The following is a 229700-nucleotide window of genomic DNA, read 5'->3' on the forward strand; positions in this document are numbered from 1 at the left end:
CGTGATCGATTACGTTGCGGAGCTACCATCGAGTGTGCGGGCGTACAACGACTGCAGTACTCACGCTGTCTTCCCTCTACGATACGCTCGGTGACTGCTCGACGGCCGGTGTGATTGAACGCGACGTCTGAACGGATGAATCTCGAAATCTGGACAGCTGGGACGGCTGTTCGCGGCTCACTGGCCGCGACGTAACACGGCCAAAATCACGTAGATACCCACCGAAACGAGAATGACCGTCGCGCCGTAGATACCGAGCATTCCCGCGACGACACCGTCCCCTCGAACCGCTCCGATCAGGAGCAAACCGAAGCCAAACAGCAGACTCAGTGCCAGTGGTTGCTCGAGCAACGATTTGACCGACTGGTCGATCCGGGACGACACGCCCTGTGAGTCTTCGGACACTTTCGTGGACATTGTGCGTTACTCCGACCTTCGGACGACAACTGCATAAACTTTCACCTCCCCAGGGTGTGCTCGAGGGCATTCAGGAGACCGAATCAGAAGACTCGTCTTTGAATCGGTTACCAGGGTTGGGACCTGAAAATGGTAACGAAAATGGTAACGAAAATGGTAACGAAAACGAAGAGAAGAGGATACGATCGATCAGTTTCGATTCGTGACGTCTTCGCTATCGTCGACTGTTTTGGAGTGGCGAGCCCTGAGTCGGGGATTGAACACCTTGTCGAGTCCCTGCGAAAGCAATACCAGTGCGAACGAGAGCAGGATAAGCGCGGCCATCGGCGGGTACAACCAATGTGCGGCCCGGTCGGGATTCGAGAGGGCGCCTCCGGTCGCGTACGCGTCGTTCATCATCGTCCCCCAGTTCGTCTCCGAGTAAGGGAGGAATCCGAGGAAGTACAGCGCGACGGATGCGAAGATCACGCCTCGAGCGGCCTGTGCGGAGTTGATCAGTACGTACGGCATGAGCTGTGGGATAATGTCGTTTCGGAGGATCGAGCGCGTAGAGACGCCCATCGAACGGACGGCTTCGACGTACGACGCCTCACGAAGCGTCAGAACCTGCGACCGAATCGTCCGCGCTAGTCCGGGCCAACTGTCGATCGCGAGGATCACGCCGACGGCGAATGGATCCCGCGGCTGGTAGATGGCCGCCAGAACGACGACTAGCGGAAGCCCGGGGATGACCATGAGGATGTCGGAGATGAGCATCAGGACGTAATCGGTGAGTCCACCTTTGTATCCCGCGACCGTCCCGACGACGACCGCGACGCCTGCGGCGAAAATCGCCCCTGCGAGCCCCATTTTGAGCACAGCAGGCGTAGCGTGGACGAGCTGTTTGTGGATCGGCCGACCCATATTGTCGGTGCCGAGGGGGTATTCCGCCGACTGGAACCAGGTCATGTACGTCTCCGCCTCGTTGATCGACGGCTCTGGGACGAGGTGAACGCCTACCGTTCCAGTGAAGATGAACAGTCCCAGCACGACGATTCCAAACCGGGTTCGCCAGTCGGTCCAGGCGATTCGGGCCTGGGTCAGGAAGTAGCGATCGATCGTCCGTGAGTAACGTTCGCGTTTCGACATCGTCGACGTCGACGACTGGGACATGTTCGTCAGGAAGTCCGGCGTCGACCCGCCGTCAGTCCTCGCTTCGTTCGCCCCGTCGTCAGCCGTCCGTTCGTTGTGTTCCATCTTGAAATCAGCTCAGTATGACTCTTTGTCGTTCGTTCCGGCCCGTGGATCGATCAGCCCGTACGTCAGGTCGGCAATCATGATTCCGGTGATGGTGATCGTCGAGAAGAATATGAGCAGCCCCATCAAGAGCGGATAATCCCGCTGAGAGAGCGCTTCGTAGGTGTACCATCCGATTCCGGGATACGTATAGATCTGTTCCATGATGATCGAACTGCTGAAGATCGCTGCGATGCCTATCATGAAACTCGTGTACAGGGGGAGTATTGCATTTCTGCCGACGTAGCGGATCGCGATTCGATTGTCACTCAGGCCACGGAGCCGGGCTACTCGGAGGTAGTTCTCCCCCATGACGCGGATACAGTTCCCCCGCATTGCCAGTGCTGACCCGCCGAATCCGACGATGATACTCGAGGCGATGGGGAGTGCAGAGTGATGCAACACGCTCAGCATGAAGGGGATGTTGAACCCCTCCGTCGTGGAGGGATCGTATCGACCTCTGGTCGGGAACCAGCCGAACTTGAAGCCGAGAAACGAGAGCATCAGGATCGCCCCAACGTAGTACGGAACCGAGTTGAGGAACGTCGCACCGATCGACGCGACGTTGTCAAACCGGGACCCCTCCTTGTAGGCCATGAGCGCACCCAGGACGATGTTCGCGCTAAATCCGATCAAGAGCCCGTAGATACTCACGAATATCGACCACGGCATCGCTCGGAAGAGAATATCGAAAACTGGCTCGCCACGCCAGAGGGATTCGCCGAAATCCTGGTAGACGACGATATTGACCATGTACTCGGCGTAGGCTTCGAGAATCGGCTGCTCCGGGTCGATGTTCGTTCGCAATTCGATCATCCGGTTGATCTGTTCGATGTTCACGTCCTGTCCCTGTTGAAGGGAGGTCTGTATCATTTCGTCTCGCATAACCTCGATTGGCCCGCCCGGCATAAGACGATAGAGAACAAAGGTTATCGTTATGACGGAGAATAACGTAATAATTGCTTGCCCTACTCTCCTGGCATAGTAGTTCATACTGGCTCATTTCGCTAGTCGATATTAAACTTTGCGTCAGGTGTTATCATGCCAAGGAGACGCCCTCGACGGGGGATATTGCTTTCAACCACATTGACTTCACCGACACCCGAACAGTTATATGGGAATCGACGGTGACACTCTACGTAATGGGGCGATCGTTCACCGCGGAACTGGGCAAGCAAGTCTGTACGTACAAACTCTACCTGATCTTCGGCGTCTCACTGGCCCTGGTCCTGATCGCATTCTCGCTGGTTTCGCTCACCGTCGTCGAACCAGCCAGCGCGACGTACGTCATCGTCGTCCTGAACCTCGCAACGCTCGCTGTCCTCACTGTCGTCATGTCAATCGCGATCGTCATCTGTACGAGACGCGACTACTAGTGCACCGTCGAGCGTCGATCGATGAACTGAACCAATACCTCGGGTCCGATTCGATTCTTCGCTGTACGCTCTGAACGCCCTCAGTGCTATTCCAAACCTGAACTGAGAGGTAACACCGATGGCGTCCACCTGTTTTCACTCATCAGTCGACGCTCGGGAGCGTACGAGTCCCCTTCTCGTCGACTGTTTCCGGAATCGAGTATTGTCAGTTACCCCATCGAAGAAGACGAGAGCGAGCAATGGGCGTCTACGGCCAGTTCGTCGTCGCGATTCACTCCGGAAGCGGTTCGCTGTTCCAGTACTCGTGGTCCCGCTCAGACCGGAAGCACGCGACGTCCGAACGGCCGCTTTCGTCGGCTGGCGTCAACTGTGGAACCTTGGTCGTACACACCTCTCGAGCCTTCGGACACCGGGTGTGGAACCGGCACCCGCTCGGCGGGTGCTTCGGGTCCGGGATGTCGATTTTTCGCATCGGAAGTTCCTTCGCCCCTTCTTTCGCCGCGTCCGGATCCATGACCGGCGTCGCCCACCGAAGAATCTTCGTGTAGGGGTGTTTCGGATTCCGGATGATCTCCTCGGCGTCACCGATCTCGACCAGGTTTCCGAGGTACATAATCCCGATACGGCCGCCGACCTTCTCCGCGAAGTAGTACGCGTTTGCGAGGTCGTGGGAAATGAAGAGGTAGGACGTGTTGACCTCTCGTTGCAGGTCGTGCATGAGGTCCATCATCTCTATCCGCAACGAGACGTCGAGGGCACTGACGGCCTCGTCGGCCAGAATTACGTCCGGGTTCATCAGGAGTGCACGGCCCAGGGCAACCCGTTGTTGTTCACCACCGCTTAGCTGGTGTGGATACCGCGACGCGTACGACGACGCCGGTTTCATCCCGACGTAATCGAGCAGTTTGTAGATCCGCTCCTCTCGATCGTCGACGCTCAAGTTTGGATACCACTTCTTCAGCGGCACCGACAGACTGCTGAGGATGGTTCGGTTGGGGTTCAGTGAACTCCCCGGATCCTGATGGATGATCTGGAGCGACCGACGGATGTCCGCGAACGGGATGTCTACGTCACCACTTCCGTCCTTGGCGTCCCAGATGTCCTGTCCGCGGTACCGTACCGAACCGTCAGAGGGTCGCTGCAGGCCGACGGCCGTCTTCCCCAGCGTGGTCTTTCCGCACCCGCTCTCGCCGACGAGAACGATCACCTCGTTCTCGTGGATGTCGAGGGAAACCCCATCGACCGCCCTGACGACCTCCGCCTCCTTCCGTCGAAGGGTCTGCATCAGCGACGTACTCGAGAACTCGACACCGACGTCGTCCAGCGTGACGACCGGTTCGGAACTACGGCTCATCGAACGTCACCTCCTGCTCCTGGTCGCTCAGTGTATAGGTGATCTGCTCTCGAGCGTTCTCCCAGTGGTGACAGGCGACCTCGTGGTCGCCGCTCACCGGTTCGAGTTCCGGATCGACCGCCACACACTGCTCGTCTGCGAGCGGACAGCGAATGTGGTAGGAACACCCCTTCGGCACGTTGACCGGGTCGGGACTGTCACCCTCGATCGGCTGCATATCTTCCAGGGCTGACGACAGATTCGGAACGGCCTTCAACAGTGCTCGAGTGTAGGGATGGGCGGCGTCTTTCAGGATGTCGTAACACGGACCTACTTCCACGAACTGGAACGCGTACATCACGGCGAGGCGATCGGCCAGATCCGCCACGAGCGGCAAATCGTGCGTGATGAAGATCATCGTGATCTCGTACTCGTCGTGGATTTTCGCCAGCAGGTTCGTGATCGAACGCTGCATGAGTAAGTCGAGTGCCGCAGTCGGTTCGTCCATCACGAGGACGCTCGGCTCGAGCAACAGACTGAGCGCGATTAATGCCCGCTGTTGCATACCGCCGCTGAGTTCGTGGGGGTACGAGTCGAGAACGCGATCGGGATCGAGATACAGGTCCGCGAGCAGCTCCCGGCCGTAGGCCATTCCCTCCTCGACGTCGCGGTTGTGGGCCCGAAGTGTCTCCTTGAAGTGGCCGCCGATCGACATCGTCGGGTTGAACGAGTCCATTGCCCCCTGAAACACCATCGAGACCTCCTCCCACCGGAACTTTCGGAGTTCCTCTTCGTCGAGATCACGGACGTCGAACGGATCGCCGTCTGGAGGGTGGTAGATTACCTCGCCGGTCAACCGACCCGGGGTGACGACTGCATCCAGGAGCGCCGACGCGAACATGGATTTGCCGCTACCACTCTCGCCCACAATTCCCAGGATTTCGTTCCGGTGGATATCCATCGTCACGTCGTCCATCACTTTCGACGTCCCTCGCTCCATGTCGAACGTAACGGACGCGTTGCGGACTTCGATCAGCGTCTCCCTCCCCCAGGAGTTTGGCGAGGTCGTCACTCCGTCACGGACGGTCACAGAGAGTCACCTGTACGGGAGCAGTCGACGTTACAGTGACGGTCGATTCGCCACGTACCGAGAACTCGATCATCAGCCGTTCCATACCCAAAGGGAGGGGGGTTTTCTCACATAAGCTTTTAGGAACCTGTTTGTCGACGTATAGCTTCTCGTGGGACAGAAGCTGTGAGAGAAGAGGGAGAAAGGGAAAGAATGAAAGATGACGGTGCTCGTTCCGCTCACCGAACAGCTGTACGGGTCGTTATGGGTACCCGACGGTGCCGTTCTTGATGAGGGGGTACAGCGCGTTGTTGGTCTCGAGACGCCACTTCTCGTCGACCGACCAGTCGAAGTCACGCGTGTTGGCCCAGCGACCGGACTCACGGTAGAGCAGGTCGATTTCCGGCATGTGGAAGTTCCACATCCAGCACAGCTTTTTGATCTGTTCGTTGGTCCACTCGACGTCGTCCGTAACCATGATCTCGTTGACTGTTTCGACCAGATTGATCTCCTCGGTGTCGCCGGAGAGGTCGAGTTGACCGATCTCGGTTGGGATCTCCCAGACAAGCGGTTTCCCGTTGTACGGCGAGTGCGTGCGGCCGTCGTCGAGCCACTGCTGGATCGTATCGTTCGCAGCGCTGGTTCCACCGGTTGCGATCTGCGACACGAGGCGAAGCCCGAACGAGTGATTGTACCGGAAGAACCCGACCGGGTGCTGGTAGTCCGCTGCGTAGTGGCTGTACGGCGTGAGCCCCCAGTCCATGGTTTCGTTGAACCGCTCGGTCACCTGGTTCTGCTCCTGGCCCTCGAACACGACGGGGAAGCCGTACTCCTCGAGCTGGGCGTGGACGGTCTGTCCTGGGACGTTGAAGAAGTAATCCGTCCCGATGGGCATCAGGATCGGGTCGAGTTCTTCGCCGTCCGGATTGTAAACCGTCCCGTCTTCGCGCGAGTAGCCACCGGCCTCGAGGAACTGGTCTGCGAGTTCGTGGTCGGAATCCTGGGGTGCGTAGTCGATGAAATTGTCCAGGTCGTCTTCGAGATACGTATTGTTCCACTCCTGTTCGATTCCCGTGTGGACGTCGATCGGGAGCCCGGTCTCGAAGTTCGTGACGACGTCCTGCGTGTTGATGACCGCCGTCATCGCGCGACGAACGGCACGGTCCTGGAGTGCCTCGGTGTGGTTCCAGTTGATCGTCATCGAGTACATGAACTTCGAGGCGTACTTCGCGAGGTCCTGATAGTGGTCGGGGAGTACCTCCCGGTACTTCTGTTCCATCGCGACGGAAGCGAAGTCCACCTGCTCGTTCGATATCATCTCGTCCTGGGCGGCACCCTCGGCGACGAGTTCCTCGTACCGCTCGATCTGGACGTCTTCGGACCATCGGTGGTGGTCGACAGGTTCGAGCGTGACGCCCTGTGTGGACCAGTCGACGAGTTCGAACGACCCCGTGCCGAGCCCCTCGTTCATGTACTGGTCGATGTCGATTTTCTTTTCGAGAACCTCGGTTGCGGCCGCATCTCGTTCCTCGTCCGTGGACGCGTCCTGCAGCGCCTCGAGGTGGGGTTGCCACGTCTCCGCATTGAGGGAGTCAAGGTTACCGCTCACGCCACCCAGGTCGGTCGTCTCGATGAGCGCGGGATTCTTGGGCTCCTTGTAGGTGTACTCGATCGTCAGGTCGTCGACCAGTTCGATGTTCTCGTACTGGCTTCCGTCGGGTGACATCAGCCTGTTCACTTCTTCCCAGGTGTACAGGTCCTCTGCAGTGTACTGGTCGCCGTTCCAGAAGACGAGGTCGTCGCGAAGCGTCTTCGTCAGTACCAGACTATCGAGGTCCCAGTTCCAGGACTCGAGTGCGGGCGTCTCGACGTTCCCGTTGTTGTAGACGATCGTTTGCCGGTCATTGGTGAAATCGACCAGTCGGGAGGGGAACTGTTCACCGAGAGGGTTGAAGTTGTACTCGTCGGGAAGCGTACTACCGGCAATTCGGGTCAGCGTCCGGTTCTCACCGTTGCCCCCATTTCCTCCGTTACCTCCGTTGCCGCCGTTGCCGCCGTTGCCTCCATTGCCACCATTTCCACCGTTTCCGCTCGTACAACCGGCGAGACCGGCCGTCGCACCCGCCGTCAGGGCGAGGACGTACCGCCGACTGGTCAGATTCCTGCTGCTACGCTTGCCCATTGTAGGTTTGTCACCATCTGGCATAGGAACCACACTCTCCCCAGACGCGATAAATCTTTCCCCGCGGAGTAAGCGTATCTCCACGGAAATTTTTCGAGTTCTAGAATTTACTGGCCGTTTCTCTTTACTTATCTCGATAGTGATGGAACTATCTTTTACACGTTCTAATCGCCAGGCGCGGCGAATCTAGACGACTAGTATAGCCGAATGCTGATCGGCCAAGGCCCGATCACAGAAGAACGCGGGATGGCGAACAGGTGCGGTCAGAGAGGCATCCTGGTTCAACACGCTGTTTGCGGTCGACGATGGATACGCTCGACTCGAGTTGATCCGGCCTCGACGTACAACTGCGTTCGCTCGAGACCAACACTCCTCGATTAAAGGGTTGAAAAAGCCGAACGATACAGACCACTCAATCGGTCGGACTCGAGAATAGAGGTCGGAACGGCAGCATCAGGTCTCGAGGGAACTGCTATCCGACAACGACGGGACGCTCCGAAGACGAATTGGCGAAGACTATAACTCGTGCCGGACGAGCAACGTGAGTATGGATAGCGAACAGCACGACGAGCAACGAGCGGAGAAAAATGGCTCACGGTGGCCTATTGGACGTCGAGGGTTCGTGGTCGGTGCCGCGGCCGGGGTACTCGGACTCGGGGCGACGAAACTCGCACTCGAGTCCCAACGGGACGGGCCGACCGGCGACCCCGACGAAACGACTGCCGACTGGTACGGAGAAGCTGAGAGCGAGGGCGGGCGGAAACGCCGTCGAGAATACCTGGAGAAGCTGATTCCGCTCCTTCACCTCGACGCCGACGACGATCCCATCTCCGATCCACGACTCTCGAGGGAACACCCTAACTGGCGGGCGTGGCTCGACGATACCGGGGAACTGCCGCCGGACTTCGAACGGCTTCCCGCGACGGCTGGTCTTCCCGACCCGCTTCGTCGGGGTGAAGGCGGAGACGCTGACCGGATCGACACCATCGACGGCTGGGAACGCCAGCGCGAGCGCATCGGCGACGCGATCCAACACTGGTTGTACGGGAGTATGCCTCCTGTCCCGGACGACCTGCAGGTGACCGAGCTTCGCACGCTGACCGTGGCCGACGGGACCGCGACCCAGCGGGGCGTCCGTCTCGAGTTCGGTCCCGACTACGAGGCGACGATGACCGTTCAGGTCATGATACCGGAGGAGAGGGAGGGGCCGTTCCCGGTGTTCATGACGCAGTGGAACCACCGCGAGTGGGCATACCGTGCGCTCGAACGCGGCTACATCGGCGTCGTCTACGCCGGCGCCGACGCGAGGGACGACACTGGTGATTACGGGGAGCACTATCCAGACCACGACTTTCAGATCCTAGCGCGTCGGGCGTGGGGAGCCCAGCGAGTCGTCGATTATCTCCTCACGCTCGAGGAGGTCGACGACGATCGAATCGGGCTCACGGGCTTCTCTCGAAACGGAAAACAGGCGCTCATCACGGCCGCGTTCGACGACCGGATCAGCGCGGTCGCGCCCGCCGGTTCCGGAACTGGCGGCGCCCTGCCAGCCCGGTTCGATCGAGATAACTTCTTTTCGGGGCACATGGGCTACCACGCCCGCGTCCGACGAAGCTGGTTCCATCCGCGCTGGCGATTCTTCGTCGGGCGAGAAAATCGTCTCCCAGTCGACGCGAACTCGCTCGTGTCGATGGTCGCCCCGCGAGCGTGTATGATCGACGTCTCGATGAAGGACCTCAACTCCAACGCGTGGGCCATAGAACGGGTGTACAAATCCGCACTCCCCGTCTACGAACTCTACGACGCCGAAGACGCGCTCGCGGTCCACTACCGCCAGACCGGTCACGAAATGCCACTCGACGACGTCGAAGCGATCGTCGACTTCTTCGACTACGCGTTCGGTCGAGAGGAAGACGGCTACACCGTCGACGAGTACGTGAATCCATCGCGGTTCAATCACGAGTTCTCGTTCGACGAGTGGTCGAAGACGTCCGCCGCGGAAATCGATCTCGAAGCGTTCCCCGAGAGGGGTATCGACGATTTGCTCGTCGACGAGAACGGAACGACGATAACGACGACGGCGGACTGGGAGGCGAAGAAGCCTGCCCTTCGCGAGACGATCAGGTGGAGTTTCGGCGACCGGACGTCCGCAGACGGAGCGGTCGTCGGTCGACCCGACGAGACGGACACCATCGGCAAAGTGGAACAGTCACCATCCGACGTCGACGGTCCGCACGTCCAGAGCGACCTCTTCTATCCGCGGAGTCAGGCGGAAGAAGATGACGGCGCGAGTGAGACGGGAGACGCCACGACTGCCGGGGAGGAACTGCCCGCGATCGTCTGGCTCCACCCCTACTCCTACGGTGGCGGGTACGGGACGGGCGGAGGGTTCCGAGAACCACTCGAGTTCGCGACCGACCGCGGCTTCGCGTTCGCCTCGTTCGATCAGATCGGATTTGGGACGCGAACGATCGACGGCCAGGACTTCTACGATCGATACCCGAATTGGTCGACGATGGGAAAGATGGTGGCGGATACGCAGGTCGTCGTCGACCGATTGATCCAGCACGACTCGATCGACTCGGATCGGATCTACCTCGTCGGCTACTCGCTCGGTGCGACCGCCGGGTTGTACACGGCCGCTCTCGACGAACGGATTCGAGGCGTCGCCTCGGTCTGCGGATTCTCCCCGTTCCGCCTGAGCGACCCGGAGAAAGAGCGGGCCAACGCGGTGATCGGTCGCCACTCCCACATCCACGGCCACCACCCGCGACTCGGGCTGTTCCGAGACGAACCCGAACGAATGCCGTTTGACTTTCACGAGGTCCTGGGTCTCGTCGCTCCTCGACCACTGCTGGTGTGGGCACCGGAACTCGACTGGGATCACCCTCAAGAGGACGTCGTCCAGTGCGTGGAGGAAGCGCGAGCCGTGTACGACCTGTACGGGGCCGCCGACGCACTCGAGCTACGTACGCCCTACGACATCAACAGCTTCGATTATCACGAGGCCCGGCTCCGCGCGGCCGGCCACAGCGATCCGCCGCCACGGGCCCGTCGAGAGGCGGTCTTCGACTGGGTCGCCGAGGACCTTCCGTAGGCCCGAGGAGCGATGACCTGAGGAGTGAAACTCGGCTGTCGAGGACCCACAGCCAGTGACCTCCTCGAGGTCAACGCCACCAACACGCTTTTGCCCCCTCCGAGACCTTCTTCACCGGACTATGGCCAGCGATCGTCGCTTCGATCCCGCGTGGAAACTCGCGGAACGCATCCGCAACGGAACCGTCAGTCCAACGGCGACCGTCGACGCTCACCTCAAGCGAATCGACGAGCGCAACGACGACGTCAACGCCTTCATCACCGTCGCGGCGGAGCACGCCCGCGAGCAGGCACGAGCGGCGGAACGAGCGCTGGAGGACGGCGAGTCGGTCGGCCCGCTCCACGGGGTACCCGTCGCACTCAAAGACCTCACGGGCTTTCGCAAGGGGATCCGACACACGTTCGGCTGTCGAGCCTTCGCCGACAACGTCGCGACCCACACCGCCGATTTCGTTCGGCGACTCGAGGATGCCGGGGCGATCGTTATCGGCAAGACCAACACGCCCGAGTTCGGCCACAAACCACTCACCGACAATCTACTCGTCGGACCGACCGCGACCCCGTTCGACCTCGATCGTAACGCCGGTGGCTCCTCGGGCGGGAGCGCCGCGGCGGTCGCCGACGGCCAAACCGCGTTCGCCCAGGGCGGCGACGCGGCGGGATCCGTTCGAATTCCGGCGGCGTGGTGTGGCGTCTACGGGCTGAAACCGTCCTTCGGGCGGATCCCGGAATCCGCGCGCCCGAACGCGTTCCAGTATCACTCGCCGTTCATCTGCAAGGGCTTTCTGACACGATCGGTCAAGGACGCAGCGATCGCCCTCGAGGTCACGGCGGGACCGAACGCCCAGGATCCGTTCGCCTTGCCCGCTGACGACGCCGACTACGTCGCTGCTCTCGACCGACCGATCGACGAGTGGTCGATCGCCTACAGCCCCGACCTCGGGGTCTTCCCCGTCTCGCAGTCGGTTCGGGCCAGTATCGAAGACGCACTCTCCGCGTTCGAGCGAGGGGGCGCGACCGTCGACCAGGTCGACGTCGACATGGGCCACTCCCTCGAGACGCTCCGAGACCGGACCCGCTTCGGACTGATGCAGGCGTTCACCGCGAAGATCGCCGACTCCGTCGAGGACCGTAGCGGCATCGACTTCCTCGGCGAGCACGCCGACGACGTTCCCGAGGAGTTCCGCGACCGGATTCGGGCGGGTCGGCAGTTCTCCCCCGTCGATATCGGTCGGATGAACCAGGTCCGGACGGCGATGTTCGACGGGGTGCAGACCGTCTTCGAAGACGAGGGATACGACCTTCTCGTGACCCCGACGTTGGGGGTTCCACCGATCCGAAACGATTCGCTCGACGACGTTCGCGTTGACGGCGAACCCGTCAATTCGCGGGCGGACTGGCTGTTGACGTGGCCGTTCAACATGACCGGTCACCCCGCCGCGTCGATTCCGGCGGGACGAGTGGACGGGCTCCCGGTCGGGATGCAACTCGTCGGCCCGCGTTTCGGCGACGAAACCGTGCTCACTGCGAGCGCGGCGTTCGAACGCCACCGGCCCTGGATGGACTGGTACGCGACGGTGGAAGCGTAGGGGTTCGACGAAGCGGAAATTACGATCACGACGGACCTCGAGCGACGGACAACACGGTCGCCACCACTCTCGAAGGCGAGCCTCCTTTTTCGATCCGCGTCGTCGCGTGGCGACACCCACCGCAACCGGACCGTTTTTGCCCCCGGTCGATCAGAGTAGTGCCATGAACACGATGGACAGCGATCACGAGTGGCGTGCAGGAACCGCGAGCGAGGTTATCACACCCGAGGAGTCGATGCGGATGGCCGGTTTCGGTGCCCGCGAGGAGCCCTCCGAGGGAACGCTCCAAGACCTCCACGCGAAGGCGATCGCCCTCGAGGACGAGAACGGGACGCGCTTCGTCGCTGTCGGGGTCGAGATCCTGGCAATCTCGCGGCCCCTGCACGCGACGGTCACTGACGCCTGTGAAGACCAGTACGACCTCCCGGCATCGAACCTCCTGTTGAACGCTTCGCACACGCACTGCGGCCCGGTCTACCGGGAGCGCAAGACCGAGGTCTTCTCGCTGAACGACGAAGAGCGTGCGCAAGCGCGAGCCTACGCCGCGTACCTGGAGGAGACGCTAATCGACCTCGTCGGCGAAGCACTCACGAACCTCTCCCCCGCCTCAGTCACGTACAGTCACGCCCGCTGTGGCATCGCGATGAACCGACGCATTCCACTCGAGCAAGGGATCGGCTTCCAGCCGTATCCGGACGGGCCGGTCGACCACGACGTGCCGGTGCTGGCGATCGAGTCGCCAGACGACGAGACGCTCCGGGGGATCCTCTTCGGCTACGCATGCCATCCGACGAGCCTGTTCATCCGGGAGTGGGCCGGCGACTGGGCCGGCTACGCCATGGAACACCTCGAGGAGGAGTACCCCGACGCGACCGCCGTCTTCGTCCAGGGATGTGGCGGCGACCAGAAGGCCTACCCCCAGCGCGACCTCGAGTTGACGAAACACTACGGCAAGTCCCTCGCGACGGCCGTCCGCAGCGCGCTCGTCGCGAAGCGCCGGGAGGTTCACGGACCGCTCCGGTGTGTGAAAGAGGAGGTCGACCTCGAGTTCGAAGACCCGCCGTCCAGGGAAGAACTGGAGGCACAGCTCGAGTCCGAGGAGCGCTACGAGCGCCGCCACGCCGAGCACCTCCTCGCGGAACTCGACGAGCACGGGGAGTTGTCCCGCACCCATCCCTACCCGATCCAGGCCATCGGGTTCGGCGGCGACCTCACGATGGTGGCGCTGACGGGCGAGGTGCTGGTCGGGTACTCGCTGAAGCTCAAAGAGCGGCTACCCGGCCCGCTGTGGGTTGCCGGGTACTCGAACAACTACATGACGTACATTCCGACGGTCGACGACCTCTTCGCCGGCGGCTACGAGGCTGACCGGTTCGTTCACCTGACGGAACTGCCCGCGAAGTTCGACCACAGCGTCGAGGATCGCGTGCTCTCGACGGCGACGGCGCTCGCTCGACGCGTCGGGCCGCCGGACGAGCGGTAACGGGCAGTGCGGAACGGCAGGGACGTCGAGTGGAACGGACTGGTCCTCGCCGATCCAACCGAGCTCGATTATCGAACGTCCCAAAGGCCGACTCCTCGAGCAGTCACGGTACGACCGCGTTCTCGCCGGACTCGCTCGTCACCACCAGTCGTTCTGGTGTGTTTCAAGGTTCGTGAGATCACCATCGTCGAGGGCGTCCTCGTCCACGCCGTGGAACTCCGTCAGCCGTATCCGAACGCCGTCGACCTCTCCCTGGATGATCGAGTCCGTGTTCCAGATCTTACAGTCGTGGATACGGACGTTCGAGAGTTCACCCACGGAGTCGACCACCCAGTCGTCGTCGCGAGTGTGTTCGATGAACGCCCTCGGTTCGTCGCCGTCTCCCACGTCGAACGCGCAGTTGCTGAAGTCGATGTGGCGGACGACGGACGTCTCGTCGAGAATCCGGCACTCGACGAATTTGTCGAGGTCTCGCGCGGTACAGTTGCTGAAACTAACGTTTTCGATGAGATCGTTCGCCCACGTCCAGAGGACGACCGCCGCCGGAATCTGGGCGTCGTGGTCGGCGTATCGGGGCGCCATCGTACAGGAGTCGACGCGGCCGTTTCGGATCTCCCCGGTGAACGCCGAGAACGCGATCGTGTCGACGTCACAGTCGGAGATTCGGAACCCGTCGACCTCCTGGATGATACCGATTCGACGGACCGAACAGCCCTGTATGGCGACGTCCGTGATGCCCCCGCGCACGCCGTGGATCGCCAGGTGTTCGTCCATTCGACAGTCGGTGAAGGTGAGGTGGTGACCGCCGGTTCCACCCTCGCCGATGCTCGGGGCCGCCTGGATGCCCGGCCCGTTCACGTTGTCGTACGTCGAACAGCGGACGACGTCGACGTGCTCGCAGGTGCCCCGGAGGGTGATGCCGTCGTAACCGGTGTTTCGAGCGAGGCAATCGACGATCTTCGAGCGCGTACAGTCGGTGAAGACGATGCCGTAGCGCCAGTCGACGTTCTCCACGGTGATCGAGTCGAACAGCGCGTTGTCGACGGTGTGGAGCCAGACCGGACCCCAGCGGATGCCGTCCTGGGAACTATCGACGCCGTCGAAGTCGATGTGACCGCCGCGAACCGTGATGTCGTGGTTTCCGTTCTCGTGGTCGTCGTTCGTGATGAGTGCCGCACCCCCGTGGAACACCTCCGTGTCGCTTTCGTCCATCGTGGACGTGATGGTGACGCCGTCGAGGATCTCGAGGGTGAACTCGCTGGGGAGGTAGACCGTTCGATTCCACTCGCCCTCGTCACCGTAGACGACGACCTTGTTGTGGCCCTCGGCGTCGGCCGCGTCGACAGCCTCCTGGACCGCAGTGGCCCCCTCCGCGACGTCGACGTAACGGACGTTGTTGATCAGATCCCTGTCGCTCGTCGCCCGCAACACGCCGCTCTCGATGGAGAGGTTCTCGCCTGCGAAGTCGGTGATGGGTTCGGACCCGGCCATCTCGAGGGCGCCGAGGTCGCTCAGAGTGTGTCCCTGTGCATCGACGTCCTGTTCCCATCGACGAGGTCGCGGGTTGTTGGTAGCACCGACCTGCCCGACAGCGCCGCCTAGCAGACCCGCACCGGTGACGCCCGCCAGCGCCATCGCCGCCCGTCGAGTGACTGTTCCGTCGTCTCGCTCCCCCGCTGGTACTCGATCCGCCGTTTCGCCTGTCGGGTCGATCGACTCCGACGAGTCGCTATCTTGTCTATTGGTAGCCATTCGCACTGTTGCCAACACCTATGAGGGTTATAACTGAATTTCCTCCGGCGGGTGTTTCTTATAGAAAAAGAAATAAATAGGCTAATTAGAAACGATCGGATGCGTTGCGCACTGTGAACGCACTCGAGTTCCGATCGATTCGAGCGTTCTCGCCTCGAATCGATGTACAGAGGCGGACACAGAGCCGACGGTGCGAGACCGCGGCCCGCGTCAGCGATTGACACAATACTTATCGTGCCCCTCCCTGTACGCCTCGAGTGATGGTACGGATCGGAATTCTGGGCCGCGGCTTCATGGCGACCGTCCATGCGCTGCGGTACGCCGAGCTGGATGGAGTCGACGTCGTGGCCGTCGCGTCGCCGAGCGGCCCGAACGAGTTCGTCGCTGAGTACACCGACGGTGCGACGCCCTACGACGACGCCGTCGAGATGTACGACGCGGAATCCCTCGACGCAGTCGACGTCTGCACGCCGACGCACACCCACCGGGAACTGGTCGTCCCCGCGGTCGACCGCGGCCTGGACGTCCTCTGTGAGAAGCCCATCGAGCGAACGATGGTCGACGCGACGGCGATGGTAGACGCGGCCGCAGAGGCGGACGTGACGTTCATGCCGGGCCACACGCTCCGGTTCTTCCCCGAGTACGCGAAAGCTCGAGAGCGGATCCAGGAAGGCGACATCGGCACTCCCGGAAACGCCCGTCTGTTCCGCCAGTCGCCGTTCGCGGAGAAGAATGCCTGGTTCGTGGACGACGAGAAAAGCGGCGGGGTACTCCTGGATCTGGCGATCCACGACTTCGACTTCCTCCGGTGGACGCTCGGCCCGGTCGAACGCGTCTTCGCTCGACGCAAGCAGTGGGACGACCACGAGTACGCACTCGCCACGCTCCGCTTCGAAAGCGGCGCAGTCGGCCACGTCGACGCACGCTGGCCCAATCGGCCCGACCTCCCGTTCGTCACCCGATTCGAGCTCTCCGGCGACGAGGGCCTGCTCGAGTACGACAGCGAGGAAGTGTCGCCGATCGACGTCTACAGCACGACCGACGCCGGTGAACCCCAGCGGGATCCCATCGACGAACCGCTCGAGAAGGATCCCTATCGGCTCGAACTGGAGGCGTTCGTCGACTGTGTGCGCTCGGATTCGGAGCCGCCAATCACGGGCCGCGACGGGCTGGAAGCGCTCCGGATCGCGCTCGCGGCGATCGAGTCCGCGAACACTGGACGGCGCGTCGCACCCGACGAGGTGACGGCATGACGCTCCGTATGGGTATCCTGTCGACCGCCCACGTCCACACGAACGGATTCGGGTCTCGACTGAACGCCCGGGCGGACGTCGAGTTCGTCGGGGTGACCGACGACGACGTCGAACGCGGTCGCGAGGCGGCGGATCGATTCGACGTCGAGTTCCTCGAGCCTGCGGCGTTGCTCTCGTCGGTGGAAGCGGTCATCGTCTGCTCGACGAACGTGACACGGCGCCAGTGGGTCGAACGGGCGGCCGCCGCCGGTGTCCACGTCCTCTGTGAGAAGCCGCTCGCGACGAGCCTTGAAGACGCGCGCGCGGTCGTAGACGCCTGCGAGGAAGCGGGGGTCCAGTTGGGCGTCTGTATGCCGTTGCCGTTCAGCGTTCCCGCGAAGCGGGCGAAGGAAGCCTACGAGGCAGGCGAAATCGGTGACCTCCGGGTCGCGGTCGGCACGAATCGGGCGTGGCTGCGCGACCGCCACCTGACGGGGTGGTCGGCCAGTCCCGAACACGCTGGCGGCGGCGCGGCGATGGACCACACCGTCCACATCGTCGACCTCGTGCGCTGGATCACTGGCGAGGAGGTCGTCGAGGTCAATGCAGAGTTTTCGACGATGCACGACGGCGTCGAAGTCGAGGACGTCAACGTGCTCTCGATGGCGCTCTCGGACGGGAGCATCTTCACCCTCGACGGATCCTGGGACCGGCCCGACGACTGGGACTACTGGGGCGACGCGACGCTGAACCTGATCGGTACCGACGGCGAACTCTCGATCGACATCTTCGACCAGACGCTCAAGCGCACCCGCGAGGGCGAAGGCATCGACGGCGTCTACTGGGGTTCGATCCCGGACGACGGGTTGCTTCAGGACTTCGTCGACGCGGTGGAGAACGACCGCCCGCCCCTGGTCACCGCCGAGGACGGACTTCGCGAAACCGCCGTCGTGCTCGCAGCCTACGAGTCAGACGAGCGCGGCGAGCCGGTGGCGGTCGAGTACCGAAACTGACGCGGACCGAGCGGGCACATTTTTATACCGGCCGCGTGATGGATTCGGCGATGACTGAAGACATTCCAGTCCGCATCGGCATCGTCGGACTAGGAACCATCGGACGAATTCACGCGACGCGAATCGACGACCTCGGCGCCGAACTCGTCGGCGCCGACCTGGACGAGGGCGCGCGAGCGTCGTTCGAGGACGAATTCGACGCCCCGGCCTACCGCGATCACCACGAACTGCTCGAGTCCGGCGTCGACGCGGTGATCGTCGGCGTTCCTAACCGCATCCACGAGGAAATCGCCGTCGATGCCCTCGAGGCGGGCGTTGACGTCCTCCTCGAGAAGCCTCTGGCACACTCCGTCGAGAGCGCCGAACGGATCGCAGCGGCCGCCAGAGCGGCCGACGGGTTCTGTACGGTCGGGTTCACGATGCGGTTCTCGAGCCTCACGGAGCGAGCGATAGAACTCCGAGACGAGGGATCGTTCGGCTCGCTCTCGCACGTGAGCGTCGATTACCTCCGGCGGGGCGGCGTTCCCGGCGGTGGTCGGGGCTGGTTCACCGACGAGGGACTGGCCGGCGGCGGCGTGCTGATGGACCTGGGCGTTCACATTATCGACCTCGCCCTGCACCTGCTCGACTACCCGACCGTGGTCGAAGTGAGCGGCACGGCGCGCTCTGAGTTCGGCGAATACGAGGTCGACGACTCCGCGACCGCGTTGCTCCGATGCGCCGACGGGCAGACGATCTCCGTCGAGACGGCCTGGCACGGCACGGCCGTCCCCTCGCGGTCGTGTGTCGTGCGAGGGAGCGAAGGAGGCGCGTCATTCGAGGTGAGCGAGTCCGACCTCGCGTTCGTGAGCGCAGACGCCGACGCCGACGCCGACGTCGATACCCTCTCCGTCGAGGCCAACGACATGCACCTCGCGGAGGATCGGGCGTTCCTCGAGGCCGTCGCCGGCACCCGCGAGCCGCCTGCAGAGACGGTCGAGGAAGCGCTCGTCGTCCAGCGCGTGATCGACGCTATCTATCGGTCGAGCGAGAGCGGTCGGGCAGTGCGTCTCACCGAGTGATCGAACCGTCCGCGGACGCTTCAGCTTCGAACGTGCGGTGACTCGAGTATCGTTTGGAAAACACCCGGATGGCGATTTTCTGTGAGTGCTCGATCGAGGAGCGGTGAACCAGAACGGGGAACGCGAGTCCGAAGCCTCACCGTTATATCGACGCTCGTACATTGGCGTACATGGACGTGCTGATCACCGGGGCGAACGGAATTGTCGGAACCGCGATCGTCGAGGCGCTCGGCGGTCGCGACGAGTACTCGTTCACGGAACTCGACATCGAGTCGCATCCGAATCGGGAGACCGTCGTCGCGGACGTCGCCGACTACGAGCAGATTCGGCCCGCCTTCGAGGGCATCGACGCCGTCGTCCACATGGCCGTCTACGCACCGGGATTCGTCGACGAGTCCTGGGAGGACATCCTCCGAGTCAACGTCCGCGGGACGAGAAACGTCCTCCGGGCGGCGGCAGAGGCCGAAGTCGAATCGGTGATTTTCGGCTCGACGAACCACGTCGTCGGACTGTACGAGCGGGAGTTCTCGCCAGACCTCTACGAACCCGAATTCGACCTGACCGTCGATCACCGGTCTCCCGTTCGCCCGGACTCGACTTACGGCGTTTCGAAGCTCTTCGGCGAGCACGACGCGCGTTTTTTCGTCGAGACGAAAGCGTACCCGAAGCAGTGCTACGCGCTCCGAATAGCCAGCGTCAGGCCGGCTGGGGAGGACCACCCCTACGCCGCCGCGGAGCGTGGCGTCGACGACGGGCGCTGGGAACGCGACAGCGAGGCGTACGATCGACAGGTCGCCCGCCTCAAAGCGACGTGGTTCTCCCGCCGGGACTGTGGGCACATGATCGATCGAATGCTCCAGGACGACGGCGTCGAATTCGACGTCTTCTACGGCGTCAGCGACAACGATCGGCGCTGGTTCGACATCGACCACGCCCGCGAGGTACTAGACTACGCACCTCGAGATAACGGGGAGGAGTGGAACGGTCCGCCGAGCGCGTGACCAGGGAGAGGCAGAATCACCGGCACGAGATCGGGGATCGCCTGGATCCCGACGGATTCGTGGGTCAGTCGAACGCGACCTCGACCGGCTCGCCCGTCTCGGCTGACTCGTAAGCCGCTTCGACGACGGCGACAGCCAGCAGGCCGTCGTCCGGGGTGATCTCCGGCTCTCGATCTGCCCGAACACTGCTCACGAAGTCATCGATGAGGCCCGCGTTCGCGTTCGTGCCGTAGAACGCCGTGTGAACGCCCGCGTTCGAACCGGACTCGACGGTGTGGACGAGCGACTGATCCGTGTAGTCGATGCCGACCGTGGCGTCGGTGCCGGTCAATTCGAGGGTCGCGTCGCCCCACGTGTGCCAGGCGTCCGGCTTGCTCCACGACCCGTCGAGGAAAAACGGCGTTCCGTCCGCCAGTTCCATCGAGAGGACGTTAACGTCGTCGACCGGGATGTCGTGAAATCGCGTGTCGACCTCGGCGTACACCTCCGCGACCGCCTGGCCCGTGAGGTGATAGACGAGGTCGACGATGTGAACCGAGTGGTCCATCACGGCACCGCCGCCAGCGGCCTCGGGATCGACGAACCAGCCCCCGGGCATCTGCCCGCGGTTCGTTCCGGAGATGGCGAGGAGATCGCCGACATCGCCAGCGTCGAGGGTCTCTTTCGCCCGCTGGGCCGGGCCGCAAAACCGAAGCGGCATGGTGATACCGGCGCGGATTCCCGACTCTTGCCAGACGTCGACGATCGCCCGTGCGTCGTCGAGGGTCGGCGCGAGCGGCTTCTCACAGAGGACGTGGACGCCGGCGGCGGCCGCCCGTTCGAACCACTCGCGGTGGTCGGCGTTTGGCGCACAGATCACCGCGGCGTCGATTCGCTCGAGGAGTGCGTCGGCCTCGGCGACGTACTCGGTGCCGTGGCGTTCGGCCGTCTCCTGGCCGCGGTCTGAATCCCTGTCCGTGACGCCGACGAAGTCGACGTTCTCGCGGTCGGCGAGTTCACTGGCGTAGGCGTCCGTGTGGACGTGGGCGGTCGACAGGATTCCCATCGCGATGGGGTCGCTCATTTCGCCACCTCCTCGGGCGCGACGGGGACACCGCGGTCGGCCGAGCGCTCAGCGGCGAGTGCGAGGCGAAGCGCTTCGATCCCCTCCGAAGCGCCGACCTCGGGTTCCGAACCGTCGTCGAGACAGGAGACGAAGTGCTCGAGTTCCCGACGATAGCCGTTCCTCGCGAGCGGACTCTCGACGGTCGCATCGCCGTCGGTCCACTCGGCGTAGGCCGACTCCTCGGCGCTCGAGAACTCGACCAGGCCGTCGTCGCCGGCGAATTCGAGTTCGACGGTAAACGGCCGCGAGTCGGGTTGTGCCCACGAGGACTCGACGTAGCCGACCGCGCCGCTCTCGAAGCGAAGGGTGACGAAACCGTGTTCGGATTCGTCGTCGCAGTGGCGGCGGGCGAACACCCGCTCGACGTCGCCCCAGCACCACCGGAGGTAGTCGAGGTCGTGGATCGCCAGGTCGACGAAGATGCCGCCGCTCTTCTCGCGGTCGGCGAACCAGTTATCAGAGCCCCAGTCCGGGAACGGCGAGAGTCGCCGAGCGCGAGCGACGCCCTCGTTTCCGATCTCGAGGTCGCGAGCGTTTCGGTAGTTCGGGAAGAAGCGGGCGACGTGGCCGACCATGAACGTCAACTCGGCGTCGGCGACGATCTCGTCGATCTCGTGTGCCTCCGAGAGCGTGCTGGCGATCGGTTTCTCGAGGAAGACGTCGACGCCGGCGGCGGCGGCCGTCCGAACCAGTTCCAGGTGGGTGTGTGTCGGGGTACAGATGTCGACGTAATCTGGGTTCGTCTCCTCGAGCATCGTCGCGACGTCGGCGTAGGTCTCGGCCTCGAAGCCGAACTCCGCGACGAACTCGTCAGGCCCGCTCGGCGAGGCGACGCCGACGACCTCGACGTCCATATGGAAGTACTCCGCTGCGTGGGTTCGAGCCATGAATCCCGCCCCCGCGATACAAACTCTCATACTGAGCACTGACACGCCAGAGCACTAATAAGCGTTTCGTGGGACGAGTCGAAGCAGGGGCGAACCGGGGAGCGAGACACTGGATCGATCGAACTCGGCAGCCAACCCGTTTCGAGACTGTCGAAAGAGGTACGCGGAACTGTGGTCTACGCCTCGTCTTCGCTCGAGGCGGTCGACGGTCGAAAACCCGAACCTGCGACGGCGCCCTCGTGAACGGCGTTTCGAATGACAAAACAGAACCTTGGTGTGTGTTCACACAGCTATCCGGCGAACGTGACCCCAGCTTCCAGGGTGGACTGGTGACGTCCCAGTCACTGCCAGTCAGCGATGCGGCGGCGCGCGTACGCACACCGTTCACAGTCGGGAACGTCACAGAGGAGGAGCCCTGGCTGCTCCTCGAGTACCTCTACCACCAGCGAGAGGAGCCTCGGCCCGTCGACGAGGCGCGCGGTTGCGTCGCCCACGCGTCCCTCCCGCTCGAGGCCGAGGCGAGTCGCGATACTCCCGACGACGTCGAATCCGCGGGAGCAATGTACCTGGTTCACCTCGACGGTTTCGGCCGATCCGTCCTCCCCTCGTATCGTCGTCTCGGCGAGCTGGTCGCGGTAGGGCAGGTTGGCCAGTCGCTCGGCAACGTGGAGCGCCGAGTTCGTCGTGTGGTCGACGCCGAGGAGGAGTATCTGTCCGTCTCTATCATCGATTAGCCGGTGGATCGGACTGCCAGGGCCGATCGAATTTCGGAGTTCGTGGTCGGCGACCGCCGACTCGGCGTCCGGCCCGATTGCGGCGACGGACTTCGTCGGATGCGCGCTCCGGACCGCTTCCGGTCGATTCCTGCACGCCTCGGTGATCGCTCCGACGGTCGAGAGGGACGTCTCCGGATCGTACGCCCGATCGTACCTGGTGAACGTCGGCATCAGCACGGTCCCGTCGCCTACGGTATCACAGAGTGCGTCGACGACCGTTCGTGCGCCACCGTCGACCCAGCCCAGACTGCTCAGGGAACTGTGAACGATCACGCTGTCGCCGGCCTCGAGGCCGAGGCCACGGAATCCACCACGAAGTTCCTCTCGGGTGAGACTCATACCCCGTTCCTCTCCGGATTCGGGCATAACTGTTGCGACCGATCGATGCTCACTGGGCAGGACAGCCGGAATTGTTTTGCTATTCGAAACGAGTGTGGCCATCGGTTCGAGGGCGTGTCGTCTACCTACGTGAACCGCTCATTGTCGCAGACTGCGAGTCTATCGCCACGTCTGAGTGAAGACAGACCACTCGAGACCCCTCCTCTGGAATTACATACCTATGTCTGTAACATAATGGTGGCAGGGGCCGATTGCCCCACTGTAGAACGCGGACGTACCACGCCAACAAGTCACAGGGGGTTTGGTGTTTTCAAACGCCCAATTCGGCCGAATACGCGTGTAGACGGTCAATTACCGGATCCTCGAGCAACGCCGAGGGCCACGGTACCAAGAAACACGTTTTGTAATTCGAAACGTGACTCGACTGCTGCGCTTCGAGTCACCCGCGATCGATTCGAACCGCGTGTTCAAGCGTCCCGATCCCCTCGATTTCGATCTCGACACGGTCGCCGTCGGAAAGTGGTGCGACACCGGTGGCGCTCCCCGTCGCGATTACGTCGCCTGGTTCGAGCGTGAGATACGACGTAATCTCCTCGATCACTGCCGCCTCCGAGAACACGCAGTTCGATCGGTTCGTCCGTTGTTTCACCTCACCATCGACACGCAGTTCCATGGTTGCATCGTCCGGCACGTCCTCCGGCTTCGCGAGAACGGGACCGATCGGTGTGGCGTCGTCGATTGCCTTCGCGCGAACGAGGTTCGCCGGATCGTAGCGGCTTTCCGGCGGCGAGAGGTCCGTAATCTCGTTGAGACACGTGAAGCCGGCGACGACGTTCATCGCCTCGTCGCGAGAGACGTTTCGACACTGCTCGCTGATGACAACCCCAAGTTCCAGTTCGAAACAGTACTCTCCCTCGCCGTCGAACGTCGAGACGCCACCGTGACCGACTAGCGTGTTCGGCGGTTTGACGAACAACAGCAGGTCTCCCGGCGTCCTGGGCGGTTATTCGTCCTTCTCGAGGACGTTCGATTCGTAGTTCGGCCCGACACCGATCACCTTCGTCGGTTCCGTCGGCGGGAGTATTTCGACCTCGGTGGGGTCGTAGCTCCGGGTCGCAGTTTCGATCCCCTCCTCGGTCCAGTTGCCGGTCGCGACTCGTCCGGCAGCGTCGATGAACCTCGTCTTTCGCATCGCCTCAGTCGAGGCTCGAGAGAGCGATAAAGGTACTGGAACGGGGGACGATTGGTCGCGGCGCGCAGGTTCGCTTCGTCTCAGTTTCCGTCCGACGGTCGCGTCCATACTCTCGCACTCGATGGTGACTCACGCCCCATCAACTACCGTGCCCGATCAAATCGTTGGCAATGGAACCCGTACCCGTCGATCGTCGATCCGTTCGAACGCGGCACCCGCCGCGAGGACGGTATCGTCGCCGAAGCGTCGGCCTGCAATCTGGAGGCCGACCGGGAGCCCCCCGTCGGTGAGGCCGGCCGGAACCGACGCCGCGGGGTGACCGGTGAAGTTGTAGGGCAGCGTCAGGTGCCACCCGCCCGAGGGGATCGGTTCGCCGTCGATCGAGCTGGGGCCGTCGGTCGTCTTGTCGAAGGCCGGGACGCCGACCGTCGGCGAGAGCAACAGGTCGTACTCCGCAAAGACGTCCTGGAGCCCATCGAGGACGTTCGTCCGGGCAACGTCGACGAGTTTGTAGTCGATCGCCGGATACTCCCGTCCGCGTTCGATCGTGTCGATACTGTACTGGGACAGTTCGTCTCGATGGTCCTCGTAGAGATCGATTCCGTGTTCGCGCTTTACGTGGATATTGTGCAGGGCGTGGCCAACAGCCGACCACCCGGTGTACATCGTCTCCAGAATCTCCTCGTGGGAGCGCCCGTAATCGACGTCGACCCGTTCGATCATGGCGTCGGTGGCCGCTTCGAGCGCGTCGACGGCGTCGTCGACGGCGGCGCGCACCTCGTTCGCGACCGGAAAGACGCCGAGGTCGGGACTGTACCCGATCCGGAGGTCGCCGATCGCCTCAGTCACCGGGTCGGTTACCGCGTCGACGTACGCCGTCCCGTCATCGGGGAGGCTGAACGGATCCCGCGGATGCGGCCCGGCCAGCACGGACAGCATCAGCGCAGCGTCCTCGGCGGTCCGAGTGATCGGTCCGGCACAACACGTGGGCGAGTGATGGGAGAACGCGTCCGGTCGACTCGCGATCGGAACGCGGCCGTAGGACGGTTTCATCCCGAAGACGCCACAGAACGAGGCTGGAATGCGAACCGAACCGCCCGCGTCGGTTCCGTGGGCCAGCGGAACCAGTCCGTCGGCGACCGCCGCGGCACTCCCGCCCGAGGAGCCGCCGGCGGTTCGATCGAGGTCGAACGGCGTGGGCGTCGGACCGCGAAGCCGGTTGTCCGTCGTTCCGCTGCGCCCGAATTCCGGCGTGTTGGTCTTGCCGATTACGATCGCACCGGCAGCCTGCAACCGTTCGGCGACGATCGAATCTTCGCTCGGAACGTTGTCTTCGAACACGCGCGACCCGTACGTCGTCCGAACGCCGGCGACGTCGTAGAGGTCCTTGATCGCGACCGGAACCCCGTGGAGCGGACCGAGCGGATCTCCATCGTCGATCGATCGCTGGGCGGCTCGCGCCTGCTCCCGGGCACGGTCGTCACAGACGGTGAGGAACGCGTTGATCGTATCGTTTCGCTCGTCGATTCGCTCGAGGTGGGCCTCGACGACGTCGATTGGCGACAGGTCGCCTCGTCGAATTGAATCCGCTAGGTCGGTCGCCGAACGACTACAGAGATCAGCTGTCATCGATACCTCGAGCCACGAATCCCGGTACGATAAGCGCTTGCGTTCGTCGGGGGCGGCGACGGCCGAAGAAACACTTACTACGGTGGTTCGTCTCGTAACGGGTGGATGGATCATACGAACAGCATACGCCAGGAAATCGAATCAGGGGGCGTCGTTCTCGGCGCGGAAACTGCGACGTTCTCGCCGTCGGTCGTCGAAGTCTACGGCGACGTCGGCCTCGACTTCGTGTGGCTCGACTTCGAGCACGCGGGTCCGAGCCCGTACGATAGCACCGTTCTCGAGAACCTCACCCGTGCGGCTGAGCTCGCGGGGATCGAACTGCTCGTCAGACTGCCGACCGGCGAGCCGCCGTTGATCCGGAAGGTCCTCGACGCCGGCGTCAGGTCGATCCTGATCCCGCGCGTCGAGACCGCGGAAGCGGTACGGACAGCAGTCGAGGCGACCCGGTATCGGTACGACGGTGGCGTCGGCGACCGCGGCGTCGGCAACAGTCGAAACAGCACCTGGGGGAACTCCGCGCCGAACCAGGTCGAACTCGAGGACGACTCGGTGGCCATCGGCGTAATGATCGAAAACGAGACGGCGATCGAGAACCTCGAGTCGATCCTCGCCGTTCCGGAACTCGACTTCGTCTTCGTCGGTCCCGCGGACCTCTCGGTCTCCCTCGGCGGATCGTGGCTCGATCCGCCGTCGGAGCTCGACGAGCGGATCGATTACGTGGTCGAGACTGCGACAGACGCGGGGATGCCGGTCGGCGGGGTCGCGACGACGGTCTCGTCCGCGCAAGCGGCGGTCGACCGCGGCTATCAGGTGCTCCTCGTCGGCGGCGAGCTCAGTTCGGCACGTAGCGTCCTCGGGGAGAAACTGGCGAGTCTCCGTTGAGGTCGCGGGCTCGACAGGAGATACGCCTGGTGTTGTCACCTCCATAGGAATACGCCGGTTATCGTGTCGTCGGCTCTAGAGGTAACCTATCAGCTACCGCGCCGTTACATCGTCGAATCGAGACGGGAGCCAGCGACGATGTCCGACTACCCCTTCAGTCAATGCCGATGTCGATGTGGAATGTACGCACCCACAAATTACATTATACTGAGGTTCATAGCGGAAGGCGGAGAACAATGCAGCCCAGTCGTCAATCTCAATCAGGAGCAGATTCGCCGTGACGTTCGACGTCATCCTGAACGAATACTGCGCGCCCGAACACGGCTTCGATGGTACGGACCGTGACGAGCAGGCTGATCCAGTCACAGCGCCCTCTGCGCTCGTCTCGAGGACGGTGACGTTCGGGACGCTCGAGACGCCCGAGAACCCGGCCGTACCGGAGGGACGCCAGTGACCGATCGAACGATCGGCTACGTCGGTCTCGACCACCATCACGCGGAACCGTACCTCGAGACGCTCGAGACGCTTCCCGCGAGCGTTACGTGCGCCTGTGAACCAGATCCGGACTTCGACGCGTCCACCGTCGCCCCCCTCGACGACGTCCCCGTGTACGACGACCTCGAGCAGCTACTGAGTTCGGAATCGCCGGACGCGGTCTTCCTGACGCTCCCGAATAGGGACACCCCCGGAGCGGTCGAACAGGCTCTCGACGCGGGCGTCGACGTCTTCACGGAAAAGCCGGCCGCCCGAACCGCCGACGAACTCGAGCCGCTCCTCTCCCGCGTCGAAGCAGCCGACGAGACCGTCTGTGTCTCCTATCCCTGGCAATCACACCCGATCACGACCGAACTCGTGGCCCTCGTCGACGAGGGATTCTTCGGCGACATGCGAGCGTTCGACGTTCGATACGTCGCCTCGCAGCTGTCGTTCCGGGACACCGACCACTTCATCTTCGACGAGGACGCCAGTCGCGGCGGCATCCTCCAGTGGCTCGGCATCCACTGGCTTCAGTTACTCACCTTGCTCCTGGAGGAGCCGATCGCCCGCGTCAACGCGTGCATGGTCGACGGAACCGCGGCGGTCGATGTCGAGGACGCGGCGACGTTGCAACTCGAGACGGCCGACGGCGTGCTCGGGACGCTTCACTGTGGCTACTACCTCGGCGAGGACCTCTACGACACGAAGATCGACCTCTACGGGACTCACGGTCGGAGCAGCTGGGACCCGATGGGTCGGAAGTTCGGGTTCGACGAGGAGACGACGCTCGAACTCGACGACGTGAGCGGCGAGTGGGCCAGCACGCCTCACCGGACAATTACCCACGAGTACGACCCGGCGCCGGGCTACGGCGGGTCGTGGGGCAAGGACTTCGTCGAGGAATTCTTCGCAGCCTGCGACGGGGAGCGCGCCCCGCCGGTCACGCTCGAGGACGCGATGGTCGTCCTCCGCGTTCTCGACGCCGCCTACGAGTCCGCGGAGACGGGCGAGTGGGTCGATATCGAAAACGCCGGTAACTGAGAGACACTGGTAACTGAGAGCCGTCCGTTCGCTCGAAGCCCGTCCGAACCGGAATTCGACTCTGGCTCACAAAATTGCCGCTCGAGTGGTGACGTTCGTTGGGACAAAAAGCGTGGCCGCTAGCAGCCTGAAATGCGGCCGCTGGTGTAGAGTGCAGCGACCGTCATCTATATTGTGATCAAAATCACTAGTCACGTGTACCCACATGACGTACCCAACCGAGCGGAGGACGGCAGACCGATGAGTCGGGCCCTCGCGATAAACGGCGGCCCCGAAGCGGTCACCGTCGATGACGACGACGTATTCTCGTGGCCGATCATCACGGACGAAGACGAAGCGGCTGCCCTCGACGTCCTCCGCCGAGGAGCGATGTCCGGTACCGGGATCACGAAACAGTTCGAAGCGGAGTTCGCGGACTGGCAGGGACAGGAGTACGGCCTCGGCTACAGTTCCGGGACGGCGTCGCTCCTGGGGGCGATGTACGGCGTCGGTGTCGGCGTCGGCGACGAAGTCATCGGCCCCAGCGTCACCTACTGGGCGGCCATATTGCCGTGTATGGCGCTGGGCGCGACACCAGTGTTCGCGGATATCGAGCCCGACACCCTGTGTATCGACCCCGAAAGCGTCGAAGAGCGCATCAGCGAGCACACGAAAGCCATCATCGTGGTCCACAACTACGGGCATCCAGCCGACATGGATCCGATCATGGAGATCGCCCGCGAACACGATGTCGCGGTCATCGAGGACGTCTCTCACGCCCACGGCGGAGAGTACAGGGGCCGCAGATTGGGGAGTATCGGCGACGTCGGCGCCATGTCGCTGATGAGTCGGAAGTCCTTCGCCGTGGGCGAGGCCGGAATGCTCGTCACCGATGAACGAGAAATCTACGAACGGGCGGTCGCGTTCAGCCACTACTCGCGACACTCTGAAACCCTCGAGCGAGAGGACCTGGTTCGATTCTCCGGCCTTCCGTTCGGTGGTCACAAACACCGCATGCATCAGATCAGCGCCGCCGTCGGACGCGTCCAGCTGAAACACTACGACGAACGCATGGCGGATATTCAGGACGCGATGAACTACTTCTGGGACTTGCTGGAGGACGTCCCAGGCATCCGCGCCCACCGACCCGACGACGAGGGGAGTAACGCCGGCGGTTGGTACGCACCGAAGGGACTGTACGACCCCGAGGAACTGGGCGGGTTGCCGGTCACCGACTTCGCCGACGCGGTCGCGGCCGAGGGATCCGTTTGCCGCGGTGGGTGTAACTTCGCGCTTCACACGCATCCCCTCCTCAACGAGGCCGACGTCTACGGACACGGGAAACCGACTCGCCTCGCACACGCCCACCGCGACGTCCGCGAAGAAGAAGGCGACCTCCCCGTCGCCGAGGGAATTCAGGAGCGCTGTTTCGCCGTGCCGTGGTTCAAACAGAACCGACCGGCGGTAATAGAGCAACACGCGGACGCCTACCGCAAGGTCGCGGAGAACTACGAAGAGCTGCTGGAAACGGTTTCCCAGGCCGACGACTGATTGGCGGCGGGCCCGATCGAATTCGCCGCCGCACACCGATCAGATAGGCCGTCGGTACCTTTATATCGAATTGCCGTTTCCATTCGAAGGTAACCTGCGATACCCAGCTATGAGCGAAGGAAATACACGCCCCGCTGCAGTCTCGACCGAAGCACAGCTAGATGACCTCCTCTCCGAGCCCTACCCCGAGGACGTCGAATTCGCCCGACAACTCGAGGGCGACGTCATGGTTCTCGGTGCGGGCGGGAAGATGGGGCCGACGCTCATCAGGCGGATCCTGCGTGCGAACGAGGAAGCAAACGCCGACACGACCGTATACGCCGTCTCGCGGTACTCCGACCGCTCCCTCGAGGAGAAAATCCAGTCGTGGGGTGCTGAAACGATCCGGGCAGACCTCCTCGAGGAGGGCGCGCTCGAGTCGCTTCCGGACTGCGAGAACGTCATCTACCTGGTCGGCATGAAGTTCGGCACGACCGGCCAGGAGCCCAAAACCTGGGCGATCAACGCCTACCTTCCAGGACGCGTCGCGAGCCGATTCGAGGACTCGCGGATCACCGCGCTCTCGACTGGCAACGTCTACCCGCCAGTGCCAGTCGACTCCGGTGGATCCGTAGAGACGGACGAGACGGGGCCGGTGGGCGAGTACGCCCAGTCGTGTCTGGGGCGCGAACGCGTCTTCCAGCACTTCTCGAAGGAGAACGGGACGCCCACGTGTCTGCTCCGGCTCAATTACGCCGTCGAACTCCGCTACGGCGTCTTGCTCGACCTCGCGAAGCGAGTCTATGCGGAAGACCCGGTTCCGCTCGAGATGGGCCACGTGAACGTCATCTGGCAGGGCGACGCCAACTCGGCGTGTTTCCGCTCCCTGGAGCTGGCCGATTCCCCCGCGGAGATCCTGAACGTCACCGGGCCGAACGTCCTCTCGGTGCGCGACCTCGCCGAACAGTTCGCCGACGAGTTCGGCTGCGACGTGACGTTCGAAGGCGAGGAGAAGGAGACGGCGTTACTCAACGACGCGAGTCGGAGTCACGAGCTATTCGAAGAACCGAGAATGGCGATCGACGACGTCGTCGAACTCGTCGCCTCGTGGGTCGAACAGGACGGTCCTACCCTCGGCAAACCCACGAAGTTTCACGTCCGAGACGGCGAATTCTGAGAGGGGCCGCCGACAGGGAGGGGATTCCTTCTCGTGGCCGCGGCGATGTTCGATTCCCAGTTCGATCCGCCTCGAGAGCCCGCACCTACTCGTACATCGACTCGATTTCCCACGCCTCGAGCGGCGTGAACCGCGATGGATCGAGTTCGAAACGCCGGCCGAACGGCGCGTCGATTACGCTTCCGAACTGCATGTGACCGTCCGCGACGTCGAGCGCGGCGAATCCATCCTCGTGACGCTCGTAGAGGTCGCCGTGGGCCTCGAGGAGCGTCTCCTGGAGGTCCTCGGGGAGGAAGCTCAGGCCGCGATAGTAGTGGTGGCCGTTGCGTTCGATGTGATCCAGTCCGAGCGTCCCCATCACCGCCAGGTCGTGGAGCAACTCGACCGGACCGATCGTGGTGAGGTCCTCCCCGCTCATGACGTAGTCGCCATCCGTCTCTCGGCGGCGTTTCTCGATGAGACAGGCGTTGACGACGCCCTTGAAGACGCCCTTGCAGTTTTTGTGGCTCGTCCCGGCGTAGCCACACTCGAGGGCGCGACCGGCACTGTCCAACCGGTCGTCGGACTCGTCGATGATGATCGGCGGGCTGTCACTCCACCCTGAGAGGACTTCGCGTGTCTCGTCGGTAAGTGCCTGCTCGCGAGGGAGCGGCTGTTCGACGTAGGCTACGTGATCGACGACGGCAGCGAGGGCCGGATCGTCGGCGTGGCGCTCCCATTGCTCTTTGAAGACGCGGACGCTCTCGTACTGCTCGTTCGCGTCGAGCGTGCAGAGATACGTGTTGTGTGCCCCCTCCTCGAGAACCGCACCGATTTGGGCGAGTCGGTCTGCGTCGCGCGCTTCGTCCGCCGAGAGTTTGATCTTGAAGTGGGTGATTCCGTCGCGCTCGACGTACTCCTCGAGCGCCTGTGGGAGTCCATCCTCGAGCCTGTTCGTTGTGTCGATTTCGTCCCGTCGGAGCGGATCCGCCAGTCCGACGGTGTGTCGAACGGCCGCTTCTCGAGTCGGCTTCTCGGGCAAGTACGCCGTGAGCGATTCGCCCTCGAGTTCGGGGTAGATTCGCCCCGGGTCGACCCCGAAGGCGCCGTTGCGGATTCCGTCCGCGAAGGTGATGTCCTGATGGCGACAGAACGCGTCGATGAGTGCCTGTTCGACCATGCTCACGCCGTAACCCCAGAGCAGCGGCGGGTGCTCGGTGTCGGCGGCCCACTGACGCTGGTGCTCGTAGAGGTCGTGCCAGAGGTCGAAGACGGTCGGTGCGGCCTCGAGATCCTGGACGTGGTCGCAGGCAGCGGTGAACACCTCGAGCAGACGTTCGTTCTGTTCGACCAGCGAGAGGTCGGGGTCCTTGAGAAACCACATCGGGGCGATTCCGACCATCGAGACGCCCGTCGCCCGCTCGCCGTCGACGGCAATCTCGAGGTCGAGGAAGTGGTGAGCGCCCTCTGTCGCGACGACGTTGCCGAAGTGAAACGGCATTCGGGTGTCGTTGTTGCGCACGTACTGGTCGGCACGGAGGACTTCGATTTCCATACCAGGAGCAGTGCCAGGAGAGACATAAGTATGCGTGATTGGGGGCGGCGAGACAGTCGGCGGTATGCTCGAGAACCGAGGCGTGCAGTCCGGAACGTTCGGTCGAGACGACCTGCATGCAACTGAGTCATCGAGGTTACACGGCTGTCGTAGGAGCCACGAAAGACGATTTTGACGCCTTCCATCGACATACGACCGTTTTCCTGAGCATGGATTGAATCGAACGTTCAGAAACCGTTGTCAGTCAATCTAAGTTAAATTTAATTACTACAATGCAGTGGTTGTCATTGGCTATCATGACTGATGCTAGCGAGCGGGGAGAGACAGACGTATCTGACCGTGACGGTACGGTCGGTAGTACATTGAGCCGACGAGCAGCGATGAGCGCACTGGGGGTAGCCGGCCTCGGGTTGGTAAGTGGCCAGGTCGGTGCTCAGGAGCGAAGCCGACAGCCGTGGACCCGATGGGAGGGCGACGTACACGCCGACGGCCACGATTTGCTCGCTCTGGGTGGACTCGAGATGGCGGCGACGGCGGAACGAATTTCGGATTTTGCCGGGCAGAACCTCAGCGTCGACGAGGGGGTGTTGAACGCCGACGTTCCGGAACCGCCGAGTACACTGGTCGACGTGATCGACATCGACGACTACGGTGCAGATCCTACGGGTGAGGAACCGTCGGACGACGCACTCGATGCGGCGATCGACGATCTGAGCGACGGCGACACCCTGGTGATGACCGACGGGGAGTACTGGTTCGACGGCGAACACGAGATCTTCGAGGATTACGTGACGGTTCTCGGCACGGGATCGAAACTGCGGGTCACCGGCGTCGGGTACGGGGCGTACGCGCACTTCATCTCGTTCGGTAACTGGACTGCCGTCAGCGACTTCGGCGGCGATACGGTCAATGCGACTGACGTCAGCGAAGGCGATCAGCGGATCGAGGTCGAGGACGTCTCGCCGTTCAGCGTCGGCGACGACGTCACGATCTCGGAGTCGAAGTACAATAACTCGCCGACGCTTTCCTGGGGCGGCACCGCCGGGCGTGGCACCTGCCCAACGAGGGCCGTCATCCGCGAAATCGACGGTTCGACGCTTTATCTCGACCGCGGCCTGAACTACGATCACGACGCTGGTAACGCCGGCGTGTTCCTGCTGGACTCGGTCGTCGGCGGCCGGTTCGTCGACATGCACCTGACCGATGGCGACGGCGAGGACGAGACCGAGGGCTTCCTGATGTGCGCCTACGCACGCGACTGCAAGTTCATCAACTGCACTGCCGAGAACTACGTCGGGTTCCCGTTCGTCGACATCCACTCGCTCCGAACGGTGATGGTCGACTGCGAGGCGACGAACCCGGTCCTCCCCGAGGGTCGAGCGTCCTCTCACTGGGAACCCTTCCAATTTCGCGGCAGTACGGACCCGACGGTCGTGCGCCCGTCGATCGACACCTGCCGGCGCGGGATCGACATCAACGCCGGGTCGAACGTGGTCAGAATCTTCGACCCGCGGATCAGGAACGCGTACCTCCACGGCATCTGCTTTCACTCGAACGCCACGCAGCAGGTCTACGGCGCCTACGAGGTCTACGGCGGCCGGATCGAAGGCGCCGAGGAGATACTCCACGACAAGTACCACGCCGGATACGGACTCTCGCTGTCGCCCAACCAGAGTCACGTGAAGGCGTTCGGAACGACCGTCGTCGGTCGCCCCGCCGCCGTCAATACCCCCTACGGCCAGGCATCGAACCTCACGCTCGAGGGATGCGAACTCGAGACGTTCGCGGGCACTGGCGCGAACGTAGTAAACGGCAATCTTCGAAACTCGAGGTTCGAATCCGTCTCCATCGTCGGTCGCGGCGGGAACGACGACGTTGCCCTCAACCTCGCCGGAGCGGAGAACGTCTCCGTTTCCGGGGACATTTCGGGGAGTTTCACGGACGACGTGGTCTACGTCGGAGACGCCGAGAACGTGACCCTCGAGGTGAACGTCCTGGACAACGACACTGCCGCCAGCGACGTGACGATCGAACACTCACGGAACGTATCGGTGACCGGTACGCTGCACGGGAGCGGCCGGTCCGTCGCCACGAGCGGCGACGTCTCCGACGTCCGCGTCGTCGACGTCGACGCGAAGGCAGACGCGCCTCCCATCGGCCACCACGGTGCCGACGGCACCGTCTCCAACCTGTGGGTGACGGCCTGTAACACCGTCGGCGGTGCCGACACAGACATCGACTTTGCAGACGAACTGGAGACGGAGATCGAGGGTCTGTGGATCCAGAACAACGTCTGTGGCGACGTGTCGTTCCACGGGAGCGCGAGTGACGAAGACAAGTTCGTGACTGGGAATCTGACCGGCCAGTAGCCGATCCTACCCACTCCGTCTCCTCTTCGATCGAGAAGAGGGCGAACTTGCGATCATCTCTACCTCCGCGAGCCGGTCGCGGACAGTCCGTCGTACGCCGAAACGCCATCCATCTCGAGAGGGATGGTGGCGTCAGTCACGTCACTGGGCGCCAGATTGTACTCGTCTGGCGTTCGTTGCACGATTCTGGGTCGTCAAACGGCTCCCGCGCGGCTACGATAGCCCCCGGTAGTGATCGCGGGCGTTCTGCGACCAAATTGGCGGGCAACGACCTGGTAGTGTCTATTCGAGCGAATGTTCTACCCGGTATTCTCGTTTGGAACGTCGAAAGACGTCTCTTCGATCCAAGCCCGGTACGGACTTCAAATGGATCGGTGGTCGCCCCATGTCATTAAGTAGCATCGGGTTCAGGGAATGCATACTGACAGCAGTTGCTCTCCGGTAGATGTCGTCCGAGTATGTTTAACACAGCCAAACATTTATCTTCCACATACGCCCATTAGCCAGGTATGGCCGAAGCAAAGAATCCGGTTCAGGCGGTCCAGCGTTCCCTCGAAATCGTGGATATGCTCCGGGACACCGGTGGGGCTCGCGTCACGGAGGTCGCCAGGGAGATCGGCGTCTCGAAGGGGACTGCCCACTGCCACCTGGCGACCCTCGAAGAAAGTGGGTACGTCGTCAACGAGAGCGGCGAGTACAAACTGGGATTGCGGTTCATCGACCTCGCCCACTACGCGAAGAACCGCATCGACATCTACGACATCGCGACGACGGAGGTCGACACACTCGCCGAAGAGTCCGGAGAGATGGCGTTATTCACCGTCGAAGAAGACGGCGAAGGAATCTGTCTGTACACGGCCAAGGGCGCAAATGCCGTCCAGACCGAGATCTACGTCGGGTATCGAAACGCCCTCTACCACACCGCTGTCGGGAAGGCGATGCTCGCGTTCATGCCAGCGAACGAGCGCGACCGGCTCATCCAGGACATGGAGTTCGACGCCTTCACCCCGAACACGATCACCGACGAGGAGGCGTTACGCACGGAACTCGAGACGATTCGTGAAAGTGGAATCGCGTACAACCACGGCGAGACGATCCAGGGGCTCGTCGGCGTCGGCGCGCCGATCCGCGACCAGGACGGGACGATCTACGGTGCGATCAGCATCATCGGTCCGGTGCGCCGGATGGACGAGGAACGCCTCGAAACGGAAATACCGGAGATGATTCGGCGGGCAGTCAACATCATCGAGATCAACATTACCTCGCTGTGAACGCGTTTCCGTCTCCGTGAACGCCGTCGGCGAAGGAACACGCCGGCATCAGGGCCACTCGAAACGGCCTCCGTACGTCTCGGACGGGGTCCCGTGCTGATCCGTCGAAACGGGGCCGTACCAGGTCGAAACAGACGAAACGTCGTTCGGGAGACGGTCGGACGCGACAGGAGCGTACCCATTATCGTCTGGATATTACTATCGAGAGCGTGGAATCGTGCGGCATAGCATCCCACTCCGGCCACAAGAGCACTGTCTCCCCACCCTGGCAGAGCACAAACTCTCCGCCGACCGCCAGAGCTATGTTCGCTCTGGAACATCCATTCCCATCGAATGCTCGAGATACGACCACTCACGGCCGACGACCTCGACGACGCGCTGGCCCTCTCGACGCAGGTCGGCTGGAACCAGCTACCCGCCGACTGGGAGCGGCTGCTCACCTGCTGTCCAGCGGGCTGTTTCGCCGGCACCGTCGACGGCGAACTCGTCGCGACGACTACCGTGATTACGTACGGTGCTGACGGCGACGGAGCAGACGTCAGCTGGATCGGGATGGTGCTCGTCGACGAAGCCCACAGGGGCCAGGGGTTCGGCAGTCGAATCTTCGAACACGGACTCGAGTACGCACGCGAGAACGGGGGCGATCTCGTCGGCCTCGACGCGACACACCTCGGAGAACCGATCTACCGAAACTACGGGTTCGAGCGCGTCGAGCCCGTGTTCCGCTGGCAGGGGACCCTTTCCCGGCCCGAAGACGTAGCGAACGACCAGGAACCGGTGTACGGAAGGGAGACCATCGAACGCCTCACCCCTCCAGACGCCGACGCCGTCCTCGAGTTCGATCGCCGTCACGTCGGTGTCGACCGGAGCACGCTACTCGAGGAACTGTTCGCCGAGCCCGAGGTTCGCGGGTTCTACTCGGGAACGTCGTCCGGGGTCGAGGGCTACGCAATCGTTCGACCGGGAAGAACACACTGGCAGATCGGACCGTTCGTGGCGACCGAGCCATCCGTGGTCGATCACCTACTCCGGGCCGTTTCGGCCGACCTCGCTGGCGAGACGGTGATCGTCGATTCACCGGAACGGGGTCCAACCACGACCTCCCTCGAGACGTTCGGCCTCTCTCGCGAGCGAGAACTCGTGCGGATGACGTATCCCGATCGCGAACCGGCACTGGCCGCCGAATCGGTCCACGGATTTCTCGATTTCGCGTTCGGCTGATTCGGTCCTGCTTCGTCTCACGAAATGGGCTGTTAGCGATCTCATTGCGTCTAGTCGATAATTGATATCGAGTGGCCGTTTTGGACGGGAAAGCCACGGCCGTTACGAACTCGGTCGAGTCATCCTCGCTCCTGGTTCTCGGTGAGCGACGAGCGACCGAACCGCGAATCACAGTCACGAGCGTGTAAGTATCTGCGTCACGGTCGGGAGCTCTCGCTAAAATTTGTCAGTTTCGAGTTTTGTTTGATGGATTCGTTCATTAGTAGTGTATAATACCCCCACTATAAATCCAGATACGCTCTCGACATCCTCTCAACTTACTGGGAAAGTACACAACGCGAAACTCGACGACGTAAGTTTCGTGTAGAGCGTAGTCGACGGACCGAGTTGACCGCTCAACTCTGCTCTAATGAGAGCAGGGAGAGTGCCGTAGCCGACAACCAAGAATACGGCTTCAGAAGGAACGTATTGCACAATCGATCGACTCAGGAACTCCGTTCTGGGTCGCTGTCGCATCATCAAAGTCCACGACGCGAGGAAACCGGTTCGACCTCATTAATCTTGTGTAATTATATCAATACCTTATTCTGGAGATATTGGCAGAATAGTATCAATACCGGCTCGAGACGGCTTCGTCGGCCTCACCACACAACTCGTTCTGCTGACCCACACGAGAGCAATGCTCTCGTGACGGCGTGAATCTACTCGTGCGTACACGGCAAAATAACCCTAGCCGAAGTCCGATCTCTCAGACCCTACTCGATTCCGCTACTAGCCGTAAAGACCGCTGAGCGAGAAAAAGGATTTTGCCTTCGTCGACGAGGACACCAGGCCACCCTCGAGAACGTCACCGAAGAATTAGCGGGAACCATCGTTGGTGATCGATTGATCTCGAGGGAAGACGAATTTGAAGATGTAGTGGAGAGCTGGCCGGCAACGACGGAACACGCCGGGATACTCGAGTTCGGTCTACCCGTCTGTGGTAACTTCCGACTAGTAGATAGTAGCGTCGAGACCGCGGCATAGATCCGGTCCAGTTATCGAGTGCTATCGTACGAAAAGACCGAATCTCGGACAGAGATCACCTGGCCGGCTGGCGGAATAGCTTTCTCACCATCTCGCCATAGACCCTCCATGAGCGACGACGAAGCAGTTTCGGTCGAACACCGGCCGCCAGAGGAGGTGTTCGGACTGCTCTCGAACGACCTCCGCGTAGAGATCGTTCAGGTTCTTGGGAAGAACGGAGAGCCGCTATCGTTTTTGGACCTCCGGACAGCTGTGAGCGAACGGGACTCGGGGAAGTTCAACTATCACCTTCAAAAACTCGTCGGCCACTTCGTGACCCAGGACGAAGACGGCTACCGACTCTCGTTCGCCGGTGAACAGGTATACGGTGCTATCCTCTCGGGGTCGTACACGGCAAACGCATCGATTCCCCCGTTCGAGTTCGACGGACCGTGTCCGATGTGTAGTCACTCCGGCCTCATCGCAGAGTACGGTAACGAGACGGCGCTACTCTACTGTCGAGAGTGCGAAGCGTGGCGCAATGAATTCTCGTTTCCACCTGGCACGCTCGGCCAATTCGCCCGTCAGGAACTCCCGTTTGCCTTCGACCGCTGGATGCGGGCGACGGTGATGAAATTCCTTCAGGGCTTCTGTGAGAACTGCGGTGGCCGAGTCGATGCGGCCCTCGAGCGGGCTTCGTCGGCCAATTCGAGACCCGTTAGAGCAGTATTCGAGTGCGAACGTTGCGACGATGAATTACGGGCTTCACCTGCACTCCCGGTACTGTACCACCCGGTCACCATCTCATTTTTCGAACAACACGGCGTTAACGTGCTGCACGATCCCTCCTGGCGGTACTACGACGAGGACGACGACATGGCGATCGAGATGATAAACGACGATCCGTCGAGCGTCCGTGTGTCCGTTACGCTAGACGAGATGGAACTCGTCGCCACGGTCGACCACGACGTCACGATCACGGACGTGGCCATCAGGAGCAGCGACTAGAGACCAGAAGCGACAGGAGAGGTGTAGTCCGGTATCGCCCACTTCTTACAGCCATCTTACAGAAGTGCGCTTCTGGGAACGATCAAGATGACGCTTGCCTAGTTACCAGACGGACATGGACCCACGAGTCGTGGAACACGCGCGTATCATCGTCGACCACTCTATCGCTGTGATGCCAGGAGACGAGGTGCTGATTACGGCCCCATCTGAAGCCGAAGATCTGGCTGTCGCGCTGAACGAACTCCTCGGAGATCGCGGTGCTCGACCGATTTACATCGGGCCGAGTAGCCGAGCCCAGCGTGCATTTATGCGGGCGATGGATCCCGACGACTACGACGGGCCGCCAGCCGCGTACATGGCCCTCGCCGAAAACGTCGACGCCTCGATCGCTATCCGTGCGTCGTCGAACACCAACGAAACCAGCGACGTCCCTCCGGAGAAGACCACCGCCTATTCAGCGTTGATGAAGCCGTTCCAGGAAGAAATGGCGGACAAACGGTGGGTTGCTACCCAGTACCCTGCACCAGGGAACGCACAGGACGCCGAGATGAGTACGGCAGCGTACGCTGATTTCGTGTACGATGCCGTCAACAAGGACTGGGAAGATCAACGCGAGTTCCAGGAGAATCTGATCGCGTTGCTCGAGGAGGGACGCGAGGTACGAATTCGCTCTGGTGACACGACGGACATCACCATGTCGATCGACGGTATGGTACCGATAAACGACTTCGGTGAGAAGAACCTCCCTGGCGGTGAAGTCTTCACGGCGCCGAACCCAGACTCGGTCGAGGGCGAGGTGTTGTTCGACAAACCGCTGATGGCCTACGGACGCGAAGTCACGGGCGTTCAGCTCGTCTTTTCGAAAGGCGAGGTAGTGGACTACAGTGCGGGGAAGAATCAGGACCTGTTGGAGGCCGTTCTAGAGACCGACGACGGCGCTCGGCGACTCGGCGAACTCGGCATCGGTATGAACCGCGATATCGATCAGTTCACTCACAACATACTCTTCGACGAGAAGATGGGAAATACCGTTCACCTGGCACTGGGTCGCGCCATCGAGGAAAGCGTTGGCCCGGACCGTACGGGCAACGATTCGGCCATCCACATGGACATGATCGTCGACATGAGTGAGGACTCGGTTATCGAAATCGATGGTGAACGAATACAGCGAGATGGAACGTTTGTGTTCGAAGACGGATTCTAGAGACCGATACCCACCAAACGAGGTGGGTACGTTTGCAGTGACCGAAACGCCCCTCACGCTCGAGCGAGTGGTGGAACGTGTCTTTTTCACTGCAGGGCGTGTCAATCGATACAGAGACCGACAATGTACGACGAGATCCTCATTCCGACAGACGGGAGCGCCACTATCGATCAGACGCTCGAGCACGCCCTTCCGATCGCCGCCGACAACGATGCGAGAGTCCACGCGCTGTCGGTCATCGACACGCGGATCGTCCAGGCAGCAACGGGCGAGACGCGCGAGGAAATCAAGGCACAACTCGAACGCGAGAGTGAAGCAGCCGTCGCCGACGTCACCGAGCGGGCGACGGACGCCGGACTCGAGGGGGTCGAGGCGGTCGAGCGCGGCACACCAGCCAAAACGATCCTCGAATACGCCGAGACTCACGACGCCGATCTGATCGTCATCGGCACTCACGGGAAGAGTCCTCGAGAGAAACGGATTACGATGGGGAGCGTCTCCGAACGGGTCGTCGACAAGTCCCCGATTCCTGTGTTCGTCGTCCGTAGCGCCGATGGGGTCGTATAGGCCGGCGGATTTCTATAGACCAACGAGTTTTACTGTACCTCGTTTGAGAGAGTGGTCTTGGCAGCAGGTCGTGTCAGTACTCGTTTTGCACCTTGTCCATCTTACACTGGACACAGAGATCGTCAGCGAAGCAAGCGATATTCTCGTAGGGGCAATCGTACGCTTCGACGGTGACGGAGAGGCTCCGTTTCGCGTGCTCCCACTCGGCCGCCCAGTCTTCGATACGTGTATCGACGGAGGTGAACACGACCTCGTCGTCGCGGTCGATGATTTTCGCTGCGGCGACGTCGTGTTGATTTTCCTTCACCACCGCTATCGCGTCATAATAGGACGCACACCGAACCTCTTCAATTCCGTCAGTATCGTCCAATAATCGAACTCTGATGGAACCATCGTATTCCTCAGTCGGGTCCAGACCACCTGGCATAGTGGTACTCATGGGACGATACGATAAAAGGCCCCACCCCCGCCCGTTTCTACGGCGAATCGGTTTCGGGAAGGGGCCTCGAGAACGACTCGAGTTCCGCCCTCGACGATTGCTCCTTGCAGTATTCGACGGAGAACTGGCGGGGTGCGATTCGCGAACGTCCAGCGCGCTATCCGAACGTTCCGACGAGGCACGTCCCGTCGTCAGCGAGACGACGGCACGTTCGTTCGCGGGGGCGGTCGATACGCCGCTCGAGACGGACGAGCCCTTGCCCCGGGAGTTCGTACCCGATGCGGTAGGCAGTCTCGTCGTCGATGGCGTACGAGAGCGTGCGGTCGAAGAAGATGGCGACGACGCACTGACGCCACGCCAGCGTCTCCGCGAGTGCCGATCCGCGGTCGGTCAGTTCGAACCCGGCGTAGGGTTCCGTCTCGAGGAGCGAGGCACCGGCGAGTACGTCGACCATCTCGGTGACGCTGGCCGGCGCGACCGACAGCCGTTCGGCCAGTTCGCCGACCCGCACGCGACGGGTTCCGCGACCTGAGAGCCAGTAGCCACCGAGGAGGTACCAGCCGGAGGTGGTCGTGAGCACGTCCGTCGAGTCCGGATCTGGGGACTCGCGCCTCGAGTCGCCCATCGGTACCCTCGATCGTTCACCGCTCGAGCCTGGTGTGGTGTCCATCGACCACTACTCGCGCGTCTAGCCGGGAAATTCCTCGTCCGAATACGTTCGTATTTCGTATTTCTGTCTTCGGTCACCTGGGAGGCGAGTCGACGCCAGACTGGTGCTCAGGCTGGGACTGAGGCTGGGAGGGCGACGGCTCGCTTCCTGGCCCCTCGCTCGAGAATCGGCCGAGCAGCAGGCCCGGCACCGAGTGGGGACTGTGACGTCTGAGGATCAGGACCACGTTGAGCAGGAAGAGCGCGGCGCCGATCGTGACCGAGATCCCGCCGATGGTCGAGACCGTTCCCAGGGCTCCCGAGAGTTCGAACGCGTCGCTGACGACCAGCAACCCCACCCCGAGGACGAAACAGACGAAGTCGACCCGTGCCACCCGGTCGTCGTAGAGGTCGTCGATCATGGGCACCGGTTCGAGACCGAGTCGATCGCTGTAGCGGTGGACCCAGACGATGAACGGAACCACGTGGTAGAGCGTCCCGAGGACGACGAAGCCGATGACGCCGTGGATCAACAGCGAGAAGGCGCCGGGGGCGCCGAAGAGCGTGGCCGGGTCGAGGGGGTCGCGAAACCAGGCTGGGCCGGTCCAGACCGCCCAACCCCCCACCGCCACGGCGAGGACGGCGTACCGACTGAGCATCGGCGTCCAGGGCACCTGCGCCTCGAGGAGTCGACGGGCCAGGATCACGCTCATTCCGAGGGCGCTGGCGACGACGAGGACCGCACCCACGCGGGCAAGTGGCGCGACGTCGAAGAGCCGTCCCCCAGCCAGCGCGAGGACACCCACGGGATGGCCGACCGACTCGAGTCGACGGAGCGGGAGGTCGATCCCGTGGAGACTCGACTGGGTGAACATCGTGGCGAGCTGGTAGAGCGCTCCGTAGACAGTCGTGAGGACGGCCCCGTAGAGGGCGAGAGTCGCGTGGCTCATCCGGACCGATCCGTGGCTCACGGGCGTCCCCGCGAGAAATGGCCGCGTCAGGCCGGCCGCGAGAACCACGCCCAGACCCGTCAGCAGGACGAAAAAGCCCAGTGCGATGGCGAAGTGACGCTCGGTGACGTCCCACGGCCGAGCCGAGCGAAGCGTCCGCCCGACGTTGTAGACGAACGTCCAGAACCCCGCGAGCATCACGACCCCGCCGAGCGGGAGCCAGCGGTACGCGCCCAGCAGAAGCGCGGCGGCGAACGCGAGGAGGCCGGCGACGACCAGCCACAGCTGCGCGTTTGCCAGCCGCCTCGAGTGGATGGCGACGCCTGACCAGACCGGGACGAACTGCGTCATCGCGCCCATGATCGTCACGGCGACCCAGCCCACCAGGAGGAGGTGCACGTGCGCCAACCCGAGGTTCCCGGGGACGAGGGTTCCGTCGAACGATTGGACGGCCCCCGCGAGGGCCCCGGTGAGCAACAGCCCGGTCCCGACCAGGAAGTGTCGAAGAGGGATCGTCATCGGCGGACCTCGATCCGCGTCGATCGATCCCGGAATCGCGCTCATATTCAGTGAGAGGGGCTCGAGCTACCTCGAGATAGTTCCGAACATATTCCGGTCGGCGTTCGCTGGTGGATGCTTTGGCGGCGAGGCGGCGAGCGATGAGCGACGAGAGCGTCCTTCCTGAGAAACGAGAAGCCACAACCCAGAAACGCGACGCTCAGAACGTCAGAACGGCGCATCCGAACTGCCCCGGCTCGGACCCGTCGCACCCATCGAGCGCTCCATCGGATTAGACCCGATGTCGCCGCTCGGCTCGTGATCGACCGCGCCCGTTTCGAGGAAGGCGGCCTCGACCTCCTCGAGTTGGGCGTTGATCGCCTCGCTCTGGTGGTGCATCGGCGCCGCGCGCACCGAGACGAGGTCGTACTCGTGGCGCTCTGAGAGCCCGTTCCAGGCCCGGAACGAGCCGATCGTGAGGGTGTGCGTCTGCGGGCAAAACGGCGTCGTCGGGGTGAACTCCGCACGGAGAACCGCGGGGTCGGCTCGGTCCCGGGCGTACCGGTAGCCGGCGCCCGGGTGGCGGGTGTCGAGGTTGAGCCGGGCGAGGTTGTAGTTGAAGGTCATGTCGTAGACTTTTCGCTCCTCGAAACAGTCGCGCGTGAGTCGATGGAATGCCAGGTGGTCGTCGCCGGTCAAGAGGTCGGATTCCTCGAGGAACGGTCCAGGCTTCGGAAGGTTCTCCGGAACGTACTCGTCGTAGTCGTCGAAGAGGTCCTCCGCACCGAACGGGGATCGAAAGCCGCGCATACCGAATGGAAGGTACTCCGGAACCCTATGGGTAGTCCCGGACATATTCGCGTCGATGGCGACGAGCGCGTCGAACACGTCGACATTTCGGACCGATTTATACCCTTCCGTCCCAACACGTCCGGCAATGGTCTTCCCAGGAGTCCTCGCGGGCGGGTCGCTGGTCGACGTCATCGTCGTCCTCGTGGCCACGGGCGTGATCTGGATCGGGAGCGGCTGGCTCGAGGGGTCAGCCGATCGACTCTCGGCGTACTACGAACTCCCGGCCGTCGTCCAGGGGTCGATCGTGGTCGCCGTCGGCTCGAGTTTTCCCGAACTGGCGAGCGTCGTGTTCACGGCGTTGGCCGGGACATTCGACATGGGTGTCGGGGCAGTCGTCGGCTCCGCGATCTTCAACATCCTGGTGATCCCTGCGCTCGCCGGCATCTTTTCGGACGGAACCATGGAGACGAACCGGGCCATCGTCTACAAGGAAGCCCAGTTCTACATGATCGCCGTCTCGGGGTTGATCATCACGTTCGCGCTGGCGGTCATCTACAACCCCGTCTCCAACGGCTCGGGACTCGGCGGCGAAATCACCCGGCCGCTGGCGATGCTCCCGATCGGACTGTACGGCCTGTACCTCTTCATCCAGTGGCAGGACGTCAGCGATTACGAGGCTACGGAGGCGAAGCCGTCGATCGACCTCGCTCGAGAGTGGGCGAAACTCGCCGGCGGATTGCTCCTGATCCTCGTGGCGGTCCACCAGCTGGTGGGTAGCGTCGAATCGTTGGGCGCGACGTTCGGCATCCCGGAGTTCCTCGCCGGCGTCACGATCATCGCGGGCGCGACGAGCCTGCCTGACATGCTGGTGAGCATCCGGTCCGCTCGAGGCGGCAACGAGGAGACGAGTCTCGGCAACGTCCTCGGTTCGAACACGTTCGACCTGCTCGTGGCGATTCCCATCGGCGTGTTGATCGTCGGGACGGTCGCGGTAGACTTCGCAGTCGCCATCCCGATGTTCGGCGTGCTCACCCTCGCCACGGTGGTCCTCTTTGCGGTCATGCGAACCGACCTCTCGTTGACCACCCGGGAAGCGTACCTGCTGCTCGTGAGCTATCTGGTGTTCGTCGGCTGGGTGATTGCGGAAACGGTCGGCGTAACCAACCTGATCAGGGGCGTTTGAGAGCGATCGTCACTTGAGATTTGGACGTGAGCGCGTCGCTCGAGGTCCGGATACGACCGCACCACTCGAGGCCCGGAAACCGAATCGGTTCGGGCGAATCCCCAAGGCTCCGGGATGCGTGCGTACCACTATATGTCACAACCGACCGCCGATTCCGCCGCACCCACCGAGCGCGCCGTTCTCGAGGACCTCGAGGGCGCGCCCCACGCCCGCGTCTTCGAGGGCGAACCACAGACGATCAGGCTCACGCTCTCCGCTGGCGATTCCATCGCCCCTCACCAGCACCCCGACCGACAGATCGTCTTCTACGTGCTCGAGGGACGCCTGAACGTCACGCTCGGCGAGGACGAACACGAACTCGAGGCCGACGATATCGTCCGCTTCGACGGCGACCAGTACGTCTCCCCGGAGGCCATCGAGGATAGTGTGGCGTTGCTGGTGCTGGCGCCTCGAGTCGATTAGCGACTAGCAATTAGCGCCCGTCGTTATCGACGGGGCGCACCCTTCGAGGGCAAGAACGATCGTCCCTGGAGTCGTACGAGCAGCGTGACCACCGGGACGATCATCCTCTCCCTCGCAACCAGCGTCGACGGATTCATCGCCGCCGAAGACGGTGGCGTCGAGTGGCTCGAGGAGTTTGAATCGACGAAGGAGAGTGACGGCAAAAGCGAAAGCGAAGGCGAAGGCGAAAGCGGATACGACGCGTTCTTCGCAGATATCGACGCCCTCGTGATGGGCGCGAATACGTACGAACAGGTGCGGTCCTTCGGCGCGTGGCCATACGAGGATCGGCCGACATACGTGTTAACTCACGACGATACCGAACCGGTCGTGGACACCGCCGAAACCGTCGAGTTCGTCGACGAACCGGTTGCGGATCTCGCTCTCCGAGTCCGGGATCAGTACGCCAGTATCTGGCTCGTGGGTGGCGCTCAGGTCGCCCGGGCGTTTCTCGAGGCGAGGCAGGTGGACCAACTCCAGTTGACCATCGCTCCCATCCTGCTCGGCGGCGGGATTCGCCTGTTCGGGACGGACGGACCGAGAAATCGGCTGAAACTAGAAGAGACGACGTCGCTCGAGAGCGGACTCGTCGAGCTTCGGTACGGGATCCAGGAGTAGCGGTTTCCCCTCGAGATCGGTTGGACGGTGGAGGACAGCGGAAGACAGTGGAGGACAGCGGACCGGAAGGGGTGCCCACTACGTGTTTATCACGCTGATCGTCGTCCGTTCACTGCCATGAATTTCGACGAGTTCACCGGCGAGGTCCAGAACCGCCTCGAGCTCCCGGCACCGGCGAGACCGTCCGCGCGATCCGGGCGACGCTCATGACTTTAGGACAGCGCATACCCGAAGGGGCGGCCGAGGACCTCGCCGCCTCGCTCCCGATGAAGATCCAGTGGTACATGACCGGCGCCGTCCACGAGCACGGCCAGCGATTCGACTGGAGGGAGTTCGTCTCGCGGGTGAGTGACATCGAGCGCGCCGACCCGCCGGAAGCAGCCTACCACGCTCGAGTCATCGTCGACTTCGTTCGGACGCAGGTTCCTGCTTCTGATTTCCAGCAACTCCGCGACCAGCTGCCCGAGAGCGAAGACGACGAGAACTGGCGGAAGCTCTTCGAGGTCGTCGATGGCGGCTGGGGCGAGGCCGAGGAGGCTCAGATCGGCGGCGGGCCACAGCCCACGAACGACGGCGACGATGCCGAGTGACAGGGACAGGGACAATAACCGCCTCGAACACCTCGACGACGGACGGCGAATCCCGTCCGAATCCGCCCAGTCGACCTACGGCGGATACGTCCCGGTCAACTGCGTCTGTGCGATCACGTGCCCGTCCATTTCTCTGCCGAGTTCCTCGGCCGAGGCGCCCGTCTCGAGGTCGAACACCGCGTCGAGGGCGTACGCTTTGAATCGATAGGTGTGCTCGGCGTCCGGGGGCGATGGGCCGCCGTAGCCGACGCCGCCGAAGTCGTTCTCCCCCTCGACGGCACCAGCGGCATCCCATTCCTCCGGAATCGTGGTCGTCTCTGGCGGCACGTTCCACACCAGCCAGTGGACCCAGATTCGCCCGGCCGGTTCGACGGCGTCCGGATCGTCGACTATCAGGGCGAGCGAGTCAGCTTCGTCCGGCACTTTCGATAGCTCGAGCGGCGGATTGACGTCCCGTTCGCCGCGCCCGTACTCGTCGGGAATCCGCTCGCCGTCGTCGAAGGCGGGGCTGGTGAGTCGGAGGTCACCCTGCTGGGCCGCCTCCGCGAGCGCGGGATTGTCGTCGTCTTCGTTACCGCCGCCGGGACCGCCAGACCCGCCGAACTCGCCGAAACACCCTGCGAGGATCGCGACGAGTGCGGTCGTAATCGTGCGTCGTGTCATATTCATCTCCGTTCTGTCCCGGCTCACGTTCGCGTTCTCGAGCGGCTTCCCGGACCGGCGTCGTCATCTCCTGTAGGACGACGGTCGCGGCCTCGAGTCGGTAGGGACCCGACTTGTGAAAGCCGAGCGCTCGAGTCGAGTACCTGAACCACCGCCAGCGGAATAAAACACCCACCCGTCGCAGCGGAGAGCGCCCGGTCCGATCGGAAGCGACTACCGTTTACCGCTTCGATCGGGAGCGGTTGACGTTCGCCGTTCGGCAGCGGACACTCTTCGCCGTTCGACGCGTGCGCTCACGATCACACCGAGAGTGCCGTCACCAGTAGCCGCCGCCCCTGGGGCCGTCATAGTCGACGAATCGACCCGACTGCCACGGGGCGAGGGCGAGTTTCCCCTCGATGATCGTCACAGTAACGCGCTCTTCGATGATCTCGTTCGCGACCGACTCGGCAATCTGGCGATACCTGATCCCGATCGACGCATTCGCCATCGGTGTGCTGGGGCCGGCGCTCGGTGTCGAGGCGTGGTGGATCCGAGCACCGAGTAGACCCATTGCTATAAAAAGTATACTTAGAGTAGAAACGGCGGCAGTACTCGAGCAATCGATGGGAAACTGGAGACGGGAAATCGAACGTCTACTGACCGGCAGCGGACGGAACGGGCTCTTCGGTCTCGTTCGACGTTGCGTCAGCGACTCGACCCCGGTTCACCTCTCCGATGCGGTCGACGACGGTTTCGACGAGATCCTCGAGGGCCCCCTGGACGGGGCTCGAGTCGTCCTTGACCGGCGGGACGTCGCGTTCCTCGGCGCCGAATTCGGGGTCGAGAGGGAGTTTCGCGAGCAGCGGGACGTCGTATTCGGCGCTGATGTCATCGCCACCGTCGCGGCCGAAGAGGTCGTGCTGGTCGTCGCAGTTCGGACACCGGAAGGTCGACATGTTCTCGACGATTCCCAGGATCGGCGCGTCGTGTTCCTGGAACATGCGCAGCCCCTTCCGGGTGTCGTCAACGGCCATCTGCTGGGGCGTCGTGACGATGACGGCCCCCGCGACGGGCATGAGCTGGAGGAGGTTGAGCGTCGCGTCGCCGGTTCCCGGCGGTAGGTCGACGATGAGATAATCGAGGACGCCCCACTCGACCTCCTGAAGGAACTGCGTCATGATGTTGTTGACCATCGGTCCCCGGAGAATCGCCGGGTCGTCCGCGTTCTCCGTGAGAAAGCCCATGCTGATGACGCGGACGCCGTCCGACCGGGGCGGGACGAGTTCCCCGTCGGGCGTAATTCCGGGTTCGCCCTCGATCGGCAGGATGCGCGGGACGTTCGGGCCGTGGATGTCCGAGTCGAGGATACCGACCCGTGCGCCCAGTTTCTCGAGACCGGCCGCGAGGTTCGCAGCGACGGTCGTCTTGCCGACCCCACCCTTGCCGCTCGAGACGGCGATCACGTTCTTCACCCGGGGGAGGATCTCCTCGTCGAAGCCGTGGCCCTCGCCCACGTGGGCTCGAACGTCGGCCTCGAGGTCCGCGTCGAGGTCGGCGACGACTTCGCGGATTCGGTTCCCCATCGTCATCTCGGCGGGGGCGTAGGGCGCGTTGAACGCCAGCGAAATCCGGGCGGTGTTGTCCTCGATCGAGACGTCGTTGACGAGGCCGAGCGAGACGATGTCGTCCTCGAGTTCGGGGTCCTGTACAGTTGCGAGTTGGGTTCGGAGGTCGGATGTGGATACGGTCATAGGTTTGGTTTGGATTGAATCGGTAGTCGGTGTCGTTCGTCGCTCGATACGCGGGTCGAAGGGCGGCGGTGAAACGTGCCTAGAAGAAGATCACGTCGAGAATCACCGTCTTGATGAACATCGCGGTCCACAGGAGCGTTGTCAGTCCTACGAGGTAGACCACCCCGAGGGTCGCCGTCTTTCTGTCGCGAGGCTCGCCGAGGTACCACGCCAAGAGGACGACGTAGACCGGGACCAGGATGATCCCGAAGATGAGCCACGTGCCGGGGCCGAACTCCATCACGCGTTCACCTCCATTGGGGAGTCAGCCGTCGGAACCGATTCGGCCTCGTCGTCGTGACCCCGGAGTTCCTCGATCGCGTGGAGTTCGACGACCGGGATGACCTTCGCGACGACCATGAAGAACATGGTGACGATGGCGATGGTTCCGACCAGCGAGGACAGTTCGACGAGACTCGGGACGTACGTCCCCGGGACGCCGCGATAGAGGCTGAAGGTGGGGTGCATGAGCCCCTCGACGACGAAGAGGATCTTCTCGACCAGCGTCGCACAGAGCACCGCGACCGCCGCGGCGATGCTGCGCTCGAGGCTGAACAGCGACGGGCGGAGCGTCTGTGCGAATACGTACGCCATCGTCCCGGCGACCAAGCTCATCGATACCCAGTACAGCGGCTGAGCGAGTTTGGCGTGCATCGCGTAGTCGACGTCGACGGGCGGCGCGAAGACGCCGTTGATGACCTGCTGGAGCTGGAGCCAGAGGAACAGCAGACTGAAGAAGCCGAGCCACAACAAGAGCCCGCGGAACACGTCGTCGGTGATGATGTGGTCCCAGTCGTAGGCCCGTCGGAACGCGTAGGAGGCGATCAGGACGCCGCTGATGGCCGAGGTCAGCGCGATGGTCAGGAACTGGGGGCCCTGAATCGCGCCCGACCAGCCCGGCATCGACGACAGCAGGGCGAACAGCCACGGGATCACTCCCCCGTGGAGCAACAGCGGCGCGAGGATGATGATCCCCAGCGCGAGCCACCAGACCATCCGTTCGACGACCTCGTCTTCCGCCTCTGTGTACCCGATCGTCAACGCCCGGTACAGCGGCTCGAGTCGATCCGGGAGGTCGTCGCGAAGCCGCGTAATGTCGTACCGTATCGTCAGCGCGAGGTAGGTCGCAGTCATCACGAAGTAGAGCGTGATGACGGTCACGTCCCAGACCAGCGGCGACGTGTGAATCGTCTCGTGGTAGTTGAGCAGGATGCTCGTGACGATCCGGTCCGGCCGGCCGACGTGGATGATGATGTACAACCCGGCCGCCGTCAGCCCGGCGATCGTCAGCAACTCCGCGAGTCGAGCGACCGGCTTGTACCGGTCCATCCCGAGCAGGCGAACCGCCGCCGACAGGATAATCCCGCCGTGGGCGATCCCGACCCACCAGATGAACGCGCCGATGTACAGCCCCCAGGTGACGCCGCCGCTCGAGCCCCAGTCCCCGAGGTTGGTGACGATGAGGCCGTCCCGAAGCTGGAGTCCCCAGCCGATCAGGAACGCGAGGATTCCCAGGGAGACGACCGCGAGCAGGCCGTAGTATCCCTTCGAGGTGCGCTGCATCGGCCGAACGATGTCCGCATCGCTCGGACGTTGGGTGCTCACGGCGAGACACCTCCGGCAAACGTACCGTCGTCAAGGACTTCCTTCCGGCGGTCGAGTTGCCCGACGTCCTCGTAGGCCACGGGCCCCTCGACCTGTTTCGCATCGGGGCCCGGTTCGTTCCCGACGAAGACGACGTTCGGGTCGGTGCCGAGTTCCTCGAGCAGTCGGAACGTCGAGACCTTGTTCTCGGTCCGGTTGGGGAAGGTCTCGCGGTCGTTTGGGTTCGACTCGCGGACTTGCTCGAGGTAGCGGTTGGGGTCGCTGTCCTCGTCGTTCATGTCCCCGAAGTGAATGGCGTCCATCGCGCAGGCGTCCTCGCAGGCGGTCGTGCCGATCTTGTCCTCGCCGCGCTTGCCGTCCTGGCGGGAGGGACACATCGTACACTTACCCATGACGCCCTTCGGGGGCCGGCTGTCGACCCGGCGGTCGCGCCCGTCGTAGACGTGGTCCGGATCGAGTTCCGACTGCGGCGTATCGGGTTCACCCCACTGGAAGTAGTTCACGCCGTAGGGGCAGGCCACCTGACAGTACCGGCAGCCGATGCAGACGTCGTAGTCGGTGAGCACGAGGCCGTCCTCGGTCCGCTTGTGTCTCGCGGTCGTCGGACAGACCTTCTGGCAGGGGGCGTCCGAGCAGTGCTGGCACGTCCGCACGAGGAAGTTGTGCCCGTTCTGGTCGGGTTCTTCGTAGGTGAAGACGTACATCCAGTTGGCTCCCATCGAGGTGTTGTTCTCCTGGCTACAGGCGACCACGCAGGAGAGACAGCCGTCGCACTTCTCGAGGTCGATGACCATCCCGTACTGCTTGCCCTCATCTTCGCCTTCGCCGGCGGCCGCGGCCGGGTCGGCGCCCTCGGCGCTGTCCACCGTGGCCCAGGTACCGAGTCCGAGGAAGAGTCCCGCGGCTCCCATTTTCTTCATCACTTCGCGGCGGTCCATCTCGCCGTCCTCCTCGAAGGCGGCCAGTCTGTCGGCCAGCGAACGCTCGTCGTTCACGTCTTCGACCCCCGCCAGCTCCTCGGGCAGTTCGGTTTCGTCCACGTCGAACTCCTCGACGACCGCGTCGTGGTAGCGCGCGGCGAACTCGGCTTCGGTCAGCTCGCCCGCAACGAGGCGCTGGGCGTCTTTGGCCATCGCCAGTCCGAGATCGGCGTCGTGCTCGCCGTCCTCGAGTAGTTCGCGCATCTCCGCCTCCCACTCGTCGGTGTGGAGTGCCTCGAGCGTCTCCGTAGCGTCGGCGCCTCCGGTTTCGGCTTCGTCAGCGCTCATGCGCGAGTCCACCTCGGCGTTCGCGTCGTGAATAGTGCGATCATGGCTAGAGCTATTCGACGACGACGGCGCCTTTCATGCCCATGCTGACGTGGGGCGAGCAGTGGTAGGTGAAAGTGCCCGTCGCCTCGAAGGTGTGTTCGAAGGTGTCCCCCTCGTCGCTCAGCATCTCGCTCTCGAAGCTCCCGTCCTCGGCGATGACGTCGTGGCTGCCACCCTTGCCGGTCCACTCCCAGACGACGGTCGTTCCCGAGTCGACGACGATGGCCGCGGGCCCGTACGCGAAGCCATCCGAGCCAGCGCCGACGTCGACGGTGACCTCGGATTCCCCGGTGTAATCCTCGACGCCGTCGTAGTTGTTGGCGTCGTCGAGGTAGCCGTCGAAGTCGTACTCGACGCCGCCGTTCCCGTTCCCGTTGCCGTTTCCGCCGTTTCCATTTCCGTTCCCGCTGCTAGCTTCCTCGTCCTCGAGACACCCGGCGAGTCCGCCGAAGACGAGCGCTCCCCCGACGGCCTGTAGAAATTGCCGTTTCCGTCCATCGTGTACAGTCATAATACCTCTGGGCGGCAGTATGGAGTACGGGCATAGGGTCTCATTGGTGATTTCCAGACCACGGGAACACGCCCGATGATGTTCGGACAAACGTACTGTTTGGTATAGAACGAGAGAAATGCGCCCGAATGGTCGCTCAGGACACCAGCTCCTCCTCGAGCGGAGGCCGTTGCTCCACGTCGACCAGATTGTCGACGAACTGCTTGATGATCGCCTCTTCGGCCCGGTGGAGCGTCTCGCTGCAGGTCGACTTCGCGATGTCGAGACGACCGGCGAGGTCGGTCAGCGAACACCGTCGCGGGGTATCGTAGTACCCATGTTCGACGGCAGCGACGACGAGTTCGTGCTGGCGCTCAGACAGCAACTGCGTGTCGTGGAGTCGTTCATGGACGCTGTCGATACGGTATTCGAGGCCGAACCGGGAGAACTGATCGGCCAGCTGGGAGAGCCGGTCTCGAGAGCCGGCCACCTCGAGAGTCGCTTTCCCCTGTCGAATCTCGACCGGGAGCTCGATTGGCATGCCGGAGTCGCGGGAGGAGAAGAGCAACAACGGGGCCGTGGTCTCGAAGTGGACCGTCGCCTCGTTCTCGCTCCACTGGATCAACGAGATTTCGGTTAGCTGCGGATGATCCTCCATGTCCTCGAGAACGGACGGGACGTCGGGGCCGGTGATTCGAACCAGGGCGAACCCCGATTCGGCGCCTGGAACCGCGGCGTCGACGTAGAACGTCGCCTCCGGGTGGGCGCTCGAGACCTCCTGTACCCACACCTTCTTCGGGAGCGTGACGGTGAGCGTCGCGTGAGCCATACGAACACGTTCGGGTGCGTTCCCCCTAATGAGTACCCCAGAATATGATCGGTCGGGAACGACCGTGGGATTTATCATCTCGAAACGGAATCGCGGCAGGATTTCGCTCGAGAGCGGCGAGCAGCGGCGCTAGCGTTCTCCGGACGTCGGATGGAAGTCGGCATAGACCGGCCAGAAGGGGACCAGCAGAAGGAAGACAGCGACGACGAAGGCGGGGACAGCCAACCGTGCTGGCAGACCGAGCCACCACAGCAGGACCGTCCCCCCGAGGGCGAGTCCGACGTGGAGGAGCACCGCGATCTGGATCGAGAGGAATCCGTGCGTGCCGGCATCGGTCGGATACATCGAGTATCGGTACCGTTCGAATTCACAAAAGTGTACGTATTCTCACGTATCCGGCACGTCGACCGTCTGGACGGCACCTGGACGGTCGTCCAGGTATGCTCGGAATGTTTGACGGGACGGGTACCAGCTTGTGGATACGACGGGTTTTGGATAACATGTATTTTTGGTACGCACGTGAGCACGCGATTCAGAGGGCGAGTCGACGGTTCGCCTGGAACCGGCCCGAACGTATTCGGAGGAACGCCGATACCGGTAGAACCACTACCGACGACTGCATGACGACACTCGACGTCAGATCGATCCCGCCGGTCGACCGCCACCCGACGATTCACGACGCCTTCGACGAACTCGAGGCAGGCGAAACGCTGACGATCATCAACGATCACGAACCGAAGCCGCTGTTCTACGAGTTCCAGGCGGAAGTCGACGAGTTCGACGTCGACGGATACGCCGTCGAGCAGGCTGAGGCGGGGAAATTCGTCGCGGAGTTCCCCAAACGAGCCGAGTAACGCACCGTTCAAAACTGATACTGGTACCCTTACTCTCGTTCATCTCCACCGTTCGCGTCTTCGCGCGAACGTTTTCGTCTGTCGCGCTCAGTTGTCACCCTGAGTTGTCATCCTCGATCATCAGCCTCGCTCGTCACCCGAACGCATTCGCGAACAAGTAGAGAGCCCTCGAGCCCATTTGTAGTCGTATGTCTACTCACGACCAGGGCCACGAATCCGTCGTCGAACGAACGGCAGCACCCGAGGACCGACCGCGAACCGTGCTTGACGTTCGATCGCTGGGGCCGCCGGCCCCGCTCGCGAACACGCTCGAGCAGCTGGCGGAACTCCCCGAGGAGACGGTGCTGATCCAGCGAAACGACCGCGCCCCGCAGTTTCTGTATCCGAAACTCGAGGATCGAGGCTACGTGTACGAGACGCTCGAGATGGACGCCGAAGTCGTGACCGTTATCTGGCGAGCATGACCGGAAACTCGGGTGTCGTCTCCGTTTTCACCGGGTTCGAACCCCCGTCTGGGCGAACTGCTTGAAGTTGATACCCTCATAATGGGGGGTCTTTTAAATATTTAAACTCATGTCCGAACACCTCCGTGTGTATTTCCATTGTTCGGGAATCGTATTCATACTTGAACATACGTCAAGGCATACTCCCAGGTGAGGACAATGACCCAACTGAATTCGAAACGACGACGGTTCTTACAGGGGCTCGGTGTGGCTGGTGCAGTAGCGGTCGCTGGCTGTGTCGGGAACGCTGACGAGGGGAACGGAAACGGCAACGGAAATGGCAACGGCGAAGAACCAGCGGGCGACGTCGAAGAGTCGCTCTCGAGTGCGAAGCCAGTAGACGTCGACCGCGTCGCAGCCGATCCGACAGACATTCCAGCGCCGGTCGACTGGACCGAGCCACGTCACCACGAAATTTCGATGACGACGACGGAGGTCACCGCGGAGATCGAACCGGGCGTCACCTTCGACTACATGACGTTCGACGACCAGATCCCGGGACCGATGATTCGCGTGCGCCGGGGCGACACGATCCACCTCACGCTCACGAACGGCGAGGAGAACTCGATGCCCCACAACATCGACCTGCACGCGGTCTACGGCCCCGGTGGGGGCGCCGAGGACACGACGATCAATCCGGGCGAGAGCGCGGAGATCGAGTTCAAAGCGATGTACCCCGGCGTACACGTCTACCACTGTGCGGTCCCGAACATGGACCACCACATCAGCGCTGGGATGTACGGCGCGATTCTCGTCGAGCCCGAGGACGGCCTCCCGGAGGTCGACCGCGAACTGTACTTCGGCCAGAACGAGCTGTACACGAAGGGCGCGCCCGGCGAAGAGGGCCACCACGCGTTCAGCTTCGACAAGATGAAAGCCGAGGATCCGACCTACGTCACCCTCAACGGCGAGGCCTACGCGTTCACCGGGAACGGCTACGGCCCCGTGACCGTCCAGAAGGGCGAACGGATTCGCGTCTTCTTCGCCAACGGAGGGCCGAACCTGACGAGTGCCCTCCACCCCATCGGGAACGTCTTCGACGAGTACTACCGCGAAGGCGACTTGGTCTCCGAGCCGGGCCGGTTCATCGAAACCGCGCCGGTCGTCCCCGGATCTGTCGCGGCCGGCGAGATGGAGACCCCGGTTCCCGGACCGATCAAGATCGTCGACCACGCGCTCACTCGAGCAGCCCGGCGGGGGATGCTGGGCGTCATCGAAGTCGAGGGCGAACCGGAACCCGACATCTACAATCCAGAACCGTAGGCTCGCCGTGTGCGGAGCTCGCTTTTCTTTTCCACGTTTTCTCTCCTCTACGATTCGACCCGCTTCTCGTCCACGACTTGCGACGGTCGATGAACTGTCACTCGCCGAACGTACCGTCCTGTCGGATGTAACCAGGTGCGGATTCAGGCTCGAGGGATGGATCCCTGACCGTTCTGATAACTGGCGACGGAATCGACGACCGTCGGATCTGACGGTAAGGAACGTCAGAACTGCTACCCGCCACCTCCTCCCTCCTCTCTTACCCTCGAGACCTCTCGCCGCTCGAGTCGGTCGAAACATGTTCGGGGGAATTGTCGGGTACGACCATTTTGAACGCTTTCGTGTGAACGGGAACGGATAGCGGATACCGCCCGTTCGAACACGCTCTACCCACTCATGACGACCCTGTTCACGACACGCCGATTCGTCCTCCTCCTCGCGACGACGACGCTCGCAACCTACGCGCTGCTCGCGACGGGAGCGGCGCTCGCGACGACCGACGCCGGGAGCGCCTGCGGGACGTGGCCGCTCTGTACCGACGGAATCGCCTCACTGACCGACCCGACGCTGATCGCCGTTCTCGGCCATCGACTGCTCGCCGGGGTCGTCGGCCTGTTACTCGTCCTGACGACGCTCGGTGCCTGGAAGGCGGAGGCGAGTCGACGAACGCGTATCGCCATCAGCGGCGGCGTGGTCCTCTTCGTGATCCAGGTCGGCGTCGGTGGACTCGTCGTCGTTACCGGGGAGCCCGTCGCGGGACGAGCCCACCTCGCGATCGCTGCCGTGCTCTTCACCGCGCTGCTCGCCGCCCTCGGCTGGACGCTCGAGGGCGAGTCATCCACCGAACGGACGACACCTGCTGTCGGCGAGCCGGCCCCGTCGTCCACGACCGGAAGCGAGCCCTCCGCATCCGCGGGCGAGCTGTCGTCCACAATCACAGGTGAACCGCCGTCCGTAGCCGCAAGCGAGCCATCGTCTACATCCGCAAGCGAACCGGCGTCGAATTCGACTCGAGGCGACGCGGAACGGTCGACACGCGCTCGACTCCGTTCGATGGGACGATCGTACCTCGAGTTGACGAAACCGCGGTTGATGTGGCTGCTGTGTCTGCTCGCGCTCGCGGGGATGGCGCTCGCGACGACGACCGGTCAGTGGCCCGACGGCGTGACCGTCGTGGCGACGCTCGCCGGCGGGGTACTGGCGACGGGAGCGAGCGGGGCGTTCAACCACGCCTACGAGCGCGACCGCGATCAGCAGATGTCGCGAACGGCGGACCGGCCCGTGGCGACAGACCAGGTGTCAGCCGCTCGTGCGACCCTCTTTGCGTTCGCGCTGGCCGTCCTTTCGATGGTCGTGCTCGTAACGCTGGTCAGTCGTCTCGTCGCGGCGCTGACGCTGGCGGCTATTGTCTACTACAGCGTGCTCTACACCGTCGTCCTCAAACCGAATACGACCTGGAACATCGCGATCGGCGGCGGGTCGGGCGCGCTTCCGGCCCTCATCGGCTGGGCCGCCGTCACGAGTTCGATCGGGTTGCCGGCAATCGTCCTCGCGCTAATCGTCGTCGTCTGGACGCCAGCGCACTTCTACAACCTCGCGATCGTCTACCGCGACGACTACGCGCAGGCCGGCTATCCGATGTTTCCGGTCGTTTCGGGCATCTCGGCCGCCCGTCGCCGTATCCTCCTGACCCTCGGCGGAACGCTGGTGATGACGACCGTGCTCGGCCTCGTGACCCCGCTCGGCTGGCTCTTCACCCTCTCGACGATCACCGCGGGTGGAATATTTCTCGTCGCGGCGGTCGTGCAGTGTCGCCGCCGAACCGACCGCGCGACGCTTCGGACGTTCCACGCCTCGAACGCCTACCTTGGCGTCGTCCTGCTCGCAATCGTCGCCGAAGCGCTCGTCGTCGGTCCCCGACCATGACCATGAACGCGATAACTCCACGCACCGGACTCCCCAGCCTCGACTCGAGCACCGCTTTCGTCGCCACCATCGTCGCTATCGGCGACGGAATCGCCATCCTCGCCTTCTTCGGCGTCGGCTTGCTCTCGCACGCGATCGAACCGTGGACGTACCCGATCCACACCCTCCGAACCGCCGTGCCGTTTCTGGTCGGCTGGCTGTTCGTGAGTTTGCTCGTCGGGACGTTCCGGCTCGAAACGCTTTCCAGCCCTTCCAGGACCCTTCGGTACGTCACGCTCGGCTGGGTCGGCGCCTCGATCGTCGGCGCTGCGATTCGGGCGACGGCGTACTTCCCCGGGGGTGCCCCGCTCGAGTTCGTCATCGTCAACGTCGTCTTCGGACTCGTCTTCGTCCTGCCGTGGCGACTCTGCGTCTCGCTGCTCGTTCGTCGGGCGCTTCGACGTCTCGTTTAAACACCCCCCACATAGTGTGGCTAGACCCCTATCGAGACCCGCCGTGTTCGTCTAGGTAGAGGTGCCCAACCGACTGCAATGACAACATACGAGTTCACCTGTCCGGACTGCGGCCAGCGAGACCCCGTGGACGGCGACGTGCGCGACGCGACGGCCGAGTACGGGTGCCCAGTCTGCGGAACGACGGTTTCCCGCGAACACTTTCTCGCCCACTGATGGCGTTTTGGCGCGTTTAGACGCGGTCGCCGCATCTTGCCACCGCTCGAGCGACGGATTGACGCCGAAAAATCGACAGGAGCTACGCGTCCCCGCGATCGATTTCGGTTCGGCGCCCGCTCAGGTGGTCGGGTTCGAACCGGTAGAGTTGGATGTCGAGATTCGCCTTCGACTCGCCCCAGATTTCGAACAGCGGTCGCTTCGCCGTCCCGTACTGTTCGACGTCCTCGACGGTGAGGTCGGTCGGGTCGATCGTCTCGAGCGTGCCGACGGCGACGGCGCTGTGGTAGGTCCGGCCGCCGTCGCGTTCGTCGTAGACGACGAGACGAACCTCGGGAGCGGAGTCGAGGAACTCCCGTTTCTCGCTCTCGGGCGTCGAAACCAGTCGCATGTAGAACGATCGGCTGTCGGCGTCGTATCCGTAGGAGATCGGGATCGCGTACGGCGTGTTGTCGCTGGCGAGCGCCAGGACACCGGTCTCGTGGCGACTCAGGAAGTCGTCGATCTCCGTCGCCGTCATCTCGGTTTCCTCGGCTAGTGACATCGTCGTATGCAGAGTCAAAGCCTATGCGGCATTAAACTATTTCCGTTGTCGCTCGCCGGAGATCACGCGTCAGTCTCGAGGATGTCCTCGAAGAGCTTTCGCTGGGCAGCGACGAGGTGTTCGGTAAACGTCGACTGGCTGATGTCGAGATCGGCGGCGATTTCGGTCGCGTTGGCCCCTTTCGGGCGCTCGAAGTACCCGGCCTCGTACGCGGCCTGCAAGACCTCGTGCTGGCGGTCGGTGAGTTTTCCCCGGTTGACGAACACCTGCTCTTCGGTCGACCCTTGCAGCGGCGGCTGGAGGAGTCGCTGCACGTCGATCTCGGGGTACCGTTCGCGGAACTCGGCCATGATCGCCTGGAGTTGGTCGAAGTGCTCGGCGTGAAAGACCAGCGTGAGGTCCCCGTCCTCGGCGACGTAGCGGTGGACCGGACAGCCGAACGAGCCGAGACAGGCGCAGGGACACCTCGAGTCGTCGTGTGTGTGGCGATAGAGATTGGTCGACCCGTAGGAGAATATCGGGCCGGAGACGTCGTCGATCTCCTCGTCGGTGGCGGCGAGGAACTCCGTGGTGCTTCCCGCACTGTCACTCGAGCCGTCCCCGCTAGCGGCACTCGTCGACACCCGATCGACCGTCGTCCCCGTCCGCTGTGAAAAGCTCGCGATCGGGCAGTCCTCGGGCGACCCGACTTTCACCGTCGCGCGAATTCCCGGCGACATCGTCTAACGTTGTGTTCGAAGTCCGGCCTAATGAAGATAGGGTTCCACCGACGGTCCCCATCGGGACGTCGGTAGACGGTCACCGCGATACGCGTGACGTTCGATGAGAGAGACGGCAATTCGTCGCCCATTCGAATGAACGCGCCAGCGATCCCGGGGTGAGCCGGTGCGGCGAGGATTCTGACAAGGGTGGGGATAAAGTCATCGAGAACGCTCTCGAAGAGCCTGGGTCCGGCGTTGACGAAGCGACGCGATGACCACGACGAATTACGCTACGGCGACTCTCGGGCCTCGAGCGACGTCCTCGACGCCGTCGGCTCGTCGTTCGTTCCCATCGAAGAGAGGAATCGGCCCAGGAGGACGAGACTCGAGAGCGACAGGAACCCGAAGACGGCGAGGACGGGCATCGGAACGACCTGCCCGTCGCGAAGCATGAACGCGGCCATGGTCAGCACGGCCAGACCGAGGGTCGCGGCTTTCACGAGGAGCACGGCCGTGAACGCGTAGCCCCACGCCCGTCGCGTGTGGAGCCAGTGGGCCGACAGGATGAACGCTGGCAGGACGATACCCAGGTCGAGTGAGTGGATCACCGACGTCGGGAGCGACGCGTCGACCACGCTCGCGGGGGCCGTCCCGGACCCGATCGCGGGCAGCACCTCCGCCAGCCACAGGAACGCGACCAGAACCGCCAGAAGCACCTGGAACGCGACGTACGGCCGGATGGACAGGGTTTCGACGGACCGTTTCACGCTGGTCGCGTCGAGTCGAGCCATCCCGCCGACGAAGGTGACCAGCGTGAGCCAGAGGAGCGTCGTGTACACGAGATACAGCTCGTTGAACGCCGTCATGAACGCGTACGTCGCGTAGGTGTACAGCAGGTAGCCGTCCACGCCGAGCCAGACGACGTATCCCCGAAGTGACCCACGGTGGGCGGCGTACAGCGCGACCGCGAAGACCGGCAGCGCCACGCCCAGGGTCAGCAGATCCTGGCCGTACAGTTGGGGCAGGAGGACCGGCGCGTCGCGGTAGAATCCCGGGAGAAACAGTCCGACGGTCGTTGCGACCCCAGCGAGAACGAGTATCGCGAGGGACGCGAGGACGTACAGTCTCGGCATCGAGACGTCCGTAGCGCTCACGGTTCGATCCCCGCGTCGTTCCACTCACTCGTCACCGCCGGTCGCTCGAGTCCACTTGATCTGTCGGACATCATCGTCGCTACCCGAAGGAAGACCGGGAACAGAATATAGAGCGACCACCGTTCCCGACCGTCGAGACTCGACGTCACGGGGTATTCTCATCACCTCAGAACGAGAGTGGACAACTTATTACTGGAGGGTGTCTGACCTAGTAGCAATGAGTGCAAGTGAGGACTATCGCTTCGTCTGTCCCGAGTGCGCCCAGACCATCACGGTCAACGCGTCGATGCGGGACGCCCTCGTCGAGAACGGCTGTGTGGTCTGTGGGAGCACCGTCTCTCGAGCGGACTTCGAAGAGATGGCCGAAAACGACGCCTGAAGAAGCGCTATCGTCGACGCGTTGAACGACCGCCTCTCTCTTTTCTCGACTGATCGACGTTCTCGATGGACTCTCTACGGACGCCGACTGACGATACGTGTGCGAGAATACCTCGTTCCAATAGCCACTCGAGGCCGTGTGATGCGTTCACAGGCCTCGAAACCCCTGTTTTCGTCACCCTATATAAATGGCCCACGATATTGGTGGTGTACACTCGAGGGCCATCGGTTCCTCTACAGAAGTATGAGCCAGTCACTGACCGCGACGACGAGCCCCTTCGGATACGACACCCCAAGCGACGAGACGACGATCACGACCGGCGACGACGTCCAGACCATTCTCGATGCGCTCACCGACGCCGACTGCCGGACCATCCTCGAGGCCCTCAACGAGGACGCCGCGTATCTCACCGCGTCCGAACTCTCCGAGCGCTGTGATATCCCCCTCTCATCGACCTACCGTAAAATCGAGAAGCTGACCGACGCGGGGATGCTCGACGAGAAACTTCGCATCCGCCGCTCGGGCAAGCACACGAGCGAGTACGGCCACCGTGTCGACGACGTCCAGATCTCGGTCGAAGCCGACAGCGGGATCGAGCTGTTGCTCTCTCACCCCACCGCCTGATCGTCTCTGCTCCGTCTTCTTTACTCCAAAAACTATAGTTTCAACGCCTCGAGCAACGCGTCCAGGTCGGCTCGCGTATTGAATGCGTGGACTGACGCCCTGACGGCGTCCGGGTACGAGAGCGATCGAACGGCGATATCCTGCTCGGCGAAACGGTCGACAGTCGCTTCCGGATCGGGCACGTCGATCGTGACGAGCCCGGACTCGAACTCGCGAGGGCTGAGCAACGCGGATTCCGGGAGGCCGTCCTTGAGGTACTCGGTGAGGTCGGCGATACGAGACTCGATTCCGTCCGTCCCGAATTCCTGGTGGTATTCGATCGCCGCCGTCAGGCCGTCGTAGAGGGCGGGGCTGGTCGTGCCGACCTCGAACCGACCGGCGCCGGGCGCGTACTCGTAGTCGTGCGCGGAGGCGTCGGTCACGCTCCGGTAGCCGATCGCACCCGGTACGCACTCGCGTTCGGCCCCCTCGCGGACGTAGAGGAAGCCGGCGCCGAAGGGGCCGAGCAGCCACTTGTGACCGGCGCCGACCACGAAATCGGCCCCCCAATCGGTGACGTCGACGGCGGTCTGGCCGGGGGACTGCACAGCGTCAACGAGGACCCGTGCGTCGGCGTCGCGTGCCAGCCCGACGAGTTCCTCGACCGGCAGTCGCGTTCCGTGGGTCCAGGTGATCGAACTCACGACCAGCAGCGTCGCTCCCTCGAGTGCGTCCTTCGCGGCCTCGAGGTCCAGTCTTCCTTCCGTGGTCTCGAGGACCCGAACCTCCGTGCCGCGCGTGCGCTCGAGCCGACGCCACGGCAGGATACCCGCCGGATGCTCGAGGTCGGTGCGGACGACGACGCCGCTCTCGTCCCAGTCGAACGCGCCGGCGACGCGGTTGATGCCGTCGGTCGTGCTCTGGGTGAGCGCGATTTCGGTCTCGTGAGCGCCGATCAGGTCGGCGACCGCCGCCTTCGCCCGGTCGAGGCTCGAGCCGGCCGCGGCGTACATGCCCTCGCCGGTCGGCGCCTCGTACTCGTGGGACTCGAGGGACGACTCGATCGTCTCGACGACGGGCCGGGGACTGGGCCCGCCGGCGCCGGTGTTCAGGTAGATGCCGTGCTCGAGCGCCGGAACGTCCGCGCGAAGGGTCTCGTGGTCCATGAAGGTAGGTGAGTCTACTCGTCGAAGGCCCTAATCGTTGGCCTCGATCGTGAGAGGAGCCGGTTCCGCCTCCTGTTCGGCGTCCGTCTCCTCGAGCCAGGCCTCGGCGTCGAGCGCGGCCATGCTCCCCGTCCCGGCTGCGGTGATCGCCTGACGGTACTGCGGGTCCATGACGTCGCCGGCACCGAAGACGCCGGGCACGTCGGTCTCAGTCGTCGATCCGTGGGTCTCGAGGTAGCCCGCTGCATCTAGCGAGACGGGCGTCTCCGCGAGGAAGTCGGTGTTCGGGACGTGGCCGACGCCGTAGAATATGCCGCCGACGTCGACGGTTTCCTCGGTGACGTCCTCGGCGGCCTCGATCTTCTCGAGCGGGTGGCCCTCGGGGTGGCTCACGAGCGTCGCGCCGGTGACGCCCGAGTCCCGGTCGCCGTGAATCGCGAGCAGTTCGGCGTTCCAGCGGAACGAGATCTTCTCGTGATCGCGAGCGCGCCGGGCCATGATGTCGGAGGCACGAAGTTCGTCGCGCCGGTGGACGACCGTGACGCTCTCGGCGAACTTCGCGAGGAAGAGCGCCTCCTCCATCGCGCTGTCGCCGCCTCCGACGACGAGCACGTCGTCGCCTCGGTGGAAGGCGCCGTCGCAGGTCGCACACGTCGAGAGCCCGTAGCCCATCAACTCGTCCTCGTTCTCGGCGCCAACCCAGCGCGCGCTCGCGCCCGTGGCGACGATCAATGCGCGCGTCCGGATCGTCTCGCCGTTCGAGAGGTCGAGTTCGAACGGCCGGTCCTCGAGGCGGGCCGCCTCGACGGTGCCACGGGTGAACTCGGCGCCGAATCGCTCGGCCTGTTCCTTCCCGCGCTGGACGAGTTCCATGCCGCCGACGCCCTCCGGGAAGCCGAGGAAGTTCTCGACCTCCGTCGTGAGCGTCAGCTGACCGCCGGGTTCGGGGCCCTCGAGGACGAGTGGCTCGAGGTCCGCCCGCGCGGCGTAGACGGCCGCGGAGAGGCCGGCGGCGCCGGAGCCGACGACGACGATGTCGTGGTCGCGTGTTTCCTCGCTCATTCGTTCGTGTATCCCTCGACCAGGCTACGAATTCGGTCGGCGGGCAACGCACCGACCTGCTGTTCGACCTGCTCGCCATCGGCGAACACCGTAATCGTCGGGACGCCGCGAACGCCGAAGCTGCCCGCGAGGGGCTGGTTCTCGTCGACGTCGACCTTCGCGACCGTGGCGTCGGTCTCCGTGGCGAGTTGCTCCATTACCGGCTCGAGCATCTGGCACGGACCACACCACGTCGCGAAGAAGTCGACGAGAACGACGTCGTTCTCGCTCACGACCTCCTCGAAGTGGGACTGGCCCTGGATGTAGACTGGTTCGTCGGCGGTCTGGTCGGTTCCGCTGTATGCATCAGATGACATCACCTCTTCGTATGGTCCGAGAGTGTTTAAAGGTTTTGTGTATATTGCACAATACAGAATCGTGGCCCCGAGTTATGGAGTAGGGTCGTAGCACGCTTATTCCTTAAATGAGCGGGTATTGGCGGCATCTCAATGAAATAGAACGAATCACGAGCGATTTTCAATTGCGTACTTTCCGAAATTCTGTTCGGGGTCGAAACGGCAGGACGTCCGCAATCAGGCGGCTTCACTTCGGGTACTGCCGGCTGCATCCGAGTGCGAGCGAGCGATACTGTACCCGAGCGCGAGCAAGAGCACGCCTGACAGCAAGAACGCGACGTCGAAGATCAGGACGCTCGCTGGCCCGTCAGGCCACACGTGGTGGAGCTCGAGGAGGTGGTGATTGACGAGTCCCTCGACCAGGTTGAAGATTCCCCAGCCCATCAGAACCGAACCGAGCAGCGTACGGCCCGAGGGCGGGACGTACGGATGTCGCCACGCGCGGACGATTAACACGATGCCAACGACCGTGAACGCGTAAGTCGCCACGTGAAAGAGCCCGTCGGCAAGAACGTTGAGCCGCAAGGTAGCGAGGTCGGTCGTGTCCGTCCGGGCCGAGAGCATGTGATGCCACTGCAGGAGTTGGTGCAGGACGATGCCGTCGAAAAAACCGCCCAGGCCGACGCCGAGGACCGCTCCGGCCTGAACGAGCGGTTTCGACCGTGCGGACAGCCCGAGCCACCTTTCGGATCGCGGGGGTCCTGCCATTCTAGCTGGCCATTTCACGACACGATTCGGCACACTTCGGAAGGACCTCCGCACAGGCCTGACAGTGGTCGTGGTCGTGCTGTTCGCACTCCTCGGCACAGGCCTCACAGGCGTCCGCACAGATGGAGGCGAGTTCACCGTGGTAATCCGAATCGCGTGCCATGAATCGCGCGTGCAACGTTGCCAGGTCGGCGACGTCCCGACAGAGCCGGATGCACTCGGCCATCTCTTCGCCGTGGTCGGCACACGCGTCTGCACACCACTCACAGACCTGGGCGGCCTCGAGGCAGTTGTCGATGCAGTCTTTCATCTCGTCGTCTCGCGGGAGCTGTTGTAGCGCCATCACAAGAACGAACAACACCAAACCGGTTCAACGGCACACATGCTCACGCAAGCGTCGACCGGCGTACACGAGAGCGGTCCCCCTCGAGGGGCACGTGACTGCCAAACGGCTTTGGGAATCCTCGTCTAGACTCCCGGTATGGCGTCCGAAGCGGACCAGGAAGGCGTTCGGGTCTGGCTGGTCGAGCGAACGTACTCCGACGACGAACAGAACCTCATCATCCTCGTCTACGCGACGCCCGACGGTGAGCGCTACTTCCGCAAGGAACGGGCGCTCACGAGTTTCACCGACGCTCGAGAGACGACCGCCGCACTCGAGGTCGACGCCGACAATCTCGGATCGGTCGATGACCCAGTCCAGCGTGAACGCTACGCCACCGAAGCGTCCCGAATGGCCGCCGAGCACGGCCCCGACGATCCGATATAGCGTCCCCGCGGGCTCGAGACCACTGACTGACAGTCTCGAGTACCTTGCGACTCGAAAACGGGTCCGCCGAACGGGTCGAGGCTCGACTAATCAGCCGTCGAACGGGCAATTCGAGCGTTCTGACGCATCGTGGCGACAGTGCTGTAGATGACGGCTCCGCTGACCATGAACGCCGAGAGCAAGATCAGCGCGAAGCTGACCGTGCTCAGAACCTCCATCCCGAGATAATCTCCGGCCTGGCGGAACGCGACGGCGACCGATCCACCCAGGAGCATCAGCCCGAAGTAGATCTTGATGTCGCCCTCGTCGACGATGCTGGTCGCCGCCGAGCCGATGCGGGCACCGAGCGCGCTCCCGGCCAGCAGCGGTGCGACGATCGAGAGGTCGACGCCGCCCTCGAGGCCGTAGAGGAACGACCCGATCCCGCCAGAGAAGACGATCTCGAACAGGTCGGTCCCGACGGCCACCGGAACGGGGACCCCGATCAGGTAGAACATGGCAGGCATGCGGATGAATCCGCCGCCGACGCCGAGAAAGCCCGACAACAGCCCCGTGGCGAACGCGACGCCGAGAACCATCCACAGCGAGACCTTAATCCCGCCGGCGATTGTCATCATCGGGGGGACATGGTAGGACTGGATCTTCTTCGCGATGTCCGGGATGGCGTCCGGATCGATCTCCTGGTTGGCGGCGTCGTGGTGGCCGCCCGAGCTGTCCTCGCCATCGTTTTTGAGGGCATTTCGGGTGACGAACAGACCGATTGCCCCCAGTAACACCACGTAGGTGACGCCGATGACGCCGCTAGCGAGCCCGAGTTCCTCGAGGTAGAAGACCCCGATCCGCCCGACTTCGATGCCGGCGGTCGTCCCGACGATCATCAACCCGCCGAGTTTGTACTCGACCTGGCCGAGGTCGTGGTGTTTCATCGTCGCGATGACGGCGGTCCCGAAGACGAACGCCATGCCGCTCCCGACCGCGACGCGGGCCGGGTAGCCCATGACCAGGAGCGCCGGCGTCACGAGGAAGGACCCGGCCATCCCGAAGAAGCCGAACAGGACGCCAACCATGAAGCCGAAGCTCACGAACAGAACGAGCATCGTGAACGCGATGCCGAATACCTCCATGTTAGACGTTCTCGATCGCGTCGATCAGGGGTGGTGCGGCCACTCGCTCGAGCAAACCGTATCCCTCGTAGAGGACGATTGCCTCGACGAGGACGGCACCCACGAGGACGCCTGCCTGTACTGGTTCCGAGAGTGAGGCGAGCTCGATCATTCGTCTCGACCTCCGTTCTGTATGTGTTCCAGTTGTGTACGGATCATGGTTTTCTGCTCAATACCTCTACTGTCGTAGTGCCTATAACGCTTTTGGGGCTGCTACACAATATTACTGCTGCCTATTTCACGCCTAACCAACAGAGATATTCTCCTAAGTTATGAGGATACAAGTGCGTTCGACGGGACGGTTGAGTACGGACCCTCTCGTCTCACGCGCAACTCGGCCCCCAGTCACGAGGACGCGTGGTCACCACTCCGAGGGCGTCTGGTCTGATGCACCTGTTTTGCTCACCAGTCGACGCGCTCGCTGTAGTCGTTCGCTGGCTAATCGCGACGCACCACCGTGTCGAGGACTCGAGCCGTCTGGATTGGTCGTGAACGACGAAGAGTAGCCGATTCATGCGCGTAAACAAATTTTATTGGTCAAATTGTTTAGTACCGAACGAACGGTTGTAATCGCCGAATCGAGCGATCAACGCCCGAAACATTCTCGATCCGGTATTGGACGATCCAAACAATATTATATCTAGGGATCCCTAGCGACGGTATGAAAGCTGTCCTGGCAACCGACCTTTCAGCCGCCAGTGAGGCGACGATCGAGACCGAAACCTGCCTCGAGTGCCTCGGCCGAATCGGCATCGAGGAGATTCACCTGGTGACGGTCATTCCCTCGAACGTGCACGCGGGCATGCCCGGCATGGACTTCGAGGGACGGCGAGAACGCGCGCTCGAACGGTATCGCAACGTCATCGAGGGTGCCGGCTTCGACGTCGAGAGTCACGTCGTCCGGGGAACACCCCACCGGCGAATCAGGGGCATCGCGGAGACGATCGGTGCGAGCATGACTATCGTTGGCTCCCGCGGAAAGAGCCCGCTCGAGAATCGGGTGATCGGGTCGACCGCGCGTAACCTCGCACGCACGAGCGAGACGCCGTTGCTCGTCAACCGGATCGAGCGCGGCGTCGACGAACCCGAAATCGTCCGCAAACACCTGTTCCAGCGAATGCTCTACGCGACGGACTTCTCCGAGAACGCCGACCGCGCGTTCGACGCGTTCTCGTATCTCCGACACGCCACCGAGGAAGCGACCCTCCTTCACGTCGAAACGCCGAAAGATCCCGGGCTACCCGATGGCGAGGATCCCCGCCAGCGACTCGAGGAACTCGCCGACCAGCTCGAGGAGTGGGGAATCGACACCCGGATCGAACTCAGGCAGGGAGATCCGGCTGACGAAATCCTCGACGTTGAGGCCGAGTACGAGCCGACGACGACCCTCGTTGGCTCACGCGGACACAGCCGCCTCCGGCGGCTCCTGCTCGGGAGCGTGTCCGAGGACATCGTCGCCCGCGCGAACGGGAACGTGTTGCTCGTGCCGCCGCACGTGGCCTGATCGACCGAGGTCGGAATTTCTGCAGTCAGAGCCGCGCCCGTGCCGCCTCGAGGTCCGCTCGCGTGTCGATGCTATCGAACGAGTCGATCGTCGCGTATCGCTTCCAGTCGGCCGGCTCGAAGACGGTCCACTCGAGCCTGTCGAGCGCGGCCAGGATCTTGCCCTCGTCGGCCTCGAGCGCCGCGCGACAGGCGTCGGCCATCGGCTCCACCCGGTAGACCGCGTGGGTCGTCTGGAACCAGCCGTCCGGGTGTTTCGGAACGACGGCTGCCGTCCGTTCGTCTGACTCAGGAGTGCTACCGCTCTCGAGTCGCTCGAACAGCGCCTCGAACAACGCCGGTTCGACGAACGGCATGTCACACGCCACGACAGCCGCGATAGGAGCGCTCGCGGCCTCGAGACCCGTCGCGATCCCGGCGAGGGGGCCACGATCAGGCGTCCGGTCGACGGCCACCTGGATCATCCGTGACTCGGACTCGAGCGCGTCCTGGAGGGCGTCGACCTGCTCGTCGCGGCAGTTGACGACGAGTTCGTCCGTCACGCCCTCGAGTCGGTCGGCGACGTGGCCGATCAAGGGGGTACCGTCGAGGTCAGCAACCGCCTTGTCGCCGCCCTGGAAGCGAGTCGAAAATCCGCCCGCGATGATGACGCCGGCGCGCGAGGATGTCTCGGTCATCGTGGCTCGTTCACATCTTATCGATCCGGACGAATCAGTGCATCGAACAGGACGAGGTAGTTCTCGAGGTGTCGAGGATACGGAAACCGTCATCGACGGAAAGGACTCGAGCGTCGGCCTCGGGTGAATGCTCCGTTTCTCGAGACAGTCTCTGCACTCGTGAACGGCCTATTTTTGGACGACGGTCGTACCGGTCGATATGTACGGGCAAGGGCTTCGCTGGGTACAACTCGGTGGCGAGGACCTCGATTCGTTTCTCGACCGGGGCGGGACTGGCGTTCTCTCGTTCGGATCGACTGTCGAGGAACCGCCGTTCTCGATTCCGGTTTCCTACGGCTACTACGCGGACGAGGGTCACTTCTACTTCCGGCTGTCGTTCCCGGAAGGGCACAGCGGCGGCAAAGCGGCGGTCCTCGACCGACCGGTCTCGTTCGTCGTCTACGCGGAGACCGACGAGGGCTGGCACAGCGTCGTCGCGACCGGGTTGCTCGAGGAGATCTCGGACGCACCGTACGAATCGGCCGCGGTCCAGGGGATGTGGGCAGTCCAGATTCCGGCCGTCGACGTCTTCGAACGGCCGCCCGACGACGTGACGTTTCGCGACTTTCGGCTCGTGCCGGACCGCGTCACGGGTCGAAGAGAAGTCGAGACGGCGGAATGACCGTCGCCCGAATTCGGTGGCAATGGGGCTGAGAAGCCCGTCTACCGTCCGGACTTCCACTCGCCGTGCTCGCCCTCACGAAACTCACCCTTCGCCTGTCGCTCGCGCGGCCAGAGGCCGATGGCGACGGCGGCCAGGTACCACAGGGCGGAGACGGCGACGACCACTTCGCCAGGGACGAGGGCGATCGACGCCGACTCGAGCCAGGCGTCGCTCTGGACGAACGCCGTGATCCGAAAGGCCCACGCCAGCACCAGCACGGTGAACAGCGCCAGGTAGATTCGGCGGAGTCGGTTCGCGAGCGCCTCGAGGGTCGACACTTTCATCGTCGGCCGTCGATAATCGTCGCTCAACTCGACGCGCCACTCGGGATTGTCGACGGGCGCGTCGGGATCGAGCGCCGCCGCCAGCAGATTCTGTTGCATGAGGCGGACGCGAGCGCGATACACGTCGTAATCCCGGTAGCGTCTGGCTTCGATGAGCAGAAACATCGTGACTACCAGACCCGCGATCAGAATGATGTAGTGTGGATTGTCCGTGCTCGAGAACGCCCAGGTCAGGATGGCCGCCATGATGGTGACGCTCCAGGTCGTCGTCTGATCGAGGCGCGAGCGCCAGGTCGTTTCCCGGGAGACCTCTCCGCGATAGGTGTCCCCTAACACCGAACTGATGGTCGTTCGGTCCCGCTCGAGGTCGCTTCCGATCGCCGCTCCGTCGTTTCGAGGATTGTCAGAGTCAGTCCCGCCGTCGTCTGAGGGTGGCATACTGGTAGTACGTAGGCAAGGACGATGAACGAAGGCGGGGGTTACCGACGGTCTCGAGGCGCGGACGAACGCGTGAGAAGAACGGCGGTCCGACCCGTTACCGACCCAGCAGACTCCCGTCGGCCCACTTCTCCTCGTACTCGGCGTCGTCGGCGATCAACATGAGGATCCCCTCGATTAACCCGAGGACTGCCGGAATCCCGGTCCAGAAGAAACACAGGTACAGCACGCCGAGCTTCATATTCCCCTGGTAGAACTTGTGAGCGCCGATTCCGCCGAGCAAGAGTGCGAGAACGCCGGCGGCTATCTTGTCCGAATTGGACGACCCGCCACTCGACACGGGCTGTCGAGCGCCACACTCCGGACACAGTTCCGCCTGTTTGGTGATGAGCGACCCGCACTCGACGCAGTACTTTTCGTTCGGGCCACGCTCCTCGTGACTTCCCTCGAGGGTGATCGATTGGTTGACCCCGCAGCTCGGGCAAACCGATGCCTGATCCTGGATTTCGTCGCCGCAGTTGATGCAGTGTTTCATGGACAGGTGTCAGCGAAACTTCTCACGCTCGAGGTAAATAACCAGGTGCAAGAGGTGCTGTTCAGTCGGACCGGCGAAGCGAGTACGAGAGCAAGAGGCCGGCGAGGAGCCCGTAGGCGAGACCGATGACGAAGACCGCCAGCACCGACTCGAGGAACAGGAGCAAGAGACCCAGTCCGTAGCCGAAGCCGAGCAGCGCGCCGGTCAGCGTTCGAACGGCGTTCGTCCCGCGGGTCTCTCGAAAGGTCGTCACCGACCAGTCGAGGAGCGCAGGTGCGGGCAAGATTGCCACGAGAAGCGTCAGGTTCGCTGGCAACGGAGCGAACAGATACGCGAGGAAGCTGGCGACGATGCCCGGGTAGATGCCCAGACACCGGGCACAGACGTCCACCCGGCGACCGAAGACGACCGGCGAGTAACACCGGTGTCGTTCCGAGGGAAGGTGGTGGGCGAGCAGGAACCGCCGAGTCTCGGCTAGCCCCTTCCGAAGTTCCGCTCGGTCGACGCCCATACGTACTCGTGTCGGAGCGACCGGATGAATCTACTGGACGGTCACACTGACTCGAGCGACGCCTCTATCCGCATCCGACCCGAATCGATACCCCCATGTCGTCAGACGAAACCGACTCCGAACGAACGGTGATTCGAAGCGGCCGGAAGTTCGAACAGACGTACCGCCTCGACGCGGACGAGGTCGGCGCCTTCCTGATCTCCCTGGGCGAACAACTCCAGGCGGGCGACGAACTCACGATCAGCGACGACGAGTGGGAACTGCCCTTCGCATTCGGCGAACCGATCGAGCTGGAGGTCGATTTCGACGGGGTGGGGGACCCGGAACTCGAGATCGAACTCGAGTTTCCGGGACGGACCGACGAAACTGCGCCGCGAGTCGAGTAAGTCGAACGAGCCGAGCGAATCGAATCCCACCCACCGACGACTCGAGGTGCGTTCGAGGACGACGGTCTCGGCTTTCCTACCAGTTGGTCGGAAGATGCCCTTAAGGACCCTAGTACTCATTGGGTGGAACATTTTTACGTATTACCGTGATCAAGTGGTATAGAATGGGCACTCGATCACCGACGTACGTGCACAAGTCCTGTGCGTACATCACTCGAGACGAAGCGGAGCTACTGGCGTTCGAGAGCCCCGAGCACGACGGACTGCAGATCCCAAAGGGGACGATCGAACCCGGCGAGTCACCTCGAGCGGCCGTCTTTCGAGAAATCGTCGAGGAGAGCGGCCTCAGTGCGGTTGGCTCGACTAGCCACGTTGCCAGCGACGTCTGGAACCGGTACGAGTCCCCACCGAAGTACTACGTCAGACACTTCTTCCACGCGACGGTCCACGACGCGCCCGACGAGTTCACCCACGTCGTCACCGGCGAAGGTGAGGAGGTCGGCCTCGAGTTTGAGTACTCCTGGATCGACCTCCGAGAGACGCACACGTTCGCGCTCGACCTTGACGACTACGTCCACCTGCTCGAGGGGGCGCCGAACCAGCCGACCGCCGTCGGCTCCGCCGCCGACTGACCGCGATACGCTCTCCTGGCCGGGCCCGGACGACGCGATTCTCGCGACCGGTAGCGGGCGATCGGAACCGCGATGTCGACCGTTCTTTGGGATCGAAGGCCACCCCGAGGCCGTTGAAAAGCTCGTACTCGGGACTCGAGGCGAGGAATACTGAAAACCAGCACACAGCGGCGGTTTCCGGCTCGTCGACGACGAGCGGGCCAGGATCAATCGTCAGCGCCGTGACCGCGGCTGTCACCGGGTGATATCGCGTCGCCAATCGTCCCCGCTGTCCGACGGAGGAGGAGCAAAAATTCTCGACGACGCTGGACGAGCAACGTCACCCCGAGAACGATGTAGACGATGGAGTACGCCAGCAAAAGTTCGATACTCGAGACGGGGAGCGTCACGAAGTCTCGGATGATAATGAACTCGAGCAGAACCTGCGAGAGGAACAACACGAGCAGCGTCAGCGCCTCCGTTACGGAGATTTCGAACCGGACCAGCAGCGAGACGGCGAAGAACGACTGGGCGGCGGTGAGCCAGATTTCGGCCTCCTGCTTGAAGTCGAACGCGAGCACGCCGTAGCGCCCCAGCGCGATCGAGTGGACGACCACGAGCGTCCCGATGAGCAGCGTCCACTGGTTAAGCTTCGAGGAGATGAGCGCGTTGAACCCTGCCGTCGAGCGCGCCTTGTTCACCAGGTAGACGACGACGATGAGCTCCGGCGCCTCCGAAGCCAGCGGGGCGATCCACTGGATCATGAAGAACGAGGGGATGCCGATTCCTTCGCCCAGGAACTCGAGGCCGTGAGCAAAGGGTTCGACGGCCGTGAAGATCATCGTCCCGGAGTACGCAAACAGCGCAAACACGGTGGCTATTCGGCGTCGCTTCGGGAGGTGCTGGAGGTACGCCGGAACGCCGACGTGGTCCATGTCCGGTTCGACGTCGCCGCGGATGATTACCGCGATGTAACAGGCGTACAGTCCGACCAGGACCAGCATGTCGAGGATGTCGATGCCGCCGTTGAGCGGCACGAGGAACGCCCACAGGGTCGCCAGCAGAAGGAAAACGACCTCGAGGCCGATCTCGCGGTCGAGAACGACCGAATCGGAGAGGATGCCGCGTCTGTTTCGCACCGCTGGGTCGTCGGACGCGCCAGTTCGATAGATCGTAAAGAGCGCGACGCCGGCCCAGCCGAGGCCGATGAGGATGCGGTTCGCGCCGGTCATGTTGGCAACGGCGAGATTCCCGGCTTCGGCGCCCCGCGGGGTTCCCGCGAATGCACCTGCGTTCCACGCGTAGAGCGCGTCGACGGCGTACTCGGGAGCCACCGCCAGGACGGCGAGGACCGCGATCGCGAACGCCTGCGGGACGTCCTTCTCGGCGGTCTCGGCGGCCCACGCGAGGAGGAACGCCGAGCCGAGAACGGCGAGTCCGGTCACGAACACGGTCTCGAGGGTCGAAAGCGTGTCGAGGATGGTCGGCGCCTGGTACTCGAGTCCCAGCAGGGACGTCAGCCAGGGCAGGATAGTCGTTGCTCCGCCCACGACGACCCAGGGGAGCGTCAGTGCGAACGCGGCCGAAAGAGCGAGGAGGACTCGTCGGTTCATATTGCAACTCTCGTGTCTCGTGAACTGAAACGCGTACCGACCACCTCTACAGTGCACTCCACGATGAGAATGCGGCCTGCTACTGCTGTGGACCGTGTTCCTCGTACGGCTGCACGACGACGAACCCCTCCGATCCCGTGAACTCGAGCTGGTAGGTCTCGTCGGAAGACTGGCCGATCATGTTCGAGAGCGTCCTGTCGACGTGACTCCCGGGCGTCGTGCCGCTCCAGGCGACGGTCGCGCTCGGGTCGGTCCGGACCGGCGGGCGCAACACCAGCGGCGACCCGTGGGTCGTGATCGCGACGCATCCCGGTCCCACGAGCGAGACGTTCGTCAGGCCGCCCGCCGAGAAGCCCGCGATGCTCTTGATGGTCCGGATCTCGTAGCTCACGCTCGATTCGAACGCGAGCACGTCGTCACCGTTGACCGAAATTTCCTCGCCAGCCTCGAGTTCGAGTAGCTGAATCTTCTTCTCTTGATCTGCGAGGTAGAGGTGGCCGGTGCCGGTCGCCTCCATCACCGGGGTTCCCTCGCTCGTCGCTTTCTCCTTGAGGAAGCCCTTGATGCCGCCCTCGGCAGAGGACTTTCCTTTGAACGAGACCTCGCCGCTGTAGGCGATCATCGAGCCGGCCTTCGCAATCACCGACCCGTCGAGGTCGATGTCCAGCAGTTTGTCGCTCTCGAGTTGAAAGGTCTCGCCACCCTCCCTGGGTTCGTTCGCATCGACAAATTCGTTGACGTTCATGATATCTGAGCCGTTCGGCTCTACCGGTCTCGATGGAAGGGAGTTGGCAAATAGATATGCGTTCGGCGCTAGCGATTCTGAATCCGTTGCGACGACGACCGGTTACGGGGTGAGGAGGCGGTTGCTCGAGCGTAACGGGCGGTGTGACCGTGAGAGGGGTGAGTCGAACGAAATCGTAGCGCGCTAGCAGTACGCTTCGAATTGGCAGGGTTAGGTCGGCCTGTCCCACGGTACTCACACCGGGACGTCGCCACCAGCCGTTAAGACCCCCCACGATGAACCGTCGGACGATGTGTCGTTCTCGATCGGGCGACCGCGACGGGCCGACGCTAGTGGCGGCCGAGTGCGAGGGGTCGACCGGGCTGCAGGTCGACGTAGGGGTGCTGGTCGCACACGCACCGGGAACCGACCCGGGCCAGCTACAGTCGTTTGCGACGCAAGCTGCCGAAGATACGGTCGACGAACTCGCGTCGGTCACGGACGTCACCTGGCGGTTCTACCTCGAGGATGCGGTACCGCTCGCAGACCACGACAAGCGACGGCCCTCGGAGTTCCTCGACCGTGCCACGCACCAGATGGTCGAGGGGCCGTACGACTTGATCCTCGTCGTGACGGACGTTCCGCTCGTCTCGAGCAAGGAGCGATTCGTCCCCGGACTGGCGTCGCCGCTCTCTCGCGTCGCGGTGGTCTCGACGAACAACCTCCGCAGTGCGCCCCGCAACGAACCTCGACGCTCGCTCGAGGACGACGCCGTCCGCTGGAATACGGCGACGCTCGTGGTCCACCTCGTCGGGCACATGCTGGGTGCTCGTCACCGCGACGCCGATGGGGGCGTCATGGAGCCGTTCCAGTTCGATCCGGACCGAGGGGCCGTGCCGCCGTTCGACGCGGACGTCAAGCGATATCTCCATCGGATCGCCGCGGAGCTCCCCGCGGCCGAGGCTCGCCCGCGCGGCCCGGTAGCGCGTCTCGTCTTCCACGCGGCCAGTGCCGTCCGAAACCCCGGACGAATCCTGCAGGCGCTCGGTAACAGTCGGGCGCCATTGTTGCCGCTCTCGTTACCGAAGCTGTCGACGGCCGCGCTGACACCGACGCTCGTCATCGTCTTCAGTGCCGAATCCTGGGACGTCGGCTTCCATATGACCAACGTGACGGCAGCACTGTTCGCGGTCGTCAGTATCTTCACGGCAACGCTCTACCTCCTGTTCGTCCAGAACCTCTCTTTCCCGCGGAAGCGACATCGGATCGTCACCGAGCACACGGCCCTGGTCAACGTCACGGTCTTTTTCGTTCTCCTTCTGGCGATGGTCGGCTTATTCGGGCTCGTGTGGGCGATTATCCTCGTCATCGAACTGGTCGTCTTCCCGCCGAATCTGATGTCCAACTGGCCGAGTCTCGAGGAACCGACCGTGGGCTTCATTGACCTCGTCCGGACCGGTGCGTTCATCAGCACCATCGGGGTACTTTCGGGCGCGTTGGCGGGCGGGCTGGAGAGTCGGCTCATCATCAGTCACCTCGCACTGTTCCCCGACCGACCGTAGCCTCCTTACCCGAATTCGAATGCGCCGATTTTCCTGGGAGGACGAGAAGTAGGACTAGTAATTCGATAGTCTCGGCACTCACGACTGGTCTACTATCCACAGCCGCTGTGTTTACAGTTCGGTAGTGTCCGCTCGTACAGTAGTCCTACCAATCCGAGATTAGGTCACGTCCGTCGCTGTGTAACTCCAGAAAGCCTATCCGTACTCCCGCCACGGTGGTTCCTAGACGATGTGGAACCGTACGGCCGTGCCGGACGATACGTGTGGAGGGACTGCCCTCGCCAGGACCTGCAGTTGATGACGAATGAGCAATGACACCGATCTGTCGATCGACCGACGGACAGTACTCGGGACGGTAGCGAGCGGGGCGGTCGCGTCACTGGCGGGCTGTTCGCTGCTCGAACGGGGCGCCGATAACGCAACCTCCAACCTCGGCGACGAACGGGCGCGCTCACTCGCCGAACGGTTCGCACCGACGGTGTACTTCGACCGCCACGAGCAGTGGTTCCCGACGGACCCCCGACGATACGAGAGCGAGCGGGATGGCGAATTCGTCGTGGATGGATTCGACGCCTTCGACGGGTACGTGAAGCGCCGGAACGATGGTGACGGACGAAAACCGCCCGACCCAACAGTGTTCTACCACACCGTCCAGTACGGAGATTCGCCGCTGGCGGTCGTGCAGTTCTGGTGTTATTCCGTCTTCGATCAGTTCACTACGAACTTCCACTGGCACGACTGGGAGGTCCTGCAGGTGTTCGTCGACACCGACACCGACGAACCGCAACTGTACGTCGCGAGTTCCCACTCCCGATCGGTGCCGAACAACGAGTTCCTCGACCCCGACCCCGAACAGCGGCCGCGGATCCTCTCGGAACTCGGATCGCACTCTAGTGCCCTCTCGATCAACGCCGACGCCGAACACTTCCAGCGGTTCCCCATAGACGACGACGTGGCCGACATCACCAATAGCGTCGTCGAGAGCCTCGAGGACGTCGCGGCAATTCCGCTGGCTTACGGCCTCCCGCGCGACGAGGGGTTGGCGCTCCCGTTCGCGGTCCCCGAACTCGAGGGCGAACCGATCTACGAACACGATCGGCTTCCGTCAGTCGACGCCTCGGATCTCGTTCCCGACGGGTTGACCGTCCGCTCGTTCGACACGCTCCAGTCGCCGCCGACAGACCTTCCGGGCCGAGAATCGGGCTACCGTTTCGAGTACCGGGGACGTGAGGGAGCAGACCCCGACGTAGCGTACGAACTGGTTCCGACGGCCGAACTCGAACACATCGAGGAATTCACGGGGCCGCAACTGAGCTTCGAGTTCGCCATTCCGGAGTTCGCGGAGGACGCCATGGCCGGCCACCTCACGACGACCGGCGTCCCCTGGAAGGGGGCCCGGTACGACGACCCAGCAATCGACATCACCGAAATTAGACACCGGCAGGCGCTTTCAGATCGATACGACGCTATCAGCGACCCCTCGCCAGTCAACCAGATCGTCGCCGGCATCACGAACGTGGTGGCTTCCGACGACGCCCCAGAGGACGAAGGGCTGACCACCGAATCCTCGTCGATCGAGATGCTCGCACTGCTCCAGAGCGACCCCGAAGCGGTACCGACGTTCCAGGGAATCGCCGTCCTCCAGAACGTCCCCGAGGGCGAGCACACCCTGACGATAAACGGCGCTGGTGTCGCTCCCCACAGCGAAACGATCACAGTCTCCGACGACGACACAACGGTCGCCGGCGTCAACGGCGAAATCCCCACCGTGGCCCGCGAGAACGCCACGAAACTCGAGATCGATCCCGACGATGCCGACAGCAACCTCACCGCCCTCGCCGTCGAAGACGACTTCGCCGGACGGCTGTACGACGCCCCGCTGTCCGGCCCCGACGCGGTGTACGTCCACCGCGGCGGAGCGTTCACGACCGAAGTTCGCGACAGCGACGACGAGGTCGGCGCGTTCCGCGTCAACCCCGGCGATGAGAAACGAATATACATCGACGAGCCGCGGACGGGAAAGACGCCCCTTGCAACCTACCTCGCGGACCTCGCCGAGGAGACCCGTGTTGGTGTGGCGGCCGACCACTCGGACGCATCCGACGACCAGGGCCGGGAAAACGCGGTTCAGGGACTCTCACAAGCGCTCGAGGCCGTCGTGGAGGCCGCCCGCCGAGCCGCAACGCGCGCCGAGTCGGGCGACCGGGGCGGTGCGAACCGGAGTCTCGGCGCGGTGGCGACCCGCCTGGAAACCGTCGAGACGCGGCTGGCGGAGGCCAGCGATTCGCTCCCGCCGGCGCGGGTCCGCGCAACCGAACGCCGCCTCGAGCAGGCCAAACGTCGGTCCGCTCAGGCGCGCGAGGCCCAGAAGCTCTGAGTCGACCGACTGTCCGAACGGGGAGTGGAGCGGACTGCTTTCGAAATTCCAGGGAGTCGATCTGCCTTCGATGCGGACGACTCGTCTCTATCCACGTTGGGCCCGCATAGCCAAATACCTCGAGGAAATCGGTGGCCTCAGCACTCATAGGGCTCGTCATCACCGGGTGCCGAGTCCGGTTCGGAGCGAGTACGTCGTCATCGGCCGCTCGAGCCTACGCCCTCCGTCCAAAAATCAGTTCTCGTTCGCTCTAGTCCCGCTCGGACGCCGTCCCCAGTCCCGGAATCGCAACCGTCCGCTCGAGGCGGGCCATCGCGAGTGAGGTCGTGAGCACCAGCGCGAGGTAGAAGAGCGCGACGATGATGTAGATGTTGGTAAACTCGAAGGTATCGGAGCCGATGTTCCGGCCTCGTCGGAACAGTTCGGGGACGGTGATGAACGCCGCCAGCGAGGAGTACTTGATGAGGTAGATGAACTCGTTGGTCCAGCCAGGAATCGCGAACCGGAGCCCCTGCGGGAGGACGACGTGGCGGATGCCCTGCGTCCTGGAGAGGCCGACGGCTCTGGCCGCCGTGAGCTGTCCGGGGTCGACCGACTGCAGGGCCGCCCGGATGTACTCGGCCTGGTAGGCCGAGGAGTTGATCGTGAATCCGACGATGGCGACGAAGATGGCGCCCCGTGGAATCCCACTCTGGCCGACGAAGCCGATCGAGTCGAATGCGCTCGCCAGCGGCAACCCAAAGTAGAGGAAGAAGAGCTGGGCGAGCAGGGGCGTCCCACGGATGAGTTCGGTGTAAGCCAGCGAGACCCGGCTGAGGACCGGGCCGCCGTACGTTCGCGCGACGGCGAGAGGGACGGCGATCACCAGCCCGAAGAGCATCGAGAGGACCGTCAGGTAGACGGTGATGAACGCACCCGCCGCCAGCGACGGCGCCGACTCGATCGCCAGGCTCACGAGGTCGAACGATTCGAACGGCTCGAGGGGGAGCCAGGGCTCGCGCTGGCTGACTCCCAGCTCCGAGCGGATCAGGTCCGGGAACCCGACGGCAGTGAACAGGCTGTCGAGCCACGCGTTGTGGTAGGCCCAGCGAGCGAGCAACCACGTCCAGAAGACGATCCCGACGGCGCCGACGACGAGTCGTCGCCGGCCAGGGAGGGTGTCGACAGCCGAGCCACGCGCCTCCTCGAACGTGCTCATTGGTGGACGGTGAGGTCGCCGAGGAAGGCGGCGGTGCGGTCGTGTTCCGGGTCGTCAAACAGCGCCTCGGGCGGGCCGCGCTCGACGATCCGTCCCTCGTCCAGGAACGTCAGCGTCGTGGCGGCCGAGCGGGCGAACCCCATCTCGTGGGTGACACAGAGCATGGTCATCCCTTCGTCGGCGAGGTCTTTCATGACCGCGAGCACCTCGCCGATGAGTTCGGGGTCGAGCGCGCTGGTCGGTTCGTCGAAGAGGATGAGTTCGGGGTCCATCGCGAGCGCGCGAGCGATGCCGACGCGCTGTTGCTGGCCGCCCGAAAGCTCGGCAGGGTAGGAGTCGGCCTGGGGCTCGAGACCGACGCGCTCGAGGTAGTCCATGGCTCTGGCGTCGGCTTCCTCGCTCGAGAGCCCGAGGACCTGCTCGAGCCCGAGGGTGATGTTGCCTCGCGCCGTCCGGTGGGCGAAGAGACTGAAATCCTGGAAGACCATGCCGACGCGCCGCCGGAGGTCGTTCTCGTCGATGTCGTGAATCTCGATGTCGTCGAGGTAGATGGCGCCGTCGTCGATCTCGGTGAGTCGGTTGACACATCGGAGCATGGTCGACTTGCCCGACCCGCTGGGGCCGACGATCACTTCGACGTCCTGGGGTTCCATCTCGAAGCTGACGTCGTGCAGTACCTCCTCGTCGCCGTAGGATTTGTCGACGTGGTCGACGCGTAACAGGCTCATAGCTCAGTCGTTCCCTCCGGGTATTGCGTAGCGGTCGTGTAAGCGGTCGAGCGAGCGGTTCGTCACGAACGTCAGCACGAAGTAGATCAGGCTGATGGTGATGATGACCTCCATGACGGCCGTATCGCGTCCGGGCCGGAGGTAGAGTTGGTCTGCCTGGTAGAGCAACTCCGCCAGCCCGATGGCGAAGGCGATGCTCGTGTCCTTGAGGACGATCGTGAACTCGTTCTGGAAGCCGGGAATCGAGCGGCGAATCGCCTGTGGGAAGATCACGTGTCGAATCGCCGCCAATTTCGTCATCCCGACCGATCGCGCGGCTTCCATCTGGCCCTCACTGATCGACTGGATCGCCCCTCTGAACACCTGCGCCTGATAGGCGCCGCTTCGAAGGCCCAGCGCGACCGTTGCGGCGATAAAGCGGTCGAGCCTGACGTCGAGCACCGGAACCGATCCGAGTCGGGGAAGTGGCAACCCGTAGTAAAACAGGACGATCAACACGACGATGGGCGTCCCGCGGAGGACGACGCCGACGGTACTCACTGCCTCCCGGAGCCAGCCCGAACCGTACACTTCGACGGCGCCCGCCGGGAATCCCGACAGAAATCCGAGCGAGAGGCTCGCGATCGTGAGCAAGATGGTAACGATCGTCCCCTTCAGTAAGAACTCCCAGTTCGAGGCGACGAACTGCCAGTCGCTCGCTTGCAAGACAGCGGCGTCCATGATTCGTTACTCGAACCAGGTTTCGATGAGTTCCTCGTAGGTGCCGTCGTCACGAATCTCAGCGAGGGCGTCGTTGATGTCGCCGATGCGATCGTCGTCCTGGCGCATACCGAAGCCGAACACCTCGCCGGTTTCGATCTCGAACGCGACCTCGACGTCTCGCCCGGACTCGAAGTTCTGGGCGACGGGAATGTCGATGATGATCGCGTCGACGTTGCCGTTCTCGAGGTCCTGAACGGCCATCGGGTAGTTCTGGTACTGGCGGGTGTCGTCCTCGGCGACGATTCCGTCCTCGACGAGCGTCTCGACTTCCCCTTCGCCGGTCGTGCCGGTCTGGGCGCCGACGACGGCTCCCTCGAGGTCTTCGACCGATCCCGGGTCCAGGTCACTGTCACTGGCGACGAGGACGGCCTGGTCGGATTCGTAGTAGGGGTCGGAGAACGCGATGGTCTCCTGGCGTTCTTCGGTAATCGTCATTCCCGCGGCCGCGAGGTCGATGTTCTCCTCGGTGAGTTCCGGGATCAGGGACTCGAACTCGATTTCGGTCCACTCGCCGACTTCGTAGCCGGCCCGTTCGATGGTTTCCTCGGCGAGGTCGATGTCGAATCCGACCAGCTCACCGTCGTCGTTGGTGAATTCGAACGGGGCGAAGCCGGGTGCCGTTCCGGGGACGATGGTATCGTCGCCGCCACCGAGAACGTCGCCGAGACAGCCAGCGACGCCGGCGGTCGCGCCGACGGCGCCGACAGTCTTGAGGTACGCACGACGATCCATGTCGAATCTGCGAGTCATACCCGTGAACTCGCAAGACTGACGTTTTAACGTTTCGCACGAGGGCCGTGGCTCAGCGGTCTCGGGCCCCTCGAGAGCAGGCAGCGGCAAATATTGTGCGCCACCTATCAGTACACTATCTGATTACTATCCGATTACTACCCGACCACTACCCAATTACAACGGAAGAACACCGTGACGCCGTCTCTCGATCCGAACGTCGACCTCGACCGATGATCCGAACGTCGATCTGGACCGACGACCTGAACCGACGGTCGAACGAAGAGCCGACAGTATAAGTCCGTGCCTCGAGACCTGGGTCGTAGATGCGATCATCGACGCGGCGGCCGACGGGTTCTGACACCGGGTCCGGCCGAGGGCACGTAACGCGTACGGGCGGCGGCCAGGAGGAGGATGCCGGAGCGGACGTCGGCGTGAACAAAGACGACGAGGCGGACGGCGACCAGGACGGGGACGGCGGCGCGGACGACCGCACCGACAGCCAATGCGCCAGACGCGCCAACCGCTCGAGCAGACCCCTGGTGAGTTTCGTCGTCCCCGCGCGCAACGAGGCCGAGTACATTCGAGGGGCCCTCTCGAGCATCGAAGCCCTGGACACCGCCTACGACTACGAGGTGGTCGTCGTCGACGGCGACTCGAGCGACGGCACCCGCGAAATCGCCCGCGAGTACGACGTGACGGTCGTCTCCGGCCCGGCGGACGGAATCGCGGCGGCGAGAAACCGTGGTACGCGCTGCGCCGAGGGCGAGTGGCTCGCCTTCGTCGACGCCGACACCGAGGTTCGCGCCTCGTACCTGACCCGGATGCTCGGATTCGTCCAGGCCGAGGGGCTGGCCGCGGCATCTTCGCGCTGTCGGGTGACCGGTCCCCTCCGGGCGAAGTGCGTCGAAGCGACGATCAACTACGCGTTTCCGCGACTCGAGCGGCCGGTCTTGCCGGGGTTCAACACGTTCGTCCACCGCGACGCGTTCGAGGCGATCGGCGGCTTTCCGCCAGTCGCCAACGAGGATACGGCGTTCAGTCGGGCGCTCGCGCGCTCGTTCCCGACGGGGTACTGTCCGCGGGTGCTGGTCGAGACGTCGGGTCGACGAATCGCGGCGAGCGGTCTGACGGGCACACTCTGGCACTACGTCAGACTCGACGTCGGTCGCGTGTTTGGGTGACTGCGTAAAGGAACGGACTACTCGACGTCTAACCTCGGTCGGAAGACGGGGAACTACCGAGCCGGGAACCGAACTCGGATAATCGATTCTACCCGCTGAAATCGAGGCCGTGACGCCGTCTAACCGGCTGCTTGAATATGATAGGTCAACGTTCTTTGTGTGTGTCGGTGACTTTCAACCTGGTCTGAACCCTCGAGCGTGAGAGGACACAGACCTTGGAATTCACCCGTTGGCGATCGAATCTGGCCACCTCTCCCACCCTCCCCCTCCCGAGGTGGCCATTCTCACTCCCTACTGGCACCGACTTCGAGCGGCTAGTCGTCCGAGTGTCGTACCTCGCGGTTGGCGATTCGGAGTCAGAAGTCAACATTCGAAATCACCGAACAGTAGTACGCCCGTTACTCCGACTGGGCGTCGACGACCGCCACGCCCGCCAGATTGACGATGTCTTTGACTTCGTCGCCCCGCTGGAGCACGTGGACCGGCTTGTCCATCCCGACGAGCATCGGCCCGATGGCCTCCGCCCCGCCGAGGCGCTGGAGGAGTTTGTAGCCGATGTTGCCCGACTCGAGGTTCGGGAAGACGAGCACGTTCGCCGGGGACTCGAGGTCGGAGAACTCGTAGGTGCCCGTCAGAATGTCCTCGACGACGGCCGTGTCGGCCTGCATCTCGCCATCGACGGGGAAGTCGACCTCGGGGTCGCCCTGGAGCATCGCGGCGGCGCGACGTGGCTTTCGCGTCCCTTCGTTGTCGACGCTCCCGAAGTTGGAGTACGAGAGCAGCGCCGCTCGTGGCTCGACGTTGAACCGGCGGGCGAGTTTCGCGGTCTGTTTCGTGACTTCCGCCAGCACCTCCTCGTTGGGGTCCTGATTCACGGTGGCGTCGGCACAGAAGACGATCCGATTCTTGAACGTCATGAGGTAGACGCCCGCGGCGTAGTCGACGTCGTCGGCGGTGCCGATGACCTGCAACGGCGGTCGAAGCGCCGAGGGATAGTGGTGGGTCAGTCCCGTGAGCAGGGCGTCAGCATCCCCCTCCTCGACCATCACACTGCCGAAGTAGTTCGTATCCCGGCGGATCAGTTCGGTCGCCTCCGAGCGCGTGATCCCCTTGCGCTGGCGCAACTCGAACAGCCGTTCGGCGTACTCGTCGTAGGCGCCCGCGGTCGGGTCCGCAACAGTGGGCGTGAAGTCGAGGCCGAGATTCGCCGCCGTCCGGGCGATCGTGTCCTCCTCGCCGATGAGGACCGGGTTGGCGATCTCCTGCTCCTGGAGTTGGTAGGCCGCTCGAATCATCTTCTCGTCTTCGCCCTCCGCGAGCGCGACGCGCTTGGGGTCGCTCTTGGCCTTGTTGAGGACCACGCGCATCATCTCCCGGGACTTGCCGAGGCGAGCCTCGAGTTGCTCTTCGTAGGCCTCGACGTCGATTTCGGTCCTGGCTGCACCGGAGTCCATCGCCGCCTGGGCGACCGCGGGGGCGACGCGGAACAGCACCCGCGGATCGACCGGCTTGGGGATGATGTAGTCGGGACCGAACTGGATCGCCTCGTCGCCGTAGGCCTTGACGACCGCGTCGGGGACGTCTTGGCGGGCGAGGTCGGCGAGCGCCTCGGCTGCCGCGACTTTCATCGCCTCGTTGATCTCGGTCGCGCGAACGTCGAGGGCGCCGCGGAAGATGAACGGGAATCCGAGGACGTTGTTGACCTGGTTGGGGTAGTCCGAGCGGCCGGTGGCCATGATGACGTCGTCGTCGCGGGCGTCTTTGGCCTTCTGGTAGCCGATTTCGGGGTCCGGGTTCGCCATCGCGAAGATGATCGGGTTGTCGCCCATCGACTGCACCATCTCCGGGGAGACGATGCCGCCGACCGAGAGACCGACGAAGACGTCCGCACCCTCGAGGGCGTCCGCCAGGTCGCCCTCGGGGACGTCGCGGGCGAACTCGCGTTTGTACTCGTTGACGTCGCCGGCGTCGGCTCGCGCCTGGGTGATGATTCCCGAGGAGTCACACATCAGGATGTTCTCTCGCTTCGCGCCCAGCGAGACGTAGAACCGGGCCGTCGAGAGCGCGCTCGCCCCGGCGCCCGAGAAGACGATTTTCAGATCCTCGAGGTCCTTGTCGGCGATTTCGGCGGCGTTGACGAGCGCGGCGCCGGAGATGATCGCCGTGCCGTGCTGGTCGTCGTGGAAGACCGGGACGTCCATCTCCTTGCGGAGTCGCTCCTCGATGGTGAAACACTCGGGGGCTTTGATGTCCTCGAGATTGACCCCGCCGAAGGTGGGCTCCATCATCTTGATCGCCTCGACGAGTTTGTGGGGGTCGGCCTCGTCGAGTTCGATGTCGAAGACGTCGATGTCGGCGAAGCGCTTGAACAGCACGCCCTTGCCCTCCATGACGGGTTTGGAGGCCTGGGCGCCGATGTCGCCCAGTCCGAGGACGGCAGAGCCGTTCGAAACGACGCCAACGAGGTTGCCCTTCGCCGTGTAGGTGTAGGCGTCGGTCTCGTCCTCGTGGATCTCCGTACACGGCGCGGCGACGCCCGGCGAATACGCCAGCGAGAGGTCTCGCTGGGTGTTCGTCGGTTTCGTCGTCGAGATTTCGATCTTGCCCGGTGGTTCGCTCCGGTGATACTCCAGCGAGTCTTCGTCCAGTCCCATACCAAGGCGAGGAACGTGCAGTACAAAAAACGATGCGAAGCGGATGTTCGACGATCGTCGTATGTCGCTCGCGAGCGGGAATCGACGATTCGACCCTTTTATACGCGCCCCGCCAGTGACCACGGGTATGGACGTCGCGCTTGGTGGGACCTTCGACCCCGTTCACGATGGCCATCGACGGCTCTTCGAACGGGCGTTCGAACTCGGGGACGTGACCGTCGGGCTGACCAGCAACGAACTCGCGCCGAAGACCCGACACGTCGACCGCTACGTCCGCCCCTACGACGAGCGAAAGCGCGACCTCGAGGCCGAACTCGAGACGCTCGCCGAGGAACACGACCGCGAGTTCGAGGTCCGGACGCTCACCGAGCCGACGGGAATCGCGACAGAGGCCCAGTTCGACTACCTGATCGTCTCGCCCGAGACGGTCGAGGGTGGCAAGAAAATCAACGACCTGCGCCGCGAGCGCGGCCACGACCCGCTGGAACTCGTCGTCGTTCCTCACGTGCGCGCCGAGGACGACGACATCATCTCGAGTACGCGCATCGTCAACGGCGAGATCGACGAGCACGGAAACCTGACGCCCGACCGCGGGGGGCGGGAGTCCTCGAGGCCGGAGTAGTTTGAATACGTGAATACTCGTTCCCGGATTTGCCCTCGATACGATGAATCACCAGGAGTTGGACACCACAGAGTCGGTCTGGAACTAACCCATCCTGTACGCCGCAACCTACGTACCCGTCGTGGTCGTGACCGGTATCGTGCTGGCCGCGTTGAACGCCGCCATCTCGGGTGACGTCGAGGCACCCCTGGTCGTCCATCACCTCGTTTCGACGGGTATCACGATACTGCTTCTGATCTACCGAAGGCGGGGAGCAATTGCGTACCCGGACTGGCTACTGGCCAGCTCCTGGGGGCTCTCGGAGTACCTCGCGTTGTTCGGGAGCGTATTTCTGATCACGTACACGTACGCGGGTTCCGTAACGACCCACCCCGGGACCTGGGGCGCTGGTTGTCGTAGTCTGTGCAACGGGTGCCGTGATATTTCGTCGAGCAGGGGCTTGTCTAGGTTCGCTACACCACTGAGGTACTGCTGACGACGGGCGGGCACCGATCCGTCGCGACCGATAGTGGAAACACTCGGTCGGATCCACTGCACTCCGATCACGACAACAGATACGGTTAAGTGTGATGAAAAATTACACCGTAGTTGTAACACGTCGTCCCCACTGGTGACACGGCCCGTGCCCTCAGGCCACACGTTCGAGGCCGCCACCACGGGAACGACGACACACCATCGCACCCATGAGCGACAATTCACGAGACGACGACTCGAGATCGCTGTACAGACGAACCGTCCTCGGCGGCGTTGCGGGACTCGGCGCCTACGGACTGACGGCCGGACTGAGCGGTTCGGTCGCGGCGAGCGCCCCGGAGGGCGTGACGGCGAGCGGCATCGACTCCTTCCACCCCGGCCACCCGCGCTTCGTCCAGGTCGGCGAGAAACTGTGGAACTCGGCGTTCGTCGGCCCCGAGATGATCGGCGGGCGAGACAACCTCGCCCCGCGGGTTCCCAATGCCAGCCCAAATCCGGGGGGCTACGCAGCCGAGGACTTCACCTGGTCCGTCGCCCAGCGCCCCGAGGGGAGCGAGGTCGAGTTGACCTACCAGTCGTCGCTCGATCCGGACCGGCCCCGGTACGACGAAGGCCGAGACAACGTCGCCGAGTTCGAGGCCGACGTCCCCGGCACCTACGTCCTCGAACTCGAGGCGCCCGACGGCACCCACGAGTTGACGATCCACGCGTTCCCCGAATCCGAGGGCGGTGCGGGCGGCCAGCCCCGGATCGAACTCGAGGGATGGTACGAGGACGGCGAGTACGTCCTCGAGACGAACGCGCGACTCGCGCCGAACAGCCGGGCGACGCGGGCCGACCTCGAGGTCGCCTTCCTCGCGGACGACCGGGACGCGCTCGCCACCGACGCGATTCAGGTCGACGGACTGACCGGTCGCGTACCCGAATCGGCTCTCGAGGGTGAGTCCGCCCGCGTCCACGCGGTCGCCTCCGACGGCGACAGCCTGAGCACCCTCGATACGATCGAACTCGGACCCGACGGTGCGACCAGCCTGCCCAACCGCCCGCCCAAGTGGATGGCCGAGGGCGTCATGTACCAGATATTCCCGCGCTCGTGGGCAGGCGAACGAGGCGCGACGACGTTCGAGGACCTGATCGACGGCGTCGATTACCTCGCCGATCTGGGCGTCGACGCGGTCTGGCTGACGCCCGTCGTTCCCGCCGAGAGCGTCGACAAACTGTACGGCAACAACGACGACTCCGGCTTCCGGGAGGGACCGCCCGGAGGCGGCCCGCACGGCTACGACACGAACGACTACTTCGGGATCGCCGAGGACCTCGTCCCGGACGGAATGGATCCCGTCGAGGCCTACGGGGCGTTCGTCGACGCCTGTCACGAGGCCGGCATCAAGGTCGTCTTCGACCTCGTGAGCAACCACGCCGGGCGTGGCCACGCGTACTTCCAGGACACCATCGCCGAGCAGGGAACCGAACCGCCAACACCGAACTGGGAGTATCCGCCCGTCGAGGCCTGGAACGAGGACTCGAACCACTTCGACTGGTGGGATCGCCTCGAGGCGCCGATCACCCACGACGGCGAGACGGTGGAGCCGGCCCCCAGTCCGACCGGCTTCTGGGGGCTCCGGGTCATGCCCAACTGGAACTACGACAACGTTGCGGTCCGCGAGCACATGCTCGCCGTCGCCGAGTTCTGGTCCGGCGAGGTCGGCGTCGACGGCTTCCGCTGTGACATCGCCTGGGGGGTCCCCCACAGCTTCTGGAAGGAGGTCCGCGAGGTCGTCCGGTCGAACGACAGCGAGTTCCTCATGCTCGATGAGACGATCCCGAAGGATCCCGCCTTCTCGGAGAACGAGTTCGACATGCACTTCGACACCGAGGGGTTCACGACGACGAGCCACGACGTTGCCGGCGGGTTGGCCTCGCCAACAGACCTCTACGACGACGTCAGGGCGCGAGCTGCGGAGGGCATCCCGGACCACTCGCTCGTCCTCAACGCGATCGAGAACCACGACGAGTTGCGCCTGCTCAACCAGACCGTCGTCGATCAGGCGAACCCGAACCACGACGAGGTCTCCGACGAGGAGTGGGAGCGCGGGGCCGCCCTCCAGCGCGCCTGCTGGGCTGCCGGCGTCACCCTCCCCGGCGTCCCGTTCGTCTACTACGGCCAGGAGCGCCAGATCAGCCGGTTCGGCGAGGGCCGACACATGGGCGAGAACGACCCGCGAGGCTACAACGCCGACGGCTCGGTCAACAGCGGGGCCGACGTCCGCCCCGGTGGCCGCCAGCGAGCGTTCGTGAACTGGGAGACGTACGACGAGGACCACCTCGAGTTCTACCGGACCCTTATCGGTGCGTACCACGACCTCGACGTGCTGAAAAACGACGCCGACCTCGTCGGCGAGTGGCACGAGTCCGACGACCGCGTGCTCGTCTTCGGGCGCGACGCTAGCCACCTCGAGGATGTCGCCGGGCCCGACCGCGTCGTCGTGATCGTCAACTTCGACCCCGAGGGGGCGGCGACCGTCGATTTACGTTCGGACGTGCACGCGATCGACGTGGTCTCCGGCGCGGATCTGGAGGTCGAAGGCGAGGCCGACGACGAACGACGCACCGTCGAGGTCGACCAGGTCGCGATCCTCGAGACGCCGACGTTCTTCGCCGCGGGCGACCGTATCGCGAACCTCTCCGTCACCCCGGGAACCGACAAGGGCGGCAACGGCCGCTACCAGTACCCGACCGACGACCGGTTCACCGACGGCATCTTCGACCTGACGGCGTTCTCGGTTCACGACGGCGGCGATACCTACCAGTTCCGTGCGGCGGTCGGCGGCGACCTCGAGAACTACGACGGGTACGACGGCGGGTTCTCCGCCCAGCACCTCCAGTTGTATCTGGCCGACGGTTCCGACGACGGGACGACGGAGATGCGCGAGGGCGTCAACGCGACTCTCGATCTCCCCCACCAGTACCGGGTCGTCGTCGACGGCGAGAATGGGACGCGACTCGAAACCGCCGACGGGACGCGACTCGCCGAGGGTGAGGTCGCCGCGAACCCGGCCGCCGCCGAGATTCTCGTCGACGTGCCGAAAGCCGCGCTGGAGACGCCCCTCGAGGACCTGGACGTCGCGGTGGTGATGCTGGGCTACGATCCGGACGCGCCGGGGAACGTCATGCAGGCCGAAGCGGAGGCCACCGAGACGACCTTCGGCGGCGCACAGAACGACGCCGCGCCCAACGCGATCGACGTGGTGACGCCGGCAGACGTCGACTGGTACCGGGGACTGGCTTACAGCGACGGAACGCGAGCGACGGTGCAGTACGTCCCGCTCGTAACCACGCTCGAGTCGGTCGCCACGTTCGACGAACCCACCGGCGAGCCCTACGGCCCGGGGACCTACGAGTACCCGACGAGCGACGACTTCTACGAAGGGGCCTGGGATATCGACGAACTGACCGTCTCGGCCTCGCGCGATCGCGTCGAGTTCGCGTTCACGATGGCCAGCGAGATCCAGAACCCCTGGGGGCTCCCCCGCGGCTTCTCCCACCAGTTCTTCCAGGTGTACGTCCACGACCCCGACGCCGACGTAGAGGGAACCACGGAGGGTCGAACTGGGCTGAACGCCGACATGGCGACGCCCTACCACTACCGCGTCGTCGTCAACGGCGAGTCGGTCAAGAGCGTCGAGTCCGCGGCCGGCGATTCCGTAACGTCGAACGTCGAGACGAACGTGGAAGGGCGCACGGTCTCGGTCCGCGTTCCCGCCGACGCGATCGGCTGGGACGTCGAGGCCGGCGGCGGAATCGGTATCGTGGCCCTCGTCGCCCCGTTCGACGGCTACGGGGACGGCGCGATTCGCGGTATCGCCCCCGAGGCCGGCGAGTACGTCATCGGCGGCGGCACCGGCGACAACGATCCGGCCGTGATGGACATGGTCACCTCCGAGGGCGTGGACCGCGTCGAGGTGCTCTCGGAATCCGATGGTTCGGTGCCACAACTGCCGTTCGTCGCGCTCGGCGACGTCGAGTTGCCCGAGGCCGGGGACGGGTCCTCGAGCAACGGGAGCGATGGTGCAGAGGGCGACGGGAACGACGGCGACGACGGCGGCGACGGCGATGGCGACGACAACAATGGTAGCGACGCGGACGGCAATGGCAGCGACGAAAACGAAAGCACGAACGAGGGTGACGACAGTGGAAGCGGCGGAAACGACGAATCGGAAGCCGATGGCCTCCCCGGTTTCGGCGCCGTCGTCGGCACCGCAGGCGTCGCCGGCGGAACCGCACTGGCAGCGAAGCATCTCGCCCGCGACGACGAATAACGCTTCGCTACTCGCGTTGTCGTCGATATTCGAAGCCGGTGAGCGTGGTCGTCTCGATCGTGAATCGGTCGGCGACACTCGGTGAGAGCATCGGGCGAAAACACATCTCGACGACCCGAAAACACATCAGGCAACGGTACACTTTCATCGGTGTAGCGGCGGCCTACCGGAACGACATCGGCGTTTTCCCACTGGAACGATTCTGTGAGTCGGAATTATCGACCATTACTCAGTGCGTCGAGCGGGAGTCCAGCAGCTGCCGACGGAGGATAGCGAGTACAGGAGGTGGCGAGAAGATGGTCGCGAGGGAACGAAGCGCTCGATCACCGGTCGGCCCTGGCCCTACCACTTCGGCGGCTCGAGTCCGGCGCCGGCCAGCAGGTCCTTCCAGCGCTGTTGGATGGAGAGGCGGGAGACGTCCGCCGCCTCGGCGACGGCACACTGGGTGCGGCCGTCGCCCGCGACGAGCGACCCGGCGTAGATACTCGCCGCAAGCACCGCCGGCTTCGATCGGTCGGCCTCGGGGACGTTCGCGAGAAAGAGATCGGCGGCCGTCGAGCGAGCTTCGCCCGTCAGCTCGAGACGATCCGCGGCCTGCTCGAGTTCCTCGAGCCACGGTTCGTGTTCGACGCGCGTATTGGCGCTGTACATGCTCGTTACAACGGATGGTTGCACCATAAACACACGGTTGGCGATCGCTCCCGTCGCGTCCCATGGTCGTTCACCTGTCGAGGACTGTGGCGGCGGCCGTGATTCTCATCGCAATAACGTGCTACGCCAGACAACGTCCAGCTACGAAACCCTAGGCTAACTGGCCGTTCGCCCGGGATTTCACTAGGTCACTCTTACTAAAGCGGTTCGGATTCGAAGCGACGAGCACGCACCCGGCGGGGGTACGCGTCACCACATGAACGAACCAACTTGCAAACTCGTCTGTACTGGCTGCGGGCTCGAGATGCCGTATCGAGATCGATCGCTGGCCGAGCAGGCAGCCGAACTCCACCAGTTGCGAGACGCCGAGCACATCACGTTCATCGTGCCGCCGGACTGGTCGCCCGAGGAACCGGTGACGCACTAGGACGGACCGATACTTTCTTAGCCGATTCGACGTGTATTCGAACATCGAGCGCGGGTAGCCAAGTGGTAACGGCGCAGCGCTTAGGACGCTGTCCCGTAGGGGTCCGCAGGTTCGAATCCTGTCCCGCGCATACCGTCTCGAACGCCAGTGAGAGACGTGTATGCGCGACGAGGGATTCGAACGAGAGAAGTCGCGCGCAGCGAAGCGAGCACGTCTTCGCATTGTTCGAATCCTGTCCCGCGCACCGACTCGAGCCAGCCAGTGCAACCTGTCGATAGCAGGGGCCGAGTGTCGAGTGTCGAACTCGAGCCACGAAACTCGAGACTCGACGCAAACTCCCATGATTTAAGCAACGGCGCAACTGCGTATCGAGTGCGCAATGAAACTCCACGAGTACCAGGCGAAGCAGGTGTTCGCTGACGCCGGGGTTCCGACGCCAGCGTCGACGCTCGCGTCGGACGTCGACGGCGTCCTGGCGGCCGCCGACGAGATCGGCTATCCGGTCGCGATCAAGGCACAGGTTCAGGTCGGGGGTCGCGGCAAGGCCGGCGGGATCAAACTCGCCGAGGACGCCGACGAGGCCCGCGACGCGGCCGAATCGATCCTCGGGATGGACCTCAAGGGCTACCACGTCGATCGCGTGCTGGTCGAGGAAGCGGTCGACTTCGTCAACGAACTGTACGTCGGCGTGACGATGGACCGCGGGGAGGGCAAGCCCGTCGCCATGGTCTCGACGAAAGGCGGCGTCGACATCGAGCAGGTCGCCGACGAGACGCCTGAAGCGATCGCTCGCGAACACGTCGACCCCGCGTTCGGCATGCACCCCTACCAGGCTCGCAAGGCCGTCTACGATGCGGACGTCGAACCGGACCTCGCCCTCGACGTGGCGGGCGTCCTGACGACGCTCTACGACCTCTGGGACGACCGCGACGGATCCGACGCCGAGATCAACCCGCTGATGGTCACCAGCGACGGCGAGGTCATCGCGGCCGACGCCGTGATGAACATCGACGAGGACGCCCTCTTCCGTCAGCCCGAGCTCGCGGAGATGGAAGACGAAGCCGCGAGCGGCGACGAACTCGAGCAGAAGGCCGACGAGTACGACTTCGACTACGTCCGCCTCGAGGGCAACGTCGGGATCATCGGCAACGGCGCCGGCCTCGTGATGACGACGCTCGACCTCGTGGACCACTACGGTGGGAAGCCCGCGAACTTCCTCGACGTCGGCGGCGGCGCGAAGGCCGAGCGAATCGCCAACGCGCTGGATATGGTGTTCTCCGACGAGAACGTCGATTCGGTCGTGTTCAACATCTTCGGGGGCATCACCCGCGGCGACGAGGTCGCCAAAGGGATCAACGAGGCCCTCGGACAGTTCGACGAGATTCCAAAGCCGGTCGTCGTGCGGCTGGCCGGAACGAACTGGGAGGAAGGCATGGAGATTCTGAACGAGGACCTCGTGACGGTCGAACAGACCCTCGAGGATGCAGTTCAGCGTGCCGTTGCTTACGCTGAGGACGAGGAGGGAGACCAATGAGCGTTCTAGTCGACGACGACACTCGCGTGGTTGTACAGGGAATCACCGGCGGCGAAGGGAAGTTCCACGCCGGCCAGATGCTCGAGTACGGGACCAACGTGGTCGCCGGCGCCGTCCCTGGAAAGGGCGGTCAGGAAGTCCACGGCGTCCCGGTCTACGACACGGTCGACGAGGCCGTCGAGGAAGAGGACGCGGACGCGTCGGTCATCTTCGTCCCGCCCGCGTTCGCCGCGGACGCCATCTTCGAGGCCCTGGATACGGACCTCGACCTCGCGGTCGCGATCACCGAGGGTGTCCCGACCCAGGACATGGCGAAGGTCAACAAGCGCCTGACCGAGACCGACACGCGGCTCATCGGGCCGAACTGTCCCGGCCTGATCACGCCCGGCGAGGCCAAGCTTGGCATCCTGCCGGGGAACATCTTCGCCGAGGGTGACGTCGGTCTCGTCTCCCGCTCCGGAACGTTGACCTACCAGGTCGTCGACAGCCTCACCCAGCGCGGGATCGGCCAGACGACCGCCATCGGTATCGGCGGCGACCCGATCATCGGCACCGACTTCGTCGACGCCCTCGAGCTGTTCGAGAACGATCCCGACACGAAGGCGATCGTCATGTGCGGCGAGATCGGCGGCGAGGACGAAGAGGAGGCCGCGGCCTACATCGACGAGCACGTCGAGACGCCCGTCGCGGGCTTCATCGCCGGCCGAACGGCCCCGCCAGGAAAGCGGATGGGCCACGCGGGCGCCATCGTCTCCGGGTCCGGAACCGGCACCGCAGAGAGCAAGATCGACGCGCTCAACGACGCGGGTGTCCCCGTCGGCGACACGCCCGAGGAAGTTGCCGATCGCATCGAGAGCTTCCTCTAGAGCGCGAGTCGGTCGGTTCTCACTTTCACGCTCGTTTGTTGGCTTCGAGACGACTCGAGACGACGACGACTCGAACGATACCGTCAGGCCGTTCGCCCCGGGCAGCCGTTCTACGGGGGCGTTTCGTTCAGTACGACGACCTCGAGCGGCACACCACGAAGCGGCCTCGAGCCTGCCACAACACGTAAGCGAGTCCCCTGCGACGCTGACCGTATGCAGCGGATGCCACTCGGAATCTCGCGGTTCGACGCGATGATCGGCGGCGGGGCGCCGAGCGGGAGCGTCGTCTTGCTGGCGACCGAGGCGGGCGCGGGCGGCCGGGAGTTCTGTTACACAGCGACGGCCATGAACGGCCTCGCCAGAGCCGACGGCGACCAGTTCGAATTCTACTACGGCGACCTCGAGCCCGGCGTCGCACTCCCCGAGAGGGTCCACTACGTCTCTTTTACGAGCGAGCGGGACGCGATCGTCGACGAGATGCGGTTCGTCCTCGACGACGACCTCGTCGAGGCGGGGACGTCGGCCGTCTCGTTCGTCGACCTCTCGCAGGAGTTCTTCCAGTTGACGCCGGTACCGACCGACTGGTACAGCGACACGCGAACCGACATCACGAACCTGGGCGACGGGACGAACCGCCGGAACGTGCTCGAGGCGCTCGGCGAGTACCTCACGGAACACGCTTCCGGGAACCTGGTCGTCATCGACTCCGCGACGGACCTGCTCGCGGCCGCGGCCACCAGCGACCAGTTCTCCCAGAGCGATCTGACGATCCTGCTCAAGGGACTCAAACGAGCGGCGTACCGATGGGGCGGCGCCGTCCTGTTGCTCGTCGACGTCGAAACGCTCACCGGGCAGGCGTTCGGTCGACTCAAGGAAGCCGTCGACGGGACGCTGCACTTCGAGTGGGAGAGCGGGGGCTCCGAACGGGATCGGACGTTAGTCGTCGAGGAGTTTCGAGGGGTGCTCTCGCGGCTCGAGGACGAGAACATCGTCCAGTTCGAGACCGAGATTCGCGACAGCGGGTTCGACATCAGTAACGTGCGAAAGATTCGGTAGACTCCTCCCACCCCTCCACCACCCTCATATCCCCATCCCTTCCTTTCACTGCTACCACCATTCCTCGCCATCCGCCCATCTACACACGTCGCCGAATACCACGTCGAGAGCCAATCTCCTCTGCGTATCGAGCGCTGAAACCGACACAACCCCTAAGAGTGCACCCGTCGAATCGGGTACGCATGGCGAGCGAGAACCACGAGGACGGGGCGGTCTCGTTCGCGTTACCGGCCAACGTAAACGATTGGATCGACGAGGAGGCCGACCGGCGCGGCGAAACTCGAGCGACGTTCTGTCGACAGCTCCTGTCGGCGACACACGCGGTCACCACCGACGAGGAGGTCGTCGACGAAGACCGGGTCGGACCCGCCGATTCCGTCGACTCCGAGACCCTCCGATCCGCGCTCGAGGAGCAGCGAACCGAGTTCGTCGACCACGTCGAGGACGTTCGCGAGCGCGTCGTCCAGGTCAAGCAGGAGGCTGATCGAAAGGCACCAGCAGAGCACGACCACGACGAGTACGCCGACCGATCGGCGGTCGAAGCGCTCGACGAGGACCTCGAGACCGTAGCGGAGCGATTGTCGGCATTCGAGGACCGGGTCGACGCGCTCTCGAACCTGGAAGCCGACCTCGAGGACCTCTCGGAGACGGTCGACTCGGGCTTCGAGAACTTCGAAGACGTCCTCGAGCACGTCCTGGAGACCACCGACGAACTCGAGCGGCGGTCGACGACGCTGGCGACGGCGGTGCTCGACCTTCGCGAACGGCGAGACGCCCTCGCCGTCCGAGAGCGTCGCCGTTCGGAGGCCGAACGGCTGCAGCGAGCGGCGAGTCGGCTCGGGATTCAGACGGCCACCTGCGCGGCGTGTTCGACGGCCGTTTCGATGGGACTCCTGACCGAGCCAGCCTGCCCGCACTGTGGTACCCAGTTCGCGGACATCTCGAAGAAGCGTTCGTTCCTGGGATCGAATACGCTCGAGACGGGCGAGCCGCCGGCCCTCGAGCCGGCAGCGCACGCGGCGGTCGACACCGACGAGACGGCGTCGGTCTTCGAGACGGTCGAGGCCGACGCGGAACCGTCGGACGACGACCGACGGTCTGTGGATCGAGGTGAGAGCGAATGACCGACGACGGGAACGGCGGCGGCGGTGAGACGAGTCCGGAGTCCGAGGGCTCAGACTCGAGACTGGACCAAAACTCAGAACCGGACGAGGACTCGAGAGCCGTGGCATTCGACGAACGGGCCCTCGAATCCGACACCACTGGCGAGTCGCCGCCAGCGCTCGAGTCGGCCCCCCTGAAACCCGACGACCGTACGGACCCTCTCGGCGACCTCGCGGCGCGAGTCTCCGACCAGGCGGCGTCCCCGCCGAAGCGGGACCCGGCCGTCGACGACCTGTTCGATCGGGAGGACGTCGCCGAAATCGATCGCGAGCGCCTCTGGGCGGAACTCGAGGACGAGTCCACGGATAGCTCGCCCGCGGCGTCCGCCGAACGGGAGTATCGGACTATTCCGAAGCGAAGCTACTGTCACCAGTGTGAGTACTTCTCGGAACCACCCGCGGTCGCCTGTACCCACGAGGGGACGGAAATCCTCGAGATGCCCTCGATGGAGACGTATCGCGTCGTCGACTGTCCCGTCGTGCTCGAGGACGAGGCGCTCGAGCGGGATCGATGAGCGTCGTCTCGAACGCGTAGTGCCTTGCGTCGCGATCGTGTCGACTCGCCGGCTCGAAAGTCGTCGGCGTCGTCACTCACCGAGTCAGTAACAGTCGAGAAAATCCTCGTTTCAGGCCGAAACGGCGGCGCCTTTCTTTCGCGTGACGTAGCCCGCGATTCGGTTTCGAACGCCCTTCGATTCGATGTTCGTCAGCTTCGTGACGCTGTCTTTGTTCTGTTCGAAGTCGGTCGTGAACGCCTCCGGATACTGCTCCAGGAGGATGTTCCCCGTCTTTTTGATGTAGGCCGGCTTGATTGCCATACCCGTTATTCCGTGAGCGCCTTCTAAAGCCATTCGTTCTCGTCTCGTGCCCGCACCGACGGATCCCACTCGCTGTACGCCACGAGATTCGCGAACGCCGACCGCTCCCTGGCTCCGCCGGCCTGGCCGACCACCTCGAGACAGTGCTCGAGTCGCTCCTCGAGCCGCGTGCGATCGTAACCCTCGACACCCAGCCGGGAGGCCGCGACGGTCGCCTCGATCACGGCGCCGAAGCCACGATTGATCGGGACCGGCGTCACCGACTCGCGTTCGACGGCCGATTCGCGTGGCTCGAGCGTCCACTCCGCCCAGTCGGTTCCGTCTGTCGTGCCAGTCTCGACCCGCTCGACCGCGACGCGAGCCCAGGCGTCGGCGGACTCGAGTATCGGGTCCTCGCGTTCAGTGATCGAGAGCGCGGCGTCGACGAAGTTGACCGGGTCGCGGGTGAACTGGACGTAGCCCTCGCCTCGCCGCTCGAAGTTCCGGCGCGTTCGCGTGTTCCCCCAGGTTCTGGCGGTGGCGGGGTCGCCGGCGAAGACGCCGAGTGCGGCGACGTTCCACAGTCCGTTTGGCCCGAGCGTGGTGACGACGGTTTCGCTGACCCCACTGAGCTCGAGTGGCCACTCCGCGGTGTTCGCGCCGTCACTGGCGTCCTGGTCGGTGCCGTCGCCGTTCGCCCCGAGGTCGGCATCGTCGCCAGTCATATCTCGACCGATTCGCGCTCGAGGGCGATGAATAGCCCGGCCGCGGTGAGATCCGCCGTCGTCCCCGGGTTGATCCCCCGGTCGACCAGCTCGTCGGCGAACGCCTCGACCGCCGGTCGGTCAACTTCGAGGGCGTTCCCGTCGTGGAGCATCGCAGCGCGGTCGGTCACCTCGCCCGCCACGTCTTCGCCGTGACGGGCGGCGACGAGCGTGTCCGGGCGGTCTGCCAGCAACGAGAGGAAGACTGCGGCGGTGCGCTCGAGGATTGGCCCCTCGGCCGCAGCGAGCCGGTCGGCCGCTGCGAACGATCGCTCGAACCCGCGGACCCACTCGCGAGCGACGTCGTCACCGGGGACGCTCCGGTCCATCACGTCGTACAGCGTCAGCCCGCGCTCCTCCAGGGTCGGAATCGCGTCGCTCCCGCGACGGACGTCGAGGGGTTCCATATCAGCCGGCGGGTCGCCGACGAAGACGTCGACGTGGTCGAACGCGCGGTAGAACGCCGCCGCGTCGGCGACGGTCGTCCCCTCGACGACGGCCTCGGCGGCGGATCGGGTCAGGTCGTCGCCGCCTCGAGCGGCCCGTACCAGCGGAACGAGCACCAGCAACGCCCCGAACTGCGTGTTCCCGCCCTCCTGTTCGGCCATGCCTTCGATCGCGTGTTCGAACGCCGGGCCGACAGGCGCGCCGTCGGCTGCCATCTCGAGGCCGTCACGGGCACCCACAGCCCCCGCGAGAAAGTGCTCGAATCGTAAGTCTGCGAGGTCGCGGTGTCGGTCGACGTTTCCGGGCTTCGGCGTGCCGGCAACCTCGAGCAAGAGCGCGAGTTCGGCGGTTCGATCCGGTCGCATGCCTACACCTGCACGCCGGCGGGGCTTAGGCGTAGGTGTCTCGTCGCCGTCGATTACGTACTCGGCTCTCGACGGCGCGACGGTCGGTTGCGAAGCGACCGACGCGGTAACGTCGACCTGCGCAACGGGGACACGTGACGAACGCTGCTCTAAGACGCTCGAGGGGGAGGTGTCCACCGGCGATCGGAGCGGGCGACGCGCGAGATGACTACGTCGCGATCTCGAGCGACGCCGCGGCTAGCACTCCTCCGCCTCGGTGACGACGAGCGTCCCCGTCTCGGTCTCATCGTTGGCGGTGACGGTCCAGTCGTGTTCGCCGACCCCGATATCCCTGCTCATGACGGTGTAATGAGCGGTATCGGTCTCGCGACCGTCCAATTCGAGGAAGACCGGCTCGTCGATCGGGCCGACCTCGAGTCGGACCTCGATCGAGGTCGTCTCGTCGTCGCGGTTAGTCACGGTGACATCGAAGTCCGCGCCGTCTTCGGATGGATCGGCGTCTTCCCTGTATTCGATCGACGCCGGGGCCTGGACCGAGAGGTCGATGGAGTGTTCGTCTCCGTCCTCTCCCTCCCCCTTCATCGTCCTTGCCGTCTCCGTTGTCGGACGAACGAACAGCCGCGATCCCGTTGGGTGTGGAGACGTAGAGCGCGTCTCCGTCGGCGGCGTACGACGTGGTTGGCCATCTCGACTCATCGCTATCCTCGACGCCGAGTTTCGCGAGCGAAAACGACCACAGTTCGGCCCCGTCCTCGAGGTCGAATCCGTACAGCTTCGGCTCATCTTTCGCGTACGAGTGGTGCGCGAGGACGACGGTACGCCCGACGACTATCGGGCGTCCCCACGCGTCCGTCGCGCCGCCAACCGACCAGCTGTACTCCGTATCGTAGTGGTACACTCGGAACCCGTGCCTACCCGTCTCGACTTTCGCCGACTCTGTCACCGCCATCGGGAAATAGTACGACGTATGTTCGACTCGCTCACCAGTCGTCACGTCGAGGACGGGGAATTCCCCGCCGTCGCTCATCTGTCCCGTAAAGAGGAGTCCCGCCCCAACGGTGAGGTATTCGTGATAGTCCCACCACGTGGAGGAATACGATTCTCGGTAGGTCCATCGCTCGACACCCGTAACCGGATCGAGCGCGACGAAGCCCGCATCGCCGACGCCTGCGTAGATCGATTTATCGTCGGCGGCGACCGGCTTCGATGCGAATCGAGCCGTCTCCTCCTCTTCTTCCTCCCCGTCGCGGGTCTCGAGCGTGACCGACTCTCGCTCCCACCGGATCGAGCCGTCGTCTCGGTCGAGCGCGTACAGCGTCCCGTCAACGACGACGTAGACCGTCTCGAAGGCGACGGTGGGATCCGGAACCTGGCTATCGGACTCGAAGCCCACTCGCCAGCGAACCTCGCCCGTCGGAGCCTCGAGCGCCGTCACTGCATCGCCGCCGACGTAGACGGCGTCGTCGACTACCGCCGGCGTCCCTGCGGCACCGACGTCGTCGCTCTCCCACCGTACCGTGCCGTTTTCGGCCTCGAGTGAGTGTACTTCCTCACCGGTTCGAAGGTAGACGACCTGATCGGCGACTGCGATGTCTCCTGTGTAGTCGTACTCCCAGGCGACCGACGTTGGCGCGGGAAACCCGCCATCGATCGAGACGGCCGCCGAGTTTCCGGCGTTTCCGTGATGAGAGGACCAGCTACGTGGCTCCTCAAACGGGAGTTCCTGATCCTCCGTCTCCTGGCTCGCTCCGGCGGAGACGAAGATACTACCAGTCACGAGTGCTGCACCTGTGGCCAAGACGGATCGTCGTTTCCAAGACGGCATAGGTGCGAAAAACGGACTTCACCCTATTCCTATGCAGTTGTTTACCCGAACGTTTCACGCAGAGAAACTGTTGTCGACGCTGTAATTATGGCGCCGGCACGGGATCGGTCGAACGTCGAGGGCGAGGCTGTAATCGACTCCGTGGAGCGGGCTTCCTCTCGAGCAATCGGTGCTGCCTACCTGTCGTTTCGGACGACGAGCGCGGGAATCGAACGGCGTAAATGGCGGATTCCAGCGGGCTGCGGTTTGTGCTTCCAGCGCGACTCGCCCCCGCGTCTCGAGAGATTCCACTCTCGACGCCGATCGATGGACACTCCCCCGCCGATCATCGGACGGGTCGCCGCTGGTGGGAAATTCTCAAGGCGACTCCCCCACAACGATCTGTCATGACCGAGACGGACGACGGCGTCACGCTGACCGTGCGCGCGGCGGAGAAGCGCGACGCTGGCCGTGGCGTCGCACGGATCCCCGAGACGGCGCGACGAAAGCTCGGCGTGTTGAGCGGTGACACCGTCGTCATCGAGGGCGAGGGACGGACCGTCGCGAAGATGTGGCCGGCGGATCCGGCGATCCCGGAGCAGGTCGTCCAGATCGACGCCGACACCCGCGCGAACGCTGGCGTGAACGTGGGCGACACCGTGGCGGTTCGAGCGACGGACGGCTCGTCCATCCGAGCGGCCGAAACCGTCACGCTCTCGCCGCCGCCGTCGCTGAGCGACGCCGAGTCGCGTCTGGCCGAGCGCGTCGCCAACCAGAAACTGCGCAACCGGCCGATCCGCGCCGGTGAACAGATCCGGATCGAGGGCGTCGCGGCCGACCCCTTCACCGTCGTCGAAACCGAACCCACGGGAGACGTCCAGATCACCGGCTCCACGACCGTGCTGGTCTTCGACGACACCGATACCGACGGCGCCGACGCGCCGAGTTCGACGCCGCCCCGAGACGCCGACGGGCGGGGCTCGTCGGGGTCGGCGGCCACGCCGGACCGTCCCTCCGGCGTCACCTACGAGGACATCGGCGGCCTCGACGAGGAACTCGAGCAGGTCCGGGAGATGATCGAGTTGCCCATTTCCGAACCCGAGTTGTTCAAACGCCTCGGGGTCGAGCCGCCGTCGGGCGTCCTGCTGTACGGACCGCCAGGTACGGGGAAGACGCTGATCGCTCGTGCGGTCGCGAACGAGGTCGAGGCCAACTTCGTCACCATCTCCGGGCCGGAGATCATGTCGAAGTACAAGGGCGAGTCCGAGGAGCAACTTCGCCGAACGTTCGAGGAAGCCCGTGAGAACGCCCCGACGATCATCTTCTTCGACGAAATCGACTCCATCGCGGGGACGCGCGACGACGACGGTGACGCCGAGAATCGAATCGTCGGCCAGTTGCTGACCCTGATGGACGGGCTCGACGCCCGGGGCGAGGTGATCGTCATCGGGGCGACGAACCGAGTCGACTCCATCGACCCTGCCCTCCGCCGCGGCGGCCGCTTCGACCGCGAGATTCAGATCGGCGTCCCGGATATGGTCGGTCGACGTGAGATCCTCGAAGTCCACACCCGCGGGATGCCCCTGGCCGAGGACGTCGACGTCGACAAAATCGCGAGTCGGACCCACGGGTTCGTCGGCGCGGACCTCGACGCCGTCGTCACCGAGGCCGCGATGGCCGCCATCCGCCGCCGACCGACTGACGCCGACGAGCGCGCGGCCTGGAGCGCGAATCCCACGGTTACCCGGGCCGACTTCGACACCGCGCTCGCGGCCGTCGAACCCTCCGCGATGCGCGAGTACGTCGCCGAGTCGCCCAACACCGACTTCGCGGACGTCGGCGGCCTCGAGGACGCCAAACAGGTCCTCCGGGAGTCCGTCGAGTGGCCGCTAACCTACGAGCGACTCTTCGATCGGACGAACACCGATCCGCCCTCGGGGGTCCTGCTCTACGGGCCGCCGGGAACGGGGAAGACGCTCCTCGCGCGGGCACTCGCAGGCGAGACGGACGTCAACTTCGTGCGCGTCGACGGCCCGGAGATCGTCGACCGTTACGTCGGTGAAAGCGAGAAGGCGATCCGCAAGGTGTTCGAGCGCGCCCGCCAGTCGGCCCCCTCGATCGTCTTCTTCGACGAAATCGACGCCATCGCGGCCAATCGCGACGACGGCCACGAGGTGACCGATCGCGTCGTCTCCCAGCTGCTGACCGAACTCGACGGCATGCGAGAAAACCCGAACCTCGTGGTGCTGGCGGCGACCAACCGCAAGGACCACCTCGACCCGGCCTTGCTTCGGCCAGGTCGACTCGACACGCACGTCCTGGTCCCCGAACCCGACCTCGAGGCCCGCCGCAAGATCCTCGAGGTCCACGGCCGCGGCAAGCCGTTCGGAGAGGACGTCGACCTCGACGACCTCGCCGACGACCTCGATGGCTACACCGGCGCCGACCTCGAGGCGCTCGTCCGGGACGCCTCGATGCGGGCGATCCGCGAGGTCGCCACGAAGTACGGCCCCGAGGAGGCGAACGACCACGCCGACGACGTGGTGATCGAGCAGCGCCACTTCGAGGCGGCTCGAGACGCGGTGGACGCCAAACGCTAATGGCTGGTGCTGGCTGGCCGGTCGCCGCCTGTGCTGGCTGGCCGGTCGAATATCGGCCAGGGACCGATCAGGGCCTCGAGCCGCCGGCGTCGAGTCCGTCGTTGCCCGCCAGGAGATTCGCGTCGGTCTCGAGGATCACCGTCTCTCCGGCAGTCATCTTCTGGCCCGGCTCGACCGCCAGGTCCTCGGGGTCGACTGTGGGTGGAAACACCACGTCGACGCGGCTCCCGAACGCGATGTGTCCGATTCGCTGGCCCCGCTCGAGGGAGTCACCGGGTTCGACGTAGGGGTGGATACGGCGGGCGAACGCGCCGGCGATGAACGTGACCTCTGCTTCCGTCGGTCGTTCCTGGGTTCCGGTTTCGTCGGCGCTCTCATCGTCGTCCTCGGAAAACGTTTCCTCGGAGAACGCCCCTTCTGCGGGCTCGAGGTACAGATGAATCTTCTCGTTCCGGTCGGAGTCCTTCGAGAACGCGGGTTTGAATCCGCCTGGCGAGTGCTCCACGTCCCGAACCGCCGCGTCGAACGGCGCACGGACGACGTGGACGTTGTGGACGTTCATGAACGTTCCCAGGCGAAATCGGTCGGCCTCGGTCCGCATGACGGACACCTTGCCGTCGGCGGGCGCGACGACGCCAGACAGGGGCGGCGTTCGCTCGGGGTCGCGAAAGAACGCGAGCGTCCCGACGCCGAGCAGGAGGGTCGCGATGCCGACGCCGACGCTGATGAGGTAGGCGAACGGGGCCACGACCAGCGGAACGATGGCGTAGCGCCACGCGCCCGGCGCGAACTTCATAGTCGGACGAACGCGGCGTGAACGCATGGGCGTTACGACCGCGGCTCGAGTGAGACCGATTCCCGCCCGAGCCTGGCGCCGTACTCGATTCCAGTCAGTCCCAGAATGCCTTCGTTCGGGCGTACTGGCGCTCCTTCTCGAGGATGTCCCGGTAGAAGTCGGCCTCGTTCTCGCGAAGACGGCTAATGATCTGGGCGGCGTTGTGCGGGCCGACGCCGCGGGCGGACATGGCGACGACGGCCTGCTTGCCGTGGCTCTGGACCAGATTCGCATTTTTAACCGCGCGACGGGTCAGCTCCTCTTGCTCGTCGTCCTTCGCGTCGGCCTGGACGGCCTGGAGGACGTCGTCGGCCCACGGACTCAGCGCCGCCACGCGCGTCGAACCGCAATTCGGACACTCGGGTTGCTCAGCGACCCGCTTCACTTTCGTCCGGGAGTACCACTCACGACAGTGGGTACACAGCAGGGTCACCCGGTCGTCCTGCAGACGTTCCTTGACGGTCTGGATGACGCTCGCGTCGGCGTTCTCGGGTACCAGCAGTTCCTTTCCACCGGAGCGACCCGCGCTCCCGATAGCCGTCCGGCCGCGAACCGTCTCGAGCGAGAGGTCGCCCGACTGGAGCCGCGAGAGGACACGGCTCGCGCCCGTCACGTCGAGGTCCTCGTGGAACACCTCGCGGATCGACTCGGCGTACATCGGCGTGTCCCCGAGCGCCTTGAGCAACCGCTCGTTCGACATGCGGCCAGAACCCTGCCAGCGCTTGAGCGCGCCGAACTTCGCCGAGACCTGCGAGAGGCGGTAGGCGAGAGCGTCCGATCCCTTCAACCCCAGCTCGACGATGGTGCCGACGTGGTCGGGGTCCGTCTCGGTCAGGACGGCCACGACGTCGCTCGTCGCCACGTCGGTCGGCACCTCGAGTTCGATCCGGTAGGGGTCAGTGTCGAGCCCGATCGACGATCCGGACTGCTGGCCGAGCAGGGCCGAGAGCACCCGACCGAGGGTCTCGTTCGTCCGGTGGCCGAAACAGGCGTTGAGAACGACCGTCCGTCCCTGGCGCTCGAGCAGGATGCGGTCGTGGGTCGGCATTGGCGCCTCCCCTTCGAGCTGTTTTCGGAGCCCAGAGACGGCCCCCAGGAGCGTCGTATCGTCGCCCGGATAACGTCCGCCGAGGTCCCGAGCGACGGCCGCGTCGTCGGCGCCGGTCTCGAGTTGCGAGCCGACGGTACCGCGAATCTCGCCCACCTCCTGGGCGACCGGTTCGGGGACGGGAATTTCCTGGCCGATCCAGGACGGGACCTCGCCGGCGGGGTCCTCGATGGGGGTGACGCGCACCCGCTCTTCCTCGTCGTCGATCTCGACGATTCGCCACATCTCCCCGCGCTGGATGAAGACGGCCCCCGGCTGACCGAAGGTCGTGACGAATCGCTCGTCGAGGGTCCCGATCTGGCCGCTCGAGGCGATGTCGTGGACCTCATAGGTCGCCTCGTCGGGGATCATCGAGAGGTTGGCGTAGACGTACTGCCAGGTGCCGCCAGTGGTCTCCACTCTGTCGGTACTCTCGTCGAACCAGACGATTCGATTCCGGTGGAGTTCCGAGAGGACGCTCCGCAGGGCCGACTCCTCGAGGTCGCGGAACGGATAGGCGCGGGCGAACAGGTCGCGAATTTCCGAAATGTGGCGCGATCCCGTCGACTGGACGATCCCCGGAATCTGGTTGGCGACCACGTCGAGGCTCCCGTCGTGGATTTCGGCCGGTTCGACCTCCCCGGCGCTCGCCCGACGAGCGATGGCCAGCGCCTCGAGCGTGTCGTCGGGCCGGGTCGTCACGATGGTCCCTCTCGAGACCTGGTCACGGCGGTGGCCCGCCCGTCCGATTCGCTGCAGAAGCCTGGAAACCTGTCGCGGGCTCTGGTACTGGATCACGTGATCGATCCGGCCAACGTCGATCCCGAGTTCCATCGAGGAGGTACACAGCAGCGCGTCGAGGTCGCCGGCCTTGAACCGGTCCTCGACGTCGATCCGGGCCTCTTTCGAGAGCGATCCGTGGTGGACGCCAATAGGAAGCTCGAGGCGGGTGAACCGCGAGCCGAGCGCCTCGGCCGTCTGGCGAGTGTTGACGAAGATGAGCGTGGACTCGTTTTCGGCAACGAGGTCTCGGATGAATCGGACGTGGCTGGCCGTCGTGGCATCGGTGGCGAGTTCACCCGCGAGTCGCTGGTCTTCGTCCGTGATCTCGGGCTGACGAACCCGCACGTCGATTCGGCTCCCGACGTCGATTTCGCGGATCGTACACGGTCGGCCGCCGGTGAGGAACTGGCCCACCGACTCGGGGTCACCGACGGTCGCGGAGAGCCCGATGCGCTGGAACGGCCCCGAGAGTTCGCGGAGTCGCTCGAGCCCCACCGACAACTGGGCGCCCCGTTTGGAGGCCGCGAGTTCGTGTACCTCGTCGATCACGACGTGGGAGACGTCCTCGAGCCCCTCCCGGAGACGCTCGCCGGTGAGCATCGCCTGGAGCGTCTCGGGGGTCGTCACGAGCACGTCGGGCGGACTCTCGGCCTGCTTGCCGCGCTGGTACTGTGTGGTATCGCCGTGACGGACGTCCACCTCGAGGCCGAGGTACTCGCCCCACCACTCGAGGCGCTCGCGCATGTCGCGGTTGAGCGCCCGCAGTGGGGTGACGTAGAGCGCACCGAACCCATCGGGCGGATCGGCGACGAGGTCGTCGAAGACGGGGAGCATCGCCGTCTCGGTCTTGCCACTCCCCGTGGGGGCGATCACGAGCGTGTGCTCGCCAGCGGCTAGCGGCGGAATCGCGAGTCGCTGTGGCGCCGTCGGCGTCGCGAACCCGCGTTCGGAGAGGGCCTCCCGGACGCTCGAGCCGAGGTGAGTGAAGGCGGCGACGTCCCCGTCTGTCATCGATTCTAGCAGGCGCCGAACGAGGATAAAAGCCGTGTTACCGGCCTGATGTGCGCCGTGTTCTCGAGCATCTCGCCTGCCGATTCCGTGGCCTCGTCGCTCGTAATCCCCTTATACGCCGGGCCCACTACTCCCTTCCATGCACCCGCCCGGCGCCGACACTGTCCTCGTTCGACACGGGGACCTCAACACGAAGAGCAACACCGTCAAGCGGTATATGCTCGACTTCCTGCTCGAGAACCTCGAGGCCGTCCTCGCGGACCGCTCGGTGACCGGCGACGTGGAGGGCAACTGGAACCGCCCGCTGATCCACACCACCGAGGACGCCGTGGAGGCCTCGGCCACCGCGGCCGCCGACGTCTTCGGCGTGGTCTCGACCAGCCCCGCAATCGTCGTCGAGGCCGACCTCGAGACGATCTGCGACGCGCTCGCCGAGACCGCCCACGCCTGCTACGACGGCGGCAGTTTCGCCGTCGACGCTACCCGCGCCGACAAGCGCCTCCCGTTCACGAGCGAGGACGTCGCTCGACAGGGCGGGACCGCCATCTGGGAAGCCGTCGAGGGCGAGTTCGATCCCGAGGTCGACCTCGAGGAGCCCGACCTGACCTTCGGCGTCGAGGTTCGCGACGAGGCGGCCTACGTCTACCTCGACCGTCTCGAGGGGCCAGGCGGCCTGCCCCTCCGATCGCAGGCACCGATGGTGGCGCTCGTCAGCGGCGGCATCGACTCCCCCGTCGCGGCCTACGAGATGATGCGCCGGGGCTCACCCGTTATTCCGGTCTACGTCGCGCTGGGTGACTACGGTGGCCCGGACCACGAGGCCCGGGCCATCGAGACCGTCCGCTCGCTCTCGCGGTACGCGCCGAACGTCGACCTGAGCGTCTACCGCGTGCCGGGTGGGGAGACCGTCTCCCTGCTCGCGGAGACCATGGAGGAAGGACGGATGCTCTCCCTCCGGCGATACTTCTACCGGATCGCCGAGCAAATTGCCGAGGAACACGGCGCCAGCGGAATCGTCACTGGCGAGGCAATCGGCCAGAAGTCCAGTCAAACGGCCCAGAACGTCGCCGTCACGAGTCGTGCGACGCGACTGCCGATCCACCGGCCGCTGCTGACTCGAGACAAGCAGGAGATCGTCGCGCAGGCCCGCGAGATCGGCACCTACCGCGACTCGACGATCAACGCCGGTTGTAACCGAATCGCGCCGAACCGGGCCGAGACCAACGCCCGCCTCGAGCGGCTGCTCGAGGTGGAACCCGACGACCTGTTCGAGCGCGCCGAAGCGGCGGCGGCGAGCGCCGAGCGGATCGAGTTGTAAGCGGGCTCTGACGCTCGAATCGCTCGTCGGCGGTCAGCGGTATCCAAACGTTCGGGAATCCTCGCGCTTCAGAGTGGGGCGGATCGTTGCGTCCCGAGACTGAGCAATCTCGCCTGGCAATCGCTGAGAGGGTATCCGCGTCGCTGTCGGTTTGTACTACGGAACGCATCCGAACGCCGTCGGAGTTCCTCTGGTCGGTGGGGATAGGTAACACACGAATCTGTTCGAACTTCCCTCCAAAGTCGGTGGCACCGCGTACGACCGCTAGCCGGCCTGAAGTTCGAGTCGGCAAGTGTCTGTATTCACGACGGTATCACATCTGACCTAATCACTTTGGAAGAGGGGTCTTCCCGCTCACTCGGTTGGCCTTTGTACGGACGAACGACGACTGATCCCCATCTCCGGGGCCGATCCCGTGCCGTCGTCGCTGTGATGTGAAACCACTCAACGTGCAGTAACTCAGCAACACTATGCAACTCAGTCTCGAACTCGAATACTGGACCGTCGACGACACGGGTGCACTCGCACCCGCAACACCGGTGCTCGACCGCATCGACGATCTTCACGCCGAGAGCGCAGACCCAATGCTCGAGGTCGTCACCGATCCGTGTGATAGCATCCCCGAACTACGGGAGGAGGTCGCGTGCAGACTACGGGAAGCGATCGACGTCGGCCGAGAAGAAGGACGCCATCTCGTCCCGCTCGCCACGCCGCTCAACGCCGGTTCGTTCGGCACGAGCGAGACGCCTCGGACGAGGATTCAGCGTCAGGTTCTCGGCGACGCGTTCGAGAAGGCCACCTACTGCGCCGGTACTCACCTCCACGTCGACCAGATCGATGGAGCCGAAGCCGACCAGTTGAACCTCCTGACCGCACTGGATCCGGCGTTTGCCCTCGCTGGGAGTTCCACGTACCATCAGGGAGAGAACGTAGCTGCCTGTGCGCGCCCCCACGTCTACCGGCGGACGTGTTACGGCGACCATCCTCGACTCGGGCGGCTGTGGCCCTACGTAGAGGACGTAGGCGAGTGGAACGACCGGATCGACGCCACGTTCGACAACTTTCGCCAACAGGCGGTTGCCGAAGGCATCGATCGAGAGACGTTCGACGAGCACTTCACGCCAGAGGATACGATCTGGGCACCAGTTCGGCTGCGCGACGAATTCGACACGGTCGAGTGGCGTGCCCCGGACGTAGCGCTACCCGGACAGGTGCTGCGACTCGCCGAAGACGTTCGAGATATCCTGAGTCTCGTCGAGCGTAGACGCGTGGAGATCGGTGGACGTGGCGACGTTACGGGATCGACCGTGTCGATTCCCGAGTTCGACCGAGTGAAACAGCACGTGAGTAACGCCATCGATTACGGGCTCGAGGCGCCTGCTGTCGAGCGATACCTCGAGACGATGGGATTCGATCCCTCCGTCTATCGTCCCCTCTCGACTGATCTCGAGGACAGCCCTCGGCTATCTCGGGCGCAAGCACGGCGACTTCGACTTCGCTACGCCCACCGGCTCGAACGGGACGTCGACGCGCTCACCACCGAGCAGTCACCAGCGAGGTCTCCGGTTCTCCAGCCGGTCTAAACCAGCGTTTCACTCCCCCGACGGACCGCAGGAACACAGCAGTTCTCACTCCGCCACTATTTCCAGGGTACACAGCAGCATCCAGCTCGACGAGGCCAACTCCGTTACCGGCGAGTCCCTTCGCACGTCCAGTCCAGCGGCGTCGTATTCAACCGCTCGCAGCCGTCCTCCGTGACCACCACGAGGTCCTCGAGTCGAACCCCGAACTCGCCCTCGAGGTAGATCCCCGGCTCGACACTAAAGACCATGCCCGGCTCGAGACGCTGCTCGTTCCCCTCGACGATGTACGGCGGCTCGTGAACCTCGAGACCGACGCCGTGGCCGGTGCGGTGAACGAAGGCATCGCCGTACCCTGCGTCGGCGATGATCACGCGGGCGACGGCGTCGACCGACTCGGCCGTGACGCGGGGTTCGACGTGCTCGATCGCCGCCCGCTGGGCGCGGGCGACGGTCTCGTGCACCTCCCGGTACCCTTCGGGCGGATCGCCGGCGAAGACCAGCGTCCGGGTCTGGTCGCCGGGATAGCGGGCCTGGCCAGACTCCAGGTCCGCGTCGACGAACGCGCCGAAGTCGAGGACGACCGGATCACCCGCCTCGATGGAACGGTCGCCAGGCTGGTGGTGCGGGCGCGCCCCGTTCTCGCCCGCGGCGACGATAGTGTCGAACGCGGTACCACGACCGCCCTCGGCCTCGAGCAGCCGATCGATCTCGTCGGCGAGTTCCCGTTCGGTCATCCCGACGACCGCCTCGCCGCGTTCGCGGAGCGTCGTGGAGACACGGTCGGCGAGGTCAGCCGCTCGACGAAGGGCTGCCCGTTCGGTTCGGTCCTTTCGGAGGCGAAGGGGCTCGAGCACCCGGCTCGCGAGGTCGTACGTCGCGTCGGGAAACAGGCCGCGAACGTCCTGGGCGAACGTCGTCCAGAGGCGGTCGTCGAGGAAGATCGTCTCACCGCCCCCGAGCCCCGCCTCGAGACCGGCGGTTTCGAACGCGCTCGAGAGCGCCTCGACGGGGCCGTCGCCATCATCCCAGAGCACGATCCGATCGACGGGCGCGGCCTCGAGTTCCGCTCTGTACATCGTGGGCGCGACCACGACCGGCAGCCCGTCGCGGGGAACGATGGCCAGGAAGTGGCGCTCGGACGGCGACTCCTCGACGCCCGTCAGGTACGTGAGCGCCGGCCCGGGCGAAGCGATCAGTGCGGCGCCACCGCGGTCGGCGAGTCCTCGCTGGCACTGCCGTACTCGTTCGACGAACGGGTCGTTCATAGCTGACGATGCGAGGGGAGCCCCTTGAACGTTGCTCGAGGTGCCGATTGCCGGTCGTCGGTCGCTGGTCGCCGGTCGATGCAAGCCTCGAGCGTCCGTGAATGTCCCTGCAGAGAGCCGGTTAGGGAGGTGTATATCAATGGCCTGTGACTGCAGGCCGCGAACGAAACAGTAGGGCAAACGAGGAAATTTCATAGATGCGATCTACGGAGCGAGTAGCGGTGGCGGAGTCGAATCACGCGAACGATTTACGGGACAACGGTCGACGGCTCGTGACCGACGGTGGCGTCGATTTCGACGCCCCGGAATCGCTGCTCGTCGTGTCGAATCGGCAGCCGTATCGTCACGAGTGGGCAGACGACAGTGATGGCGGTCACGGCGACAGCGGCGACAGCGAAGCGAACGGAGCGGATGTCGGCTCGAGCGAGCGTGACGTCACCGTCGACGAACCGACCGGCGGCCTGACCGCCGGACTCGACCCCGTGATGCGAGCGACCGGCGGCACGTGGATCGCCTGGGGCGACGGCAGCGCCGACCGCGCGGTTACCGACGAAAACGACCGCGTCGACGTCCCACCCGGAAGCGACGATCAGTACACCCTGCGGCGGGTCTGGCTCTCGGACGAGGCCGTCGACGGCTACTACACGGGCTACAGCAACCGCGTCCTCTGGCCGCTCTGTCACGGCATGACCGAACTGCTCGAGTTCCGACCGACCGACCTCGAGTGGTATCGTCAGGTCAACCGGCAGTTCGCCGACGCCGTCCTCGAAGAGGCCACCGACGAGTCCGTGATCTGGCTCCAGGATTACCACCTCGGGCTCGCACCGTCGATGATCCAGGCGAAGGCACCAGCGGGTGCGACGGTCGCTCAGTTCTGGCACATTCCGTGGCCGGACCCGTCGTCGTTCGCGGCCTGCCCCAACGCCCGTGAACTCCTCGTCGGGCTGCTCGGATCCGACGTGTTCGGCTTCCACGTCGAGCGCTACGGGACGGCTTTCCTCGAGTGCGTCGAGGAGACGCTCCCGTCGGCGACGGTCGATTACCGCGAGCGCACCGTCGAGTACGACGGCCACGAGACGCGAATCGTCGCGACGCCGATGGGCGTCGACGCGAGCAGCTACGAGGAACGGGCCCGAGAGATCGGGGCCGACAGGTGGGATTCCCTGCGCGAACGGTACGACATCCCCGACGGCTGTGCCGTCGGCCTGGGCGTCGACCGACTCGACTACACCAAAGGGATCCCGGAGCGACTGGCCGCCCTCGAACGCCTCTTCGAGGGCTACCCCGAGTGGCGCGAGTCGTTCACGTTCCTCCAGAAGGCGACCCCGAGTCGGACGGGTATTCCGAGTTACGATCGACTCGGGCGACAGGTTCGATCGACCGTCGACCGGATCAACGAGCGCTTCGGCACCGACGACTGGCAGCCGATCGTCTACACGGAGGACTTCCTCGACCGGGCCGACCTGACCACGCTCTATCGGGAGGCCGACCTCCTCGTCGTCAGTTCGGTCCGCGACGGCATGAATCTCGTCGCTCAGGAGTACGTCGCGTCCTCGATCGACGGCGACGGCGCGCTCGTTCTCAGCGAGCACGCGGGAGCGGCCGACGCGCTCGGCTATCCGTCGTTCACGATCGACCCGGCGGACGTCGATCGGTTCGCGCGAACGATCGCCGACGCGCTCGGAGCCCCGAAGAGCGAGCGCACGACCCGGATGGCCGCCCTGCGGAACTACGTCTTCGAACACGACCTCGAGTGGTGGATGAGCGAGCAGTTCGCCCACATCGAGGCAGCCCGATTTCCATCAGCCAACCGACGAGTGAACGACGTGTCACGATCCCTCTGAGTTCCCGATGTCCCTCCAGCAACGAACGACTCGAGACCTGCAGGAACGCCTCGCGACCGGACTCGACCGCCACGACGAACTGCTGGCGTGTTTCGACTTCGACGGCACACTGGCCCCCATCGTCGACGACCCCACGCGAGCCCGACCGCTTCCGGCGGCCGAACGCGCCCTCGAGCGCCTCGATTCCCACGAGGACGTGACGACGGCAATCGTCAGCGGGCGCGCGCTCGCAGACGTCTCCCGGCGCGTCGACGGACCGTCGGTCTACGGCGGGAATCACGGCCTCGAACTCGCGCGGGACGACTCGGTCGCCGTCCACCCTGTCGCACGGAAGCGATCCCGGCTGGTCGAGCGGTGCTGTGACGTCCTCGAAGACCGCCTCGAGGGCGTCTCCGGCTGTCGCGTCGAGAACAAACGACTCACGGGAACGGTCCACGTCCGCCACGTATCGCGGGAGATGGTCCCGGTCGTCGAACAGGAGACGCGAGCGGTCGTCGACCGGGTCGGAGACGGCGACCTCGAGTGCAGTCACGGCAAGGCCATCCTCGAGTTCGGCCCGCGCGTTCCCTGGACGAAAGGCGACGCCGTCTCCTTGCTCCGGTCGATGCGAGCGCGGGATCCATTCGTCCTCTACGTGGGCGACGACGTGACCGACGAGACGGTCTTTCGTCGCCTCGGCCCGAATGGGCTAGGGGTGGCCGTCGGACGAGCAACGGAGACGGCCGCCTCGTGTCAGGTTCGATCGCCTCGAGCCGTGGCTCACCTCCTGGACTGGCTCGTCGATGCAACCGCTGGGCGGTTCGAGTGAGGACTGGAAATCGACGTGCCGGTGACACGCAGAAATCGAGGTCCCAGTGGCGATCAGCGGCCACCGTCCAGCAACTACCGCAGATTGACGCCACCCTTGTATTCGCGTAACGTGGACTCCGCGCAGAGCGAAAACCGGTGCGTGAGCTTTCGATCCGGGTATGGCGACAGAGCGTACTCCTGGCCACAGCGAGACTCGTCGGAATCGAACGACGAATCCCACGCGTAGGCGCTCATCATCGGCGTCGACACGGTCGCTTCGTTGGCGACGTACGTCCGCCCGTGTTCGTGGCGGAGCCCGAGCGTGTGACCGACCTCGTGGATCACGACCTGGATGGTGAGGTTGGGTCGCGAGTACGGGAGTTCGACCGCCTCCTGGTCCGGCGGCTCGAGTTCGGCGATGTGGCGCGCTCCGCCGACCGAGGCGACGTGTGGAATCGCGTACCCCGTCGGCGACGTGTGCATCGGCCCGTCGGTGACCAACAGGTTGACGTCCTTCGCGGCGTCGACCGAGCCGAGTCCCGTCGCTCCCGATCCGACGGCCAGGGGCCACCGCCCCGACCGCACGGGCCGGGCACCGTCCTCGGAATCGACGGGCACCACGCCGCCGAAGGAGACGTCGACGTCCCAGAACTCGTACTCGAGCGCGGCCTCGAGGTGGGCCGTGAGCAGGTCGGCGATATCGTACGTCGAGGCCTGTTCGGTCAGCCAGAATCGCACCTCGATTTCGGTCGACGGCTCGCGCGTGGCGTACCTGAGCGTTCCCAGCGTGCCCAGTGAGCCGACCCCAACGAGAAACGACCGACGCTTCACGCTCGGAGCGTTGAACGAAACCATCTAGAAACTTGGTATTCACATCGCCATCTATTAAGTGTGTGACACCGACGTGGGCCCAGTCGTCTGCGACCGCGCCACTGTCACTGTCGCGTATCGATCGCTCGCGTCTTCACCCGCCGCTGGCCCGTCGTCACCCTGATTTCGATCCAGTCCGGTACGTCGCTGGCAGCGACCGGCGTCAACGACAGGAGCGCGTCACCCTCGGCAACCAGTCGGCGACCCGACTGGTGGCGGAGACAGGGCTCCCACGTTCCCGAGCGGTGCTTCTCGAGCACGTCCCAGCTCGTGTAAAATCGTCCGTCCGATCCCAGGTACACGGTTCCGAACCGACTGCCACCGACGTCATCCTTCCCGTCGCGATCGCCTCCCATCGTGGTCTGACTCGAGAGTGGGATACCAGCCGTATTCAGTTACGGGTGAATATACGGTTCGTTTATCAGTCTCGATGGACGACTGGTCTCGGCGGTGTCTGGTTCCAGGCGGTGCCGAATCGGCGAATTTGATTCTATCAGTCGTCGAGCCAGTTTCGGTTCCACGACCATCCTCGGGCGTTCACGGGCGGGGTACGACCGATCACAATAGAGATATGTTCGGATATCGGAAGTAAATACAATGGCTACGCAGCGAGTGACGTATCAGTGGGGGCGCATCGCTGCATTCCTCCTCGGAATCGGTCTCCTCCTCGTCGCTCTCCGAATAGGATTGTTCGGGATTCTGTCGAATCCACTCGCTGCGGGGCTCTGTTCGATCGCCGCCGCTGCGTGTCTCTACGGAGTGACGAACCTGTCGTGGCGATCAGCCGTAATATCCGGGCTCGGGTCCGGTATCGGGGTCGCCACGGGAACGTATCTCAGCGAGACCGTGCTCGCGATGGTGTAGGCGAGTCCAAAGGGATTTTCGTAGTCAACCGGACCTCTCGAGACCCACTCTTCAGCGACGTGTTTCGATTCTCCGTGGGGAACCTGTGAACCCCTCCAAGAATCCCTATCGGTCCCCCTTGACACTCGTCCGGACGAACCGTCACGACCAAACCGACCGCCACCCGCGACCACCTCGATTAAGTATCCCGCGAACCGCTTCACACGCATGAACGACACGCGACGCGCCGTCCTCGAGGCGCTGGCCGATGGCCCCGTGTCAGGGCCGGACCTCGCCGCCGACCTCGAGTGCTCGCGCGCGGCCGTCTGGAAACACGTCGAGGCCCTCCGGGATGCCGGCTTCGACGTCGAGAGCACCGGATCGGGCTACGTCCTGGCCGGCGATTCGATCGACGCCTACTCCGGGCCGGCGATCGAGTACGGCCTCGAGGCACCGTTCGCGGTCGAGTACCACGAGACGCTCGGCAGCACGAACGATCGCGCACGGGAACTCGCGGGACGCGGCGAGACCGATGTCGTCGTGGTGGCCGATCAGCAGACCGGGGGACGAGGACGCCTCGAGCGCGCCTGGGACGCCCCCGCGGGCGGTGTCTGGCTCAGTATCGTCTGTCAACCCGAAATCCCGCCCGCTCGCGCGCCCCTCTACACCCTCGCGGCCGCGGTTGCCACGGCTCGGGCCGCTCGAGAGGCGGGCGTCGACGCGGCGATCAAGTGGCCCAACGACGTGATCGTGCCGGTTGGTGACGGGGGCGACTACCGCAAGCTGGCAGGCGTGCTGACGGAGATGGAAGGCGAGACAGACCGCGTCGCGTGGCTCGTCGTCGGCATCGGTGTCAACGCCAACCTCGAGGTCGCCGACTTGCCCGAGGGGGCGACGAGCATCAGCGACGAGGCGGGAGCCGTCGACCGACGCCGGTTCGTCCAGCGAGTGCTCGAGACCTTCGACGAGTACCGGTCGGATCTGGACGCGGTAATCCCCGCCTGGCGCGAGCTCGCGGCGACGCCCGGCCAGCGCGTTCGGGTCGAAGTCGCCGGAACCGAACTCGTCGGTCGAGCCGTCGACGTCGACGACCACGGCGCGCTCACGGTCGCGACCGACGAGGGCGAGCGGACGGTGACGGCGGGCGACTGCGAGCACCTTCGCCCGATCGAGTGATCGGCGTCGAACGGGCTACTCGACGGTTGCCTGGGCGTTCTGTACGCCCTCGAGTTCGTCGTCGCCGTCGCCGTCGACGCGAACGGTCAGGACCGGGACGCCGGCCCTTCTGACGACGCGTTCGGTGACGCTTCCCAGGAGGAGGCGGTCGATGCCGCCGCGTCCGTGGGTCCCCATGACGACGAGGTCGCACTTCTCCGGTTGCGCTTCGGCGACGATCACCCGGCTGGGCGATCCCTCAAGCACCTGCGTCTCGACGGTCACGTCGTCGCGTGCGAGTTCGACGACTCGTTCGACGGCCGCTTCCCCCTCCTCCCGGAGTGCGTCGGTGATCCCGTCCCACGCGGTCTCCATCGGCAGCCCGCCATAGTTCGCCGCGTTGACCACGTAGATCGCGCGCACCGTCGCGTCGTGGAGTCGGGCGAGGTCGATGGCGTACTCGACTGCACGCTCGCCCTCGACCGAGCCGTCGGTCGGGACGAGGATACACTCGTACATGTGTTATCGTGGTACATACTCGCCCGACGGATAAGTACGTTGCTGTAGATTGGGATGTGAAGAATTATAATCTAGTGGTACCACTAGGTTGTCAATGGCAGAGACGCAACTACAGGCCGCCCGATCGGGCACGGTCACCGACGCGATGGCGCGAGTCGCACAGCGAGAACAGCGCGACCCGGAAACCGTTCGGAAGGCGGTCGCCGACGGCCGCGCCGTTATTCCAGCGAACGTCGGTCACGACGCGCTCGATCCGATGATCATCGGCCGGTCGTTCGCGACCAAGGTCAACGCCAACATCGGCAACAGCGAGACGACGAGCGATCTCGAGACCGAACTCGAGAAGCTTCACACGGCCGTGCACTACGGCGCCGATACCGTCATGGATCTCAGTACGGGAAGCGACCTCGACCGCATTCGGACGGCAAATATCGAGCACTCTCCCGTGCCGATCGGGACGGTTCCCCTGTACGAGTCGGTCAAACGCGCCGGTTCGCCCGAAGACCTGACGACCGAGTTGCTGCTCGAGGTGATCGAAAAGCAGGCTCGACAGGGCGTCGATTACATGACGATTCACGCGGGAATCGTCCTCGAGCACCTGCCGTTGACGGAGGGACGAACGACCGGGATCGTCTCGCGAGGAGGCTCGATCCTCGCGAAGTGGATGGAAACCCACGGGGAACAGAATCCGCTCTATCAGGTCTACGACGACATCTGTGCCATCTTCGAGGAGTACGACGTGACGTTCAGCCTCGGAGACAGCCTCCGCCCGGGATCGCTGGCCGACGCCTGTGACGAGGCGCAGTACGCCGAGCTCGACACGCTGGGACACCTGACGCGGCGGGCCTGGGATCAGGGCGTCCAGGTCATGGTCGAGGGGCCAGGCCACGTCCCGATGGACCGAATCGCCGAAAACGTCGAGCGCCAGCAGGACGTCTGCGATGGCGCGCCGTTTTACGTCCTCGGGCCGCTGGTCACCGACGTCGCGCCGGGATACGACCACATTACGAGCGCCATCGGAGGGGCGATGGCGGCCAGAGCCGGGGCCGCGATGCTCTGTTACGTCACGCCCAAAGAACACCTCGGGCTCCCGGAGAAAGACGACGTTCGAGACGGACTCGCGGCCTACCGAATCGCCGCCCACGCCGCCGACGTCGCGAACGGCCGCCCCGGGGCTCGAGACTGGGACGATGCCCTCTCGGAAGCCCGGTACGCGTTCGACTGGTCGGCCCAGTTCGACCTCGCCCTCGACCCCGAACGCGCCCGGTCGTTCCACGACCAGACGCTCCCCGGTGACAACTACAAGGAGGCTCGCTTCTGTTCGATGTGCGGCGTCGAGTTCTGTTCGATGCGCATCGACCAGGATACCCGCGAGGAGGGGGAACTGGGTCGGCTGACGGCGCGGACGGATCTCGAGACCTCGCTGGCCGCTTCAGTCAACCTGCCGCCAGTTGGCGTCCACGACGGGGGTGAGGTTGTAACCGACGAGACGAGCGTCGAGAGAGACCGCGATCCGAATGTCGACGCGACCACCGATTCGCGCTAACGTGCGTGCTTTCGGACACGAGCGCCCTGAATACGACCGTCTTCGGACACGAGCGCCATCGAGCCATCGACCGATGGCGTTTACCTCCTCGCGAGGTTTGACCGATGGCGTCCACCTCTTCGCGAGGGTCGACCAATGACGTCTACCTCTTCGTGAGATCCGTCCGTCGGTGGATTCATTTGGCTGTCAGCCGTCGCCGCCAGCATGGAGACGAGACGCGTACTGCAGGTCGACGCGTTCACCGACGAACCGATAGCCGGAAACCCCGCAGGCGTCGTCCCGGACGCGAACGCCCTCTCGGAGACGCAGATGCAGGCCATCGCCAACGAGATGGCCGTCAGCGAGACGGCGTTCCTCCTCGAGAGCGACGAGGCCGACCGCCGAATCCGCTACTTCACCCCCACCCAGGAGGTCGACCTCTGTGGACACGCGACCATCGCCAGCTTCGCCTGGCTCGCCGAACACGGCGACATCGAGCCCGGAACCTCGACCCTCGAGGCGAACGTGGGGGTCCTCGAGATCGACGTCGAGGCCGACGGCACCGTCTGGATGACCCAGGACGCCCCGACGATTCGCGAGGTGGACCTCGAGTACGAGGACGTCGCCGACGCGCTAGGCGTCGACCAGGCGGGACTCGAGGGCGTCGCCGCGGACCTCCCGCTGGCGGTTTCCTCGACCGGCCTCCCGTTCCTGCAGGTCCCGATCACCTACCTCTCGGACGTAGGCGGGGCGGACCCGGACGTGAACGCCGTGGCGGCGCTCGCCGACCGCGTCGACGCCGCGGGAGTCTACCTGTTCACGTTCGACGCGCTCGAGGCTGAGTCGACCCTCCATGGCCGAGCGTTTGCCCCGGGGGCCGGCGTCCCGGAGGATCCCGTGACCGGCACCGCGAGCGGCGCCTGCGGCGCTTACCTCGAGCACTTCGGTGCGTTCGACGACTTCCCCGAGGAACTGCGCCTCGAGCAGGGCCATTACGTCGACCGGCCCGGACTCGTTCGCGTCCGCGTCGGCGACCAGGTGCAGGTCGGCGGCCGGGCGGTGACAGTCCTGGACGGCTCGTTACAGGTTCCCGAAGCGGAGGCGGACGATATACTCGAGCCCTGAGTGTCAACTCGAGAGGCTCTGTTGAAACCCTTAGAGATTGATACGAATCGCGTGCTGCATACAGAGGATGAGTTTAGCACTACGGAATCACATCTTTTACTTTGATCCTGTAGAACCGAGGGGCTATCACTGTGCCAATTTAGAGCATGTTATTGTTAGATCACCAGAAAGTACTTGCTGGTGACCTCAAGAAAATAGATATGAAGCGACGAACCATCCTCACAGGGATCGGTATTGCTGAACACATATGTAATCTAACCGGCCATATTCAATAACAATGAGTACTGTAAATGCTGTAGAGAACGTTGTCGTGAATAGCGCAACTGTGACTGCTGTAGAATATACCGTGATGCACTCTGATGGGCCTCCGTTCTATGTGCGTGTCGGAATAATACTCATCGGTATTGCATTTTTGTTTGCCATGGGCGTACTCTCGGTTATCGTATTCTTGTTTTTCCAGAAGTTACTAGGTCATAGGTGAACTGACAGCCGAGGGCTGTTTTCACACGAATTGCGAATTGTCACTTACCAACCGCTACAAACCCAGCTGTCCTAACCGCTCAGCGAATTCAGTCATGGAACCGAGTTCTCCGTTGTAGTGGGTCTAAAGGTCGCCAGCAGTCCGGAAGAACATCGGACACTCGGGGCAGTGGTGGCGCTCAGTACCGACTCTGTACTGAACTTTCATCTTTGCGATGATCGCATCCTACCAAGTGCCACATTCGCGCTCTGTATGCAGCAGAGGCTACAAGAATCGTGAGTGGGCTGTTAGTTATCGATGATGCGCTTGCCGGAGTGCATCGGCGGTCGCTGTTCCGGAAATCCGGATGTATTTCTGGGCGGTGGCCAGATCGCTCCATCTCATCAACGCCTGTAGTGGGACTGGCGCAACTCCCTGATAGGCGTGATAGCTCGCAGCCGTTGCTCGCAAACAGTGTGGGTAGACACGCCCTCGAAGATCGGCAGCCTCGGCAGCTTCGTTCACCCGCCTGTTGATCGTCGAGCGCGAGTGTGGGAACGAATCGTAGCGATTGGCGAAGCGTTCGATACACAATTCGAGACGCAAAGACAGGTCGAAGGGGATCGCCCGCGCGGAGGAGACCGTCTTTGGGTGCCACCGGGCCTCTACTGCCTCGTCCTCAGTGAGGTCGTCACAGTGACTCGCTTCCTGAGCTGCTTGACGACGACAGTACCCACAGGCACACGGCTCGTACTGTGGAATCTGGAGAAGCTTCCGATCCCAGTCGAACCACGTGGTATGGAGATGTGAAATCTCGCCCCCACGCAGCCCAAGCCGACCTGCGACCAAACAGATGAATCGCGCCTGGAAATCACGGGGGCTGGGCAACTCCGAACAGGCTTCGAGTAACAATTCAAACTCTCGGTCGGTGAGGACGTCTTCGTGAGAATGTCGTGTCGTCAATGCTCGTCGATGGCGTTTCGCCCATGTTGGTGACTCAGACTGGTGCTGTGTCATTACAGCCGAAGGTGTTCGCGGTTCTCAGAGAAACTATTCAAAATTGAGATTGATCGGTAGTGCTGAATATAGAGGATGAGTTCAGCACGACAACTCCGTTTATTTCGAAACGACACTGATGAATCTCCCGCTCACTACACGTGCGAACATACCATTGACGTATGTGTCACTATTCAATAACAAATCGATATAACGAGACTCGTGAGTAGATAGATTGAAGTGCTGGAGACGTACGAACTCGAACTCCTCGGCCCACCACCGTTTGACGAATGAGTTCCATACTTGGTGACTCACGGTTCCCCGATACTATTCGAAGAGCAAATACAGTTCGTTCGCGGGTTCGCTTTCGGATAGTCCAGGAAACATTGATAGGGATGCCATTGAATCCCAAGTAGTACGTTATCATGGGTAGCGCCCCTTCCCGATATTGTGATTATGCCGATTCAATGTGAGCATTCAATTGTAATAGAACGACCAGTCGAGGCGGTGTATACGTTCGTTAGCGACGTGTCAAATGCGCCAAGATGGATGCCGTGGGCGGACGAAACCAGCGTCATTTCCGGTTCCGAGCCTTCTAGCGTCGCCGAGGGACAACGACGCCGAATCAAACAAACTGACTTTGGCGTTCAGAGCGAGACGATTATTGAAGCGGTTGATGTCGAACCGGGCCGACACTACACGTTCGAATCGGTGGAAGGGCCGGGAACGTTTCGGGGAACATATCGATTCGAACCCACTCGAAACGGTACCCGATTGACTCGATCGTATCGCGTAGTGTTACCGGGACTTGCCCGGATCATGGAACCGATCATGGCTCGTCGGATGAAACGTCGGTGGCGAACAGACCTCAAGCGCATCAAGGAAATTCTGGAAACCGATACAGAATAAGTCCATTATCAGCGGAACCGATTTCGACTGATCAACATTTCTCCCCTGAATTCTGTGTACAACTCCTGGCAGCAATTGGAGAAGTAGGCACCACCCCAGGTAACGCTTTCACCTGCACTGAGCAATCACCACTCTCCGTTGATCGACCTTCAGTTCGTAAGACATTCGCGCTGTGTATTCAGCACGCCCCCAGGTTCCTGTAAAATTTTAAATATTCCACAGGACCTTTTAGAGGGTCGAGTCGGGACACTCGAGATCGATCGCAGTCAAGTACACGGGATCTGCCGCTACGGGACGCCGTTCCAGTGTCCGTAAGAAACTAGAACGAACGATGTGAGGAGAGAACGATTCAGGGTAGCGGGTCGGACCCCTGATTCGTCCCTGACTCGTCGCGTTCATGGTCGCTCGAGTGGGTCGACCCCGATCCGGTCGAATCGGACCCTCCCGTGGCGGTCGACGAACCCGATTCGGACCGAGAACTCGAGGTCGTTCCCTGATTTGTTCGAGATCCCTCGCGGTCGAGCGGGCGACCCCCTGTGGTGCCGCCAGTCGAGGACCCGGACTCGAGTGCCGACGGTTCGTCGCCCGCACCCGTCTCGAGCGCCGTTCCCTCGTCGAAACTCGCCGCGTGTTCTTCGCGCTTGAGCTCCTGGACGCTCCGGCGGGTCTCCGCGATGTCCTCCTCGAGGTCCGTCAGTCGACCGTCGAGGCCCTGCAAGATGTCGCTCTTGAGCGTCTTCCGGTCGAACTGGCGGGCGGCTTCCTCGCCCGCGGCCACCGGAACGGTGTACAGGAGCGCAAACGTTCGACCGAACTGCCAGACGGCGATCCCGAGGAGCACGAGGATCACGGTTATTACCGGACTCGTCACCTCGAGCGCCTCCCCCGGACTGGTCGGATCCGAGAACAACGCGCCGATCGACCCCGACAGGCCGACCATGAGGCCGAGCGCGACGAGGAGGAACCCGCCGATCAGCGAGCCGGTCACGATAGCTCGATACTGGAGCGTCCGCGTGAGTACCTTCGCAAGGTCCATACGCGAGAGACTCTCACTCGAGTGGCATAGTCACTTCGGGACTGCACCGGAACGGGACGCGTTTATTCACCGATGAAGGTCGCTTATGAACTCACAAATATCACTCTATACGGGCATTCGGGGGAGCAGTGGACGGTTCCGTCCGACCAACCAGATCCGACGCCGTCCGAGAAATTCATTCGATATCGAGTTGGAAATTGTAAGTATTGTTCGCAACCTTCTTTATTCGATGCGGTGTCCACGAAGATACAGATGGCAGTACTCTGGCTGGACGAGATCAGCGCCGACGACATCGAGACCGTCGGCGGCAAAGGTGCCTCTCTCGGGGAACTCACGGACGCTGGGTTGCCCGTCCCACCCGGGTTCGTCGTCACCGCCGGGACCTATCGACGCTTCATCGAGGACGCCGGCATCGACGAGGAACTGTTCGAGGTCGTCGACGTCGACGTCGAGGACTCGGCCGCGCTCGCGAGCGCGGCCGACGGCGCCCAGGAGCTCATCCTCGAGACGCCGTTCCCCGACGACCTTCGCGAGGAAATCCTCGAGTCCTACCGCGAGATTGGGGGTGACGAGGAAGCCTTCGTCGCCGTGCGCTCGTCGGCGACGGCCGAGGACCTCCCGGACGCCTCCTTCGCCGGCCAACAGGAGACGTTCCTGAACATCACCGGGGACGACCTGCTCGACCGGGTCCGCCGGTGCTGGGCCTCGCTGTTCACCCAGCGGGCAATCTACTACCGACAGGAGCAGGGATTCGACCACTCCGTCGTCAACATCGCCGTCGTCGTCCAGCAGATGGTCGACGCCGAGACCTCGGGCGTCATGTTCACGAGCCACCCCTCGACCGGCGACCCCACCATGATCATCGAGGCTGCCTGGGGACTGGGCGAGGCCGTCGTCTCCGGGGCCGTCTCCCCGGACAACTACGTCGTCTCCCGCGAGGACGGCTCGATCGACGTCACTGTCGCCGAGAAGAAGGTGATGCACGTCAAGGACGAGGCGACCGGCGAAACCGTCGAGCGCGAGGTCGACGAGGACCGCCGGAACGCGCGGGTGCTCTCCGACAGTGACATCGGGCAACTGGTCGAACTCGGCGAACGCGTCGAATCGCACTACGACACGCCCCAGGACGTCGAGTGGGCGATGGTCGACGGCGACATCTACATGCTCCAGTCACGGCCGATCACGACCATCGATGGCGGATTCGAACCCGACGTCGAAACCTCGGGGCTCGACCAGGCAGGGGCGGACGCGGCGACCGGCCTCACCGACGGTAGCGGCTCGCAGGCGGTCGCCGGTGACGAATCCGGCGACTCGGGCTCGAAAAGCGGCGAGGTCATCGTCGATGGCCTCGGCTCGAGTCCCGGCACCGCCAGCGGCGCGGTCCGGATCATCCGCAAACTCGACGAACTCGACAAGGTCGAATCGGGCGACATCATCGTCACCGAGATGACCACGCCCGACATGGTGCCGGCGATGAAACGCGCCTCCGGCATCGTCACCGACGAAGGCGGCATGACCAGCCACGCCGCCATCGTCTCGCGGGAACTCGGCGTCCCCGCAATCGTCGGCACCCAGAACGCGAGTACCGTCCTCGAGGACGGCCAGATCGTCACCCTCGACGGCGACAAGGGAACGGTCCTCGAGGGGGCGAGCGAACCCGATGCGGACCGTGAACCCGTCGAGGAGGTACGGCCGCAGTCGCCGGTCAAGCCGATGACGGCCACGGAGGTCAAGGTCAACGTCTCGATTCCGGAGGCCGCCAACCGAGCGGCCGCCACCGGCGCTGACGGCGTCGGCCTGCTGCGGATCGAGCACATGATTCTCTCGCTCGGCAAGACGCCCGCGAAGTACATCGAGGACAACGGCGAGAACGCCTACGTCGGCGAACTCATCGAGGGCATCCGGACAGTCGCCGACGAGTTCTACCCGCGCCCCGTCCGCGTCCGCACCCTCGACGCCCCGACCGACGAGTTCCGCGAACTCGAGGGCGGCGAGGGCGAACCCGCCGAGCACAACCCGATGCTCGGCTACCGCGGCATCCGCCGCAGTCTCGACCGCCCGGACGTCTTCGCCTACGAACTCGAGGCGTTCCGCCGCCTGTTCGAGATGGGCTACGACAACGTCGAGATCATGTTTCCGCTGGTCAACGACGCCGAGGACGTCTTCAGGGCCAAGCGGCTCATGCAGGAGGCCGGCATCGACCCCGAGAAGCGCAAGTGGGGCGTGATGATCGAGACACCCGCATCAGCGCTCTCAGTCGGCGACATGGCCGAGACGGGCATCGACTTCGCCTCCTTCGGAACGAACGACCTCACCCAGTACACGCTCGCGGTCGACCGGAACAACGAGAACGTCGCCGACCGGTTCGACGAACTCCATCCAGCCGTCCTGCGCCTGATCGGCGACGTGATCGAGACCTGTCGCGAGCACGACATCGACACGAGCATCTGCGGCCAGGCGGGCTCGAAACCCGAGATGGTCCGGTTCCTCGTCAACGAGGGTGTCAGTTCGATTTCGGCGAACATCGACGCCGTCCGCGATGTGCAACACGAGGTCAAGCGCGTCGAACAGAAACTGTTGCTCGAGTCGGTTCGGTAGGGTTCGAGTCGCCGTTCCAATCGGACCGCTCGAGTCGGTTCGCTGGGACCGTGCTCCCCCGATCTAGTTCTCGACCGGACTCCGTTTCTCGGCTTCGTCCACGACACGGTCGCCGTTCTCGAGAGCGAGCGTCGAGTCCTCCCGGTAAAATACCCGCAGCGTGTCGACGCTGTCCTCGGTCCGGGCCAGCTGGGAGAACCCTAGGTCGGTAAAGATCGGCTTCCACTGTCTGAAGTACAGCGGAAAATCCTCGACCTGTGTGGTCCGCAATAGCTGGTCGCCGTCCGGCTCGTTTTCCTTCGTCACCAGTAGCCCGTCCGTCACGCGGGCGATTTCGCCGAAGACCCACTCGTTGTCGGGGTGGATGTGCTGGAGGGCCTCCACCGAAAAGACGACGTCGAACTGGCCGTCCTCGAGCCGCGGGAGAACGTCCTCGAGCGGTTCCCAGTAGAACGTTCCGTCCTCGGCTAACTCGGGATAGCGCTCGGCCATGACGTCGCTGGCGTCCTCGTTCAGGTCGATCCCGTGGAGGTTCTCGTAGCCGTGTTCGCGGAGATGCTCGAGGTGGCGGCCGGCGCTGCAGCCAACTTCGAGTATCGTCGCGTCGCGCTCGACGCGCGCGTCGAGCACCGACCGGATCGATTTCGTGCCGCCGGTCGTCCCCATGTCGGCGTAGAACTCCGGCGAGTAGACGCCCGAGCGCTCCGCCCAGCGTTCCTGGACCTCGTCAGGGTCCATTCGCCTCGAGTCCATCGAGAGCAACAGGGTTCCGAAGGCACCGAGGGCGGCCTGCGGGCGGGTGCGAAGGTAGGCGAGCGTGCCCTCGTCCGCGAGCGCCTCGCGCTGGCGATCGATGGTCGCTCGGATCCACCGGGTGATCGCCGACAGTCTCGTCATACCGGGCGTACGGCGTGGCATCGTAAACACCTGTGGTCTCGAGGTCGCCCCTATCCGTCGACCCGCCGGTCGCTTCCTACCTGTCGACTCCGCCGGTCGTCTCATCCCTCGTCGCTCGTTTCCAGTCGGCGAGGCCGACGACCTCGCCGTCGAGCACGTCCGGGTCGCACTCGGTCGCCGCCCAGACGAAGAGTTCGGCCACCGATGCGGGGTCCCGTCCCTCGCCGCCTGTTAGGTTGGTGGCGACCTGGCCTGGATCGAGACAGCCGACGACGGTGTCGGTATCGGTGTCGGCAGCGAACCCACGAACGACCGCCTCGGCGCCCGCTTTCGAGACGGCGTAGGAGCCGTAGCCCGGTTTTCCGTCGCGGGCGACCGAACCCGTCGGCACGAGCACGCGAGCGCCGTCGCTCAAGTGCGGCAAGGCTTCCGTAATCGTGGCGAACACGCCGCGTGCGTTCGTCCGCCAGTGGTCGTCGAAGCGGCTGTAAGACTCATCGTCGAGCGGCGTTTCGCCCGCGTTTCCGTGATAGACGCCGGCGCAGGCGACGACGACGTCGATGCCACTCTCGGGCCCGGCTCTCGAGGCGGTCTCCATCAATCGCTCGCAGTCGAACTCGTCGCGAACGTCGGTTCGGAGGCCCGTCACGGTACCGTCGGTCTCCGAGGCGAGGTCCGCGACCGTCTCCTCGAGTTCGGCGGCGTCTCGAGCCCCGACGACGACCGTCCACGCCTCGGCCACGAAGGCCGAAGCGACTGCTCGACCGATTCCGCGCGTCCCGCCGGTGACGACGACCGTCCGTTCGTCCATGTGCGACCCACGGCGGCCAGTTACTCGAGCGTATCGACTCACCACGACCGGTTACGCGAGCGCATCGACCGGCGACGAGAGCCCCCTTCGCGAGCGATACCTACGTAGGTAGGCACACGTTTATCACCGATCCAACACTACTTTGGGACCATGCACTCGCTCGCGGGAGAGTCGGTCGTCGTAATCGGAGCCGGGATCGGCGGGCTGTCGACGGCGTGCTACCTCGCGGATGCCGGGGCCGAGGTGCGAGTCATCGAGAAGAACGAGCAACTCGGCGGTCGAGCCAGCCGCCTCGAGAAAGACGGCTTTCGCTTCGACATGGGTCCCTCCTGGTACCTCATGCCGGACGTGTTCGAGCGATTTTTTGCGACATTCGATCGCTCGCCGAACGACTACTACGACCTCACTCACCTCGATCCGCACTACCGAATCTTCTTCAAGGACGGAGACCGGGTGGACGTCACGCGCGACCTCGAACGGACCAAATCGGTGTTCGAGTCGTACGAAGATGGCGCCGGCGAAGCGTTAGAGCGCTACCTCGATAAATCGAGGGAGAACTACGAGGTCGGGATGGAACACTTCGTCTACGAGGACCGCGAGCGCCTGCGCGACTATCTCGACCTCGACGTGGCCCGCCAGGCCCGCGGTCTCTCGTTGCTGGGGTCGATGCAGGGTCACGTCGAGAACTACTTCGACCACCCGAAACTCCAGCAGATAATGCAGTACACCCTCGTCTTCCTGGGCGGGTCGCCCCGGAACACCCCCGCGCTGTACAATTTGATGAGCCACGTCGACTTCAACCTCGGCGTCTGGTACCCCGAAGGCGGCATCGGCGGGGTCATCGACGGCATCGCGGACCTCGGGCGCGAACTCGGCGTCACGTACGAGACGAACCGGCCGGCGACCGAGATCAAAGGCCGCGAGGGGGCATTCTGCGTCGAAACTCCAAAGGGACCTCTCGAGGTGGACCTGGTGGTCAGCAACGCCGACTACGCGCACACGGAGCAGGACCTGCTCCCAGCCGAGAAACGCGGCTACGACGCCGACTACTGGGCGTCGCGTACCTACGCCCCCTCCGCGTTTTTGTGCTACCTCGGTGTGGAGGGTGACGTGCCGGACCTCGTCCACCACACCCTCGTGCTCCCGACGGACTGGGAGCACCACTTTGGACAGATCTTCGACGACCCCGCCTGGCCGGACGACCCCGCCTACTACCTCTGTGTCCCCTCCGAAACCGACGACACCGTCGCCCCCGAGGGCCACAGCAACCTGTTCGTGCTCGTCCCGGTCGCGCCGGGACTCGAGGACACCCCCGAGATCCGGGAGGAGTACCGCGACTTCGTCCTCGCGGACATCGCCGAACACACGGGCACCGACCTCCGGGACCGAATCGTCTTCGAGGAGACGTTCTCCGTCGAGGATTTCGCCGACCGGTACAACAGCTTCGCAGGCACTGCGCTGGGGATGGCCCACACCCTGCGACAGACGTCCCTCTTTCGGCCACCACACCGCTCGAAGGAAGTCGACGGCCTCTACTTCACCGGGTCGTACACCACGCCCGGCATCGGCGTCCCGATGTGTCTCATCAGCGGCGAACTCACGGCCGAGAAGGTGGTCGAGGACTTCGGTACTGACGGCGCTGACGGTGCTGGTAGCTGACTCGAGGTGACCACCATGGCCCGACCAATCCTCAGATCCGAAGCCAAACCATGGTGAACCGACACTGTCACTCGACGGCGACAGCGCCGTTGCCAGCGAGGGAATCGTTCCCCGGTGAGCGCCCGTGACCGCCAACCGACGCTCCTCGAGCGAGCGTCCGCTCCTCGAGCCGCTCGCGTACCTGGTGACGCTGTCTCGACCCCGATTCTGGCTGTATCTCGCCGGGCCGGTGCTGGTGGGGGTCGCCTACGCCGCCGAGAGCGTAGGCGACGTGCTATCGCTCACCGCGCTCGTCCTGTTCGCGTACTTTCTGCTCCCGGCGAACGTCTTCCTGTACGGAATCAACGACGTGTACGACCGGGAAATCGACGTCGAGAATCCGAAGAAGGAGGATCGCGAAGCGCGCTACGAGGGGCAGCGATTCGTTCCCGTTGCCGTCGTCGCGAGCGCACTCGTCCCGCTGGCCCTGCTCCCGTGGCTGCCAGCGCCGTCGTGGTCTTGGATCGCCGTCTTCCTCCTGCTGGGTGCGGGCTACAGCGCGCCGCCGCTTCGATTCAAGACGACGCCGGTCCTCGATTCGGTCTCGAACGGGCTCTACATCGCACCCGGTGCGGCCGCCTACGCCGCCATCTCCGGCTCCCAGCCGCCGCTACTCGCGCTGGTCGGCGCCTGGCTCTGGGCGATGGGCATGCACACGTTCTCGGCCGTTCCCGACATCGAACCCGACCGCCGGGCGGGGATTCGGACGACCGCGACCTTGCTGGGGAAACGACGCACCTACGCCTACTGCGCCGCATGCTGGCTCGCCGCCGCGCTCGCCTTCGGAGCGCTCGACTCCCGTCTAGGACTACTGCTCGGCATCTATCCCCTCTTCGTACTCGGCGTGGCGACCTCGAGCGTGGCCGTCTCCCGAGCCTACTGGTGGTTCCCGGCGATCAACACGGTCGTCGGCGCTGCGCTGACGATGGGCGGGCTCTGGGGGGTGTTCTATGGCTGACGACGGGACCGCAGCAACTCCGAATCGAGCAGACAGAGAACGAATCCAGCGTCGCCTCGCGGCGCTCATCCTCGAGAATCGGTTCACCATCGCCGTGATCTTCCCGCTGGTGGGCGCGATCAGCCTCGTCGGGAGCGCCGAAGGCGTAATTCCGGAACCGTTCGCGTACAACCCGCTGTTGATCCTCTTTGGCACGCTCGTGATGCGCTCACCCCTCGTGGTGGGGCTCCTCCCTCGATTCGGCTGGCGAGCGCTCGGCTGGCTCGGCCTGCTCACGGCCTACACCTACGGCGTCGAACTGCTGGGCGTGCGTACCGGCTGGCCCTACGGCGACTTCGAGTACGCAATCTCGCTCGGACCGATGCTCTTCGGGGAGATTCCGCTGGCCTTGCCGCTGTTTTTCGTCCCACTCGTGCTCAACGCCTACCTCCTCACGCTGCTCGTCTTCGGTCAGCGGGCCGCGAACCCGCTGGTCCGGCTCCCGGCCGCCGTCGTTGCCGTCGTCGCCGTCGACCTCGTGCTCGACCCCGCGGCGGTCTCGATCGGCTTCTGGGCGTTCGATGAGGGGATCTACTACGGCGTCCCGCTCTCGAACTACGTTGGGTGGTTCCTCTCGGCCGTCGTCGCAGTGGTCCTCGTGGACCTCGCCTTCGACCGCGAGGCGCTGCTCGAGCGCGTTCGCGAGTGCCCGTTCATTCTGGACGACCTGGTGAGCTTCGTGCTCCTGTGGGGCTCGATCAACGTCCTCTACGGCAACTGGATCGCGGCCGCCGTCGCTGGCGGCTTCTGTCTCGGCCTCCTGCGGACCGGCCGCTACGATCGCACGATGGTCGCGAACGCCGTTCCGAAGGGGCTTCGGAGCCGGGTGCTCGAGTAGCGCGACGGCAGTTGGGCTAGCTATAGAAACGATAGTGAACGTTCTCGAGCACTCGGTTACTCGATCACTCCTGGGCCGTCGTCAACGCATGGAACGCGATCGTCGGGAATCGCGGCTCGAGCGTGCTCGGGCGGCGACCCCCACTCCTGTCCTCGCTCCCGGCCGCCTCGTCGAGTGACACCCGCTCGAGCAGTCCTCTGTCGGCCAGTTCGTACAGAAACCGCTTGACGGTTCCGCTCGTCAGCGACGACGAGCGGGCGACGTCGTCCGCGAGGGCACGAATCGACTGACGGTCGGTCTCGTCGTCGCAAACCTGGATCAACGCGACGAGTACGCGCTGGCGCGATTCCGGCAGGGCCAGCGCCCGGTCGACGTGGACGCCGCCGCCCGGCACGTCCGCTTTCGCGGCCTCGAGGTGGCGCTGCTCGATCGAATCCGCGCCCGCCTCCGTCGCCAGGTACGCGGCGCCGAACACCGCCGCCAGCGCGTCGTGAGCGTTGCCGTCGGCCCACTCCGCCAGCGACCGTACTGCCTGGTGGTCGAGCGTGCCCGCAGCCAGTCCTACGGCGGTTCGCTCGGTCACCACGTCGACGAGTTCGTGCTGACGGTAGGCGGGAATCTCGACGACAGACTCGTCCCACCCGGTGGGCACTCGTCGCCCGACCGGGACGACCGTGGTGCTCTCGTCGACCGCCTCGAGTAACTCCCGAACCCTCGCCACGTCGATCGTTTCCGGTTCGTCGTGGTGGTCGACGGCAATCACCGCCCGGCGGTCGGGCCGGGCGAGTTGCGCGGCGAGTCGCTCACGAAGGTCGTCCGTGCCGACGCCGCTGGTCGGAACGGAATCCGTCGAGAGCGACGAGAGGACGGCCCGATAGAAGGCGAACGCGCTGGTCGCCCGGCGGGCGTCGACGTAGACGAACCGGATCGCCCGCCGGTCGCTGCCGGCGCGTGTCGTCGTCCCGATCGGTCGTCCCGAGTCGCCCAGCTCGGCCGCCAGCGCGGCGAAGAGCGCAGTGATCACGGCCGAGGTTCCGGACCCGGCGGACCCGACGACCGCGAACGGGTCAGGTAGGCGGTCGTTGAAGGCGGGTTCGACGGCATCGAGGACCGCCTCGAGGGTCGAGCCGCGGCCCACGGGCTCGCTGCGGTGGACGGTGGGACTCAGCACCTCCCGGTCGAGGACGAACCCCGAGTGCGGCTGAGCGGTTCGCCGACGGGCGATTCGTTCCGCGAGGTCCATCAGTTCGCTCCGGACGGCTCGTCCTGGCCTTCGCGGTCCGGTCTTCCCGTCCTGTCTTCGTGGTCAGCTTCGTCCGTCCTGTCTTCGCTGTTCGGTTCGTCCGTTCCGCCTTCGCGATCCGATCCGCGCAACTCGACTCGACGGGCCGCCTCGCCCTCCTCGCCGACGCCGCCGTCCGTCGTCGCACGCGCGACATTTGGAGATTCCGGAACGAGCGCCGCCTCGAGAACCTCGAGCGGGTGTTTGATTTCGTATCCGGTCCCGTGTTCCATCTGCATCGCGCAGGTCGGACACTCGGTGAGACCGGTGTCGCCGTCGGCGCGCTCCATGTGCTCGAACATCTCCTCGCCGATCTGCATCGAGGTCTCGTAGTGTTCTTCCTTCCAGCCGTAGGTGCCCGAAATTCCGGAACAGGACTCGCCCACGTCCTGGGCCTCGACGCCATCGATGGTCGTCAGCACCTCGATGGCCTGCCCATCCAGCCCCTGGTTTCGGGCGTGACACGGCACGTGGTAGGCCAGGTTCGGCACGTCGGCGCGTGTCCCTTCGAGTTCGCCCTCGAGGTCCTCGTGAACGCGGAGGTACTCCAGGCCCTCCCAGGTGTTGCTCGAGACGTCGTGGACGCCGTCGATATCGAACAGTTCGGGGTACTCCTGACGAAGCGACATCGAACACGAGGTGCAGGAGGCGATCACGTCGGCGCCGTCCTCGATGGCGGCCGCGAGTTCGGGGACGTTGGTGTCGGCGGCCCGGCGGGCGTCGTCGAGCATGCCATTCGCGAACATCGGCGTTCCCGAACAGCGCTGCTCGGGTACCACGACTTCGTAGCCGAAGTGTTCGTACACCCGCACGAGCGCCTTGCCGACCTCGGGCGTGTTGTAGTTCGAGTAGCAGCCGTGGAAGTAGGCGACTTTTTTTGCAGTGCCGGATTCGCCGCGTTCCTCGCGGGCCGCCTCGGCGCGCTCTCTCGAGGCGTCGCTCCCGCCCCGTGCTCGCCACCACTCCCGGAAGGTTTCGGTGGCGAACTCGGGGAACTCGCGTTCGCTCGTGATGCCGAGGACCTTCTCGTTGAACAGTTTCGTGACCGAGAGGCCCATCACGAAGTTCGTCAACCGGGGGACCTTGCTCCCGAGGTGGGCCATCAGCCGGTAGTTCGAGAGCAGACGGTTTCGCCAGTACTCGAGCGATCGCTTGCTCATCCGCTCGTCGACGTACTCCCCGCGAGCGGAGTTGTGCATCTGGGAGAGCGGAACCTCCGACGGGCAGGCGTGGTCACAGCGCATGCAGTTCGAACACTTCATGATCGAGTCGTCGATGTCCTGGTCGGACTGGCGCTTCAGTCGCCACTGCTCCGGTCCTTGGAACTTCGGCCCGGGGAACTCGTCGTCGACCTCCGCGACTGGGCAGTTGGTGTCGCACGTCGAGCACTTGTAGCAGTTGTCTGCCCCCGGCCGGAGGTCCATGTCGTCGGCCTCCGGAAAGACCTCGATGGGGTCGAACTCGTCGTCGCCCGGGACGTGGTCGTCGGTCGGTCGTGCCGCGTCGCTCATTGAATCACCGTCATGTTGATTTGAAACTGGGTCCGTCTCTGAATCTGCACGTGTGGCTGAGCCTGGTTCTGAAACTCGGCTCCACCGAAGGTATCGGTCTCGGTCTCGATCCTGGTCGACCGTCGATCTGGCCGCCACTGGTTGCACGCACTGTTCGAGGGGTCACTCGAAGCCGCGTACGGTCCGTACACTGCGCCCAGCGCCAACGTGTACGCCGCCTCCGGGCCAGCACGCGAACGAACCACTCGGCTCATCCGCGCACCTCCGATCCGGCCCGGTCGCCCGCGACGAACCCCGTCGCGAGCGAGACGCCGCTGCCGGACTTCTCGGCGGCGAAGTCGTAGCCCGAGAGGACGCCACCGGCCGCTTGCAGGTTCGCGAACTCGAGGTCGCCCACGGCGTCGAGCGGGCGCAACTCGCGGTCGACGCTCACGCCGAATCGGGCGAACGGATGGTCGCCGAAGGCGTCGCCGTCGAACCAGTCGTAGCGGTCCGGCGGCGCCTCGACGTGGCAGTCGAAGATGGGTTCGAAGACTCGCTCGCGTTCGGATCGAACGCCCTTGCCGACGAGACCGCCGGTGGCGAGGACGTACTCGTCGGCGCGGTAGGGGACGTCTCGGCCCTTGCGGTCGACGAGGACGTGTTCGATTCGCGCCGAACTCGAGTCTCCGACTCCGTCGGCGGAACGCTCGTCCACCTGGTAATCCACGACGGGAACGCCCGTCGTGACGCGAACGCCGGCGTCCTCGAGCGCGTCGTACAGGTGGTCCTCGAGGCGCATTCCGGGCAGGCTTGGCGGCCCCGAAGGCACTTCGAAGACGTCGACGCCGAGGCGCTCCTCGAGGTCCCGGCGGACAGTCGCGTGATTGTCGTCGCCGAGGATCGGCGGGAAGCCCACCCGCGATTCGCTCTCGAGCCGGTCGCGAACGATCGCGGCCAGCGCGGCGCGCGCGGACGTCTCGCCCCGGCCGACGTCAACAGTCTCGTCGCGGTCGAGCAGGTGAGCGTACCGAGTCACCTTCGCGTCGTCGCGCCGGATGCCCGGGAACGAGAGGGTGACGCCGCGAGCCTCGAACGGAGCGCCCGTCTCCTCGAGGTGGGCCGCGGCGAGCGGGGCGTCGAACTCGGGGAGCGTTTCGAAACCGACGAGCAGCGTCTCTCGAGGATCGCTCGCGAGCCCTGACGCGACGCCGGTGGGGTAGCGGGCCGTGGGCTTGATCGCGCCGCTCGAGGTGGGGACGAGCGCGTTGGCGTCCGTGTGCTCGCCCGCGTAGGCGTCGCCGACGATCGCGTCGAAGAAGAGCAGCGCCTCGCGAATCGAATCGCTGCCCACGCGCTCGTAGGGGTGCCCCTCTGGGAGCGACTCGAGCGCGTCGAATGGGTCGGCGAGCGGCCCCTGGCCGTTGGGCGCGTACCCGAGCACGTCGATCAGCCCGCTGGCGTGTCGGAGTGTGCTCTGCTTGTAGGTGAGCAGGCGAACCTGGACGCCCCGTTCGGCCGCGGCGAGCGCCGCCGTCGTACCGGCGAGTCCGCCGCCGATGACGAGTACGTCGTCGGTGATAGCCATCTCAGCGATCACCTCCGTCCAGGTCCTCGCCACGCCGCTGGGAGTCTCGAGGACCGCCGTCAGTCACTACGCTGCCGGCGCCCCCTCGAGCCGAGTCCGGCCGTCCGCCGTCGAACGCGCCGAAGTCGACAGACTGGTCGCCATCGACTCGAGCCGGATCACCGTCGGCGTTGAACGTCGTCGCGTGGAGTGCGTAGGTGAGCATCGCCTGGGAGAGCTGTTCGCCCCAGAGCGCGTGGCGTTCACCCTTCCAGCGCTCCTGGAAGAGTTCGTCGTAGGCGGCTCGCGCCGTCGGCTCGTCGTACTCGGGGTGGAGTTCGTTGGCCATGACGTGACAGCAGAAGCCGCCCTGGCAGTTCCCCATAGACGCCCGGGTCCGGATTCGCACAGCGTTCAGGTCGGAGCCGGACTGCTCGATGGCGTCCTGAATTTCGGCGCGCGTGACGCCCTCGCAGGTACAGACGACCGGGTTCGGATCGGTGGTTCCGAGCACCTCCTGGGAGCGACTCCCGAGTCGCTGTTTGCTCCGTCGGGCAATCGGCGAGCGCAGACCGAAGTCGTCCATCGCGTCTTCGAGGGTCTCGAGGTTCTCGCTTCCCGGGAGCGGTTCGCTCGCGGTGTCACAGGTGGCCCGGTGGCCGAGTTTCTCGCAGACGTGATCGGAAATCTGCTCGGCCATCATCCGGTAGGTGGTGAACTTGCCGCCGACAATGCTGGTGATACCCGAGACGCCGTCGCGTTCGGCGTGATCGAGCAGGAAGAAATCCCGGGTGATGTCCGTGGGGTCTACTGTCCCGGTTCCCGGCGGTTCGTACAGCGGACGGACCCCCCAGAACGAGCGGATCGTGCGGGCCTCCGAGAGGATCGGGACCAGTTCCGAGAGGGTGTCGATCATCAGGTCGACCTCCCAGCCCGCCTCGGGGTAGTCGTCGGGGTCCTCGACCTCCTCGTCCGTGGTGCCGAGGATGGCCGTCGTCTCGTGGGGGACGACGATGTCGGCGTCGCCTTTCGGTCGACAGCGGTTGATGACCGTGTCGACCTGGCGGACGTTCATGATGGTCATGACGCCTTTCGAGGGGCGGACGGCGACCTCGAGGTCGGCCATCTCGCCGATCTGCCCGGCCCACGCGCCTGTCGCGTTGACGACGTACTCGGCGGTGATCTCCTCGGTGGTGCCGGGCGCCCGGTGGGTTCGCTTTCCGGGACCGGAGTCGTGGCGGACCTCGACGCCGTAGACGTCGTCGCCCTCGCGAAGCAGGTCGATCACCTCGGCGTGGGTCTCGACGCGCGCGCCGTGAGATTCGGCGTCCATCGCGTTGGCCACGCAGAGTCTGAAGGGGTCGATCGCGCCATCGGGCACCTGAATCGCCCGCTCGACGTCTTTGGCGAGGTACGGTTCGATTTCGCGGGCTTCCCGTCCCGAGAGGGCGCGCGCGGGGATGTCACACGCCTTGCAGCCACGCAGCTTCTCCTGGAAGTAGTCGTCCGGATCCTCCGGTCGCTGGACGAACAGCCCGCCGGTCATCTCGACGCAGTGGCCGGCGATGTCGCGGAGGACCTCGTTCTCCTCGATGCACTCCTTCGCGCTGGCCTGGTCCGACACGGCGTAGCGGCCCCCGCTGTGGAGCAGGCCGTGCATTCGCCCGGTCGTCCCGTGTGTAAGGTTTCCCCGCTCGACGAGCGTCACCTCGAGCCCGCGCATCGCCAGGTCCCGGGCGATGCCACAGCCGGTGGAGCCGCCGCCGACGACGAGTACCTCCGTATCGTATGCCATCCGTTGACTCAACGACGGGGCGACGCCCCATTATTTTATCGGTGGTCAGCCAACAGCCATAACAATCACCGTTTTTCGCGACAGTTAGCCGTCGTGTCAGGAATCCTCGCGGGTCAGGCGAGCACGGGCGAGAAACGGACCATAAACTCGTCTACTCGACGCATCTCGCCACGAAGAGTTTGATTCGCAGAGTTTACCTCGAGAAATACATAAATTCCGGATTACATATTGGGCAATGTTTATACCGATCGTTGGTGTTGTTTATCAGTAATACCGGATCGACGGTAAAGATGTTCGCAACCGAGCGACACAACGGGTGACCACCAATGACAGACACATACGTCGGCGCAGTAGACCAGGGCACGACCGGCACGCGATTCATGGTGTTCGACCACAGCGGCCAGGTCGTCGCCAACGCGTACGAGAAACACGAACAGATCTACCCGGAACCCGGCTGGGTCGAACACGACCCGATGGAGATCTGGGAGAACACCAAGTCGGTGATCACGAGCGCACTCGGCCAGGCCGGGGTCAGCCCGGACCAGCTCGAGGCCATCGGCGTCACCAACCAGCGCGAGACGACGTTGCTCTGGGACGCGGAGTCCGGGAAACCGGTCCACAACGCGCTCGTCTGGCAGGATCGCCGGACGACCAGCCGCGTCGAGCAACTCGAGGAAGACGGTCTGGTCGGAACGATTCGCGAGAAGACCGGCCTCGAGGCCGACGCCTACTTCTCGGCGACGAAAGCCGAGTGGCTCCTCGAGAACGCCGATCCGATCAAGATGGAGCGTACCCGGCCCGCGGACATCCAGGACCGCGCGGCCGAGGGCGACGTCCTCTTCGGGACCATCGACACCTGGCTGATCTACAACCTCACGGGCAACCACATCACCGAGGTCACGAACGCCTCGCGGACGATGCTCTACAACATCCACGACCTCGAGTGGGACGACGAGTTGCTCGAGGAGTTCGGCGTGTCCCGGGAGATGCTCCCCGAAGTTCGCCCCTCGAGCGACGAGGACACCTACGGGACGACCGACCCGGACGGCTTCCTCGAGGCCGAAATTCCGGTCGCGGGCGCGCTCGGCGACCAACAGGCGGCGCTGTTCGGCCAGACCTGTTTCGACGCCGGCGAGGCGAAGAACACCTACGGCACGGGCTCGTTCTTCCTCATGAACACCGGCGAGGAAGCCGTCGAGTCCGAGCACGGCCTGCTCACCACCATCGGCTTCCAGCGCTCGGGTGAACCCGTCCAGTACGCCCTCGAGGGCGCCATCTTCATCACCGGCGCGGCGATCGAGTGGCTCGAGGACATGACGCTGATCGACGACCCGGCCGAGACGGCGGAACTGGCCCGGAGCGTCGACTCGACAGACGGCGTCTACGTCGTTCCAGCCTTCACGGGTCTGGGCGCCCCGCACTGGGACCAGCGCGCCCGCGGGACCATCGTCGGGCTGACCCGCGGTACCCGCAAGGAACACGTCGTTCGGGCGACCCTCGAGTCCATCGCCTACCAGACCCGCGACGTCGCCGAGGCGATGGAAGCCGACTCGGGCATCGAGATGCGCGACCTCAAGGTCGACGGCGGCGCGGTCAAGAACAACTACCTCTGCCAGCTCCAGTCGGACATCATCGGCTCGGAGATTTCCCGTCCCGTCGTCGACGAGACGACGGCCCTGGGGTCGGCCTACGCGGCCGGCCTGGCGGTGGGCTACTGGGGCGACGTCGAGGGGCTGCGCGACAACTGGCAGGTCGACCGCGAGTTCACTCCCGAGATGGATTCGGCACAAGCCGACCGCATGTACGGTCGCTGGAGTGACGCCGTCGAGCGCTCGCTCGGCTGGGCCACCGACGATGACGGTGACGGTGACGGAGGCGACTGACCATGGTTCTCGGTGAACTCCTCGAGGCACTGCTCGACCTCGAGATGCTCCTCGCCGCGTTCGGTGGCGGTGCGTTCGGGGCGGCCCTCGGCGCGCTCCCGGCGTTCATCTTTACGGGGTTCATGGTCATCGCGGGTGAGGCGGCGACGCTGGTCAATCCGGATGCCGAAGCAATCACCGCACAGGTCGCGTTCGGCCCGCCGTTCTCGCCGGCGATTAGCTTCGCCGGCGGGGCGGCCGCGACGGCCTACGCTGCTCGCCGGGGCTACATCGACACCGCATTCGACTACCACGAGGCGAAGAACATCGCCTACGCCCTCGGGACGAAACCCGACGTGCTCGCCGTGGGCGGCGCCTTCGGCGTCCTCGGGTACGTCCTTCAGGTGACCTCGGGGACGCTCGGGTTACCCTGGGATCCCATCGCAATGGGGGTCGTCCTCTCGGCCCTGTTCCACCGGCTGATCCTGGGCTACAGCATCATCGGGAAGGTTCGCGGAACGGGTTACTTCGACATGACGCCGTTCGAACGCGAGGAGACGCGGGCGATCACCGACGGCGGCGAGGTGGACGCGGGAGCAGAGACGGAGGCGGCGGCCGCCCAGAGTTCGCGTCTCGCCGTCGAACCGTGGCTCCCCCACCAGTACGAGTGGGACCACGTCGCCATGATCGGCCTGGCCGGCGGCCTCCTGGGCGGGTACACGGCGCTCGTCACCGAGAGCCCGTTCCTGGCGTTCGGTATCAGCGCAGCCTCCCTCGTCTTCCTCAACTGCGGCGTCGAGAAGATTCCGGTCACCCACCACATCACGCTCCCGTCCTCGACGGCCGCGCTGGCGGTCGTCGCGAGCGGCGACGCGGTTCTCGCGGGGACCAGCAACGAGGTCGCCCTGATCGTCGCCGCTATCTTCGGGATCATCTGTGCCCTGTTCGGGGAAGCGTTCCAGCGGGTGTTCTACGCCCACGGCGACACCCACTGGGACCCGCCCGCAGCGGCCATCGTCTTTGGGACAATCCTGATCGCCGTGGCGTTCTTCCTCGGCATCTTCCCCACGACAGTCTGGGTCCCAACGCCCTAACATCTGATCACCACCCCTTCTGAGTTACACGCAAAGCAGCGACCTCGAGTCCGGCCCACTCACGCCCACCTCGAGGAGCGATTTCAACTCGGCCCACACAGTACTCTGATCGTGGCAGGCACAACTGCGATCGAAGACCGACTCCTTTAGGCCTCGCCTCGAGCACCTTTCGATATGATCGCCGACCCGCCGCTCGTCCTCGACATCGACGGCACGCTCACCCGCCCGGAGGGGTGGGGAATCGACCCTCGCATCTTCGATCCGCTGCTCGAGTGGGACGCTCCGGTCGTCGTCGCCACCGGAAAAGCGTTCCCGTATCCCGTCGCCCTCTGTCACTTCGCAGCGATCCCCGAACTCGTCGTCGCCGAGAACGGCGGCGTCGTCTACACCGGCGAATCCGTCCACTACACCGCCGACCGCGCCGCCGCCCAGGCCGTCGCGGAGGCCTACCAGGAGGCCGGCTACGACCTCGGCTGGGGGCCCGAGGACTCGGTCAACCGTTGGCGCGAGACCGAGGTCGCCGTCAACCGCGAGCAACCCGAAGGACCCCTCCGGAAACTGGCCGCCGAACACGGCCTCGAGGTCCTCGACACCGGCTACGCCTACCACGTCGTCAGTCCGGAGACGAGTAAGGGCCGCGGCGTCGCCCGCCTGGCCGAGCACGTCGGCTTCGCCCTCGAGGACGCGGTGGCCGTCGGCGACTCCGAGAACGACGTCTCGACGTTCGAGGCCCTCGGTCGGAGTTTCGCCGTCGCCAACGCGGACGACGCGGCGAAGGCAGCGGCCGACGAGGTGCTCGAGACGGCTCACGCCGACGGGACGCTGGCGGTGCTCGAGCGGGTTCGTGGCCGTGAGGAGTGAGTCGAATCGCCGCTCGTGTGAACTGCCGGCGACGACACCACACGCCTTTTACTCGCGGGCGTCCAATCGCGTTCCATCATGAGCAACGCCGCGGATTCCGGGGCCGACGCGTCGTCGGAGGACGGCGACGTAGACGTAGACGGGGACGACGGTGGCGGACCGATGCAAGTCGACTCGCCGAACTACCACCACGAGAACCACACCGCCGCCCAGACCTGCGGGTGGACGGCCAACGCTCTCCGCGGCGAGGGCAAGTGCTACAAGAACATCTGGTACGGCATCGAATCCCACCGCTGTATCCAGATGACGCCCGTCGTCCGCTGTAACGAACGCTGCGTCTTCTGCTGGCGCGACCACAACGGCCACGCCTACGAACTCGAGGGCGTCGAGTGGGACGATCCCGAGGCCGTCGTCGACGCCTCCATCCGCCTCCAGAAGAAGCTCCTCTCGGGCTTTGGCGGCAACGACAAGGTCCCCCGGTCCGTGTTCGAGGAGGCGATGGAGCCCCGCCACGTCGCCATCAGCCTCGACGGCGAGCCTTCCTTGTATCCCTATCTCCCGGAACTGCTCGAGGCGTTCCACGACCGCGACGTCACGACGTTCCTCGTCTCGAACGGCACCCGCCCCGAGGTCCTGCGCGAGTGCGACCCGACGCAGCTGTACGTTAGCGTCGACGCCCCCGAACGCTGGACGTTCGACCAGGTCGTCAAGGCCATGGAGGACGACGCCTGGGAGCGCCTCGTCGAAACGATGGACGTCCTCGCCGAGAAGGACGAGACGCGCACGGTCCTGCGGACGACGTTGATCGACGGCGAGAACATGCGCGACCCGGACTGGTACGCCGCCTTCTACCAGCGGGCCGACCCCGACTTCGTCGAACTCAAAGCGTACATGCACGTCGGACACTCCCGCGGCCGACTCGACAGGTCCTCGATGCCCGATCACGAGGACGTCGCCGAGTTCGCGCGCGAGGTCGCCTCCCACATGCCCGAATTCACCGAGGTGAAGGAGGTCCCCGCCTCGCGGGTCGCCCTGCTCTCGAAGACCGACGACACGTGGGTCCCGAAACTGAAGAAAGACAGTTCGTTCTGGGAGCGCGACCCTGTCTCGAGCGACTGAGTGCTCCTCCGTTTGGCCTCGATTGGATCACCACCGGCCGTCAGTGTCGAGACGACAGTCCAGGTAGAGGAAGACCCGCCTCTCGAAGCAGTACCCACGGCTGTCGGTCTCGAAAATGGGACGGACCGATCGATACATACCGATGGAGTCGAAACACAATCTCGAGAGGAATTCGGCAGTCGGAGCGATAAACTGCCGACAACCCCATAACAGTTTTGGAACGCGTGCCACATTCGGTACGCTTATGCCACGAAGGGGCGAAGCGTCGCGTATGCACGAGACCGTATCGACCACCGTCGGGCACGACGAACTCGCCGTGCTCAAACTTCTCGCGCTCGACGGCGGTCTCGAGGGCGACATCAAAATCTCCTGTTCGGCCCTCGCGGATCGACTCGAGGCGTCGAATCAGACCGCCTCACGGCGTCTTCAGCGTCTCGAGAGCGCGGGCTACCTCGAGCGCGACACCGTCGCCGACGGCCAGTGGGTCGTCGTCACCGACGCGGGCGAGGGCGCGCTTCGCACCGAGTACGAGGAGTACAAACGGCTCTTCGAGGCCGACCCCGAGGTCGAACTCGAGGGCGTCGTGACCAGCGGCATGGGCGAGGGACGCCACTACATCTCACTGCCCGGCTACAGCCGCCAGTTTTCCGATCGTCTGGGCTACGAACCCTTCCCCGGGACGCTCAACGTCGAACTCCACGACGAGAGCATGCGCCGGCGCCGGGCGATGGCCTCCCTCGAGTCGATCCCGATCGACGGCTGGGAGAACGACGAGCGAACGTACGGCCCTGCCGTCTGTCACCCCGCCACCGTCGAGACGGCCGACGGCGAGCGCTACGAGGCCGCCCACGCGATCGCCCCCGAACGAACCCACCACGACGAGGACCAACTCGAGTTGATCGCCCCCGCGAAACTGCGCGACGAACTCGACCTCGAGGACGGCGACCACGTGACGATCACCGTCGGAGACCGCTAACATGAACGGATCAGATACCACCAACCCCCGCCAGGAACCGCTGACAACTGCCACGAGCGTCGAATCGGCCCTCGAGCGCCTGCAAGCTGGCGAGCCGATCCTCGTCCACGACGCGGCCGACCGCGAGGGCGAGACCGACCTGATCTACCACGCCGACGCCGTCACGCCCGAGGCCGTCTCCCGCCTGCGCAACGATGCCGGCGGCCTCGTCTGCGTCGCGTTCGAGGACGCGGTCGCCGACGCGTTCGACCTCCCGTTCTACGACGACGCCGTCGATCACCCGGCGACGGCCGGCCACGACCTGGGCTACGACGAGCGCTCGTCGTTCTCGCTAACGGTCAATCACCGAGACACCTACACCGGGATCACCGACAACGACCGGTCGATGACGATTCGATCGCTCGGTGAGGCCGCCGCCGGCCCGGACGAAACCGACTTCGCCGAGGAGTTTCGCGTCCCCGGCCACGTCCACTTGCTTCGGGCGGCCCCCGATCTCCTCGCTCAGCGCGAGGGCCACACCGAACTGGGCGTCGCCCTGGCCCTCGAGGCCGACCTGTCGCCCGCCGTCGTCGTCTGTGAGATGCTCGACGACCGGACTGGCGAGGCGCTCGCGCCGGCGGATGCGCGAGCCTACGCCAACCGACACGACTTCGTCTACCTCGAGGGGAGTGACGTTCTGAATTCTCTCAACTGACTACGTAACTGTACGACCTGTTCCCCCTCAAAAGGAGATGTGGGAGGTCGACGACGGCCCCTCGTCGCCACCGTCGTCCCTGGCCCCATCTTCGTCCGCGTCTCTGTCAGTCTCGAGGCCGCCCTCGTGGTCGAAGTGATATATCGAATCCGTCAGGTAGACACGGCCGTCCTCCACGGTTACGTCGACGCCGACGAGTCGCGTCCCGGCGGCTTCGCCGTTATCGCACGCCCCCGAACAGGCGTCGTACATCGAGCCGTGTCGCGGGCAGATGATCTCCTCGTCGCGCATCGCGACGCCGCGGCCGACGTCGAGTCGCTGCGGTTCGTGCATACAGCGGTTGATCCACCCCTCGACGCCGTCCTCACAGGGGACGAGGATCGCCTCCTCGGCCTCGCCGTAGCGGTCGCGAACCGTGAACAGCCACGACCGGGATTCGTGGACCGTCTCGACCGTCGTGAGTTCCGTCCGGTCTGCCATGTATGGGCCGGTTCCAACGCGAGCGACAAAACGTCACCGTTAGGACATCGGAGTGGCGACAGGAGATATGGACGTGCCGTGTGTCCGCGTTCGCCCCGAGCACGGCGAGACCGTTCGGAGTCGGCTTGCCGACGCGGACCTGATCGCCGACGAGTTCGAGATCACCGTCGAGGACGGCTGGCTCTACGTTCCAGTCGCGGTCCAGAGTGGATACTCGAGCGAAGCGGACGACGAGGGCGAAGCGGACGACGAGGGCGAAACGGACGGCGAGAGCGGACGCCCGGTAGACGCCCTGCTCTCGGATCTCGAGGATCTCGAGGTGGACTACGCGCTCGTCGACCACGACGTACCCGCTCGCGATACACAGACGATGCCCGCGGATCTCCTCGGCTTCGAGCCTTCCTACGAACGGCTGGGGGACACCGCGCTCCTCGAGGAGGATGATCCGGAACGGGCGCGGGAGATCGCCGACGCGATCGTCGCGTCCGACCTCCCGCTCGAGACGGTGCTGAACAAGGCCTCGAAGATCAAGGGCGAGACTCGCGTGCGCGACTGGGACGTGGTCGCCGGTGAGGGGACGACCGTCGTCCACCGGGAGTACGGCTGTGAGTTCGCACTCGACCTCGCGTCGGTGTACTTCTCGCCGCGTCTCGCCACGGAGCGCCACCGGGTCGTCGAGCAGGCGAGCGAGGGCGAGCACGTCTTCGACATGTTCGCCGGCGTCGGCCCGTTCGTGATCCCGTTCGCCAGAGGCGGCGCCGAGTGCGTCGGCGTCGACGTCAACGAGGTCGCGATCGAGTTCCTCCGGGCAAACGCCGACCGGAACGACGTCGCGGATCGAGTGACGGCGATCGACGCCGACGTCCGCGAGGTCGCCCCCGAGTACGAGGGCTGGGCCGACCGGATCGTGATGAACCTCCCCCACAGTGCGGACGCCTTCCTCGGTTCCGCGGTGACGATCGCGGGCGACGACTGCGTGATTCACTACTACGACATCCAGCACGAGGACGATCCCTTCGGGCCAGGAGAGCAAGCGATTCGCGAGGCAGCCGAACCCGACTACGAGGTGACCGTCGAGACCCAGCGGGTCGTTCGATCCTACGCGCCTCACGAACTCAACGTCTGCCTGGACGTGCGCCTCGAGCGGCGGTGAGGCGATGGCCAAAACCATCCGCGGTGAGAGGGGACCGAGCCTGACTCGAGGTGAGAGATTGAACCTGGTTCAACGAGGCGAGATTGAATCCAACTCGAGCGACAGACTCGATTCGCAATCCTTATGCCGGCTATCGGTCCTACGTAGAAGTGGATGCAGACACCTGCGCCAGTATAGCTCAGCTGGCAGAGCGAATCCTTCGTAAGGATTAGGTCGAGGGTTCAAATCCCTCTACTGGCTCTTTCTGTTCGAACGTCAGAACGAACGAGCGACGGGTTCGAATGAGGAGCGGTGCCCGTCGCGAGTGAACGTCCGTCGTCGTGTCCTTTTTCGCGTGATCGGAGCCACTCCATTACGACTCGTCCGTTGGCTCCCGCGAGAGTACGGAATCTCGAGTTTCGGATTCAACGCTGGAGCCAGCGGTTTCGCCCCCTCGAGACGTGAATAAACTGCATACCAGTATACCAAATCCGCGAGTGAGACGACAGAACGGGCTCGACGAACAGCAAGTTCAGAGTGTTCTACGCGGTATTCAGGTCCACGAAGACGCGGGCAGCGTTGGGCCGACAGACGACTGCGCCGAGTCTCGACTAGCGATTCTCGAACTCGACGCTCGCCATCTCCTCGAGTCGTAGAAATGCGTTCCCTGTGTGGCCATACCGGCCAGTTCAGTACCTATACCGACGCCCGCATCGTCGTCAGGTACCCCGCCAGGTCGGTCGTCGTGACGATGCCGACGACGCCCTCGTCCTCGTCGACGACCGGCAGGTGGTGGACCCCGTGTTCGAGCATCACGTTTGCCACCTCGGTGATTGGCTGCTGGGGCGAGACGGTCACGACGTCGGTCGTCATGTAGCGCTCGACGGTCGTCTCCGCTTTCGGATAACTCTCGGCAACGATAGTGACGAAGTCGGTCGTCGTCAGGATTCCCTCGAGGCGACCCTCGTCGTCGACGACGACGAGTGAGCTAATGCCGTTCTCGAGCATCGTCTGTCCGGCGTCCTCGACGAGGGTGTCGGGTGCGACCGTTACGAGATCCGTGCTCATCAATCTGGCAACGAAAATGTCGTCCATACGTAGTGGTATTGAAGTCCGGCTATAAATATTCTCACGCAATGGGGTGACACCCCGAGCCCGCTCGATCGCGGCCCGCCGGTCACCGGCGCGTCAGCCTCGGTGACATACCTCCTGCAGCGCATCAAACGTAGTGAACGTACCCTCGAGAACTAACCCGCTCGCGGTCCTACGTACCCCGAGATACGATGGCCGCACCAGAACCGTCCGACTCGAGCGACGACGCGACACAACCGAGGCGACCACGCGTCGACGACACGACGGGATACGGCGTCGCGATGACGTTCGTCGCCGGTCTCTTGCTGGCGCTCGCGTACTACGGCTGGCTCGCGATTCGAGGACCACAGGGACTCGAACAGGCCCTCCCCGAGCCATTTTACCTGCTCGCGATCGCCCTGCTGTTCGTCGTCGAACTCCTCAACAGCCGCCAGGCCGGACTGGTCGTCGCCGTCGCCCGCGCCATGGCGGTCGCGGCCCTCTACGGCGCCCTGTTCGTCCTCGCGGTCGAGGGTGGTGCGTACATCCTGGACGATCCAGCGGTCTTCCTCGAGAACTTCGTCGGCGTCACCGTCGTCGCGATCTCGCTCGTTGCCGCCGCACTCGTGTACGTGGCGTATCTGACGGTGCTCGAGACGTCGTGAGCCAAAGAGGCCGGTAACTGGCCACGTCGGGTACAGGTTTAAGTACCATACAGTCACTACTCCGTGGCATACCGCCATGCCGACACCCGAGTCCCCGACGCTCGAGGGGACGCTCGTCGCCCTCCCGTACCCCCGTCACGACCTCCTCGAGCGCGTCGCCGACGAGTACGCCGCGCTCGTCGAGTCCCACGGATCGAAGAACGTCCTCGTTCTCAAGCGCCACCCAGCCGGACTCGACCGACTCGAGCGGGCCCTTCTCGAGACGACGGACGGCCCGAACGCGGCCCCGGACACCGCCAGCGGCCCGCGAGTCGAATCGCTCCCCGAGCACGCCTCGAAGGTCCTCGAGACGTACGACCCGACGCTCGAGCGCCTCGAGTACGAAGAGCGGATCGAACTCATCTCGCTGGTCGTCGCCGGCGCGAGTCGCGACGTGCCACCGTACCTCGAACGTGCGAGCGAGCACGACAGTTTCGCCCGCGATGTTGGACGACTGTTACTCGAGGCGACTCGGCAACAGATCGACGCCACGGGGGGTCGAGACGGGGACGCCATCCACCCCTGTCTCGCCTTCCTCTACGCGATGAACGACCGGTTCCACGACGAACTCGACTCTCGAGGCTTCGTCGAACGCGCCGACGTGGTCCCACGAGTGGTCGACCTGCTCGAGGCCGACGCTGACGGCCTCCGTGAGCGGATCACGGACTCGTTCGACGCCGTTCTCGCCGTGCAGTTCGAGGAGTTTCGCCGCCTCGACAGGCGTTATCTCGCGACGCTAACGGGGGATGCCGAACTCGTCTGCGTCGGCCAGCGACACGCGAGCGTCGAACGGACACGAGTCGAACCCGGCTCGCTCGAATCGATCGCGGACGGCCTCGAGGTCCGACCGCCGACGCGACAACCCGAATCGAAGCCAGCCCACGACGGGATCGCTCGAGCGCTGGCGACTGGAGCGCCCGGCGAGTACGATCACGATCAGTATTCCGAAGCCGTGCACGAGGGCGACCGCGAGGAGGACAACAGTGCCGAAAACGAGCGCGAGGAAGACGACGAACGAAAGGAGGAGAACGAAAACGAGCACACGACCGCTCGAGCGTACCGACGTCGGACGGAAACTGCTCGAGCGCAGGTGCGGTGGATCGCCAGCGAAATCCACTCGCTTCGCGACCGATACGATTGGTCGTTCGACGAGTTCGCAGTCGCCGTCCCGCGAGCAGAACGCGTTCCCCGGACGCGACGGCTCCTTCGCGACGGGGGCGTTCCCACGGCTACGATCGGAACGCCCTCCCTGGCGGACGACCCCGCCGTTAGCGAACTCTACGCCGTCATCGAAGCGCACTGTACTCTCGAGCAGGGACACGACCCGACCGAGATAGCCGAACCCGTTATCGCCAGACTCGAAGCCCGCGTCGAGGGATTTTCTCCGCGGGAGGTCGAAGCTACCCACGGGCAGTCAGTAAGGACCGCACTCGAGTCGTGGATCCAGCGAACGAATCTGAAGGCACGCATCGCCCGCGACGAACCGTGGATCGACGCCCGCGAGCAGTTCCAGAGCGTCCGCCGGGTCCTCGAAATCGCCCGGTTCGTCGAGCGAACGGACCTCGTCGCCCCCGACTGGCAGGGCCTCCGACGAATGCTCCAGCGAACGATCGAGTACGATGCCCCGCACGTCCACGCCATCGAAACGCGAGCACCGGGCGGTGGGGTAACCGTCTGCCCGATCGACGAACTGGCGTACGACTCGCGGGAGGTCGTGTTCCTGCTGGATCTGATCGACGACACCTATCCCGGGACGCAGTTTCTCACGCCGCTGTTTCCGACGGCGTGGCTGCGCTCGATGCCATCTTATCCCGCCGTGACCGACCCCTCCGCATCGACGCTCGAGGAGACGTTCACCACGGTCACGGACGGGTCGGCCGTCGTCGATCGCTTCGAGACGTACCACGCCGAACGGGCTCGTCGACGTCTCGCTCTCGGTTCTCGGGCAGCGCGAACCCGGCTTTACTGCTGTTCGTACGAGCGCGAGACCGAGGGCCTCCGACGGACCCACGACGAGTCCCGATTCGTTCGCGAACTCGCATCCGCGCCCGGGATCGACCTCGAGCCTGTCGACGTAAAACGCCGAGACCACGTCGGCTACGGACGGCAACGAACCCTCGAAGCCGCTCTCGAAGTGCCCTGGACCGACCTCGAGACGCTCCTGGGCCGTGCGTCGATGGGCGAACCCGTCGACCTCGATGCCACGGCGGAGCGAATCCAGGAGCTCGCACTCGCCCTGGAGCACGAAGGCGTCGACGAGACGATCCGGGACGCCGTGTACACGCAGTTCGAGTTCGCAGCAGGGGAGGTGGGTCGATGACGGGGAACTCCACCGAGGCCGACGCGACGACGTCGCCGCCATCGCGCGCCGAGGCCCCATCGATCTCGATCGACGGCGTTCGAACCCACCTCCTGTGCCCCCAACGGTACCGATACGCCCACGAGTACGGCCTGCACACAGGCGAAGACGAGCCGCAGGTGGGCCGACTCGAGTTGCTCCGAACGGCCATCTGTGATGCCCTTCGTGCGGGGGACGTCGACACGCTCGAGACGCGTGCTTTGGACCGGTTCGCCGACCGCTGGGCGGACTACGGCGAGGGAGTCCACTCGCGCGCCCAGCGACGACACGAACGGCGAGTGCTCGAGGCGGCGATCCGGGCGTACGTCGAGGTCATCGGTACCGATCACGCCGAGTACCTGTACGCTACCAGGGCGGGCGGCGTCGACGGCGAACTCGTCGGTCCAGACCTGCCGCTTCGATCGACGGTGACGGCGACTCGAACGACGGCTGATGACGACGAAGCCTCCCTTCTCCAGATCGACGTGCCGATCGATTACGCTGTCCTCGAGGGATCGTCGTTCGTCGGGGTTCGATTCGTCCCAACTGCCGCCCACCTGGGGATACTTCGCTATCGATCCGCGTGGGACGGCGACGTTGCCGATCGGTTCGCCGGCCACTTCGATCCGGATCGGGCCGAGTTCGCCCCCGAATTGGTCGCCACCCTGCTCGAGACGGCTGCCGCTCTCGATGGATTGCGGACGCTTCGTGACCGCCTGTCCCTCACGGAGGCCCGCACCTGTCGGTACGTCCAGGTCCCGATCCTCGATCGGGACCGGTTGACCGTCAACCCGCTTCGCGAGCGCGTCGAAACGAGCGTCGAGCCGGTGGATCTCACCGAACCCTACTTGGACCACCACACGTTCGGGATGACACACGAACACCGAAACCAGACCGTCGACGATCGGTTGCGACAGGTGGCGACCGCCGCCATCGCCGGCGTCGACGAGGAAGCGTTCGAGTCCCGGTGGGACCGGATCAAGCGTGACGTCTGCCCGACGTGTCCGTACGCCGTCTGCTGTACGAAGTACCTCTCGAGCGAGGTGGCCTTCGATGGATGACCACCGGCACTCGAGGTCGACCCAAGGGCCAGCCCCGAAAGGGAACCAACCCGCCGTCATCGCGAGCGAGGCCGCGTGCACGTCCGTCGACGCTGGCGCCGGTACCGGGAAGACGACCACGATGCTGGCACGGATCGAACGGGCGCTCGAGGACGGTGCTGTCGACCCCTCAGACGTGCTCGTCGTGACGTTCGCGAACGAGGCGGCCGCGAGCATTCGCGCGTCCATCGGCGAGCGACTCGAGCCATCCGTCGCCGCAGCGATCGAGGTCCACACGTATCACTCGTTTTGCTACCGGCTAGTTCGAGAGTACGCCTACTATCTCGGGCTCTCTCCGTCGTTCGAGGTCGTCACCGAGCGGAAGCGACGACGGCTACTCAACCGGCTCCTGGCCGAGTACGAGTACGACTTCGCGGCGGTCGACGTGGCGCCGACGAAATCGGCCACGCCGTCGACGCTCGCCGAATCGGTCGATCACTTCGTTTCGGTGATGAGTCGCGAGGAGATCGATCCGGATGCTCTCATCGCCGCCCTGCCCGACGAGCGGACGCTCGACCTCCTCGAGGAACTGCTCCTGTGGCTCCGCGGCGAGGCGACTGAATCGCTGTCGTTCGACAACGAGGCGATCCGGTACTTCAACCGGGACGAACACGTTACGGAAATTCGCGAGGCGCTCGTCGAGTACGGCACGCTATTGTCGTTCTGTCGAGAGAAGATTGCCGAGGGTCCGGCGACGTTTCGCGACGATCCGGTGGTTCGAGAGATCGACGCCTACCTCCGGACGCTACAGGCGTGCGTGACGAGAACACGAGACGCGATGTCGCTCGACGACCCGTCGACGAATCACCTGCCGCCCGTCCTCTTCGGCAACGAACTCTGGCGAGACGGGGCAAAGACGATCGAACAGACGCCGTTCGGCCGACTCGAGCACTACGTGGCCGTACTCCGACAGGCCGGCCACTACGCCGAAATCTACGGCGACTATCGGGCGAGGCTCGAGACCGACGGTGCGGTCGACTTCGACGAACTCGTTCGGACGGCGACGTGCCTGCTAGAAGACGAGGCAGTCACCGAGGAAATCGCCCAGCGGTGGAGCCACGTCTACTGCGACGAGTTCCAGGACACCGACGCGACTCAGTGGAAACTCGTCACCGAACTCACTCGCGGCCCGGATCGACCCGACCTCCTCGCCATCGGGGACACGGATCAGGCGATCTACGGCTGGCGCGGGACCGACCCCAGGGGGCTCGAGCGCCTCGGTGCGAACGACGACGACCACGAGTCGGTCGAACTCGAGTTGAACTTTCGGTCGAAACAGGAAATCCTGGACCTGACGAACCACTGCTCGTACGGCACCCAGACCTCGAAGACGCTCCGGGAGCATGGACGGACGCGAGGTGGGTACGACGAGTCGAACCCGTCCCATCGAGTACTGAAAATCGAGAGCGACGAACTCGAGTCGACGATACCCGAGCAGGTCGGGACGGCGATTTCACGACTCCTGAACGGCGACTGTGGATCCGTCCCGGAGCGAACGCTCGAAGACATTGCGGTCGTCGTCCGGACGAACGCACAGGCACGGAATATCGCCGCAGAACTCGAACAACACCAGATTCCCTGCGAGCGGTCGGGTTCGACGACAGGGTCCGTGTCGGAGGGGACCCAGACAGTTCTCTCGTACCTCCGAGTGCTGGTCGATCACGACGCCGACACGCACCTTCGACGAGTGCTTCTCGCGCGGTATCGAGTGTGTGAAGCCGATCTCTCCCGCCTCCACCGCCGCAACCGTCGGCTTTACGACGCGCTGTTCGAGGCTGACCTCGAGGCTGAACTCTTCGACGAACCCGGCCGACTCGAACGAGCACGCGCCGACCTCGAGGCGCTCGCAGCGGCGAAGGACGCCTACCCGATAGCGCCGTTTCTCCGACGGTTCCGGGAGCGAACGAATCTCGAGTGGTTTCTGGGCCCCGACGACCGCCAGACGATCGAACGGATCGAACGATTTGTCGACGCCAGGACCGGCACCGACGTGCTCGAGTCGCTCTCGACCCGGTTCGTCGACGCGCTCGAGGGAGTACTCGCGGGCGACTCGGGCGACCGCCAGCAGGGAACCACGTCCGAAGACGCCGTCGACGTCATGACGGTACACCAGGCCAAAGGCCTCGAGTTCGACACGGTCCTCGCGCCGTACCTCTCGGACGAGGAGTGGTGCGTTCGGCGAGACTACGCCTACGGGGCCCGGTATCGCCTGCTCGCCGCGACGCTCGACCCGGCCGTCGACTCGCCGCTGTGTGCGAATCTCGCCGCGGAGCCGACGGCCGAATCCTGGCGCGTTCTCCACGTCGCGCTCACCCGGGCGGAGAACCACCTGCTCGTCTTCGGTTCGAACTACGACTACGAGGGCGGGGACGGCGACCTCGCCGCCTCCGCGGCCGATGCGTGTCTCCCGTCCGCGATCGAGTGGTCGGTTACGGGCGAGCGGATGAATCTCTGGTCGGAACTGGTAACGGCGTTCGACCGGGTGCAGGAAACGTACCCTAAAACGGTCGCCGACGTCACGGACTTGCTCGCCGAACCGTCGACGCACGCCACCGGCACGGTGGATTACCACGGTACCGACGGCCACCGGACGCTCGAGACGGACGAGGCGCTCGACGTCGTCCACCGACTCGGGCGACAGCTTCGGAACCGGACGTTGTTACCGGCTGCAGACGCTGCCCCGTCGGTCCCCGAACTCGACGCGCCGGCGGGGCGACGAGTCGGAGCACTGGATACGTCTGCTTCGCGGTTTACCTCGGGCGCGTTCTCGGACTCGGGATGCGAACGGTTTCCCGAAGCGCTCGAGCACAGTTACAGTGCGCTGGCAGCCCACGACGAGTGTCCGCGAAAGCACTACCTCGAGTACGTCGTCGGGGCGCCCGACGACCCGGTCCCGGGTAACGTCGGTCGACAGTGGGTCGACTCGACCCTGGGCGACAGTCGAACGGGCCGAGAGCCGAACCCGCGACTCGTCGGAACGGTCTTTCACGCCGTGGCTGAGGAAGCGTTCTACCGGGAGTACTCGAGCCCCGAGGAGTGGCGTCGGGCGGCTACCAGACGGCTCACGGCCCGCGGGCAACGAGGAGACGAGAGGGCAGTCCATCGATGTATCGATCGATACTTCGACGCTCGAGAACCAGACCTCGAGGAACCGGTTCACGCGTGGGACGAACTCGCCGCCGAACTGTCGTTTGCGGTCGACGACGTGCCCGGCGTCGACGGGTCGGTCGTCGGTTACGTGGATACGGTCCGACGGGCACCCGATGGACGGCTCGTCGTCCTCGACTACAAGGCGACGAGCGAGCGGATCGACCCCGAAGCTGCCCTCCAGCTTTCGCTGTACGCTCGCGCCTGTGAACGCCGGCTCGACGAGACCGTCAACGCCGTCGGCTACGTCTACGTCGGGCCCGTCGAGGGACCTCGGGTCGTCCTCCACTCCCGGTCGACGACCCCCGACTGGGAGGCGGTTCGACGCGGACTCGAGGCGCTGGATCGACCGACCTACGCCGAGACGACGCCGGGGTCGCACTGTCGGAGCTGTCCGCATCGGTCCCTCGGGTGCGCGCCCCCGCTAGACGAGACGTAGCGTGGTATCGAGACGAATTACGACGTGGAAACGGATCGACGCCCCACGACACCACGTTCGCTCGAGCGTGGCCGATTCGAGCGACCGTAACGAGTCGGGGCCGTCCACCACCTGACCGCCGTGCTAGTGTTCGCGCGTCCCTCTCAATCGTCGCTCGTGGCGAACTCCGGCGATTCGGGTTCGGAACCCACCGCTGGTGATTCGGGAAGTTCGGCACGGACGTCGTCCCGCCCGTCCTCGGTGATCGCCTGGTGGTAGGCCTCGGGCATGACCTTCACGAACGACTCGAGCGCGTGCTCCCAGTTCGCCAGGAGCTCCCGCCCGCGCTCGGAGCCGGTGTAGGCGACGTGGTTCTCGAGCAAGCGCTCGAGCATGGCCTCGTCGGCCTCCTCGAGGTCCTCGTGGAGCGAGACCATGCCGGTGTTGGCCCTGCGCTCGAGTTCCGCGTCGGGGTCGAAGACGTACGCGACGCCGCCGGACATACCGGCTGCGAAGTTCGTCCCGGTCTCGCCGAGGACGGCGACGACGCCGCCGGTCATGTACTCACAGCCGTGGTCGCCGACACCCTCGACGACTGCCTTGGCGCCCGAGTTGCGAACCGCGAAGCGCTCGCCGGCGACGCCGTTGACGTACAGTTCGCCGCCGGTCGCGCCGTAGAGGGCGACGTTGCCGATGGCGACGTTCTCGGTCGGCTCGTACGCGGCCGTCTCGGGCGTTCGGACGGTGAGTTTTCCGCCCGACAGTCCTTTGCCGACGTAGTCGTTCGCGCTCCCCTCGAGGTGGAACGAGAGGCCGTGAGCCAGGAACGCGCCGAAGCTTTGGCCGGCGGTGCCCTCGAGGTCCACCGTGAGGGTATCCTCGGGGAGGCCGGGTTCGCCGTAGCGGCTCGTCACCCGGTTCGAGAGCATGGTGCCGACAGCGCGGTCGACGTTCGTGATCTCGGTTTCGACGGTCCGGGGAGTCCGGTCCTCGATGGCCGCGCTGGCCTCCTCGATGAGGGTTCGGTCGAGGTGATCCTCGAGGCCGTGGTTTTGTTCCCGAATCTTGGTCCGGACGTCGCCTTCAGGTTCGGCCAGGACGGCCGACAGGTCGACGGTGCGGGCCTTCGGGTGGTCGACGTCCTCGCGCTGGGAGAGGACCCCGACGCGTCCGACCATCTCTTCGACGGTTTCGAAGCCCAGGTCGGCCATGATCTCGCGCAGTTCCTGGGCGATGAACGTCATGAAGTTGATGACGTGCTCGGGTTCGCCGGGAAATCGCTTGCGGAGGTCCTCGCGCTGGGTGGCGACGCCGACCGGGCAGGTGTTCTTGTGACACTGGCGGGCCATCACGCAGCCCTCGGCGACGAGGGAGGCGGTGCCGAAGACGTACTCCTCGGCGCCGAGGAGGGCGGCGACGGCCACGTCGCGGCCGGTCTTCATCCCGCCGTCGGCCGAGACGCGGATCCGGTCTCGCAATCCGATGGCACACAGCATCTGATTCGCCTCGGCGAGCCCGAGTTCCCACGGCAGGCCTGCGTGCTTGATCGACGTCCGAGGCGAGGCGCCGGTGCCGCCGGAGTGGCCCGAGATGTGGACCACGTCGGCGTTGGCCTTCGCGACGCCCGCGGCGATGGTGCCAATACCAGCCTCCGAGACGAGTTTGACGTTGATGTCGGCGTCCTCGTTGGCGGCCTTCAGGTCGAAGATCAGCTGTTTCAGGTCCTCGATCGAGTAGATGTCGTGCAGCGGCGGCGGCGAGATGAGGCCGACGCCGGGCGTCGACTTGCGCACGTGGGCGATCATCTCGTTGACCTTCTGGCCGGGCAGGTGGCCGCCCTCGCCGGGCTTGCTCCCTTGTGCCATCTTGATTTGAAGTTCGTCCGCGCTCGAGAGATACGTGCTGGTGACGCCGAAGCGGCCGGAGGCGACTTGCTTGACGGTGCACTCGCGTTCGGTGCCGAAACGTTCGGGCGGTTCGCCGCCCTCGCCGGAGTTGCTCTTCCCGCCGATGCGGTTCATCGCGACGGAGTTGTTCTCGTGGGCCTCCGGCGAGAGGCTCCCGAGGCTCATCGCGGCCGTCGAGAACCGCCCAACGATGTCGGCAACGGGCTCGACGTCCTCGAGCGGGATCGACTCGCGATCCGAGTCGAACTCGAGGAGTCCGCGGAGGGTCCGCAGGTCGGCGGACTGGTCGTTGATCCCCTCGGCGTACTCCTGGTAGCGTCCGTAGTCGCCGGATCGAACGGCCTGCTGGAGCGTTCCCACGCTCTGAGGGTTCCACTGGTGGTGGATGCCGCCCGAGCGGTGCTCGAACTCGCCCTGTCGGTCGAGAGTCGCCTCGTCGCCGAAGGCGGTCACGTGGCGTTCGAGGAGGTCCGCTTCGATCTCGGCGAGGCCGATCCCCTCGGTGCGGTTCTCGGTCCCCTCGAAGTACTCCCCGACGAGGCTCGAGTCGAGGCCGACGGCCTCGAAGATCTGGGCGCCCTGGTAGCTCTCGACCGTCGAGATGCCCATCTTCGCCATGATCTTCAGGAGGCCGTCCTCGAGCGCGCCGACGTAGGCGTCGATGGCCACGCCGGTGTCCGCGCCGTCGGAGCCGGCCGTGAGGTCCGCGATAGTCTGGTAGGCGAGGTACGGGTTGATCGCGTCGGCGCCGTACCCCACCAGGGTCGCGACGTGGTGGACGGTTCGGGGGTCGGCCGACTCGAGGACGATTCCGGCGTGGTTGCGCAGGCCGTTTCGCACGAGGTGGTGGTGAACGGCACCAATCGCGAGCAGGCTGGGGATCGCGACGCGGCCGTCGTCGACGTCACGATCAGAGAGAATCACGACGTCGTTGCCGGCCTCGATGGTCGCGACGGCGTCCTCGCGGACGCGCTCGATGGCCGCCTCGAGGGCCTCGCCGTCGGGTTTGTCGGCGGCTTCTTTGCAATCGTAGGTAACGTCAACCGTCCCCGTCGTAATGTCGTTCGTCTGACAGTCGCGAATCGCCTCGAGTTCGGCGTCGGTGAGGACGGGCGAGTCGAGGACCAACTGGCGGGCGTGTTCTGGCGACTCCGAGAGCAGGTTGCGCTGGAATCCCAGCCGGGACTCGAGCGAAGTGACCTGCTCCTCGCGGATGTAGTCGAGCGGCGGGTTCGTGACCTGCGCGAACAGCTGTTTGAAGTACGAGAACAGCGGCCGGTTGAACTCGGTGAGCACCGACAACGGCGTGTCGTCGCCCATCGAGCCGATGGGGTCCTTGCCCTTCTGCATCATCGGCTCGATCAGATTCTCGAGTTCGTCGTGGGTGTAGCCGAACGCGGCCTGGTGGGAGCGAAGTCCGTCGACGGCCTGGCGTGGTTCCGGGTCGGCCGTCTCGAGGAGGTCCTCGACGCGAACCTGTTCGCGGGCGAGCCACTCGCCGTAGCGGTCCTCGACGAGGCCGTCGAAGACTTCCTCGTCCGGGATGACTCGGCCCTCGTTCGGGTCGGCCAAGAACAGTTGACCGGGCTGGAGCCGCCCGCGCTCGGCGATCTTCTCTGGTGGGGTCTCGAGCGCGCCGGCCTCGCTGGCGGCGATCAGGCGGTTGTCGGTCGACACGTCGTACCGGCACGGGCGCAGGCCGTTCCGGTCGAGGACGGCGCCGACGCGTTCGCCGTCGGTCGCCGCGACGAGCGCGGGGCCGTCCCACGGCTCGACGAGCGAGGCGTGAAAGTCGTACCAATCCTTGCGCGCCTGGTCCATCTGGTCGTCGCCGCGCCAGGCCTCGGGAACGAGCATGCGGAGAGCGTGGGGGAGGTCGCGCCCGTTCTGCACGAGCAGTTCTACGGCGTTGTCGACGCTCGCCGTGTCGGACTGGTCGGGGTCGTTGATGACGGGCTTGACGGCGTCGAGATTGTCTATGACCTCGCTCTCGAGATCCGTCTCGCGGGCGCGCATCCAGTTGACGTTGCCCTGGATGGTGTTGAACTCGCCGTTGTGGACGACGTTTCGGTAGGGGTGAGCGAGGTGCCAGGCGCCGAGCGTGTTCGTCGAGAAGCGCTCGTGGACCATCACGAACGTCGACTCGAGGCGCTCGTCGGCGAGGTCGGGGTAGTAGTCGGCGACCTGCTCGCCCTTGAGCAGGCCCTTGTAGACGAGCGTCTTCGAGTCCAGCGAGCAGACGTAGAATCGATCGGACCCGTCGATGTCGGCGTCCTCGACCGCGTTCTCGAGCGCGCGCCGGGCGACGTAGAGGCGATGGTCGAAGTCGTCGTCGGCCAGTTCGTCCGTAGCCGAGACGAACACCTGCCAGACGTCTGGTTCAGACTCGAGGGCTGTCGTGCCCAGCTCGTCGTTGTTCGTCGGCACGTCCCGCCAGGCGAGGGTCTCGAGTCCGTACTCAGAGAGGGTGTCTTCGAGGAGGTGGACGAGCGCCTCGCGGGCGGCGTCTTCCTGTGGGAAGAAGATTGATCCGGCGGCGTACTGCGACGGCAGGTCGACGTCGAGTTCATCGCGGAAGAAGGCGTCGGGCGTCTGGAGCACGATCCCCGCGCCGTCGCCGGTGTTCTCTTCGGCGCCGGTAGTGCCTCGATGCTCGAGGTTGACGAGGAGTTCGAGGCCGTCGGCGACGACGTCGTGGCTCGCTTCGCCGTCGAGGTCCATAACGACACCGAGACCGCAGTTCGACCGTTCGTCTACGGGGCTGGCGAGGCCCCGCTCACCGTGAGACGAGTCACTGTGTGGCTGTGTCATACACACTCGAGTGACCCACACCCACAAGAGGATACCCCATTATGACTAAGGGTATTATAATGCCATATTAGGGAATTAAAACCGTAAGGGTGTACGAGAATACGAAAGCGCGTACTAGGGGCGCAGGAGGGGCATTGAACGCTCGGTAAATCGGTTTGCGGCCGGCCGGCGGTCACATCGCTCTCGCTCGGTGAGAATCGTCGCCAGAGAAAGTGTCAGAGGCACGTAGTGTCCATCCGCTGGATGCACACCACGATAGGTAGTCACCGCCGGAGCCATATGCACTATGGGGCTAAACGATTAGGTTCGGGTGAGTCACTCATTCACTCACTCTCCCTTCCACACATTTCCCTGCGCTCACGCTCACTCATTTGCTCACACTCGCACACACCCGTTCACGGAGAGACGAGGGCTCGAGGGCGCCGCTACGCGAACACACGGGCACCAGAAGAACGTTTCGAGACGAACAGGGGAGAGGACCGCTCGATCAGTAGGTTCTGGCGAAGTACGCCAGCTGATCGGCGTGCTCGCCACAGACCGTACAACTGGCGTCTTCGTCGTCGGGCGCCGCAGCTTCGCCGTCGGTCTCGGCGCTCTCCTCGGCGAGGGGCTGGAGGACGATCTCCGCGGAGACCTTCTCCTTGATGGCCTCCTCGCAGGCCTGGTCGCCACACCACGGGACCTTCACGTAGCCGCCGTGGCGTCCGATCGTCCCCATGATTTCCTCAGGACTGTCGGCCGTTCGGACGTTCGACTCGAGGGTTTCTCGAGCGGCCTCGTACAGTTTCTCGTAGATTTCGTCGAGGTGCTCGTCGACGGTGTCGGCGACGCCTTCACGGTCGGCGACGGTCTTCTCGTTGTCCGGGCGGTGGACTAGCGTGACCTCGCCGTCGTCGGCCTCGTTGGGGCCGATCTCGATCCGAAGGGGGACGCCCTCGAGTTCGTGTTCGTTGAACTTGAAGCCGGGATTGCGCTCGTCGCGGTCGTCGAGTTCGACGCGGAAGCCAGCAGCCTCGAGTTCGTCGGCGACCTCGTTAGCGTAGCCCAGGACCTGCTCCTCGGTGTCCTCCTGCCAGATGGGGACGATGACGACCTGCGTGGGCGCGACGGTGGGGGGCAAGACGAGCCCCTGGTCGTCGGAGTGGGTCATGATGAGCGCCCCGAGTGCGCGCCAGGAGAGCCCCCACGAGGTCGTGTAGGCGGTCCGCTCCTCCTCATCCTCGTCCGCGAAGGTGATGTCGAACGCCTCCGCGAAGCTCTGGCCGAGGTGATGGCTCGTACCGCCCTGGACGGACTTGCCGTCGGGCATCAGACACTCGACGGTCGTCGTGGTATCGGCGCCGGGGAACTTATCGTGTTCGGGCTTTTTCCCCTTCAGCACGGGGATAGCGAACAGTTCCTCGTAGACGCGTTCGTACTGCTCGAGTCGCGTCCATACCTCCTCCCAGGCTCCCTGGTTGGTCTCGTGGGCGGTGTGACCTTCCTGCCAGAGGAACTCCTTCGTGCGGAAGAACGGCTTCGTGTCCGTCGCCTCCCACCGAACGACCGAGCACCACTGATTGAGCCGCATGGGGAGATCGCGGTGGCTACGCGTCCACTCGGCCATGAACGGCGCGATGATCGACTCGCTGGTGGGCCGGACGGCGAGGCGCTCCTCGAGTTCGTTGTGTCCGCCGTGGGTGACCCACGCGACCTCGGGGTCGAATCCCTCGACGATGTCCTTCTCGCGCTCGAGGTAGCTCTCGGGGATGAACAGGGGGAAGTAGGCGTTCGTGACGCCGGTCTCCTTGAACCAGCCGTCGAGGGTGTCCTGGAGGGTCTCCCACAGCGCGTACCCGCGCGGTTTCGTGACGATGAAGCCGCCCATGGGGGCGTAGTCCGCTAAGCCGGCCTTCTGTACGACCTCGGCGTACCATTCGCCGGGTCGATGATTCTTGGACTCGGTGATCCCGAGTTCCTGTGATTCGTCGCTCATACCTCGACAGTCTGCCAGCGCGCTCTTAAACGATGCGAAGGTGTGTGAGCGTTTCGAGTCCTCACCGTCGCTCGAGAAACCCGGCGCCGGTTCCTTCCGGTTGTCGGTCACTTATGCGGCGAGGGGACGAACCGTCCACTCGAAAACTATGACCAGCATGCACGCCATCGAAGTCAACGAGTACGGCGACAGCGACCGACTCGAGTACACCGAGCGTGAGGTTCCGGAACCGGGACCGGGCGACGTTCGGATCGACGTCGAGGCCGCGGGGATCAACTTCGCGGACGTCATGCAGCGACGCGGGGTGTATCCGGGTGGGCCGGAACCGCCGTACGTCCCCGGGATGGAAGCCGCCGGAACCGTCGACGCCGCGGGTGAAGGCGTCGACCTCGAGGAAGGCGACCGCGTGGTCGGCATGCTCGGCGGGGGCGGGTACGCCGAGTACGCCACCGCCAACGCGCAGATGCTCCTGCCCATCCCCGATGGGATGAGCTTCGAGGAAGCCGCCGGCTTCCCCGTCCAATTCCTGACCGCCCACTCCTGCCTGTTCGAGTGGGGCGAGCTCGAGGAGGGCGAGTCCGTCCTGATCCAGGCCGCCGCGGGTGGCGTCGGCACGGCGGCAGTCCAGCTGGCCTCGCGGGCCGGCGCGGAGGTCTTCGGCACCGCGAGCACCGAGGAGAAACTCGAGCTGGCGTCCGACCTCGGGTGTGACTACCCGATCCAGTACACCGAGGTCGACTTTCGCGACCCCATCGAGGAGGCGACGGACGGCGAGGGCGTCGACCTCGTCCTCGAGAGCGTCGGCGACGACGTGTTCGACCGGAGTCTCGACGCTCTCGGGCACTTCGGGCGGCTGGTCACCTACGGCGTGGCGAGCGGCGTGCCTGCGAACGCCGAGAACCGACGTCTGCTCTTCGAGAACAAGTCCGTCGTCGGGTTCCACCTCGGTCAGGCGTCCCGTCACGACCCGAAGCGAATCATGCGGGCAGTTCCCGACCTGACCAAAGGGCTGGCCGAGGGCGAACTCGAGGTAATCGTCGGCGAGACGTTCGCGCTCGAGGACGCGAACGAGGCCCACCAGTTCATCGAGGACCGAAAGAGCGTGGGGAAGGTCGTGCTGGTTCCCTGAGAAGCAGGCGGTCGTCGACTCGAGACGGTGAGCTGACGGTTCGAGAGGGCGCATCGGTGAACCTCCGGTGGCGAGTGATAGCTATTTTGTGCTGCCTGTGGGCCACTCACCTATGGCCACGGAACGCCCTCGAGAGGACCGTCACAGAGAAATCGACGCGATCGTGGAGGCGAAGGCGGGCGGTGTCGCGGAGACGAGAGACGAGGCCGACAAGTACACCGTCCTCGGGGCCGCCAGCCGACGCACGTTCGCGAACTGGCTGACGCCGATCGAGGAACACTTCGTCTGCCATCGAAACGACATTCCGGACGCCGACGCCGACGCGTGGACCGTCTCGCTCAGCGGCCAGTTCGAGGGCACCCTCTCGATGGCCGACGTCAGAGAAGAGTATCCGACGGTCGCAGTCGCACACACGATGGAGTGTGCCGGCAACGGACGGGGCCAGCACCGACCCGAGACCGGCAGCGTCCAGTGGGACTGCGAGGCCGCAGCCACCGCCTTCTGGACGGGGACGCCAGTGAGTTCGATTCTGCGCGATTACGGTGTGACCGATTCCGAGGGGCAGTGGCTCACGGCCGTCGGTGGCGATCCGTCCGACGGCGACGACGTCTTCGCCCGATCGATTCCGCTCGAGAAAGCCCTCGACGACTGCCTCCTCGCCTACGAGATGAACGGCGAGCCCTTGCCACGGGAGCACGGCTATCCCGTCCGCCTGATCGTCCCCGGCTGGTACGGCGTCAACAACGTCAAGTGGGTCGAGGAACTCCGCGTCATGGACTCGATGGTGACCGAGGGGAGCCTCGAGCGCCCCGGAGAGCACGCCTACTGGCAACAGGAGTCCTATCGCGTGCACCCCCAGGGAGTCGAACCCAATCAGAACGAGACGGTCGACACGTACGATACGTGGGCCCAGCTCGAGGGCGCGGTCGAGCACCCGTACACGTTCGACGCGAACGTAATGTCGCTAATCGGCGCGCCATCCGTGGAGTCGCCCGTCGACGTGCGACCGGACGCGTCGCTCGAGGTTCGCGGCGTCGCCTGGGCGGGAGACGACGGGGTCGACCGCGTCGAGGTCTCGACCGACGGCGGTGAGACCTGGGACGACGCGGAATTGTTCGGCCCCGACTACGCGGGCGCGTGGCGACTCTTCCGGTACGACTGGGACGCCCGGCCGGGCCATCACACCCTGCTATCGCGCGCGACCGACGACCTGGGCCGTCGACAGCCGTCGCGAATATCCGAACCGGACGCCTGGCGTGACGCCCTCGAGAACGACGAGTACCCCTGGAACGAAGGAGGCTACGCCTCGAACGCGTACGAACCCAACGGCGTGGACGTCGAGGTCCGCGCCAGGGACGGCCGGGACGTCAGAGACTAGTCCGTCGGTTGCCCCAACGCCGTCACTCCTCGAGCGATGCGCCGCGCTCGAGGTCGTAGTCGACGAACTCGGCCTCGTCGAGCGGTCCGCCGCCCTCGAATGCGAACGTTCCCTCGACGGTATCGCCATCGAGCACCGCGGGCAGCCAGAGGTGATCGTCCTCCCACATGCGGTCGTAGGGCACGTCATCGACCGAAACCCACACGGGGTGGGCTTCCTCGGTCGCCACCGGTTCGCCATCGTAGACCTCGGTCCGGAACACGTGACAGACGGTGTGGACCTCCCCGTCGAGAGTGAACGTGAGCTCGCCGGCCTGCTCGAGCGCCTTCAACGGAATCTCGAGGCCGACTTCCTCGCGAACCTCGCGAACGGCGCACTCCCGAGGCGTCTCGCCGCCCTCGAGTTTGCCGCCGGGTCCGTTGTACCACCCCTCGCCGAGTCCACGCTGCTTCTCGATGAGGAGCACGTCGTCGCCGTCCAGGACGAAACAGAGCGTCGCCTCGATCATGCTCGAGGGTTCGACTGTGCGGACAAAACTGGTGTGGTCCGCTGCAGCTGAGGCTTCGTTTCACCCCGAGGTAGACGGGCCTGATCTCGGCCGTCCGCATACGGCCAACCTCGTCGGATGAGACTCCCTGTCGATAATGGACCGTACGAACTACGTCTCTCGTTTCGATCCGGTCCACAAAATCGAAGGTCGATGACAACAAATAGACTCAACGATGGCCACCGAAGCGACGTTTACTGTCCCCTCGAGTCAGTTCCCGCTGGGGACCGTGTTCGAGCAGCTACCGGACGTGACGGTCTCCCTGGAGCGGATCATCCCCGCACAGGACGTGGTAGTGCCCTACTTCTGGGTGCGAGGGACCGTCGTCGACGACATCGAGGAGACATTTACCGAACACCCCGGCGTCAGAGACATCCGTCTCGTCGACTCCGTCGCGGACGAGTATCTGCTGCGCGTCGAGTGGGCGGTCGAGTATTCGGGCGTACTCAGCGCGCTCGTAGAGACGGAGATACCGCTCATCGAAGCCGTCGGCACGAGCCAGGAGTGGACGTTCGACGTTCGCGGCGACGACCGAAGCGACATCGCGGCCTTCCAGCAACGCTGTCGGGAGCTGGACGTACCGGTCACGCTGACGAGCCTCCACGCGTTGACTCCGGTCGAGACGGACACCGAGGCGGCACTCACCGAAACCCAGCAGGAGGCGCTGGTACTCGCGTTCGACCGCGGCTACTTCGAGACCCCCCGGGAGGTGACGATGGCAGAGGTCGGCGACGAACTCGACATCTCCCAGCAAGCCGTCGCCTCTCGCCTTCGGCGCGGAATAAAACACATTCTGGGGAGTACGCTCTCCGAGACAGGCCGCTCGGATCGATAGATCGCTTAAAAGGGTTTTGTATAACGCGAAGCAATCCTGATGATCGTTCTCCGTCGAATACACGAACGATGCCCTCCGGTGAACGCGAGCGTACACTCGTCGCATGTTCCGCCTGCGGGACCGCCTACGCAGCCACGAGCTGGCCCGACGGAAAACTGCAACCGATCGGTACGAAGAACGGCTGTCGGTGCGGGTCGACGGAGTTCAGCGAGGTCCGTTATCGAGAAACCACCCCTCAGGAGGAAGAAGCCGACTGACCGGTTCGAAGCAGCGCGCTAGGCCTTCGCGTCGGCGCTCGAGTCCGCGTCCGTCCGGTCGAACAGGCGGTCGAGACCGAGTGCGAGCGCGGCCGACAGGGTGGCTCCGACGAGGGCGAATCCGGCGAGCGCGACGAAGAAGGTCGCGAGGCCCGCCTCGCCGAGCAGAAATCCACCGATGGCGATGCTGGTCGCGCCGAACCCGAACTCGCCGAGGTAGGTGTAGCCGTAGGAGAGCCCGCGGCTGTCGGCGGGCGTGTAGACGGCGACGGCGTTCTGGTAGAACGGCTGGATGGCGAACAGGACGAAGCCCAGGACGCCACAGAGGACGAGCAGGGCACCAAGGCCGCGGTCGACGATGGGGACGAACGCGAGCGCGAGGGCAGCCAGGACGGCGAAGAGGGCGGCCAGGCCGCGAGCCGCTGGAACGCGATCCGTGAGCTTTCCGCCGGTATACTGGCCGGCCATGCCGACGACCAGCAGGCCGACGTAGACGTAGAAGCCAGGGTCGATGTCGTAGCGCTCGAGCGTCGGGAACAGTTCGAGTCCCTCGAGCGCCGGCAGGCCGGTCATGATCTCGGGCAGGTAGGTGAGCACGCCGCGGTAGTACAGCCCCTCGAAGGTGACGAGCACGAAGACGATAGCGAAGGCGCTGGCGAAGAGCGCCCGGGAGTTGGCAATAAATTCCGGCACCGAGAGTGCCTTATCCGGCCCGGCGTCGACTTCGTCCGCGACCGCGGCGGTCGCGTCGAAGTTCGCACTGAGCCCGTAAGCGACGGCGATGAAACCGGGGATCGCCAGCAGGGCGGCGACCACGGGCCACTCGAGGACAATCAACAGCGTGGCGGCGACGAACGGCCCGAGAGCGATGCCGAAGTTGCCGGCGATGCCGTGCCAGGCGAAGACGGTGCCGCGCTCCTCGACGCCCGTACTGATGAGCGCGAGGCCCGCGGGGTGGTAGACGCTGGCGGCGACGCCCCACAGCAGGAGGCCAACGGCGACGGCGTAGATAGACTCCAGAATCGAGGCCGCCGCGAGGACGACGAAGGCGAGGCTCATCCCCAGCAGACAGAGCAGGATGAGCCGCTTCGGGCCGTACCGGTCGGCGAGGACGCCGCCGGGAAGTGCGCCGATGCCGAAGGGGGCGTACCCCAGCGCGACGACGAACCCGACGAGGGTAACACTCACGTCGAACTCGGCGAGCCAGACGACGAGGAAGATCGGGATCGAGGTCTCGAACCAGTGGACGAGGGCGTGGCCCGCCATGGTGAAACCGGCGATCGAGCGGTCGTTCGAATCGAGAGACATGCGAGACAGTGGTCAAACGGCTGGCGCCGGGGTACTTAGCGACTCGGAAATCGGCAGAGTGGCGGCGGACGGTCGCTGGCCGCGCTCGCAGCCCTCGAGAACCTGAGACGCTGCCCCACACCCGCACCCTTTTGTCGGGCACCGATGTGTGACAGGGTATGGCGGATCGGACGATCGGCTACGCCGACGAGATGGAGTACACGACCCTGGGCGAGACGGGACTCGAGGTCTCTCGTCTCTGTCTGGGCTGCATGAACTTCGGGAGCGCCGAGCCCTGGATGATCGACGACGAGGACCAGTCGATCGAGATCGTCGAGCGCGCGCTGGATCTCGGAATCAACTTTCTCGATACAGCCAACGTCTACTCCCGCGGGGAGAGCGAGGAACTCGTCGGCCGGGCGATCGAGCCCTACGACCGGGACGAACTCGCGATCGCGACGAAAGTCTTCGGACGCATGGGCGACGGGCCGAACCAGCAGGGCCTCTCGAGAAAGCACGTGTTCGACCAGTGTCGAGCGAGTCTCGAGCGCCTCGGGACCGACTACGTCGACGTCTACCAAATTCACCGCTGGGACGAGGAGACGCCGATCGAGGAGACCCTGCGCGCGCTCGACGCCCTGATCGATGAGGGGGTCGTTCGCTACGTCGGCGCGAGTACGATGACGGCCTACCAGTTCACGAAGGCGCTGTACACCGCCGACGTCGAGCACCTCGAGCGGTTCGTCTGCATGCAACCGGAGTACAACGCCGTGGATCGCCACGAGGAGGCGAACCTCCTCCCCGTATGCGCGGGCGAGGGGATCGGCGTCATCCCCTGGTCGCCGCTGGCCGGCGGCTTCCTGACCGGAAAGTACGACCAGGACGACGACCCGGAGGGAGACGTGCGGGCCGCGACCGACGAGTACACGAGACGGCGCTTCACCGACGAGAACTGGGCCGTTCTCGAGGTCATCGAAGAGCTCGCCGAGGAACGGGGCGCGACCCCCGCACAGGTGTCGCTGGCCTGGCTCCTCCACAAGGACGTCGTCGACGTGCCGATCGTCGGCCCGCGGTCGATCGACCACCTCGAGGAGAACGTGGGGGCCGTCGATGTCGAGTTGGCGGAGGGCGACCTCGAGCGCATCGAGGAACCGATCGATCCGCGGTGGCCCGCGCCGGGGAAGAACTGACGAGGCGGAGACGACACCGTCGACGAACTCAGTAGCTCGGGTCGATGTTGACGTGTCCTCTCCAGCAATTAATGTAAAAATATGCTATACTAAGACATATTTACATAATCAATGTGTGGTCATACTATGAAACGGTGAGAGTGGCTCCACTTCGGCATCCTCGATACCGTCCGTTCCAATGGGCTAGGTAGCTCACCCGCTATTCAATTTCGGACGGCGTAACCGCTAGTTCTCCTCGAGCGGCTCGTCGTTCACGCCAACGGCTTGCGAGACGTCCACGTTCTCTGGGTCGTCCTGGCCGCCGACGACCAGTTCGCCGTCCTCGTTTTCGACGTAGACATCGTCGGCGAACCCGCCCTCGGCGTGGGGATGCTCGGGATTCTCGAGGCGTTCGGGCGTCGACGGGGCCTCCGGAAGCCCACCGTCGGGCCTGAACTCCCCCAGGGGTCGATCGATCGTGATTCCCCAGGTTGCGAAGAAGTCGTGGTACCGGTCGTAGTGGTCCTCGAGTTCGTCGGCGGGGAACTCCATCATCTCGGTCCAGCCGTGGTTGTAGAAGTCGAAGTTCGCCTGGATGTGCGTGATCTCGCGGGCCTCGGCCTCGGAGTACCCGGCGCGCAGGGCCTCGAGGTAGCTGTCCATCGTCGCCTCGAAGAGGCCGTCGAGGTGGGCCTTGCGCTCGTCGGCGCGGGCCGGATCGGCCTTCCCCAGGAAGATCTTCGTGTGGAGGCGAACGAGGCCCGAAATGGCCAGTGAGCGAACGACTGGGGTCTCGAGCGCCTTCCGAGAGGCGAAGTGACGGGCGTTCTGGCGGAGTTTCATACTCGAGCGGACGGACTCGAGCCTAATGAGCGATGTGGAGTGGACGGATCGTCTATCTATAGAATGTATAGTATTTTCGATTCCTGGATGACGAACGAGCGACGCCCACGGCGAGGCTACCCGACGATGGCGCCTCGACCTCGAGGGTAGTCCAGATAGCAACCGACTTTAACCCCCGTTACGAAATTTCCCGACATGACCGAGTACGTTATCATCGGGGACGGGATCTCCGGCAGTTCGGCCGCGGAGACACTCCGGGAGGAGGATCCGGAGTCGTCGATCACCGTCATCACCGATGAGGGCGAACCGCTGTACAATCGTATCCTGATCAAAGAACACGCCAAGGGCAAACTGCCCGAGGCGCCCATCTCGATTCACGACGAGGACTGGTACGACGAGCGCGACATCGACCTCTCACTCAACACGCACGTGACGACCATCGACACCGACGAGAAGGTCGTCTGCACCCACGAGAAAGACGACGTTCCCTACGACAAACTGCTGATCGCGACGGGCGGGACGCCCACGCAGTTGCCGGTCGAAAACAGCGACGCTGAGGGCGTCCACCACTTCTGGACGTTCCAGGACGCCCGGAAGATCCGCAAGAGCGCCGAAGCCGCCGACGACGCCGTCATCGTCGGAGCCGGATTGTTGGGCATCGACTTCGCGGCAGTCTGTGGCTCCCAGGGCGTCGAGGGCAAGTTCCTGATGCGCGGCGACCGCTGGTGGCGCTACGCGCTCTCGGCCGATGGCGCCGAGATCATGCACGAGGGGATGCGAAGCGTGGGCGTCGAACCGGTCTTCGACAGCGGCGTCAGCGAGTTCGAGGTCGACGACGACGGCCGCGTCGAGGCCGCCATCGGCGGCGACGGTAACCGCTACCCGTGTGACTTCGCCGGCGTCGCGATCGGCCTGACGTTCAACACCGAGTTCCTCCACGACACCGACATCGAACAGGACAACGGTATCGTCGTCGACGAGTACATGCAGACGAACCTCGAGGACGTCTACGCGGCGGGCGACCTGACGCAGTTCTACGACGTCCTCCTGGGCGAGCAGGCCCAGAACGGCTCGTGGGGCTCGGCCAAAGAGCAGGGTCGAGTCGCGGGCATCAACATGGCCGCCGACGACGAGGCCGAGCCTTTCGAGTGGGTCTCCTCGTACTCGATCACACACTTCGACTTCCCGTTCCTCTCGTTTGGCCACCCCACCCTGGGCGACGAACACGCCGAACGCCGCTACTCAGACACCGAGTGGCGCCGCATCGCGTTCAAGGACGGCAAGGTCGTCGGTGGCGTCCTCATCGGCGACCTCTCCGCTCAGAGCAAGCTCAAGCAACTCATGCGCCAGCAGCGTATCGTCGCCGACCAAGCCGAGGTCCTCCTCGAGAAGCAAGTCGACCTCGACGAACTCGCGCCGAGTCAGGATCAATAATCGGGTAGTCGTCGCGAAAGGCCTGTCGCTCGTTCATCGACACACAGCAGGTTTTGTTATTGTTGAGGACCTCGTACGGTGATACGTTGTAGCGGTTGTGCTGAACTCACAGCGCGAACGTTGCAACCATACCTGCTCGAGGAGAGGGTATCTGAATTACTCGATATCCGTGTGAACGAGCTCACTTCTGGATTGACAGCTGCCTGCGTCTGGCGAAACTACCGGGTAGCACGCATGCGGGTGTCAGGCCAGCGAGATTGTCGGGTTTTACCGACTCTCGTCGCGATTCACCGCACCCGACAACTCCTGTTACTCGTCCGGTTCGTCCGTATTCGACTGCCGGCGCAGCCACTCGAGGCCGAGGAGGCCGCTGAAGATCCCTGCGCCGGTCGTGAAGCCGGGTGACTCGTCCGCGTCGGTCTGGGAGGTGCGTTCTTCGGCCTCGTTAGCTCCGTCGTCTCCGTCGTCTCCGTCGTCTCCGTCGTCTCCGTCGTCGGAGTCGGTTGTGTTCTCGTCATCGTTGGATCCGTTTCCGTCGGTTCCATTCCCATCGGATTCGGTCGTGTCCTCGCCGTCGTCGTTTTCGTCGCCGGGAACTTCGCAGCTATCGCCGCCGCCGGTCTCCTCATCTTCGTCCGGCGTCTCCTCGTCGCCAGTGTCGTCGGTGCTGTCGCCGTCGTCGGTGTCTTCTTGCTGGTCGTCGTCGGTGCTATCGTCGTCGTCCGCGCCATCTTGCTGGTTGTCCTCGTCGGTTCCGTCACCCTCGTCACCGGTGTCGTCTTCGTCGTCCGTCTGTTCTCGAAGTGCGACGAGTTCCCCGTCGTGATCAAGGTAGATCGTGTCGCCGCTGATCGCGCGAATCTCTCTCGAGTTTGCAAGCGACGTTTCCTCTCTCCCGACGGACCACTTCTCAGTTCCGTCGTACTTGTTCAGGGCGACGAGTTCGTGGTCGTATTCCTGCTCTCCGTAATTGTGTCCATCCTGATACAGGTAGGCGTAGACGGTGTCGCCGCTGATAACGGCTTGCCCGTAGGTGTACGTAACATCGAGACTCCAACTGTATTCGTCACCGTCGATCGAAGCGCCGGAGTACTCCTGATCGGTGCCCCCGCCGACGTAGATTTCCTCGCCGAAGGCTATTTCGCGAGTCCCGTAGGCCATGGTCTTCCACTCGCCTGTTTGGGCATCGTGCAACGAGCGTTCGTTGTACGTACCAATGTAGTGCGCGACTGCCGTCGACGTCGCGTGGATGCCCTTGGTAGAGGTATGGATTTCCTGTTCATCCTGCCAGACTTCCGCACCCGTCTCGGGTTCGAAGGCAATCGGGCCTGCGCCCGTGCCGCTGTAGATGACGCCGTTTGCTGCGGCAGTCGCAATCACAAATTCGTACTCCGCTTCTCCTTCGCCGTGGTACAGGTCCTCGGGGGCTGTGATTGACTCCTTCTCCCATTGAACCGAGCCGTCGTCGGCGTCGAGTGCATACAGCGTGCCGTCGACGACGACGTAGACGCCACCGTAGGCGACCGTTTGCCAGTGGATTTCCTCTTCGGGGTCGAACTCGGTCTTCCAGCGGACGCTGCCGTCAGCCCGATCGAGCGCGACGACCTCGTCACCGCTAAGATAGACGCTCTCGCCGACGACCGACGGTGTTCCAGCGTGGGCCTCCGTGTTCTCCCAGATCACCGAACCGTCTGCCGCCTCGAGAGCGACTACGCCGTCTTCGGTTGGCGTGTAGACCGTGTCGTCGGCGATGGCGACGGTTCCGGTGTGCCCCATCGAACCGAGATTGCCACGCTCGACGGACCAGGCGACCTCGAGCGAGTCGCCGTCGAACTCGTACCCGTCGTCGATGAATCTGGCGTGGCCGGCGTCACCACGGTGCGACGCCCAGTCTTCGTCCATCTCCGGGTTGGGGACCAGCGACGGATCGGGGAGGTCCCCATCGACGTCGGATGCGCCGACCCCACTCGAGGCGAGTCCAATCCCGGTCGAAAGCGCTGCACCTGCTGCGAGGACCGAACGGCGATGCACATCGTGCATACCCCTTCCACCATCAATAAGTCCCTTTACTATCCAGGTATTATGACTGAGTTATTCTATTTGCAACTGTTTCACATGTCGGATTCACCCTCGTTGACCGGTTCGGGCAACGATTGCCGACAGCAACTCGTCGTGATGAATAGATTCTCAAAATCTCTGACTACCTCCTGACGGCAACTCAGTAGTTCGTTGAGGTGCTAATAGATAGCCGGAGCAACTGTTTCACGAGATGCAAGCCAACTAACCAGAAGTGGTGATTACGCAGTACAGAGCGATCAGTTAACGGACGAAGCAAGTTAGTATCATAGCGACTCCGATCGGGAGATACACTGGCCCTAGCCCAGCGGTGCACGTATTGACCCCGCCGTCAGGCGTATAGGTGACTGTCAGGCCAGTAACTCCCTCGAGTTCGTAGCCACCCGGCGGCCCGCCGGGCCCGTATCCCACATCACTACACGTCGACCAGAAGAATAGTGGACTGATGAGGACGAGGAGGACTCCAAGAAAAAGCAGTCTCCGCCTCGTCTTCGGCTTCATACGACGGCTTCCCGTTCGGGAGTCATAGAATTTTCTACGCTCGTGTGGGGCGTCTCCCACATCGGTTGGTTCCAGATCAATGATCGAGACAAACAACGGATTCCACTCGTTCGATGCGCTTTAGTCCACCTGCAATCGAGCATCAAATGACGTTCTGTTAACGCATCAATTGTCGAACTAATGGCTCGAGCGGAGCCACAACACGGATAACGTCCGAACTCACAGAAGAATGCGTAGAGACTCGCGCCGGGAAGCAGTGAAAGACAATTCATGGAATGGCACGTATCACTGTGGACGGCACTTCTCGGTGTTACCGCGCTCGTCTCGTTCGCGTTCGCGGTGTACGTCTTCCGGAACTACTACCGACGAAACGACGTCGTCATCGTGGCCTTTTTCGGGATCTCCACTGCGACCGTCTGGTGGTCGCTGACCTACGCGCTCCAGGTCTCGGCGACGACGGTGTCGGCCAAATTGGCCTGGAATCGATTCGTCTGGATCGGCGTCGCCCTGATGATGGTCTCGTGGCCGCTCTTCGTTCTCGTCTACACGGGACGTGAGCGGTGGGCTCGTGGGAAGCGGCTCGCCCTGCTCGCCGCGCTACCGACCGCGACGCTCCTACTCGCGTGGGGTGGCAGGGCAGATCAGTTTCTGTATCTCGAGCCGGCCGTCGAATACGTCGATGGGCTCTATTTGCTCACGTTTACGCCGGGGGCGTTCTTCCTGTTCGTGCAGGCGTACTCTTACGCGATCAACGGCATGACCTACGTGCTACTCTGGCGAACGATGAGACGCCAGACCGGGCCGGTCCGTCGGCAGGCGATACTCCTGTTGGTCGCGGGACTCATACCGGCCGTCGCCACTCTCGTCGGTATGACCGGGTGGATCACACCACTGTTTTTCGATCTCACGCCGCTAGCGTTCCTGCTCACGACACCGCTCGTCGCGTGGGCGCTGTTCAGCCACCGGCTGTTCGAAATCTCGCCGGTCGCCCGTGACGTGGTGTTCGAGAACCTGGCGGACGGTGTGGTCGTCCTCTCGGACGAAGATACCATTATCGACGCCAACGACCCCGCGCGGTCGCTGTTCGGCGATCGAATACTCGGGATCTCGCTCCCAGAGGCGTTCGAAGCGTATCCAGAGGTCGCCTCGGTCCTCGAGAACGACACCGAGGACGCGCGCGTAACGGTCGAAACGAGCGAAGAAACGAAACGATTCGAGGTATCTGCGCTGGACGTGACGCCAGGAGGAACCGTTGCGACAGTCCTGCTGTTCGAGGACGTGACCGACGAGGAAACGCTCGAGCGACGGTACCAGAGCATGATCGAAAAGTCACCGAACGTGGTCGCGACCGTCGACGAAGAGTGGACGTTTCGATACGTGAGTCCATCCATCACGCGGGTGCTGGGCTACGAGCCGGCACAGCTCGTCGGTCATTCACTCCTCGAGTACGTCCATCCGGACGATCGAGCAGACGTACTCGAGTTGCGGACACACTCTCGAGAGCGACCCAGCACCGATTCGATCGAACATCGGGTAACACACGCCGACGGAGCCTGGAACGTGTTCAAGACGACGATCGAACCGCTGTTCGACGGCGCCGGCGAGTTCGTCGTGACCTCGACGGACGTCACCGACGAGCGAATCTACGAACAGCGACTCCAGGTGCTCAATCGCGTGCTTCGACACGACGTCAAAAACAACGTGAATATCATCACGGGCTACGTGGATCTGCTCGCGGATCACATCGATGCCGGCGGCGAATCGTACCTCGAAACGATCGAGGAGAACGCGACGGCCCTCGCCGATCTCAGTGAACTGGCACGGGAAGTCGATATGGTGTTACACGGGAAGTCGGACCATCAGACGGTCGACATGGCGGCCGCAGTCGATGCGGCGACCGAGCGGCTACAGCGGAGTTACGACGACGCGACCGTTACTGTCGACATCGACGTCGACGTCGACGAAGCGGCGCTCGCCCTTGTCAATCCTCTGTACCCGTCGGCGATCGACAACGTCCTCAAGAACGCGGTCGAGCACAGTGATCGGTCGAACCCGTCGATCGAAGTCACCGTCGACCGGACGGAGACGACCGTCGACGTGGTCATCGCCGACGACGGGCCGGGCATCCCGGCGGTCGAACGGGAGGTGCTGACTGCCGGACGCGAGACGTCGCTGGAGCACGCCAGCGGACTCGGGTTGTGGCTCGTGAACTGGATCGTTGCTCGATCCGGTGGTGACGTCGAGTTCGCCGAGAACGAGCCTCGAGGGAGCATCGTTCAACTCCAGTTTCCGCGAGCGACCACGGCGACGGCGAGCGCGCAAGCCAGTTGATTTCTCGAGGGTCGATTTGGACGTCGATCGAACTAGTTCACGCTCGAGGAGGAGCCTCGATGACGGTTGCTGGACAGTGGCGGAGCCTCGACGGCGGGAAGGATCGGTGCGAAATCACGTCCACGGATCGACGTACCCTTGGTGAGCGGAACGAGTCGTTAGTGGGCGAACATATTGTTCCGCGCGATTCTTCCTGGAACCGAACGTTTATGACCATCCGTGTCAATTGGTATCTTGGAACATGTCCTCCAGTGACACTGAACCCCTCCAGCGGCAGTTGACCGTCCGGCGAACCGAATCGATCCCGGCATCGTCGCGAGTTCGCCACGTCGATCAGCTGAGTGAGGAGGCACTAACCCGGTTCCTCGAGGTCGTGGAAGCCGGCTCGACTGCCGTCCGCGAGGACATGGAACTGTCCGATGGCGACGTGGTTATTCATACCGACTACTTCTGTGTGAGTTACGACTGAGCCCGGGTCGTTCCAGGTATCAGGTGGCGGATTTCGAATCACCCCACCCGCGGCTGGGTCGACAGTCCGTCTCTGGGCGGAGTACCGTCGGCCCATCGCCGGGCGTATCGAAGCGGTTTTCCGGGGTGCGACGCAATCTAGGCGACATGAACGGCGGAAGCGACATGACGCTCGCGTTCGAACTCGAGGCCCTACAGGCGCTCGCCTCACCGGAGGCCGTCTTCGACGACGCCCGGGGCTGGAGTTCCTACGTCGGCGTCGTCTCCGAGGAGCCGACGTACGTGGTGACGAACTTCACCCGGAAGAACCGGGTCCGACAGGACTTCTTCTCCGGCCCGCGCGGCAAGGCCGAGAGCCTCGAGAGCGTCAAACGTCAGTTCGACACGGAGCGACACGTCTTCGTCGGCGTCGGCGACGACGACGAGGCCCTCGCCGACGAGGTCGGCTGGGAGTTCCTCCACGTCGAAGACGCCGCGGAGGCGGCCGATTGGACGCTGTCGACCGATTCGGAGGAAGCCGACGATCCGGACGAGGCGATTCGCGACGACTGGCCCTGAGCATGGCTCAGCTCTTGGTACTGACGGCCATCGACGAGGCGTTCGAGCGCATCAGCGATCGGCGCGCCGTGGCGGTGCTTTGCGGGTTGGTCGCCGTCCAGGCGCTGATGCTGGTCGGCCTCCAGAGCCAGCTCGAGGCCCAGCGGGCGTTTATCGAGGACGAAGAGCTGTTCGTCCCGGGGTTCGAGACGCTCCCCGACGAGTTGCCCCTCGCGATCGAGCTGTCGGTCGGGCTGGCGACCGCGCTCTGGCTCGCCATGCTGGTGGCGTTCGTCGCGCTCTCGGTGGTCGCGTTTCGGGTGCTCTCTGAGCAGGCGGCACGAACGCGGAGGCGGGACGACGTCGTCGACGTCGATGGCGAACCCGTCGACGGCGAACCGCCCCTCGAGTCACCGTCGACCGATGCGCCCCGGTGGAACGACGGACTCGGCCGAGCGACGCTCTCGGCAGTCGTCGCCGCGTTCGGTGGCTCCCTGGTGGTAGGACTCGGCCTCGCGCTGTTCGTCCTCCCCGGACTCGTCGCCGCCACAGCCCTCGCGTTTACGCACCCGTACCTCGCGACCGAGCGAGTCGGACCGATCGACGCGGCCCGTCGGAGCGTCGAGCTGACCCGCGGCTCCTGGCTTCGCGTCTTCGCCCTCCTCGTCGTCATCCTTCTGAGCTTCCTCACCGTGAGTTCACTGGGCGCCGTCGCCCTCGCCGCCCTCGAGTCGGCGCCCGTCGCGGGCGAACTCGCCAACGTCGCGTTCGGCTCGCTGGCCTGGCTCTTCGCGCTGGCCCTGCTCGCGAGCGGATTCGACCAACTCGAGGCCCGTCAGGCCGAGGAGGACGAAAAGTGGGCGGGTATCGACGACGAACTTCTCCCGTAGGCTCGACACGGGGCCGTCTCGAGTCGTCGTCCTTATCACGACACCGGCCCAAACCCCGGCGATGGCCGACCCCGCGCCTCGCGTCCCGGGCGACGACACCAACCGCCTCGAGCTACCCTGCGGAGAGTCCCTCGACCCCCACGAGATCGACCTCGGTATGCGCGAGTACAGCTGTTCGTGTGGCGATCGCCACGCAGTGGTCACGGACGTCCACCCGCCCTCTCGGTTCGTCCCCGAATCGCTCGTCGCGGTCCTCCGGGAGACCGTCGACACGGCCGACGACTTCGACGAGTTCGGCACGCCCCACCTGCTCGGTATCGTCATGGAGGAGTTCCCCGACGAGGTCGTCGTCCACGACGCCTCCGAGGACGGCTCGGTCGGGTACACCCTCCTGTGGGTCACGGATTTCGAGGCTCGACGGCTCCACGTCGTCGTCGTCGAACTGATCGTCGAGTTGATGGAACACGCGATCAGCCACGCCGACGATGGCGCCGCGATCACCGAGTTCGAGACGCAGATGCTCGAGTTCGACGTCGAGTCGTTCGTCGATCAGTACCGGGACGTGCGGGACTTCGAGAGCGAGCACGATGCACCGGTGTGACGTCGACGTCTATTTTCAGCGAGACGCGTCGTTCCTGGACCGGTGATACCTGACAACCGGGGAAACCGATGACCGCCGAGCGGCTGTACGTCCCGGGCACTCAGGCCCCCGTACGTCGACGAACCGCTAGTCCGTATCGATCCGCGTCACCCGGTCGGCGTCGCCGTCACCGTCAGCGTCGCCATCGCCATCGCCATCGCCATCGTCGTCGGGAGCGACGGTAGCGACGTCGTCCGCCTCGATCGTAATGTCGAACCGGGCGCCCCCGGCCTCGCTCTCCGTCACCGCCACCGACCAGCCGTGGGCGTTCGCCACCTCCGTCACGATCGCCAGCCCGAATCCCGTCCCCTCCGGGTGAGTCGTGTACCCGGACTCGAGGACCGCCTCCCGATCGTCCGGCGGAATTCCCGGCCCGTCGTCGGCCACGTAGAAGCCGTCGTCGCTCGCTCCGACCACGATGTGTACGCCGGACCCGACGTGCTCGAGCGCGTTTCGAAAGAGGTTCTCGAACAGCGCGAGCAGTCGCGTCTCCTCGCCCGTCACGACCGGGAGCGAGCCGTCGACGTCGACGTCGAGACCCGGGTCGACCGTTCGACTGGCCCGTCGAACCACCGTCTCGAGGGAGACCGATTCGGTGTCGGCGAGCTGACGCCCGCTACGGGCGAGCACGAGCACGTCGTCGATGATGTCGTCCATCCGCTCGAGCGCCCACTGGACTTCGCTGACGTGGTCGCGGTACCGGCCGTCGAGTTCGTCGTCGAGCAGGTCGAGGTGACCGGTCGCGAGCGTCAACGGGTTTCGGAGGTCGTGCGAGACCGTCCCCGCGAACTCCTCGAGGCGTTCGTTCTGGCGCTCGAGTTCCTGGCGCCGTCGGTCGAGTTCGCTCTCGCGCTCGGCGCGCTCGAGGGCGGCTTCGACGTTCGCGGCGAGGGTGTCCGCGAGCGCGATCGATTCCTCGTCGAAGTCGTTTCGCTCGGTCGATGCGACGAGGAGAACGCCGTACTCCCCCAGGGGGAGGTGGGCCTCGCTGCGGATCGGCGTCTCGGAGTTCCGAACTCCGTTCTCGCGTCTCACGTCATCGTACGACGTCGGCTCGCCGGTCTCGAAGGCCGTCCACGCCAGGCCACCGTCGCGTTCGATGATCGGGGGGTCGTCGAAGAGGGTAGCCACGTCGTCAGAGACCGCCACGGGGATCAGTCCGTCGGCCTCCGGGTCGTACCGGTGGACGCCGGTGAGCGGATACTCGAGAATCTCGGTGACGAGCTTGCAGCCGACGATGGCGACCTCCTCGGCGTTCTCGGCGGCCATCAGTCGCCGGGTCCCGTCGTGGAGCGCGCGGATCCGCTGTTCGCGCTCCTTCCGTTTACGAATGTCGCGGATGACGCCGACGCTGCCGGTCAGTTCGCCGTCGTCGCCCACGAGTGGCGCGACGTTCGCTTCGGCGACGTGCTTCCGACCCTCGACGTCCGTATAGTCGAACTCGAAGGTTCCCCACTGACGGTCGTCGGCCTCGAAGATTGCCCGTATCTCTCGTTTCCCTCGATCGAGGATCGACTCTGGCATGAACGAACGGGCGTGCGCGCCGACCACCGCTGCCCGGGGTCGACCGACGGCGTCGGCCATCGCGTCGTTCGCGACCACCACGATACCGTTCTCGTCCAGCACATACATGGGATCGCCGACGGTCTCGACCAGCGTTCGGTACTGCTCGAGTTCGCGCTCCCAGCGCTTCTGGTCGGTGATGTCGGTGTAGATGGCGTACTCGTGGATTTCGGACTCGAGTTCGACGGCAAACCCGCGGAAGAGAAACTCGCGTGGCCCGTCGGCGGTCATCCGCGTGATCTCCGCGCTGATGACCTCCTCGAGGCCGACGGAGCCGTATATTTCGATCGGCTCCTCACCTTCCGGGAGGATGCACTCGTCGATCGACTCGTCGACGAGTTCGTCGGCGTCGTAGCCGAACAGCCGTTCGAACGCCGGGTTCACGTCGACGATGACGTCCGATCTGGCCTCGCCGGTGAAGGCAACGCCGTCCGGGACGTTCTCGAATAGTGCACCGAACCGGTCGCGCTCGAGTCGAACCGCCTGTTCGGAGCGGATGCGCGAAATCGCCGCCGAGACGTGCGCGGCGAGCAACTCCGCCAGCGTTCGGTCGCGTTCGGTAAACGCCGCCGGGTCCCTCGAGGCGGCCTGGAGCACGCCGAATTCACCGACGGGAACGCTGAGTCCGGAGCGGATGGCATCGTCGACTGGATCGGCGTCGCCATCGGCCCCGATGTCCAGGTCGAGCGAGGACTCGCCGCGCCGGTAGGTCCGCCCGACGACGCCCTGGTCGAGTTCGAACGTTTCGGTCACTTCCGAGACGATGTCGCCGGCGACGGCTCTCGGGCACAGCAGGCCGTCCTCTTCGACGTAGAGTGCGCTGTCCTCGCTCTCGAGGACGTGAATCATCGCTTCGGCGGCGAGTTGGTAGACCGTCTCCGGGTCGTGGCACGACTCGAACCCCAGGGCGACGTCGTGCATCGCATCGACCCGGCGGAACTGTCGGTCGGCGGTGGTCGTCAAGATGCACTCGACGCGCTCACAGAGAAGTTCGAGGGGATCCACGGAGCCGCCGGCGTCAGTGGGAACGTACGCCGTCGCGTTCGCGTCGAGTGCCCGACTCGCGAGCCGTTCGGAACCGTTGCGAGCGTACAGCACGATGGGAAGGGTGGGATAGGTTCGGCGAACCGTTTCGACGAGCGCGAGCCCGTCGGAGTCGGGAAGGCGGTCGACGGTGACCACGCCGTCTGCCGACCGGTCGCCGAGCGCGCGAACCGCGTCGGAAGCGGTTCCGACCCCCCGAACCGACAGCCCCGGGAACCTCGTCTCGAGCGCGTCGAGGACGCGGCTCGCCCGGTCGGTCGGATCGACGTAGAGGAGCGTCACACCGTCGAACGCTCGGCGCTCACCACCACCAGACATGTAGTTAGCGATAGATGACTGGGGACTCCTATAAGGTGTTCGGCCGTTCGAGGGACCCCGGTGACCGGGCGTGTGGCGGACGCTGTACGAAATTCGAAATTCTATTTCGAGAATCGCACTATTTCGTGGCGCTTATTACGATGTGCACACTTCGAACGGACAACGAATGAGCACCGACCACGACACCGGGGACGACGGACGCACGATCCTGCTCATCGGCAGCGGGCCGATCCAGATCGGACAGGCCGCCGAATTCGACTATTCGGGCGCGCAGGCCTGCCGGGCCCTCCAGGAGGAAGGCGCGCGCGTCGTCCTCGTCAACTCGAACCCGGCGACGATCATGACCGATCCGGAGATGGCCGACAGAGTCTACCTCGAGCCGATCACGACCGACGCTATCGCCGAAATCATCCGGAAAGAGCGCCCGGACGGCGTCATCGCCGGCCTCGGCGGCCAGACGGGACTGAACGTCACGGCCGAACTCGCCGAGGAGGGCGTCCTCGAAGAGTACGACGTCGAGATCATGGGCACGCCGCTCGACACCATCTACGCCACGGAGGACCGCGACCTCTTCCGCCAGCGCATGGAGAACATCGGCCAGCCAATGCCGCGGTCGACGACCATCTCGCTGGACTCGGACGAGACGGTGGCCGAGATCACGGACGAGGACCTTCGCGAACGCGTCGAGGACGCTGTCGACGTCGTCGGCGGCCTCCCGGTCATCGCCCGAACGACCTACACGCTGGGTGGCTCCGGATCGGGCGTCGTTGAGGAGATGGACGAACTCCTCGCTCGCGTGCGGAAAGGACTTCGCCTCTCGCGGAACAACGAGGTCCTCATCACGGAATCGATCGCCGGCTGGGTCGAACTCGAGTATGAGGTGATGCGCGACGCCGACGACTCGTGTATCATCATCTGCAACATGGAGAACCTCGACCCGATGGGCATCCACACCGGCGAGTCGACCGTCGTCACCCCCTCGCAGGTCATCCCCGACGACGGTCACCAGGAGATGCGCACCGCGGCGCTCGACGTCATCCGCGAACTCGGCATCCAGGGCGGGTGTAACATCCAGTTCGCCTGGCACGACGACGGTACGCCAGGCGGCGAGTACCGGGTCGTCGAGGTCAACCCCCGCGTCTCTCGCTCGTCGGCGCTCGCCTCGAAGGCGACGGGCTACCCCATTGCCCGCGTGACCGCGAAAGTCGCTCTCGGGAAACGGCTCCACGAGATCGAAAACGAGATCACCGGCCAGACGACCGCGGCGTTCGAGCCGGCCATCGACTACGTGGTTACCAAGGTCCCCCGCTGGCCCAAGGACAAGTTCGACGACGTCGACTTCGAACTCGGCACGGCGATGAAGTCGACCGGTGAGGCGATGGCCATCGGACGCACGTTCGAGGAATCGCTCCTCAAGGCGCTCCGCTCCTCGGAGTACGACCCCGCCGTCGACTGGGCCGACGTTTCTGACGAGGAACTCGAGGCCGACTACCTCGAGACGCCGACGCCCGACCGCCCCTACGCCATCTTCGAGGCGTTCGAGCGCGGCTACACCGTCGAGGACGTCTGCAGCCTGACGGGCATCTACGAGTGGTACGTCGAGCGCTTCGAGAACATCGCCGAGGCGTCGGTCGCCGCTTCCGAGGGCGACTTCACCGTGGCTGCCGAACTCGGCTTCACGAACCAGCAAGTCGCGGCCCGTGCCGGCGCCGACGTTGGAAGCGTCGAGTCCGCCGCTCCCGAGCGCACCTTCAAGCAGGTCGACACCTGCGCCGGTGAGTTCGCCGCGTCGACGCCGTACTACTACTCGGCGCGGGACGCCCTCGAGTCGGGTTCCTCGCCAATCGCCCACGACGAGGTGCAGGTCGATACAGCCGTCGAGAGCGTCGTCGTCGTCGGCGGCGGCCCGATCCGCATCGGCCAGGGCGTCGAGTTCGACTACTGCGCCGTCCACGCGGTGCGCGCCCTGCGGGAACTGGGCATCGACGCCCACGTCGTCAACAACAACCCCGAAACCGTCTCGACGGACTACGACACCAGCGACGGCCTGTTCTTCGAGCCGATCACCGCCGAGGAGGTCGCCGACGTGGTCGAGACGACGGGCGCCGACGGCGTCATGGTCCAGTTCGGCGGCCAGACCTCCGTCGACATCGGGGAACCGCTCGAGGCCGAACTCGAGCGCCGTGGGCTCGATTGCTCGGTGATGGGCACCAGCGTCGAAGCGATGGACCTCGCGGAGGACCGCGACCGGTTCAACCAGCTCATGGACGAGTTGGGTATCGCCCAGCCCGAGGGCGGCGCCGCCTACAGCCGCGAGGAGGCGTTCGATCTGGCCCAAGATCTGGGCTACCCGATCCTCGTGCGCCCCTCGTACGTCCTTGGCGGCCGCGCGATGCAGGTCGTCCACAGCGACGACGAACTCGAGACCTACATCGAGGAGGCCGTCCGCGTGAGCCCCGACAAGCCGATCCTCATCGACCAGTTCCTCGAAGGTGCGGTCGAACTCGACGTCGACGCCGTTTCGGACGGTGAAGACGTCCTCATCGGCGGCGTCATGGAACACGTCGAGAGCGCCGGCGTCCACTCCGGGGACTCCGCGTGTGCGATCCCGCCGCGCTCGCTCGACGACGAGACGATGGTTCGCGTCCGCGAGGTCACCGAGGAGATCGCGACCGCGCTCGAGACCGTCGGCCTGCTAAACGTTCAGCTGGCGGTCACTGGCGTCGGGACGGACGAGCCGACCGAGGTGTACGTCCTCGAGGCAAACCCCCGCTCCTCTCGTACCGTCCCGTTCGTCTCGAAGGCGACCGGCGTCCCGATCGCCAAACTCGCCGCGAAGGTGATGGCCGGCGAGACGCTCGCGGAGCAGGGCGTCGACGAGCGGATTCCCGAGCACACATCGATCAAGGAGGTCGTCCTGCCGTTCGACCGCCTGCCGGGAAGCGACCCGCGCCTCGGCCCGGAGATGAAGTCGACTGGCGAAGTGATGGGCACCGCGAGCGACTTCGCGACGGCCTACTGGAAGGGCCAGCAGGCTGCCGGCAACGCCGTCAGCGAGGGGACCGCCGTGATCGACCTCGCGGTCGACGGCTTCGAGGGGTTCTTCGACGTCGCCGAGTTCGAGGACGTCCCCGCCGCGATCATGAAGGGCGAGGTCGACTTCGTCGTCAGCGACGACCGCGACACTCTCGAAATGGCCGTCGAGGAGGACGTCCCGTACCTCTCGACGGAAGCCAGCGCTCGCGCGTACCTCGAGGCGCTCGAGGGATTCGACGGCGACCTGGACGTGGCAGCCGTGACCGACCGGCCACAGCAGGTGGCGAACTGGGGTGGTTGACCGGGCCGGCCTTACCCTGGTAAGGGGGCACTGGTGAAGAGTCACACACCACCGAAAGAATTCTGTCAGGCGATTCGGTATTCGGGCTATGGACGACGTTCCCGAAGCCCGAGCACTGTCGGCGTCGGCCGTCGAGAAGTTCGTCGAGATGGTCGACCCGACGCTCGAGCTTCGAGACGCGACCCCGGTCGAACGCGGCTTCTGCTCGGTCTACCGTCTCGATGTCGACGGCGACGACGGCTCGCAGGCTCTGTTCTTGAAGTGTTCTCCCGACGGGAAAACGTGGGGAATCCCCGACGAGGCGCGCATCCAGGCCGTCCTGGACGCCCACACGTCGATCCCGGTCCCCGAAGTGCTCGGCGTCCTGGACGACCACGAGACGCTCCCCGCTCCGTGTTACCTGATGGAGGCCCTGCCCGGCGAGGCGCTGCCCTACGAGGACGTGTGTCACCTCGAGGACGACGCCCTCTCCCGGCTCGCGCGGGAGACCGGCGAGTACCTGGCCGAGTTACACGCGGTGCCGGCGGTCGAGCGGTTCGGCCACGTCCGCCGGGACGGGCCAGACCTGGCTGGCGGGCGGCCCGAGTGCGAGCCGTCGGCCCTGACGGTTGGCGATCCGCGGGCCACCTGGTCGGAGTTCTTGAAAGCGTACGTCGACCGCGAACTAGAGCGCCACGCCGACTCCCGGTTTTCGGCGCTCACGTCCGACCTGGCCCGGTGGTTCGAAGCGAAAATAGACGCGCTGGAGGAACCGTTCGATCCCGTGATGGGGCGCAACGATCACGGGTTACACAACCTCCTCGTCGATTCCGGGACGGGCGAAATCACCGCGATGCTCGACTGGGGCTACACCCTCGCCGTCCCGGCGGCATTCGATTTCGAGTTCGCGGCCTACCTCTACAGCGGCGCCTTCCTGGCGGGGCTGCCGAACGTTTCGGACCGGCGCCCACTCGTCCGCGAGTCGATGCTGTCGGGGTACCGGACGGCAAGGCCGGATCGAGCGGACGCGATTTCGACCCCCGAGCCGCTCTACGAACTGGTCGCGATGGTCCGCATCATGAACGATTTCGACCATCTCGAGGTGCCCGCCGGGAGCGAAGGCGCGGTGATGGACCGGATCGAGGCGGATGCTCGAGAGATTCTCGAGGGAGCGGATCACGAGCACCGATGACGGCGGTTACGAATCGGCCTCGACCGTTCTCGTTCGATAGAAGGTGAATACCGTGTCGATTATTTCGACATCCGCTGCCTATCGTGGGGCAATGATTTTCGTATCTGACCGGGACGTCACACCGACTATCGAAACGATTTTGACGAACGATTTCGTAGTACCCACTGGTGATCACGATGAGGACGAGAGGTATCGATACGCCGACCGACAGCCGTTTTGGATTCGAACTCGACCGGTACGATCTCGTACTCACGGTCATCCCGCTCGCGTTCCTCGCGACCGTCGCAGCGAGTCTCCTGGCCGGCATCTCACTCGAGGTCGCGCTGTTCGCCGGCAGCCTGGTGGGGATCCTGGCGATGATCGACGGGATGGTGTTGCGACCGCCGAACGGACACGGCGGCGTCTAGAGCGTTCCGCACCCGGGTCGCGTTCCGAAAGCCAAACCCTCTCGGGCGACGTGACCCATTACTATAAAATTCATAGTGAGTCGTTATCCCGAATCATGCGTCCTTCAGCGGACCGTCGCTCCTCCGATGCCGCCCTCGACGACCCGTTCGGGGAGCGCCGTCAGCGAACTCAGGTTCAGGGTGTCACTCACGCGTCCAGGTCGAGACGCCGTTTACGAATTCAGGTCAACGGTGCCGTCCGCCAACCCAGGTCCGACACCCTAAAGCGGCCGCGCTCTGAGTGACGCGTATGGAATACCACGAGGCGGCGGACCTCCTCGTCGGCCTGCGTCGATTCCGTCCCAGTCCGGGCACGGAGTCGACCCGGGCGTTCCTCGAGCACCTCGGGGACCCACACGAGGGCGTCTCGTTCGTGCAGGTTGCCGGTTCGAACGGTAAGGGCAGTACGGCGCGAATGCTCGAGTCGATCCTCCGGGAAGCGGGACTCACGGTCGGGCTCTTTACGTCGCCACACCTCGAGGACCTCCGCGAGCGAGTCCGCGTCGACGGGCGGAAGATCCCGAAGGCCGCCGTTCGGGAGTTCGGCGAGCGCACCGGCGAGTACCTGACCGCCCGGGCTGCCGAGGGCGAGTCGCCGACGTTCTTCGAGGCGATGACGACCCTCGCGTGCTGGCACTTCGGTCGGAACGACGTCGACGTCGCCGTCCTCGAGGTCGGCATCGGCGGTCGCTACGACGCTACTAGCGTGGTCGACCCCGTCGCCAGCGCGGTCACGAGCGTCAGCCTCGAGCACACGGGGATCATCGGCGACACGATCGAGGAGATCGCCGCGGACAAGGCCCAGGTCGCCCCCACGGACGCGCCACTGGTCACCGCCACGACCGGGACGGCCCTCGAGACGGTGCGGTCGGTCGCCGGCGGCGTCGTGACGGTGGGGACTGTCGAAGGCGGCCCTCTCGAGGATGAGGGCGAACCAGCCGACCGACCCGACGTCACCGTTCGCTACGGAGGCCGAACGAACCACGCCGAGGCCGCCGTCTCCATCGACGGCGACGGATGGACTGTCGACGCCCGTCTCCCGGTACTGGGCGCCCACCAGGCCGAAAACGCCGGCATCGCCGCGACGCTGGCCCGGCAGGTCGCCGACGTCTCGACGCGCGGCCTCGAGCGTGGACTTCGAAACGCCCACTGGCCGGGCCGATTCGAGGTCATGGGAGCCGACCCACTGGTCGTCCTCGACGGCGCGCACAACCCGGGGGCCTGCGAGCGACTCGCCGAGACGCTCGCCTCGTTCGAATACGACGACCTCCACCTCGTCGTCGGCGCGATGCACGACAAGGATCACCGCGAGATGGCCGCGGCGCTGCCGACTCCCGACCGGGTCACCGCCTGCGAACCGAGTCTCGAGCGCGCCGAGGACGCCGACGTCCTCGCGCGGGTCTTCGCGAACGCCGGCGCCCCGTCGGTCGACACCGTATCGGCGGTCCCGGACGCCCTGAATACGGCGCTCGAGGCGGTGGAACCCGACGACTGCGTGCTCGTCACCGGGTCGCTCTTCGCCATCGCCGAGGCCCGTCGTCGGTGGACGCGAACGGCCGTCCCGAAACGGGTCCGGGACCGGGGCGACGCCCGTGGCGTGCTCGAGTCGGCGGACGTCGACGCGGCGACGATCACCGACGTGACTGAGAGCGGCGTCCACCGCGTCGTCACGATGGCCCTGCCCCGCGACGGGGCGACCACGATCGAACGGGAACTCGTGCGAGTCGGCGGGGAGTGTTCGCTCTCGCGCGTCCGCACCGGGGACGATCCGGTCGAGGCCGTCCTGATGGGGACGCTCGCCCAGTACGAACGGTTGACTGAGACGCTCGCCGACCGATCGGACGGACTAGCGTCGATCGCCCGTGACCTGCGGACGGCCCTCGAGCTGGACGCCCTCGCGGACGCGGAGACGGACACAGGGACCGACGCAGCGACTGACGCGAGGACAGACTACCCCTGGGAGTCCGGCCCCTGCATCATGGGCATCCTGAACGTCACTCCCGACAGCTTCCACGATGGTGGCCGGTACGACGCCCTCGAGGACGCCCTCGCCCGCGCCGAGCGCATGGTCGACGCCGGCGCCGAAATCGTCGACGTGGGCGGGGAGTCGACCCGCCCCGGCGCCGACCCCGTCTCGGTCGACGACGAGATCGACCGTGTCGTGCCCGTGATCGAGCGGCTGGCCGCGGGCGGGGACGTGGGCGAGGGTAGGGGCGGAGAGGGGGACGGGAACGGGAACGAAGGCATAGACGCCCTGCTCTCGGTCGACACCCGACGGGCCGCCGTCGCCGAAGCCGCCCTCGAGGCCGGTGCGGACGTCGTGAACGACGTCTCCGGGCTGGCCGACCCCGAGATGCGCTTCGTCGCCGCCGAGTACGACGCCCCCATCGTCCTCATGCACAGCATCGACGCGCCGGTCGTCCCAGATCGTGACGTTCAGTACGACGACGTCGTCGAGGACGTCATCGAGCAACTCACCGAGCGCGTGTTGCTGGCGGAGAAGGCCGGCCTCGAGCGTGACCAGATCCTCATCGATCCTGGACTCGGTTTCGCGAAGACGCCCGAGGAGAGCTTCGAACTCCTGGACCGACTCGAGGAGTTTCGCACCTTCGGCTGCCCCGTTCTCGTCGGCCACTCACACAAGTCGATGTTCGAGCGCGTCGGTCGCGCCCACGGCGAACGCCTGGAGCCGACGATCGCGGCGACGGCCCTCGCGGTCGACCGCGGCGCAGACGTCGTCCGCGTCCACGACGTCCCGGAGAACGTCGCGGCGATGAAGACGGCACTGGCGGTTCGCGGTGACGGTGTCTCGAGCGACGAGTGCTGAGGTCAGGACACCTCGGGGCAGGAGTCCGGATCTGAACCGAATCTGGAACCAGAATCAGAATCGGAGTGGGAATCGATTCACCTAGTGAAGTCTCCTTACGACTCGGCAGGAAGCGTAAACGAGAACGTCGCTCCCTCGCCGGGTTCGGACTCGACCCAGATCTCGCCACCGTGGCGTTCGACGATGCGCTCACACAGCGCGAGACCGATACCGGTTCCCGGATGTTCTTCGTGCGTATGTAGCCGCTGGAACACCTCGAAAATGCGCTCTGCATCCTCCCGATCGATCCCGACCCCCTCGTCGCGAACCGAAAGCACCCAGTGCTCGCCCGCCCGCTCGGCAGCGACGTCGATCTGCGGTGGCTCGTCACCCCGGTACTCGATCGCGTTCGACAGGAGGTTCTGGAACAGCTGTCGCAACTGGCTGGCGTCACCGTTCACACGAGGCAGGTCGTCGGTCGCGATCTCGGCGTCGCTCTCTTCGATCCGCACCGTGAGGTCCTCCCGGACATCTTCGAGGACGCCGTTCAGGTCGACCGGTTCGAACGGATCGCCGCGCGTGTCGACGCGCGAGTACTCGAGGAGACCGTCGATCATCTCTCGCATTCGTTCGGCGCCGTCGACGGCGTATTCGAGAAACTCTTCGCCGTCCTCGTCGAAGGCGTCGCCGTACCGGTTCTCGAGCAACTGGAGATAGCTCGTGACCATGCGTAGGGGCTCCTGAAGGTCGTGACTGGCGGCGTAGGCGAACTGCTCGAGGCGCTCGTTCGACTCCTTGAGTTTTCGCTGGTACTCCCGACGCTCGGTGATGTCGGTGAGCGTCACGACAGCGCGGCTCACGTTCCCGTACTCGTCTCGCACCGGCTTGCCGTGTTCCATGATGATTCGCTGTTCGCCGTCGAACGCGGCGATTTCGTAGACGTTCGGCTCCGTGACTTCCTCGCCCTGGAGCACCTGGTACATCGTCCAGTCCTCGGGCTCCACTGGCTCGCCCGAGTCCGACCACACCGCAGGGTACTTCTCGTACTCCTCGACGGATTCGGCGTCGAAGACGTCACCGCCCCAGATGTCCCTGGCCGTGTCGTTCGCCCTGCGCAGCGATCCGTCCGCGTTCGCGACTACGGCGCCGACGGGCAGGACCTGAAACAGCGTCTCGAGTTCTCTCGACTGTTTTTCGACCTCGAGTTCGGCTCGCTTGCGTTCGGTGATGTCGGTGAGTGCGCCGGGGAACCGCTCGGCGTTGCCGTCTTCGTCGCACTCGACGTGACCGCGGGCGACGACCCACCGAAGTTCGTCGTCGTCGTTCCAGACGCGGTACTCCGCCTCGTACGACTCGCAGTTCTCGACGGCCTCCTCGATCTCCCCAGTGACGCGGTCGCGGTCGTCTTCGTGGATCGACGACAGTACCCGGTCGAGCGGGACGCCCTCGCGAGCGGCTTCCGGATCGACGCCAAACGTTCGAGCGAAGGAGGCGCCGGTGACGAACGAATCCTCGGAGATGTACCACTCCCAAGTGCCGACCGCGCCGGCTTCCGTCGCGGCCTCGAGTTGCGTCTTGGCAGCTTCCAGGTACTGCTCGCGCTCCTTGCGCTCGGTGACGTCCCGGAAGTACACCGACACGCCGGTCTCGGAGGGGTAGATGGTCGCTTCGACCCAGAATTCCAGGGGGTCGAAGTAGAGTTCGTAACTCTGGGGTTCCTGGGTTTCCATCGCCGCCTGGAAGGCGTTCCACACGTCGTCGATTTCGGCAGCCTCCGGATACAGTTCCCACAGTACTGCGCCGAGCAGTTCGTCTTCGGTCGCCTGGAGCAACTCTTCGGCCCGCTCGTTGACGTGGGTGAATCGGAAGTCCTCGTCGAGGGCGTAGAACGCGTCGGTTACCCGTCCGAGAATCTCCTCGACTTCGCTCTCCGCGTTTCGCTGGTCGGTGACGTCCTCGACCACGAAAACGGCGCCGTCGAACCCGCCGTTCTCGTTCCACTGTGGCGCGGCGTCGACCGACAGCCACGTGCACGCGCCGGAGGGGCGACGAAGGCCGACGATCTGATCGGAGATCGGAGTCTGCCGATCGCGAACGCGTTCGAACGGGGAGTCGCCCGGCTCGAGCCGTTCGCCGGTCTCGTCGACGAAATTCCAGCGAGCATCGTCGGCAAGGACGAGGGCGTCGCGAGGCCGTTCGAGGAGGTCCTCGGCACGTTCGTTCGCGAACGTCACCTCGCCGTCGGCATCGACGACCGTAATCCCGTCGTCGATCGCGTTCACGAGCGATCGACAGCGCTGACGGGCCGCAGAGCTGTCTTCGCCATCCCAGAACCCCGCGTCGATGTCCTCGACTCGCTCACTCATTAACGGCTACAGGGCATCGAGTTGGATAAGGGCCTCGGCGGGCGGTCAGCGCTAGAGCAGCCCGCGTGCCTCCTGGAGCTCCCGATAGGTCTCGAGGTACGTCTCCAGCACCGCCCCCCGATCCAGGTTCGCGAACGACTCGTCGTAGGTCCGGTGCTCGAGGTCGCCGGCCTCGAGGATAGCGTCGGCGAGTTCTTGCTCGCTCGTGGTCCGGAAGCCCCGTTCCCAGCCCTCGACGAGTTCGTGAGCTGCGGAGTCGGCGTGGTACTCGACGATGCCGACACAGCCCGCCCCGAGCGCCCAGGCGAACTCGGTCGGGAAGACGCACTCGGTGGCCGTCTGGGCGAAGACGTGCGCGCTCCGGTAGGCCGCGATGCGCTCGTCCCGACTCGTCTCCCCGGCGAATGTCACCCGGTCGTCGATCCGCAGGTCTCGCGTGAGTTGCTCGTACATCCCTCGCTGCGGGCCGTCCCCGAGGACGAGGGTGTGCCAGTTGCGGTCCCGGAGTTCTGCGAGACCGAGGAGCAGGCTCTCGAGGTTCGCCCCCTCGTCGAGTCGCCGGGCGTAGACCACGTCGACCCGGTCGCCCGGCGGCGTCGCCTCGATCCGTTCGAGGTCGATCGGGTTCGGGACGACGTCGACGCGTTCACCCGAAGCGCCTCGCTCTCTGACCCAGGTCCGGACCATCCGCGACGGCGTGACGATGCGGTCGGCGTTCCGGGCCGCGTAGCGATGGCCGCGGTCGTCCGGGATGCCGACGGCACCGTCGACGCCGATTCCCGCGCCGTACCACTCGAGGACCAGCGGGGCTCGAGCCAGCGTCGCCCCCCAGTTGGCCGACCGCACCTGGCCCGCGGGATCGGCGCTCGCGTGAATCACGTCCGGGCCGATCGATCGGAGGACGAACGGAAGGCGAAGCAGGAACGACTGGCGGGCCTCGAGGCCCGTCGAGACGCCGTGGTAGACGACGTCGTCTCGCTCGAGTGTGGACGCCTCGCCTGGCCAGAACTGGGCACAGCAGACGTGGATCTCGTGGCCGCGGTCGGTGAGGAGGTCGAGAACGGTCCGAAAGCGTTCGTTCGTCTCCGTCTCTCGGTGGTGGGCGGTTTCGAAGGAGACGAACGCGATTCGCATCTACGCTGTAGATGCCAGCGAGGGGGTAAAAATATAGGGTATTTGTGATGCCGACCGTCGCTCGAGGGTTTCCGTCACCTCCGGCGACGAAACGAGAGAGCTAGCTCTCACGATCTTACGGCGAAGCGAGAGAACCGGTTTACCACCTCTCGCGGCGAAGCGAGACCGGCAACCGAACGCGTCGACGGCACCTCTTCGTTCGCCATCGAGACGTGAATGTAACGTCCGTCCACGCGCTCGTCGGAGACGACAGAAACACATAATTACGCAAACGAACAGTTGTAGCCGTATATACCGGTGCACCCTCTCGTTCGTCCCGATGGTCACCGACGCGTCCGGCCGGGAAGCGGTCTTACTCCCCGCGAAATTCAACCCCGCCTGCTACATGTGCGTTCGCTCGCTCGCCGAGCGCGGGGTCCACACGATCGTCGCCTCGGAACACGAAGACGTTCCCGCTGGCGGATCGCGATTCTGTGACGAACAGATCCAGATCTGTTCCCCCGACGACGACCTCGTCGCGTATAAAGACGCACTGAAGGGAATCGCCGCTCGACCGGACGTCCGGGCGATCCTCCCGCTCCGCCCGGCCGATCCGTACGTCTTCGCGACCTACCGTGACGAGTTCGAACGATATGCGTCAGTGATCGCGCCGCCGACCGAGACGCTCGAGGTCGTCAACGATCGGACGAAACTCTTCGACGCCGCTCGCGAGGCCGGCGTTCCGGTTCCCGAAACGCGATGTCTCGACGAGGTCGACCGGTGGGACGTCGCGTCCGTCATCAAATCCCGGTACAATCTTCTCACCGCGGAACTCACGCCGTCGCTCGCTTCGGACACGTCCGCGGTCGAAAAGGACGTGGTCTACGTCAAACCCGGAGACGAACCCGACAAAGTGACGATTCGCTCCGGTATGCGACACGAACCGATCGTCCAGGAGTACATTCGACACGACGACCAGTACGTGTTCGGCGCGCTGTACGACCAGGGCGAGGCGGTTGCGACGTTCCAGCACCGACAGATTCGCGGAACCTCGTACACCGGCGGTGGTGGCGTCTATCGGGAATCCATACACGATCCAAAACTGGAGGCGGTCGGCCGGACGCTACTGGATAGCCTCGACTGGCATGGCATCGCGTGCATCGAGTACGCGAAGGACACCACTACCGGCGAGTACAAACTGCTCGAGATCAACCCGCGGTTCTGGCAATCGCTCCCCTGTGCGGTTCGGGCGGGCGCCGACTTTCCGGCGTACTACTGGCTGCAGGCACTCGACCGGAAATCGTTGATCGACGCGAGGTACGAACGTGGCGTCAGGAGTCACTACCTCTACGGCGAAGCACACCACCTGCTCAGTCTTCGAAGAGACGAGCCGATACTCGTCGACCGCCCCCCGATTCTGGCTACGACGCGAGAGATTCTCGAGTCGTGCGTTCGAACACCACACTTCGACGTCTTCCGGTTCGGCGATCCCGTTCCGTTCTCGCGTGAACTCCGTCGGGTTCTTCAACACAGGATCGGGTAGGAGGTCGAAGTGGGCGACGCGTTCGCCCTCTTCTCACGATTCGCCCGCCTCGACCCACAGGTGCACCCGGTATGGTGCGGACTCGATCGACGGCTCCGCAGGAACGTTGTCGATGTACAGCAACCAGATGATTCGCACTTCGCCGTCCGTAGTCGGCTCGAGTTCGTGAGCGAGACGCCACGTCTCGCCGTGATCGGTCGTCGCCTCGAACCGCTCGAGTTCACGCTGGTCCACGACGCGGGTTTCGTTTTCAGAGACGTCCATCTCCTGTTCGACGACGACGACCGTGTACGTCGTCGTGCGTCCTTCGTGGTTGTCGACCCCCACGACGACCTCCTGGCTCTCTCCTGGCGGGATCGCGAGTACCGGATCCGCATCGTCTTCGGAGAGAACGTATATCGTGGAGTACTCGTCGTCCTGTGGAAGTGCCGTGGCGGCGTATCCAACGCTCGCGATCACGAGCAGTATCGTACAGACCAATGCGACGTTCAGGGCCGCTGAGTCACGAGAATCGGGGTCGAATACCGACGCACGAAGGGTGTCCGTCCACTCGCCGTATGGAACTCGAAACCGATCGGCCGGCGGGAGCGCTATACGTCTCCAGAACGCGCCAACCGTGAGGGCGACGGTAACGGCCGAGACGGCGACGAACGTCGGTCCAAATTGGAACGTTCCCTGAGCAGTAATCAGGATGAAACCGATCGTTGGGACGATAATGGCACTCGAAGCGATCGAAAACGCGATGCGTTCCGGGCCGTCGATCGTTCCCCACCACGACCGGGGACGTTCGAGGATGGTCGTCGGCGACTGAACTCCGCCATTGGGATCGTCGAACCGGTCAACTGGCCCGCGCTCCGGAAACACGAGTGATACGAGCGCGTATCCTGGGGCGATGAGAACGAAGACGAGGCCGAACAGAACACGAAGAGGCGTTTCCCGTATCACCGGGGCAAACACGACGACGTTCGTCAGGGCCGTGAGCGCGAGGACTACCGTCAGGTCCGCCGGCAGTCGACGAACCTGTGGTCGGACGAGCGAACGAATCATCCTCTCTGTCTCTTTCACGAACCGCGATTAAAATCGGATGGACGGTTGGCCGGAAAGTCTGGAATCGATGATCGTTGGGCTCCCGAACGCTGTCGTGATACGCGATATGGGGCGCGCCCCCACTGCAAGAAATCGTCCGTTTAGACTGTCAACAGCTGGTAAACCGTGATTGACGACCAGCAATTTAAAGCAGTGGTCCTCGGTAGTTTGGGAAGAGACACTGTGACGACCCCCACAGACGGCCGCAATCACTCGCACGTCCCTCGGTGGCGGGACGAAGCTGGTTCGTGTCCTCGACGCCTGGCTGTCCCTCGCTGGCTTCAGGTGGTACGGTCGTGCGTCGACGAAACCACCCTTTCGAACGACCTGCCGTTTCGTTCGAGTAACCCCACATGACCCCGGAAAAGTACGATAGCACACCGGATGCATCATCCGCTACGTTCGACCAGGGCGGTGAAAAGCGGGGCTTCGAAGGAGGAACTGCTCCAGTTGACAGTGCCGGAAGCTCCGTCGTTCGTGATCGGACGGTACAGTTCCCCGCCGGCGCTCGAACGACGCGCGAGCGACTCACGATAGCGGGATTCGTCGCCATCGGCGTGTTCTGTTTCGTTGCTGGGTTCGTCGTATCGGCGGGTCGTGAAGTCCTCTTCTCGCTCGGCGGGATCGGGTTGTTCGCCAGTGTTCTAACGTACGGAGTGACGGGGACGCGGTCGATCGAGGCCAGAGACGGGGCCGAAGTGTACGAGACGTGTGCAGCCAACCTCGAGGCGATCACGACGACGTTCGGTTCGAGTACCGAACGAATGTACGTGCCGAACCCGGACGGTGTCGAATCCGGGGCGCGGCTATTCGTCCCGGCCGCCGTCGACGGCGGCTTCCAAGACGAGGCTGGATTCTCTATCGTCGACTCGGGGGAACGTGGATTCGTCCTCGAGCCGACCGGGGCAGCGCTGTTCCGGGAGTTCGAACGGGCACTGGACGAACCGGTTGCGAACTCCTCGGAACTGCTGGCCGAACAGTTGATCGATTCGCTCAAACGCCGTTTCGAGTTCGTCACGGACGCCGACGCGACCGTGCGACCGGACGAGGGGGTCGTCACGATCACTATTTCGGGGAACGTCTTCGGCCCCCCGGATCAGTTCGACCACCCGGTCGCCTCCTTCCTCGCGGTAGGTCTCGCTGTCGGACTCGACCGCCGAATCTCGTTCGAGGCCTCCGCGCTAGCCGACGACGGAACGTGGGTTCTCGAGTATCGATAGAGATCGTTCGAAGCGATGACTGTTGCAGATTTCCAGTTGCTTCCAGCGAAGTGGTGCTGTGTCGAGTCTCGCGTAATGAGACGAACCGAACCAGACGCGAGGTATCAATTCGGCTTATCGATCGACGCTCGACGGGCGCTGACTACGGTGACAAGACGAACAGGCTGACGAAACGATAACAGAGAACTGCTGTGGCGCCCGCCAACAAGACCCTGGTGAGGACTCGAGAACGACCGATCCAACGCGGCTGCACGTGTGACAGATTGAGCAGATTCGTCAGGATGGCGACGCCGAGTGCGGAGAACAGAATAAACAAGCCGTACGAGTAGAGCCCGGTCACTGAGAGTACGAGTACCGTTCCCAGCAGCCACGAACACTGAACGAGAACGAACCGCATTCGATGCGGTCTCATCTGTGGACGTATCGAACGAGTAACGCGGTAAAAGCTATAGCGACCGTATTTGTGGCGCTTCCTGAGTAATCCACTGTTGAAAGTCATTTGACCTCCCCGTCTGTGCGTCATATCCCCGCTGGTCGACTCGTATCCAGAATGTAATAGTCGAGTGCCAGTCGGAGAACAGAGGTGAGGCTCGTTTACCGTCCAGATCCGTTCCGATTATATTGACCTGCAACAGTAAAGCAACCCCTTCGGTAATCAGGAATTATACGCTAAAAATTTATGCCCTTCAATTTCGGATAGAGACTCCATGTCGAGCAGTAGTCAACCCGTAGCCTGCATGACACTCGATCTCGAGGAAGATTGGTGTATCCCGGGCGACGAGAGTCCCAATCCGACGTTCGACCACGTAGACGACTATATCGCCCTCATCAAGCAGCTGGACGTCCCGATTAGCGTGTTCGCCGTCGGGATCACGATTGAGAATCATCCCTGGATCGTCGAGCGCCTTCGGCGGGAGCTAGACACCGAATTCCACCTTCACTCGTATCAACACGACATGACGAAATCGTACGAATTCGAGACCGAAATCCAGCGCGGGATAGCAGCATTCGAGTCACACTTCGGTGAACCACCCCGTGGGTACCGGGCACCGCAGGGCAACATCGTCCAGGGCGAGTGGGCGGAACTCGAGCGGGCGGGGTTCGAGTTCAGTTCCAGCGTCTTCCCCTCCTATCGCCCCGGCGTATACAACAATATCCACGCTCCGCTCACGCCGTACGTCCCGCCGGAAGCCGATCAACTCCTCGAGATCCCGTTTGCAGCCGTCCCTGGGCTCCGGATTCCGATCTCCCAGAACTATCTTAAACTCCTCGGGCGTCCGTATATCTCCCTACTGAAACACACGCCCCTTCCCACGCCGCTAGTGTACGACTCCCACCTGCAGGATTTCTGGAGGACCGAGTTTCACGATCACCTGCCACAGCCAAAGCGCACGCTCATGACCCGGAACATGGATCGATCCGTCGACATACTCACCGAGTTCGTCTCGACGCTGAGACGAAACGGGTACACGTTCGAGAAAGTGTCCGACCTCTACGAACCGGTGGCGTACGCATGGACGTGATCCTCTTCACGCAGGACGACCCCATCTACATGCCGCGGTACCTCGAGCCGGTGTTCGCCGAACGATCCGAGGCCCTCTCGAAGGTCGTTCTCGCGCCGATGCAACGATCGGCGCTCGAGGAGGTCCGAGGCCGGTTCCAAATGTTCGGTCCGTCGGCGTTTTTTCGGTTTGGCCTCCGGTATGCAGCGGGGAAAATCGCTGCCAGGTTGCCGACGGGACCAGTCTATCGGACCACGGGGCGATTTCACTCAGTCCGATCGCTTGCGGCGGCTTACGACGTTCCGGTGGAGGAAGTGAACAACGTCAACGACGAGGCGTTTGTCAGTGAGGTCCGTGAATTGCAACCGGATCTCATTCTATCGATCGCCTGTGGCCAACGAATGGGAGAAGACCTACTGGAGATTCCGAAGGACGGGGCGATCAACGTGCACGGGTCCCTCCTGCCGAAGTATCGCGGCCTGTCGACGTCGTTCTGGGTGCTCTATCACGGGGAGGACGAGAACGGCGTCACCGCCCACTACATGACGCCGGAGTTCGATTCCGGCGATATCATCGTGCAACGGAAGTACGAGGTGCGGCCCAGTGACACGATGCACGACGTCTATCTCAAACTGACAGAGGTTGGGCCAACCGTCGCGGTAGACGTCATCGATCAAGTCGCTGACGGAACTATCGAAACGAGGCCCAACAATCTCGAAGAGGGCGAGTACTACTCGTTTCCGACCCGGGACGACCGACGGGAGTTTCGGCGTCGCGGGAATCGATTCATCTAGTCTCGACCAGCCGACACTCGCCGATTTCGAGTACTACCTTCCCTCGATTCATCCTCGAGCCACAGTCGAAAACGTCACACTACTCTGAGGATTCGGACGAAGTTATTTCTGCCTCCCCGTGGGTCGTTGACCGACCGTAACGAGCCCTATGTCCCTCACTGTAAAGCGTCTCGACAGCATCGAACAGGCAAATCGAAACCAGTGGAACCACGTCGTCGAACAGGCCGACCTGGGGAGTGTGTTTCATCGATACGAGTGGCTACGAGCGGTCGAACGAACCCGATCGCCTGAGCCCCGCCATCTGCTCGTTGAAAAGAAGGGCAACCCCATCGCGATTTCTCCGAACTTCGTCGATTCAGTTGGACCGGCCCCCGTTCGGCGTCTCAATAGCATTAGGCCCGGATCCGGCGGCCCCATCGCCATGGGCGACGAGGAAACCGCGCTCGATTTGATACTCGAATCGACTGCCCACCTCTGTGATGGGTCGGTTCGCTTTCACCAGATTAGTAACGTCGAGTCGTCCTACATTCGATACCACGAGAGTTTCCTGGAGCACGGGTACAGCCTCCGAATCAAGAACTGCCACATGCTCCTCGACACCACACGCGATTGGGAGACGCTCCTCACAGAGATGGACAGTTCGAGGCGACGGGCGATCAAACGAGGGCACGATCACGATGGAACGGTCGTCGAGGAGGAGTTGACTCGGGAGGTGCTCAGCGAGGTGCACGCGAACTACACCGAGGTCGCCGAACGAGTTGGTGACGCGCTGTTACCCCAGTCGTTCTTCGTCGAACTCGCCACCCTTCCCGAGCGAGTAAAGGTGTTCTCGCTCCACGTCAACGGCACACGACGTGGGCTGATGCTGTTCGTTCTCGACGATGAACGGTCGACGGTCCACTACCTCTGCTCGGCCGTCACGGAGGATCACTTTGAGTACAACGCGTCGGAGTTGATCCACGAACACGCCATCAAGTGGGCCATCGAAAACGGCTACGAAACGTACAACTTCCGCGGAACGGAGCCCGACTTTCGAAACGGACTGTTTCGATTCAAGGAACGCTTCGCTACCCGCGCGGCCCCCTGTCTCACCTGGGAACGGGGGTATCCCCGGGCCGCCCTGGCGGCACTGAACGGCGGACGCGTCGCTCACCAGTGGTACACGTCATCTACGCCGGTCGCCCCAGAGGCCGTACGAGAGAGAACGGCAGAAATCAAATCCAAAGTCGTCGGTCAGATTTTCTCGTGATCAGACTTCCGAGTAGCACGCAGTCACCGAGACGAACGCACGCTCCAGTCTGAACCATGCGCAATTCATTTTCATCCGCGGTCGTCTCGATCATCGTTTCGAAGGCGTACATCTTGCTCCTCGGAGTGGGGTTCACACCAGTTCTCGTTCGGCTTCTCGGACCAGTCGAGTACGGTCGGTACGCGCTCGTCCTGTCCGTCTACTCCGTCGTCGGAATCGTTCTGGTCTCGGGAACGGGCGATACGGTTCGAAAGTACATTTCCGAGCGGTCAGACGCGGCGTGGCAAGCTGCCATCTTCGGGTACGTGTTCAGAGCGGTGTTCGTCATTGGGCTCCTCGCCGCTACGCTACTCTCTCTGGCGGCGTACACGGGTCTCGCAGCATCCACGTTCGGACCGGCGTTTACGTCACTCTTCTACGTGCTTGCCGCGTACCTCGTTTTCAACCAGCTGGCGACGCACGTCCTGTGGACGCTCATGGGACTCCAATTGGAGTCTCGCTCGGAACCGCTAAAAGTAATCAAGGAGACGCTATTCGTCGCGTTCGCGATCACGTTCGTCTACCTCGGATACGGCGTCGAGGGCGTATTGCTCGGATCCATCGTCTCCAGTGCGTTCACTATCGTGTTCGGATTGGTCATCGTCAGTCGTCTGTTGCCCATTCGCCAGGCCCTCTTCCCGAGCGATGTGGGCCTTCCGAAACGACAGATACTCACCTACACCGTGAGTACGATCGGCTTCTTCCTCTTTTTGACGTCCCTGTACCACGTCGACGTGCTCTTGCTTCAGGTCTGGCTATCCGACGAGTTCGTGGGATACTACAAAGGTGCGCTGGTGATCGCCGAAGTTCTATGGTTCGCGCCGATCGCCGTTCAGTACGCGCTCTTACAGCGCGTCTCGCACCTCTGGGAGCGCGGGGATATCGACGCTATCGAGCGGCAATCCCAGATCGTTACGCGCTACGTGTTCTTGTTTACGACGTTGTTGGTGCTCGGGCTCGCTGCGCTGGCGGCCGACTTCGTTCCGCTCTACCTGGGGGAGTCGTTTCGACCGGCAATCACGCCCCTGTTGTTGCTGCTCCCGGGCGTACTCGGGTTCGCGGTCGCGAGACCGTCACTCGCCATCAACCAGGCCAGGCGATCGCTTCGTCCGCTTCTTCTCGCGACGGGCGCCAGTTCGCTGATCAATGTACTGCTGAACCTGCTGTTGATTCCGGGCTACGGAATGATCGGGGCCGCCGTCGCGACGTCAATCGGATACGGAAGCCTCGTTGTGTTCCAGACGGCCATCGCTCGCCGATTGGGGTACCGACCGCTCGCGGGCATCCGCTGGGGGCCCACGTTCGTCACGGTCATCGTGTCGGCCACGTCGATCTTTCTCGTTTCGTGGACGATCGAGTCGTCGATCTACTCACTCGTGATCGTCCCGCCGTTCGGTGCATTCGTGTTCGCCGTCGCCTCGGTCATGACCGGCGCGATTACGAGCGACGACCTCGAGGAAATCGCGACCGCGACGGCGCTACCGAAGACGATCGAACGGCAGCTGCTCGAACTGCTCGAGCGGATTCCGACGTTCCACGATTGAGAGGTTGGAATCGGCACACCGGAAACGGCACCGTCGAGAGACGACGAAGAGACGAGTTGCCGAGGAGTACCGAGTCGATCGCCTTTCGCGGGTACCATGGGGCAGAGACCAGGTCAGGCCGGGAACATACTATTCTCGACCGACTCGAACTGGCAATCACGTCGACAGCACTTCTGTTGCCGTTCTATCAGCCGGGTGCGAGTTTCGTGACGAGTCCGTTTCGATCCCGAAGCCTGAGATACAGCTGAACGGCAGCGGCCATTCCCTGACCGGTTCGTTGCATCGTGTAGTACGTTCGGACGTTCGGATTGTACTTCGACTTCCACTCGTTAATTCGCGGGATGTTGGCGTCGACGATTTCGTACTCACTGACACCGCGTTCCATCGCATCGGTGAGCATCCGCCACTCGAGGAGTTCGTTCGCTGGGAGAGACGTCCCGGGCTTCGTTCCACCTTGCCACCGGTGGGCCGTCTCGCCGTCCACGAGGAGAATCGTACCGGTGACGGGGTCTCCGTCGACGGAGAGCACGTACGGGTTCACGACACCTTCAGGAAGTCGTTCGTAGAGTTCGACCACGAACGACGGGGACATCGTCGCCGTCTTCCCTTGCTCTTCGAATCGGCTGACCACCTGCTCCATGATCCACCTGGCCGCGTCGACGCCGCCGACTGTCACCGTGTACTCGTCGTCGAGATGATTCCGGATGGTTCGACGCGTCGTTCGACTGAACCGACGGATCAACGTCTCTTCGTCGGTCTCGAGGTCGACGACGTACGTGTAACTCGGGTGGACATCGAATCCGTTCCACTTGAACGGTCGCATGTCGTCGTACCGCCACGACGTTCGAATCGAGGTGTACGTCGGCTCGAGTTCGCGGTCGATCCACTCGAAACACCCATCGATGAACCGACTGTGGCGCTTCTCCCGTTTGCGTTGTTTGAGCTGGTTCATGTTGAGCAACGCGGGACCGAGAGCGGGTACGTGTAACCCGTGCGGTGGAGAGAACGCGAAGGTGACGGGACCCGTATGGCTTTCGAAAATGGGAAAGATCCCGATCGGTTCCTCGCCTTTGTACCCGACGAGAGGGTACAGCCTGGCGTCTGAGTACGCCGCCTGCGTTCTGAGCGCGTCGTACCGATGGAAGACCGATCCTTGCGGTGACCGCTCGACGTATTCGTTCCACGACTCTCGATCGGCGGGGTTCAATACCGAAATTCTGACACTCATCTCTAGTTTTCTCGAGACCGAAACGGCGCTAGCCGAGTTGCCGATACGTGTGTCCGAGATAGCCTTTGTTATCCTACCGGTACGGGATCGGAATGAGCTATTACTCCAGCCTCGGAGGCACCTCGTCGTCTTCCTGATCCTGGACTCGAGCAGCAGCACTTTCGTCATTCGTGCACCCGCCGACCACGTCGGATATCGTGTTAAAAAACGATACCAGTAGCGAATATTCTGTCGAAATGTCGAATTGAACTGGTCATCTAGCCACGCTTCTAAGAAATTGGTATCCCTCCGCGTGGCGTCTCGCGGAGTATGAATCGCCGGAAGTACCTGACGGCAGTCGGTGGCCTCCCACCGACCCTCGCTGGCTACGTACTGTCCGTCCAGGGTGCAGAAATAGACGAGGACGGGAACGTACCAGCTCCTGACGCCGACAGGGCGACGTTCGCGGATCACTGGCGCCACGTCGACGTCGTCGACTACGGAGCGGACCCGACCGGTGAAGACGACGTCACGCCAGTTCTCGAGGAAATTATCGCCGAGGAAGGCGGCGACGAACTCCTGGTGCTCTTTCCGCCCGGGACGTACCGGATGGACGCCGGATTCGAACACGAATCGTTTCGAGACTTTGGATTACTCGGCTACAACGCGACGATCGAACCGTCCTCGGCGTTCGAGGGAGTCGGCGTCTACGATTCCAAGGTATTTGCGCTGGGGCCATCCCGGTCGTACAGCGGACACAACGTCTACATCGGCGGCTTCGAGTTCGATTTCGGAAACGTGGAGGACGAAGACGGCCTCGCGGGTTCCGCCGTCGTCGCGTACGCGACCGGCGACGTGATCTTCGAACACCTCGTGACGATGGGACGGCCGACGAGCGGTCGGCGCATGATCGAACTGATGGGGATGGAAGACTCCCGCGGGCAAATCTACGACTGCGTCGTCGACGGGGGGCCAGGCGTGGGTGTGTACGTCGAGACGACCGACAACGCGGTCGCAACGATCACGCACAGTCTGGTCCGAAACTGCGCCGACAACGGATTCTACTGTTCGAACGGGTCGGTCGTCATCGAGAACTGTACGGCCATCGACAACGATATTTCGAACGTTCGAATCGGCGGCGTCGTTCGCGACAGCGTGGTCTGGGTCCGCGATTCCGAGCTGGCCGACGCCCGCGGCTACTGGCTTCGTGACGGCGACTGCTGGGTCGAAAACTGCTACGGATACAACGACGCCGAGGGATCGCGGTCGGTGCTCGAGGTCGCGCCTTCCGGCGCCTCGGTGACGATAACCGGCTCTCGGTTCGGATCCGACGCGGACCGACGGATCGCGGTCGTCAACGAGGACGGCGAAGGCGACGACGGCTTGGTGACGTTTCGAGACTGCACGTTCTTTGGCGAAAAGAACTCCAATGTCACGGAAGACGCGATCACCGTGGCCAGGGACGAGACGGCGTTTCTGGATTGTTCGTGTACGCTCACCGGCGACGTGTATCCGATACGATTCAACGGAGGTGCCCAGAACTGCCGCGTGATCGGCGGTCGATACGACTCCGAGCGACCCATACGTTTCGAATCGGGAAGAGGCGGTGTCGTCCGGGACGTCACCCTCGAGACCGGTGATTCGGTCGGACGACTCGAAATCGACGTGCCGGACGTCGTCGTCGAAAACGTTCCAGGGGACGTTTCGACGGGTGTTCGAACGGTCATCGACGGACTCGGGGCCAACGGGTCGTCGAATCCGGCCGACGACGGCGACTGGCACGATCACGGGCGTGAGGGAGTCCTCGTCGCCTGGACGGATCCGGATTCCGACGAGGAACGACTCTCGATCTACCGAGGCGGGGACTGGTACTCCTGGGCGGTCGAGTGAGCGACCGGCGTCTCCGACGCTTCAAGGCGGAAAGGAACGCTGTTAGTCACTCCTCGAGACGAGAGAGTCGCACTATCGGTAGTACGTGACTGAACCGGAGTCGTACACGCGGTTACGCTCAGCCAGGTTCTCGAGCGGAATCTCCTCGTCGACGTACGCCGTGAACTGCAACGGACGGCGCTCGAGTTCGCCGTCTCGTATCAGTATGCTCTCTGCTTCCGTGAACATCGCATTCTCCGCGCCGGCGTCGACCACCACGCACTCGGCGTCGAGCATTTCGCCCATGTATCGACACGTCGGTCTATCGGTCTCGATCTGTCCGTCGTACATCGCGTCGATATCGTCGTACGACTGGCGCTCTTGTTCGGTCAGATAGTAGGTGTAGAACGGTCGTTCGACGGCAGGATTGTCCCTCGCGACGAAGTCGTTCGAGACCGCGGTGAAGCCGAAGAGCGATAGCAGGAGGACGAGAACGACGAACAGTTTGAACCCGCCCCGTGAGAACAGTCGATACGCGCCGATGGCCCCCGTCAGTGCGAAGAGCATGTAGGTGTAGTGGACGAACCGATTGACGTTGATCCCGGCGAGACCCTCGAGGAGGAGTGTGGGCCCCGGAACGGAGAAGGGAACAAGTACCAGCGCGGAGATGCCGATAACGCCGGTGGCGATCCACTCGCGCGTGTCGTCCCGGAGCCACAGCAGTGCACCGAGGAGCATGAAGAAGATGAAAAACGAGTACGGGACGTAGTTCGCGGCCTCCGCCCACGGGCTAGCCACGACTCCTTGCGGCGGCGGCTCGGTTCGTGACCCCGACGCGGCGCTAAACAGCGCCCCGATGATCGTTTCGACCAGGGGTTCGGCCGCGTACAACCAGTAGGTGAGCGTTACCAGTCCCGTGGTTACCATCGTAAAGGAGTCGACGGTCGGCGGTTGGGCCCCGACCGCAGACGAGTGCCTGACGATTCGTTCGACCGCGTAGACGATCGTCATGATGATGAACACGAACGGGATAGAGACCGGGTGGTAAACGACGATTGCAACGAGAAACACCAGGCCAGCGAGGCGCATGCCGGGGGCCGTCCGGCCGAGGAGGGTGACGAGGAGCGCGAGAAAGACGATGGAGGTGACGCTCCGCGGAATCGAGTACATTCCGTAGAAGGTGTAGAACGGATGGAAGATCGTGAACAGCGCCGTCAGGAGCGCCACTCGTTCGTTCAGCGTGACCCGCCGTCCGAATCCGTACGCTGCGAGGACGCCAGCTCCGAACAGCACCCCACTGAGCACGTACACCGTTCGGTGAGTCGTCAGGAAACCGCCCAGCAGTTGGTGCGTCGTCGCCGCGTACACGTGCCACAGCTGGAACGGTTCGTACAGTTCCATCGACACTGGCGCGCCGGTTTCGACGAGCGAATCGATCAGCGAGACGTGGACGGTCAAATCCGTGTTCCCGATAAAAAAGTCGTACTTCAACGTCACGCTGAACACGGTGAGCGCGAAGGCGACGACCATGTGGTACAGACAGACCGGCGTGCGGCGGGGGCCGAGGCTGGGCAACCAAATCAACACGATGATCAGTCCGTACAGGACGGCGAGTCCGACGAAGAACGCGAGCGGACGGACGTCGTAAATCGCGAGCGAGACGACGAGGCTGGAGACGACGAGGTGAAAACCGATGGAGAACACTCGCCAGTCGACGGCGATCCATCCGACCGGCTCTCGGTCGTGGCGGTTCCCTCCACGCCACAGTACGACGACGGCCAGCATCATCGGCAGGGCCAGATAGAGTCCCAGGATTGAGAGATTCACGCGACCGACGACGAATGGACCAGCGACGCCCAGGACGGCGAGGGGAATCAGAAGAACCTTCGAAACGAGGTAGGCGTGGTCGAACATCGTCTTCATGCATTATCACTCCCCTTCTGGCCGTCTCTCAGCGATTGCAGGCCGGCAGATTCTTCTCGAGGCACGTTCGAAAACCGCTTCCAGTTCCGGACGAATAGCCCGATAGAGGTACGTTCGAGACCGATGGAAGCACGCTCGAGACGTGCGACCCGGCTGACGTCCTCGTTGGAGCGGCCAGTGCAGGGTCCACGATCGACTCGCTGAGACCCGTCATCGTCGGTCCATGTCCCACTGAAGCCTGTCATCGTCGATCCTCCCCTGCGTTCCGCGATCGACGGCCAGTTACGGACTCGACAGCGGCCTCGAGTCGAGTCTCTACGTCGGGTACCCGTTCCATCGCGGCGACAGGTGGCATCAGCCAGGCGACGGGGTCGGTCCAGTCGAGACTCCACTTCGCACCGGGGGTCAGTACCGTCCTGAGAGCGGTCGAGATTTCGTTCCGGGTCGGTTGCTGAGCGCAGTACTGGAGTTCACGAAGCGGAAATACCATCTCGTCGACCGTTCCGATTATCCTGACGGGGAGGTTGATGTCCAGGCCGAGAGCGGACGCGACCATCGTCGAGGCGAATCGGTAGCCGCGCTCGCTTGCCAGCGCGTACGACGCCCAGAACTTCGGGTTCACCTCCATGAGTACGAACGAACCGTTGGGACGGCGTTTGAACTCGACGAGCGCGATTCCGTGCCATCCCAGTTCCTGTAGCAAGGCCGTCGCTTGCGCCTCGAGGGAGGGGTTTCGGTACGTTCGGAGATGCGTCCCACTTCCGCCCCATCGAGGAACGGACCGAAGTTCCTCGTGACTGAACCTGAGCATGACGTCGTTGTCCGAACAGAGAACGCCGACTCCGTAGGTCGACCCCGTTCCCTCGATTAGCTCCTGGACGAGCACGTCCTCGCTCGGTGCGACCGCCGCAATACGATCGTAAGTCGGCCAAAAACGAGCAGGGTCGTCGACTCGAGCCGTCGTCTCGCCACCGCCGGATTCGTGTCTGGCCTTGAGAAAGACGGGAAAGTTCAGCTTGTCGAGTGCACCCCTCGGCCTCCCGTTCGCGTCGATTCGTTCGACGACGCTCGAGTACTCCTCCGGAACGTCAATTCCGAGACGGGCCGCACGGTCGAGGACAACGGACTTGTCGGCTCCGGCATGGAGCGACTCGCTCGAGGGGAGATAGGTAGAAACCGAGGAGGGGAGAATCGACCGAAGTCGGTCGACTGCAACCGTCGATTGGTACCCGACCGGCAAGACGAAGTCCGGGCGATAGGTTCGTACCGCCGATTCAAAGGCGTCGGCGTATCCCTCGCTCTCCGGCGGAGGGGCGAGGATTTTCTCGTCGCAGTACCTCGATCGGAGCAGTCGGCTAAATCGCGTCGTTCCGACGCCGACGATTGTCGCGCCGAGGTCTTCGGAGAGTTCCTTCGCGACGGTCAGCGCGGTCGGGTAATCTCCATCGAGGAGGAGGACCGTCGGATCGGCAGACATAGGGTTCGTAACCACCGCCCTCCGTGAAAAGCCAACCGGTGGTACTCGATCATTGCGTTCAGTAACCCCTGTTTTCGCACTCGAACAGCCTCACTGCCTTCGTGATTGACCGGCGTGACAACGAGCGAAACCGGTGAGATCACGAACCGAATGCGCGAACGTCGCTCTTCCAGGATTCGATCCGAAAAGTCTGATCGGTCGGATTGCCTCCTGACCGCCAGTACGTTCTCCAATCTTGAGTGTATTTTGAGGTGGAAAGTAAGATCTCGATTTATGAGATAAATGTACGATTTTCACACGATAAGGTTGATAACCAGAGGTTACTTCCCCGGTTTTGTATGCGAGGCAAGCAATCTGATGTTTCCGGCGACAAGCCCCGTGACGATACGCCACGAACGAAAAGGGGCACGCTCGGCCGACGCTCGTATCTCTCACTGCTGGGGGCGACGGCGACGGGCGCACTGTTCTCGAACGCGGTTCGTGGAGAGGCAGGCGGTTCGGCGGAAACCGACCTCGAGTTCGTCGACGTCGATTACGGCGAGTGTTACGACCCGTCCTCGAAGTACAACGGTCTGGACGACGTCTATCGCGTGTGGAACCAGCGCTCGGGAACTGATCCGGAGATTGTAGTCGGTCAGCCAGGACCCGGGGACCGGTGTCTCGCACATCACTTCCAGGGGAACCAGATGACTGCCAACACGGTCTACTCGTTTGCCGCTAATCACGACGACGTCGTAGAGGAAACGTACCAGCGGTTCCGGTTCCACCCAAACGGGATGACATTAGCGGACAGGGGAACCTTCCGGTTCTTCTGGGCAGGAATTCGAAACGGGCCGACGTCGTCGGGTGGGACAATTCAGGAAGATATCCCGAACGGCAAGGACGGGTGGTCCATTCGACTGGGATACGCCCGACGTGGCTCCCACGACCATCCCGACGAGTACCCGCTCTTCGTATACGTATACCACATGGATCAGGTTAACCCGGTCCCCGAATTGAACGTCACGGATACGGGCGTTCGGATGAACGAGTGGAACGATTTCCGGTGTCACCAGGTGCTGAATACGGTCGAGAACGGCCGTGCGAACGCCGACGGCGAAATCCGCGTCTGGGTGAACGGCGAACTGGCGTTCGAGCGAACCGACTACCGCTGGACCACCGTTCCAGGACAGGGCATCGAAGAGGCCGGTCCGCACGGCTACTGGTGGGGATCGAACCAGAACGGTGAGACCGTTTACTTCGACGATCACCACATCGTCGCCGGCGGAGTTCCCGAGAATCTCGTGTCGCTAACGCAGTCCTGAGCATCCGGAAGGCGACATTCGATTCGATCCGCACCTCGAGACTCTCAGAGCGGGATGCCCGCGTATCGACTTCTCACTCGAGCATTTGCTCTGGTCCGCAGACGAATAACTGATCGCCGGACCCGTGAATCGAATCTGACGGTACTGAATACGCCTAGCTGACCAATTTGTGCATCTAGAAGGCGGACCCGTTTTCCGAAGGCGAGCGAGGACACAACAGCCAACCTGACAGTAACTCGTCGACGTATAAAGTTCCGATATGTTCATGAGAGCGTTGAGGTCAGCATAGTTGGCTAGTCAAGTTGCATGGCACGTGAGCGCTCGAAACGAGCAATCAATAACACACTGGAAAGCGGCAAAGAGAACGGCACGACGAACGACATCGAACGCAGAACGTACCTGAAGGTACTCGGCTCCACCGCCGTCGCTGGCGGGGCGCTCCTGAGTTCGGGAACCGCCGCGGCCGACTCTCACGATCAAGATTTAATCGAAATCGATTACGACGATTACTACGATCCGTCGGCACAATACAACGGCCTGAGTGGCGTCTACGACGTGTGGAACCAGCGCTCGAGGACGAGCCCCGACATCACGTCGAGCACCTCCCGAACGGGAGAGACGAGTTGCGCGCACTACCTCGACGGCGATCAAATGAGCGCGAACACGGTGTATCCGTTCGACGACCACTACGGCACAGAGGTCGACGAGCTGTACCAGCGGTTCTACGTCCACCCCAATGGGATGTGGCTCTCGGAGAACAACACGATGCGGTTCTTCTGGGCCGGATTACGAAGCGAGGGAGATCAGGACAGCGGAAACTTCGTCACGCCGCCCCCGTTCACGGGCGAAGACGGGTGGTCGGTCCGGCTCGGCTTCACACGTCGGGAGAACCACGATCACCCCGACACGTACACGTTCTTCGTCTACTCCTACGACGCGCGACTCACCGACAGCACGACCCCGTACCTCGAGTTCGGCAACCGGGTCCAGATGCCGATGAACGAGTGGGTGAAGATCGAAACCTACCAGAAACTGAATACGTATACCTCGAGTGGGTCGATGAACAACGACGGCGTCTTCCGCGCGTGGGTGAACGACGAACTCGCCTACGAGCGGGAGAACTTCGCGTGGCGGTCCGCCGACGGGAACGGGATCGAATACGCGGGTCCGCACGGGTACGACCTCTACCAGGACAACGATCCGTACACGATCTACTTCGACAATCACGTGATGCTTGTCAACGGGACCCGTGAGGACTGGCTGAACTACGACGGTGGGGAGAGCGGCGACGGGGGAGACGAGGAGGAGACCGACGACACCGGGGACCAGAACGAACTGGCGATTCTGACGGAATCCGGCGCCGACCGCGTGCGCTACCGGTTCGTCGCCAACGGGCCCGTCGCCGCCACAGACCTCGGCACCTCGCCTTCGGGCGGTTCAGTCTCTGCGAACGACAACGACACGATCACTGAGCGCGAGGACGGCACCTACGAGGTCGAGGGGCTCACGGGCAACGGCTGGGGCGACGCGTTCGCCGTCGATGGCGACATCGTCGCGTTCGAAGCCGAGAACGCCGACGCTGACGCTGATCCGGCCTTCTGGCTCGAGTGGAACGGCGAGGAGATCGCCGTCGACGACCTGGTTGCTGATGGGGAAGAAGGAACAGAGGACAATTCCGGGAGCGAGAACGAACTGGCGATTCTGACGGAGTCCGGTGCCGACCGCGTGCGCTACCGGTTCGTCGCCAACGGGCCTGTCACCGCCGCCGACCTCGGGACGTCCCCCTCGAGCAACCCGGTTTCGGCAAACAGCAACGACGCGATCACCGAACGCGAAGATGGCACCTACGAGGTCGAAGGATTGACGGGCAACGGCTGGGGTGACGGTTTCGTCGTCGAGGGTGACGTCGTCACCTTCGAGGCCGAGAACGCCGACGCGGACGCCGACCCCGCCTTCTGGCTCGAGTGGAACGGCGAGGAGATCGCCGTCGACGACCTGACCGGTGAGAACGACGAAGACGACGAACCGGAACCGGCCGAGTTCGCAATCCTGACCGAACCAGGGGCCGACCGCGTGCGCTATCGGTTCGTCGCCAACGGCCCTGTCACCGCTGCCGACCTCGGGACGTCCCCCTCCGGCAACCCGATCTCGGCGAACGACAACGACACCATTACCTACTACGAGACTGGGTACTACGAAGTCGAAGGATTGACGGGCAACGGCTGGGGCGACGGTTTCGTCGTCGAGGGTGACGTCGTCACCTTCGAGGCCGAGAACGCCGATACCGACGCCGACCCCGCCTTCTGGCTCGAGTGGAACGGCGAGGAGGTCGCCGTCGACGACCTCTAGACGACGCACCAGGACGTCGAATTCGCCGGTGTCATGGCCGACGCCGGTCGGAGCGGCTCACCGCGGATCGGTAGCGATCCCGACGACCTCTGCAGTCATCGGCAGTAACCCTCGTTTCGAGAGCCGTCGTTCGATTTCGGCGAGTTCGTATATCGCTCCTTCGAGGTCGACGGGTGCGATCGCATCCAGGAGCGTACAGATCGGAGAGATTACGTAAAACCCGGTTAGATCGACCGTTTCGAACGACGCTTCCAGCGTCGATCGAAGCGTGAACGGGTTCAGTGGAACTTCGGCCTCGGTCCGCTTTCGCGTCTCGAGAAATCGACGCGCGAACATGGCGAACGGATTGTATCGCAACGGATCGAAGAAGAGGAACACCCCATCAGGGCTGAGAACGCGACAGATTTCGTTCAGGATCGCGTCTTTCCATTGCGGTAGGTGGTGTAGTACAGCCGCGGCCAGGACAAAATCGATCGAGTCGTCACGGACGGGCAACCGTTCGGCGTCGCCGCAGAGCCACTCGATCCGGTCTCCGTTCTCCGCATTCGATCCTCGTCGTAGTTCGTTGACAGAGATGTCCAGTGCGAGGGAATGTCGCGGATCATGCCTGGTAGACTCGCGGAGCCAGTCACCTTGTCCCGCTCCGATCGACAGGACCGACGCGTTCGATGTCAGGTGTTTCGCCAGCGTCTCGCGAACGAGTCGGTGATGTCCAGCATCCATGAGGTCGTTGTACCCATCAGTAGATAGATAGTCAGCAATCCACTTGCCCTCGTCATCGTCTTCGTTGTAACGATCCATCTCTGCACGCTTTCTGTCCGTGAATAGGTCGGTATTCATTCGTCAGTCGTACCTCGTCGAACCCCATAAATCTCCCAACCCGTTCCACTCGAGCGCATATTTTGTATTTCTTTCATGAGTCGTCCCTGAGAGCTATGGACGCTCTCGAACTGGCTTTCGTTCCAATTCGTTCGATTCGTCGACACGTCGAAGGAACTCCGCGCAGGAGCCGATCCAGGCGTTGCGTTCCTGGGCGAACTCGACGAGGTCGATGTACAACTGGCGATACCCACTGAATTCGTCCTCGTTGAAAAACCGTGGGTGCCATAGCAACGTGGCGACGGCCTCGTTTCGCTCGGCCTCACGGAGCAGATCGTAGCCTCGTTCCCGGGCCGACTCGAGGTCTGTTTCCGGCCCGAGAAGGGCAACCTCCATCGCGGTGAGTGGGAAGACCGCGAACTCGTCGTCGAAGGGCCGCAAAAGACCGTACCCGTGTTGAAAGCCGACCTCGTCCGTCGAACCGAGACTGGCGTCGTACCGTAACCCGAGTTCCCGGTGAATTTCCCACGTGTCCGGCCGGGTCAGTCTGAGATAGTGCTGCCTCCCACCGGTGATTTCGTGACCCAGGACTCGCTCCAACTGCGACTTCTCCTCTCTCAACCGAACCGGATCGTCAGGAGACTCGTAAGAACCGTGCAATCCGACTTCCCACCCGCCGGCATCGAGATCACGAATGACGTCGACGATCGCCGGATCGGTGATCTCGTATCGGCCCACGAAGTGTTTCCAGTTCGCCGGTCGCAGCCACTCCCGCGGCGATTTGTCGCGGAAAAGATTCTGCTCGTTCAGAAAGAAGAACGTCGACCTGACGCCGAGGCCCTCCTCGAGGGCCATGATCTCCTCGAACTGCCAGTACGGTCGATCCCTCGAGAACAGGGACCGCAGTTGCGACGAGTCTCGGTTCACGAGGGCGTAGTACGGCGCCTGGTACGTTTTGTACGGTCGGTCGACGTCGTGTGTAAGACAGACCGCGAACGCGTGGTCATCGAGCACGCTCGAGCACCTCGACGATGGATTCGGCCGCCTGCCCGTCGCCGTACGGCGACGGCTTGTCCTCGAGGAGGCGTTCTCGTTCCAGTGCACGCTCTATCGCTCGTCGATCCGTGCCGACGAGTTCGTTCCAGCCGCACTCGACCGTCTCGCCCCACTCGGTCTCCTCCCGGAGCGTGACACAGGGGGTATCGAGGAAGAACGCCTCCTTCTGGACTCCGCCCGAGTCGGTCACGACGCGGTCTGCGGCGTCGAGTAACCGAACGAAATCGAGGTACCCAACCGGCTCGGAGAGGTGCAGTTCGCGCCTCGCTCGTTCGAGGAGGTCGTTGCGCTCGAGCCGCTCGATCGTTCGGGGGTGCGCCGGGAATACGACCGGAAGCGACGACGTCGAGAGGGCGTCGACGATCGATCGCAGTCGGGCCGGATCGTCTGTGTTTCGCTCGCGGTGGACGGTCGCCAGGACGTAGTTTCCAGGCGTCACCTCGAGTCGCTCGAGGATCGTCGATCGCTCTATTGGACGGTCGACGACCCACAAGAGTACGTCGTACATCACGTCGCCGCTCCGATAGACACCCTCTTCGAGGCCTTCGGCGGCGAGGTTTGCAACCGCTCCGGCCGTCGGCGCGAACAACAGGTCTGCCGCGTGATCCGTCAGTCGACGGTTCACTTCCTCGGGCATGTCGGTGAAACTCCGCAGACCGGCCTCGACGTGAGCGACCGTCGCGTCGACCTTCGAACCGACGATCGCGCCGGCGAGCGTCGAGTTGGTGTCCCCGTAGAGGACGATTACGTCCGGCCCGACCTCGGCGACGACCGGTTCGAGGCCGTCGATCATCGCCGCCGTCTGCGCGCCGTGAGACGCCGAACCGACCCCCAGTTCGTAGGCAGGGTCGGGAATCTCGAGTTCCCTGAAGAAGACGTCCGAGAGTTCGTCGTCGTAGTGCTGGCCGGTGTGGACGATTCGTTCGTCGTGGCCCGCCGCGCTCAGCGCACGCGAAACGGCCGACGCCTTCACGAACTGCGGACGAGCGCCGACGACGGTGAGTACCTTCATCGGCCGATCCCCGCTTCGAGATCGATTCCAGGTTTCTCGCGCGGTTCGCCCGCCGTCTCGAGGATCGTCTCGATGAGGTACGTAGTCACGTCGATCTTGTCGTCGAGGAGTTTCCGTCGCTTTCGCCTCCAGCGTGCCTTCGCGTCGGGATCGGTCGAGAGGTCGCGAGCGAGCGCCAGCGTCTCCCGTTCGTCTGATAGAGAGGAGAGGAGGCCGTACGTGGACTCGAGTTCCACGAAGTTGCTCATGTCGCCGTCGCCGACGAACGAATTCGATCGGATCGCCGGCGTCCCCAGGATGGCCGCCTCCGTCGCCATCGTCTGGGAGTCGCCGACGTAGAGATCGGCGTAGTAGAGCAGGTCGTGAATCAATTCCGGCGGAACCGGGAGACGATAGGGCTCGAACTCCGGCGGTAGCGGATCCTCACTGGTGACGTACGCTGGCCCCTCTTCGGAGAGGAGTGAAAGCAGTTCGCGTTTTCCCTCACGTGAGAACCCGCGGTTGCCGGTGTCGTGACTGGCGCTCCAGGAGACGAACCGACAGACCGAGTAGTGCTCGTGCGGATCGACGCCGACGGCCCTGAGTCGGTCGGGATCGGGGTCGAACCGATTCGGATGGAGGTACGCGAGTTCGTGGTACCCCGCGTATCGCTCCTGTTTCGCGCCGAGGTCGCGACCGTAGTTCACCGGTGTACAGATCTTAGTCGCGAACGGATGCGTCAACCGCGCTTGCAACGTGGCGACCTCGCTGTCGTCGAAGAGGATCATTGGCGTCCCGTTCAATCGAGCGGCGTGGGCGGCTGGCGGGATCGGTGAACTGACGACCACGTCCGGATCGATTCGTCGCGTGGCGCGGAGGGTTCGAATCTCGCGCTCAATCAGTTCGAGAAACAGCCCGGCCACGTTCGATCGCTTCCGCGAGAGCGGAGTGTGGTCGATCCCGTACCGGTCGAGGAGCGTGACCGTGAGGTCTTTCTCCCGGGAGAACACGTGCGTTTCGTGGCCGAGGTCCTCGAGTTCGCCGATAGCGTGTTTGAACAGGTGGACGTGTGCCGGATGGCCGACATCGAACAGGACGGTCGCCGTCATTCGTGAATCACCACCTCACGGTCTTCGTTTTCCTGCATGTCGAACACCATCGCGAACAGCAGGAATAACCAGCCGACGAGAAACAGGAGGGTACTCACGAGGACGCGAGTGAACGGCGACTCTCTAGAGCGGGAGAGGAACGACCAGAGCACGCCGAGCGTCCCGAGCGCGGACGCACCCGCACCGAAGAGGTAGAACAGGACGACCGGATGGAAGTCGAACCGAAGGTACCGGGTCTCGAGTCGCCAGATGAAGTTCCGAAGGAGCATTCCCGAGACGTTCCGGACGTACGTCGAGTAGACGATGCTCGACTCCTCGTCGCCGTAGACCGCGGGGATCGAAACGTCGGCGACACGGGCACTTCTGGTGTTCAGCTTCACGAGGAGGTCGTTGCAGTAGCCGTAGTACTCGTACATCGACTCGAGGTCGACGGCCTCCAGTGCGTCCCTCGAGATCGCGGTGTAACCGTTCTGAGGATCGCTCAGCTTCCAGTATCCCGAAGCGATTTTCGTCAGTAGTGAGAGAAGCGCGTTGCCGAACAGACGGAACCGCGGCATCGATCGCTGGTGATCGGGAGCGAGCAGTCGATTTCCCTTTGCATAGTCCGCGACTCCGTCGACGATCGGGTCGAGGAGCTTCGGCATCGCCTCGAGATCCATCTGGCCGTCGCCGTCAACGGTGACGACGATGTCGAGTCGTCCGGCCCGCGCCGCCAGATAGCCGGTCTTGATCGCGCCGCCGGCACCACGGTTCTCGCGATGATCGATCGGGACGACGCGACCGATCGGTTCGTGAACGTTTGCTCTCGCTGCGAGTGCAGGGTTCTCTCCACCATCGGGTCGAATTCGTTCGACCCGGTCTGCCACCGCCCCCTCTCTGTTGATCTGACGGCGAGCGTCCGAACGCGCTGCCTCGAGAATTGCCTCCCACGTTCCGTCCGTGGAGCAGTCGTTCACGACGTACAGTCGGTCGACGAACGAGGGCATCTCTCTGACGACGTCGCCGATGAAATGTTCCTCGTTGTACGCCGGAACGACGGCGGCGACGGAGTGATCTCGATACATTACAACCTCCAGTAGCGGCAATCGTGTTCGCCCGCCCGGTCCTCGAACATCCCGTCGACGTCGACGAGGACGGGGTTCTCGTTCATCTCGGCGAGTAACCCGCCGACGTCGAGTTCGTCGAAGGCATCGTGTGGCGTTCCGATCACAATGGCATCGATTCCATCCCCGAACGGTTCGGGAACGACGTCGATACCGAAGCGCTCTCGGATATCGGCGTCGGCCGCGTGCGGATCGTATCCGACGACGGAGACGCCGTACTCGCGGAGGTAGTCGATCACGCCGCCGATCGACGATCTGAGATCCGCCACGTTCGGCTTATACGTCAGTCCGAGGATCAGGACGGTGCTGTGCTTGAGTACGTTTTCGGCGTCGTTCAGGGTCTTTACAGTCATCTCTCCGACGTGGGTTGGAACGTAGTCGTTGATCTCGCGCGCGGTTCGAACGAGTTCGAGCTTGAACCCGTTACGTTCGCTCTCGTAGGCGAGGTAGAACGGATCGACCGGGATACAGTGGCCGCCGACGAGGCCGGGTCGATAATCGTGAAAGTTCCACTTCGTCTTCGCCGCGTCGAGCACGGCCTGCGTGTCGATCCCCAGGTGCGTACACGCTACCGCGAGTTCGTTCACCAGCGCGATGTTGAGGTCGCGCTGCGTATTCTCGACGCACTTCGCGGCTTCGGCGGTTTCGATCGTCGGCGCCTCGTGGACGCCCGCGTCGACGATCGATCCGTAGAGGTCGACGAGACTCGCCCGCGATCCCTCGGTCAATCCGCTCACGATCTTGACGACGTTGCGTAAACCATGGTCGTCGTCGCCCGGGACGATTCGTTCGGGCGAATAGCCGACGCCGAATTCCTCGCCCGCCGTCAGGCTCGAGCCGCGCTCGAGTGCCGGAACGAATATCTCGCGGGTCGCCCCCGGATACACCGTCGACTCGAGGACGACGGTCGTCCCCCCGGTGAGGTGTTCGCCGACCGTCTCCCCCGCCCGTTCGACCAGGCCGAGGTCCGGTTTCTCGAGTTCGTCGACCGGAGTCGGCACCGCCACGACGACGTAATCGGCCGTCGATATCACGCTCGGGTCGGTCGTAAACTGTATTGAACTCTCGGCGATTGATCGATCGCTGACGTCGCCCGTCGGATCCATTCCGCGCTCGAGCGTTCGAATCTTGTCCGTATCGACGTCGTAACCGCGGACGTCGTACCCGACGCTGTCGAACTCGCACGCGAGCGGGAGTCCGACGTAGCCGAGTCCGACGACGCAGATCCGGTTGGCAGATGGGGCGAAAGCAGTGCTCGCGTTCGCGGTATTGCTCACGAATCCCACCCCCGCTGCTCGCGAACCCCGCCTCCGATTTCGTATACCAACGAATCGACCGGGCTAGCGACGGTTCCGCGACCGTCGACGACGACCGGACGGTGATCACTACGAGCACTGGGTTCGTCTTCACAGTCCGTTCCCAGGTCCGCCCACCGAATCTCGTCGAACTCCTCGTGCGGTGTAACGAGAATCACGCCGTCGATCGGGAGGTCGTACGCCGCCTCGAGCGAAACCGCCTCCAGGTCGAACACCTCGAAGCCCTCCGATTCGAGCATCGGATCGACGCCGTAGACCGTCGCGCCGGCCGCGGAGAGTTCGGCGGCGATATCGATCGACGGCGAGGCCCTGATCTCTTCGACGCCGGGCCTGTAGGTCAGCCCGAGCACCAGTACCGCCGCGTCCGACAGCGCCGTCCCCTCGGCCTCGAGGCCGTCGCGCAGTTTTGCGACCGTGAACGCCGGCATCGAGTCGTTGACCGCTCGAGCGGTCTCGAGCAGCGGGGCGTCGGTCTCGAAGGGATCGATTACGAAGTACGGGTAGAACGGGATGCAGTGGCCACCGACACCGGGTCCCGGTTCGTGGATGTCACAGTAGGGCTGGGTGTTCGCGACGTCGATCGCCTCGCGGACGTCGATTCCGAACTCGTCGGTGAACATCGCGAGTTCGTTCGCGAGCGCGATGTTGACGTCGCGGTACAGTCCCTCGAAGACCTTGACGCACTCGGCGGTGGTCGCGTCGGAGACCGTAATCACGCCCTCGTCGTTGATGGTCTCGTAAATTGCTCGCGCAGCTGCGGTACTCTCCGCGTCGACGCCGCCGACGACCTTCGGGTACGCGCCGCGGATGTCCTCGAGCGCTCGTCCCGAGGACGTCCGTTCGGGGCAGAAGGCCACGCCGAACGACCCGCGGGAGAGTCCCGACGCCGCCTCGAGCGCCGGAAGCACCCGATCGCTGGTCGTCCGGGGTGGTACGGTACACTCGACGAGCACCAGGTCGCCCGGGTCCAGTCCGGTTCCGATCGCCTCGATCGCGGCGTCGAGGATCGAGAGGTCGGGCGCTCGCTCGTCCGTGATCGGCGTCGGCACGATGACGACGTGAACCGCGCATTGCGCTGCAGCCTCACGAGGGTTCGTCGTCGCCTCGAGCGCGCCGGCGGACACTCGATCGGAGACCAGGTCGTCCAGGCCGGGTTCTCGTTTGACGTGACAGTCTCCTGCCCGAATCGTCGCCACGACGTCGGGGTCGATATCGACGCCGAGGACGTTGCCGGTCGTCTCGGCGAACACTGCGGCGAGGGGGAGTCCCATCTTTCCGAGTCCGTAGACGGCCACCGGGATCGATCCCGAGACGAACGCGCGACGCAGTCGTTCGCTCGAGCGGCCGGTTCCGTACGGTCGGGTGCTCGCCGCTGTGGATTCCGCTGACGAGTCTCGGTCGTTTGTACGGTCGACTGTTCCGCCGTCGGCCACGACGACCTCGAATCCGTCGGCCTTGGCGACCGATTGTCGATCAGTCATCTGCCACCCTCACTCCGAGGTCAGATCGGTCGCCCATGGCCTGGGCTTCGATCTGGTGGGTCAACTCGAGCGCGGCCAGTCCATCGTCGATGGTCACGGACGGCGTCTCGTTCGACGCGACGGCATCGACAAACGCCTCGAGTTCGTTCCGTAGCGGTTCCTCGTTCGGCACGTGCGGTCGTTCGACGACGCTCTCGTGCTGGAATCGAACGTTGCCGTCGCGTTCGGCGTACTTGGGGACCGAGTTGCGGTGAATCGCGATCGACTGGGCGATGTAATCGAGTTCGATGAGACACTCTCTGGCGGTCACGGTGAGTCGGCGAACTTTTCGCTGGGTGAGTCGGCTGGCGGTGAGCGACGCCATGATCCCGGAGTCGAACTCGAGCAGCGCCGACGCGTGGCGGTTGTCGTTCACGCCGGTGCTCTTGACGCTCGTCGGCGACTCGTCGAGCAACGAGAGCACGACGTCGATGTCGTGGATCATCAGGTCGAGGACGGCGCTGTCGTCGATTCGACGGTTCGGTGGCGGTCCGAGCCGTTCTGCGTGTATACTGATGATCGAGAGATCCTCGACGATCTTGCGGAGCGTCACCACGGCCGGGTTGAACCGCTCGACGTGACCGACCTGTACCGCCACGTCGGCGCGGTTCGCTCTCGAGCGGAGCCGTCGTCCCTCCTCGAGATTCGCGACGAGAGGTTTCTCGATGAGCATCGCGATGCCCGCCTCCAGACACTGCCCGGCGACGTCGTAGTGATGCACGGTCGGGACGACGATCGAGGCGGCGTCGACCGATGCGAGGAGCGACTCCAGGTCCATCGCGGTGGCGCCGTGTTCGTCGGCGACGCGAGCGGCGCGTTCGTCGTCGACGTCGAAGACGCCGACCAGATTCGCCTCTGACAGTCCCGCGTAGACGCGCGCGTGCTGTCTCCCCATCGAGCCAACGCCGATTACGCCGACGTCTATCTGTCGTTCAGTTCGCATACGCGACGCTCACCTCCCTGGCGAACGCGACGATGGCGATCATGCAGCGTTCCCCCCTCGAAGCGACTCCGGAAGCGGTTCGTGTCTCGCCGGAACGCCGACGGCCAGCGTCTCCTCGGGGACGTCCGCCGAGACGACCGCACCCGCGGCGACGAACGAGCCTCGCCCGACGGTCACGCCGGGGAGGATGGTCGCGTTCGCCCCGATCGAGACGTGATCCTCGAGGGTCGGGCCCTCGAGATCGACCTCCCGACGGAGTGGATAGGGATCGTTCGTCAGGACGGCGTTCGGACCGAGAAAAACGTTATCTCCGATGGTGGTCTCCGCAGGTACGTAGACGCCAGTCTGTATGCTCACGTTCGAGCCGACGGTCGACGTCCCATCTATGGTCGTGTTCGTCCCGACGAGCACGTCGTCGCCGATTCGGGTTTGTTCGCGAACCAGCGCGAAGTGACCCGTACTGAATCGGTCGCCGATCACGACGTCGTCGTAGACGATCGTCCCCGCCCTGATCGTCGGATCGTCGCCGATGACTGGCGGCTGTGTCCCGTCGTCGTAGGCGTAGCCGATCGACGGCGTATCGGTCGATCCGAGCAGTAACTCGTTGTCTCTCATCGTAAATCGGGATGGACGCATGCTCTCAAAAGGGACCGAGACCGTTTCAGCCGTTAATTAACGGTCCGAGCCCTGCAACCGCCGTGTAGCCCGCGGAGCGACAGACCCCGCTCGCCGGGGACGAGGTCGTTGCTTGACGACGATTTCACGCCTTCGTCGATTCACAGAAGGGGGTGAACACCGCCGCCAGTGACGGTCACCGACTCACCGCATCTCGAGCGCGAGTAACGGTTTCTATCCTCACCGTTTCACTCATATCGAAGAACACTGGTTGACACTCCCCATTCAGCGCTGAAACACCGGAACCGCGAGTGAACGGTCGTGACCCCAGTAATGAGAATTTATCCCGCTGGGACCGAGTGACGATGGCTCAGTTCGAAGGCCCTTATCCTGGAAAGCATCGACTGACCGGTTTCGTGGAGGACACAATGCCGGAATTGGACGGGACGGAGCACGCGGACCCATTTCGGCACTCGAGGGACCGAGTCGAAACCGTTACCATTTCGAATCGAGACTGGTGAGCCATGGGAACGTACGACATCGAGCGCTATCTTAACATTCGAAGCGCCTACGGTGCCTCTCTCGGACCGGCAGGTGACCGACTGGCGTTTCTGATGAACACCACCGGAACGCCCCAAGTCTGGACGCTCGAGGACGCCCAGGCGTGGCCCGAACAGCGAACGTTCTACGACGAGCGGGTGACGTTCGCCTCCTGGTCGCCCGAACGAGCGGAACTGGCGTTCGGGATGGACGAAGGTGGCAACGAGCGCGCGCAACTGTACCGACTCGACGCCGAGACGGGCGAGATCACGAACCTGACCGGGATGCCGGAGGCAAAACACCTCTGGGGCGGGTGGAGCCACGACGGCGAACGGTTCGCATTCACCTCGAATCGCCGGGACGAGAGCGTCTTCGACGTCTACGTCCAGGGCCGGGCGGAAGTCGGCGACGACGCCGAACTCGTCGCCGAGGGCGGCGGCTGGCTCACGGTCGGCGGCTGGAGCCCCGATGACTCGCGACTGCTGGTCTCCCAGGCGTACTCGAACTTCGACCAGGACCTCTACAGCCTCGAGGTCGAAACCGGCGAGATGACCCACCTCACGCCCCACGAGGGCGACGTCCGCTACCAGAGCGCCTCCTGGGCACCCGACTGCGAGGGCCTCTACCTCGTGACCGACGAGGAGACCGACACGCTCGCGCTCGCATATCTGGACCTCGAGACCCTCGAGGTCGAAACGGTGGTCGAGGGAGGAGAGTGGAACGTCGACGGCCTCGCCCTGGACGACGAGACCGGCCGATTCGTCTACTCGCGAAACGTGGAGGGCTACACGGAGCTCACCGCGGGCGAACTCGCAGGCGATGACCCAACGGCGTTCGAGACGTTCCCCGAACCCGACCTGCCGGGCGGACTCTCGGGCGGCGTGAGTTTCGGCCCGGACGCCGAGGTCTTCGCCTGCTCGACGACGGGCGATGCGGTCAACGCGAACGTCTTCGTCGTCGACGTCGAGTCAGGCGAGAGCGAGCAGTGGACCCTCGCCCCCACGGCAGGAATCCCGCCCGAGACCTTCCGGTCCTCGGAACTCGTTCACGTCGAGAGTTTCGACGGCCTCGAAGTGCCCGGATTTCTAACGCTCCCGGAGGGGTCAGCGGGAGCGCTCGAGGGCGCCGGCGAGAGCGAGGATGGAAGCGGCGAGAGCGAGGACAGAAGCGGCGAAGCGACAGGCGAAAACGTACCCGACGACGGCTACCCCGTCATCGTCGACATCCACGGCGGCCCCGAGAGCCAGCGCCGACCCTCGTTCTCGAGCGTCAAGCAGTACTTCCTGAACCGGGGCTACGCCTACTTCGAGCCCAACGTGCGCGGGTCTTCGGGATACGGGAGCGAGTATGCCAGCCTGGACGACGTCGAAAAGCGTATGGACTCCGTCGCCGACGTCGCGGCCTGCGTCGAGTGGCTTTCAGGCCACGAAGCGATCGACCCAGATCGAGTCGTCGCCATGGGCGGCTCCTACGGCGGGTTCATGGTACTGGCCTCGCTCACCGAGTATCCGGAGCTCTGGGCCGCCGGCATCGACGTCGTCGGCATCGCCAACTTCGTCACCTTCCTCGAGAACACGGGTGACTGGCGCCGGAAACTCCGGGAGGCCGAGTATGGCTCGCTGGCCGAGGATCGCGAGTTCCTCGAGTCCATCTCCCCGATCAACACCGTCGAGAACATCGAGGCCCCGCTGTTCGTCCTCCACGGTGAGAACGATCCCCGCGTTCCGGTCGGCGAGGCCGAACAGATCGTCGAAGAGGCACGCGAGCAGGGCGTCCCCGTCCGCAAGCTCATCTTCGAGGACGAAGGCCACGGCTTCAGCAAGCTCGAGAACCGAATCGAGGCCTACTCGGCGATCGCCGAGTTCCTCGAAGAGCACGTGTAACGCGTCCGTCTCCAGGTGCCGGAAGCTATTTACTTTCCTGCTTAGACCTCACGAATATCCCATGGCAAAACGGGCAGCCACGTGGTCGATCGAAGAGGACGAGAGATGACTGCCGTTGCGATTCTCGTTGGTGGACTTCTTGTCGTCGGAATTGGCCTCTCGATCGCCACCGCCGGAATCGGATGGGGCGTCTGTAAACGGTTCATCGCACCCGTGACAGCCTCCGACCTCGCGACGAGACGGGTACAGTGGTACCTCATCGGGGCGGGTGCTCCCCTCGTGTGTTTCACTGTTGCCGGTAGCTTCACGGCGATTGTACTCATCCATGACCTGCTAATCGGGGTTCTCGTCACTGGTGTCGCCGGTATTCTGGGATTCGGTATCGGCACCGCTGCCGTCCTCCCACTCTCGGCGTTCGATTTGCTCGAGCTTACCGAGTACGGGAACCGACGACGAGCGGCGATCTCGACAGGTGTCCACGGCGTATTCGTTTGCGCTAGCATTCCCTTCGTATTCACCCTCGTACGTACCTCGCCCTACGAGATAGTCCCGCTCGGCGTCGCCGCGACGCTCGCGTACTTCGCGATCGGCCCGTGGCTCGTCGATCGACAGAACGACACGGCTGAACTCCCCTCCGAGGTCGCCGATCGCTGTGAACGGCTCGCAGCAGCGGCCGACGTCGACATTCGGTTTCGACTCGTCGACGACGACCGTTCGAGCGCGCTCGCATCCGGGATCGTTCCCGGTCTACGAACGGTTTTCGTATCCGACTCCCTGAGAATTAGGCTGGAGGCGACGGAGTTCGAGGCCGTCGTCATACACGAACTGGGGCACGTCCAACGTCGGCACCTGGAACGACGGGCGTTCTGGCACGCAGCACTAGTGGCAGCAATGTTGCTCACGTTCGTTCACTCGTTCCTGTTTGCCCCCGTCGTTTTCGTCCTCCTTTATACCAGTAAACGGAGAGAACTCGCCCACGAGTACGAGGCTGACGCATTCGCCGCGGCGACGACGAGTGCGAGTGCGATGAGAGACGCGCTCGAACGGATCGCGGCTCTCGGGCACGTGCCCCGAAACTCGAGCCGTACGTTCGACCTCCTCGTCGATCGCCACTCCATCGACCGCCGCGTCGAACGACTCGACGCGATGATCGAGTGAGCTGTCCTCGGTTCGACGTCGAGAACGTTCCGTTCCCCGACAGTACGTTCAAGTCAGTGAATGTCGTTGCTCCCGGCAGATGCGCCGATTGCGGGTCGCCGCCGGCTTCGCGGTTGCCCTCCTGGTCACCGGGATACTTGTCTACGGCACCGGCTGGGAGGCCGTGGTCTCGAGTATCCGTCGCGCCGATCCGATTCTCGTCGCTGGGGGCGCAGTTGCCGGAGCGACGATGCTCGCGCTGCGCGCCCTGATCGTCTACCGACTGCTCGGGCCGATCGAGGGATCGGCCCGCGGGGCCGACTTCGTCGGCGCGTTCCTGGCGGGGTACTTCTCCCGGAGCGTCGTACCGTGGGGACAGTCCGTCGGTGTCGCCGTGACCGCGTACCTGCTCGCGGGGTCGTCCGAGTCGCCGTTCGAGGACAACGCCGCCGTCATCAGCGTGGCGGAGGTGCTCGTCTTCCTCACGTCCGTCGTCGTTGCCGTCGTCGGACTCGTCGGGGTCGTTTCGAACGGTTCCGTCGACGTCGGCTCGAGCGTGACCGTCGGGTCGCCCCCGTCGAACCGTCTCGCGACCGGCCTCCTGGGAGCGCTGTTCACGGCCGTCCTTGTCGCCGCTTCAGCCGTCTCCGTCACCCGCGACGGCGTCGCGCGGACCATCCTGTTCGGGATCACTGCTCGGCTCGAGGGAGCGCTGGCCAGGCTGCCCGGCGTCGAGCGCGCCGCCGTTCGAACCCGCGTCCGTGGGTTCCTCTCGACGATCGACGACGTCGCGGCGGATCGGTCGGTCCTGCTGGGCGCGGTGACGGTCGCGCTGGCGAGCTGGATCTTCAACGCGCTTGCGCTGTTCCTCTCGCTGATCGCTCTCGGCATCGACGCCCCGTTCGCGGTCGCGCTCCTCTGTGTACCGCTGTCCACGGTGGCAGCTGTGGTTCCGCTTCCGGGCGGGATGGGCGGTGTCGAGGTGTTCCTAGCCGGGCTACTGGTCGCGACGACCGCGGTCTCGAGCGACGTCGCGACTGCCGCTGCGTTACTCTACCGGCTGTGTACCTACTGGGTGCACGTCGGTCTCGGCGGAATCGGTGCGACGTACGTGTCGGCCACCGGCGTCGGGCTGGTTCGCGTCGATGGGTGATCCCGTTCAGCCGACGAGATCCGTCCAGCTGACGAGGCCCCGTCTACCGATAACGCCCGGTCAACCGATAACGCCCGTCTTCACCGCAACCTCTCGAGCCGCCCGCTCGTCCATCCCATCACCGAGAATCGTGTACCGGTCGCGGATGGCGTGACAGGTCGTCAGCGCCTCGATCACCGTTTCGTCGTCGATGCCGAGATCGGCGGCCGTGGTCGGCGCGTCGATGGTCGCCAGGGCGTCCCGGATTTCGGTCCAGATGCCGGACTCGCCCTCGTGCAAGTAAGCCGTCATGATAGACCCAACGCCGACCTGGTGACCGTGGAGGGCTGCACCGGGCGCGAGGCGATCCAGCTGGTGGGAAAAGAGGTGCTCGGCGCCGCTGGCCGGCCGAGAGGAACTCGCGATGGACATCGCCACCCCCGAGGACATGAGCGCCTTGGTGACGATCCAGGCGGACTCCTCGAGGCCGGGGCGGATCATGTCGGCGTTGCCGACGAGGATTTCGGCGGTCATCTCCGCGAGGGCGGCCGCGTACTCGGAGTACTCGACGTTCTTGAGTCGGTGGGCGAGTCGCCAGTCCATCACCGCGGTGTAGTTAGAGATGATGTCGGCACAACCCGCGGTCGTCAGCTCCCAGGGTGCGTTCGCCAGAATCCCGGTGTCGGCGACTACGGCGAGTGGCGGTTCGGCAGCGACGCTGTGGCGCGTGTTCCCGTCAGGGACCGAGCCGCGGTTGCTGACGATGCCGTCGTGACTCGCGGCCGTCGGCACCGAGAGGAAGCCGGTGTCGAGGTGGTCGGTGGCCATCTTGGCGATGTCGATGGCCTTCCCGCCGCCGACGCCGATCAGGTAGGAGGCCTCGGCCTCATCGGCGGCGTCGATAACCGACTCCACAGCCTCGAAACTCGCCTCCTCGACGGTGACGATGGCGGGTTCGATACCGCGTTCCTCGAAGTCGGCGGCGATCGGTTCGGCCGCGAGTTTTCGCGGCGTTGGACTCGTGACGAGCAGTGGCCGCCCCTCGAGGTGAAGGTCGTCGACGACGCTCACGGTCTCGGCGAGGACGTCGTGGCCGACGACGACGTTCCGCGGGAGGCGGATCCACGTCGACTTCTCGAACATAGGTGAGAGGAGGCGGGGAACGATATAAAGGCGTTCCCGTCGATGGAGCGGTGCAGCGTCGGCCGCTCGTGTCTCGAGGTGGCTCGAGATCGCTCGATAGAAGTCGAGGTGACCGAAGTAGCCGATGCGATTCGATATGGCTCGAGTTGGTCGATCCGACTCGAGCTCGTCGAGATGATGTGAGTTGATCGATACGACTCGAGAGACAGATTTGAATCTCCCCGGCAGGATGCCGGACGGAACCCGACTACGTTCACCCGGTGGGTTGTGCTTTCTGTGGAGTCGCTGGGCCGGACAACTTCGGAATCGAGAGATCCACTCGCCGGAGTAACTGCGCGTTAATCGCGACGATCACGGTGCTGAGCGACATGAGCAATGCACCGACGGCGGGCGAGAGGAGGATTCCAATCGGCGCGAGAACGCCGGCGGCGAGTGGGATGGCAAAGACGTTGTAGCCCGCCGCCCAGACGAGGTTCTCCTGCATCTTCCGGTAACTCGCTCGGCTCAGTTTGACGAGTCGAGCCACGTCCATCGGGTTGTTCTGCACGAGAACGATGTCCGCCGACTGGACGGCGACGTCGGTCCCCGATCCGATGGCGATCCCGACGTCGGCGCGAGTCAGCGCTGGGGCGTCGTTGACGCCGTCGCCGACCATCGCCACCAGTTTGGCCTGGTCCTGCAGTTCGGTCACCTTCTCGTCTTTTTCCTCGGGTAACACCTCGGCGAAGACCGTCTCGATGCCGAGTTCGTCTGCGACGGCCGCGGCGACGTCCTCGCTGTCGCCGGTCAGCATCGCCACCTCGATGCCGAGGTCGTGGAGCGCGTCGACGACCCGGTAGCTCTCCTCGCGGATCACGTCCGCGAGGGCGAAGGCGGCGATTGGCCTCGCCTGGTCGGTACCTGCCTCTGTGTTCGCCTGGGCGCTCGAGTCGCCGTCGCGACCGCCCTCGCGAACAAGGTAGACGACCGTTCGTGCGTTTTCTCCGGACCGTTCAGCGAACCCCGCCAGTTCCGGGGGGACCTCGGCCTCGAGGTGAGAGAGGAGGTTCGGACCGCCGACGTATATCGCGTCGCCGTCGACGGTCGCGCGCACCCCACGACCCTTGAGCGCCTCGAAGTCCGAGACGTTCGGCGGGTTCAGACCGCGGTCGACCGCGGCCTCGCGCATCGCCTGGGCGATCATGTGCTCTGAATCGGTCTCGACGGCGGCCGCGAGCGCGAGCGCCTCGTCCTCGTCCACGCGGTCGACCGTCGCAACGTCTACGACGCCCTGTTCGCCCGCCGTGAGCGTCCCCGTTTTGTCGAAGACGATCGTATCCAGGTCCCGTGCCCGTTCCATGGCGATTCGGTCCCGGATCAGTATCCCGTTGCGCGCGGCGAGAGACGTGTTGATCGCGACGACGAGCGGGATGGCGAGTCCGAGAGCGTGCGGACAGGCGATCACCAGGACGGTCACCACGCGCTCGATGACCACGGCGTCGAACTGGACGGCGGCGGTCCAGGCGATGGCCGTCACCACCGCGGCGGCCAGGGCGACGTAGAACAGCCAGCCTGCCGCCCTGTCGGCCAGCATCTGTGTCCTGGACTCGCTTCGCTGAGCCTCCTCCACGAGACGCATGATCCCCGCCAACGTCGTCTCCTCGCCCGTCGCGCTGATCCGAACGCGAAGGCTTCCGTCGCCGTTGATCGTGCCGCCGATTACCTCGTTGCCGGGGTCCTTCGAAACTGGTTTCGACTCGCCGGTGATCATCGACTCGTTTACGTCCGAGTCGCCCTCCTCGACGACGCCGTCGGCAGGGACGTTCGCTCCGGGCCGGACGAGTACGAGGTCGCCCTCCGACAGGTCGCCGACGGGGACCTCTTCAGTTTCACCGTCCTCCGTGATGCGCTCTGCGGTATCCGGGAGGAGTTTCGCCAACTCGTCGAGCGCGCTCGAGGCCCGCCGAACCGACCGCATCTCGATCCAGTGACCGAGCAACATGATGTCGATCAGCGTCACCAGTTCCCAGAAGAACGCCGACTGAGTGGGGAAGACGACGCTCGCCAGGCTGTAGACGAACGCGACCGTGATCGCCATCGAGATGAGCGTCATCATTCCCGGCGACCGGTCCTCGAGTTCGGGGACGGCCATCCGCAGGAAGGGAACGCCACCGTAAGCGAAGACGATCACCGCGAAGACGGGATTGATCCACTCGCTTCCGGGGAACGCCGGAACCGAGAAGCCGAGCCACTCCTGTAGCATCTCGCTGTACAGGAGAACAGGGATCGAAAGCAGCGTCGAGACGAAGAATCGCCGACGG

192 protein-coding genes, 2 tRNA genes and 2 pseudogenes (1 of these 196 cut by a window edge) are annotated in these 229700 nt (G+C 64.1%); 101 read left to right on the forward strand and 95 right to left on the reverse strand.

The window, feature by feature from the left end; genetic code table 11:
- Nucleotides 1-177: 177 nt before the first annotated feature.
- From ACFQO4_RS01000 to ACFQO4_RS01010, 3 genes are all read right to left on the reverse strand, one after another.
- Complete coding sequence (locus ACFQO4_RS01000; protein WP_500259151.1) at nucleotides 178-417, reverse strand: hypothetical protein; 240 nt, start codon at nucleotides 415-417, stop codon at nucleotides 178-180.
- Between the two features lie 189 nt (nucleotides 418-606).
- On the reverse strand, nucleotides 607-1653 hold the full coding sequence (locus tag ACFQO4_RS01005) for an ABC transporter permease (protein WP_500259152.1): 1047 nt from the start codon (nucleotides 1651-1653) through the stop codon (nucleotides 607-609).
- 12 nt (nucleotides 1654-1665) lie between these two features.
- On the reverse strand, nucleotides 1666-2685 hold the full coding sequence (locus ACFQO4_RS01010) for an ABC transporter permease (protein WP_500259153.1): 1020 nt from the start codon (nucleotides 2683-2685) through the stop codon (nucleotides 1666-1668).
- Nucleotides 2686-2834: 149 nt separating this feature from the next.
- Between ACFQO4_RS01010 and ACFQO4_RS01015 the strand changes: the two genes are divergently transcribed.
- A complete protein-coding gene (locus tag ACFQO4_RS01015) occupies nucleotides 2835-3068 on the forward strand; it encodes a hypothetical protein (protein WP_500259154.1) in 234 nt (77 codons plus the stop codon).
- A 271-nt stretch (nucleotides 3069-3339) separates the two neighbouring features.
- On the opposite strand, the gene ACFQO4_RS01020 is transcribed toward ACFQO4_RS01015, so the two are convergent.
- The 3 genes from ACFQO4_RS01020 to ACFQO4_RS01030 form a co-directional block, all read right to left on the reverse strand.
- Nucleotides 3340-4422: an oligopeptide/dipeptide ABC transporter ATP-binding protein gene (locus tag ACFQO4_RS01020; RefSeq protein ID WP_500259155.1), complete on the reverse strand. Its 1083-nt coding sequence runs from the start codon at nucleotides 4420-4422 to the stop codon at nucleotides 3340-3342.
- Nucleotides 4412-5491 (reverse strand): ABC transporter ATP-binding protein, encoded by a 1080-nt coding sequence (locus tag ACFQO4_RS01025; protein ID WP_500259156.1) that lies wholly within the window; start codon nucleotides 5489-5491, stop codon nucleotides 4412-4414. The genes ACFQO4_RS01020 and ACFQO4_RS01025 overlap by 11 nt, the downstream gene beginning before the upstream one ends.
- Nucleotides 5492-5732: 241 nt before the next feature.
- Nucleotides 5733-7676, reverse strand: coding sequence for an ABC transporter substrate-binding protein (locus ACFQO4_RS01030; RefSeq protein WP_500259157.1), 1944 nt, complete (start codon nucleotides 7674-7676; stop codon nucleotides 5733-5735).
- 523 nt (nucleotides 7677-8199) lie between these two features.
- Between ACFQO4_RS01030 and ACFQO4_RS01035 the strand changes: the two genes are divergently transcribed.
- The 3 genes from ACFQO4_RS01035 (at nucleotide 8200) to ACFQO4_RS01045 (ending at nucleotide 13820) form a co-directional block, all read left to right on the forward strand.
- On the forward strand, nucleotides 8200-10749 hold the full coding sequence (locus ACFQO4_RS01035) for an alpha/beta fold hydrolase (protein WP_500259158.1): 2550 nt from the start codon (nucleotides 8200-8202) through the stop codon (nucleotides 10747-10749).
- Nucleotides 10750-10870: 121 nt separating this feature from the next.
- Entirely contained in the window at nucleotides 10871-12337 is a 1467-nt protein-coding gene (locus ACFQO4_RS01040) for an amidase (RefSeq protein ID WP_500259159.1), read from the forward strand.
- Between the two features lie 163 nt (nucleotides 12338-12500).
- The gene (locus tag ACFQO4_RS01045) at nucleotides 12501-13820 is read left to right on the forward strand and encodes a neutral/alkaline non-lysosomal ceramidase N-terminal domain-containing protein (protein WP_500259160.1); all 1320 of its coding nucleotides are present in this window, start codon (nucleotides 12501-12503) and stop codon (nucleotides 13818-13820) included.
- A gap of 138 nt (nucleotides 13821-13958) precedes the next feature.
- Here ACFQO4_RS01045 and ACFQO4_RS01050 read toward each other — a convergent pair whose 3' ends face one another.
- Complete coding sequence (locus ACFQO4_RS01050) at nucleotides 13959-15572, reverse strand: glycoside hydrolase family protein (RefSeq protein ID WP_500259161.1); 1614 nt, start codon at nucleotides 15570-15572, stop codon at nucleotides 13959-13961.
- 260 nt (nucleotides 15573-15832) lie between these two features.
- Between ACFQO4_RS01050 and ACFQO4_RS01055 the strand changes: the two genes are divergently transcribed.
- The 4 genes from ACFQO4_RS01055 to ACFQO4_RS01070 all read left to right on the forward strand — a co-directional run bounded on the left by ACFQO4_RS01055 (nucleotide 15833) and on the right by ACFQO4_RS01070 (nucleotide 19879).
- Entirely contained in the window at nucleotides 15833-16825 is a 993-nt protein-coding gene (locus ACFQO4_RS01055) for a Gfo/Idh/MocA family protein (protein ID WP_500259162.1), read from the forward strand.
- Entirely contained in the window at nucleotides 16822-17817 is a 996-nt protein-coding gene (locus ACFQO4_RS01060) for a Gfo/Idh/MocA family protein (protein ID WP_500259163.1), read from the forward strand. Before ACFQO4_RS01055 ends, ACFQO4_RS01060 begins: the two co-directional genes overlap by 4 nt.
- Nucleotides 17818-17867: 50 nt before the next feature.
- On the forward strand, nucleotides 17868-18878 hold the full coding sequence (locus ACFQO4_RS01065; protein ID WP_500259164.1) for a Gfo/Idh/MocA family protein: 1011 nt from the start codon (nucleotides 17868-17870) through the stop codon (nucleotides 18876-18878).
- A gap of 170 nt (nucleotides 18879-19048) precedes the next feature.
- Nucleotides 19049-19879 (forward strand): NAD-dependent epimerase/dehydratase family protein, encoded by an 831-nt coding sequence (locus ACFQO4_RS01070; RefSeq protein WP_500259165.1) that lies wholly within the window; start codon nucleotides 19049-19051, stop codon nucleotides 19877-19879.
- A 64-nt stretch (nucleotides 19880-19943) separates the two neighbouring features.
- On the opposite strand, the gene ACFQO4_RS01075 is transcribed toward ACFQO4_RS01070, so the two are convergent.
- The 5 genes and pseudogenes from ACFQO4_RS01075 to ACFQO4_RS01095 form a co-directional block, all read right to left on the reverse strand.
- A complete protein-coding gene (locus ACFQO4_RS01075) occupies nucleotides 19944-20942 on the reverse strand; it encodes a Gfo/Idh/MocA family protein (protein WP_500259166.1) in 999 nt (332 codons plus the stop codon).
- Complete coding sequence (locus tag ACFQO4_RS01080; protein ID WP_500259167.1) at nucleotides 20939-21901, reverse strand: Gfo/Idh/MocA family protein; 963 nt, start codon at nucleotides 21899-21901, stop codon at nucleotides 20939-20941. The genes ACFQO4_RS01075 and ACFQO4_RS01080 overlap by 4 nt, the downstream gene beginning before the upstream one ends.
- Nucleotides 21902-22212: 311 nt before the next feature.
- Nucleotides 22213-22986 carry an AAC(3) family N-acetyltransferase gene (locus ACFQO4_RS01085; RefSeq protein ID WP_500259168.1) on the reverse strand — a complete coding sequence of 258 codons (774 nt, stop codon included), beginning with the start codon at nucleotides 22984-22986 and terminating at the stop codon, nucleotides 22213-22215.
- Nucleotides 22987-23425: 439 nt separating this feature from the next.
- Nucleotides 23426-24178, reverse strand: a pseudogene (locus ACFQO4_RS01090) (fumarylacetoacetate hydrolase family protein).
- A gap of 156 nt (nucleotides 24179-24334) precedes the next feature.
- Nucleotides 24335-25807, reverse strand: a complete 1473-nt coding sequence (locus ACFQO4_RS01095) for an amidase (protein ID WP_500259169.1) — start codon at nucleotides 25805-25807, stop codon at nucleotides 24335-24337.
- Between the two features lie 105 nt (nucleotides 25808-25912).
- Between ACFQO4_RS01095 and ACFQO4_RS01100 the strand changes: the two genes are divergently transcribed.
- The 5 genes from ACFQO4_RS01100 to ACFQO4_RS01120 all read left to right on the forward strand — a co-directional run bounded on the left by ACFQO4_RS01100 (nucleotide 25913) and on the right by ACFQO4_RS01120 (nucleotide 30893).
- The gene (locus ACFQO4_RS01100) at nucleotides 25913-26689 is read left to right on the forward strand and encodes an HpcH/HpaI aldolase family protein (protein WP_500259170.1); all 777 of its coding nucleotides are present in this window, start codon (nucleotides 25913-25915) and stop codon (nucleotides 26687-26689) included.
- Nucleotides 26690-26966: 277 nt separating this feature from the next.
- On the forward strand, nucleotides 26967-27143 hold the full coding sequence (locus tag ACFQO4_RS01105) for a hypothetical protein (protein WP_500259171.1): 177 nt from the start codon (nucleotides 26967-26969) through the stop codon (nucleotides 27141-27143).
- Nucleotides 27140-28207, forward strand: a complete 1068-nt coding sequence (locus ACFQO4_RS01110) for a Gfo/Idh/MocA family protein (RefSeq protein WP_500259172.1) — start codon at nucleotides 27140-27142, stop codon at nucleotides 28205-28207. The genes ACFQO4_RS01105 and ACFQO4_RS01110 overlap by 4 nt, the downstream gene beginning before the upstream one ends.
- Nucleotides 28208-28447: 240 nt before the next feature.
- Nucleotides 28448-29737 carry a DegT/DnrJ/EryC1/StrS family aminotransferase gene (locus tag ACFQO4_RS01115; RefSeq protein ID WP_500259173.1) on the forward strand — a complete coding sequence of 430 codons (1290 nt, stop codon included), beginning with the start codon at nucleotides 28448-28450 and terminating at the stop codon, nucleotides 29735-29737.
- A 109-nt stretch (nucleotides 29738-29846) separates the two neighbouring features.
- Nucleotides 29847-30893: an NAD-dependent epimerase/dehydratase family protein gene (locus tag ACFQO4_RS01120; RefSeq protein ID WP_500259174.1), complete on the forward strand. Its 1047-nt coding sequence runs from the start codon at nucleotides 29847-29849 to the stop codon at nucleotides 30891-30893.
- Between the two features lie 85 nt (nucleotides 30894-30978).
- Here the strand turns inward: ACFQO4_RS01120 and ACFQO4_RS01125 are convergent, their stop codons facing one another.
- Nucleotides 30979-32427 carry a hypothetical protein gene (locus ACFQO4_RS01125; protein ID WP_500259175.1) on the reverse strand — a complete coding sequence of 483 codons (1449 nt, stop codon included), beginning with the start codon at nucleotides 32425-32427 and terminating at the stop codon, nucleotides 30979-30981.
- Nucleotides 32428-32807: 380 nt separating this feature from the next.
- On the opposite strand from ACFQO4_RS01125, the gene ACFQO4_RS01130 reads away from it, so the two are divergent.
- Nucleotides 32808-34796 (forward strand): hypothetical protein, encoded by a 1989-nt coding sequence (locus ACFQO4_RS01130; protein ID WP_500259176.1) that lies wholly within the window; start codon nucleotides 32808-32810, stop codon nucleotides 34794-34796.
- A gap of 59 nt (nucleotides 34797-34855) precedes the next feature.
- Here ACFQO4_RS01130 and ACFQO4_RS01135 read toward each other — a convergent pair whose 3' ends face one another.
- On the reverse strand, nucleotides 34856-34978 hold the full coding sequence (locus ACFQO4_RS01135; protein ID WP_500259177.1) for a hypothetical protein: 123 nt from the start codon (nucleotides 34976-34978) through the stop codon (nucleotides 34856-34858).
- Between the two features lie 327 nt (nucleotides 34979-35305).
- Here ACFQO4_RS01135 and ACFQO4_RS01140 point away from each other — a divergent pair, with 327 nt between their 5' ends.
- The 5 genes from ACFQO4_RS01140 to ACFQO4_RS01160 all read left to right on the forward strand — a co-directional run bounded on the left by ACFQO4_RS01140 (nucleotide 35306) and on the right by ACFQO4_RS01160 (nucleotide 41072).
- Nucleotides 35306-36067, forward strand: a complete 762-nt coding sequence (locus ACFQO4_RS01140) for an IclR family transcriptional regulator (RefSeq protein ID WP_500259178.1) — start codon at nucleotides 35306-35308, stop codon at nucleotides 36065-36067.
- Between the two features lie 333 nt (nucleotides 36068-36400).
- The gene (locus ACFQO4_RS01145) at nucleotides 36401-37288 is read left to right on the forward strand and encodes a GNAT family N-acetyltransferase (protein WP_500259179.1); all 888 of its coding nucleotides are present in this window, start codon (nucleotides 36401-36403) and stop codon (nucleotides 37286-37288) included.
- 1134 nt (nucleotides 37289-38422) lie between these two features.
- Nucleotides 38423-39301, forward strand: a complete 879-nt coding sequence (locus tag ACFQO4_RS01150) for a DUF7351 domain-containing protein (RefSeq protein ID WP_500259180.1) — start codon at nucleotides 38423-38425, stop codon at nucleotides 39299-39301.
- Nucleotides 39302-39416: 115 nt separating this feature from the next.
- Nucleotides 39417-40505 carry an aminopeptidase gene (locus tag ACFQO4_RS01155; RefSeq protein WP_500259181.1) on the forward strand — a complete coding sequence of 363 codons (1089 nt, stop codon included), beginning with the start codon at nucleotides 39417-39419 and terminating at the stop codon, nucleotides 40503-40505.
- A 123-nt stretch (nucleotides 40506-40628) separates the two neighbouring features.
- The gene (locus tag ACFQO4_RS01160; RefSeq protein ID WP_500259182.1) at nucleotides 40629-41072 is read left to right on the forward strand and encodes a universal stress protein; all 444 of its coding nucleotides are present in this window, start codon (nucleotides 40629-40631) and stop codon (nucleotides 41070-41072) included.
- Between the two features lie 73 nt (nucleotides 41073-41145).
- On the opposite strand, the gene ACFQO4_RS01165 is transcribed toward ACFQO4_RS01160, so the two are convergent.
- The 4 genes from ACFQO4_RS01165 to ACFQO4_RS01180 all read right to left on the reverse strand — a co-directional run bounded on the left by ACFQO4_RS01165 (nucleotide 41146) and on the right by ACFQO4_RS01180 (nucleotide 44417).
- Complete coding sequence (locus tag ACFQO4_RS01165; RefSeq protein WP_500259183.1) at nucleotides 41146-41499, reverse strand: hypothetical protein; 354 nt, start codon at nucleotides 41497-41499, stop codon at nucleotides 41146-41148.
- A gap of 169 nt (nucleotides 41500-41668) precedes the next feature.
- Nucleotides 41669-42181: a metal-dependent transcriptional regulator gene (locus ACFQO4_RS01170; RefSeq protein ID WP_500259184.1), complete on the reverse strand. Its 513-nt coding sequence runs from the start codon at nucleotides 42179-42181 to the stop codon at nucleotides 41669-41671.
- A 73-nt stretch (nucleotides 42182-42254) separates the two neighbouring features.
- Nucleotides 42255-43673 (reverse strand): hypothetical protein, encoded by a 1419-nt coding sequence (locus ACFQO4_RS01175; RefSeq protein WP_500259185.1) that lies wholly within the window; start codon nucleotides 43671-43673, stop codon nucleotides 42255-42257.
- Between the two features lie 162 nt (nucleotides 43674-43835).
- Entirely contained in the window at nucleotides 43836-44417 is a 582-nt protein-coding gene (locus ACFQO4_RS01180; protein WP_500260433.1) for a DUF7998 family protein, read from the reverse strand.
- Between the two features lie 127 nt (nucleotides 44418-44544).
- On the opposite strand from ACFQO4_RS01180, the gene ACFQO4_RS01185 reads away from it, so the two are divergent.
- From ACFQO4_RS01185 to ACFQO4_RS01200, 4 genes and pseudogenes are all read left to right on the forward strand, one after another.
- Nucleotides 44545-45582 carry a sodium:calcium antiporter gene (locus ACFQO4_RS01185; RefSeq protein ID WP_500259186.1) on the forward strand — a complete coding sequence of 346 codons (1038 nt, stop codon included), beginning with the start codon at nucleotides 44545-44547 and terminating at the stop codon, nucleotides 45580-45582.
- Between the two features lie 132 nt (nucleotides 45583-45714).
- A complete protein-coding gene (locus tag ACFQO4_RS01190) occupies nucleotides 45715-46044 on the forward strand; it encodes a cupin domain-containing protein (protein ID WP_500259187.1) in 330 nt (109 codons plus the stop codon).
- An 84-nt stretch (nucleotides 46045-46128) separates the two neighbouring features.
- Nucleotides 46129-46701 (forward strand): dihydrofolate reductase family protein, encoded by a 573-nt coding sequence (locus ACFQO4_RS01195; protein ID WP_500259188.1) that lies wholly within the window; start codon nucleotides 46129-46131, stop codon nucleotides 46699-46701.
- A 117-nt stretch (nucleotides 46702-46818) separates the two neighbouring features.
- Nucleotides 46819-47291: pseudogene (locus tag ACFQO4_RS01200) on the forward strand (DUF2267 domain-containing protein).
- Between the two features lie 75 nt (nucleotides 47292-47366).
- On the opposite strand, the gene ACFQO4_RS01205 reads toward ACFQO4_RS01200, so the two are convergent.
- The 9 genes from ACFQO4_RS01205 to ACFQO4_RS01245 form a co-directional block, all read right to left on the reverse strand.
- Nucleotides 47367-47774, reverse strand: coding sequence for a YbhB/YbcL family Raf kinase inhibitor-like protein (locus ACFQO4_RS01205; protein WP_500260434.1), 408 nt, complete (start codon nucleotides 47772-47774; stop codon nucleotides 47367-47369).
- Nucleotides 47775-48270: 496 nt separating this feature from the next.
- The gene (locus tag ACFQO4_RS01210) at nucleotides 48271-48507 is read right to left on the reverse strand and encodes a hypothetical protein (protein WP_500259189.1); all 237 of its coding nucleotides are present in this window, start codon (nucleotides 48505-48507) and stop codon (nucleotides 48271-48273) included.
- Nucleotides 48508-48589: 82 nt separating this feature from the next.
- Nucleotides 48590-49687, reverse strand: coding sequence for an Mrp/NBP35 family ATP-binding protein (locus ACFQO4_RS01215; RefSeq protein WP_500259190.1), 1098 nt, complete (start codon nucleotides 49685-49687; stop codon nucleotides 48590-48592).
- 79 nt (nucleotides 49688-49766) lie between these two features.
- Nucleotides 49767-49967, reverse strand: coding sequence for a hypothetical protein (locus ACFQO4_RS01220; RefSeq protein WP_311136822.1), 201 nt, complete (start codon nucleotides 49965-49967; stop codon nucleotides 49767-49769).
- A complete protein-coding gene (gene nrfD, locus ACFQO4_RS01225; RefSeq protein ID WP_500259191.1) occupies nucleotides 49967-51331 on the reverse strand; it encodes an NrfD/PsrC family molybdoenzyme membrane anchor subunit in 1365 nt (454 codons plus the stop codon). The genes ACFQO4_RS01220 and nrfD overlap by 1 nt, the downstream gene beginning before the upstream one ends.
- Nucleotides 51328-52599, reverse strand: coding sequence for a 4Fe-4S ferredoxin N-terminal domain-containing protein (locus tag ACFQO4_RS01230; RefSeq protein WP_500259192.1), 1272 nt, complete (start codon nucleotides 52597-52599; stop codon nucleotides 51328-51330). The genes nrfD and ACFQO4_RS01230 overlap by 4 nt, the downstream gene beginning before the upstream one ends.
- A gap of 52 nt (nucleotides 52600-52651) precedes the next feature.
- Entirely contained in the window at nucleotides 52652-53152 is a 501-nt protein-coding gene (locus tag ACFQO4_RS01235; protein WP_500259193.1) for a halocyanin domain-containing protein, read from the reverse strand.
- A 136-nt stretch (nucleotides 53153-53288) separates the two neighbouring features.
- On the reverse strand, nucleotides 53289-53960 hold the full coding sequence (locus ACFQO4_RS01240; protein WP_500259194.1) for a helix-turn-helix domain-containing protein: 672 nt from the start codon (nucleotides 53958-53960) through the stop codon (nucleotides 53289-53291).
- A 129-nt stretch (nucleotides 53961-54089) separates the two neighbouring features.
- A complete protein-coding gene (locus tag ACFQO4_RS01245; protein WP_500259195.1) occupies nucleotides 54090-54305 on the reverse strand; it encodes a hypothetical protein in 216 nt (71 codons plus the stop codon).
- 275 nt (nucleotides 54306-54580) lie between these two features.
- Here ACFQO4_RS01245 and ACFQO4_RS01250 point away from each other — a divergent pair, with 275 nt between their 5' ends.
- From ACFQO4_RS01250 to ACFQO4_RS01275, 6 genes are all read left to right on the forward strand, one after another.
- Nucleotides 54581-54814 (forward strand): DUF2249 domain-containing protein, encoded by a 234-nt coding sequence (locus tag ACFQO4_RS01250; protein WP_253434883.1) that lies wholly within the window; start codon nucleotides 54581-54583, stop codon nucleotides 54812-54814.
- Nucleotides 54815-55002: 188 nt separating this feature from the next.
- Nucleotides 55003-55278 carry a DUF2249 domain-containing protein gene (locus ACFQO4_RS01255; RefSeq protein WP_500259196.1) on the forward strand — a complete coding sequence of 92 codons (276 nt, stop codon included), beginning with the start codon at nucleotides 55003-55005 and terminating at the stop codon, nucleotides 55276-55278.
- Between the two features lie 198 nt (nucleotides 55279-55476).
- Complete coding sequence (gene nirK, locus ACFQO4_RS01260; protein ID WP_500259197.1) at nucleotides 55477-56580, forward strand: copper-containing nitrite reductase; 1104 nt, start codon at nucleotides 55477-55479, stop codon at nucleotides 56578-56580.
- 396 nt (nucleotides 56581-56976) lie between these two features.
- Nucleotides 56977-58506 (forward strand): heme o synthase, encoded by a 1530-nt coding sequence (locus ACFQO4_RS01265; protein ID WP_500259198.1) that lies wholly within the window; start codon nucleotides 56977-56979, stop codon nucleotides 58504-58506.
- Nucleotides 58503-58958, forward strand: coding sequence for a DUF3054 domain-containing protein (locus ACFQO4_RS01270; protein ID WP_500259199.1), 456 nt, complete (start codon nucleotides 58503-58505; stop codon nucleotides 58956-58958). Before ACFQO4_RS01265 ends, ACFQO4_RS01270 begins: the two co-directional genes overlap by 4 nt.
- Nucleotides 58959-59036: 78 nt before the next feature.
- On the forward strand, nucleotides 59037-59174 hold the full coding sequence (locus ACFQO4_RS01275) for a DUF7560 family zinc ribbon protein (RefSeq protein ID WP_500259200.1): 138 nt from the start codon (nucleotides 59037-59039) through the stop codon (nucleotides 59172-59174).
- A gap of 82 nt (nucleotides 59175-59256) precedes the next feature.
- Here the strand turns inward: ACFQO4_RS01275 and ACFQO4_RS01280 are convergent, their stop codons facing one another.
- The 3 genes from ACFQO4_RS01280 to ACFQO4_RS01290 form a co-directional block, all read right to left on the reverse strand.
- Nucleotides 59257-59718 (reverse strand): pyridoxamine 5'-phosphate oxidase family protein, encoded by a 462-nt coding sequence (locus ACFQO4_RS01280; protein ID WP_500259201.1) that lies wholly within the window; start codon nucleotides 59716-59718, stop codon nucleotides 59257-59259.
- Nucleotides 59719-59780: 62 nt separating this feature from the next.
- Nucleotides 59781-60437, reverse strand: coding sequence for a helix-turn-helix domain-containing protein (locus ACFQO4_RS01285; protein ID WP_500259202.1), 657 nt, complete (start codon nucleotides 60435-60437; stop codon nucleotides 59781-59783).
- A 272-nt stretch (nucleotides 60438-60709) separates the two neighbouring features.
- Nucleotides 60710-61552: a hypothetical protein gene (locus tag ACFQO4_RS01290; protein WP_500260435.1), complete on the reverse strand. Its 843-nt coding sequence runs from the start codon at nucleotides 61550-61552 to the stop codon at nucleotides 60710-60712.
- A 238-nt stretch (nucleotides 61553-61790) separates the two neighbouring features.
- On the opposite strand from ACFQO4_RS01290, the gene ACFQO4_RS01295 reads away from it, so the two are divergent.
- Entirely contained in the window at nucleotides 61791-61952 is a 162-nt protein-coding gene (locus ACFQO4_RS01295) for a DUF7560 family zinc ribbon protein (RefSeq protein ID WP_500259203.1), read from the forward strand.
- Between the two features lie 243 nt (nucleotides 61953-62195).
- Nucleotides 62196-62576, forward strand: a complete 381-nt coding sequence (locus ACFQO4_RS01300) for a helix-turn-helix domain-containing protein (protein WP_500259204.1) — start codon at nucleotides 62196-62198, stop codon at nucleotides 62574-62576.
- Nucleotides 62577-62608: 32 nt separating this feature from the next.
- Here ACFQO4_RS01300 and ACFQO4_RS01305 read toward each other — a convergent pair whose 3' ends face one another.
- The 5 genes from ACFQO4_RS01305 to ACFQO4_RS01325 form a co-directional block, all read right to left on the reverse strand.
- On the reverse strand, nucleotides 62609-63721 hold the full coding sequence (locus ACFQO4_RS01305; RefSeq protein ID WP_500259205.1) for an aminotransferase class V-fold PLP-dependent enzyme: 1113 nt from the start codon (nucleotides 63719-63721) through the stop codon (nucleotides 62609-62611).
- Between the two features lie 30 nt (nucleotides 63722-63751).
- Nucleotides 63752-64783, reverse strand: a complete 1032-nt coding sequence (locus tag ACFQO4_RS01310; RefSeq protein WP_500259206.1) for an NAD(P)/FAD-dependent oxidoreductase — start codon at nucleotides 64781-64783, stop codon at nucleotides 63752-63754.
- Entirely contained in the window at nucleotides 64780-65139 is a 360-nt protein-coding gene (gene trxA, locus ACFQO4_RS01315) for a thioredoxin (RefSeq protein WP_500259207.1), read from the reverse strand. The genes ACFQO4_RS01310 and trxA overlap by 4 nt, the downstream gene beginning before the upstream one ends.
- Nucleotides 65140-65355: 216 nt before the next feature.
- A complete protein-coding gene (locus ACFQO4_RS01320; protein ID WP_500259208.1) occupies nucleotides 65356-65886 on the reverse strand; it encodes a DUF2243 domain-containing protein in 531 nt (176 codons plus the stop codon).
- Nucleotide 65887: 1 nt separating this feature from the next.
- Nucleotides 65888-66229 (reverse strand): four-helix bundle copper-binding protein, encoded by a 342-nt coding sequence (locus ACFQO4_RS01325; RefSeq protein WP_500259209.1) that lies wholly within the window; start codon nucleotides 66227-66229, stop codon nucleotides 65888-65890.
- Nucleotides 66230-66367: 138 nt separating this feature from the next.
- Between ACFQO4_RS01325 and ACFQO4_RS01330 the strand changes: the two genes are divergently transcribed.
- Complete coding sequence (locus tag ACFQO4_RS01330; protein ID WP_500259210.1) at nucleotides 66368-66655, forward strand: DUF7967 family protein; 288 nt, start codon at nucleotides 66368-66370, stop codon at nucleotides 66653-66655.
- A gap of 86 nt (nucleotides 66656-66741) precedes the next feature.
- On the opposite strand, the gene ACFQO4_RS01335 is transcribed toward ACFQO4_RS01330, so the two are convergent.
- Nucleotides 66742-67779: a sulfite exporter TauE/SafE family protein gene (locus ACFQO4_RS01335; RefSeq protein ID WP_500259211.1), complete on the reverse strand. Its 1038-nt coding sequence runs from the start codon at nucleotides 67777-67779 to the stop codon at nucleotides 66742-66744.
- 1 nt (nucleotide 67780) lies between these two features.
- Nucleotides 67781-67930 (reverse strand): DUF7512 family protein, encoded by a 150-nt coding sequence (locus tag ACFQO4_RS01340; RefSeq protein ID WP_500259212.1) that lies wholly within the window; start codon nucleotides 67928-67930, stop codon nucleotides 67781-67783.
- Between the two features lie 549 nt (nucleotides 67931-68479).
- Between ACFQO4_RS01340 and ACFQO4_RS01345 the strand changes: the two genes are divergently transcribed.
- Nucleotides 68480-69322 (forward strand): universal stress protein, encoded by an 843-nt coding sequence (locus tag ACFQO4_RS01345; protein WP_500259213.1) that lies wholly within the window; start codon nucleotides 68480-68482, stop codon nucleotides 69320-69322.
- A gap of 25 nt (nucleotides 69323-69347) precedes the next feature.
- Here ACFQO4_RS01345 and mobA read toward each other — a convergent pair whose 3' ends face one another.
- A complete protein-coding gene (gene mobA, locus ACFQO4_RS01350) occupies nucleotides 69348-69998 on the reverse strand; it encodes a molybdenum cofactor guanylyltransferase (RefSeq protein WP_500259214.1) in 651 nt (216 codons plus the stop codon).
- 199 nt (nucleotides 69999-70197) lie between these two features.
- Here mobA and ACFQO4_RS01355 point away from each other — a divergent pair, with 199 nt between their 5' ends.
- Nucleotides 70198-70659 (forward strand): pyridoxamine 5'-phosphate oxidase family protein, encoded by a 462-nt coding sequence (locus ACFQO4_RS01355; protein ID WP_500259215.1) that lies wholly within the window; start codon nucleotides 70198-70200, stop codon nucleotides 70657-70659.
- 41 nt (nucleotides 70660-70700) lie between these two features.
- Here the strand turns inward: ACFQO4_RS01355 and ACFQO4_RS01360 are convergent, their stop codons facing one another.
- From ACFQO4_RS01360 to ACFQO4_RS01370, 3 genes are all read right to left on the reverse strand, one after another.
- Nucleotides 70701-71423: a DUF2270 domain-containing protein gene (locus ACFQO4_RS01360; RefSeq protein WP_500259216.1), complete on the reverse strand. Its 723-nt coding sequence runs from the start codon at nucleotides 71421-71423 to the stop codon at nucleotides 70701-70703.
- Nucleotides 71424-71520: 97 nt separating this feature from the next.
- Nucleotides 71521-71958, reverse strand: coding sequence for an NINE protein (locus ACFQO4_RS01365; protein ID WP_500259217.1), 438 nt, complete (start codon nucleotides 71956-71958; stop codon nucleotides 71521-71523).
- Nucleotides 71959-72019: 61 nt separating this feature from the next.
- The gene (locus ACFQO4_RS01370) at nucleotides 72020-72469 is read right to left on the reverse strand and encodes a DUF2085 domain-containing protein (protein WP_500259218.1); all 450 of its coding nucleotides are present in this window, start codon (nucleotides 72467-72469) and stop codon (nucleotides 72020-72022) included.
- Nucleotides 72470-72564: 95 nt separating this feature from the next.
- Between ACFQO4_RS01370 and ACFQO4_RS01375 the strand changes: the two genes are divergently transcribed.
- Complete coding sequence (locus tag ACFQO4_RS01375) at nucleotides 72565-72855, forward strand: amphi-Trp domain-containing protein (RefSeq protein ID WP_500259219.1); 291 nt, start codon at nucleotides 72565-72567, stop codon at nucleotides 72853-72855.
- Between the two features lie 164 nt (nucleotides 72856-73019).
- Nucleotides 73020-73487, forward strand: coding sequence for an NUDIX hydrolase (locus ACFQO4_RS01380; protein WP_500259220.1), 468 nt, complete (start codon nucleotides 73020-73022; stop codon nucleotides 73485-73487).
- Between the two features lie 206 nt (nucleotides 73488-73693).
- Here the strand turns inward: ACFQO4_RS01380 and ACFQO4_RS01385 are convergent, their stop codons facing one another.
- Both ACFQO4_RS01385 and ACFQO4_RS01390 read right to left on the reverse strand, forming a co-directional pair.
- On the reverse strand, nucleotides 73694-75079 hold the full coding sequence (locus tag ACFQO4_RS01385; RefSeq protein ID WP_500259221.1) for a calcium:cation antiporter family protein: 1386 nt from the start codon (nucleotides 75077-75079) through the stop codon (nucleotides 73694-73696).
- Nucleotides 75080-75158: 79 nt separating this feature from the next.
- Entirely contained in the window at nucleotides 75159-75824 is a 666-nt protein-coding gene (locus ACFQO4_RS01390; RefSeq protein ID WP_500259222.1) for an AIM24 family protein, read from the reverse strand.
- Nucleotides 75825-76114: 290 nt separating this feature from the next.
- Here ACFQO4_RS01390 and ACFQO4_RS01395 point away from each other — a divergent pair, with 290 nt between their 5' ends.
- On the forward strand, nucleotides 76115-77365 hold the full coding sequence (locus ACFQO4_RS01395) for a hypothetical protein (RefSeq protein ID WP_500259223.1): 1251 nt from the start codon (nucleotides 76115-76117) through the stop codon (nucleotides 77363-77365).
- Between the two features lie 304 nt (nucleotides 77366-77669).
- Entirely contained in the window at nucleotides 77670-79742 is a 2073-nt protein-coding gene (locus ACFQO4_RS01400; RefSeq protein ID WP_500259224.1) for a hypothetical protein, read from the forward strand.
- 250 nt (nucleotides 79743-79992) lie between these two features.
- Here the strand turns inward: ACFQO4_RS01400 and ACFQO4_RS01405 are convergent, their stop codons facing one another.
- From ACFQO4_RS01405 to ACFQO4_RS01420, 4 genes are read right to left on the reverse strand one after another with little or no spacing between them, the layout of a single operon-like run.
- The gene (locus ACFQO4_RS01405; protein ID WP_500259225.1) at nucleotides 79993-80940 is read right to left on the reverse strand and encodes an amino acid ABC transporter permease; all 948 of its coding nucleotides are present in this window, start codon (nucleotides 80938-80940) and stop codon (nucleotides 79993-79995) included.
- On the reverse strand, nucleotides 80937-81668 hold the full coding sequence (locus ACFQO4_RS01410) for an amino acid ABC transporter ATP-binding protein (RefSeq protein WP_500259226.1): 732 nt from the start codon (nucleotides 81666-81668) through the stop codon (nucleotides 80937-80939). Before ACFQO4_RS01410 ends, ACFQO4_RS01405 begins: the two co-directional genes overlap by 4 nt.
- Before the next feature lie 3 nt (nucleotides 81669-81671).
- A complete protein-coding gene (locus ACFQO4_RS01415; RefSeq protein WP_500259227.1) occupies nucleotides 81672-82388 on the reverse strand; it encodes an amino acid ABC transporter permease in 717 nt (238 codons plus the stop codon).
- A gap of 6 nt (nucleotides 82389-82394) precedes the next feature.
- Nucleotides 82395-83180: a transporter substrate-binding domain-containing protein gene (locus tag ACFQO4_RS01420; RefSeq protein ID WP_500259228.1), complete on the reverse strand. Its 786-nt coding sequence runs from the start codon at nucleotides 83178-83180 to the stop codon at nucleotides 82395-82397.
- Between the two features lie 305 nt (nucleotides 83181-83485).
- On the opposite strand from ACFQO4_RS01420, the gene ACFQO4_RS01425 reads away from it, so the two are divergent.
- Nucleotides 83486-84343, forward strand: coding sequence for a glycosyltransferase family 2 protein (locus ACFQO4_RS01425; RefSeq protein WP_500259229.1), 858 nt, complete (start codon nucleotides 83486-83488; stop codon nucleotides 84341-84343).
- 398 nt (nucleotides 84344-84741) lie between these two features.
- On the opposite strand, the gene ACFQO4_RS01430 is transcribed toward ACFQO4_RS01425, so the two are convergent.
- Nucleotides 84742-86997, reverse strand: coding sequence for an NADP-dependent malic enzyme (locus tag ACFQO4_RS01430; RefSeq protein ID WP_500259230.1), 2256 nt, complete (start codon nucleotides 86995-86997; stop codon nucleotides 84742-84744).
- A 127-nt stretch (nucleotides 86998-87124) separates the two neighbouring features.
- On the opposite strand from ACFQO4_RS01430, the gene ACFQO4_RS01435 reads away from it, so the two are divergent.
- Both ACFQO4_RS01435 and ACFQO4_RS01440 read left to right on the forward strand, forming a co-directional pair.
- On the forward strand, nucleotides 87125-87619 hold the full coding sequence (locus ACFQO4_RS01435; RefSeq protein WP_500259231.1) for a phosphopantetheine adenylyltransferase: 495 nt from the start codon (nucleotides 87125-87127) through the stop codon (nucleotides 87617-87619).
- 683 nt (nucleotides 87620-88302) lie between these two features.
- On the forward strand, nucleotides 88303-92412 hold the full coding sequence (locus tag ACFQO4_RS01440; protein WP_500259232.1) for a glucodextranase DOMON-like domain-containing protein: 4110 nt from the start codon (nucleotides 88303-88305) through the stop codon (nucleotides 92410-92412).
- A 342-nt stretch (nucleotides 92413-92754) separates the two neighbouring features.
- Here ACFQO4_RS01440 and ACFQO4_RS01445 read toward each other — a convergent pair whose 3' ends face one another.
- A complete protein-coding gene (locus tag ACFQO4_RS01445; protein WP_497901275.1) occupies nucleotides 92755-93063 on the reverse strand; it encodes a cyclin family protein in 309 nt (102 codons plus the stop codon).
- Between the two features lie 256 nt (nucleotides 93064-93319).
- Between ACFQO4_RS01445 and ACFQO4_RS01450 the strand changes: the two genes are divergently transcribed.
- The 7 genes from ACFQO4_RS01450 (at nucleotide 93320) to ACFQO4_RS01480 (ending at nucleotide 98624) form a co-directional block, all read left to right on the forward strand.
- Nucleotides 93320-93490, forward strand: coding sequence for a hypothetical protein (locus ACFQO4_RS01450; protein WP_253434770.1), 171 nt, complete (start codon nucleotides 93320-93322; stop codon nucleotides 93488-93490).
- Between the two features lie 48 nt (nucleotides 93491-93538).
- A tRNA-Leu gene (locus ACFQO4_RS01455) sits at nucleotides 93539-93620 on the forward strand.
- Between the two features lie 249 nt (nucleotides 93621-93869).
- Nucleotides 93870-95024, forward strand: a complete 1155-nt coding sequence (gene sucC / locus ACFQO4_RS01460) for an ADP-forming succinate--CoA ligase subunit beta (protein ID WP_500259233.1) — start codon at nucleotides 93870-93872, stop codon at nucleotides 95022-95024.
- On the forward strand, nucleotides 95021-95890 hold the full coding sequence (sucD, locus tag ACFQO4_RS01465) for a succinate--CoA ligase subunit alpha (RefSeq protein ID WP_500259234.1): 870 nt from the start codon (nucleotides 95021-95023) through the stop codon (nucleotides 95888-95890). The genes sucC and sucD overlap by 4 nt, the downstream gene beginning before the upstream one ends.
- Before the next feature lie 213 nt (nucleotides 95891-96103).
- On the forward strand, nucleotides 96104-96946 hold the full coding sequence (locus ACFQO4_RS01470; protein ID WP_500259235.1) for an RAD55 family ATPase: 843 nt from the start codon (nucleotides 96104-96106) through the stop codon (nucleotides 96944-96946).
- A 182-nt stretch (nucleotides 96947-97128) separates the two neighbouring features.
- Nucleotides 97129-98070, forward strand: coding sequence for a hypothetical protein (locus ACFQO4_RS01475; protein ID WP_500259236.1), 942 nt, complete (start codon nucleotides 97129-97131; stop codon nucleotides 98068-98070).
- Entirely contained in the window at nucleotides 98067-98624 is a 558-nt protein-coding gene (locus ACFQO4_RS01480; RefSeq protein WP_500259237.1) for a DUF8135 domain-containing protein, read from the forward strand. The genes ACFQO4_RS01475 and ACFQO4_RS01480 overlap by 4 nt, the downstream gene beginning before the upstream one ends.
- 111 nt (nucleotides 98625-98735) lie before the next feature.
- Here the strand turns inward: ACFQO4_RS01480 and ACFQO4_RS01485 are convergent, their stop codons facing one another.
- From ACFQO4_RS01485 to ACFQO4_RS01505, 5 genes are all read right to left on the reverse strand, one after another.
- Nucleotides 98736-98927, reverse strand: a complete 192-nt coding sequence (locus ACFQO4_RS01485; RefSeq protein WP_254155956.1) for a 30S ribosomal protein S17e — start codon at nucleotides 98925-98927, stop codon at nucleotides 98736-98738.
- A gap of 23 nt (nucleotides 98928-98950) precedes the next feature.
- A complete protein-coding gene (locus ACFQO4_RS01490; protein ID WP_500259238.1) occupies nucleotides 98951-99631 on the reverse strand; it encodes a DUF447 domain-containing protein in 681 nt (226 codons plus the stop codon).
- Nucleotides 99628-100482: a triphosphoribosyl-dephospho-CoA synthase gene (locus ACFQO4_RS01495; RefSeq protein WP_500259239.1), complete on the reverse strand. Its 855-nt coding sequence runs from the start codon at nucleotides 100480-100482 to the stop codon at nucleotides 99628-99630. The genes ACFQO4_RS01490 and ACFQO4_RS01495 overlap by 4 nt, the downstream gene beginning before the upstream one ends.
- Nucleotides 100483-100719: 237 nt before the next feature.
- Nucleotides 100720-100941, reverse strand: a complete 222-nt coding sequence (locus ACFQO4_RS01500; RefSeq protein ID WP_500259240.1) for a hypothetical protein — start codon at nucleotides 100939-100941, stop codon at nucleotides 100720-100722.
- Nucleotides 100934-102280 carry an outer membrane protein assembly factor BamB family protein gene (locus ACFQO4_RS01505; RefSeq protein WP_500259241.1) on the reverse strand — a complete coding sequence of 449 codons (1347 nt, stop codon included), beginning with the start codon at nucleotides 102278-102280 and terminating at the stop codon, nucleotides 100934-100936. Before ACFQO4_RS01505 ends, ACFQO4_RS01500 begins: the two co-directional genes overlap by 8 nt.
- Before the next feature lie 413 nt (nucleotides 102281-102693).
- On the opposite strand from ACFQO4_RS01505, the gene ACFQO4_RS01510 reads away from it, so the two are divergent.
- Complete coding sequence (locus ACFQO4_RS01510) at nucleotides 102694-104886, forward strand: CDC48 family AAA ATPase (RefSeq protein ID WP_500259242.1); 2193 nt, start codon at nucleotides 102694-102696, stop codon at nucleotides 104884-104886.
- Nucleotides 104887-104953: 67 nt separating this feature from the next.
- Here the strand turns inward: ACFQO4_RS01510 and ACFQO4_RS01515 are convergent, their stop codons facing one another.
- Both ACFQO4_RS01515 and ACFQO4_RS01520 read right to left on the reverse strand, forming a co-directional pair.
- Nucleotides 104954-105682, reverse strand: coding sequence for a protein sorting system archaetidylserine decarboxylase (locus ACFQO4_RS01515; protein ID WP_500259243.1), 729 nt, complete (start codon nucleotides 105680-105682; stop codon nucleotides 104954-104956).
- Between the two features lie 94 nt (nucleotides 105683-105776).
- Complete coding sequence (locus ACFQO4_RS01520) at nucleotides 105777-108602, reverse strand: DEAD/DEAH box helicase (RefSeq protein WP_500259244.1); 2826 nt, start codon at nucleotides 108600-108602, stop codon at nucleotides 105777-105779.
- Nucleotides 108603-108741: 139 nt separating this feature from the next.
- Between ACFQO4_RS01520 and ACFQO4_RS01525 the strand changes: the two genes are divergently transcribed.
- Both ACFQO4_RS01525 and ACFQO4_RS01530 read left to right on the forward strand, forming a co-directional pair.
- Complete coding sequence (locus ACFQO4_RS01525; RefSeq protein WP_500259245.1) at nucleotides 108742-109920, forward strand: tRNA sulfurtransferase; 1179 nt, start codon at nucleotides 108742-108744, stop codon at nucleotides 109918-109920.
- Nucleotides 109921-110390: 470 nt separating this feature from the next.
- Nucleotides 110391-111503, forward strand: coding sequence for a glutamate-cysteine ligase family protein (locus ACFQO4_RS01530; RefSeq protein ID WP_500259246.1), 1113 nt, complete (start codon nucleotides 110391-110393; stop codon nucleotides 111501-111503).
- Nucleotides 111504-111607: 104 nt separating this feature from the next.
- Here ACFQO4_RS01530 and ACFQO4_RS01535 read toward each other — a convergent pair whose 3' ends face one another.
- Nucleotides 111608-112768, reverse strand: coding sequence for a M24 family metallopeptidase (locus ACFQO4_RS01535; protein ID WP_500259247.1), 1161 nt, complete (start codon nucleotides 112766-112768; stop codon nucleotides 111608-111610).
- 197 nt (nucleotides 112769-112965) lie between these two features.
- Between ACFQO4_RS01535 and ACFQO4_RS01540 the strand changes: the two genes are divergently transcribed.
- Together ACFQO4_RS01540 and otsB are read left to right on the forward strand one after the other, a co-directional pair.
- Complete coding sequence (locus tag ACFQO4_RS01540) at nucleotides 112966-114612, forward strand: alpha,alpha-trehalose-phosphate synthase (UDP-forming) (RefSeq protein ID WP_500259248.1); 1647 nt, start codon at nucleotides 112966-112968, stop codon at nucleotides 114610-114612.
- A 7-nt stretch (nucleotides 114613-114619) separates the two neighbouring features.
- Entirely contained in the window at nucleotides 114620-115420 is an 801-nt protein-coding gene (otsB, locus tag ACFQO4_RS01545) for a trehalose-phosphatase (RefSeq protein WP_500259249.1), read from the forward strand.
- Nucleotides 115421-115494: 74 nt separating this feature from the next.
- Here the strand turns inward: otsB and ACFQO4_RS01550 are convergent, their stop codons facing one another.
- Both ACFQO4_RS01550 and ACFQO4_RS01555 read right to left on the reverse strand, forming a co-directional pair.
- Nucleotides 115495-116256, reverse strand: coding sequence for a zinc metalloprotease (locus ACFQO4_RS01550; RefSeq protein WP_500259250.1), 762 nt, complete (start codon nucleotides 116254-116256; stop codon nucleotides 115495-115497).
- An 80-nt stretch (nucleotides 116257-116336) separates the two neighbouring features.
- On the reverse strand, nucleotides 116337-116627 hold the full coding sequence (locus tag ACFQO4_RS01555; protein ID WP_500259251.1) for a hypothetical protein: 291 nt from the start codon (nucleotides 116625-116627) through the stop codon (nucleotides 116337-116339).
- Nucleotides 116628-116868: 241 nt separating this feature from the next.
- On the opposite strand from ACFQO4_RS01555, the gene ACFQO4_RS01560 reads away from it, so the two are divergent.
- Both ACFQO4_RS01560 and ACFQO4_RS01565 read left to right on the forward strand, forming a co-directional pair.
- A complete protein-coding gene (locus ACFQO4_RS01560; protein WP_500259252.1) occupies nucleotides 116869-117135 on the forward strand; it encodes a hypothetical protein in 267 nt (88 codons plus the stop codon).
- 207 nt (nucleotides 117136-117342) lie between these two features.
- Nucleotides 117343-118290 carry a biotin--[acetyl-CoA-carboxylase] ligase gene (locus ACFQO4_RS01565; protein WP_500259253.1) on the forward strand — a complete coding sequence of 316 codons (948 nt, stop codon included), beginning with the start codon at nucleotides 117343-117345 and terminating at the stop codon, nucleotides 118288-118290.
- A 15-nt stretch (nucleotides 118291-118305) separates the two neighbouring features.
- Here the strand turns inward: ACFQO4_RS01565 and ACFQO4_RS01570 are convergent, their stop codons facing one another.
- Complete coding sequence (locus ACFQO4_RS01570; RefSeq protein ID WP_500259254.1) at nucleotides 118306-118788, reverse strand: universal stress protein; 483 nt, start codon at nucleotides 118786-118788, stop codon at nucleotides 118306-118308.
- Between the two features lie 94 nt (nucleotides 118789-118882).
- Between ACFQO4_RS01570 and thiC the strand changes: the two genes are divergently transcribed.
- The 3 genes from thiC to ACFQO4_RS01585 all read left to right on the forward strand — a co-directional run bounded on the left by thiC (nucleotide 118883) and on the right by ACFQO4_RS01585 (nucleotide 121919).
- Nucleotides 118883-120334: a phosphomethylpyrimidine synthase ThiC gene (gene thiC, locus ACFQO4_RS01575; protein ID WP_500259255.1), complete on the forward strand. Its 1452-nt coding sequence runs from the start codon at nucleotides 118883-118885 to the stop codon at nucleotides 120332-120334.
- Between the two features lie 204 nt (nucleotides 120335-120538).
- Nucleotides 120539-121438, forward strand: a complete 900-nt coding sequence (locus ACFQO4_RS01580) for a PhzF family phenazine biosynthesis protein (protein WP_500259256.1) — start codon at nucleotides 120539-120541, stop codon at nucleotides 121436-121438.
- 277 nt (nucleotides 121439-121715) lie between these two features.
- The gene (locus ACFQO4_RS01585; protein WP_500259257.1) at nucleotides 121716-121919 is read left to right on the forward strand and encodes a hypothetical protein; all 204 of its coding nucleotides are present in this window, start codon (nucleotides 121716-121718) and stop codon (nucleotides 121917-121919) included.
- Between the two features lie 291 nt (nucleotides 121920-122210).
- Here ACFQO4_RS01585 and ACFQO4_RS01590 read toward each other — a convergent pair whose 3' ends face one another.
- Nucleotides 122211-122915, reverse strand: a complete 705-nt coding sequence (locus ACFQO4_RS01590; protein WP_500259258.1) for a tyrosine-type recombinase/integrase — start codon at nucleotides 122913-122915, stop codon at nucleotides 122211-122213.
- Between the two features lie 435 nt (nucleotides 122916-123350).
- On the opposite strand from ACFQO4_RS01590, the gene ACFQO4_RS01595 reads away from it, so the two are divergent.
- Nucleotides 123351-123803 (forward strand): SRPBCC family protein, encoded by a 453-nt coding sequence (locus tag ACFQO4_RS01595; RefSeq protein ID WP_500260436.1) that lies wholly within the window; start codon nucleotides 123351-123353, stop codon nucleotides 123801-123803.
- A gap of 349 nt (nucleotides 123804-124152) precedes the next feature.
- Here ACFQO4_RS01595 and ACFQO4_RS01600 read toward each other — a convergent pair whose 3' ends face one another.
- The gene (locus ACFQO4_RS01600; protein ID WP_500259259.1) at nucleotides 124153-124839 is read right to left on the reverse strand and encodes a hypothetical protein; all 687 of its coding nucleotides are present in this window, start codon (nucleotides 124837-124839) and stop codon (nucleotides 124153-124155) included.
- A gap of 252 nt (nucleotides 124840-125091) precedes the next feature.
- Between ACFQO4_RS01600 and ppsA the strand changes: the two genes are divergently transcribed.
- Complete coding sequence (gene ppsA, locus ACFQO4_RS01605) at nucleotides 125092-127437, forward strand: phosphoenolpyruvate synthase (RefSeq protein WP_500259260.1); 2346 nt, start codon at nucleotides 125092-125094, stop codon at nucleotides 127435-127437.
- Nucleotides 127438-127500: 63 nt separating this feature from the next.
- Here the strand turns inward: ppsA and ACFQO4_RS01610 are convergent, their stop codons facing one another.
- Together ACFQO4_RS01610 and ACFQO4_RS01615 are read right to left on the reverse strand one after the other, a co-directional pair.
- Nucleotides 127501-128175 carry a class I SAM-dependent methyltransferase gene (locus tag ACFQO4_RS01610; protein WP_500260437.1) on the reverse strand — a complete coding sequence of 225 codons (675 nt, stop codon included), beginning with the start codon at nucleotides 128173-128175 and terminating at the stop codon, nucleotides 127501-127503.
- 235 nt (nucleotides 128176-128410) lie between these two features.
- Nucleotides 128411-129145, reverse strand: a complete 735-nt coding sequence (locus ACFQO4_RS01615) for an SDR family NAD(P)-dependent oxidoreductase (RefSeq protein ID WP_500259261.1) — start codon at nucleotides 129143-129145, stop codon at nucleotides 128411-128413.
- Between the two features lie 150 nt (nucleotides 129146-129295).
- On the opposite strand from ACFQO4_RS01615, the gene crtID reads away from it, so the two are divergent.
- The 3 genes from crtID (at nucleotide 129296) to cruF (ending at nucleotide 132678) form a co-directional block, all read left to right on the forward strand.
- The gene (gene crtID, locus ACFQO4_RS01620; RefSeq protein WP_500259262.1) at nucleotides 129296-130804 is read left to right on the forward strand and encodes a bifunctional phytoene desaturase/3,4-desaturase; all 1509 of its coding nucleotides are present in this window, start codon (nucleotides 129296-129298) and stop codon (nucleotides 130802-130804) included.
- Between the two features lie 124 nt (nucleotides 130805-130928).
- A complete protein-coding gene (locus ACFQO4_RS01625; protein WP_500259263.1) occupies nucleotides 130929-131801 on the forward strand; it encodes a prenyltransferase in 873 nt (290 codons plus the stop codon).
- The gene (gene cruF / locus ACFQO4_RS01630; RefSeq protein ID WP_500259264.1) at nucleotides 131794-132678 is read left to right on the forward strand and encodes a bisanhydrobacterioruberin hydratase; all 885 of its coding nucleotides are present in this window, start codon (nucleotides 131794-131796) and stop codon (nucleotides 132676-132678) included. Before ACFQO4_RS01625 ends, cruF begins: the two co-directional genes overlap by 8 nt.
- Before the next feature lie 64 nt (nucleotides 132679-132742).
- Here the strand turns inward: cruF and ACFQO4_RS01635 are convergent, their stop codons facing one another.
- From ACFQO4_RS01635 to glpA, 4 genes are all read right to left on the reverse strand, one after another.
- Entirely contained in the window at nucleotides 132743-133921 is a 1179-nt protein-coding gene (locus tag ACFQO4_RS01635) for a Cdc6/Cdc18 family protein (protein ID WP_500259265.1), read from the reverse strand.
- Nucleotides 133921-135471, reverse strand: coding sequence for an anaerobic glycerol-3-phosphate dehydrogenase subunit C (locus tag ACFQO4_RS01640; RefSeq protein ID WP_500259266.1), 1551 nt, complete (start codon nucleotides 135469-135471; stop codon nucleotides 133921-133923). Before ACFQO4_RS01640 ends, ACFQO4_RS01635 begins: the two co-directional genes overlap by 1 nt.
- Before the next feature lie 250 nt (nucleotides 135472-135721).
- The gene (glpB, locus tag ACFQO4_RS01645) at nucleotides 135722-137038 is read right to left on the reverse strand and encodes a glycerol-3-phosphate dehydrogenase subunit GlpB (RefSeq protein ID WP_500259267.1); all 1317 of its coding nucleotides are present in this window, start codon (nucleotides 137036-137038) and stop codon (nucleotides 135722-135724) included.
- Between the two features lies 1 nt (nucleotide 137039).
- Entirely contained in the window at nucleotides 137040-138812 is a 1773-nt protein-coding gene (gene glpA, locus ACFQO4_RS01650) for an anaerobic glycerol-3-phosphate dehydrogenase subunit GlpA (RefSeq protein ID WP_500259268.1), read from the reverse strand.
- A gap of 326 nt (nucleotides 138813-139138) precedes the next feature.
- Between glpA and glpK the strand changes: the two genes are divergently transcribed.
- The 6 genes from glpK (at nucleotide 139139) to ribB (ending at nucleotide 145418) form a co-directional block, all read left to right on the forward strand.
- Nucleotides 139139-140695: a glycerol kinase GlpK gene (gene glpK, locus ACFQO4_RS01655; RefSeq protein WP_500259269.1), complete on the forward strand. Its 1557-nt coding sequence runs from the start codon at nucleotides 139139-139141 to the stop codon at nucleotides 140693-140695.
- Nucleotides 140696-140697: 2 nt separating this feature from the next.
- Nucleotides 140698-141768, forward strand: a complete 1071-nt coding sequence (locus ACFQO4_RS01660) for a DUF7973 family transport facilitator (RefSeq protein WP_500259270.1) — start codon at nucleotides 140698-140700, stop codon at nucleotides 141766-141768.
- Between the two features lie 174 nt (nucleotides 141769-141942).
- Nucleotides 141943-142629: an HAD-IIB family hydrolase gene (locus tag ACFQO4_RS01665; protein WP_500259271.1), complete on the forward strand. Its 687-nt coding sequence runs from the start codon at nucleotides 141943-141945 to the stop codon at nucleotides 142627-142629.
- Nucleotides 142630-142707: 78 nt separating this feature from the next.
- Nucleotides 142708-143748, forward strand: coding sequence for a 4-demethylwyosine synthase TYW1 (gene twy1 / locus ACFQO4_RS01670; protein ID WP_500259272.1), 1041 nt, complete (start codon nucleotides 142708-142710; stop codon nucleotides 143746-143748).
- Nucleotides 143749-144019: 271 nt separating this feature from the next.
- Nucleotides 144020-144724 (forward strand): DUF120 domain-containing protein, encoded by a 705-nt coding sequence (locus tag ACFQO4_RS01675; RefSeq protein ID WP_500259273.1) that lies wholly within the window; start codon nucleotides 144020-144022, stop codon nucleotides 144722-144724.
- A 1-nt stretch (nucleotide 144725) separates the two neighbouring features.
- A complete protein-coding gene (gene ribB, locus ACFQO4_RS01680; protein WP_500259274.1) occupies nucleotides 144726-145418 on the forward strand; it encodes a 3,4-dihydroxy-2-butanone-4-phosphate synthase in 693 nt (230 codons plus the stop codon).
- Between the two features lie 27 nt (nucleotides 145419-145445).
- Here ribB and ACFQO4_RS01685 read toward each other — a convergent pair whose 3' ends face one another.
- Nucleotides 145446-145898 (reverse strand): Rieske (2Fe-2S) protein, encoded by a 453-nt coding sequence (locus tag ACFQO4_RS01685; protein WP_500259275.1) that lies wholly within the window; start codon nucleotides 145896-145898, stop codon nucleotides 145446-145448.
- Nucleotides 145899-145965: 67 nt separating this feature from the next.
- On the opposite strand from ACFQO4_RS01685, the gene ACFQO4_RS01690 reads away from it, so the two are divergent.
- Together ACFQO4_RS01690 and ACFQO4_RS01695 are read left to right on the forward strand one after the other, a co-directional pair.
- Nucleotides 145966-147051 carry a class I SAM-dependent methyltransferase gene (locus ACFQO4_RS01690; protein ID WP_500259276.1) on the forward strand — a complete coding sequence of 362 codons (1086 nt, stop codon included), beginning with the start codon at nucleotides 145966-145968 and terminating at the stop codon, nucleotides 147049-147051.
- Nucleotides 147052-147218: 167 nt separating this feature from the next.
- Nucleotides 147219-147291 (forward strand) — tRNA-Thr (locus ACFQO4_RS01695).
- Between the two features lie 435 nt (nucleotides 147292-147726).
- Here the strand turns inward: ACFQO4_RS01695 and ACFQO4_RS01700 are convergent.
- Nucleotides 147727-148125 (reverse strand): CBS domain-containing protein, encoded by a 399-nt coding sequence (locus ACFQO4_RS01700; RefSeq protein ID WP_500259277.1) that lies wholly within the window; start codon nucleotides 148123-148125, stop codon nucleotides 147727-147729.
- A gap of 188 nt (nucleotides 148126-148313) precedes the next feature.
- Between ACFQO4_RS01700 and ACFQO4_RS01705 the strand changes: the two genes are divergently transcribed.
- The 4 genes from ACFQO4_RS01705 (at nucleotide 148314) to ACFQO4_RS01720 (ending at nucleotide 155829) form a co-directional block, all read left to right on the forward strand.
- Entirely contained in the window at nucleotides 148314-148766 is a 453-nt protein-coding gene (locus tag ACFQO4_RS01705) for a hypothetical protein (RefSeq protein ID WP_500259278.1), read from the forward strand.
- A gap of 76 nt (nucleotides 148767-148842) precedes the next feature.
- Nucleotides 148843-151125, forward strand: a complete 2283-nt coding sequence (locus ACFQO4_RS01710; protein WP_500259279.1) for a hypothetical protein — start codon at nucleotides 148843-148845, stop codon at nucleotides 151123-151125.
- A complete protein-coding gene (locus ACFQO4_RS01715; protein ID WP_500259280.1) occupies nucleotides 151122-152204 on the forward strand; it encodes a hypothetical protein in 1083 nt (360 codons plus the stop codon). The genes ACFQO4_RS01710 and ACFQO4_RS01715 overlap by 4 nt, the downstream gene beginning before the upstream one ends.
- Nucleotides 152197-155829 (forward strand): UvrD-helicase domain-containing protein, encoded by a 3633-nt coding sequence (locus ACFQO4_RS01720; protein WP_500259281.1) that lies wholly within the window; start codon nucleotides 152197-152199, stop codon nucleotides 155827-155829. The genes ACFQO4_RS01715 and ACFQO4_RS01720 overlap by 8 nt, the downstream gene beginning before the upstream one ends.
- A 143-nt stretch (nucleotides 155830-155972) precedes the next feature.
- Here ACFQO4_RS01720 and gltB read toward each other — a convergent pair whose 3' ends face one another.
- A complete protein-coding gene (gene gltB / locus ACFQO4_RS01725; protein ID WP_500259282.1) occupies nucleotides 155973-160526 on the reverse strand; it encodes a glutamate synthase large subunit in 4554 nt (1517 codons plus the stop codon).
- Between the two features lie 487 nt (nucleotides 160527-161013).
- Nucleotides 161014-162501, reverse strand: coding sequence for a proline--tRNA ligase (gene proS, locus ACFQO4_RS01730; protein WP_500259283.1), 1488 nt, complete (start codon nucleotides 162499-162501; stop codon nucleotides 161014-161016).
- A 157-nt stretch (nucleotides 162502-162658) separates the two neighbouring features.
- Here proS and ACFQO4_RS01735 point away from each other — a divergent pair, with 157 nt between their 5' ends.
- Nucleotides 162659-163630: a quinone oxidoreductase family protein gene (locus ACFQO4_RS01735; protein WP_500260438.1), complete on the forward strand. Its 972-nt coding sequence runs from the start codon at nucleotides 162659-162661 to the stop codon at nucleotides 163628-163630.
- Nucleotides 163631-163742: 112 nt separating this feature from the next.
- On the forward strand, nucleotides 163743-165008 hold the full coding sequence (locus ACFQO4_RS01740; protein WP_500259284.1) for a sulfite oxidase: 1266 nt from the start codon (nucleotides 163743-163745) through the stop codon (nucleotides 165006-165008).
- 22 nt (nucleotides 165009-165030) lie between these two features.
- Here ACFQO4_RS01740 and ACFQO4_RS01745 read toward each other — a convergent pair whose 3' ends face one another.
- The gene (locus ACFQO4_RS01745; RefSeq protein ID WP_500259285.1) at nucleotides 165031-165516 is read right to left on the reverse strand and encodes an 8-oxo-dGTP diphosphatase; all 486 of its coding nucleotides are present in this window, start codon (nucleotides 165514-165516) and stop codon (nucleotides 165031-165033) included.
- A 214-nt stretch (nucleotides 165517-165730) separates the two neighbouring features.
- Here ACFQO4_RS01745 and ACFQO4_RS01750 point away from each other — a divergent pair, with 214 nt between their 5' ends.
- Nucleotides 165731-166390 carry a helix-turn-helix domain-containing protein gene (locus ACFQO4_RS01750; protein WP_500259286.1) on the forward strand — a complete coding sequence of 220 codons (660 nt, stop codon included), beginning with the start codon at nucleotides 165731-165733 and terminating at the stop codon, nucleotides 166388-166390.
- 275 nt (nucleotides 166391-166665) lie between these two features.
- On the opposite strand, the gene ACFQO4_RS01755 is transcribed toward ACFQO4_RS01750, so the two are convergent.
- Nucleotides 166666-167955 (reverse strand): MFS transporter, encoded by a 1290-nt coding sequence (locus ACFQO4_RS01755; protein WP_500259287.1) that lies wholly within the window; start codon nucleotides 167953-167955, stop codon nucleotides 166666-166668.
- A gap of 191 nt (nucleotides 167956-168146) precedes the next feature.
- Between ACFQO4_RS01755 and ACFQO4_RS01760 the strand changes: the two genes are divergently transcribed.
- Complete coding sequence (locus tag ACFQO4_RS01760) at nucleotides 168147-169124, forward strand: aldo/keto reductase (protein ID WP_500260439.1); 978 nt, start codon at nucleotides 168147-168149, stop codon at nucleotides 169122-169124.
- Nucleotides 169125-169349: 225 nt separating this feature from the next.
- Here the strand turns inward: ACFQO4_RS01760 and ACFQO4_RS01765 are convergent, their stop codons facing one another.
- Nucleotides 169350-169946 (reverse strand): DUF6149 family protein, encoded by a 597-nt coding sequence (locus ACFQO4_RS01765; protein ID WP_500259288.1) that lies wholly within the window; start codon nucleotides 169944-169946, stop codon nucleotides 169350-169352.
- Between the two features lie 195 nt (nucleotides 169947-170141).
- Here ACFQO4_RS01765 and ACFQO4_RS01770 point away from each other — a divergent pair, with 195 nt between their 5' ends.
- The gene (locus ACFQO4_RS01770; protein WP_500259289.1) at nucleotides 170142-171380 is read left to right on the forward strand and encodes an NAD(P)/FAD-dependent oxidoreductase; all 1239 of its coding nucleotides are present in this window, start codon (nucleotides 170142-170144) and stop codon (nucleotides 171378-171380) included.
- A 309-nt stretch (nucleotides 171381-171689) separates the two neighbouring features.
- On the opposite strand, the gene ACFQO4_RS01775 is transcribed toward ACFQO4_RS01770, so the two are convergent.
- On the reverse strand, nucleotides 171690-173420 hold the full coding sequence (locus ACFQO4_RS01775; protein WP_500259290.1) for an outer membrane protein assembly factor BamB family protein: 1731 nt from the start codon (nucleotides 173418-173420) through the stop codon (nucleotides 171690-171692).
- Nucleotides 173421-174227: 807 nt separating this feature from the next.
- On the opposite strand from ACFQO4_RS01775, the gene ACFQO4_RS01780 reads away from it, so the two are divergent.
- From ACFQO4_RS01780 to ACFQO4_RS01800, 5 genes are all read left to right on the forward strand, one after another.
- A complete protein-coding gene (locus ACFQO4_RS01780; RefSeq protein ID WP_500259291.1) occupies nucleotides 174228-176288 on the forward strand; it encodes a histidine kinase N-terminal 7TM domain-containing protein in 2061 nt (686 codons plus the stop codon).
- Nucleotides 176289-176529: 241 nt separating this feature from the next.
- On the forward strand, nucleotides 176530-176757 hold the full coding sequence (locus ACFQO4_RS01785) for a DUF7979 domain-containing protein (RefSeq protein WP_500259292.1): 228 nt from the start codon (nucleotides 176530-176532) through the stop codon (nucleotides 176755-176757).
- Between the two features lie 146 nt (nucleotides 176758-176903).
- The gene (locus tag ACFQO4_RS01790; protein ID WP_500259293.1) at nucleotides 176904-177314 is read left to right on the forward strand and encodes a DUF7124 domain-containing protein; all 411 of its coding nucleotides are present in this window, start codon (nucleotides 176904-176906) and stop codon (nucleotides 177312-177314) included.
- Between the two features lie 2 nt (nucleotides 177315-177316).
- The gene (locus tag ACFQO4_RS01795) at nucleotides 177317-178183 is read left to right on the forward strand and encodes a DUF7847 domain-containing protein (RefSeq protein ID WP_500259294.1); all 867 of its coding nucleotides are present in this window, start codon (nucleotides 177317-177319) and stop codon (nucleotides 178181-178183) included.
- 61 nt (nucleotides 178184-178244) lie between these two features.
- The gene (locus tag ACFQO4_RS01800; RefSeq protein ID WP_500259295.1) at nucleotides 178245-178784 is read left to right on the forward strand and encodes a DUF5815 family protein; all 540 of its coding nucleotides are present in this window, start codon (nucleotides 178245-178247) and stop codon (nucleotides 178782-178784) included.
- Between the two features lie 126 nt (nucleotides 178785-178910).
- Here the strand turns inward: ACFQO4_RS01800 and ACFQO4_RS01805 are convergent, their stop codons facing one another.
- Complete coding sequence (locus ACFQO4_RS01805; RefSeq protein ID WP_500259296.1) at nucleotides 178911-181748, reverse strand: PAS domain S-box protein; 2838 nt, start codon at nucleotides 181746-181748, stop codon at nucleotides 178911-178913.
- Nucleotides 181749-181914: 166 nt separating this feature from the next.
- Here ACFQO4_RS01805 and carB point away from each other — a divergent pair, with 166 nt between their 5' ends.
- From carB to folP, 4 genes are all read left to right on the forward strand, one after another.
- Nucleotides 181915-185085 (forward strand): carbamoyl-phosphate synthase large subunit, encoded by a 3171-nt coding sequence (gene carB / locus ACFQO4_RS01810; protein ID WP_500259297.1) that lies wholly within the window; start codon nucleotides 181915-181917, stop codon nucleotides 185083-185085.
- A gap of 88 nt (nucleotides 185086-185173) precedes the next feature.
- Nucleotides 185174-186256 (forward strand): phosphotransferase family protein, encoded by a 1083-nt coding sequence (locus ACFQO4_RS01815; protein WP_500259298.1) that lies wholly within the window; start codon nucleotides 185174-185176, stop codon nucleotides 186254-186256.
- 176 nt (nucleotides 186257-186432) lie between these two features.
- Nucleotides 186433-186663: a DUF8015 family protein gene (locus tag ACFQO4_RS01820; protein ID WP_500259299.1), complete on the forward strand. Its 231-nt coding sequence runs from the start codon at nucleotides 186433-186435 to the stop codon at nucleotides 186661-186663.
- Nucleotides 186664-186952: 289 nt separating this feature from the next.
- The gene (folP, locus tag ACFQO4_RS01825) at nucleotides 186953-189529 is read left to right on the forward strand and encodes a dihydropteroate synthase (RefSeq protein ID WP_500259300.1); all 2577 of its coding nucleotides are present in this window, start codon (nucleotides 186953-186955) and stop codon (nucleotides 189527-189529) included.
- Between the two features lie 95 nt (nucleotides 189530-189624).
- Here the strand turns inward: folP and ACFQO4_RS01830 are convergent, their stop codons facing one another.
- Both ACFQO4_RS01830 and ACFQO4_RS01835 read right to left on the reverse strand, forming a co-directional pair.
- The gene (locus ACFQO4_RS01830) at nucleotides 189625-191874 is read right to left on the reverse strand and encodes a PAS domain-containing sensor histidine kinase (RefSeq protein WP_500259301.1); all 2250 of its coding nucleotides are present in this window, start codon (nucleotides 191872-191874) and stop codon (nucleotides 189625-189627) included.
- A gap of 51 nt (nucleotides 191875-191925) precedes the next feature.
- Nucleotides 191926-193008 carry a glycosyltransferase family 4 protein gene (locus ACFQO4_RS01835; protein WP_500259302.1) on the reverse strand — a complete coding sequence of 361 codons (1083 nt, stop codon included), beginning with the start codon at nucleotides 193006-193008 and terminating at the stop codon, nucleotides 191926-191928.
- A gap of 319 nt (nucleotides 193009-193327) precedes the next feature.
- Here ACFQO4_RS01835 and ACFQO4_RS01840 point away from each other — a divergent pair, with 319 nt between their 5' ends.
- Nucleotides 193328-194530 carry a carboxylate--amine ligase gene (locus ACFQO4_RS01840; RefSeq protein WP_500259303.1) on the forward strand — a complete coding sequence of 401 codons (1203 nt, stop codon included), beginning with the start codon at nucleotides 193328-193330 and terminating at the stop codon, nucleotides 194528-194530.
- A 33-nt stretch (nucleotides 194531-194563) separates the two neighbouring features.
- On the opposite strand, the gene ACFQO4_RS01845 is transcribed toward ACFQO4_RS01840, so the two are convergent.
- Nucleotides 194564-195577, reverse strand: coding sequence for a DUF8471 domain-containing protein (locus tag ACFQO4_RS01845; protein ID WP_500259304.1), 1014 nt, complete (start codon nucleotides 195575-195577; stop codon nucleotides 194564-194566).
- A 392-nt stretch (nucleotides 195578-195969) separates the two neighbouring features.
- Here ACFQO4_RS01845 and ACFQO4_RS01850 point away from each other — a divergent pair, with 392 nt between their 5' ends.
- Nucleotides 195970-196836 (forward strand): DUF7982 domain-containing protein, encoded by an 867-nt coding sequence (locus ACFQO4_RS01850; RefSeq protein WP_500259305.1) that lies wholly within the window; start codon nucleotides 195970-195972, stop codon nucleotides 196834-196836.
- Between the two features lie 142 nt (nucleotides 196837-196978).
- Here the strand turns inward: ACFQO4_RS01850 and ACFQO4_RS01855 are convergent, their stop codons facing one another.
- Nucleotides 196979-197359, reverse strand: coding sequence for a DUF8044 family membrane protein (locus tag ACFQO4_RS01855; RefSeq protein WP_500259306.1), 381 nt, complete (start codon nucleotides 197357-197359; stop codon nucleotides 196979-196981).
- Between the two features lie 214 nt (nucleotides 197360-197573).
- On the opposite strand from ACFQO4_RS01855, the gene ACFQO4_RS01860 reads away from it, so the two are divergent.
- From ACFQO4_RS01860 to ACFQO4_RS01875, 4 genes are all read left to right on the forward strand, one after another.
- Nucleotides 197574-198359, forward strand: coding sequence for a polysaccharide deacetylase family protein (locus tag ACFQO4_RS01860; protein ID WP_500259307.1), 786 nt, complete (start codon nucleotides 197574-197576; stop codon nucleotides 198357-198359).
- Entirely contained in the window at nucleotides 198350-199132 is a 783-nt protein-coding gene (locus ACFQO4_RS01865; protein WP_500259308.1) for a methionyl-tRNA formyltransferase, read from the forward strand. The genes ACFQO4_RS01860 and ACFQO4_RS01865 overlap by 10 nt, the downstream gene beginning before the upstream one ends.
- Before the next feature lie 421 nt (nucleotides 199133-199553).
- Nucleotides 199554-200381, forward strand: coding sequence for a peptidoglycan bridge formation glycyltransferase FemA/FemB family protein (locus tag ACFQO4_RS01870; RefSeq protein ID WP_500259309.1), 828 nt, complete (start codon nucleotides 199554-199556; stop codon nucleotides 200379-200381).
- Between the two features lie 56 nt (nucleotides 200382-200437).
- A complete protein-coding gene (locus ACFQO4_RS01875; protein WP_500259310.1) occupies nucleotides 200438-201964 on the forward strand; it encodes an oligosaccharide flippase family protein in 1527 nt (508 codons plus the stop codon).
- 187 nt (nucleotides 201965-202151) lie between these two features.
- On the opposite strand, the gene ACFQO4_RS01880 is transcribed toward ACFQO4_RS01875, so the two are convergent.
- Nucleotides 202152-203192: a GNAT family N-acetyltransferase gene (locus ACFQO4_RS01880; protein WP_500259311.1), complete on the reverse strand. Its 1041-nt coding sequence runs from the start codon at nucleotides 203190-203192 to the stop codon at nucleotides 202152-202154.
- Nucleotides 203193-203501: 309 nt separating this feature from the next.
- Here ACFQO4_RS01880 and ACFQO4_RS01885 point away from each other — a divergent pair, with 309 nt between their 5' ends.
- Entirely contained in the window at nucleotides 203502-205061 is a 1560-nt protein-coding gene (locus tag ACFQO4_RS01885) for a glycosyl hydrolase family 28-related protein (RefSeq protein WP_500259312.1), read from the forward strand.
- Between the two features lie 72 nt (nucleotides 205062-205133).
- Here the strand turns inward: ACFQO4_RS01885 and ACFQO4_RS01890 are convergent, their stop codons facing one another.
- Nucleotides 205134-206963: a putative glycosyltransferase family protein gene (locus tag ACFQO4_RS01890; protein WP_500259313.1), complete on the reverse strand. Its 1830-nt coding sequence runs from the start codon at nucleotides 206961-206963 to the stop codon at nucleotides 205134-205136.
- A gap of 241 nt (nucleotides 206964-207204) precedes the next feature.
- Nucleotides 207205-208440, reverse strand: a complete 1236-nt coding sequence (locus ACFQO4_RS01895; protein WP_500259314.1) for a carboxylate--amine ligase — start codon at nucleotides 208438-208440, stop codon at nucleotides 207205-207207.
- A gap of 338 nt (nucleotides 208441-208778) precedes the next feature.
- On the opposite strand from ACFQO4_RS01895, the gene ACFQO4_RS01900 reads away from it, so the two are divergent.
- Nucleotides 208779-209744 carry a hypothetical protein gene (locus ACFQO4_RS01900; protein ID WP_500259315.1) on the forward strand — a complete coding sequence of 322 codons (966 nt, stop codon included), beginning with the start codon at nucleotides 208779-208781 and terminating at the stop codon, nucleotides 209742-209744.
- 306 nt (nucleotides 209745-210050) lie between these two features.
- A complete protein-coding gene (locus ACFQO4_RS01905) occupies nucleotides 210051-212093 on the forward strand; it encodes a hypothetical protein (protein WP_500259316.1) in 2043 nt (680 codons plus the stop codon).
- 57 nt (nucleotides 212094-212150) lie between these two features.
- Here ACFQO4_RS01905 and ACFQO4_RS01910 read toward each other — a convergent pair whose 3' ends face one another.
- The 9 genes from ACFQO4_RS01910 to ACFQO4_RS01950 form a co-directional block, all read right to left on the reverse strand.
- Nucleotides 212151-212933, reverse strand: a complete 783-nt coding sequence (locus ACFQO4_RS01910; RefSeq protein ID WP_500259317.1) for a class I SAM-dependent methyltransferase — start codon at nucleotides 212931-212933, stop codon at nucleotides 212151-212153.
- Nucleotides 212934-213026: 93 nt separating this feature from the next.
- Nucleotides 213027-213926 (reverse strand): polysaccharide deacetylase family protein, encoded by a 900-nt coding sequence (locus ACFQO4_RS01915; RefSeq protein ID WP_500259318.1) that lies wholly within the window; start codon nucleotides 213924-213926, stop codon nucleotides 213027-213029.
- Nucleotides 213916-214980, reverse strand: coding sequence for a non-hydrolyzing UDP-N-acetylglucosamine 2-epimerase (wecB, locus tag ACFQO4_RS01920; RefSeq protein WP_500259319.1), 1065 nt, complete (start codon nucleotides 214978-214980; stop codon nucleotides 213916-213918). Before wecB ends, ACFQO4_RS01915 begins: the two co-directional genes overlap by 11 nt.
- Complete coding sequence (locus ACFQO4_RS01925) at nucleotides 214977-216068, reverse strand: DUF354 domain-containing protein (protein WP_500259320.1); 1092 nt, start codon at nucleotides 216066-216068, stop codon at nucleotides 214977-214979. The genes wecB and ACFQO4_RS01925 overlap by 4 nt, the downstream gene beginning before the upstream one ends.
- Nucleotides 216065-217132, reverse strand: a complete 1068-nt coding sequence (locus tag ACFQO4_RS01930) for a glycosyltransferase family 2 protein (protein WP_500259321.1) — start codon at nucleotides 217130-217132, stop codon at nucleotides 216065-216067. The genes ACFQO4_RS01925 and ACFQO4_RS01930 overlap by 4 nt, the downstream gene beginning before the upstream one ends.
- On the reverse strand, nucleotides 217132-218448 hold the full coding sequence (locus ACFQO4_RS01935) for a nucleotide sugar dehydrogenase (protein ID WP_500259322.1): 1317 nt from the start codon (nucleotides 218446-218448) through the stop codon (nucleotides 217132-217134). The genes ACFQO4_RS01930 and ACFQO4_RS01935 overlap by 1 nt, the downstream gene beginning before the upstream one ends.
- A complete protein-coding gene (locus ACFQO4_RS01940; protein ID WP_500259323.1) occupies nucleotides 218445-219968 on the reverse strand; it encodes a nucleotide sugar dehydrogenase in 1524 nt (507 codons plus the stop codon). Before ACFQO4_RS01940 ends, ACFQO4_RS01935 begins: the two co-directional genes overlap by 4 nt.
- A complete protein-coding gene (locus ACFQO4_RS01945; RefSeq protein WP_500259324.1) occupies nucleotides 219961-220950 on the reverse strand; it encodes a Gfo/Idh/MocA family oxidoreductase in 990 nt (329 codons plus the stop codon). Before ACFQO4_RS01945 ends, ACFQO4_RS01940 begins: the two co-directional genes overlap by 8 nt.
- A gap of 39 nt (nucleotides 220951-220989) precedes the next feature.
- Nucleotides 220990-221565 carry an acyltransferase gene (locus tag ACFQO4_RS01950; RefSeq protein WP_500259325.1) on the reverse strand — a complete coding sequence of 192 codons (576 nt, stop codon included), beginning with the start codon at nucleotides 221563-221565 and terminating at the stop codon, nucleotides 220990-220992.
- A gap of 524 nt (nucleotides 221566-222089) precedes the next feature.
- Between ACFQO4_RS01950 and ACFQO4_RS01955 the strand changes: the two genes are divergently transcribed.
- The 3 genes from ACFQO4_RS01955 to ACFQO4_RS01965 all read left to right on the forward strand — a co-directional run bounded on the left by ACFQO4_RS01955 (nucleotide 222090) and on the right by ACFQO4_RS01965 (nucleotide 226278).
- Nucleotides 222090-223988 carry a S9 family peptidase gene (locus tag ACFQO4_RS01955; protein WP_500259326.1) on the forward strand — a complete coding sequence of 633 codons (1899 nt, stop codon included), beginning with the start codon at nucleotides 222090-222092 and terminating at the stop codon, nucleotides 223986-223988.
- Between the two features lie 105 nt (nucleotides 223989-224093).
- Nucleotides 224094-225146, forward strand: a complete 1053-nt coding sequence (locus ACFQO4_RS01960) for a M48 family metalloprotease (RefSeq protein ID WP_500259327.1) — start codon at nucleotides 224094-224096, stop codon at nucleotides 225144-225146.
- A gap of 79 nt (nucleotides 225147-225225) precedes the next feature.
- The gene (locus ACFQO4_RS01965) at nucleotides 225226-226278 is read left to right on the forward strand and encodes a lysylphosphatidylglycerol synthase transmembrane domain-containing protein (protein ID WP_500259328.1); all 1053 of its coding nucleotides are present in this window, start codon (nucleotides 225226-225228) and stop codon (nucleotides 226276-226278) included.
- A gap of 60 nt (nucleotides 226279-226338) precedes the next feature.
- Here the strand turns inward: ACFQO4_RS01965 and ACFQO4_RS01970 are convergent, their stop codons facing one another.
- Entirely contained in the window at nucleotides 226339-227400 is a 1062-nt protein-coding gene (locus tag ACFQO4_RS01970) for an NAD(P)-dependent glycerol-1-phosphate dehydrogenase (RefSeq protein WP_500259329.1), read from the reverse strand.
- A gap of 253 nt (nucleotides 227401-227653) precedes the next feature.
- Nucleotides 227654-229700, reverse strand: the 3' portion of a protein-coding gene (locus tag ACFQO4_RS01975) for a heavy metal translocating P-type ATPase (RefSeq protein ID WP_500259330.1). It continues 287 nt past the right edge of the window; the window shows 2047 of its 2334 coding nt (coding positions 288-2334); its start codon lies beyond the right edge, outside the window; its stop codon occupies nucleotides 227654-227656.

Origin of the sequence: Saliphagus sp. GCM10025334 (assembly GCF_042663485.1) — an archaeon.
Taxonomy (GTDB): Archaea; Halobacteriota; Halobacteria; order Halobacteriales; family Natrialbaceae; genus Natronosalvus.

Excerpts from the sequence above, each read along its gene's own strand:
- ACFQO4_RS01000 (WP_500259151.1), bottom strand. The coding sequence starts at position 417 with ATGTCCACGAAAGTGTCCGAAGACTCACAGGGCGTGTCGTCCCGGATC.
- ACFQO4_RS01005 (WP_500259152.1), bottom strand. The coding sequence starts at position 1,653 with ATGGAACACAACGAACGGACGGCTGACGACGGGGCGAACGAAGCGAGG.
- ACFQO4_RS01010 (WP_500259153.1), bottom strand. The coding sequence starts at position 2,685 with ATGAACTACTATGCCAGGAGAGTAGGGCAAGCAATTATTACGTTATTC.
- ACFQO4_RS01015 (WP_500259154.1), top strand. The coding sequence starts at position 2,835 with ATGGGGCGATCGTTCACCGCGGAACTGGGCAAGCAAGTCTGTACGTAC.
- ACFQO4_RS01020 (WP_500259155.1), bottom strand. The coding sequence starts at position 4,422 with ATGAGCCGTAGTTCCGAACCGGTCGTCACGCTGGACGACGTCGGTGTC.
- ACFQO4_RS01030 (WP_500259157.1), bottom strand. The coding sequence starts at position 7,676 with ATGCCAGATGGTGACAAACCTACAATGGGCAAGCGTAGCAGCAGGAAT.
- ACFQO4_RS01035 (WP_500259158.1), top strand. The coding sequence starts at position 8,200 with ATGGATAGCGAACAGCACGACGAGCAACGAGCGGAGAAAAATGGCTCA.
- ACFQO4_RS01040 (WP_500259159.1), top strand. The coding sequence starts at position 10,871 with ATGGCCAGCGATCGTCGCTTCGATCCCGCGTGGAAACTCGCGGAACGC.
- ACFQO4_RS01045 (WP_500259160.1), top strand. The coding sequence starts at position 12,501 with ATGAACACGATGGACAGCGATCACGAGTGGCGTGCAGGAACCGCGAGC.
- ACFQO4_RS01050 (WP_500259161.1), bottom strand. The coding sequence starts at position 15,572 with ATGGCTACCAATAGACAAGATAGCGACTCGTCGGAGTCGATCGACCCG.
- ACFQO4_RS01055 (WP_500259162.1), top strand. The coding sequence starts at position 15,833 with ATGGTACGGATCGGAATTCTGGGCCGCGGCTTCATGGCGACCGTCCAT.
- ACFQO4_RS01060 (WP_500259163.1), top strand. The coding sequence starts at position 16,822 with ATGACGCTCCGTATGGGTATCCTGTCGACCGCCCACGTCCACACGAAC.
- ACFQO4_RS01065 (WP_500259164.1), top strand. The coding sequence starts at position 17,868 with ATGACTGAAGACATTCCAGTCCGCATCGGCATCGTCGGACTAGGAACC.
- ACFQO4_RS01070 (WP_500259165.1), top strand. The coding sequence starts at position 19,049 with ATGGACGTGCTGATCACCGGGGCGAACGGAATTGTCGGAACCGCGATC.
- ACFQO4_RS01075 (WP_500259166.1), bottom strand. The coding sequence starts at position 20,942 with ATGAGCGACCCCATCGCGATGGGAATCCTGTCGACCGCCCACGTCCAC.
- ACFQO4_RS01080 (WP_500259167.1), bottom strand. The coding sequence starts at position 21,901 with ATGAGAGTTTGTATCGCGGGGGCGGGATTCATGGCTCGAACCCACGCA.
- ACFQO4_RS01085 (WP_500259168.1), bottom strand. The coding sequence starts at position 22,986 with ATGAGTCTCACCCGAGAGGAACTTCGTGGTGGATTCCGTGGCCTCGGC.
- ACFQO4_RS01095 (WP_500259169.1), bottom strand. The coding sequence starts at position 25,807 with ATGACAGCTGATCTCTGTAGTCGTTCGGCGACCGACCTAGCGGATTCA.
- ACFQO4_RS01100 (WP_500259170.1), top strand. The coding sequence starts at position 25,913 with ATGGATCATACGAACAGCATACGCCAGGAAATCGAATCAGGGGGCGTC.
- ACFQO4_RS01115 (WP_500259173.1), top strand. The coding sequence starts at position 28,448 with ATGAGTCGGGCCCTCGCGATAAACGGCGGCCCCGAAGCGGTCACCGTC.
- ACFQO4_RS01120 (WP_500259174.1), top strand. The coding sequence starts at position 29,847 with ATGAGCGAAGGAAATACACGCCCCGCTGCAGTCTCGACCGAAGCACAG.
- ACFQO4_RS01125 (WP_500259175.1), bottom strand. The coding sequence starts at position 32,427 with ATGGAAATCGAAGTCCTCCGTGCCGACCAGTACGTGCGCAACAACGAC.
- ACFQO4_RS01130 (WP_500259176.1), top strand. The coding sequence starts at position 32,808 with ATGAGCGCACTGGGGGTAGCCGGCCTCGGGTTGGTAAGTGGCCAGGTC.
- ACFQO4_RS01140 (WP_500259178.1), top strand. The coding sequence starts at position 35,306 with ATGGCCGAAGCAAAGAATCCGGTTCAGGCGGTCCAGCGTTCCCTCGAA.
- ACFQO4_RS01145 (WP_500259179.1), top strand. The coding sequence starts at position 36,401 with ATGCTCGAGATACGACCACTCACGGCCGACGACCTCGACGACGCGCTG.
- ACFQO4_RS01150 (WP_500259180.1), top strand. The coding sequence starts at position 38,423 with ATGAGCGACGACGAAGCAGTTTCGGTCGAACACCGGCCGCCAGAGGAG.
- ACFQO4_RS01155 (WP_500259181.1), top strand. The coding sequence starts at position 39,417 with ATGGACCCACGAGTCGTGGAACACGCGCGTATCATCGTCGACCACTCT.
- ACFQO4_RS01160 (WP_500259182.1), top strand. The coding sequence starts at position 40,629 with ATGTACGACGAGATCCTCATTCCGACAGACGGGAGCGCCACTATCGAT.
- ACFQO4_RS01165 (WP_500259183.1), bottom strand. The coding sequence starts at position 41,499 with ATGCCAGGTGGTCTGGACCCGACTGAGGAATACGATGGTTCCATCAGA.
- ACFQO4_RS01170 (WP_500259184.1), bottom strand. The coding sequence starts at position 42,181 with ATGGACACCACACCAGGCTCGAGCGGTGAACGATCGAGGGTACCGATG.
- ACFQO4_RS01175 (WP_500259185.1), bottom strand. The coding sequence starts at position 43,673 with ATGAGCGCGATTCCGGGATCGATCGACGCGGATCGAGGTCCGCCGATG.
- ACFQO4_RS01180 (WP_500260433.1), bottom strand. The coding sequence starts at position 44,417 with ATGCGCGGCTTTCGATCCCCGTTCGGTGCGGAGGACCTCTTCGACGAC.
- ACFQO4_RS01185 (WP_500259186.1), top strand. The coding sequence starts at position 44,545 with ATGGTCTTCCCAGGAGTCCTCGCGGGCGGGTCGCTGGTCGACGTCATC.
- ACFQO4_RS01190 (WP_500259187.1), top strand. The coding sequence starts at position 45,715 with ATGTCACAACCGACCGCCGATTCCGCCGCACCCACCGAGCGCGCCGTT.
- ACFQO4_RS01210 (WP_500259189.1), bottom strand. The coding sequence starts at position 48,507 with ATGGGTCTACTCGGTGCTCGGATCCACCACGCCTCGACACCGAGCGCC.
- ACFQO4_RS01215 (WP_500259190.1), bottom strand. The coding sequence starts at position 49,687 with ATGACCGTATCCACATCCGACCTCCGAACCCAACTCGCAACTGTACAG.
- ACFQO4_RS01220 (WP_311136822.1), bottom strand. The coding sequence starts at position 49,967 with ATGGAGTTCGGCCCCGGCACGTGGCTCATCTTCGGGATCATCCTGGTC.
- ACFQO4_RS01230 (WP_500259192.1), bottom strand. The coding sequence starts at position 52,599 with ATGAGCGCTGACGAAGCCGAAACCGGAGGCGCCGACGCTACGGAGACG.
- ACFQO4_RS01235 (WP_500259193.1), bottom strand. The coding sequence starts at position 53,152 with ATGACTGTACACGATGGACGGAAACGGCAATTTCTACAGGCCGTCGGG.
- ACFQO4_RS01240 (WP_500259194.1), bottom strand. The coding sequence starts at position 53,960 with ATGGCTCACGCGACGCTCACCGTCACGCTCCCGAAGAAGGTGTGGGTA.
- ACFQO4_RS01245 (WP_500259195.1), bottom strand. The coding sequence starts at position 54,305 with ATGTATCCGACCGATGCCGGCACGCACGGATTCCTCTCGATCCAGATC.
- ACFQO4_RS01250 (WP_253434883.1), top strand. The coding sequence starts at position 54,581 with ATGACGACACTCGACGTCAGATCGATCCCGCCGGTCGACCGCCACCCG.
- ACFQO4_RS01255 (WP_500259196.1), top strand. The coding sequence starts at position 55,003 with ATGTCTACTCACGACCAGGGCCACGAATCCGTCGTCGAACGAACGGCA.
- nirK (WP_500259197.1), top strand. The coding sequence starts at position 55,477 with ATGACCCAACTGAATTCGAAACGACGACGGTTCTTACAGGGGCTCGGT.
- ACFQO4_RS01265 (WP_500259198.1), top strand. The coding sequence starts at position 56,977 with ATGACGACCCTGTTCACGACACGCCGATTCGTCCTCCTCCTCGCGACG.
- ACFQO4_RS01270 (WP_500259199.1), top strand. The coding sequence starts at position 58,503 with ATGACCATGAACGCGATAACTCCACGCACCGGACTCCCCAGCCTCGAC.
- ACFQO4_RS01275 (WP_500259200.1), top strand. The coding sequence starts at position 59,037 with ATGACAACATACGAGTTCACCTGTCCGGACTGCGGCCAGCGAGACCCC.
- ACFQO4_RS01280 (WP_500259201.1), bottom strand. The coding sequence starts at position 59,718 with ATGTCACTAGCCGAGGAAACCGAGATGACGGCGACGGAGATCGACGAC.
- ACFQO4_RS01285 (WP_500259202.1), bottom strand. The coding sequence starts at position 60,437 with ATGTCGCCGGGAATTCGCGCGACGGTGAAAGTCGGGTCGCCCGAGGAC.
- ACFQO4_RS01290 (WP_500260435.1), bottom strand. The coding sequence starts at position 61,552 with ATGCCGAGACTGTACGTCCTCGCGTCCCTCGCGATACTCGTTCTCGCT.
- ACFQO4_RS01295 (WP_500259203.1), top strand. The coding sequence starts at position 61,791 with ATGAGTGCAAGTGAGGACTATCGCTTCGTCTGTCCCGAGTGCGCCCAG.
- ACFQO4_RS01300 (WP_500259204.1), top strand. The coding sequence starts at position 62,196 with ATGAGCCAGTCACTGACCGCGACGACGAGCCCCTTCGGATACGACACC.
- ACFQO4_RS01305 (WP_500259205.1), bottom strand. The coding sequence starts at position 63,721 with ATGGACCACGAGACCCTTCGCGCGGACGTTCCGGCGCTCGAGCACGGC.
- ACFQO4_RS01310 (WP_500259206.1), bottom strand. The coding sequence starts at position 64,783 with ATGAGCGAGGAAACACGCGACCACGACATCGTCGTCGTCGGCTCCGGC.
- trxA (WP_500259207.1), bottom strand. The coding sequence starts at position 65,139 with ATGTCATCTGATGCATACAGCGGAACCGACCAGACCGCCGACGAACCA.
- ACFQO4_RS01320 (WP_500259208.1), bottom strand. The coding sequence starts at position 65,886 with ATGGCAGGACCCCCGCGATCCGAAAGGTGGCTCGGGCTGTCCGCACGG.
- ACFQO4_RS01325 (WP_500259209.1), bottom strand. The coding sequence starts at position 66,229 with ATGGCGCTACAACAGCTCCCGCGAGACGACGAGATGAAAGACTGCATC.
- ACFQO4_RS01330 (WP_500259210.1), top strand. The coding sequence starts at position 66,368 with ATGGCGTCCGAAGCGGACCAGGAAGGCGTTCGGGTCTGGCTGGTCGAG.
- ACFQO4_RS01335 (WP_500259211.1), bottom strand. The coding sequence starts at position 67,779 with ATGGAGGTATTCGGCATCGCGTTCACGATGCTCGTTCTGTTCGTGAGC.
- ACFQO4_RS01340 (WP_500259212.1), bottom strand. The coding sequence starts at position 67,930 with ATGATCGAGCTCGCCTCACTCTCGGAACCAGTACAGGCAGGCGTCCTC.
- ACFQO4_RS01345 (WP_500259213.1), top strand. The coding sequence starts at position 68,480 with ATGAAAGCTGTCCTGGCAACCGACCTTTCAGCCGCCAGTGAGGCGACG.
- mobA (WP_500259214.1), bottom strand. The coding sequence starts at position 69,998 with ATGACCGAGACATCCTCGCGCGCCGGCGTCATCATCGCGGGCGGATTT.
- ACFQO4_RS01355 (WP_500259215.1), top strand. The coding sequence starts at position 70,198 with ATGTACGGGCAAGGGCTTCGCTGGGTACAACTCGGTGGCGAGGACCTC.
- ACFQO4_RS01360 (WP_500259216.1), bottom strand. The coding sequence starts at position 71,423 with ATGCCACCCTCAGACGACGGCGGGACTGACTCTGACAATCCTCGAAAC.
- ACFQO4_RS01365 (WP_500259217.1), bottom strand. The coding sequence starts at position 71,958 with ATGAAACACTGCATCAACTGCGGCGACGAAATCCAGGATCAGGCATCG.
- ACFQO4_RS01370 (WP_500259218.1), bottom strand. The coding sequence starts at position 72,469 with ATGGGCGTCGACCGAGCGGAACTTCGGAAGGGGCTAGCCGAGACTCGG.
- ACFQO4_RS01375 (WP_500259219.1), top strand. The coding sequence starts at position 72,565 with ATGTCGTCAGACGAAACCGACTCCGAACGAACGGTGATTCGAAGCGGC.
- ACFQO4_RS01380 (WP_500259220.1), top strand. The coding sequence starts at position 73,020 with ATGGGCACTCGATCACCGACGTACGTGCACAAGTCCTGTGCGTACATC.
- ACFQO4_RS01385 (WP_500259221.1), bottom strand. The coding sequence starts at position 75,079 with ATGAACCGACGAGTCCTCCTCGCTCTTTCGGCCGCGTTCGCACTGACG.
- ACFQO4_RS01390 (WP_500259222.1), bottom strand. The coding sequence starts at position 75,824 with ATGAACGTCAACGAATTTGTCGATGCGAACGAACCCAGGGAGGGTGGC.
- ACFQO4_RS01395 (WP_500259223.1), top strand. The coding sequence starts at position 76,115 with ATGTGTCGTTCTCGATCGGGCGACCGCGACGGGCCGACGCTAGTGGCG.
- ACFQO4_RS01400 (WP_500259224.1), top strand. The coding sequence starts at position 77,670 with ATGAGCAATGACACCGATCTGTCGATCGACCGACGGACAGTACTCGGG.
- ACFQO4_RS01405 (WP_500259225.1), bottom strand. The coding sequence starts at position 80,940 with ATGAGCACGTTCGAGGAGGCGCGTGGCTCGGCTGTCGACACCCTCCCT.
- ACFQO4_RS01410 (WP_500259226.1), bottom strand. The coding sequence starts at position 81,668 with ATGAGCCTGTTACGCGTCGACCACGTCGACAAATCCTACGGCGACGAG.
- ACFQO4_RS01415 (WP_500259227.1), bottom strand. The coding sequence starts at position 82,388 with ATGGACGCCGCTGTCTTGCAAGCGAGCGACTGGCAGTTCGTCGCCTCG.
- ACFQO4_RS01420 (WP_500259228.1), bottom strand. The coding sequence starts at position 83,180 with ATGACTCGCAGATTCGACATGGATCGTCGTGCGTACCTCAAGACTGTC.
- ACFQO4_RS01425 (WP_500259229.1), top strand. The coding sequence starts at position 83,486 with ATGCGATCATCGACGCGGCGGCCGACGGGTTCTGACACCGGGTCCGGC.
- ACFQO4_RS01430 (WP_500259230.1), bottom strand. The coding sequence starts at position 86,997 with ATGGGACTGGACGAAGACTCGCTGGAGTATCACCGGAGCGAACCACCG.
- ACFQO4_RS01435 (WP_500259231.1), top strand. The coding sequence starts at position 87,125 with ATGGACGTCGCGCTTGGTGGGACCTTCGACCCCGTTCACGATGGCCAT.
- ACFQO4_RS01440 (WP_500259232.1), top strand. The coding sequence starts at position 88,303 with ATGAGCGACAATTCACGAGACGACGACTCGAGATCGCTGTACAGACGA.
- ACFQO4_RS01445 (WP_497901275.1), bottom strand. The coding sequence starts at position 93,063 with ATGTACAGCGCCAATACGCGCGTCGAACACGAACCGTGGCTCGAGGAA.
- ACFQO4_RS01450 (WP_253434770.1), top strand. The coding sequence starts at position 93,320 with ATGAACGAACCAACTTGCAAACTCGTCTGTACTGGCTGCGGGCTCGAG.
- sucC (WP_500259233.1), top strand. The coding sequence starts at position 93,870 with ATGAAACTCCACGAGTACCAGGCGAAGCAGGTGTTCGCTGACGCCGGG.
- sucD (WP_500259234.1), top strand. The coding sequence starts at position 95,021 with ATGAGCGTTCTAGTCGACGACGACACTCGCGTGGTTGTACAGGGAATC.
- ACFQO4_RS01470 (WP_500259235.1), top strand. The coding sequence starts at position 96,104 with ATGCAGCGGATGCCACTCGGAATCTCGCGGTTCGACGCGATGATCGGC.
- ACFQO4_RS01475 (WP_500259236.1), top strand. The coding sequence starts at position 97,129 with ATGGCGAGCGAGAACCACGAGGACGGGGCGGTCTCGTTCGCGTTACCG.
- ACFQO4_RS01480 (WP_500259237.1), top strand. The coding sequence starts at position 98,067 with ATGACCGACGACGGGAACGGCGGCGGCGGTGAGACGAGTCCGGAGTCC.
- ACFQO4_RS01485 (WP_254155956.1), bottom strand. The coding sequence starts at position 98,927 with ATGGCAATCAAGCCGGCCTACATCAAAAAGACGGGGAACATCCTCCTG.
- ACFQO4_RS01490 (WP_500259238.1), bottom strand. The coding sequence starts at position 99,631 with ATGACTGGCGACGATGCCGACCTCGGGGCGAACGGCGACGGCACCGAC.
- ACFQO4_RS01495 (WP_500259239.1), bottom strand. The coding sequence starts at position 100,482 with ATGCGACCGGATCGAACCGCCGAACTCGCGCTCTTGCTCGAGGTTGCC.
- ACFQO4_RS01510 (WP_500259242.1), top strand. The coding sequence starts at position 102,694 with ATGACCGAGACGGACGACGGCGTCACGCTGACCGTGCGCGCGGCGGAG.
- ACFQO4_RS01515 (WP_500259243.1), bottom strand. The coding sequence starts at position 105,682 with ATGAAGTTCGCGCCGGGCGCGTGGCGCTACGCCATCGTTCCGCTGGTC.
- ACFQO4_RS01520 (WP_500259244.1), bottom strand. The coding sequence starts at position 108,602 with ATGACAGACGGGGACGTCGCCGCCTTCACTCACCTCGGCTCGAGCGTC.
- ACFQO4_RS01525 (WP_500259245.1), top strand. The coding sequence starts at position 108,742 with ATGCACCCGCCCGGCGCCGACACTGTCCTCGTTCGACACGGGGACCTC.
- ACFQO4_RS01530 (WP_500259246.1), top strand. The coding sequence starts at position 110,391 with ATGCAACTCAGTCTCGAACTCGAATACTGGACCGTCGACGACACGGGT.
- ACFQO4_RS01535 (WP_500259247.1), bottom strand. The coding sequence starts at position 112,768 with ATGAACGACCCGTTCGTCGAACGAGTACGGCAGTGCCAGCGAGGACTC.
- ACFQO4_RS01540 (WP_500259248.1), top strand. The coding sequence starts at position 112,966 with ATGCGATCTACGGAGCGAGTAGCGGTGGCGGAGTCGAATCACGCGAAC.
- otsB (WP_500259249.1), top strand. The coding sequence starts at position 114,620 with ATGTCCCTCCAGCAACGAACGACTCGAGACCTGCAGGAACGCCTCGCG.
- ACFQO4_RS01550 (WP_500259250.1), bottom strand. The coding sequence starts at position 116,256 with ATGGTTTCGTTCAACGCTCCGAGCGTGAAGCGTCGGTCGTTTCTCGTT.
- ACFQO4_RS01555 (WP_500259251.1), bottom strand. The coding sequence starts at position 116,627 with ATGGGAGGCGATCGCGACGGGAAGGATGACGTCGGTGGCAGTCGGTTC.
- ACFQO4_RS01560 (WP_500259252.1), top strand. The coding sequence starts at position 116,869 with ATGGCTACGCAGCGAGTGACGTATCAGTGGGGGCGCATCGCTGCATTC.
- ACFQO4_RS01565 (WP_500259253.1), top strand. The coding sequence starts at position 117,343 with ATGAACGACACGCGACGCGCCGTCCTCGAGGCGCTGGCCGATGGCCCC.
- ACFQO4_RS01570 (WP_500259254.1), bottom strand. The coding sequence starts at position 118,788 with ATGTACGAGTGTATCCTCGTCCCGACCGACGGCTCGGTCGAGGGCGAG.
- thiC (WP_500259255.1), top strand. The coding sequence starts at position 118,883 with ATGGCAGAGACGCAACTACAGGCCGCCCGATCGGGCACGGTCACCGAC.
- ACFQO4_RS01580 (WP_500259256.1), top strand. The coding sequence starts at position 120,539 with ATGGAGACGAGACGCGTACTGCAGGTCGACGCGTTCACCGACGAACCG.
- ACFQO4_RS01585 (WP_500259257.1), top strand. The coding sequence starts at position 121,716 with ATGAGTACTGTAAATGCTGTAGAGAACGTTGTCGTGAATAGCGCAACT.
- ACFQO4_RS01590 (WP_500259258.1), bottom strand. The coding sequence starts at position 122,915 with ATGACACAGCACCAGTCTGAGTCACCAACATGGGCGAAACGCCATCGA.
- ACFQO4_RS01595 (WP_500260436.1), top strand. The coding sequence starts at position 123,351 with ATGCCGATTCAATGTGAGCATTCAATTGTAATAGAACGACCAGTCGAG.
- ACFQO4_RS01600 (WP_500259259.1), bottom strand. The coding sequence starts at position 124,839 with ATGGACCTTGCGAAGGTACTCACGCGGACGCTCCAGTATCGAGCTATC.
- ppsA (WP_500259260.1), top strand. The coding sequence starts at position 125,092 with ATGGCAGTACTCTGGCTGGACGAGATCAGCGCCGACGACATCGAGACC.
- ACFQO4_RS01610 (WP_500260437.1), bottom strand. The coding sequence starts at position 128,175 with ATGGACCCTGACGAGGTCCAGGAACGCTGGGCGGAGCGCTCGGGCGTC.
- ACFQO4_RS01615 (WP_500259261.1), bottom strand. The coding sequence starts at position 129,145 with ATGGACGAACGGACGGTCGTCGTCACCGGCGGGACGCGCGGAATCGGT.
- crtID (WP_500259262.1), top strand. The coding sequence starts at position 129,296 with ATGCACTCGCTCGCGGGAGAGTCGGTCGTCGTAATCGGAGCCGGGATC.
- cruF (WP_500259264.1), top strand. The coding sequence starts at position 131,794 with ATGGCTGACGACGGGACCGCAGCAACTCCGAATCGAGCAGACAGAGAA.
- ACFQO4_RS01635 (WP_500259265.1), bottom strand. The coding sequence starts at position 133,921 with ATGGACCTCGCGGAACGAATCGCCCGTCGGCGAACCGCTCAGCCGCAC.
- ACFQO4_RS01640 (WP_500259266.1), bottom strand. The coding sequence starts at position 135,471 with ATGAGCGACGCGGCACGACCGACCGACGACCACGTCCCGGGCGACGAC.
- glpB (WP_500259267.1), bottom strand. The coding sequence starts at position 137,038 with ATGGCTATCACCGACGACGTACTCGTCATCGGCGGCGGACTCGCCGGT.
- glpA (WP_500259268.1), bottom strand. The coding sequence starts at position 138,812 with ATGGCATACGATACGGAGGTACTCGTCGTCGGCGGCGGCTCCACCGGC.
- glpK (WP_500259269.1), top strand. The coding sequence starts at position 139,139 with ATGACAGACACATACGTCGGCGCAGTAGACCAGGGCACGACCGGCACG.
- ACFQO4_RS01660 (WP_500259270.1), top strand. The coding sequence starts at position 140,698 with ATGGTTCTCGGTGAACTCCTCGAGGCACTGCTCGACCTCGAGATGCTC.
- ACFQO4_RS01665 (WP_500259271.1), top strand. The coding sequence starts at position 141,943 with ATGATCGCCGACCCGCCGCTCGTCCTCGACATCGACGGCACGCTCACC.
- twy1 (WP_500259272.1), top strand. The coding sequence starts at position 142,708 with ATGAGCAACGCCGCGGATTCCGGGGCCGACGCGTCGTCGGAGGACGGC.
- ACFQO4_RS01675 (WP_500259273.1), top strand. The coding sequence starts at position 144,020 with ATGCACGAGACCGTATCGACCACCGTCGGGCACGACGAACTCGCCGTG.
- ribB (WP_500259274.1), top strand. The coding sequence starts at position 144,726 with ATGAACGGATCAGATACCACCAACCCCCGCCAGGAACCGCTGACAACT.
- ACFQO4_RS01685 (WP_500259275.1), bottom strand. The coding sequence starts at position 145,898 with ATGGCAGACCGGACGGAACTCACGACGGTCGAGACGGTCCACGAATCC.
- ACFQO4_RS01690 (WP_500259276.1), top strand. The coding sequence starts at position 145,966 with ATGGACGTGCCGTGTGTCCGCGTTCGCCCCGAGCACGGCGAGACCGTT.
- ACFQO4_RS01700 (WP_500259277.1), bottom strand. The coding sequence starts at position 148,125 with ATGGACGACATTTTCGTTGCCAGATTGATGAGCACGGATCTCGTAACG.
- ACFQO4_RS01705 (WP_500259278.1), top strand. The coding sequence starts at position 148,314 with ATGGCCGCACCAGAACCGTCCGACTCGAGCGACGACGCGACACAACCG.
- ACFQO4_RS01710 (WP_500259279.1), top strand. The coding sequence starts at position 148,843 with ATGCCGACACCCGAGTCCCCGACGCTCGAGGGGACGCTCGTCGCCCTC.
- ACFQO4_RS01715 (WP_500259280.1), top strand. The coding sequence starts at position 151,122 with ATGACGGGGAACTCCACCGAGGCCGACGCGACGACGTCGCCGCCATCG.
- ACFQO4_RS01720 (WP_500259281.1), top strand. The coding sequence starts at position 152,197 with ATGGATGACCACCGGCACTCGAGGTCGACCCAAGGGCCAGCCCCGAAA.
- gltB (WP_500259282.1), bottom strand. The coding sequence starts at position 160,526 with ATGACACAGCCACACAGTGACTCGTCTCACGGTGAGCGGGGCCTCGCC.
- proS (WP_500259283.1), bottom strand. The coding sequence starts at position 162,501 with ATGAGCGACGAATCACAGGAACTCGGGATCACCGAGTCCAAGAATCAT.
- ACFQO4_RS01735 (WP_500260438.1), top strand. The coding sequence starts at position 162,659 with ATGCACGCCATCGAAGTCAACGAGTACGGCGACAGCGACCGACTCGAG.
- ACFQO4_RS01740 (WP_500259284.1), top strand. The coding sequence starts at position 163,743 with ATGGCCACGGAACGCCCTCGAGAGGACCGTCACAGAGAAATCGACGCG.
- ACFQO4_RS01745 (WP_500259285.1), bottom strand. The coding sequence starts at position 165,516 with ATGATCGAGGCGACGCTCTGTTTCGTCCTGGACGGCGACGACGTGCTC.
- ACFQO4_RS01750 (WP_500259286.1), top strand. The coding sequence starts at position 165,731 with ATGGCCACCGAAGCGACGTTTACTGTCCCCTCGAGTCAGTTCCCGCTG.
- ACFQO4_RS01755 (WP_500259287.1), bottom strand. The coding sequence starts at position 167,955 with ATGTCTCTCGATTCGAACGACCGCTCGATCGCCGGTTTCACCATGGCG.
- ACFQO4_RS01760 (WP_500260439.1), top strand. The coding sequence starts at position 168,147 with ATGGAGTACACGACCCTGGGCGAGACGGGACTCGAGGTCTCTCGTCTC.
- ACFQO4_RS01765 (WP_500259288.1), bottom strand. The coding sequence starts at position 169,946 with ATGAAACTCCGCCAGAACGCCCGTCACTTCGCCTCTCGGAAGGCGCTC.
- ACFQO4_RS01770 (WP_500259289.1), top strand. The coding sequence starts at position 170,142 with ATGACCGAGTACGTTATCATCGGGGACGGGATCTCCGGCAGTTCGGCC.
- ACFQO4_RS01775 (WP_500259290.1), bottom strand. The coding sequence starts at position 173,420 with ATGCACGATGTGCATCGCCGTTCGGTCCTCGCAGCAGGTGCAGCGCTT.
- ACFQO4_RS01780 (WP_500259291.1), top strand. The coding sequence starts at position 174,228 with ATGGAATGGCACGTATCACTGTGGACGGCACTTCTCGGTGTTACCGCG.
- ACFQO4_RS01785 (WP_500259292.1), top strand. The coding sequence starts at position 176,530 with ATGTCCTCCAGTGACACTGAACCCCTCCAGCGGCAGTTGACCGTCCGG.
- ACFQO4_RS01790 (WP_500259293.1), top strand. The coding sequence starts at position 176,904 with ATGAACGGCGGAAGCGACATGACGCTCGCGTTCGAACTCGAGGCCCTA.
- ACFQO4_RS01795 (WP_500259294.1), top strand. The coding sequence starts at position 177,317 with ATGGCTCAGCTCTTGGTACTGACGGCCATCGACGAGGCGTTCGAGCGC.
- ACFQO4_RS01800 (WP_500259295.1), top strand. The coding sequence starts at position 178,245 with ATGGCCGACCCCGCGCCTCGCGTCCCGGGCGACGACACCAACCGCCTC.
- ACFQO4_RS01805 (WP_500259296.1), bottom strand. The coding sequence starts at position 181,748 with ATGTCTGGTGGTGGTGAGCGCCGAGCGTTCGACGGTGTGACGCTCCTC.
- carB (WP_500259297.1), top strand. The coding sequence starts at position 181,915 with ATGAGCACCGACCACGACACCGGGGACGACGGACGCACGATCCTGCTC.
- ACFQO4_RS01815 (WP_500259298.1), top strand. The coding sequence starts at position 185,174 with ATGGACGACGTTCCCGAAGCCCGAGCACTGTCGGCGTCGGCCGTCGAG.
- ACFQO4_RS01820 (WP_500259299.1), top strand. The coding sequence starts at position 186,433 with ATGAGGACGAGAGGTATCGATACGCCGACCGACAGCCGTTTTGGATTC.
- folP (WP_500259300.1), top strand. The coding sequence starts at position 186,953 with ATGGAATACCACGAGGCGGCGGACCTCCTCGTCGGCCTGCGTCGATTC.
- ACFQO4_RS01830 (WP_500259301.1), bottom strand. The coding sequence starts at position 191,874 with ATGAGTGAGCGAGTCGAGGACATCGACGCGGGGTTCTGGGATGGCGAA.
- ACFQO4_RS01835 (WP_500259302.1), bottom strand. The coding sequence starts at position 193,008 with ATGCGAATCGCGTTCGTCTCCTTCGAAACCGCCCACCACCGAGAGACG.
- ACFQO4_RS01840 (WP_500259303.1), top strand. The coding sequence starts at position 193,328 with ATGGTCACCGACGCGTCCGGCCGGGAAGCGGTCTTACTCCCCGCGAAA.
- ACFQO4_RS01845 (WP_500259304.1), bottom strand. The coding sequence starts at position 195,577 with ATGATTCGTTCGCTCGTCCGACCACAGGTTCGTCGACTGCCGGCGGAC.
- ACFQO4_RS01850 (WP_500259305.1), top strand. The coding sequence starts at position 195,970 with ATGACCCCGGAAAAGTACGATAGCACACCGGATGCATCATCCGCTACG.
- ACFQO4_RS01855 (WP_500259306.1), bottom strand. The coding sequence starts at position 197,359 with ATGACGCACAGACGGGGAGGTCAAATGACTTTCAACAGTGGATTACTC.
- ACFQO4_RS01860 (WP_500259307.1), top strand. The coding sequence starts at position 197,574 with ATGACACTCGATCTCGAGGAAGATTGGTGTATCCCGGGCGACGAGAGT.
- ACFQO4_RS01865 (WP_500259308.1), top strand. The coding sequence starts at position 198,350 with ATGGACGTGATCCTCTTCACGCAGGACGACCCCATCTACATGCCGCGG.
- ACFQO4_RS01870 (WP_500259309.1), top strand. The coding sequence starts at position 199,554 with ATGGGCGACGAGGAAACCGCGCTCGATTTGATACTCGAATCGACTGCC.
- ACFQO4_RS01875 (WP_500259310.1), top strand. The coding sequence starts at position 200,438 with ATGCGCAATTCATTTTCATCCGCGGTCGTCTCGATCATCGTTTCGAAG.
- ACFQO4_RS01880 (WP_500259311.1), bottom strand. The coding sequence starts at position 203,192 with ATGAGTGTCAGAATTTCGGTATTGAACCCCGCCGATCGAGAGTCGTGG.
- ACFQO4_RS01885 (WP_500259312.1), top strand. The coding sequence starts at position 203,502 with ATGAATCGCCGGAAGTACCTGACGGCAGTCGGTGGCCTCCCACCGACC.
- ACFQO4_RS01890 (WP_500259313.1), bottom strand. The coding sequence starts at position 206,963 with ATGAAGACGATGTTCGACCACGCCTACCTCGTTTCGAAGGTTCTTCTG.
- ACFQO4_RS01895 (WP_500259314.1), bottom strand. The coding sequence starts at position 208,440 with ATGTCTGCCGATCCGACGGTCCTCCTCCTCGATGGAGATTACCCGACC.
- ACFQO4_RS01900 (WP_500259315.1), top strand. The coding sequence starts at position 208,779 with ATGCGAGGCAAGCAATCTGATGTTTCCGGCGACAAGCCCCGTGACGAT.
- ACFQO4_RS01905 (WP_500259316.1), top strand. The coding sequence starts at position 210,051 with ATGGCACGTGAGCGCTCGAAACGAGCAATCAATAACACACTGGAAAGC.
- ACFQO4_RS01910 (WP_500259317.1), bottom strand. The coding sequence starts at position 212,933 with ATGAATACCGACCTATTCACGGACAGAAAGCGTGCAGAGATGGATCGT.
- wecB (WP_500259319.1), bottom strand. The coding sequence starts at position 214,980 with ATGAAGGTACTCACCGTCGTCGGCGCTCGTCCGCAGTTCGTGAAGGCG.
- ACFQO4_RS01925 (WP_500259320.1), bottom strand. The coding sequence starts at position 216,068 with ATGACGGCGACCGTCCTGTTCGATGTCGGCCATCCGGCACACGTCCAC.
- ACFQO4_RS01930 (WP_500259321.1), bottom strand. The coding sequence starts at position 217,132 with ATGTATCGAGATCACTCCGTCGCCGCCGTCGTTCCGGCGTACAACGAG.
- ACFQO4_RS01940 (WP_500259323.1), bottom strand. The coding sequence starts at position 219,968 with ATGACTGATCGACAATCGGTCGCCAAGGCCGACGGATTCGAGGTCGTC.
- ACFQO4_RS01945 (WP_500259324.1), bottom strand. The coding sequence starts at position 220,950 with ATGCGAACTGAACGACAGATAGACGTCGGCGTAATCGGCGTTGGCTCG.
- ACFQO4_RS01950 (WP_500259325.1), bottom strand. The coding sequence starts at position 221,565 with ATGAGAGACAACGAGTTACTGCTCGGATCGACCGATACGCCGTCGATC.
- ACFQO4_RS01955 (WP_500259326.1), top strand. The coding sequence starts at position 222,090 with ATGGGAACGTACGACATCGAGCGCTATCTTAACATTCGAAGCGCCTAC.
- ACFQO4_RS01960 (WP_500259327.1), top strand. The coding sequence starts at position 224,094 with ATGACTGCCGTTGCGATTCTCGTTGGTGGACTTCTTGTCGTCGGAATT.
- ACFQO4_RS01965 (WP_500259328.1), top strand. The coding sequence starts at position 225,226 with ATGCGCCGATTGCGGGTCGCCGCCGGCTTCGCGGTTGCCCTCCTGGTC.
- ACFQO4_RS01970 (WP_500259329.1), bottom strand. The coding sequence starts at position 227,400 with ATGTTCGAGAAGTCGACGTGGATCCGCCTCCCGCGGAACGTCGTCGTC.